This is a genomic window from Citrobacter portucalensis, assembly GCF_023374935.1.
GTDB classification, from domain to species: Bacteria; Pseudomonadota; Gammaproteobacteria; order Enterobacterales; family Enterobacteriaceae; genus Citrobacter; species Citrobacter portucalensis.
This window is the reverse complement of the sequence record NZ_CP092466.1, coordinates 2,822,633-3,048,843: the sequence shown is the minus strand read 5'-3', so window position 1 is coordinate 3,048,843 and position 226,211 is coordinate 2,822,633. Positions and strand designations below refer to the sequence as shown.

Annotated in this window: 235 protein-coding genes, 1 other RNA gene, 5 pseudogenes and 1 other annotated feature (2 of these 242 running past the window's edge); of the genes and pseudogenes, 153 read left to right on the top strand and 88 right to left on the bottom strand. The window is 51.1% G+C overall.

From position 1 onward, the window contains the following. Both LY264_RS14925 and LY264_RS14920 read left to right on the top strand, forming a co-directional pair. Positions 1-306, top strand: partial view of a DUF968 domain-containing protein gene (locus LY264_RS14925; RefSeq protein WP_479690932.1) — the 3' portion only. 270 nt of this gene lie to the left of the window's left edge; only the last 306 of its 576 coding nucleotides appear in the window; the start codon falls outside the window, past its left edge; the stop codon is at positions 304-306. Between the two features lie 13 nt (positions 307-319). Continuing rightward, positions 320-934: a hypothetical protein gene (locus LY264_RS14920; protein ID WP_044700635.1), complete on the top strand. Its 615-nt coding sequence runs from the start codon at positions 320-322 to the stop codon at positions 932-934. A 752-nt stretch (positions 935-1,686) separates the two neighbouring features. Here the strand turns inward: LY264_RS14920 and LY264_RS14915 are convergent. Further along, positions 1,687-2,061 (bottom strand): FlxA-like family protein, encoded by a 375-nt coding sequence (locus tag LY264_RS14915; RefSeq protein ID WP_044700589.1) that lies wholly within the window; start codon positions 2,059-2,061, stop codon positions 1,687-1,689. Positions 2,062-2,205: 144 nt separating this feature from the next. Here LY264_RS14915 and LY264_RS14910 point away from each other — a divergent pair, with 144 nt between their 5' ends. From LY264_RS14910 to LY264_RS14890, 5 genes are all read left to right on the top strand, one after another. Beyond that, positions 2,206-2,394 (top strand): hypothetical protein, encoded by a 189-nt coding sequence (locus LY264_RS14910; RefSeq protein ID WP_044700587.1) that lies wholly within the window; start codon positions 2,206-2,208, stop codon positions 2,392-2,394. A 153-nt stretch (positions 2,395-2,547) separates the two neighbouring features. Next, positions 2,548-2,826 carry a phage holin gene (locus LY264_RS14905; protein ID WP_003832349.1) on the top strand — a complete coding sequence of 93 codons (279 nt, stop codon included), beginning with the start codon at positions 2,548-2,550 and terminating at the stop codon, positions 2,824-2,826. After that, positions 2,798-3,346 carry a lysozyme gene (locus LY264_RS14900; protein WP_046670524.1) on the top strand — a complete coding sequence of 183 codons (549 nt, stop codon included), beginning with the start codon at positions 2,798-2,800 and terminating at the stop codon, positions 3,344-3,346. The genes LY264_RS14905 and LY264_RS14900 overlap by 29 nt, the downstream gene beginning before the upstream one ends. Further along, on the top strand, positions 3,343-3,858 hold the full coding sequence (locus LY264_RS14895) for a DUF2514 domain-containing protein (protein ID WP_044700581.1): 516 nt from the start codon (positions 3,343-3,345) through the stop codon (positions 3,856-3,858). Before LY264_RS14900 ends, LY264_RS14895 begins: the two co-directional genes overlap by 4 nt. After that, positions 3,855-4,085, top strand: coding sequence for a hypothetical protein (locus LY264_RS14890; protein ID WP_000990801.1), 231 nt, complete (start codon positions 3,855-3,857; stop codon positions 4,083-4,085). Before LY264_RS14895 ends, LY264_RS14890 begins: the two co-directional genes overlap by 4 nt. Before the next feature lie 75 nt (positions 4,086-4,160). Here the strand turns inward: LY264_RS14890 and LY264_RS14885 are convergent, their stop codons facing one another. Next, complete coding sequence (locus LY264_RS14885; protein ID WP_230133456.1) at positions 4,161-4,310, bottom strand: YnfU family zinc-binding protein; 150 nt, start codon at positions 4,308-4,310, stop codon at positions 4,161-4,163. A gap of 165 nt (positions 4,311-4,475) precedes the next feature. Between LY264_RS14885 and LY264_RS14880 the strand changes: the two genes are divergently transcribed. The 6 genes and pseudogenes from LY264_RS14880 to LY264_RS14855 all read left to right on the top strand — a co-directional run bounded on the left by LY264_RS14880 (position 4,476) and on the right by LY264_RS14855 (position 6,338). Then, a complete protein-coding gene (locus LY264_RS14880) occupies positions 4,476-4,673 on the top strand; it encodes a hypothetical protein (RefSeq protein ID WP_044700634.1) in 198 nt (65 codons plus the stop codon). A 28-nt stretch (positions 4,674-4,701) separates the two neighbouring features. Continuing rightward, positions 4,702-4,866 (top strand): annotated as a pseudogene (locus tag LY264_RS14875) (DUF2514 family protein); the annotation flags it as partial. A gap of 378 nt (positions 4,867-5,244) precedes the next feature. Then, positions 5,245-5,457 (top strand): cold shock protein CspG, encoded by a 213-nt coding sequence (cspG, locus tag LY264_RS14870; RefSeq protein WP_000066494.1) that lies wholly within the window; start codon positions 5,245-5,247, stop codon positions 5,455-5,457. Positions 5,458-5,467: 10 nt separating this feature from the next. Beyond that, positions 5,468-5,656 carry a cold shock small protein YmcF gene (gene ymcF, locus LY264_RS14865; protein WP_057069020.1) on the top strand — a complete coding sequence of 63 codons (189 nt, stop codon included), beginning with the start codon at positions 5,468-5,470 and terminating at the stop codon, positions 5,654-5,656. A gap of 73 nt (positions 5,657-5,729) precedes the next feature. Further along, positions 5,730-5,960, top strand: coding sequence for a hypothetical protein (locus LY264_RS14860; protein ID WP_000756041.1), 231 nt, complete (start codon positions 5,730-5,732; stop codon positions 5,958-5,960). A gap of 204 nt (positions 5,961-6,164) precedes the next feature. Further along, positions 6,165-6,338, top strand: coding sequence for a GnsA/GnsB family addiction module toxin (locus tag LY264_RS14855; RefSeq protein WP_001100119.1), 174 nt, complete (start codon positions 6,165-6,167; stop codon positions 6,336-6,338). Between the two features lie 372 nt (positions 6,339-6,710). Here the strand turns inward: LY264_RS14855 and LY264_RS14850 are convergent, their stop codons facing one another. Next, the gene (locus LY264_RS14850; protein ID WP_044700576.1) at positions 6,711-7,250 is read right to left on the bottom strand and encodes a cytochrome b; all 540 of its coding nucleotides are present in this window, start codon (positions 7,248-7,250) and stop codon (positions 6,711-6,713) included. 275 nt (positions 7,251-7,525) lie between these two features. On the opposite strand from LY264_RS14850, the gene LY264_RS14845 reads away from it, so the two are divergent. The 33 genes from LY264_RS14845 to LY264_RS14680 all read left to right on the top strand — a co-directional run bounded on the left by LY264_RS14845 (position 7,526) and on the right by LY264_RS14680 (position 37,296). Then, positions 7,526-7,888 carry an HNH endonuclease gene (locus LY264_RS14845; RefSeq protein ID WP_047715729.1) on the top strand — a complete coding sequence of 121 codons (363 nt, stop codon included), beginning with the start codon at positions 7,526-7,528 and terminating at the stop codon, positions 7,886-7,888. Positions 7,889-8,121: 233 nt separating this feature from the next. Further along, positions 8,122-8,619, top strand: coding sequence for a phage terminase small subunit P27 family (locus LY264_RS14840; RefSeq protein ID WP_003832359.1), 498 nt, complete (start codon positions 8,122-8,124; stop codon positions 8,617-8,619). After that, positions 8,616-10,343 (top strand): terminase large subunit, encoded by a 1,728-nt coding sequence (locus LY264_RS14835; RefSeq protein ID WP_016150031.1) that lies wholly within the window; start codon positions 8,616-8,618, stop codon positions 10,341-10,343. Before LY264_RS14840 ends, LY264_RS14835 begins: the two co-directional genes overlap by 4 nt. Then, a complete protein-coding gene (locus LY264_RS14830) occupies positions 10,337-10,516 on the top strand; it encodes a hypothetical protein (RefSeq protein ID WP_003832363.1) in 180 nt (59 codons plus the stop codon). The genes LY264_RS14835 and LY264_RS14830 overlap by 7 nt, the downstream gene beginning before the upstream one ends. Further along, positions 10,516-11,775, top strand: coding sequence for a phage portal protein (locus LY264_RS14825; protein ID WP_044700572.1), 1,260 nt, complete (start codon positions 10,516-10,518; stop codon positions 11,773-11,775). Before LY264_RS14830 ends, LY264_RS14825 begins: the two co-directional genes overlap by 1 nt. A gap of 36 nt (positions 11,776-11,811) precedes the next feature. Further along, on the top strand, positions 11,812-12,732 hold the full coding sequence (locus tag LY264_RS14820; protein ID WP_071692215.1) for a S49 family peptidase: 921 nt from the start codon (positions 11,812-11,814) through the stop codon (positions 12,730-12,732). 72 nt (positions 12,733-12,804) lie between these two features. Continuing rightward, the gene (locus LY264_RS14815) at positions 12,805-14,091 is read left to right on the top strand and encodes a phage major capsid protein (RefSeq protein ID WP_044700568.1); all 1,287 of its coding nucleotides are present in this window, start codon (positions 12,805-12,807) and stop codon (positions 14,089-14,091) included. Between the two features lie 97 nt (positions 14,092-14,188). Next, a complete protein-coding gene (locus LY264_RS14810) occupies positions 14,189-14,566 on the top strand; it encodes a hypothetical protein (RefSeq protein ID WP_044700565.1) in 378 nt (125 codons plus the stop codon). After that, the gene (locus tag LY264_RS14805; protein WP_003832371.1) at positions 14,547-14,864 is read left to right on the top strand and encodes a head-tail connector protein; all 318 of its coding nucleotides are present in this window, start codon (positions 14,547-14,549) and stop codon (positions 14,862-14,864) included. The genes LY264_RS14810 and LY264_RS14805 overlap by 20 nt, the downstream gene beginning before the upstream one ends. Then, positions 14,861-15,211 carry a phage head closure protein gene (locus LY264_RS14800; RefSeq protein WP_044700562.1) on the top strand — a complete coding sequence of 117 codons (351 nt, stop codon included), beginning with the start codon at positions 14,861-14,863 and terminating at the stop codon, positions 15,209-15,211. The genes LY264_RS14805 and LY264_RS14800 overlap by 4 nt, the downstream gene beginning before the upstream one ends. After that, on the top strand, positions 15,180-15,569 hold the full coding sequence (locus LY264_RS14795) for a hypothetical protein (protein ID WP_046670528.1): 390 nt from the start codon (positions 15,180-15,182) through the stop codon (positions 15,567-15,569). The genes LY264_RS14800 and LY264_RS14795 overlap by 32 nt, the downstream gene beginning before the upstream one ends. Next, a complete protein-coding gene (locus tag LY264_RS14790) occupies positions 15,566-15,967 on the top strand; it encodes an HK97-gp10 family putative phage morphogenesis protein (RefSeq protein ID WP_044700558.1) in 402 nt (133 codons plus the stop codon). Before LY264_RS14795 ends, LY264_RS14790 begins: the two co-directional genes overlap by 4 nt. A 33-nt stretch (positions 15,968-16,000) precedes the next feature. After that, the gene (locus tag LY264_RS14785) at positions 16,001-16,483 is read left to right on the top strand and encodes a major tail shaft subunit (protein WP_044700555.1); all 483 of its coding nucleotides are present in this window, start codon (positions 16,001-16,003) and stop codon (positions 16,481-16,483) included. Positions 16,484-16,545: 62 nt separating this feature from the next. Beyond that, the gene (locus LY264_RS14780) at positions 16,546-16,908 is read left to right on the top strand and encodes a phage tail protein (RefSeq protein WP_044700554.1); all 363 of its coding nucleotides are present in this window, start codon (positions 16,546-16,548) and stop codon (positions 16,906-16,908) included. Between the two features lie 247 nt (positions 16,909-17,155). Next, positions 17,156-20,446: a phage tail tape measure protein gene (locus tag LY264_RS14775; protein ID WP_044700552.1), complete on the top strand. Its 3,291-nt coding sequence runs from the start codon at positions 17,156-17,158 to the stop codon at positions 20,444-20,446. Positions 20,447-20,479: 33 nt separating this feature from the next. Beyond that, positions 20,480-20,779, top strand: a complete 300-nt coding sequence (locus LY264_RS14770; RefSeq protein WP_196238998.1) for a phage tail protein — start codon at positions 20,480-20,482, stop codon at positions 20,777-20,779. Between the two features lie 8 nt (positions 20,780-20,787). Continuing rightward, positions 20,788-21,483, top strand: a complete 696-nt coding sequence (locus LY264_RS14765) for a phage minor tail protein L (RefSeq protein WP_046670530.1) — start codon at positions 20,788-20,790, stop codon at positions 21,481-21,483. An 11-nt stretch (positions 21,484-21,494) separates the two neighbouring features. Further along, complete coding sequence (locus LY264_RS14760) at positions 21,495-22,229, top strand: C40 family peptidase (protein WP_249457346.1); 735 nt, start codon at positions 21,495-21,497, stop codon at positions 22,227-22,229. After that, positions 22,127-22,804, top strand: coding sequence for a tail assembly protein (locus LY264_RS14755; RefSeq protein WP_071681833.1), 678 nt, complete (start codon positions 22,127-22,129; stop codon positions 22,802-22,804). Before LY264_RS14760 ends, LY264_RS14755 begins: the two co-directional genes overlap by 103 nt. Positions 22,805-22,876: 72 nt before the next feature. Then, positions 22,877-26,278 carry a phage attachment tail tip protein J gene (gene gpJ / locus LY264_RS14750; protein WP_071692214.1) on the top strand — a complete coding sequence of 1,134 codons (3,402 nt, stop codon included), beginning with the start codon at positions 22,877-22,879 and terminating at the stop codon, positions 26,276-26,278. A 41-nt stretch (positions 26,279-26,319) separates the two neighbouring features. Continuing rightward, on the top strand, positions 26,320-28,263 hold the full coding sequence (locus LY264_RS25925) for a prophage tail fiber N-terminal domain-containing protein (RefSeq protein ID WP_048214397.1): 1,944 nt from the start codon (positions 26,320-26,322) through the stop codon (positions 28,261-28,263). An 11-nt stretch (positions 28,264-28,274) separates the two neighbouring features. Further along, the gene (locus LY264_RS14735; RefSeq protein WP_044700540.1) at positions 28,275-28,859 is read left to right on the top strand and encodes a DUF4376 domain-containing protein; all 585 of its coding nucleotides are present in this window, start codon (positions 28,275-28,277) and stop codon (positions 28,857-28,859) included. Between the two features lie 235 nt (positions 28,860-29,094). Further along, entirely contained in the window at positions 29,095-29,823 is a 729-nt protein-coding gene (locus tag LY264_RS14730; protein ID WP_044700539.1) for a MerR family transcriptional regulator, read from the top strand. 203 nt (positions 29,824-30,026) lie between these two features. Continuing rightward, positions 30,027-30,461 carry a nuclear transport factor 2 family protein gene (locus LY264_RS14725; protein WP_044700535.1) on the top strand — a complete coding sequence of 145 codons (435 nt, stop codon included), beginning with the start codon at positions 30,027-30,029 and terminating at the stop codon, positions 30,459-30,461. Continuing rightward, positions 30,458-31,177, top strand: coding sequence for an SDR family NAD(P)-dependent oxidoreductase (locus LY264_RS14720; protein ID WP_044700533.1), 720 nt, complete (start codon positions 30,458-30,460; stop codon positions 31,175-31,177). Before LY264_RS14725 ends, LY264_RS14720 begins: the two co-directional genes overlap by 4 nt. Then, positions 31,174-32,430, top strand: a complete 1,257-nt coding sequence (locus LY264_RS14715; protein WP_048226850.1) for an NAD(P)/FAD-dependent oxidoreductase — start codon at positions 31,174-31,176, stop codon at positions 32,428-32,430. Before LY264_RS14720 ends, LY264_RS14715 begins: the two co-directional genes overlap by 4 nt. A gap of 1 nt (position 32,431) precedes the next feature. Next, entirely contained in the window at positions 32,432-33,154 is a 723-nt protein-coding gene (locus LY264_RS14710) for a DUF1365 domain-containing protein (RefSeq protein ID WP_044700528.1), read from the top strand. Continuing rightward, positions 33,151-34,371, top strand: a complete 1,221-nt coding sequence (locus LY264_RS14705; protein WP_044700526.1) for an SAM-dependent methyltransferase — start codon at positions 33,151-33,153, stop codon at positions 34,369-34,371. The genes LY264_RS14710 and LY264_RS14705 overlap by 4 nt, the downstream gene beginning before the upstream one ends. Further along, complete coding sequence (locus LY264_RS14700) at positions 34,368-34,853, top strand: DUF2878 domain-containing protein (protein WP_044700524.1); 486 nt, start codon at positions 34,368-34,370, stop codon at positions 34,851-34,853. Before LY264_RS14705 ends, LY264_RS14700 begins: the two co-directional genes overlap by 4 nt. Further along, on the top strand, positions 34,850-35,377 hold the full coding sequence (locus LY264_RS14695) for a chalcone isomerase family protein (protein WP_044700522.1): 528 nt from the start codon (positions 34,850-34,852) through the stop codon (positions 35,375-35,377). The genes LY264_RS14700 and LY264_RS14695 overlap by 4 nt, the downstream gene beginning before the upstream one ends. Further along, positions 35,374-35,904, top strand: a complete 531-nt coding sequence (locus tag LY264_RS14690) for a DUF3833 domain-containing protein (protein ID WP_044700520.1) — start codon at positions 35,374-35,376, stop codon at positions 35,902-35,904. The genes LY264_RS14695 and LY264_RS14690 overlap by 4 nt, the downstream gene beginning before the upstream one ends. A gap of 13 nt (positions 35,905-35,917) precedes the next feature. Continuing rightward, positions 35,918-36,877: a YbgA family protein gene (locus LY264_RS14685; RefSeq protein WP_046670535.1), complete on the top strand. Its 960-nt coding sequence runs from the start codon at positions 35,918-35,920 to the stop codon at positions 36,875-36,877. 182 nt (positions 36,878-37,059) lie between these two features. Next, positions 37,060-37,296, top strand: a complete 237-nt coding sequence (locus LY264_RS14680; RefSeq protein WP_044702835.1) for a hypothetical protein — start codon at positions 37,060-37,062, stop codon at positions 37,294-37,296. A gap of 304 nt (positions 37,297-37,600) precedes the next feature. On the opposite strand, the gene LY264_RS14675 is transcribed toward LY264_RS14680, so the two are convergent. The 7 genes from LY264_RS14675 to rluE all read right to left on the bottom strand — a co-directional run bounded on the left by LY264_RS14675 (position 37,601) and on the right by rluE (position 44,014). Beyond that, positions 37,601-38,269, bottom strand: a complete 669-nt coding sequence (locus tag LY264_RS14675; RefSeq protein ID WP_044702837.1) for an SOS response-associated peptidase — start codon at positions 38,267-38,269, stop codon at positions 37,601-37,603. A gap of 467 nt (positions 38,270-38,736) precedes the next feature. Beyond that, a complete protein-coding gene (gene purB, locus LY264_RS14670; protein ID WP_003832400.1) occupies positions 38,737-40,107 on the bottom strand; it encodes an adenylosuccinate lyase in 1,371 nt (456 codons plus the stop codon). 3 nt (positions 40,108-40,110) lie between these two features. Further along, a complete protein-coding gene (hflD, locus tag LY264_RS14665) occupies positions 40,111-40,752 on the bottom strand; it encodes a high frequency lysogenization protein HflD (RefSeq protein WP_003832401.1) in 642 nt (213 codons plus the stop codon). A gap of 34 nt (positions 40,753-40,786) precedes the next feature. After that, positions 40,787-41,893 carry a tRNA 2-thiouridine(34) synthase MnmA gene (mnmA, locus tag LY264_RS14660; RefSeq protein WP_003832402.1) on the bottom strand — a complete coding sequence of 369 codons (1,107 nt, stop codon included), beginning with the start codon at positions 41,891-41,893 and terminating at the stop codon, positions 40,787-40,789. A 53-nt stretch (positions 41,894-41,946) separates the two neighbouring features. Next, positions 41,947-42,408 carry an NUDIX hydrolase gene (locus LY264_RS14655; protein WP_008784446.1) on the bottom strand — a complete coding sequence of 154 codons (462 nt, stop codon included), beginning with the start codon at positions 42,406-42,408 and terminating at the stop codon, positions 41,947-41,949. Positions 42,409-42,417: 9 nt separating this feature from the next. After that, complete coding sequence (locus LY264_RS14650; protein WP_048226849.1) at positions 42,418-43,356, bottom strand: hypothetical protein; 939 nt, start codon at positions 43,354-43,356, stop codon at positions 42,418-42,420. Between the two features lie 34 nt (positions 43,357-43,390). Continuing rightward, entirely contained in the window at positions 43,391-44,014 is a 624-nt protein-coding gene (gene rluE / locus LY264_RS14645; RefSeq protein ID WP_003832405.1) for a 23S rRNA pseudouridine(2457) synthase RluE, read from the bottom strand. A 202-nt stretch (positions 44,015-44,216) separates the two neighbouring features. On the opposite strand from rluE, the gene icd reads away from it, so the two are divergent. The 3 genes from icd to LY264_RS14630 all read left to right on the top strand — a co-directional run bounded on the left by icd (position 44,217) and on the right by LY264_RS14630 (position 46,741). Further along, complete coding sequence (gene icd, locus LY264_RS14640) at positions 44,217-45,467, top strand: NADP-dependent isocitrate dehydrogenase (RefSeq protein ID WP_003841892.1); 1,251 nt, start codon at positions 44,217-44,219, stop codon at positions 45,465-45,467. A 535-nt stretch (positions 45,468-46,002) separates the two neighbouring features. Then, positions 46,003-46,476, top strand: a complete 474-nt coding sequence (locus LY264_RS14635; protein ID WP_240498908.1) for an Ail/Lom family outer membrane beta-barrel protein — start codon at positions 46,003-46,005, stop codon at positions 46,474-46,476. Between the two features lie 10 nt (positions 46,477-46,486). After that, the gene (locus LY264_RS14630) at positions 46,487-46,741 is read left to right on the top strand and encodes a hypothetical protein (protein ID WP_048226847.1); all 255 of its coding nucleotides are present in this window, start codon (positions 46,487-46,489) and stop codon (positions 46,739-46,741) included. 60 nt (positions 46,742-46,801) lie between these two features. On the opposite strand, the pseudogene LY264_RS14625 reads toward LY264_RS14630, so the two are convergent. Beyond that, positions 46,802-46,924, bottom strand: a pseudogene (locus LY264_RS14625) (hypothetical protein); the annotation flags it as partial. A gap of 85 nt (positions 46,925-47,009) precedes the next feature. Then, the gene (locus LY264_RS14620; RefSeq protein ID WP_048214392.1) at positions 47,010-47,282 is read right to left on the bottom strand and encodes a hypothetical protein; all 273 of its coding nucleotides are present in this window, start codon (positions 47,280-47,282) and stop codon (positions 47,010-47,012) included. Positions 47,283-47,523: 241 nt separating this feature from the next. On the opposite strand from LY264_RS14620, the gene LY264_RS14615 reads away from it, so the two are divergent. After that, positions 47,524-49,047, top strand: coding sequence for an EAL domain-containing protein (locus LY264_RS14615; RefSeq protein WP_048226846.1), 1,524 nt, complete (start codon positions 47,524-47,526; stop codon positions 49,045-49,047). 169 nt (positions 49,048-49,216) lie between these two features. Then, entirely contained in the window at positions 49,217-49,414 is a 198-nt protein-coding gene (locus LY264_RS14610; RefSeq protein WP_048214390.1) for a hypothetical protein, read from the top strand. Between the two features lie 31 nt (positions 49,415-49,445). Here the strand turns inward: LY264_RS14610 and waaZ are convergent, their stop codons facing one another. Both waaZ and LY264_RS14600 read right to left on the bottom strand, forming a co-directional pair. Further along, positions 49,446-50,222, bottom strand: a complete 777-nt coding sequence (waaZ, locus tag LY264_RS14605; protein ID WP_053069291.1) for a 3-deoxy-D-manno-oct-2-ulosonate III transferase WaaZ — start codon at positions 50,220-50,222, stop codon at positions 49,446-49,448. A 359-nt stretch (positions 50,223-50,581) separates the two neighbouring features. Next, complete coding sequence (locus LY264_RS14600; protein WP_048226842.1) at positions 50,582-52,669, bottom strand: TonB-dependent receptor; 2,088 nt, start codon at positions 52,667-52,669, stop codon at positions 50,582-50,584. Between the two features lie 396 nt (positions 52,670-53,065). Here LY264_RS14600 and LY264_RS14595 point away from each other — a divergent pair, with 396 nt between their 5' ends. The 12 genes from LY264_RS14595 (at position 53,066) to LY264_RS14540 (ending at position 62,616) form a co-directional block, all read left to right on the top strand. Then, positions 53,066-54,688: an ABC transporter substrate-binding protein gene (locus tag LY264_RS14595; protein WP_122983991.1), complete on the top strand. Its 1,623-nt coding sequence runs from the start codon at positions 53,066-53,068 to the stop codon at positions 54,686-54,688. Then, positions 54,688-55,662: an ABC transporter permease gene (locus LY264_RS14590; RefSeq protein WP_048214387.1), complete on the top strand. Its 975-nt coding sequence runs from the start codon at positions 54,688-54,690 to the stop codon at positions 55,660-55,662. The genes LY264_RS14595 and LY264_RS14590 overlap by 1 nt, the downstream gene beginning before the upstream one ends. Then, on the top strand, positions 55,652-56,464 hold the full coding sequence (locus tag LY264_RS14585; RefSeq protein WP_048226840.1) for an ABC transporter permease: 813 nt from the start codon (positions 55,652-55,654) through the stop codon (positions 56,462-56,464). Before LY264_RS14590 ends, LY264_RS14585 begins: the two co-directional genes overlap by 11 nt. Next, entirely contained in the window at positions 56,458-57,252 is a 795-nt protein-coding gene (locus tag LY264_RS14580) for an ATP-binding cassette domain-containing protein (protein ID WP_048226838.1), read from the top strand. The genes LY264_RS14585 and LY264_RS14580 overlap by 7 nt, the downstream gene beginning before the upstream one ends. Then, positions 57,236-57,823, top strand: a complete 588-nt coding sequence (locus LY264_RS14575; RefSeq protein ID WP_048226836.1) for an ATP-binding cassette domain-containing protein — start codon at positions 57,236-57,238, stop codon at positions 57,821-57,823. The genes LY264_RS14580 and LY264_RS14575 overlap by 17 nt, the downstream gene beginning before the upstream one ends. A 31-nt stretch (positions 57,824-57,854) precedes the next feature. Then, the gene (locus tag LY264_RS14570) at positions 57,855-58,370 is read left to right on the top strand and encodes a phospholipase D family nuclease (protein ID WP_048226834.1); all 516 of its coding nucleotides are present in this window, start codon (positions 57,855-57,857) and stop codon (positions 58,368-58,370) included. Between the two features lie 116 nt (positions 58,371-58,486). Further along, entirely contained in the window at positions 58,487-59,098 is a 612-nt protein-coding gene (gene zinT / locus LY264_RS14565; protein ID WP_240498910.1) for a metal-binding protein ZinT, read from the top strand. 139 nt (positions 59,099-59,237) lie between these two features. Beyond that, on the top strand, positions 59,238-59,876 hold the full coding sequence (gene leuE / locus LY264_RS14560) for a leucine efflux protein LeuE (protein ID WP_048227040.1): 639 nt from the start codon (positions 59,238-59,240) through the stop codon (positions 59,874-59,876). A 173-nt stretch (positions 59,877-60,049) separates the two neighbouring features. Beyond that, positions 60,050-60,412 carry a DUF1971 domain-containing protein YeaR gene (gene yeaR / locus LY264_RS14555; RefSeq protein ID WP_003030735.1) on the top strand — a complete coding sequence of 121 codons (363 nt, stop codon included), beginning with the start codon at positions 60,050-60,052 and terminating at the stop codon, positions 60,410-60,412. A gap of 3 nt (positions 60,413-60,415) precedes the next feature. Continuing rightward, positions 60,416-60,598, top strand: a complete 183-nt coding sequence (locus LY264_RS14550; protein WP_003832433.1) for a DUF1869 domain-containing protein — start codon at positions 60,416-60,418, stop codon at positions 60,596-60,598. Between the two features lie 361 nt (positions 60,599-60,959). Further along, positions 60,960-61,991 carry an IS630-like element ISEc33 family transposase gene (locus LY264_RS14545; protein ID WP_001395480.1) on the top strand — a complete coding sequence of 344 codons (1,032 nt, stop codon included), beginning with the start codon at positions 60,960-60,962 and terminating at the stop codon, positions 61,989-61,991. After that, on the top strand, positions 61,972-62,616 hold the full coding sequence (locus tag LY264_RS14540; protein ID WP_249457343.1) for a hypothetical protein: 645 nt from the start codon (positions 61,972-61,974) through the stop codon (positions 62,614-62,616). Before LY264_RS14545 ends, LY264_RS14540 begins: the two co-directional genes overlap by 20 nt. 52 nt (positions 62,617-62,668) lie before the next feature. On the opposite strand, the gene fdhF is transcribed toward LY264_RS14540, so the two are convergent. Then, positions 62,669-64,816: a formate dehydrogenase subunit alpha gene (fdhF, locus tag LY264_RS14535; protein WP_048226830.1), complete on the bottom strand. Its 2,148-nt coding sequence runs from the start codon at positions 64,814-64,816 to the stop codon at positions 62,669-62,671. Positions 64,817-65,178: 362 nt separating this feature from the next. On the opposite strand from fdhF, the gene LY264_RS14530 reads away from it, so the two are divergent. Then, positions 65,179-65,427 (top strand): GlsB/YeaQ/YmgE family stress response membrane protein, encoded by a 249-nt coding sequence (locus tag LY264_RS14530; RefSeq protein WP_042308928.1) that lies wholly within the window; start codon positions 65,179-65,181, stop codon positions 65,425-65,427. Between the two features lie 48 nt (positions 65,428-65,475). On the opposite strand, the gene yoaJ is transcribed toward LY264_RS14530, so the two are convergent. The 3 genes from yoaJ to LY264_RS14515 are packed head-to-tail and all read right to left on the bottom strand — an operon-like array spanning position 65,476 to position 66,724. After that, positions 65,476-65,550 carry a protein YoaJ gene (gene yoaJ / locus LY264_RS14525; protein WP_099530266.1) on the bottom strand — a complete coding sequence of 25 codons (75 nt, stop codon included), beginning with the start codon at positions 65,548-65,550 and terminating at the stop codon, positions 65,476-65,478. A 2-nt stretch (positions 65,551-65,552) separates the two neighbouring features. Next, positions 65,553-65,651 carry a YoaK family small membrane protein gene (locus tag LY264_RS14520; RefSeq protein ID WP_038640017.1) on the bottom strand — a complete coding sequence of 33 codons (99 nt, stop codon included), beginning with the start codon at positions 65,649-65,651 and terminating at the stop codon, positions 65,553-65,555. Positions 65,652-65,698: 47 nt separating this feature from the next. Continuing rightward, positions 65,699-66,724, bottom strand: a complete 1,026-nt coding sequence (locus tag LY264_RS14515) for a sensor domain-containing diguanylate cyclase (RefSeq protein WP_048226828.1) — start codon at positions 66,722-66,724, stop codon at positions 65,699-65,701. 186 nt (positions 66,725-66,910) lie between these two features. On the opposite strand from LY264_RS14515, the gene LY264_RS14510 reads away from it, so the two are divergent. Next, positions 66,911-67,162, top strand: coding sequence for a putative hemolysin (locus tag LY264_RS14510; RefSeq protein ID WP_048226826.1), 252 nt, complete (start codon positions 66,911-66,913; stop codon positions 67,160-67,162). Between the two features lie 7 nt (positions 67,163-67,169). Here LY264_RS14510 and LY264_RS14505 read toward each other — a convergent pair whose 3' ends face one another. Further along, positions 67,170-67,517: a DUF488 domain-containing protein gene (locus tag LY264_RS14505; protein ID WP_048226824.1), complete on the bottom strand. Its 348-nt coding sequence runs from the start codon at positions 67,515-67,517 to the stop codon at positions 67,170-67,172. A 198-nt stretch (positions 67,518-67,715) separates the two neighbouring features. Between LY264_RS14505 and LY264_RS14500 the strand changes: the two genes are divergently transcribed. Next, positions 67,716-68,423, top strand: a complete 708-nt coding sequence (locus LY264_RS14500; protein WP_048226822.1) for a CTP synthase C-terminal region-related (seleno)protein — start codon at positions 67,716-67,718, stop codon at positions 68,421-68,423. 37 nt (positions 68,424-68,460) lie between these two features. Here the strand turns inward: LY264_RS14500 and LY264_RS14495 are convergent, their stop codons facing one another. Beyond that, a complete protein-coding gene (locus LY264_RS14495) occupies positions 68,461-69,648 on the bottom strand; it encodes a CynX/NimT family MFS transporter (RefSeq protein ID WP_048226820.1) in 1,188 nt (395 codons plus the stop codon). A gap of 99 nt (positions 69,649-69,747) precedes the next feature. On the opposite strand from LY264_RS14495, the pseudogene LY264_RS14490 reads away from it, so the two are divergent. Then, positions 69,748-70,540, top strand: a pseudogene (locus LY264_RS14490) (AraC family transcriptional regulator); the annotation flags it as partial. On the opposite strand, the gene LY264_RS14485 reads toward LY264_RS14490, so the two are convergent. The 5 genes from LY264_RS14485 to yeaG all read right to left on the bottom strand — a co-directional run bounded on the left by LY264_RS14485 (position 70,523) and on the right by yeaG (position 76,639). Further along, positions 70,523-70,969: a DUF441 domain-containing protein gene (locus LY264_RS14485; RefSeq protein ID WP_048226816.1), complete on the bottom strand. Its 447-nt coding sequence runs from the start codon at positions 70,967-70,969 to the stop codon at positions 70,523-70,525. The pseudogene LY264_RS14490 and the gene LY264_RS14485 overlap by 18 nt on opposite strands. A 137-nt stretch (positions 70,970-71,106) precedes the next feature. Continuing rightward, a complete protein-coding gene (locus LY264_RS14480) occupies positions 71,107-71,610 on the bottom strand; it encodes a YbaK/prolyl-tRNA synthetase associated domain-containing protein (protein ID WP_032943105.1) in 504 nt (167 codons plus the stop codon). Positions 71,611-71,654: 44 nt separating this feature from the next. Further along, on the bottom strand, positions 71,655-73,145 hold the full coding sequence (gene dgcJ / locus LY264_RS14475; RefSeq protein ID WP_048226814.1) for a diguanylate cyclase DgcJ: 1,491 nt from the start codon (positions 73,143-73,145) through the stop codon (positions 71,655-71,657). Between the two features lie 154 nt (positions 73,146-73,299). Next, on the bottom strand, positions 73,300-74,583 hold the full coding sequence (locus LY264_RS14470) for a YeaH/YhbH family protein (protein ID WP_048226813.1): 1,284 nt from the start codon (positions 74,581-74,583) through the stop codon (positions 73,300-73,302). 121 nt (positions 74,584-74,704) lie between these two features. Further along, the gene (yeaG, locus tag LY264_RS14465; protein WP_048226810.1) at positions 74,705-76,639 is read right to left on the bottom strand and encodes a protein kinase YeaG; all 1,935 of its coding nucleotides are present in this window, start codon (positions 76,637-76,639) and stop codon (positions 74,705-74,707) included. 433 nt (positions 76,640-77,072) lie between these two features. Here yeaG and LY264_RS14460 point away from each other — a divergent pair, with 433 nt between their 5' ends. From LY264_RS14460 to LY264_RS14445, 4 genes are all read left to right on the top strand, one after another. After that, the gene (locus LY264_RS14460; RefSeq protein ID WP_048227039.1) at positions 77,073-77,819 is read left to right on the top strand and encodes a MipA/OmpV family protein; all 747 of its coding nucleotides are present in this window, start codon (positions 77,073-77,075) and stop codon (positions 77,817-77,819) included. Between the two features lie 572 nt (positions 77,820-78,391). Beyond that, a complete protein-coding gene (locus LY264_RS14455) occupies positions 78,392-78,634 on the top strand; it encodes a hypothetical protein (protein WP_048214371.1) in 243 nt (80 codons plus the stop codon). Between the two features lie 10 nt (positions 78,635-78,644). Beyond that, on the top strand, positions 78,645-78,995 hold the full coding sequence (locus LY264_RS14450) for a hypothetical protein (RefSeq protein WP_048226808.1): 351 nt from the start codon (positions 78,645-78,647) through the stop codon (positions 78,993-78,995). Between the two features lie 179 nt (positions 78,996-79,174). After that, the gene (locus tag LY264_RS14445) at positions 79,175-80,029 is read left to right on the top strand and encodes an aldo/keto reductase (protein ID WP_048214369.1); all 855 of its coding nucleotides are present in this window, start codon (positions 79,175-79,177) and stop codon (positions 80,027-80,029) included. Between the two features lie 473 nt (positions 80,030-80,502). On the opposite strand, the gene LY264_RS14440 is transcribed toward LY264_RS14445, so the two are convergent. Together LY264_RS14440 and gapA are read right to left on the bottom strand one after the other, a co-directional pair. After that, on the bottom strand, positions 80,503-81,387 hold the full coding sequence (locus LY264_RS14440) for a D-hexose-6-phosphate mutarotase (RefSeq protein ID WP_048226806.1): 885 nt from the start codon (positions 81,385-81,387) through the stop codon (positions 80,503-80,505). Positions 81,388-81,459: 72 nt separating this feature from the next. Next, the gene (gapA, locus tag LY264_RS14435; RefSeq protein WP_003030697.1) at positions 81,460-82,455 is read right to left on the bottom strand and encodes a glyceraldehyde-3-phosphate dehydrogenase; all 996 of its coding nucleotides are present in this window, start codon (positions 82,453-82,455) and stop codon (positions 81,460-81,462) included. A 341-nt stretch (positions 82,456-82,796) separates the two neighbouring features. On the opposite strand from gapA, the gene msrB reads away from it, so the two are divergent. Both msrB and LY264_RS14425 read left to right on the top strand, forming a co-directional pair. Beyond that, positions 82,797-83,210: a peptide-methionine (R)-S-oxide reductase MsrB gene (gene msrB / locus LY264_RS14430; protein ID WP_003832475.1), complete on the top strand. Its 414-nt coding sequence runs from the start codon at positions 82,797-82,799 to the stop codon at positions 83,208-83,210. Positions 83,211-83,252: 42 nt separating this feature from the next. Continuing rightward, the gene (locus tag LY264_RS14425) at positions 83,253-83,528 is read left to right on the top strand and encodes a YeaC family protein (RefSeq protein WP_003030693.1); all 276 of its coding nucleotides are present in this window, start codon (positions 83,253-83,255) and stop codon (positions 83,526-83,528) included. Between the two features lie 44 nt (positions 83,529-83,572). On the opposite strand, the gene yajD is transcribed toward LY264_RS14425, so the two are convergent. Continuing rightward, complete coding sequence (yajD, locus tag LY264_RS14420) at positions 83,573-83,917, bottom strand: HNH nuclease YajD (protein WP_003832478.1); 345 nt, start codon at positions 83,915-83,917, stop codon at positions 83,573-83,575. A gap of 93 nt (positions 83,918-84,010) precedes the next feature. Next, positions 84,011-85,263, bottom strand: a pseudogene (chiD, locus tag LY264_RS14415) (chitinase ChiD). Between the two features lie 296 nt (positions 85,264-85,559). Here chiD and LY264_RS14410 point away from each other — a divergent pair. The 8 genes from LY264_RS14410 (at position 85,560) to LY264_RS14375 (ending at position 94,305) form a co-directional block, all read left to right on the top strand. Further along, complete coding sequence (locus LY264_RS14410) at positions 85,560-86,636, top strand: zinc-binding dehydrogenase (RefSeq protein WP_048214366.1); 1,077 nt, start codon at positions 85,560-85,562, stop codon at positions 86,634-86,636. A gap of 27 nt (positions 86,637-86,663) precedes the next feature. Further along, positions 86,664-88,043 (top strand): MFS transporter, encoded by a 1,380-nt coding sequence (locus tag LY264_RS14405; protein WP_048226802.1) that lies wholly within the window; start codon positions 86,664-86,666, stop codon positions 88,041-88,043. An 18-nt stretch (positions 88,044-88,061) separates the two neighbouring features. After that, on the top strand, positions 88,062-89,105 hold the full coding sequence (locus tag LY264_RS14400) for an NAD(P)-dependent alcohol dehydrogenase (RefSeq protein WP_048226800.1): 1,044 nt from the start codon (positions 88,062-88,064) through the stop codon (positions 89,103-89,105). Between the two features lie 24 nt (positions 89,106-89,129). Then, on the top strand, positions 89,130-89,966 hold the full coding sequence (locus LY264_RS14395) for a ketose-bisphosphate aldolase (protein ID WP_003832486.1): 837 nt from the start codon (positions 89,130-89,132) through the stop codon (positions 89,964-89,966). A 4-nt stretch (positions 89,967-89,970) separates the two neighbouring features. After that, positions 89,971-90,918 carry a carbohydrate kinase family protein gene (locus tag LY264_RS14390; RefSeq protein ID WP_048226798.1) on the top strand — a complete coding sequence of 316 codons (948 nt, stop codon included), beginning with the start codon at positions 89,971-89,973 and terminating at the stop codon, positions 90,916-90,918. 9 nt (positions 90,919-90,927) lie between these two features. Next, positions 90,928-91,911 (top strand): NADH-dependent methylglyoxal reductase, encoded by a 984-nt coding sequence (gene ydjG, locus LY264_RS14385; protein ID WP_048226797.1) that lies wholly within the window; start codon positions 90,928-90,930, stop codon positions 91,909-91,911. A 136-nt stretch (positions 91,912-92,047) separates the two neighbouring features. After that, on the top strand, positions 92,048-92,806 hold the full coding sequence (locus tag LY264_RS14380) for a DeoR/GlpR family DNA-binding transcription regulator (RefSeq protein ID WP_032943120.1): 759 nt from the start codon (positions 92,048-92,050) through the stop codon (positions 92,804-92,806). A 140-nt stretch (positions 92,807-92,946) separates the two neighbouring features. Further along, positions 92,947-94,305, top strand: coding sequence for an MFS transporter (locus LY264_RS14375; RefSeq protein WP_048226795.1), 1,359 nt, complete (start codon positions 92,947-92,949; stop codon positions 94,303-94,305). A 37-nt stretch (positions 94,306-94,342) separates the two neighbouring features. Here LY264_RS14375 and pncA read toward each other — a convergent pair whose 3' ends face one another. After that, entirely contained in the window at positions 94,343-94,981 is a 639-nt protein-coding gene (gene pncA, locus LY264_RS14370; protein WP_048214360.1) for a bifunctional nicotinamidase/pyrazinamidase, read from the bottom strand. 14 nt (positions 94,982-94,995) lie between these two features. Continuing rightward, positions 94,996-96,012, bottom strand: a complete 1,017-nt coding sequence (ansA, locus tag LY264_RS14365) for an asparaginase (protein WP_071692184.1) — start codon at positions 96,010-96,012, stop codon at positions 94,996-94,998. Positions 96,013-96,213: 201 nt separating this feature from the next. Here ansA and LY264_RS14360 point away from each other — a divergent pair, with 201 nt between their 5' ends. Further along, positions 96,214-97,134 (top strand): DMT family transporter, encoded by a 921-nt coding sequence (locus LY264_RS14360; RefSeq protein WP_048226793.1) that lies wholly within the window; start codon positions 96,214-96,216, stop codon positions 97,132-97,134. Between the two features lie 12 nt (positions 97,135-97,146). Then, positions 97,147-98,214, top strand: a complete 1,068-nt coding sequence (locus tag LY264_RS14355; RefSeq protein ID WP_053069290.1) for a GlxA family transcriptional regulator — start codon at positions 97,147-97,149, stop codon at positions 98,212-98,214. A 34-nt stretch (positions 98,215-98,248) separates the two neighbouring features. On the opposite strand, the gene sppA is transcribed toward LY264_RS14355, so the two are convergent. Continuing rightward, positions 98,249-100,105, bottom strand: coding sequence for a signal peptide peptidase SppA (gene sppA, locus LY264_RS14350; protein ID WP_048226792.1), 1,857 nt, complete (start codon positions 100,103-100,105; stop codon positions 98,249-98,251). A 175-nt stretch (positions 100,106-100,280) separates the two neighbouring features. On the opposite strand from sppA, the gene LY264_RS14345 reads away from it, so the two are divergent. From LY264_RS14345 to topB, 3 genes are all read left to right on the top strand, one after another. Further along, on the top strand, positions 100,281-100,832 hold the full coding sequence (locus LY264_RS14345) for an NAD(P)H nitroreductase (RefSeq protein WP_048226791.1): 552 nt from the start codon (positions 100,281-100,283) through the stop codon (positions 100,830-100,832). A gap of 116 nt (positions 100,833-100,948) precedes the next feature. After that, positions 100,949-101,992, top strand: coding sequence for a selenide, water dikinase SelD (gene selD / locus LY264_RS14340; RefSeq protein ID WP_003832497.1), 1,044 nt, complete (start codon positions 100,949-100,951; stop codon positions 101,990-101,992). Between the two features lie 4 nt (positions 101,993-101,996). Further along, positions 101,997-103,943: a DNA topoisomerase III gene (gene topB / locus LY264_RS14335; protein WP_032934436.1), complete on the top strand. Its 1,947-nt coding sequence runs from the start codon at positions 101,997-101,999 to the stop codon at positions 103,941-103,943. Positions 103,944-104,023: 80 nt separating this feature from the next. Here the strand turns inward: topB and gdhA are convergent, their stop codons facing one another. Further along, positions 104,024-105,367, bottom strand: coding sequence for an NADP-specific glutamate dehydrogenase (gene gdhA / locus LY264_RS14330; RefSeq protein WP_048226789.1), 1,344 nt, complete (start codon positions 105,365-105,367; stop codon positions 104,024-104,026). Between the two features lie 252 nt (positions 105,368-105,619). Between gdhA and LY264_RS14325 the strand changes: the two genes are divergently transcribed. Then, entirely contained in the window at positions 105,620-105,880 is a 261-nt protein-coding gene (locus LY264_RS14325; RefSeq protein ID WP_171846094.1) for a YnjH family protein, read from the top strand. Here LY264_RS14325 and LY264_RS14320 read toward each other — a convergent pair. Next, positions 105,840-106,253, bottom strand: coding sequence for a pyrimidine (deoxy)nucleoside triphosphate diphosphatase (locus LY264_RS14320; RefSeq protein ID WP_048227038.1), 414 nt, complete (start codon positions 106,251-106,253; stop codon positions 105,840-105,842). The two genes, LY264_RS14325 and LY264_RS14320, sit on opposite strands and share 41 nt — an antisense overlap. A 79-nt stretch (positions 106,254-106,332) precedes the next feature. Here LY264_RS14320 and LY264_RS14315 point away from each other — a divergent pair, with 79 nt between their 5' ends. Together LY264_RS14315 and LY264_RS14310 are read left to right on the top strand one after the other, a co-directional pair. Then, positions 106,333-106,902 (top strand): carboxymuconolactone decarboxylase family protein, encoded by a 570-nt coding sequence (locus tag LY264_RS14315; RefSeq protein WP_020996450.1) that lies wholly within the window; start codon positions 106,333-106,335, stop codon positions 106,900-106,902. Then, the gene (locus LY264_RS14310) at positions 106,895-107,518 is read left to right on the top strand and encodes a CDP-alcohol phosphatidyltransferase family protein (protein WP_048226785.1); all 624 of its coding nucleotides are present in this window, start codon (positions 106,895-106,897) and stop codon (positions 107,516-107,518) included. Before LY264_RS14315 ends, LY264_RS14310 begins: the two co-directional genes overlap by 8 nt. Positions 107,519-107,618: 100 nt before the next feature. On the opposite strand, the gene LY264_RS14305 is transcribed toward LY264_RS14310, so the two are convergent. The 7 genes from LY264_RS14305 to xthA all read right to left on the bottom strand — a co-directional run bounded on the left by LY264_RS14305 (position 107,619) and on the right by xthA (position 114,750). Next, positions 107,619-108,926 (bottom strand): sulfurtransferase, encoded by a 1,308-nt coding sequence (locus LY264_RS14305; protein ID WP_048226783.1) that lies wholly within the window; start codon positions 108,924-108,926, stop codon positions 107,619-107,621. Between the two features lie 88 nt (positions 108,927-109,014). Then, entirely contained in the window at positions 109,015-109,647 is a 633-nt protein-coding gene (locus LY264_RS14300; protein WP_048226782.1) for an ATP-binding cassette domain-containing protein, read from the bottom strand. Next, positions 109,647-111,182: an ABC transporter permease family protein gene (locus LY264_RS14295; protein WP_048226780.1), complete on the bottom strand. Its 1,536-nt coding sequence runs from the start codon at positions 111,180-111,182 to the stop codon at positions 109,647-109,649. The genes LY264_RS14300 and LY264_RS14295 overlap by 1 nt, the downstream gene beginning before the upstream one ends. After that, positions 111,155-112,324, bottom strand: a complete 1,170-nt coding sequence (locus tag LY264_RS14290; protein WP_048226778.1) for an ABC transporter substrate-binding protein — start codon at positions 112,322-112,324, stop codon at positions 111,155-111,157. The genes LY264_RS14295 and LY264_RS14290 overlap by 28 nt, the downstream gene beginning before the upstream one ends. Positions 112,325-112,356: 32 nt before the next feature. After that, on the bottom strand, positions 112,357-113,067 hold the full coding sequence (locus LY264_RS14285; RefSeq protein ID WP_048226776.1) for a TVP38/TMEM64 family protein: 711 nt from the start codon (positions 113,065-113,067) through the stop codon (positions 112,357-112,359). Continuing rightward, positions 113,064-113,720 carry a TVP38/TMEM64 family protein gene (locus LY264_RS14280; RefSeq protein ID WP_168978432.1) on the bottom strand — a complete coding sequence of 219 codons (657 nt, stop codon included), beginning with the start codon at positions 113,718-113,720 and terminating at the stop codon, positions 113,064-113,066. Before LY264_RS14280 ends, LY264_RS14285 begins: the two co-directional genes overlap by 4 nt. A 223-nt stretch (positions 113,721-113,943) precedes the next feature. Beyond that, positions 113,944-114,750 (bottom strand): exodeoxyribonuclease III, encoded by an 807-nt coding sequence (gene xthA / locus LY264_RS14275; RefSeq protein WP_003030642.1) that lies wholly within the window; start codon positions 114,748-114,750, stop codon positions 113,944-113,946. Between the two features lie 444 nt (positions 114,751-115,194). Between xthA and astC the strand changes: the two genes are divergently transcribed. The 7 genes from astC (at position 115,195) to ves (ending at position 122,983) form a co-directional block, all read left to right on the top strand. Continuing rightward, entirely contained in the window at positions 115,195-116,415 is a 1,221-nt protein-coding gene (gene astC, locus LY264_RS14270; protein ID WP_048214345.1) for a succinylornithine/acetylornithine transaminase, read from the top strand. After that, the gene (gene astA, locus LY264_RS14265; protein WP_048214344.1) at positions 116,412-117,446 is read left to right on the top strand and encodes an arginine N-succinyltransferase; all 1,035 of its coding nucleotides are present in this window, start codon (positions 116,412-116,414) and stop codon (positions 117,444-117,446) included. The genes astC and astA overlap by 4 nt, the downstream gene beginning before the upstream one ends. Then, a complete protein-coding gene (gene astD / locus LY264_RS14260) occupies positions 117,443-118,921 on the top strand; it encodes a succinylglutamate-semialdehyde dehydrogenase (protein WP_048226773.1) in 1,479 nt (492 codons plus the stop codon). Before astA ends, astD begins: the two co-directional genes overlap by 4 nt. After that, positions 118,918-120,261 carry an N-succinylarginine dihydrolase gene (gene astB, locus LY264_RS14255; protein WP_048226771.1) on the top strand — a complete coding sequence of 448 codons (1,344 nt, stop codon included), beginning with the start codon at positions 118,918-118,920 and terminating at the stop codon, positions 120,259-120,261. The genes astD and astB overlap by 4 nt, the downstream gene beginning before the upstream one ends. Continuing rightward, positions 120,254-121,219: a succinylglutamate desuccinylase gene (gene astE / locus LY264_RS14250; RefSeq protein ID WP_048226769.1), complete on the top strand. Its 966-nt coding sequence runs from the start codon at positions 120,254-120,256 to the stop codon at positions 121,217-121,219. Before astB ends, astE begins: the two co-directional genes overlap by 8 nt. Positions 121,220-121,568: 349 nt before the next feature. After that, on the top strand, positions 121,569-122,054 hold the full coding sequence (spy, locus tag LY264_RS14245; RefSeq protein ID WP_048226767.1) for an ATP-independent periplasmic protein-refolding chaperone Spy: 486 nt from the start codon (positions 121,569-121,571) through the stop codon (positions 122,052-122,054). A gap of 353 nt (positions 122,055-122,407) precedes the next feature. Further along, the gene (ves, locus tag LY264_RS14240) at positions 122,408-122,983 is read left to right on the top strand and encodes an environmental stress-induced protein Ves (RefSeq protein ID WP_032943147.1); all 576 of its coding nucleotides are present in this window, start codon (positions 122,408-122,410) and stop codon (positions 122,981-122,983) included. Here ves and cho read toward each other — a convergent pair. Both cho and nadE read right to left on the bottom strand, forming a co-directional pair. Next, positions 122,943-123,830 carry an excinuclease Cho gene (gene cho / locus LY264_RS14235; protein ID WP_048226765.1) on the bottom strand — a complete coding sequence of 296 codons (888 nt, stop codon included), beginning with the start codon at positions 123,828-123,830 and terminating at the stop codon, positions 122,943-122,945. The genes ves and cho overlap by 41 nt on opposite strands. 131 nt (positions 123,831-123,961) lie before the next feature. After that, positions 123,962-124,792: an ammonia-dependent NAD(+) synthetase gene (gene nadE / locus LY264_RS14230; protein ID WP_048226763.1), complete on the bottom strand. Its 831-nt coding sequence runs from the start codon at positions 124,790-124,792 to the stop codon at positions 123,962-123,964. 210 nt (positions 124,793-125,002) lie between these two features. On the opposite strand from nadE, the gene osmE reads away from it, so the two are divergent. The 7 genes from osmE (at position 125,003) to chbG (ending at position 130,915) form a co-directional block, all read left to right on the top strand. Then, the gene (gene osmE / locus LY264_RS14225) at positions 125,003-125,344 is read left to right on the top strand and encodes an osmotically-inducible lipoprotein OsmE (RefSeq protein WP_003030621.1); all 342 of its coding nucleotides are present in this window, start codon (positions 125,003-125,005) and stop codon (positions 125,342-125,344) included. A gap of 298 nt (positions 125,345-125,642) precedes the next feature. Further along, positions 125,643-125,963 carry a PTS N,N'-diacetylchitobiose transporter subunit IIB gene (gene chbB / locus LY264_RS14220; protein ID WP_003832547.1) on the top strand — a complete coding sequence of 107 codons (321 nt, stop codon included), beginning with the start codon at positions 125,643-125,645 and terminating at the stop codon, positions 125,961-125,963. A gap of 87 nt (positions 125,964-126,050) precedes the next feature. Then, entirely contained in the window at positions 126,051-127,409 is a 1,359-nt protein-coding gene (gene chbC / locus LY264_RS14215) for a PTS N,N'-diacetylchitobiose transporter subunit IIC (protein ID WP_003030619.1), read from the top strand. Positions 127,410-127,463: 54 nt separating this feature from the next. Beyond that, complete coding sequence (gene chbA / locus LY264_RS14210) at positions 127,464-127,811, top strand: PTS N,N'-diacetylchitobiose transporter subunit IIA (RefSeq protein ID WP_048214339.1); 348 nt, start codon at positions 127,464-127,466, stop codon at positions 127,809-127,811. 10 nt (positions 127,812-127,821) lie between these two features. Next, positions 127,822-128,664, top strand: coding sequence for a transcriptional regulator ChbR (gene chbR, locus LY264_RS14205; protein ID WP_085951046.1), 843 nt, complete (start codon positions 127,822-127,824; stop codon positions 128,662-128,664). A 124-nt stretch (positions 128,665-128,788) separates the two neighbouring features. Further along, entirely contained in the window at positions 128,789-130,144 is a 1,356-nt protein-coding gene (locus tag LY264_RS14200) for a 6-phospho-beta-glucosidase (RefSeq protein WP_032943151.1), read from the top strand. A 12-nt stretch (positions 130,145-130,156) separates the two neighbouring features. After that, positions 130,157-130,915 (top strand): chitin disaccharide deacetylase, encoded by a 759-nt coding sequence (gene chbG / locus LY264_RS14195; protein ID WP_048226761.1) that lies wholly within the window; start codon positions 130,157-130,159, stop codon positions 130,913-130,915. 37 nt (positions 130,916-130,952) lie between these two features. Here the strand turns inward: chbG and katE are convergent, their stop codons facing one another. Continuing rightward, positions 130,953-133,211 (bottom strand): catalase HPII, encoded by a 2,259-nt coding sequence (gene katE, locus LY264_RS14190; protein WP_048226759.1) that lies wholly within the window; start codon positions 133,209-133,211, stop codon positions 130,953-130,955. A gap of 213 nt (positions 133,212-133,424) precedes the next feature. Here katE and cedA point away from each other — a divergent pair, with 213 nt between their 5' ends. Next, positions 133,425-133,667: a cell division activator CedA gene (gene cedA / locus LY264_RS14185; RefSeq protein WP_231587320.1), complete on the top strand. Its 243-nt coding sequence runs from the start codon at positions 133,425-133,427 to the stop codon at positions 133,665-133,667. Positions 133,668-133,730: 63 nt separating this feature from the next. Here cedA and tcyP read toward each other — a convergent pair whose 3' ends face one another. The 4 genes from tcyP to hxpB all read right to left on the bottom strand — a co-directional run bounded on the left by tcyP (position 133,731) and on the right by hxpB (position 137,517). Continuing rightward, complete coding sequence (tcyP, locus tag LY264_RS14180) at positions 133,731-135,122, bottom strand: cystine/sulfocysteine:cation symporter (protein ID WP_048226757.1); 1,392 nt, start codon at positions 135,120-135,122, stop codon at positions 133,731-133,733. A gap of 135 nt (positions 135,123-135,257) precedes the next feature. Further along, complete coding sequence (locus LY264_RS14175) at positions 135,258-135,857, bottom strand: metal-dependent hydrolase (RefSeq protein ID WP_008784570.1); 600 nt, start codon at positions 135,855-135,857, stop codon at positions 135,258-135,260. An 83-nt stretch (positions 135,858-135,940) separates the two neighbouring features. Beyond that, positions 135,941-136,702 carry a 2-dehydro-3-deoxy-D-gluconate 5-dehydrogenase KduD gene (gene kduD / locus LY264_RS14170; RefSeq protein WP_048226754.1) on the bottom strand — a complete coding sequence of 254 codons (762 nt, stop codon included), beginning with the start codon at positions 136,700-136,702 and terminating at the stop codon, positions 135,941-135,943. A gap of 146 nt (positions 136,703-136,848) precedes the next feature. Then, the gene (gene hxpB / locus LY264_RS14165; protein ID WP_003832561.1) at positions 136,849-137,517 is read right to left on the bottom strand and encodes a hexitol phosphatase HxpB; all 669 of its coding nucleotides are present in this window, start codon (positions 137,515-137,517) and stop codon (positions 136,849-136,851) included. A gap of 166 nt (positions 137,518-137,683) precedes the next feature. Between hxpB and LY264_RS14160 the strand changes: the two genes are divergently transcribed. Further along, positions 137,684-138,220: a YniB family protein gene (locus LY264_RS14160; protein WP_008784573.1), complete on the top strand. Its 537-nt coding sequence runs from the start codon at positions 137,684-137,686 to the stop codon at positions 138,218-138,220. Positions 138,221-138,283: 63 nt separating this feature from the next. On the opposite strand, the gene LY264_RS14155 is transcribed toward LY264_RS14160, so the two are convergent. Next, entirely contained in the window at positions 138,284-139,144 is an 861-nt protein-coding gene (locus LY264_RS14155) for a fructosamine kinase family protein (protein ID WP_003030598.1), read from the bottom strand. A gap of 270 nt (positions 139,145-139,414) precedes the next feature. After that, positions 139,415-140,344, bottom strand: a complete 930-nt coding sequence (pfkB, locus tag LY264_RS14150; protein ID WP_048226753.1) for a 6-phosphofructokinase II — start codon at positions 140,342-140,344, stop codon at positions 139,415-139,417. Positions 140,345-140,631: 287 nt separating this feature from the next. Between pfkB and LY264_RS14145 the strand changes: the two genes are divergently transcribed. Continuing rightward, positions 140,632-141,390 carry a DUF481 domain-containing protein gene (locus LY264_RS14145; protein WP_003832568.1) on the top strand — a complete coding sequence of 253 codons (759 nt, stop codon included), beginning with the start codon at positions 140,632-140,634 and terminating at the stop codon, positions 141,388-141,390. A 164-nt stretch (positions 141,391-141,554) separates the two neighbouring features. On the opposite strand, the gene yniD is transcribed toward LY264_RS14145, so the two are convergent. Next, the gene (yniD, locus tag LY264_RS14140) at positions 141,555-141,662 is read right to left on the bottom strand and encodes a small membrane protein YniD (protein WP_003030590.1); all 108 of its coding nucleotides are present in this window, start codon (positions 141,660-141,662) and stop codon (positions 141,555-141,557) included. Positions 141,663-141,966: 304 nt separating this feature from the next. On the opposite strand from yniD, the gene thrS reads away from it, so the two are divergent. The 14 genes from thrS (at position 141,967) to selO (ending at position 154,748) form a co-directional block, all read left to right on the top strand. Further along, the gene (thrS, locus tag LY264_RS14135) at positions 141,967-143,895 is read left to right on the top strand and encodes a threonine--tRNA ligase (protein ID WP_003832572.1); all 1,929 of its coding nucleotides are present in this window, start codon (positions 141,967-141,969) and stop codon (positions 143,893-143,895) included. A 3-nt stretch (positions 143,896-143,898) separates the two neighbouring features. Continuing rightward, positions 143,899-144,441, top strand: coding sequence for a translation initiation factor IF-3 (gene infC, locus LY264_RS14130; protein ID WP_048997935.1), 543 nt, complete (start codon positions 143,899-143,901; stop codon positions 144,439-144,441). A gap of 96 nt (positions 144,442-144,537) precedes the next feature. Further along, entirely contained in the window at positions 144,538-144,735 is a 198-nt protein-coding gene (gene rpmI / locus LY264_RS14125) for a 50S ribosomal protein L35 (RefSeq protein ID WP_003030583.1), read from the top strand. 55 nt (positions 144,736-144,790) lie between these two features. Further along, positions 144,791-145,147 carry a 50S ribosomal protein L20 gene (rplT, locus tag LY264_RS14120; RefSeq protein ID WP_003030578.1) on the top strand — a complete coding sequence of 119 codons (357 nt, stop codon included), beginning with the start codon at positions 144,791-144,793 and terminating at the stop codon, positions 145,145-145,147. A gap of 120 nt (positions 145,148-145,267) precedes the next feature. Continuing rightward, positions 145,268-145,392, top strand: a sequence feature (Phe leader region). Beyond that, entirely contained in the window at positions 145,273-145,317 is a 45-nt protein-coding gene (gene pheM / locus LY264_RS14115; RefSeq protein WP_001386830.1) for a pheST operon leader peptide PheM, read from the top strand. (Overlaps the previous feature by 45 nt.) Before the next feature lie 124 nt (positions 145,393-145,516). Next, positions 145,517-146,500: a phenylalanine--tRNA ligase subunit alpha gene (gene pheS, locus LY264_RS14110; protein WP_003832580.1), complete on the top strand. Its 984-nt coding sequence runs from the start codon at positions 145,517-145,519 to the stop codon at positions 146,498-146,500. A gap of 15 nt (positions 146,501-146,515) precedes the next feature. Beyond that, positions 146,516-148,903 carry a phenylalanine--tRNA ligase subunit beta gene (pheT, locus tag LY264_RS14105; RefSeq protein WP_071692180.1) on the top strand — a complete coding sequence of 796 codons (2,388 nt, stop codon included), beginning with the start codon at positions 146,516-146,518 and terminating at the stop codon, positions 148,901-148,903. Between the two features lie 4 nt (positions 148,904-148,907). Next, positions 148,908-149,207: an integration host factor subunit alpha gene (gene ihfA, locus LY264_RS14100; RefSeq protein WP_003030571.1), complete on the top strand. Its 300-nt coding sequence runs from the start codon at positions 148,908-148,910 to the stop codon at positions 149,205-149,207. Between the two features lie 121 nt (positions 149,208-149,328). Continuing rightward, the gene (btuC, locus tag LY264_RS14095) at positions 149,329-150,309 is read left to right on the top strand and encodes a vitamin B12 ABC transporter permease BtuC (RefSeq protein WP_048214330.1); all 981 of its coding nucleotides are present in this window, start codon (positions 149,329-149,331) and stop codon (positions 150,307-150,309) included. 60 nt (positions 150,310-150,369) lie between these two features. After that, a complete protein-coding gene (locus LY264_RS14090) occupies positions 150,370-150,921 on the top strand; it encodes a glutathione peroxidase (RefSeq protein ID WP_048226751.1) in 552 nt (183 codons plus the stop codon). After that, a complete protein-coding gene (gene btuD / locus LY264_RS14085; RefSeq protein WP_008784579.1) occupies positions 150,921-151,670 on the top strand; it encodes a vitamin B12 ABC transporter ATP-binding protein BtuD in 750 nt (249 codons plus the stop codon). The genes LY264_RS14090 and btuD overlap by 1 nt, the downstream gene beginning before the upstream one ends. Positions 151,671-151,747: 77 nt before the next feature. Then, a complete protein-coding gene (locus LY264_RS14080) occupies positions 151,748-152,212 on the top strand; it encodes an NlpC/P60 family protein (protein ID WP_003832591.1) in 465 nt (154 codons plus the stop codon). Positions 152,213-152,530: 318 nt separating this feature from the next. Next, complete coding sequence (locus tag LY264_RS14075; RefSeq protein ID WP_048214327.1) at positions 152,531-153,244, top strand: EAL domain-containing protein; 714 nt, start codon at positions 152,531-152,533, stop codon at positions 153,242-153,244. 61 nt (positions 153,245-153,305) lie between these two features. Continuing rightward, entirely contained in the window at positions 153,306-154,748 is a 1,443-nt protein-coding gene (gene selO / locus LY264_RS14070) for a protein adenylyltransferase SelO (protein ID WP_048226749.1), read from the top strand. On the opposite strand, the gene LY264_RS14065 is transcribed toward selO, so the two are convergent. The 8 genes from LY264_RS14065 to ppsR all read right to left on the bottom strand — a co-directional run bounded on the left by LY264_RS14065 (position 154,745) and on the right by ppsR (position 162,828). Continuing rightward, positions 154,745-155,524 (bottom strand): heme ABC transporter ATP-binding protein, encoded by a 780-nt coding sequence (locus LY264_RS14065; protein WP_048226746.1) that lies wholly within the window; start codon positions 155,522-155,524, stop codon positions 154,745-154,747. The two genes, selO and LY264_RS14065, sit on opposite strands and share 4 nt — an antisense overlap. Beyond that, positions 155,517-156,509 carry a FecCD family ABC transporter permease gene (locus tag LY264_RS14060; RefSeq protein ID WP_071692179.1) on the bottom strand — a complete coding sequence of 331 codons (993 nt, stop codon included), beginning with the start codon at positions 156,507-156,509 and terminating at the stop codon, positions 155,517-155,519. The genes LY264_RS14065 and LY264_RS14060 overlap by 8 nt, the downstream gene beginning before the upstream one ends. Beyond that, positions 156,509-157,330: a heme/hemin ABC transporter substrate-binding protein gene (locus tag LY264_RS14055; protein WP_048226742.1), complete on the bottom strand. Its 822-nt coding sequence runs from the start codon at positions 157,328-157,330 to the stop codon at positions 156,509-156,511. The genes LY264_RS14060 and LY264_RS14055 overlap by 1 nt, the downstream gene beginning before the upstream one ends. After that, on the bottom strand, positions 157,327-158,358 hold the full coding sequence (gene chuS / locus LY264_RS14050; RefSeq protein ID WP_048226740.1) for a hematinate-forming heme oxygenase ChuS: 1,032 nt from the start codon (positions 158,356-158,358) through the stop codon (positions 157,327-157,329). Before chuS ends, LY264_RS14055 begins: the two co-directional genes overlap by 4 nt. Positions 158,359-158,405: 47 nt before the next feature. Beyond that, positions 158,406-160,388: a TonB-dependent hemoglobin/transferrin/lactoferrin family receptor gene (locus tag LY264_RS14045; protein ID WP_048226738.1), complete on the bottom strand. Its 1,983-nt coding sequence runs from the start codon at positions 160,386-160,388 to the stop codon at positions 158,406-158,408. Between the two features lie 74 nt (positions 160,389-160,462). Then, positions 160,463-160,651 (bottom strand): hemin uptake protein HemP, encoded by a 189-nt coding sequence (gene hemP / locus LY264_RS14040; RefSeq protein WP_003832599.1) that lies wholly within the window; start codon positions 160,649-160,651, stop codon positions 160,463-160,465. 170 nt (positions 160,652-160,821) lie between these two features. Beyond that, positions 160,822-161,868 carry a 3-deoxy-7-phosphoheptulonate synthase AroH gene (gene aroH / locus LY264_RS14035; RefSeq protein WP_003030555.1) on the bottom strand — a complete coding sequence of 349 codons (1,047 nt, stop codon included), beginning with the start codon at positions 161,866-161,868 and terminating at the stop codon, positions 160,822-160,824. Positions 161,869-161,994: 126 nt separating this feature from the next. Further along, positions 161,995-162,828, bottom strand: a complete 834-nt coding sequence (ppsR, locus tag LY264_RS14030; protein ID WP_003832602.1) for a posphoenolpyruvate synthetase regulatory kinase/phosphorylase PpsR — start codon at positions 162,826-162,828, stop codon at positions 161,995-161,997. A gap of 328 nt (positions 162,829-163,156) precedes the next feature. On the opposite strand from ppsR, the gene ppsA reads away from it, so the two are divergent. After that, positions 163,157-165,535 carry a phosphoenolpyruvate synthase gene (gene ppsA, locus LY264_RS14025; RefSeq protein WP_003832604.1) on the top strand — a complete coding sequence of 793 codons (2,379 nt, stop codon included), beginning with the start codon at positions 163,157-163,159 and terminating at the stop codon, positions 165,533-165,535. 67 nt (positions 165,536-165,602) lie between these two features. Here the strand turns inward: ppsA and fadK are convergent, their stop codons facing one another. The 5 genes from fadK to LY264_RS14000 form a co-directional block, all read right to left on the bottom strand. Beyond that, positions 165,603-167,240, bottom strand: coding sequence for a medium-chain fatty-acid--CoA ligase (gene fadK / locus LY264_RS14020; protein WP_048226736.1), 1,638 nt, complete (start codon positions 167,238-167,240; stop codon positions 165,603-165,605). An 82-nt stretch (positions 167,241-167,322) separates the two neighbouring features. Beyond that, positions 167,323-167,616, bottom strand: a complete 294-nt coding sequence (locus tag LY264_RS14015) for a ferredoxin family protein (RefSeq protein ID WP_003832609.1) — start codon at positions 167,614-167,616, stop codon at positions 167,323-167,325. Then, the gene (locus LY264_RS14010; protein WP_048226734.1) at positions 167,613-168,902 is read right to left on the bottom strand and encodes an FAD-dependent oxidoreductase; all 1,290 of its coding nucleotides are present in this window, start codon (positions 168,900-168,902) and stop codon (positions 167,613-167,615) included. The genes LY264_RS14015 and LY264_RS14010 overlap by 4 nt, the downstream gene beginning before the upstream one ends. A 57-nt stretch (positions 168,903-168,959) precedes the next feature. After that, positions 168,960-169,895, bottom strand: a complete 936-nt coding sequence (locus LY264_RS14005; protein WP_048226732.1) for an electron transfer flavoprotein subunit alpha — start codon at positions 169,893-169,895, stop codon at positions 168,960-168,962. A 21-nt stretch (positions 169,896-169,916) separates the two neighbouring features. Beyond that, positions 169,917-170,681, bottom strand: coding sequence for an electron transfer flavoprotein (locus LY264_RS14000; RefSeq protein WP_020996442.1), 765 nt, complete (start codon positions 170,679-170,681; stop codon positions 169,917-169,919). A 506-nt stretch (positions 170,682-171,187) separates the two neighbouring features. Here LY264_RS14000 and LY264_RS13995 point away from each other — a divergent pair. Further along, positions 171,188-172,078 carry an AraC family transcriptional regulator gene (locus LY264_RS13995; protein WP_032943176.1) on the top strand — a complete coding sequence of 297 codons (891 nt, stop codon included), beginning with the start codon at positions 171,188-171,190 and terminating at the stop codon, positions 172,076-172,078. A 54-nt stretch (positions 172,079-172,132) separates the two neighbouring features. Here LY264_RS13995 and LY264_RS13990 read toward each other — a convergent pair whose 3' ends face one another. From LY264_RS13990 to LY264_RS13955, 8 genes are all read right to left on the bottom strand, one after another. Beyond that, positions 172,133-173,284: an acyl-CoA dehydrogenase gene (locus LY264_RS13990; protein ID WP_003832619.1), complete on the bottom strand. Its 1,152-nt coding sequence runs from the start codon at positions 173,282-173,284 to the stop codon at positions 172,133-172,135. A gap of 13 nt (positions 173,285-173,297) precedes the next feature. Continuing rightward, positions 173,298-174,893 (bottom strand): acyl CoA:acetate/3-ketoacid CoA transferase, encoded by a 1,596-nt coding sequence (locus LY264_RS13985; protein WP_048226727.1) that lies wholly within the window; start codon positions 174,891-174,893, stop codon positions 173,298-173,300. A 155-nt stretch (positions 174,894-175,048) separates the two neighbouring features. Continuing rightward, complete coding sequence (gene aroD / locus LY264_RS13980) at positions 175,049-175,807, bottom strand: type I 3-dehydroquinate dehydratase (RefSeq protein ID WP_008784597.1); 759 nt, start codon at positions 175,805-175,807, stop codon at positions 175,049-175,051. A 36-nt stretch (positions 175,808-175,843) separates the two neighbouring features. Beyond that, positions 175,844-176,710, bottom strand: a complete 867-nt coding sequence (ydiB, locus tag LY264_RS13975; protein WP_048226725.1) for a quinate/shikimate dehydrogenase — start codon at positions 176,708-176,710, stop codon at positions 175,844-175,846. Between the two features lie 21 nt (positions 176,711-176,731). Further along, positions 176,732-177,967, bottom strand: coding sequence for an MFS transporter (locus LY264_RS13970; RefSeq protein WP_048226724.1), 1,236 nt, complete (start codon positions 177,965-177,967; stop codon positions 176,732-176,734). Positions 177,968-178,206: 239 nt separating this feature from the next. Continuing rightward, complete coding sequence (locus tag LY264_RS13965) at positions 178,207-179,427, bottom strand: MFS transporter (RefSeq protein ID WP_071692178.1); 1,221 nt, start codon at positions 179,425-179,427, stop codon at positions 178,207-178,209. A gap of 48 nt (positions 179,428-179,475) precedes the next feature. After that, positions 179,476-179,832, bottom strand: coding sequence for a YdiL family protein (locus LY264_RS13960; protein ID WP_048226721.1), 357 nt, complete (start codon positions 179,830-179,832; stop codon positions 179,476-179,478). Positions 179,833-181,299: 1,467 nt separating this feature from the next. Further along, a complete protein-coding gene (locus LY264_RS13955; RefSeq protein WP_001395480.1) occupies positions 181,300-182,331 on the bottom strand; it encodes an IS630-like element ISEc33 family transposase in 1,032 nt (343 codons plus the stop codon). A 138-nt stretch (positions 182,332-182,469) separates the two neighbouring features. On the opposite strand from LY264_RS13955, the gene LY264_RS13950 reads away from it, so the two are divergent. From LY264_RS13950 to LY264_RS13925, 6 genes are all read left to right on the top strand, one after another. Further along, positions 182,470-182,982 (top strand): hypothetical protein, encoded by a 513-nt coding sequence (locus tag LY264_RS13950; RefSeq protein WP_249457340.1) that lies wholly within the window; start codon positions 182,470-182,472, stop codon positions 182,980-182,982. A gap of 45 nt (positions 182,983-183,027) precedes the next feature. Continuing rightward, on the top strand, positions 183,028-183,357 hold the full coding sequence (locus LY264_RS13945) for a hypothetical protein (protein WP_048226719.1): 330 nt from the start codon (positions 183,028-183,030) through the stop codon (positions 183,355-183,357). A gap of 6 nt (positions 183,358-183,363) precedes the next feature. After that, positions 183,364-183,777: a hypothetical protein gene (locus LY264_RS13940; protein ID WP_032943187.1), complete on the top strand. Its 414-nt coding sequence runs from the start codon at positions 183,364-183,366 to the stop codon at positions 183,775-183,777. Then, positions 183,774-183,965: a putative periplasmic lipoprotein gene (locus LY264_RS13935; protein ID WP_048226717.1), complete on the top strand. Its 192-nt coding sequence runs from the start codon at positions 183,774-183,776 to the stop codon at positions 183,963-183,965. Before LY264_RS13940 ends, LY264_RS13935 begins: the two co-directional genes overlap by 4 nt. Before the next feature lie 124 nt (positions 183,966-184,089). After that, on the top strand, positions 184,090-184,494 hold the full coding sequence (locus tag LY264_RS13930; protein WP_048226716.1) for a hypothetical protein: 405 nt from the start codon (positions 184,090-184,092) through the stop codon (positions 184,492-184,494). A 144-nt stretch (positions 184,495-184,638) separates the two neighbouring features. Further along, positions 184,639-185,031 (top strand): hypothetical protein, encoded by a 393-nt coding sequence (locus LY264_RS13925; RefSeq protein ID WP_048226715.1) that lies wholly within the window; start codon positions 184,639-184,641, stop codon positions 185,029-185,031. A gap of 46 nt (positions 185,032-185,077) precedes the next feature. Here the strand turns inward: LY264_RS13925 and LY264_RS13920 are convergent. The 3 genes and pseudogenes from LY264_RS13920 to ydiK all read right to left on the bottom strand — a co-directional run bounded on the left by LY264_RS13920 (position 185,078) and on the right by ydiK (position 187,865). Beyond that, positions 185,078-186,179 (bottom strand): annotated as a pseudogene (locus LY264_RS13920) (IS3 family transposase). 285 nt (positions 186,180-186,464) lie between these two features. Next, positions 186,465-186,572, bottom strand: an RNA gene (gene rprA, locus LY264_RS13915) — antisense sRNA RprA. A 183-nt stretch (positions 186,573-186,755) separates the two neighbouring features. Continuing rightward, a complete protein-coding gene (gene ydiK, locus LY264_RS13910) occupies positions 186,756-187,865 on the bottom strand; it encodes an AI-2E family transporter YdiK (RefSeq protein WP_048226713.1) in 1,110 nt (369 codons plus the stop codon). A 213-nt stretch (positions 187,866-188,078) separates the two neighbouring features. On the opposite strand from ydiK, the gene ydiJ reads away from it, so the two are divergent. The 3 genes from ydiJ (at position 188,079) to LY264_RS13895 (ending at position 191,808) form a co-directional block, all read left to right on the top strand. Next, positions 188,079-191,135, top strand: a complete 3,057-nt coding sequence (ydiJ, locus tag LY264_RS13905; RefSeq protein ID WP_048226711.1) for a D-2-hydroxyglutarate dehydrogenase YdiJ — start codon at positions 188,079-188,081, stop codon at positions 191,133-191,135. Further along, positions 191,132-191,542 carry a 1,4-dihydroxy-2-naphthoyl-CoA hydrolase gene (menI, locus tag LY264_RS13900; RefSeq protein ID WP_008784603.1) on the top strand — a complete coding sequence of 137 codons (411 nt, stop codon included), beginning with the start codon at positions 191,132-191,134 and terminating at the stop codon, positions 191,540-191,542. The genes ydiJ and menI overlap by 4 nt, the downstream gene beginning before the upstream one ends. Positions 191,543-191,619: 77 nt before the next feature. Continuing rightward, positions 191,620-191,808 carry a YdiH family protein gene (locus LY264_RS13895; protein ID WP_003030540.1) on the top strand — a complete coding sequence of 63 codons (189 nt, stop codon included), beginning with the start codon at positions 191,620-191,622 and terminating at the stop codon, positions 191,806-191,808. A gap of 67 nt (positions 191,809-191,875) precedes the next feature. Here LY264_RS13895 and LY264_RS13890 read toward each other — a convergent pair whose 3' ends face one another. Then, positions 191,876-192,727, bottom strand: coding sequence for a Vmh family MBL fold metallo-hydrolase (locus LY264_RS13890; protein WP_048226710.1), 852 nt, complete (start codon positions 192,725-192,727; stop codon positions 191,876-191,878). A gap of 121 nt (positions 192,728-192,848) precedes the next feature. Here LY264_RS13890 and LY264_RS13885 point away from each other — a divergent pair, with 121 nt between their 5' ends. From LY264_RS13885 to ldtE, 8 genes are all read left to right on the top strand, one after another. After that, positions 192,849-193,724: a LysR family transcriptional regulator gene (locus tag LY264_RS13885; RefSeq protein ID WP_048226708.1), complete on the top strand. Its 876-nt coding sequence runs from the start codon at positions 192,849-192,851 to the stop codon at positions 193,722-193,724. A 488-nt stretch (positions 193,725-194,212) separates the two neighbouring features. Next, a complete protein-coding gene (gene sufA / locus LY264_RS13880; protein ID WP_003832645.1) occupies positions 194,213-194,581 on the top strand; it encodes a Fe-S cluster assembly scaffold SufA in 369 nt (122 codons plus the stop codon). Positions 194,582-194,589: 8 nt separating this feature from the next. After that, positions 194,590-196,077, top strand: a complete 1,488-nt coding sequence (sufB, locus tag LY264_RS13875; protein WP_020996440.1) for a Fe-S cluster assembly protein SufB — start codon at positions 194,590-194,592, stop codon at positions 196,075-196,077. A 16-nt stretch (positions 196,078-196,093) separates the two neighbouring features. After that, entirely contained in the window at positions 196,094-196,840 is a 747-nt protein-coding gene (sufC, locus tag LY264_RS13870) for a Fe-S cluster assembly ATPase SufC (RefSeq protein ID WP_003832649.1), read from the top strand. After that, complete coding sequence (gene sufD / locus LY264_RS13865) at positions 196,815-198,086, top strand: Fe-S cluster assembly protein SufD (protein ID WP_048214310.1); 1,272 nt, start codon at positions 196,815-196,817, stop codon at positions 198,084-198,086. Before sufC ends, sufD begins: the two co-directional genes overlap by 26 nt. Continuing rightward, on the top strand, positions 198,083-199,303 hold the full coding sequence (gene sufS / locus LY264_RS13860) for a cysteine desulfurase SufS (RefSeq protein WP_008784609.1): 1,221 nt from the start codon (positions 198,083-198,085) through the stop codon (positions 199,301-199,303). Before sufD ends, sufS begins: the two co-directional genes overlap by 4 nt. A 12-nt stretch (positions 199,304-199,315) precedes the next feature. After that, the gene (sufE, locus tag LY264_RS13855) at positions 199,316-199,732 is read left to right on the top strand and encodes a cysteine desulfuration protein SufE (RefSeq protein ID WP_048226706.1); all 417 of its coding nucleotides are present in this window, start codon (positions 199,316-199,318) and stop codon (positions 199,730-199,732) included. A 123-nt stretch (positions 199,733-199,855) separates the two neighbouring features. Next, complete coding sequence (gene ldtE, locus LY264_RS13850) at positions 199,856-200,860, top strand: L,D-transpeptidase LdtE (RefSeq protein ID WP_032943210.1); 1,005 nt, start codon at positions 199,856-199,858, stop codon at positions 200,858-200,860. A gap of 68 nt (positions 200,861-200,928) precedes the next feature. On the opposite strand, the gene lpp is transcribed toward ldtE, so the two are convergent. From lpp to ynhH, 3 genes are all read right to left on the bottom strand, one after another. Continuing rightward, complete coding sequence (gene lpp, locus LY264_RS13845; RefSeq protein WP_003029373.1) at positions 200,929-201,165, bottom strand: murein lipoprotein Lpp; 237 nt, start codon at positions 201,163-201,165, stop codon at positions 200,929-200,931. 309 nt (positions 201,166-201,474) lie between these two features. Next, complete coding sequence (gene pykF, locus LY264_RS13840) at positions 201,475-202,887, bottom strand: pyruvate kinase PykF (RefSeq protein ID WP_003029366.1); 1,413 nt, start codon at positions 202,885-202,887, stop codon at positions 201,475-201,477. 7 nt (positions 202,888-202,894) lie between these two features. Beyond that, positions 202,895-203,089, bottom strand: a complete 195-nt coding sequence (gene ynhH / locus LY264_RS13835; protein WP_244293978.1) for a protein YnhH — start codon at positions 203,087-203,089, stop codon at positions 202,895-202,897. 375 nt (positions 203,090-203,464) lie between these two features. Between ynhH and LY264_RS13830 the strand changes: the two genes are divergently transcribed. From LY264_RS13830 to LY264_RS13820, 3 genes are read left to right on the top strand one after another with little or no spacing between them, the layout of a single operon-like run. Continuing rightward, positions 203,465-204,487, top strand: coding sequence for a methionine ABC transporter ATP-binding protein (locus tag LY264_RS13830; RefSeq protein WP_071692384.1), 1,023 nt, complete (start codon positions 203,465-203,467; stop codon positions 204,485-204,487). After that, the gene (locus LY264_RS13825) at positions 204,480-205,148 is read left to right on the top strand and encodes a methionine ABC transporter permease (protein ID WP_048214308.1); all 669 of its coding nucleotides are present in this window, start codon (positions 204,480-204,482) and stop codon (positions 205,146-205,148) included. Before LY264_RS13830 ends, LY264_RS13825 begins: the two co-directional genes overlap by 8 nt. A gap of 21 nt (positions 205,149-205,169) precedes the next feature. Then, on the top strand, positions 205,170-205,982 hold the full coding sequence (locus LY264_RS13820; RefSeq protein WP_003029358.1) for a MetQ/NlpA family ABC transporter substrate-binding protein: 813 nt from the start codon (positions 205,170-205,172) through the stop codon (positions 205,980-205,982). 93 nt (positions 205,983-206,075) lie between these two features. Here LY264_RS13820 and ttrA read toward each other — a convergent pair whose 3' ends face one another. From ttrA to ttrB, 3 genes are read right to left on the bottom strand one after another with little or no spacing between them, the layout of a single operon-like run. Then, positions 206,076-209,141 carry a tetrathionate reductase subunit TtrA gene (ttrA, locus tag LY264_RS13815; RefSeq protein WP_071692385.1) on the bottom strand — a complete coding sequence of 1,022 codons (3,066 nt, stop codon included), beginning with the start codon at positions 209,139-209,141 and terminating at the stop codon, positions 206,076-206,078. After that, entirely contained in the window at positions 209,134-210,156 is a 1,023-nt protein-coding gene (gene ttrC / locus LY264_RS13810; protein WP_048226698.1) for a tetrathionate reductase subunit TtrC, read from the bottom strand. The genes ttrA and ttrC overlap by 8 nt, the downstream gene beginning before the upstream one ends. Next, complete coding sequence (gene ttrB, locus LY264_RS13805) at positions 210,157-210,891, bottom strand: tetrathionate reductase subunit TtrB (protein ID WP_020996438.1); 735 nt, start codon at positions 210,889-210,891, stop codon at positions 210,157-210,159. 227 nt (positions 210,892-211,118) lie between these two features. Here ttrB and ttrS point away from each other — a divergent pair, with 227 nt between their 5' ends. From ttrS to ydhT, 9 genes are all read left to right on the top strand, one after another. Continuing rightward, entirely contained in the window at positions 211,119-212,852 is a 1,734-nt protein-coding gene (gene ttrS, locus LY264_RS13800) for a tetrathionate respiration histidine kinase TtrS (protein ID WP_103014617.1), read from the top strand. Next, positions 212,827-213,411 carry a tetrathionate respiration response regulator TtrR gene (ttrR, locus tag LY264_RS13795; protein WP_000974596.1) on the top strand — a complete coding sequence of 195 codons (585 nt, stop codon included), beginning with the start codon at positions 212,827-212,829 and terminating at the stop codon, positions 213,409-213,411. The genes ttrS and ttrR overlap by 26 nt, the downstream gene beginning before the upstream one ends. A gap of 93 nt (positions 213,412-213,504) precedes the next feature. Next, on the top strand, positions 213,505-213,714 hold the full coding sequence (fumD, locus tag LY264_RS13790; RefSeq protein WP_003029345.1) for a fumarate hydratase FumD: 210 nt from the start codon (positions 213,505-213,507) through the stop codon (positions 213,712-213,714). A 494-nt stretch (positions 213,715-214,208) separates the two neighbouring features. Continuing rightward, entirely contained in the window at positions 214,209-214,835 is a 627-nt protein-coding gene (locus LY264_RS13785; protein ID WP_043016545.1) for a ferredoxin-like protein, read from the top strand. A 120-nt stretch (positions 214,836-214,955) separates the two neighbouring features. Beyond that, entirely contained in the window at positions 214,956-217,058 is a 2,103-nt protein-coding gene (locus tag LY264_RS13780; RefSeq protein ID WP_048226696.1) for an aldehyde ferredoxin oxidoreductase, read from the top strand. Positions 217,059-217,068: 10 nt separating this feature from the next. Next, complete coding sequence (locus LY264_RS13775; RefSeq protein WP_048226694.1) at positions 217,069-217,734, top strand: YdhW family putative oxidoreductase system protein; 666 nt, start codon at positions 217,069-217,071, stop codon at positions 217,732-217,734. A gap of 64 nt (positions 217,735-217,798) precedes the next feature. Beyond that, positions 217,799-218,467 (top strand): 4Fe-4S dicluster domain-containing protein, encoded by a 669-nt coding sequence (locus LY264_RS13770; RefSeq protein WP_020996435.1) that lies wholly within the window; start codon positions 217,799-217,801, stop codon positions 218,465-218,467. Beyond that, complete coding sequence (gene phsC / locus LY264_RS13765) at positions 218,464-219,249, top strand: thiosulfate reductase cytochrome B subunit (RefSeq protein ID WP_048226692.1); 786 nt, start codon at positions 218,464-218,466, stop codon at positions 219,247-219,249. Before LY264_RS13770 ends, phsC begins: the two co-directional genes overlap by 4 nt. A gap of 3 nt (positions 219,250-219,252) precedes the next feature. After that, on the top strand, positions 219,253-220,065 hold the full coding sequence (ydhT, locus tag LY264_RS13760) for a protein YdhT (protein WP_048226690.1): 813 nt from the start codon (positions 219,253-219,255) through the stop codon (positions 220,063-220,065). Between the two features lie 9 nt (positions 220,066-220,074). Here ydhT and LY264_RS13755 read toward each other — a convergent pair whose 3' ends face one another. From LY264_RS13755 to LY264_RS13740, 4 genes are read right to left on the bottom strand one after another with little or no spacing between them, the layout of a single operon-like run. Next, on the bottom strand, positions 220,075-220,752 hold the full coding sequence (locus LY264_RS13755) for an amino acid ABC transporter permease (RefSeq protein ID WP_003832686.1): 678 nt from the start codon (positions 220,750-220,752) through the stop codon (positions 220,075-220,077). Then, a complete protein-coding gene (locus LY264_RS13750) occupies positions 220,742-221,527 on the bottom strand; it encodes an amino acid ABC transporter permease (RefSeq protein ID WP_071692386.1) in 786 nt (261 codons plus the stop codon). The genes LY264_RS13755 and LY264_RS13750 overlap by 11 nt, the downstream gene beginning before the upstream one ends. Then, the gene (locus tag LY264_RS13745) at positions 221,527-222,345 is read right to left on the bottom strand and encodes an amino acid ABC transporter ATP-binding protein (protein ID WP_071692387.1); all 819 of its coding nucleotides are present in this window, start codon (positions 222,343-222,345) and stop codon (positions 221,527-221,529) included. The genes LY264_RS13750 and LY264_RS13745 overlap by 1 nt, the downstream gene beginning before the upstream one ends. Before the next feature lies 1 nt (position 222,346). Continuing rightward, complete coding sequence (locus LY264_RS13740; RefSeq protein ID WP_048226684.1) at positions 222,347-223,180, bottom strand: ABC transporter substrate-binding protein; 834 nt, start codon at positions 223,178-223,180, stop codon at positions 222,347-222,349. Positions 223,181-223,485: 305 nt separating this feature from the next. On the opposite strand from LY264_RS13740, the gene LY264_RS13735 reads away from it, so the two are divergent. Continuing rightward, a complete protein-coding gene (locus LY264_RS13735; RefSeq protein ID WP_048226682.1) occupies positions 223,486-224,379 on the top strand; it encodes a LysR family transcriptional regulator in 894 nt (297 codons plus the stop codon). A 52-nt stretch (positions 224,380-224,431) separates the two neighbouring features. Here LY264_RS13735 and LY264_RS13730 read toward each other — a convergent pair whose 3' ends face one another. Beyond that, positions 224,432-224,572, bottom strand: coding sequence for a hypothetical protein (locus tag LY264_RS13730; RefSeq protein WP_003832695.1), 141 nt, complete (start codon positions 224,570-224,572; stop codon positions 224,432-224,434). A 93-nt stretch (positions 224,573-224,665) separates the two neighbouring features. After that, positions 224,666-225,397: a FadR/GntR family transcriptional regulator gene (locus tag LY264_RS13725; protein WP_048226681.1), complete on the bottom strand. Its 732-nt coding sequence runs from the start codon at positions 225,395-225,397 to the stop codon at positions 224,666-224,668. A 193-nt stretch (positions 225,398-225,590) separates the two neighbouring features. On the opposite strand from LY264_RS13725, the gene LY264_RS13720 reads away from it, so the two are divergent. Then, a protein-coding gene (locus LY264_RS13720; protein ID WP_048226680.1) for a 2-dehydro-3-deoxygalactonokinase crosses the window boundary here: on the top strand, positions 225,591-226,211 show its 5' portion. It continues 279 nt past the right edge of the window; the window shows 621 of its 900 coding nt (coding positions 1-621); its start codon is at positions 225,591-225,593; its stop codon lies beyond the right edge, outside the window.

The following is a 226,211-nucleotide window of genomic DNA, read 5'->3' as shown; positions in this document are numbered from 1 at the left end:
TCCCCGCAAACCTATATGAAACGTCCAAAGCGGGTCCGCTGGACGGCCCTCAGGTATCTGGAATGGATTAAAACACAACCCTGCGAATGCTGCGGTAAACCATCAGATGACCCACACCATTTAATTGGCTGGGGGCAGGGAGGAATGGCAACAAAGGCGCATGATATTTTTGCGATCCCCCTGTGCCGCCAGTGCCATACAGAACTACATAACGACCCGGTGAAGTTTGAGCAAAAAAATGTTCCTCAGCCGGTAATGATAATCAGAGTGCTGGATCGGGCTTATGGGCTCGGCGTTCTGGCGTAAGGAGATGAACAGGATGACACCACGTCAACGCCGCAATCATTTTGAAGCACTTGGTAAAGCCGCATCAGCGCCGCGTAAAAGCTGGCTGGGTAAATGTATCCTTCTTACGGGGATCCAGTCCGGATGGATTAAATCCTTGCTCACTACCTGGGGGGAAGGGGTGGGAGGAAAAACAGCACCACGTATGCCGCGAGGACACGCGTGCTGGAATGTGCTTAAGGGACGGAACTGGTCAGATAAGGCGTTAGAACGCTTCACCGCAGCGTTGAACCAGGCTCGTGAAGAGGGATTCCGTGGACAGCAGGCGATGAACAGGGCACATAGCATTCTCTGGCCACAGTCAACTGCCAGTGTGATTGATGAAGCTCTGCATAATGATGATGTCGATTTTGTTGAACAATGCGTATTGCAGGCGCTGGATATAAACGATCCGGTTTATGTTGTTGGTCTTCAGTATTACACCACCCGAAAAAAAATATCAGACATAACCCGGGAGCTGCAGGCGATTGCGCCATGGTTAACCGACGGGGAGGCGAGAAAGCGTGTGCGATGGTGCCTGGAAATATTCAGAGCAAAAACATTCCTTGCGGTTCGTAACCAGATGAGAGCTGGGTTAGAGGATGGTTAGTCATACCAAAAGAGGAGCTGACCGGGAGACTAATGAGCCTGTAATTCGAAACAAAAACCCCGGTCAGTAGCCGGGGGAACTGGCTATTACTGACGATTCTGTTTAAACCGCTCATAAATCTTAATACAGATAATAGCAACGGCGTAGAAGGGCCACAGAATGGAGGTTATCACCGTATCAGCCAGGTCAAATTCGAGGCCGTGTACTCTATCCCCACGAACTAACAAAGCAAACATTGCGATGAAACCCGCGATATATATGGCCAAGTAGTGATAAAGGCTCATGATAATTCCATTTATTAGGTTTTGCCCTGAGTCTACGTGCGATAACCACACAATTAAAATTGGTATTACAGATCAATTTTCATTTATCGATCGTTCAAAACGATCGTTTTGCAACAAGTAGCTCATTGATTGAACGATATTTGTACAAAATGGCAGCGGGAATTAGCTATAAGTGCTTTATGACGTAAAAACGTTTGAAAACGGGCCAACAAAGTGAATAATTAATTCATGCTTGGCAGAGCTGCGCCACGATGGCAGCGACGAAAAGCGAACAATTTGAATATAACGAAAACCCCGCCAGCGCGGGGTTTTTGCTTTCCGGCGATACGACAGGGGTATTCGCGAGGTGTATTACACCAGTACCCCTGTCATATCGCCGAGCTGAAATCGTTAACTTGAAAACAAGTTCTCACAATGCTCAATGCTTTGTCGTTTCTAGCTCAGAGGAAAAATGAGAGGGGGCAACTGCTAAACGTAGACATCAATATTTTTAGTATTATTCCCTGCAACGTTCGAACTTGATTTGTCACTTACCGTAGGTAATGCTTCCGATACCATTTGGTTTTTTTCTGCTTCTTGTTTTTGTAATTGAGCAATTTTTGCGTATATAGACTCGATTTGCCTTTGAATCATCTCCATCTGCTGTTTAAGCAGTTTTGCCTCATCTTCGGAGGTTACTTCATTTATTTTTGAACCCATGGCGCTGAGTTCTTTTGTCAACTCTCCAATTTGTTTTTTCAGGTTTTGAATTTGTTGTGAAACAGAGTTGCCAGTACTTGAAGATGTTTGTTTTACTGTGCTTTGCAGTATGTCCTGACCCAAAGTGCTAACGGTCATGCTCATGGTGGTTCCTCCGGCCTTACATTTATTACCCATTATCGTCATCTTTCGAAATTACTTTATTAGCAAAGGTTAAGTTGTGGTTTCCTGCACCACAGCATTATTTGTGCCGCTCTATACTATCTGCTGAGTATCGCGGAGGAGCTTATGAAAGAGGGCTATTACTGGATTCAGCATGTTGGCATTGTACAGGTGGCGTACTACACGAATGACACTGTTGATGATCTGGAGACGGGTAAAACAATCACAGGTGTCTGGCATCTGACCAGAGGCGATGACATTTGCCATAACGGTGAAGCAGAGGTGTTAGAAGGTCCTCTCTCTCCACCATTGTAAACAACTGTACTTACTTCGAGGCTGCCGCATGGCGGCCTTTTTCATTTCAGGCTCACGGGAATCATCCGCTACGTGCTTTGTTGATAAATCCAGCCCGTGAAGCCTGACCCTTTAATCACACACAGCGCCATCCGAAGAATCGGAGGTGAGGCTATGACCAGAATGAGCACCATTTACAGCAGACTTTCATATGGAACAGGAACCACGCTGACCGGTTGCGGTGTATCAGCGAAGGCATATGCCGAAACAGCTAAAACAGCAAAAGAGGTGTCCTGGATGTTGGCCGACAGAATTGCAGGGTTAAGCCTGAGTGACTGGGCAATTATTGTCGGTATTGCATGCACCGTTATCACCTGTGCTGTGAACTGGTATTACAGGAAAAAGGAAAGGGAGGACCGGCTTAATGGCAATGTCACCAAAGCTGAAGAATAAACTGAGCGCAGCGGTCGTTGGTCTGATTCTTGCGGGAGCCTCCGCGCCAGTTATTCTCGATCAGTTTCTGGATGAGAAAGAGGGTAATAGTCTGACGGCGTATCGCGACGGCGGAGGGCTCTGGACGATTTGCCGTGGCGCCACGATGGTTGATGGTAAGCCAGTAGTTCAGGACATGAGGCTTTCTGCTGAGAAATGTGCCCAGGTAAACGCCATAGAACGCGACAAGGCGCTGGCATGGGTTGAACGAAATATAAAAGTTCCGTTGAGTGAGCAGCAGAAGGCAGGTATCGCTTCTTTCTGTCCTTACAACATTGGTCCAGGCAAATGCTTCCCGTCAACGTTCTACCAGCGTATCAACGCCGGAGATACAAAAGGGGCATGTGAGGCGATCCGCTGGTGGATTAAAGACGGTGGCCGCGATTGTCGTCTGACCAAAGGCCAGAAGAATGGTTGCTATGGACAGGTTGAACGACGAGACCAGGAAAGTGCACTGGCGTGCTGGGGGATAGACCAGTGAGCCTGCGCTATCAGTTTATTGCCATTTCTCTGCTGGTGGCCATCGCATTCATCGCGGGTAGTGTATGGAGCAGCCGCGGCTGGGAAAAAAAGTGGGCGGAACGTGACAGCGCGGAATCATCGCGAACAGCGAACGCGCAGACCGCCGCCCGCATGATTGAGCAAGGGCGCATAATTGCCCGTGATGAGGCTGTAAAAGATGCACAAGCACAAGCCGCTAAATCTGCTGCCACTGCTGCTGGCCTGTCTGCCACTGTTAACCAGCTGCGTACCGAAGCAACAAAGCTTGCCACCCGCCTGGACGCCGCAAAGCACACCGCAGATCTTGCCACTGCCGTCAGAAGCAAAACAGCCGGAGCCGACGCCGCAGTGCTCGCCGACATGCTCGGACGCCTTGCAGAAGAAGCTCGATATTATGCTGAGCGATCTGACGAAAGCTACCGGGCAGGAATGACGTGTGAGCGCATTTACGACTCAGTGAGGCAGTCAAACAACAACAGGGTTAGAAGATGAACGCAGAAAACCTAAGTGAAGCGTATTACCTCAATAACGATATAAAAGAACTACAACTTCAGAAAAGCATACTGGAAAGTGGTGCCGGACTTGGTGTGACAATCCAGTCTACCTATCAGGATAACGCCTTTCTTGATGCCATACGCCCGCATGCAGTGGCTGAACTTGATCGCCGTATTGTGGAGAAGAAAAAAAACCTCTCCACTCTGGGTGTTACATTCTCTTAAATGAGAACAACAATAAAAGGTTATGTCTGCTTTGCCACATTCTGAGAGTATGAGTTTTATTTGGTAGTCAATCAGTTACTTTATTGGTTTGCTTTCCGATGGAAGATAGATGTTTCCACAGAAGGGGCAAATTAACGTTATATTGTTTTTTATTCTCGACAGACTGTGCTTTGACTGGCGGGAGCAATGAGGACAAGTACTTTTCACATGGCGTAAAGTACGCATCTTGATATCTTTGAGTATCGACATGTTTATTGTCCTGGTGGGCGGTTAACAACCATACACCACATGTTGGCTAATAGCTTCTTTTATAACCGTTACGATGTAGTCGTTAGCCATAATCAATCAAGCCTCGCAATAGCGGGGCTTTTTAACAACTGAGGAATGAGCATTACAGTAGTTCTTACAGCTAAGCAGATTGAAGACCTGGCTGCCTTCGCAAAAGAAGATGGCCAGCCACAATACACCATCACTACCGGAACAATCCCTGAGTTCGAAGCGGATGATGGCGAGGTTATCCCTGAGTACACCGGGCTGATTGCCTATTCCAAGTCGCTAGAGCATAGCGTTCTACAGCTCGATAACTAACGAATCAACAAAACTTTCCATCCGCCATGACACCACAATGCTCGTAGACATGCCAGGAAGCCTGACAGAAGAAGCTCGATACCATGCTGAACGCGCTGATGAAAACTACCGGGCAGGAATGACATGTGAGCGGATTTATGAGTCCGTAAAAATACTAACAATGAACCGTAGAGGAAAAATAATAGCTCTATAAATTAAGATGTTGACGGTTTTCGTGGATAAAATTGTGAATTTTTACTATGAAGGAAATACGACTCTTCCTTGAGTCAAAATCCCTGACAACTTAGGGTGATAGATAAAGGTCTTACGCAGCATGACATAATTTTCGATTTAAGCTATTTAAATTAATTTTTATGATCAAAACCCACTGAGATTTACTTACAAAACTAAACCTTGCTATGTTTGGTTAATCATGCGTTAATGAATGTCTGGTTTGTAACGAATTTATCTGAAGCAGTCGCTGTAATAATTTTATTCCTTGTTCCTGTTGAGATTTCCTTGTTAGCTTTTCTCTCTGATAATTTTTTTCGGACCATTCTGCCCAAGGGCTTACTCAATAAAGGTAATGTTTATGTCTAATAAAATGACTGGTTTAGTTAAATGGTTTAATCCTGAAAAAGGTTTTGGTTTTATCACTCCAAAAGATGGTAGTAAAGATGTGTTTGTTCACTTCTCTGCTATCCAGAGTAATGATTTCAAGACGCTGAATGAGAATCAGGAAGTTGAATTTAGTGTTGAACAGGGACCTAAAGGCCCCACGGCAGTTAATGTCGTGGCTGTATAAGGTAACTGTTATTACTAATAATATTCACTTCAGATGTCCGTGTTGCCACGGATCTCAGTACCGAACGTCAAACTTTGATGTTACTGAAAAAAATCCTTTCGGAGCAAAATGTATTTTTTGCAAATCAACAATGATTACATTTGATAATATTGCACTGTACATTCGTTCTGGTCAGTCTTCGTTAGAATTCAGAAAATAAATTTCAGGCTCCTTATGGAGCCTTTTTTGTATGCTGAACCGACAATCTCTGTAAGAGACATCACGGTAAAATTATGAAAAAAGTCATCGTTTTTTTTAATGCAGAACCTGCAGTTGTTGTAACCGTAATGAAAGGTATTACTACGATAATGCGTGAGTTTCCCAATGGGGAAAAAGCACACCTACCCGTGATGTCAGCGGGATTTCCATCTCTGACAGGAGACCATAAAATAGTTTATGTAGCCTCTGATCGTGATGTCAGTTCAGAAGAGATCCTCGAGGCAGCATCGAAGCTTTTGAAATGAGATCTGGTTGTTTCGTGACCGACCCGGATTTTAGTACAGTGGTTTGTGTGGTCGCGAGCTCTTTTGTATGAAGATTGTACTGCAAACTATTGATAATTGAGTCTTTCTATTCTATCTTTTAAACATATCAGCGCTTATACAAGTGCTCTACGGGGAATGTAACATGCTTGGCGTTGATACGTTAGAGATCAAGAGAGGTAAACAATGAACGTCGAAGATTTAAAAAGAAAAACTGAAGCGGATATTTCTGAATTCATCACAAAAAAAATTATTGAACTCAAAAAAAAGACAGGAAAAGAAGTTTCCGATATCCAGTTTAATGCTCGTGAAAAAATGACTGGGCTTGAAAGCTATGATATTAAAATCACATTAATCTAATTGTTATAAGATTCAGTTCGAGTGAAAAAGCATTATCTTGAAAGGTAATGCTTTTTTATTTCTGTCATAAAATTTAGAACGTTGTCAAAGCCTTCACTTCTAACCACAGATTTTCTGCTTACCTTTTAACGGGTCCTCCTTGACGATTCTGACCATCGAGGGGCAGCAGCGGCGCGGGATTTGGAGCATTTTTGATTCTTCACGCAACCATTTCAGCATTTGATGCTGATGACGGAACACTATCCCCGAATACACTGGGTTTGTTGCATTCTCTGATTCAAAAGAACACGGTGTGCTTCAACTTGGCTGAGCAGGCATTACAGCAGACATTCACTGAGTGCCTGCTGTAATGTTAAACATTAAAATTTGTATTTATTTCTTATCGTTACAATCAGGGATCATCCTCAAAAGAGTGTTATCTTTCTGGACGTAGTGATGGAATAACGCTGCACCAGCATGCGCTGCGATTAAAAAATATCCGATGTTTGCCAGTGTTTCGTGAGTATCTTTGATAAGTGATTTTGTTTCCCCGTCAGGAGTAACGAACGATGCAACGTTAAAACCTAATAAACTCCAGTCCTTTCCACCGTAAGCCATAATTGCAATACCTAATAATGGTAGAGCCAAAAAAGAAATGTACAGCAGGATATGCATTATTTTAGCAGCCATCATCTGCCAGGCTGGTGGGGGGGGAGTGATAGCTGGATCATGATACTTATGTTTAATAATTAATCGTATTATCATTAAAAACCAGACAAACACCCCAACATTGTAATGTGTTTCTTTCATGAGAAGGTAGGTGTTACTGCCTTTGGGAAACCAGCCACGAAGCTCCATAGCTGCATAGGTTATCGCTATTAATATCAGGGTTAGCCAGTGTAAGCGAATCTGAAGTTTTGAGAATTTGACCATTATTCTTGCCTCAAACGGTGTATTACATCGACCATAAATCATGAAGCTTAACAAATCCTTATTTTTGTTGAGAGATTAAGAGTTTGTTATTCCAGCGATCTCACTTGAATGTTTTGATAATAATTCTCATTTTTATTTCTTTCTGATAATCCTTGATGTTACGGGGCAAGAACCACGCTGATTCTCGCTATTTATGAGAACTTTCAATCAACTACTGGTTCATTTTTACTTTCCGCCTATTACACAATTTGTATCCAACAAACAGGACTATGCCGATGCCAGCACGTGCTAAACGCCCATGCCGACACAAAGGGTGTGCGGCAATCACCAACGATGTCAGCGGATATTGTGACCAACACCGAAAGCAGCATGCTGGTGACGGCTGGCGGAATTATCAGTCAGGAAAGAGCAGACAAGAACGTGGATATGGGCGGCTCTGGGAAATTAAACGAGCGCGTATCCTTCAGCGTGATAAATACCTGTGTCAGAACCATCGCCGGCAGAAGATAGCGAAGAAAGCGGAAAGCGTTGACCACATCATTCCAAAAGCTCATGGCGGTACTGATGACGATTCCAACCTTGAGTCGTTGTGCTGGGAATGCCACAGAGCAAAGACAGCAAGAGATCGTATTCGATGAGTTATGCCCATTACATATACTGTGGGCTGAGTGGCTATTTTTCGAATTCCTGTTCGCACAATGCGAGCAGTTGTAGTCGCCGCAATCTGAATTACGATTTTCATCTCGATTAAATCAGACGGATGTCTGGGGAAGGGGGGATCAAATCCCTGACTCCTTTCGCACTTCAGGACTGCCCGCTTCCTCGCATTTTTATACCCGCGAAAAATGAAATTTAACCAGGAGTGTCGCTTATGGCTGGAACGGCGGGGCGTTCCGGGCGTCGCCCCAAGCCAACGGCGCGCAAGGAGCTGGCAGGGAACCCCGGCAAACGAGCCCTGAATAAAGAGGAACCTGTATTCACACCGATTAAAGGTGTGGCACCACCTGACTGGTTTTCTGAGGATGATGGTCTGCCAATGGCGGCCGTCATGTGGGAACTGACCACGAAAGAATTATGTGGACAGGGATTACTGTGTGTTACCGATCTTGCCGTACTTGAGCGCTGGTGTGTTGCATATGAGTTCTGGCGCAGGGCGGTTAAAAATATCGCCAGAGAAGGGCTGACTATTACTGGTGCTATGGGGGGGAAGATAAAAAACCCTGAGCTAACCGCAAAGAAAGAGCAGGAATCGGAGATGAGCTCTACCGGCTCCATGCTTGGCCTTGATCCCAGCAGTCGACAACGCCTAATCGGCCTTGCCGGACAGAAGAAAACCTCTAACCCATTCCTGAAGATGATCAACTCATGAGCCGGAAATCGTACCCCAACGTAAACGCCGCGAATCAATACGCCCGCAACGTTGTGCGGGGGAAAATTCCGGCGTGCCAGTTTGTCATTCAGGCCTGCCAGCGTCATATCGATGACATGGCGGCTGAAAAGAGTAAGAAATTTCGTTACCGCTTCGATAAAGACATGGCAGAAAAGGCCGCGAAATTTATCCAGTTGTTGCCACATACAAAAGGAGAGTGGGCATTCAAGCGGATGCCGATCACTCTGGAGGCATGGCAACTGTTTATTGTGTGCTGCGCCTTTGGCTGGGTCCAGAAAGGGTCGAAGCTTCGACGATTTCGCGAGGTTTACACGGAGATACCGCGTAAAAATGGGAAATCAGCTATTTCGGCAGGTGTGGCGCTGTACTGTTTTACCTGTGATAACGAGTTTGGCGCTGAAGTATATTCCGGGGCCACAACTGAAAAACAGGCGTGGGAAGTATTCAGACCAGCTCGTCTGATGTGTAAGCGCACCCCGCTGCTGGTGGAAGCGTTCGGGATTGAAGTTAATGCGTCCAACCTGAACCGGCCAGAAGATGGCGCGCGTTTTGAGCCGCTGATTGGTAACCCTGGGGACGGCGCTTCACCGCACTGTGCAATTGTTGACGAGTATCACGAACATCCCACAGATTCGCTCTACACCACTATGCTGACGGGTATGGGGGCGCGGCGACAACCACTAATGTGGGCGATCACGACGGCGGGTTACAACATTGAGGGTCCATGCTACGACAAACGGCGTGAAGTGATTGAGATGCTGAACGGCACAGTACCGAATGAGGAATTGTTCGGCGTGATATACACCGTCGACGAGGGGGATGACTGGACCGATCCTAAAGTGCTGGAAAAAGCTAACCCGAATATGGGCGTGTCGGTCTATCGTGACTTTCTCCTCAGCCAGCAACAGAGAGCTATTAATAACGCCCGTCAGGCTGGTGTATTTAAAACTAAACACCTCAACATCTGGGTTGCAGCCCGTGCCGCTTTCTACAACCTGGTTTCCTGGCAGAACTGTGAGGATAAGACACTTACGCTGGAGCAATTCGAAGGACAGCCATGTGTTCTGTCTTTCGACCTGGCGCGCAAGCTGGATATGAACAGTATGGCGCGGTTGTTCACCAGGGAAATTGACGGCAAGACACATTACTACAGCGTTGCTCCCCGCTTCTGGGTTCCCTACGACGCAGTATTCAGCGTTGAAAAGAACGAAGATCGTCGTACTGCGGAGCGATTTCAGAAATGGGTTGAAATGGGACTGCTTACAGTTACTGATGGCGCTGAAGTTGATTACCGCTACATCCTTGAAGAGGCCAAGGCGGCAAACAAGCTCAACCCAGTCAGTGAGTCACCGATTGACCCTTTCGGCGCGACGGGGCTTTCACATGATCTGGCTGATGAAAGCCTTAATCCGATCACTATTGTTCAGAACTACACCAATATGTCTGATCCGACGAAGGAGCTGGAAGCCGCCATTGAGTCAGGCCGCTTTCATCACGACGGGAACCCGATTATGAGCTGGTGTATCAGCAACGTCGTCGGGAAGTATTTGCCCGGTAATGACGATGTGGTTAAACCCATCAAAGAGCAGAACGAAAACAAAATCGATGGCGCGGTTTCGCTGATTATGGCAATCGGACGGGCAATGTTGAATAGCCGGGCGAGTAATTCATCCGTTTACGACGAGGAAGATGTAGCATGCTAATGACATTTTTAAGTTTTTTTATCGGCCTCGCCGGAGCCGCGTTACTGTCTGCCGGTGCCTGGCTTATTTCACCTGCAGCCGGGCTTATTACTGGCGGTTCAATCTGCCTGCTGTGGTCATTTTTAATCGCGAAATCAATGTCTGCCAGCGTAATTAAATCAGGGGGTGAATAATGTTCATTCCCCTGATGTTTCGGGGTAAATCTCAGTCTGGTGGTAGTTTCTGGCAGGCGATGCTGGGTGGTGTGAGTTCCAGCCAGAGTAAGGCGGGGATCATTATCACTTCTGAAACCGCAATGGCGTTATCGGCGGTCCGGGCATGTGTAACGCTTCTGGCAGAATCGGTGGCGCAGCTGCCGTGTGAACTTTACAGGCGAGGCGCTAACGGAGGCCGTGAACGGGCGACTGACCACCCTGTTTATGATCTGATTCATTCCCAGCCCAACAAAAAAGACACTTCATTTGAATACTTTGAACAGCAGCAGGGCCTGCTTGGTCTGGAGGGGAATTGCTACTCGATCATCGACAGGGACGGGAAAGGTTTCCCGAGGGAATTAATCCCGGTTAATCCCAAAAAAGTCATCGTCCTGAAAGGGCCTGACGGGATGCCCTATTATGAACTCCCCGAAATTGGCGAAACGTTGCCAATGCGCATGATGCATCATGTGAAAGTTTTCTCGTTGGATGGTTATATCGGTAGCTCTCCAATCCAGACGAACGCAGACGTTCTTGGGTTAAGTCTGGCGGTGGAAGAGCACGCTTCTCAGGTTTTTCGCCGTGGCTGTACGATGAGCGGCGTTATTGAGCGACCAAAAGACGCCCCGACGATCAAAAGCCAGGATGCTATCGACCGCCTGCTGGCAAAGTGGACGGACAGATATTCCGGTGTCAGAAACGCCTTCTCTGTTGCATTGCTTCAGGAAGGGATGAGCTACAAGCAGTTATCTCAGGACAATGAGAAAGCGCAGCTGTTGCAGTCCCGTCAGTGGGGCGTGGAGGAAGTGTGCCGACTCTATAAAATCCCGCCTCATATGGTGCAGATGCTGGCGAAAGCCACGAATAACAACATTGAGCACCAGGGGCTGCAGTTTGTGATGTACACGCTGTTGGCCTGGCTGAAGCGTCATGAAGGCGCATTAATGCGCGATCTGCTTTTACCCAGCGAGCGCAGTGATCTGTACATAGAATTCAATGTCTCTGGCCTGTTGCGCGGGGATCAGAAGTCGCGTTATGAATCTTATGCATTAGGCCGCCAGTGGGGGTGGTTATCGGTTAATGATATTCGCCGCATGGAGAACCTTCCACCCATCGCCGGAGGGGACAAATACCTGACGCCTCTGAATATGGTCGACAGTAAACAAATCTTACCTGGCAATAACACGCCAACAACTAAACAACTGGCAGAAATCAACTCTATTCTGTCCAGAAACTGAATATCACCCGCAGTGCGGGCTGACCCGGTAAACATCATGACAAAAAATTTAATTAATCTGCCGCATCTGGCGGCTATGGTCTTTGGTGTACCACATTACGTGACACGACAGACAATGGATTCTGTAAAAGCTGTGCTGGTTCCCCGTATTCAGGGATTATCAGAAGAGGCTGGAATTCACATGACGCAGGAGCCTGATAACAATCAGGCGCCAGATTTGGTTCAACCAGCTGGTGGAATGGCAGTTATTCCTGTTCACGGCATTCTGGTTCCGCGTCGTGGGCAAATTACTGCAATGTGTTCTGAACTTACCAGCTATGAGCGCATACGTAGCCAGGTGCATGCTGCATTAAATGACCCTTCCATCAGTGAAATTGTGCTGGATATAAATTCTGGTGGTGGTGCGGCGGTTGGATGCAAGGAACTGGCCGATTATATTTTCCAGTCACGTCAAACTAAGCCTATTACTGCAATTGTGAACTACAGCGCCTATTCTGCGGCTTACTTTATCGCTTCGGCCTGCAGCAAAATTGTAGTCAGCCAGACCAGTGGAGTCGGCTCGATTGGAGTGATTATGGAACACATGGATACTTCCAGGATGGAAGAGCAAATGGGGTTAACATTCACCACGATTTTTCGGGGAGATAACAAAAATAACGGTACACAACATGAGCCACTGAGTGAAGACGCTCGGGGAATGTTCCAGAGGATGATTGACGATATGTACGAGACGTTTATTACCTCTGTAGCGGAATACCGGAATCTTGCCCCTCAGACGGTGATTAACACGCAGGCCGGAATCTATTTCGGCGCTGATTCCATTTCTGCTGGTCTTGCCGATGAAGTTTCGGATCCTCAGTCTGCGATTAATGCCATTGCAGCAAAGTACAAACAACCTCAACGAACCACTTCCATAAAGTTGCAGGCCGCCGCGATGGACCTGCAAACCAGAATGTGACCCGGCGCTAACGCGTCATTACCAGAAAGCAGCCTGTTGGCTGCTTTTTTTATGCAAAAAAGAGAGAAAACTATGCCACAGATTGAAGAATTGCGTCGTGAACGTGCGGGTATTAATCAGAAGGTTCAGGTACTGGCGGCAGTAGAAACTGGTGGCGGTACGCTGACAGCGGAGCAGTTAACCGAATTTGCCAGCCTGCAGCAGCAGTTCACGGATATCAGCGCCAAGATTGAGCGTCTGGAAGCGGCTGAACGTGCTGCAGCGCTTGTCGCCAAACCGGTTAAAGCCACACAGCAGGCTCCTGGTATCAGCATTAAGGCAGAGCCAAAGCAATATACCGGCGCAGGCATGACCCGTCTGGTGATGTCGATTGCGGCAGCACAGGGTAACGTCCAGGGCGCTGCAAAATTTGCAGCTGAAGAACTGAATGACCAGTCTGTCTCGATGGCCATCAATACTGCCGCCGCGTCAGGTGGCGTTCTTATTCCACAAAACCTCCACAGCGAGGTGATCGAGCTGCTGCGCGATCGCACTATCGTTCGTAAGCTGGGCGCGCGCTCAATTCCGCTGCCGAACGGCAATATGGCGCTGCCGCGTCTGGCCGGTGGTGCGACGGCGAGCTACACCGGGGAAGGCAAGGATGCGAAAGTATCAGAAGCCCGCTTTGATGATGTGAAACTCACTGCGAAAACCATGATTGCGATGGTGCCAATCTCCAACCAGTTGATTGGTCGTGCTGGCTACAACGTGGAGCAGCTGGTCCTGCAGGATATTCTGACCGCGATTTCTGTTCGTGAAGATAAAGCCTTTATGCGCGATGACGGTACCGGTGATACGCCTGTCGGTATGAAAGCGCGGGCAACTGAGTGGAACCGCCTGCTGCCGTGGGAAGCTGCTGCAGAGGTTAATCTGCAGACGATTGATACCTATCTCGACAGCATCATCCTGATGGCTATGGACGGCAACAGCAACATGATCAGCTGCGGCTGGGGTATGTCGAACCGTACCTACATGAAACTGTTCGGTCTGCGCGACGGTAACGGTAACAAGGTCTACCCGGAAATGGCCCAGGGGATCCTGAAGGGATTTCAGATTCAGCGTACCAGCGCTATCCCGGCAAACCTCGGTGACGCAGGCAAAGAGTCGGAAATTTACTTCGCTGACTTTAATGATGTGGTTATCGGTGAAGACGGCAACATGAAGGTGTCGTTCTCGCAGGAAGCCTCCTACCAGGACGGGGATGGCAATCTGGTTTCCGCGTTCTCCCGTAACCAGTCGTTGATCCGCGTGGTGACGGAGCACGATATCGGCTTCCGTCATCCGGAAGGTCTTGTTCTCGGGACAAAAGTGCTGTTTTAACCGGTCCTGCACTCTGTGCGACCACGGTCGCACAGCGTAAAAGCACGTAATTCCCCAGGCCCGCAGCAGCGGGTTTTTTCTTTTCAGGAGCAAAACGATGACGACGAAAGCGGCAAAAGCAGCGGCAGCGGCGGCTGCAGCCGGTGATGTGAAAAAGCCGGATGAACTGACGCCGGAAAATACAGTGGACGGGGATGGCGGTCAGAATACTGCAGCGGGTTCAGGTGATACAGGTGTTGATCTGACCGGAAGTGAAACAAACGGGGCCACGGGCCTGACGGGAGCAGAAGTGGCGCGGAAAGCGGTTTTTTTCCTGGGACCCTATCATCGTTATTCACGCGGTGATACGGCCTGTTTTGATGCTGAGTATGCAGAGAAACTGGTTGAACGCCATATTGCGGTATGGCCAGAAGATGCGGAAAAGGCGCTGAGTCCCCGCAAGGGAGCCGATGACCATGATACTGACATTGGATGATGTGAAAACCCAGCTCCGTCTGGAGCCGGATTTCACGGAGCATGACGACATGCTCACTAAAATGGTGGCGGCTGCGCAAAAGAGTATTGAGCGTGACTACTACTGCAAACTGGTGGGAAGCGATGACGAACTGCAGGCGCTGCCGGAAGGGGTACGCGGTTTTGTGGCGGATGAAGATATCCAGCTGGCCATGCAGTATCTGGTCGGGGATGCGTATCTGAATGGTTTCACCGGTCAGTGGCTGGAGACGGCTGCGGTCCGGCACCTTCTTTTCCCGTTGCAGGAGAACACCGTATGAGCCTGAAGCCGGAAGAGATGACCTGCCGTCTTTCGATTGGGTATATGCAATCCGGCCGGGGGCCGCTGGGTGAACATCTGCCGGAACAACTGGTCGCGACCGGGAAAGCCTGGGCGAAGCGCGAACTGGTGTCGGGCAGAAAGGTCCGCACACTGGATCAACTGCAGGTTGTTGAAACGTGTCTTTTTACCACTCATCCGAACCTGAATATTGATATCGACTGGAAAATAACAACGTCTGACCGGATTTATACCGTTCGTAACGTCGAACGTCTTGCGGACCGCATCATCATCACAGGGGAGGCAGACGCACGTCATGATCGAGCTGGCATTAAAGACAGCACTTGAACGCCTGACCGGGCTGAATGTTTACCCTCTGCTCCTGCCTGATGAGTTGCAGGAGGGGATTACTTACCAGTGTATCTCGGATCCGGAACTGTACGCCGGACTGTTGCGCACAGGCCTGATTGCGGGGCGCTTCCAGATAGCGATTCATCTGCTTAATGACTACACCCGCCTGTTACAGCTGGATAAGAAAATCAGCGCGGAATGGACCGCTATCGTGCATGGCCATCTGGAGGGTTTTCCCGTGCAGAATGTGGTCCGGGGTGGAATACAGCAGAGTAAAACGGTACTGACCAGCGGCAATATTCAGTACCGGCTCGTGCGGGATTTCACCTTTCACTACCGGGACGCCTCACCATGATCACTATGGACGTAAAAGGGCTGGACGAGCTGGAGCGGCAGCTTACTGCGCTCGGTGAAAAGGTCGGCATGAAGGTGTTACGTGATGCAGGGCGTGAGGCGCTGAAAGTGGTTGAAGAAGACATGAAACAACATGCCGGCTTCGACGATGCGTCCTCTGCAGAGCATATGCGTGATTCCATCAAAATTCGTTCATCCACCCGGAAAGGTAGCGGAAATACGGTGGTCATCCTTCGGGTTGGCCCCAGCAAAAAGCATTACATGAAAGCGCTGGCCCAGGAGTTCGGTACGGTGAAACAGGTTGCCAATCCGTTCATCCGTCCGGCACTGGATTACAACGTCCAGCAGATTCTGCGCATTCTGACCGTAGAAATCCGCAATGGCATTCAGAACAGGTAGCAACCGCTGCCCACTATTTAAGAGAGAATCATTATGGCTGATGAAAATAACACGCCAAAATCATCCCCTGAGTATGCAATGCTTCCTGCCGGGACGGTGGTGAAGTTTGGCGAAGTAGGGGCCGCAGTGGCGGCGCTGAAACCTCTGATTAACTGTAAGGCGCTGGGCGCGACAGGTCAGACGGGAGGATTTGTCGACTGTACCACCCTGCTGGACAAGAGTAAGCAGTCGGTGTCAGACCTGCCGGAAGGGCCGGAGAAATCGCTGGGATTCATTGACGACCCGGAAAACGAAGATTTCACCGCGTTCCTCAATGCTGCAGAACAGCGTAAGACCGTTCAGTTTTATGTTGAGTTGCCGAACAAACGAACGGCTTCAATGATCCTTGCGCTTTCAGGCTGGCAGATGAACGAAATCACAGCGCCTGCCAGTGAAGTTATCCAGATTACGGTGCAGGGTAAGCAAAACAACATTAAATGGGGAATTGCCGCCCCGGCGCCAGATGCCGGCGCGTAATCCGTTTCCCGTTACACACCGCCTCCGGGCGTTTTTTTTTCGTTTGAAAAACAGGATACATCATGTCTGAATTTAGCCTCTCCGAACTGAAAAAGGCCCTGCTCAGCGCAAAACCCTCTCCAATTAAAACCGAAATCTTCGGTACAAAGGTTTACCTTCGCCGGCTGACGGCGGCTGAGCTTATTGATCATGAAGATGCGCTCATCGAGGCACAGACCTCTGGCAACGCCCGCATGGCGTCAGAGCTGAGCGTACAGATTGTTATCGACAGTCTGGTTCAGCCTGACGGCTCCCCGATTAAAGCCAAAGACAAACCCACGGCGAAGGAGCTGCTGGCGGCACACGATAACGTTGCGCTTCTGGATGCCATCGACAAAGTGAAAAAGCACGGCATCGGTAAGCTGGAAACCGCCGAAAAAAACTGAGTGACTCGCCCTGGCTGGAGCTAATTTTCTGGCTGGCCGACCGCTGGGGCGAGCCTGACCCGTCAAAAATTGCGGCGCTTCCGGCTGACACGCTTTTTCACTGGCGTGCTTTCTTCCTCAAACAGGGCATTTTCAAAAAGCCTTCGCCAGAAGGTTCTGACAATAACCCGCCCCCTGTTAAATCACCCGCAGCAGCGAACCAGAGTCTGGATGCGCAGTGTGCGGCAGTCATGAAGGTATTAATGTAATGGGTGACGTTGCCTCTCTTGCCGTTGGGCTGCATCTGAATGCAGCGAACTTTAAATCGCAGCTGATGAGCGCCTACGGCAGCGCTGAGAGTCAGTCACGCCAGTTTAACCGCAATGCCCAGGCTGATGCGAAAAAGACGGAGGATGCCTATAAGCGTGTTTCTGCTTCGGTATCGGGGCTGGCAGGCAGGCTGGCAGGTTTTGCCGGGGCGGGTTTATCGCTGGGTACCATTATCAGCACCACGCGGCAGTACAGCCAGTCGTTGTCGGATTTGCAGGCTATCACCGGTGCCACCAGTGCGCAGATGAAACTGTACGATCAGGCGGCGCAGGAAATGGGCCGCACAACGGAATACAGCGCATCACAGGCCGCTGAGGCGATTAAGCTGATGGCTTCGGCAAAGCCTGAACTGCTGAGCACCTCTGCGGGGCTGACGGCGGCGACCAAAAGCGCGTTAACGCTGGCCCAGGCCGCTGGGACCACGCTTCCGGATGCCACCCGAACGCTGGCCCTGTCATTAAACCAGTTTGGGGCGGGAGCCAGTGAAGCCGACCGGTATATCAACGTGCTGGCTGCTGGCGCGAAATTTGGCTCGTCGGAGATAGCCGATACTGCTGCCGCGATTAAAAATGGCGGGGTGGCAGCGGCACAGGCTGGCGTTGGTTTTGAAACCCTCAATGCCGCCATACAGGTACTGGCGGAGCGCGAAGTGAAAGGCGGCGAAGCCGGGACCGCACTGCGCAACGTGATCCTGAATCTGGAGAAAGGAACGGATAAGACCCTGAAGCCTTCTGTTGTCGGGCTGAGCCAGGCGCTGGAGAATCTGGCGGGAAAAAACCTGTCAACAAAACAGGCCGTAAAGCTGTTCGGGGTGGAAAACCTCAGCGCAGCATCCATCCTGGTGCAGAACCGCGAGAAGGTGGAGTCGCTGACCGCCGCCCTGACCGGTACGCAGACCGCGCATGAGCAGGCCGAAATCAGGGTAAATAACCTGAACGGCGATCTTCTCAGCCTGACTTCGGCTTTTGAAGGTCTGATTATTAAGGTAGGACAGAGCGGAAACGGCCCGCTGCGCAGTGGTGTTCAGACCGTTACCGATGCCATTAATGGCCTGACGGATAATTTTAATACGGTCGCCAACGTTGCGCTGTATACACTGATTCCTGTTCTGGCGACAAAACTGACGGCAGGTATCAGGGGGAACATCGGTGCCTGGGTTGAGCAGCAGCAGGCAGTCAGGGCCAGCGCGATGGCGCAGGCCGATATGGCGCGAAAAACGCTGGAAAGTACCGCCGCTACGCTGGCACAGAATAACGCAGAATTCGGGCGTTATCGGGAAATGGAGAAAAGCGCCAGACAATTTGGCCTTAACGTGAGTTACCAGAGCGAGTTTAACCGCTTAATCCGCCAGGAAACCGAGCAGACACTGCTTTCCACCCAGGCAAAGAGCCAGCTGAATGCTGCCAATAAACAGCTTTCAATTTCAGCCCGCGCGGCCTCTGCAGCAGTAGGTATGGCCAGAGGGGCGCTGGCACTGGTGGGCGGTCCAGTGGGGGCGGCGATGCTTGCCGGTTCGGCGTTGCTCTATTTCCATAATCAGGCGAAGAATGCCCGCCAGTCAGCGATTGACCTGAAAAATGCTGTTGTTGAAACGAATGAAGAGCTAAAAAAACTGTCGCTTAACCAGCTCAACGTGAAGCAGCTGGACATTGATGAACAGTTTGAGAATCAGGTTATTCAGCGAAATAAACTGATTAAAGAAATTCAGGATGCGGAAAGCCGTATTGATGGATTGAGTGGCTTCGATCCGTTCGGACAACTTAAAGGCGTACAGAACGATAAAACCCGCTACAAAGGGGATCTGGATGCCGTTGAGCAGGGGTTAAAACTCCTCAAAGAACGGCAAAAAATTGTCAAAGAGGCCATAGAACACGCTAAATCAGGGAAAACCGATCCCACACCGAAGCCGGATAAACCAGGGAATGAAACAGGGAGTGATAAACCTGATACCCCCTGGACCGGGGAAGGCGGGGATACTGGTAAGGGGCAAAAGTCGAAGGTTAACCAGTATGAGCAACTGCGGCGTGAAATCGAAGCGGCGCATGCCTCCAGTCTCGGACGTATCAACCTGCAGGAGCAGGAAAGCGCCAGAAAACTTCTTGAAGCCGCCCGCGCTGACGGAGCCAGCGAGGCTGATATTCAGAAGACTTTGCTGCTGAATGCTGAAAACTATCAGAAACAGCGCCTCGAACTGGCAGAACAGTATGCGCCAGCCAGAGCAACTCTTACGAAAGAGCGTGAAGCGAGCCAGGAGCTGAAGTCGCTCCTGAATGCCCGTATTCTGGATGAAAAGGAATACCAGACGGCCAGAATCACGCTGGCACAAAGTACGGCCCGCGAACTGTTACAGGCACAGGCAGCGGCAATGTCTGCCCCTCTGATTGATATCGCCGGGACGGTTGATCCGCTGGCAGAACTGCGCAATCAACTGGCCGAGCGTCAGTCACTGCTGCAGGCGTTTTACCAGAACGATGCGATCAACAAAGAGCAGTACGAACTGTTGAAGCAAAAGGCGGATAAAGATTCCGCTGATGCGCAGTACCAGACGGCGGTGGAGCTTTATAAGTCGCAGGGAAACCTGAACAGCCTCGCCATTGGCCTGATGGAAACCACCCAGGAGCGAACCTCCAACATGCTGACCGGCATGCTGAATGGTACACAGACACTCCGGGACGGGATGATTGGGTTATTTTCCTCCCTGACACAGTCGGTGATTAAAAACCTTGTCGATATGGCAGCGCAGGCGCTGATTACCAACACCATCCTGAAATCCATTATGGGTATCGGCGGCAGTCTTTTTGGCGGCGCAGCCACCGCGAGCACCGGCACGGCCATCAGCAGTTTTAGTTTTAATGCGAAGGGCGGTGTTTATGACTCACCTTCATTAAGTGCCTACAGCAACGGCATCTATGACAGCCCGACCCTGTTTGCTTTTGCAAAGGGGGCTGGCGTGTTTGGTGAGGCTGGTCCGGAAGCCATTATGCCTCTGGCGAAAACGACTGACGGTAAGCTGGGTGTCAGGGCGCTGGGTGACCCGGGTTCCTCTGGTGGTGGTATGAATGGGGGGATTGCTTATTCACCTGTGTATCACATTGCCATTCAGAATGACGGGCAAAACGGGCAGATAGGGCCGCAGGCATCGCAGATGCTGGTCAAAATGATCGATACGCGTGTCATGAGTATCCTGAGAACTCAGGGACGTGATGGTGGCATGCTGGCGGGAGGATAAGTGAAAACCTTTCATTGGGCACCCAGGGAGGGGATGCCGTCTTCTGTTTCCCCTTCGGTGACAACCATAAAATTTGGGGATGGCTATGAGCAACGTCGCCCGACCGGACTCAACCATCAGTTAATTAACTTCCAGCCTGTTTTCCGTATCACGTCGGACAATTCCCGCACCGCACTTGAAGCGTTTCTGGTCGAGCATGGAGGATATAAAGCCTTTTTGTGGCGACCGCCAAAATACAACCGCACGATTAAAGTTGTCTGCCGGGAATGGTCTGTTACGGACAACGTCACGTATTCTGATTTCAGCTGTAAATTTGAGCAGGTCATTGCTTAAGGATCCTTATGCAGGATATACCTCAGAACACCCTCAACGAAACCACGAAAACCGAGCAGTCGGCCCGCATTGATTTGTGGGAAATCGACCTGACGGCCTTTGGTGGCCAGCGTTACTATTTTTCAAATGAAGCGAATGAGAAGGGCGAGCCGGTCACCTGGCAGGGGCGGAAGTATGACGTTTACCCTATACAGGGAACCGGGTTCGACCTGGTAGGGAAAGGGACTACCGCCCGCCCGACGCTGGCGGTGTCGAACCTGTTTGGCATGGTTACGGGACTTGCGGCAGATATGCAGAGCCTCGTCGGGGCCACGGTGGTAAGGCATGTTGTGTACGCCCGTTTTCTCGATGCGGTGAACTTTACAGGCGGCAACCCGGAGGCCGATCCGGAACAGGAAGTAGTCAGCCGCTGGGTGATTGAACAACTGTCAGAGCTGAAAGCCACCACGGCGACCTTTGTGCTGGCCACGCCGACCGAAACGGACGGCAGCGTGTTTCCGGCGCGGATCATGCTGGCTGATGTCTGCAACTGGACCTACCGTTCTGAGGAGTGTGGGTATGCCGGGCCGCCTGTGGCGGATGAATTTGACAAACCCACGGCAGACCCGGCAAAAGATGCCTGCAGCAAATGCCGTACTGGCTGCGAGCTGCGTGATAACCTGCCGCGCATCGGCTGCTTCCTCTCGATTAACCGTCTCTCCTGATGGATACACCCATGAACAAAAATATCCTGGCGCATGCCGCTGCGTGTGCGCCGGCTGAATCGTGCGGCTATGTGGTGAAGACGTCTGCCGGGGAGCGGTATTTTCCCTGCCAGAATCTTTCCGCTGAACCGACAATGTATTTCCGCATGGATCCGGCAGATTACCTTCAGGCGCAGGTGGCGGGCGATGTGGTGGCCCTGGTCCACAGCCATCCCGATGGCCTGCCGAATCTCAGCGATGTTGATCGCCGCCTGCAGGTGCAGAGTGGCCTGCCGTGGTGGCTGGTCTGCGATGACCGGATATACAAATTTCGCTGCATGCCGTTCCTCACCGGGCGGGCATTTGAGCATGGCGTGACGGACTGTTACACCCTGTTCCGTGATGCGTACCATCTGGCGGGGATTGAGATGCCGGATTTTGCGCGGAGGGAGGACTGGTGGAAGCAGGGGGATAATCTGTATCTGGATAACCTGGAGGCGACAGGCTTTTACCGGGTGAATGCCGCAGAGACACAGCCCGGAGACATTCTGATCTGTTGTTTTGGTTCATCGGTTGCCAACCATGCCGCGATTTACTGCGGCGACGGGGAACTGTTGCACCATATTCCTGACCAGCTCAGTAAACGCGAGAGGTATACCGACAAATGGCAACGCCGCACACACTCCATATGGCGACACCGGGCATGGCACGAGTCTGCCTTCACGGGGATTTACAACGATTTGGCCGCCGCTTCAGCCTCAGTATAAAAACGGGGGCCGAGGCCATTTACGCGCTGGCCATGCAGATACCGGGCTTCCGGCAGAAAATGAATGATGGCTGGTATCAGATACGCATTGCAGGCCTGGATGTGAATGAAACCAGCCTGTCAGCCCGTCTGCACGAGCCGCTGCCAGACGGTGCCATTATTCATATTGTCCCACGCATGGCTGGGGCTAAATCCGGTGGTCTGTTCCAGGTGGTGCTGGGAGCAGTGGCAATAGCCGCGTCCTTTTTTACAGCAGGAGCTTCACTGGCAGCCTGGGGAGCAGCGTTATCTGCCGGTGCTATTTCAGCATCTTCAGTCCTGTTTTCTATGGGAGCGGCCATGATGCTGGGGGGGGTAGCGCAGATGCTGACACCCCAGGCAAAAATCCCCTCATCCCGGCAGACCGACAACGGCAAACAGAACACTTATTTTTCGTCGCTGGACAATCTGGTGGCGCAGGGTAATGCCCTGCCGGTGTTGTACGGTGAAATGCTGGTCGGCTCCCGCACAATTTCCCAGGAAATCAGCACACGGGATGAAGGTGGTGGGGGGCAGGTGGTGATCATCGGTCGCTGACATTCTTGCAGCATATTTGTATTTGCAAAGAACCGCCTCCGGGCGGTTTTGTCGTTTCAGAGGGAACAGATTATGGGTAAGGGGGGTGGCAGCAGTAAAACGCCGCATGAGGCTCCTGACGACCTGAAATCCAGCCAGATGCTGACGGTTGTTGATGCCATCTGCGAGGGGCCGATTGAAGGTCCTGTGGACGGGCTGAAAAGTGTCAGAATTAACAAAACGCCGGTCCTCGACAGCGACGGTAACGCGATGGTTCACGGTGTCACTGTGGTTTATCGCGTGGGGGAGGATGAGCAGACCGCGATGGAGGGGTTCGAAGACTCCGGCGCTGAAACCCTGCTGGGTGTGGAGGTGAAGAAGTCAGAGCCAGTGACCCGCACCATTACCACCAAAACGCTGGACCGTCTGCGCTTTACCTTTGGTGTTCAGTCGCTGGTCAGCACCAGTACCAAAGGTGACCGCAACCCGACCAGCGTACAGATGCTGATCCAGTTTCGGCGGGATGGGCTGTGGCGAACGGAACGGGATATCACCATTACGGGGAAAACGACCACGCAGTTTCTGGCATCCGTGGTGATTGATGATTTACCGCCCCGGCCTTTTGAAGTCCGCATGCTGCGCCTCACTGATGACAGTACGACAGACCTGCTGCAGAACAAAACGGTGTGGTCAGGCTTTACCGAAATCATCGATGTGAAACAGTGCTACCCGAACACCGCCGTTATCGGGGTAAAAGTGGATGCGGAGCAGTTTGGCAGCCAGCAGGTCACGCGAAACTATCACCTGCGCGGGCGTATTGTGCCGGTACCATCGAATTACGATCCGTTAAAACAGACCTGTACGGGAATATGGGACGGGACGTTTAAACCCGCCTGGACAGATAATCCGGCCTGGTGTGTGCTGGATATGCTGACTCACCCGCGCTATGGCATGGGAAGCCGCATTGGTGTTGCCGATGTGGACAAGTGGGCGCTGTATGCCATTGCACAGTACTGTGATCAGCCTGTTCCTGACGGTTTTGGCGGGACAGAGCCGCGTATCACCTGCAATGCGTATCTGACGGACCAGCGTAAAGCATGGGATGTGCTGGGGGACTTCTGTTCCCTGATGCGCTGCATGCCGGTCTGGAACGGCAGCACCCTGACGTTTGTGCAGGACCGGCCCGCCGATAAAGTCTGGACCTATACACAAAGTAATGTGGTCATGGCCGCTGACGGTGCGCCATTCATCTACAGCTTCAGCGCACTGAAAGAGCGACACAATGCTGCCGAGGTCCGTTACACCGACCCGAACAACGGCTGGGAAACGTCCACCGAACTGGTGGAAAACGACGCTGCCATCCGGCGCTACGGTCGCAACGTTCTGAAGATGGATGCATTCGCCTGTACCAGCCGTGGGCAGGCGCACCGCGCCGGACTGTGGGCCATCACCACTGAATTGCTGGAAACGCAGACGGTGGATTTTTCCGTAGGGGCTGAGGGGCTGCGACATGTTCCCGGAGATATCATTGAGATCTGCGACAGTGATTATGCCGGTGTGACCGTGGGCGGACGAATCCTGTCGGTCGACAGCCTTACGCGCACGCTCACGCTGGACCGTGAGGTGGAGATACCGCCAGGCGGCAATGTGGTGCTGAACCTGGTGGGCAGCGATGGTCAGCCTGTTACCGTCGCAGTTACCGCGCACCCCGCCCCGGACTCCGTGACCGTCAGCCAGTTACCCGATGGCGTGGCGGAGTACAGCGTGTGGGGGCTGAAACTGCCGGACCTGCGCCAGCGCCTGTTTCGCTGTGTGGCCATACGGGAAAACGATGACGGCACGTATGCCATTACCGCCGTACAGCATGTCCCGGAGAAAGCGAGCATCGTGGACAACGGGGCGACGTTTGATCCGTTACCGGACACCGGTATCACGAATACGCTGCCTGCCGTGCAGCACCTGACCACAGAGATTCTGGCAGAGGAGGGGCAGTATCAGGCGCGGGCGCGATGGGATACCCCGCGTGTGGTTAAGGGGGTTAACTTCTCCCTGCGCCTGACGGTGAAAGCGGAAGATAACAGCGACCGGCTGGCCAGCAGCCTGATCCTGACAAAAACGGAGCATACTTTCCGTAACCTGACGCCGGGACGTTACACCCTGACGGTGCGGGCGGTGAACAGCCAGGGCCAGCAGGGCGATCCGGCCAGCACGGATTTCAGCATCGCCGCGCCGGCAGTACCGTCTTATGTTGAGCTGACTCCCGGCTATTTTCAGATAACCGCCACCCCGCGCCAGGCGGTATATGACCCCACGGTGCAGTATGAATTCTGGTTTACAGATACGCAGATTGCCGATACCCGCCAGGTGGAAACCGATGCGCGTTATCTCGGCACCGCGCTGTACTGGATTGCGGCCAGCAGCAGTATCAAACCCGGCAAGGATTATTACTTCTATATCCGGGCCGTGAACCAGGTCGGGAAATCGGCGTTCGTGGAGGCTAAAGGGCAGGCCAGCAACGATGCGGCGGGCTACCTGGATTTCTTCAAAGGGAAAATCACCGAAAGCCACCTGGGGAAAGAGCTGCTGGAGAAGGTGGAGCTGACGGAAGACAACGCCAGCAGGCTGGATCAGTTTTCGGAAGAATGGCAGGACGCGAACGGCAAATGGAATGCCATGTGGGGTGTGAAGATAGAGCAGACCAAAGACGGGAAGCACTATGTGGCTGGTCTGGGCCTGAGCATGGAAGACACGGAAGAAGGGAAGGTAAGCCAGTTCCTGGTGGCAGCAAACCGTATCGCGTTTATCGACCCGGCAAACGGCAATGAGACCCCGATGTTTGTGGCTCAGGGTAATCAGATATTTATGAACGAGGTGTTCCTCAAATATCTGACGGCTCCCACTATCACCAGTGGCGGGAACCCGCCGACCTTTATGCTGACACCTGACGGAAAACTGACTGCCCGTAATGCGGATATCAGCGGCCATATTAGTGCGAATTCTGGTGCTCTCAACAATGTGACGATTGAGGAAAACTGCACCATAAAGGGGACGCTCCGGGCCGAGCGTATTCTTGGGGATATTGTTAAGGCAGCGGGCAGGGAGTTCCCTTACTTCATAACCAGTAACGGTGAAAAACGGTACGCCAACGGGACACTGACAGTCGTGATTGAAGATGACCAGTCTTTTGACCGACAGGTTTCCATTCCTGGGATTACCTTTCAGGGTGCAGCGTATGACAGCCAGACCAGTAATGACGTATGGGATGACTGTACGCTGACTGTCAGGAAAAACGGGGTGGAGATATACAACCAGACAAGCAGAGGTGTACCGGCCGTTTTTACGCGGACACTGGATATGCCTGCCGGGAGCGGACGGATGACGCTGAGTTTCAGTGTCAATACACATGGTAACAGCAGCGGCTGGCCATATTCCCGAATCAGTGACCTGCTGGTTATTGTGACGAAAAAGTCATCAGCCGGGATAACAATCAGTTAATGACAGAAACCGCCTTCGGGCGGTTTTTTTATGGAGGAATTATGGCAGTACTTATCTCTGGAGTGCTCAGAGACGGGGCCGGCAAACCGGTTCAGAGCTGCACTATTCAGCTGAGTGCCAGGAAAACCAGCCCGACCGTTGTGGTTGAGGTGACTTCATACTCTATTACAGGAGCGGACGGTCACTACAGCATTGAGGCTGAGCCGGGTTATTACAGTGTGTCACTGTTGCGGGAAGGTTTTCCTCCCTCAGTGGCCGGCGATATTTATGTGGCCCCGACCGATGCGCCGGATACCCTGAATGCGTTTCTCGATGCGCCAAAGGATGCAGACCTGCGTCCGGAGGTGATGAAACGTTTTGAGGAAATGGTAAACCGCGTTGTGGATTTGAGCGGTGCAACAGAGAAGGATCGGAAACTCGCTGAACAGGCCGCACAGTCAGCAGCGCAGAGCAATGATGCGGCAGCATTGTCTGCAATGGCTGCAACAGAGTCACAGCGCCAGGCGGCACTCTCTGCGGATGCTGCTGATGATTCTGCCCGGTCTGCTGCAGATAATGCCCGACAGACAGCGCAGAACGTTCTGGCCAGCAGTGTAGATGCTGACAGTGCGGCAAAGTCGGCACAGACAGCGACGGAACAGACCGGAAAGGCAAAGATCGCCGCTGATGCGGCACAGAAAGCGCAGCAGGAGGCAGGCGCTTCGGCACAGTCTGCAGCGGGGAGTGCCGGAAGTGCATCTGCGTCAGCACAAACAGCGGGTGAGCATGCCGGTAATGCAGCCGCATCTGAAACCTCAGTGCGTGAAAACGTCCTCACGGCTATACAGGCTGCAGAACAGGGGGATAACAGCGCTGCAGCTGCAGCGCTAAGTGAACAGCATGCCAGGGAGTTCTGTGAAAAGGCTGCTAAATCAGAGACTGAGGCAGCAGGCAGTGCACAATCGGCTTCCTTAAGTGAAGCATCAGCATTGCAGGCTGCGAAAACTGCTGAGAATCAACAAAATGCAGCCACTGAGAGTGCCACTCGCGCAGAGCAGGCCAGAGATGAGGCCCTGACGCTGCGCGATGAAGCTCAGGAAGACGCCCTGAATGCCCGGAACAGCGCACAGGCTGCTGCTGCCAGTGAGAAAGAAAGTGGACAGGCAAGGGATGAAGCACAGCTCCTTGCTGAACAGGCAAGGAGTGCAGCCTCAAAAGCCGCCGCTGAGACCATTAAAGAGATACAGGAAAGTGAAGACCTCAGTGGTCCGCCAGGCCCGCAGGGGCCAGAAGGTGCAAAAGGTGAAAAGGGTGATACCGGATTAACGGGGGCAACAGGACCAACTGGCCCTGTGGGTCCGCAGGGACCGGCAGGCGCAAAAGGCGAAAAAGGGGACAAGGGTGATTCCGGGTTAACGGGGGCAACAGGACCAACTGGCCCTGTAGGTCCGCAGGGGCCGGCAGGGGCAAAAGGTGACAAGGGTGATACCGGATTAACGGGACCCACAGGACCAACTGGCCCTGTGGGTCCGCAGGGACTGGCAGGCGCAAAAGGCGAAAAAGGGGACAAGGGAGATATCGGATTAACGGGGGCAACAGGACCAACTGGACCTGTAGGTCCACAGGGGCCGGCGGGTGCAAAAGGTGACAAGGGTGATATCGGGTTAACGGGAGCAACAGGACCAACTGGCCCTGTAGGGCCTCAGGGACCAGCAGGCGTACCAGCAGGTGCTCTTCATGCTGTAGGTACGTTTGCGCTGGCATATATGCCAGCGCCTGGAGGGAGAGGTACTAATCCAGGTACAAGTTATTCGGGGGGAAGTTTAATAGCGTGTGGAATTATCAGCAACAGCGACGCTAAAGCGTCGTTTTGTATTACGGGTAGTAGTGGCAAATATACTTTGCCGGGTACATGGCGTTCGTGTGGAATTGCATCGAGTTCTTCTGAAGGTCTGGCTGGGACTAATTTGGGTTACTATGCAGGCATTTTTCAGCGAATCTCATAAAAGGAGATTGTATGAACATTGAGGTCATTCAGGCTCCTGAGTGGGCGAATAAAGAACATACAGCGATTAATTGTAGTGTTAAATTTGCAGAGTTTGATGAGTTTCTGCCGTTCACTGCATGCCCGAATGATTTTGAGGAGCATGGGCGCCGTATCTACAGCGAGCTTGAATCAGGAAAGTATGGACCTGTCGCCCCTTTTATTGTGACTGACAAGATGGTGGAGGATTTACGAAATCAGAAACTGGCTGAAATCAGCAACTGGCGGGACGTTCAGGAAAACGCCAACATTATTTTTGAACTGGACAATCGCCGGTGGGATGGAGGCAAAGTATCGCAGGAGCGTCTTGCACCCGTGGTTATGGCTGGTAGAACAGGAAAGTTACCTGAGGGATTTTTCTGGACCGATGCGGATAACCACGACGTTCCCGTAAATTTTGCGTTCCTGCAACAACTGGAGGCAGCGATGATGCAGGCAATGGTAGTGCACGGCTTCAGTATTCACGAACGGCAGAGGCAGATGAAATCGGAGGTAGCGTTACTTACAGATGTTAATGCCATTGCTGAATATCCAGTTGGCTGGAGTGAGAGGAAGTAATGTGCTGGTTCACCTTTCTAAATGTCTAAATTGTATTAACTTAGATCTGACATGACACAGCTATGGCACAGACCTGAACCTAGTCTGATAGGCAGGTCTGTGCCAGAAGCGGACCTGTCGTGGTTTGAAAAGCCTCCTCGTGAAGTGGCCAGCTTTTATCGACCATTTCAGTTAGAGTTTATTCCGGCGTAGTTCGTAGTATATTGAGAGTATTCTTTGTTATCAGGTGTTCTGTATGTCCTATTCCATCGGTGAATTTGCGCGGGTTTGCGGAATAACCCCCACGACGCTGCGTGCCTGGCAACGTCGTTATGGACTTCTCAAACCACAGCGTACAGATGGTGGGCACCGGCTGTATAGCGATGACGATATCCAGCTGGCGCTTAAAATTCTCGACTGGGTGAAAAAAGGTGTACCGATAAGCCAGGTAAAACCGCTGCTGGCCCGCCCTGATGCGCGGCGAACGAATAACTGGCTATCTCTGCAAGAGAGTATGCTGCAGCGCCTGAACGAAGGGAAAATTGAATCTCTGCGCCAGCTTATTTATGACGCTGGCCGCGAGTATCCTCGCCCTGAACTGGTGAGTGAGGTATTGCGCCCTCTGCGAAGCCAGGTCTCGGCCAACGTGCCGGCTATCATGACGCTGCGTGAAATCCTCGATGGTATTATCATCTCTTACACCTCGTTTTGCCTGGAAAGGGATAAGCGTGCGCCGGGTGATAACTACCTGATTACAGGCTGGCATCTTACCGACCCCTGCGAGATCTGGCTTGAAGCGCTTGGTCGCACTGGACAAGGACATCGCATTGATGTGCTTCCTGTAGCGCCCGCGATGCTCGCGCCTGAAATTTTCCCCGAGCGAAAATGGCTGTTGGTTACGTCCGGCAAACTCACCGCAGCACGTAAAAAACAGATAGACCTCTGGCAACAACAGGTCAACTTCCTCGAAGTGATCCCGCTTTAATCTTCAGTCATTACCGTTCCTGTGAGTCGATTAGCCACTGCCTTAGTGGATCCCAGATAATCTCGCTCAAAAAAATAAAACTTAATTCATTGAATTAAATGTGTTTATAAAAATTACCCAGCCAAAACTTGGACAAAACAAAGTGTTTGTGTAAGTTTTAATTATGCCACATACGTGTTGTGGTCCACATAAGGGTAAGAGCTATGCGCGCGCAGCCATCCGTTATTAACAGGTTTGTGGATTACTACGCCAGTCTGGATCGCCAGCCCGCCGCCGCACTTGCCGGGTTGTACGACGAGCACGCGGTACTTGTCGATCCCTTCGGGGAACATAACGGGCTGTTTGCCATCCAGCGCTATTTCTCGCATCTGCTGGGGAATGTGAACACCTGCCGTTTTGCCATTGGTCCTCCGCTGTGTGAGAGCGGACGGTTTGCCGTGACGTGGACCATGTACTGGTCGCATCCGCGTATTGCTGGCGGAGAATTACGATCCTTGCCGGGATGTTCAATGGTCGGGACGCATAACGAGAAGATTGTTCGCCAGCGTGATTATTACGATGCCGGAGAGATGCTTTATGAGCATCTGCCGCTGTTGGGCTGGGCCGTCCGCGGCGTTAAAAGGAGGGTGCGCGCATGATGACAGTCCTCATTACTGGCGCAAGTTCCGGGATTGGTGCCGGGCTCGCAAAGTCATGGGCCGATGACGGCTGTCACGTGATTGCCTGTGGCCGCAATCCAGAAAGGCTGGAACAGCTGCGCCAATCCCACGCCAATGTCACAGTACGCCTGTTCGATATGACAGACAAAGACGCCTGTCGCCAGGAGCTGGCGGACTGCAAACCCGAACTGGTTATTCTCTGCGCCGGAACCTGCGAATATCTCGACCACGGCTGGATAGATGCCGAGAAGGTTGAACGGGTGATGGCGACGAATTATCTGGGCCCCATCAACTGCCTGGAAGCGCTTCAGACGCAGCTAACCTCCGGTAGCCGCGTGGTGCTGGTCAGTTCGATGGCCCACTGGATGCCGTTTCCTCGGGCTGAAGCCTATGGCGCGTCTAAAGCGGCGCTAACCTGGTTTGCTAACAGTTTGCGTCTGGACTGGGAGCCGAAAGGTGTCGCCGTGACTGTCGTTTCGCCAGGATTTGTCGATACCCCGCTTACCCGTAAAAACGATTTTCCTATGCCCGGTCAGGTAAGTGTAGAGCAGGCGGTGAAGGCGATTCGTCATGGCCTGGCGAAAGGGAAAAACCATATTGCCTTTCCGTCGGGTTTTGGCGTGTTGCTGCGTGTGTTGGGCGGGCTACCTGAGCGTCTCCAGCGCGCGTTACTGCGCAGGATGGTGCGTTCATGAAAATAGCTATCATTGGCAGTGGGATTGCCGGATTAACCTGCGCCTGGCGTCTGGCCGGACACCATCAGGTGACGCTTTTTGAAGCGGCGTCGACCCCTGGCGGCCATACTGCGACAGTGGATGTGGCGACTCCGCACGGGAGTTTCGCGATTGATAGCGGCTTTATCGTCTATAACGACCGAACCTATCCGCGTTTTATGGGCTTGCTGAGCGAACTCGGCATTCAGGGGCAAAAAACGCAGATGAGCTTCTCGGTGCATAATCCGCAAAGCGGTATGGAGTATAGCGGTCATACGCTGACTTCATTGTTTGCCCAACGTCGAAACCTGGTCAACCCCGCATATTGGGGAATGCTGAAAGAGATTGTCCGTTTTAATCGTCTGGCGAAACAGGCATTAAATGAGACCGATGTGAACGCGACGCTTCAGACTTTCCTCGACCAGCACCACTTCAGTGTGTTCTTTGCGCGGCATTATATTTTGCCGATGGGCGCGGCCATATGGTCATCTTCACTTCAGGAGATGCGCCGTTTTCCACTGGCGCTGTTCTTACGGTTCTTTGAGCACCATGGCTTGTTGGATATCTGGCATCGACCGCAATGGTATGTGGTGCCGGGCGGATCGCGCGAATACATTCGTGCCATGCTGGCGAAGCTGGGCGATCGTCTGAAATTGCACCTCAATTCACCTGTTCAGCAGGTTATTCGCTACGACAGCGGCGTCAAAATACAATTGGCAGGATCAATACAGACATTTGATCAGGTGATCTTCGCCTGCCATTCCTCGCAGGCTCTGGCTGTACTTGAGGATGCGACCCCTGCAGAACGCGACGTGCTGGGCGCAATTGACTGGCAACGTAACGAGGTTGTGTTGCACTGCGATCGCCGCTGGTTACCGGTATGCGAACGCGCTTGGGCAAGCTGGAATTACCGCCTGAGTGAGCAAGATAGGGCCCGCGCTTGCGTCACCTATAACATGAATATTCTCCAGGGATTACCTGAAGGAAGCCCGCTATTTTGCGTGACCCTCAATCCGGACATCCCCATCGACGACCGCTTCGTCTGGCGACGCTTTGTTTACGAGCATCCGTTGTTTAACCCTGAAAGCTGGCGGGCGCAGGCGCGTCGCGCTGAGATCAACGGTCAGCATCGGAGCTGGTTCTGCGGTGCTTACTGGTACAACGGTTTTCACGAAGATGGCGTACGCAGTGCGCTGGATGTGGTACACGGCATTGCTGCAGGAGAGGGGAGCTAAGATGAACAGCTGCCTGTACCACGGCGTATTACGCCACCGACGCCTTCAGCCGACCACGCACCAGTTTACTTATCAGGTGTTTATGGCTTGGCTCGATCTGGACGAGCTCGCTCAGCTTCCGGGCGTGGGCGTGAAACGTAATCGCTTCGCTGCAACTACTTTTCATGATGCCGATTACCCGCTGGGAACCCCGTTAAAAGAGAACGTACTGAATCAGCTTGCCAGCCTGACAGGCGAGCGTCCTGAAGGTCGCGTGATGCTCCTGACGCAGTTGCGCTATTTCGGTTTTCATTTTAATCCGGTCAATTTTTACTACTGCTATGACCGCGCGCAGATCCTGCGCTGGGTGCTGGCGGAGGTCCGCAATACGCCGTGGAATGAGCGTCATTACTACGCCGTAGATGCGCAGGAAAAGCGACCACTGGAAAAAGCGTTCCATGTATCGCCGTTTAATCCGATGGATATGGTCTATCACTGGCGATTTAACTCGCCGGGTAAAACGCTGCATATGCATATCGAAAACCATCAGGCAGAGAAAATTTCTGATGCCACCCTGATGCTCAAACGCGAGCCGTTGACGCCGGCAAGTTTACGCACGTTGCTGCGACGACTGCCGATGATGACGCTGAAAACGGTGTCAGCGATTTATTGGCAGGCGCTACGACTGTGGCTCAAGCGAGTCCCTCTCTACAATCATCCCGTGAGCAGGAGTGAACGATCATGATCGATCCCACCTTTGCGCTTGAACCCGATATTCCGCGCAACCTGCGTGTTGCGCGTTGGTTCCTTTTTCGTATGCTGAGCGGCCTTCGTCAGGGTTCAGTCACGGTGCGGGAAGGGGCCCAGGTCTTTCATTTTGGTGATGTTTCGGCTGAATTACGCGCCGACGTACATATTGTTTCGCCCACGGTGTATTGGCGGGTGTTGACGGGGGGAAGTCTTGCAGCGGCAGAGTCCTGGATGGATGGAGAGTGGGAAACGCAGCAGCTCACTACGTTATTGCAAATATTTGCGCTCAACAGCACCCTGCTGGGGCGGCTGGAAAGTGGATTTCGCCTGCTTGGCCGACCCGTTGAGCGTTTACGTCATTGGACGCGCCGCAACCATCGGCAACAGGCAAAAGAAAACATTGCCGCGCATTACGATCTCGGCAATGCCTTTTACGCGCACTTTCTGGATGAGGATTTACTCTATTCCAGCGCCTTGTTCACCTGCCCCGAGCAGTCGTTAGCGCAGGCTCAGCAGGCCAAAATGGCGCGACTTTGCGAACAGCTGGCGCTGACCGCGAATGATCATCTGTTGGAAATTGGGACCGGCTGGGGAGCGATGGCGGAATACGCCGCGCGTCATTACGGATGTCGGGTGACCACCACGACCCTGTCGCAGGAGCAGTTTGCCTGGGCGAAAGCGCGCATTGCCCGCGCTGGTTTACAGGAGAGAGTCACCGTATTGCTCTGCGACTACCGCGACCTGACCGGGGAATTCGACAAACTGGTATCAGTTGAAATGATCGAAGCGGTGGGGCAGCGCTATCTGCCGACGTTTTTCCGTACGTGTCAGGCGCGCCTGCGCCCTGGGGGCAAAATGGCGCTTCAGGCGATTACCATTCAGGATCAGCGCTTTCGCGATTACAGCAAAAGCGTCGATTTTATTCAGCGCTATATCTTTCCGGGAGGTTTTTTACCCAGCATCACCGCGATGAGTGGGCTGATGACAAAGCACACTGACTTTGTGGTTCGCAACCTGTTCGATATGGGGCCCGACTACGCCCGGACCCTTGCGCACTGGCGACAAGGATTTGTTCACTGTTGGCATGAAATTGAAAAGCTGGGCTTTGATGAGCGTTTTCGCCGTATGTGGTTGTACTACTTCGGTTACTGCGAAGCAGGTTTTAACGCCCGTACAATCAGTGTGGTGCAACTGACGGCGGAGCGTCCATGAACCGCCATTTACAGGTCTTTCTCCTGGCTGTCGGGTTCGATTTGTACTGGTTCATGGTGGTGTTATTTCGTGAGCGCGGTCTGGTGTTATGGCTTGGTCTGGCTATTCTGGCCTGCTTCATGTTGCCTGCTGCGCAACGACTGTGCGCGTTAATGCTGACAGCTGCGGGCAGTGGTCTGGATGCGTTGTGGGCGCTGACCGGGTTGATCGATTTTCGCGGCGAAGCATTGTTGCCGTTATGGATGCTTGCGCTCTGGCTCATGTTCGCCGTCATGTGGACGCACCTCACCTGCTCGACCTCTTTGCCAGGATGGCTGCTGGTAATAATGGCCACCGGTGGAGGACCGATCGCTTATCTGATAGGAGAGCGTTTGGGTGCCATTACTTTTCTGGAGCCGACATTTATCGTGCTCGGTTTAATGGCGACGGGCTGGCTGGTGTTGATGCTGTTTTTTCATATTTTTATGGGGAAACACCAATGAAACTTGCCTTACTGATACTGCTGGGAGTAATGGCGATTGCGCCGTTTGCAGGTGCCACAGACTGGTTAAGCTGGCGGAAAGTCGGTGATGCTACGCTCACCTGGGGGCCATTCACGATCTATAACTCACAATTACGCACCCCGGATGGGCGCTATCGTGGGTTGAAAGAGGATCAGGCACTGATTATCACCTATCAGCGCAATATTGAACGGCAAGAACTGGTGGATGCTACCCGCGAACAGTGGCGAGCGCAGGGTATTTTGGCACGGGAGGCGCAGAGTGAGTCCTGGCTTCGCATGTTGGGTGAGCTATGGCCTGACGTTGCGCCGGGTACGCAACTGGTTTTTGTCTTCCAGGATAAGCAGGGGCAATTTTGGTATCGCTTGTCAGTGGCACAAAGGCATTTCATCCCGCTTGGCCCACCACAGTCGGCGGCGTTCAGCGAAAACTTTCTCGCTATCTGGCTGGGTTCCCGTACGCAATATCCTGAGCTGCGGCAGCAGCTCACTGGAGGTAATAAATGAAACGTTTATTAGCCCTAAGCTTACCGCTGATGATGCAACTTTCTGGCTGTAGCGCCGAAATTACCGAGTATCGCCAGCAGCAGCCGACGCTGGATATCTTTCAGTATTTTCAGGGAGAAACGCAAGCATGGGGGATGGTTCAGGATCGCAGCGGTAAACAGCTTCGTCGTTTCCATGTCGATATTAACGGCGATGTGGTGGGGGACACATTGACCCTCAATGAACGCTTTGTGTACGACGATGGAGAGAAGCAGCAGCGTGTGTGGCATATCCGTAAAATCAGCGCCGATCGTTACGAAGGTACTGCTGGCGATATTGAAGGCGTGGCGAAGGGGCAAACAGCGGGCAACGCGTTCAACTGGCATTACAGTATGAATGTGAAAGCCAGCGGCAGAACCTGGTTGCTGAATTTTGATGACTGGATGTACCTGCAGGATGCTAACCATTTGTTTAATAAAACTGAGATGAAGAAATTTGGCCTCACCGTCGGCACGGTGACGCTCTTCTTCTCCCGTAAAACGCACTAGCGAGGAAGACGCCATGAAAACGCAACCCATCGTTGGGATCAGCGGCTGTTTAACGGGGTCTGCCGTCCGATTTGACGGCGGGCATAAGCGGGCAGAGTTTGCGATGGTGAAACTGGCCCGTTGGGTGACTTTCCAGCCTGTTTGTCCGGAGATGGCGATAGGCTTGCCTGTCCCACGACCGGCGTTGCGCCTCGTACAAACAACTATCGGGGATATTCGCATGCGTTTTAGCCACGCACCTCACGAAGACGTTACCGACAAAATGGCTGACTTTTGTCTGAGCTATCTGTCAGGGTTGGACACACTGTCGGGTTTTATCGTCTGTGCCAAATCCCCCAGCTGTGGCATGGAACGAGTGCGTTTATATGATGAAAAAGGTAATCGCGGGCGCAAAGACGGGGTGGGAGTTTTTACAGCCGCGCTGATGGAGAAATATCCGTGGCTGCCGGTTGAAGAGGATGGACGGCTGCACGATCCGGTTCTGCGTGAAAACTTCGTCGAACGGGTTTTCGCGCTACATGAGCTCCATACGCTGTGCAAAAATGGCCTGACGCGGCGGGCGCTACTGAATTTTCATAGCCGTTATAAACTGCAATTGCTGGCTCACCATCAGGCCGGATACCGGGAAATTGGCCCATTTGTCGCATCACTGCATGAATGGGACGATCTGGAGGCTTTCTTTGCGGTCTACCGCGATAAATTAATGACAATCCTGAAGAAACCTGCCTCACGTAAAAACCACACTAACGTGCTGATGCACATTCAGGGGTACTTCCGTAATCAATTAACAATGCGCCAGCGCGGCGAGTTGCGCGAGGTTATCCTCAATTATCGCGCAGGGATACTGCCTATCCTGGCCCCGATGACGCTGCTTAAACATTATCTGGTGGAATACCCGGACGACTACCTGCTGACGCAGAATTACTTTGATCCCTATCCGCAGGATTTAGCATTGCGACTGAATGTTAATTAATCATGCCTGATAAGCTGAACCGAGCAGCATGATAATTAATGTCGTGTTCGCCCCCTTTAATTTCCGTTTAACGCTCACAGCGGACCTTCAGCTCAGTGACCTGGTCCGCTTCGTGCCAGGAGCGGACGTTGCTAACATCGTGATATATTAATTCATGGATGGCAGTCCATGGGGATAAAATTATGAAGCACGAGCTGTGGACAAATGAAGCTGGTTTAGATTTGTTTTGTCTTGCCGGTCCACTGGGAGACTCTGCTCGGAAATTGCTGGATCTGGACTACAGATTAGTGTGGACATGTGATGCAGACTCGCACCTTGAAGCAATGAAAAAATATTATACGTTCCGTAATTGGGGTGAATATCAAACTGATTTCCCTGAACAGGATAGTAAGACCTACAAAGAAATGGGATGGGAGTAAAAAGCACAAAATCCACAACCTAGCCGCTCTTATTCTCATGTCTCTACGACGTCCGCTCCTCGCTCATAGCGGACCTCATCGGCAGTAAAAGCTTTATCATCGAGGTTTGCCAGTAGTGGTAGCGTGTTGAATGTGCCGGCGGCAAAACTTGGATTTTTGGCGAAAACGCTTCTCTAAAACTAAAATCAAAATTTAGATAATCAATGAGTTGTAAAAGATAACCACTAAATGTTATTGAAAGTAAAAGCGTGATAATTTCAATTATATCAAATGGTTGCTATGATATTGGCGATATAATGCTGCGTCATATTTGCTGGATTAACTGTGAGCCCTGATTTTTCACATTCCCAACGGCACGTGTCACGGCGTGCCATATAAATTTATCAGCCGGCATGGAACCGTCGGTCGCAATTTCCGCAGCTTCTTTCCCTCCAATGTCCTGCCTCATCCACTCGCGAGCAGCATCTGGTGACAGTACCAACGGTCGCCTGTCGTGAATATCTACCAGTCCTTTATCGGCAGTAGCCGTCACTATCAGAAAACCTTCTGCTTCATCTCCACGTTCAAATGGTGTGCTGCCAATTGCCGCCATGAATATTGGCTGACCATCGGCTTGATGAATGAAGTAGGGTTGCTTCTTGTCACCTACCTTTTTCCACTCAAACCAGCCATCGGCAAAGCAAATTGCGCGACCATGTTGCCAGAGTGGTTTAAACATTCTGCTGTTAGCCGCAGTTTCAGAGCGTGCGTTAATTAGCGGTGGTTTATCCCACCACCCGGGGGCGTATCCCCAGATAACTGGATCAAGATGAAGTTTCTCGTCACGTTCGCTCAGCAGCAGAACTTTGGTGCCTGGCGCCACGTTGAATCGCCCGATCGGTTCAGGGTCATATGGGATATCACGTTCAGCTTCTTCAGCGAGCAGGGCGAGATAGTCCTCACGTGTCATTGACTGTGAAAAGCGTCCACACATAGAAACCTCCAGCCAACTGTCAGACTGAAAGTATAGGATATTGAGTAGAACGATAGGATTTGAAGCTCCACACCACCAATATTCCATTATGGCTTTTAGCTTCTCGAGGTTGCTAAATGGCAGATAGACCACTACCCATTTTTACTTTTTTGGGGCAAATTTGGGGGCAAAAATTAGCTTGGGGCATGATTTGGGGCGATGAAATGACTCATATTGCCCGCAATTGTCTAAGATGGTTTTTTATTAACTAATTGATTTTATGATAATTAACTGTATTTGCTAATTTTACAAAATCAATTTTATAGTCTAACGCTGATTATGTGGCTGTGGGGATAAACATTTAATAAACCGGGCAAAGGGATAATCTCGCAGGCAATAAAAAAGCCGGAGGCGTTGATGCTTTCCGGCTTACTACGATATGAACGGAAGGCCGGAACAGGCGCAAGCACGCTCCGGCATCAAACAGATTACTTCAGTTCATCAACCATGGTGATGGCACGACCAATATAATTGGCAGGCGTCATTGCTTTCAGGCGAGTTTTCTCTTCTTCCGGCAGCGCCAGACCGTCGATAAACTGCTTCATACCTTCGGCGTCAACACGCTTACCGCGGGTCAGTTCTTTCAGCTTCTCGTACGGCTTTTCAATACCGTAGCGACGCATCACGGTCTGAATCGGCTCTGCCAGAACTTCCCAGTTATGATCCAGTTCATCCAGCAGATGATCGCGGTTCACTTCCAGTTTGCTCACGCCTTTCAGCGTGGACTGATACGCGATCAGCGCATAGCCAATGCCTACGCCCAGGTTACGCAGAACGGTAGAGTCAGTCAGGTCACGCTGCCAACGGGAGACCGGCAGTTTGCTTGCCAGATGCTGCAGTACCGCGTTAGACAGACCCAGGTTACCCTCGGAGTTTTCGAAATCAATAGGGTTAACTTTGTGCGGCATGGTGGAAGAGCCGATTTCACCCGCGATGGTTTTCTGTTTGAAATGGTTAAGCGCCACGTAACCCCATACATCGCGGTCAAAGTCGATCAGGATAGTGTTGAAACGGGCGATGCAGTCAAACAGCTCGGCAATGTAGTCGTGCGGCTCAATCTGCGTGGTGTACGGGTTCCACTGGATGCCCAGCGAGGTGACAAACTCTTCGCTGAACTGATGCCAGTCAACTTCCGGGTAAGCGGCGATGTGGGCGTTATAGTTACCGACTGCACCATTGATCTTACCAAGAATTTCAACCTGGTTGAGCTGGCGATACTGACGCTCCATACGGTAAGCCACGTTAGCCATTTCTTTGCCTAGCGTAGACGGGGTGGCTGGCTGACCGTGGGTACGGGAGAGCAGAGGAATATCGCGATACTGTACAGACAGATCTTTCACCGCGTCGATAAGCTTACGCCAGTACGGCAGAACCACTTCGTCGCGTGCGGTTTTCAGCATCAGCGCGTGAGACAGGTTGTTGATGTCTTCTGAGGTACACGCAAAGTGGATAAATTCGGAAACAGCGTGCAGTTCCGGGATATCCGCCACTTTCTCTTTCAGGAAATACTCAACTGCCTTCACATCATGGTTGGTCGTACGCTCAATGGTTTTGATGCGCGCAGCATCTTCTTCATTGAAGTTAGCGACGATCGCATCAAGGAAACCGATTGCGTCGGCAGCAAAAGCAGGAACTTCCTTGATCGCTGCGTGCGCGGCCAGTTTTTGCAGCCAGCGTACTTCAACCTGTACACGGAATTTCAGCAAACCGTATTCGCTGAAAATCCCGCGCAGCGCGCTGACTTTATCGCCGTAGCGTCCATCGACAGGGGAAACGGCGGTCAGTGAGGATAATTCCATAGATCACAACTCCGGGGTTAAATGAGCAAGAATTTGTTTTGCCTGAGTCGTCAGGCGATTACGAGAAAACATGAGTTGCAGACGGCCTCCACCAACCTGATGCCAGAGCACGGCAGCACGGATGCCAGCCAGCAGCGAAGCGCGTACTTTAGCCTGTACCTGTGGACTCTGAAGGATGGCCGGGGAACCCGTGACCTGAATACGCGGGCCGAGTGGACTGATGACGTCAACATAAATGCCAGCCATCGCACTCATCAACGTTTCTGACTGCAAATCAAAATGGTCCAGTTGGCGCTGCAAGCCGCTAATACGGTCTCCCAGCGTGTCCATAGCGCCCTTGGCCGCTGACAGCTTACGCTCCAGCACCATCAGGCTTAGCGTATAGCGGGTGAGTTCCGCGTTCAGTCCCTGACGACTGCTGGCGTTCAGCACGCCAAGCAGCGTTTCAAGGCCAAGACGCAGGTTGGCTTCACTGCCGCCAAACACGCCCAGCGTAGAGCTGGGATTCATGTCGATGACACTGTTCAGTGAAACGTGTAATGCATCGGCATCACAATGCCCCTGGTGCGCCAGTTCCTGCACCAGGCGTGCCGACTGACAAATGCCTGCCAGGGCGAGGGTGATGTCATAATAATTCTTTGCCACGTTCACTGCTTCCTTGTATCAAATGTGTAAGTAATTATACCGGCAGAGGCAATCGTTGTTCGATAATGCCGCCGCCGAGGCACACTTCGCCATTGTAAAAGACAGCCGACTGACCCGGCGTGACCGCCGCGACTGGCTCATCGAAAATGACTTCAATACGCTCTGCATCCAGTGCCTTAACGGTGCACGGAATGTCGGTCTGACGATAGCGGGTTTTCACCGTACAGCGCATGGTGCCGGTGAACGGTTCGCGATCGACCCAATGCAGCTGTTGCGCCACCAGGCCAACGGACATCAGACGTGGATGTTCATGACCCTGAGCGACAACCAGAATGTTGTTCTCAACGTCTTTATCCACCACATACCATGGATCTTCCGTCCCTTCTTTCGTACCGCCAATGCCCAGACCTTTACGTTGGCCCAGAGTGTGGTACATCAGTCCCTGGTGCTGGCCAATCTCTTCGCCGTCAACGGTGATGATTTTGCCAGGCTGAGCGGGCAGGTAGCGACCAAGAAATTCACGGAACTTACGTTCGCCGATGAAGCAGATACCCGTGGAGTCTTTTTTCTTGGCCGTAATCAGACCGAGATCTTCGGCAATTTTACGCACCTGTGGTTTTTCCAGTTCGCCGACCGGGAACAGGCTTTGTGCGATTTGCTCATGGCCGAGCGTATAGAGGAAATAACTCTGGTCTTTATTGCCATCGAGCCCACGCAGCAGGCGGCTTTTGCCGTCGACATCCGCGCGACGCACGTAGTGACCGGTGGCGATGTAATCGGCACCTAAATCTTCGGCGGCAAACTCAAGGAAGGCTTTAAACTTAATTTCTTTATTGCACAGAATATCCGGGTTTGGCGTACGGCCCGCTTTGTACTCTTCAAGGAAAAGTTCAAAGACGTTGTCCCAGTATTCTGCGGCAAAGTTGACGGTATGCAGTTCAATGCCGAGTTTGTCACAGACAGCCTGCGCATCCGCAAGATCGGCGGCCGCTGTGCAGTATTCCTCGCCATCGTCCTCTTCCCAGTTCTTCATGAACAGGCCTTCTACCTGATAGCCCTGTTGTTGTAACAGCCAGGCAGAAACGGAGGAATCGACACCGCCGGACATGCCGACGATCACTTTTTTTGGGCTTTCAGACATAGGAATACTCACGACATTGAACTTCAAGGCGGCATATTCTAGCACGCAGCCCTTTACTTGACACCCTCTGTAAACGGCCAGTTAAATTCGCCGATCATGGCCAGTGGGTAGCGCTGTCCGCTCTGATAACAGCGAATACTCTCTGCAACCAACGGCGAACGCAGGTTTGGCGCAGAGAAAATCTCTTCTGCGCTGACCCAACGACAGCAATCTATATCGCTGTCATGAGGTTCTGTAGCGCACATATTGGCAAGCTCAATAGAGAAAAGAAAACGCAAAAAGGGCGTTCTGTCCGGTGCAATCCATTGATGCATACGAATGAAATGCTGCGGCTGCGCTTTAATGCCCGTTTCTTCCCACAGTTCGCGTGCTGCGGCTTGCACCAACGTTTCATCGGCTTCCAGGTGTCCTGCAGGCTGATTCCACAAGGCTTTGCCATTGATCGTTTCTTCAACGACTAAGAATTTATCTTCTGCATGCACAATGCAGGCGACCGTGACGTGCGGTTTGAACATATTTTCCCCTTATTCCTCAGCAAATCCTTCGGCAACATCTGGCCAGCTAATTTCGCCGCTGGCCTTGTCGATACTAATATAAGCCACAGGAGGCGACGTTTGCGGGTCGGCCCCTCCACGGCACAATGCGGTTTGATGATCCTCGCGCACGATAATCTCAATGGCCTTTTTAGCATTCCAGCTTTCATAAAAAATACATTGGTGGTCGTGACGTAGCCCAAGGGTGGCGACTCTCGTTGCCTTTTCTGTCGACAGCGGGTTGATGTCGTCGCGATAGTGGTCACCGCTGTTTATAGCCTGTAACTGCGACTTTTTTAACCAGCCGCGTATGATTTGGCGATCGGTGGTGTAATAGACCGCTTCCATAAAATCATCGTTGGATTGTTCTTGTACAGAGACGAGGTCGCCGGGCACTAAAAATACGGACGGGCTGCGACACTGTTCGGTTGGCATCGCATAGAACCATGCGCGGGTGTCTCCTGTTACCTGATAGTGGTTTGCGGAGGAGGAGGGTAAGAACCCGCGCTGTGACATCGCTTTATTTGCCCATGTCTGGCAAGACGCGCTTACTGCAAGCGGACTGGATAACGGTGTTAATCCATTAACCGAGACCCAGCCGGTGGCGAAGGTTCCTTTAGCGTCCCGATAACGTACGTAACGATAAGGCTCATCTTTGGAAAGCATGCCCGTGCTTTTGTAGCGCTGTGAACTCCTGAGCACCTCGACGGTGTCGCCATTGACCATGAACGCGGGGAGTTGACACTCTGTTGCTGGTGCAGAATAGAAATGCAGGCGTGAGTCGGTTTTTACTTTGGCAGACTCATAAAGGTAGTTTGCCTCTCCGGCTGCTGTTCCGGCAATTGTCTCACAGTCCAGTTTTGCTGAACAAAACGGTGACACGCCGAGCAGGATGAATGCTGCAAAAAGCTGCTTATCCATATTTTTCATGCTTCCCTGTTAACACTCACGTTAAACCGTACGGTTACGATTTCAGTTCCCGCCACTCGCCGTTAGCAAGATTTTCCAGCGTGTAATCCCCCATGGCATAGCGGATGAGGCGCAGCGTAGGAAATCCAACATGCGCTGTCATACGACGTACCTGACGGTTGCGACCTTCATATAAGGTAACTTTCAACCAGCTGGTGGGAATGTTTTTCCGTTCCCGAATCGGCGGATTTCTCGGCCACAGCCATACGGGTTCCTCTACTACTTCAATGCCTGCGGGTAGCGTGGGGCCATCATTGAGCGTTACTCCGTTACGCAGGGCGTCCAGCGCTTCTGCTGTCGGCTCACCTTCAACCTGGACGTAATAAATTTTCCCGGTACGCTTACCGGGTTGCGTTAACCGCGCCTGCAGCGCGCCGTCATTGGTCAGCACCAAAAGCCCTTCGCTGTCCCGGTCGAGTCGGCCCGCCGCATAAATTCCCGGCACGGGAATAAAATCTTTTAACGTGCTTCTGCCAGCCTCGTCAGTAAATTGTGGCAAAACATCGTAGGGTTTATTGAACAAAACCACGCGTTTTGGCTGGTTTTCTTTACGCTGCTTAGTGACTTGTCGTGAGCTGAATCGCTCAACCCGGTGATTTCTAAAAGAAGTTTTTTGCATGGTATTTTCAGATTATATCAATTGCCGCATTATAGCCTAAGAACGAGTGTCTTTCATGGCGGCGAACAATAGGGTAGTATTGACACGCTCATTACAAATCATTAACAAAAAGTTGCTCTAACGCATCCGTGTAGCAGGACGCAAACGCACATGCAGCGTGATGACAGACGAGCAGAACCAGAAGCGCTCGAAGGAGAGGTGAATGGAAAGCAAAGTAGTTGTTCCGGCGGAAGGTAAGAAGATCACCCTGCAAAACGGCAAACTCAACGTTCCTGAAAATCCGATTATCCCGTTCATTGAAGGCGACGGTATCGGCGTTGATGTAACCCCACCGATGATCAAAGTTGTCGATGCTGCTGTCGAGAAAGCCTATAAAGGCGAGCGTAAAATCTCCTGGATGGAAATCTACACCGGCGAGAAATCCACTCAGGTTTATGGCCAGGACGTCTGGCTGCCTGCTGAAACCTTAGATCTGATTCGTGAATATCGTGTTGCCATTAAAGGCCCTCTGACCACCCCTGTTGGCGGCGGTATTCGCTCTCTGAACGTAGCTCTGCGTCAGGAACTTGACCTGTATGTCTGCCTGCGTCCGGTGCGTTATTATCAGGGCACACCAAGCCCGGTTAAACACCCTGAACTGACCGACATGGTCATCTTCCGCGAAAACTCCGAAGACATCTACGCGGGTATCGAGTGGAAAGCTGACTCTGCCGATGCTGAGAAAGTGATTAAATTCCTGCGCGAAGAGATGGGCGTGAAGAAAATCCGCTTCCCGGAACATTGCGGTATTGGTATCAAACCGTGTTCTGAAGAAGGGACTAAACGTCTGGTACGTGCAGCGATTGAATACGCCATCGCCAACGATCGTGATTCAGTTACCCTGGTACACAAAGGCAACATCATGAAGTTCACCGAAGGCGCGTTCAAAGACTGGGGTTACCAGTTAGCGCGTGAAGAATTCGGTGGTGAACTGATCGACGGCGGTCCATGGGTGAAAATCAAGAACCCGAAAACCGGTAAAGAGATCGTGGTTAAGGACGTTATCGCCGATGCGTTCCTGCAACAGATCCTGCTGCGCCCGGCTGAGTATGACGTGATTGCCTGTATGAACCTGAACGGTGACTACATCTCCGATGCGTTGGCCGCACAGGTTGGTGGTATTGGTATCGCGCCGGGTGCAAACATCGGTGACGAATGCGCTCTGTTCGAAGCAACCCACGGTACTGCACCGAAGTATGCAGGTCAGGATAAAGTGAACCCAGGTTCCATCATTCTGTCTGCTGAAATGATGCTGCGCCACATGGGTTGGACTGAAGCGGCTGATTTAATTGTTAAAGGTATGGAAGGCGCGATCAACGCCAAGACCGTAACTTACGATTTCGAACGTCTGATGGACGGCGCTAAGCTGCTGAAATGTTCAGAGTTTGGTGACGCGATTATCGAAAACATGTAATCCAGACCTTGGGTTGTATGAGAACGGGAGCCGAGAGGTTCCCGTTTTTTTTACCTGCAAAATGCTTTCATGGCGCTCATACTATTAAACTCATTTAAATAGCACTGAAGATCAAATTTTTATCTTTTCCATTACAATTTTATTTTTTGATAAAAAATATCCATGGCTGTCAATATTTCTTTATTTAACTCTATTCGGGTATGAGAACTAACTATAATTGAGTGGTGTTTGTATCTTATTGATTATTAGATGGAAAACAATTGTTTTAAAAATAAGAAAAATATCGGAAATATTTACAAGGAAGAAGCGTTTTAAGATTCTTTTACTCTAATTTTAAATCCATTTTTATCAGCGTGTTATGACAGTTGATTATTCTGAATATTAGTAATGTCCAAAAAAGAACATTTTCTCCAATTGATGTTTTTTTACCTTTCTGTTTTTCTGTTGGCAACATGCTTGAGAAATAAAACTCAAAGCATGATTCCTTGTTATGCGTGTTACTTACTATTAGTTGATGATGAAAATGGTTATTAAAATGCTAAGTTTAAAAACAGGTTTAGTGGCTGTTACATTATGTTTTGCTATGACAGTTTATGCAGGAGAAAGCGTAGTCACCGGCGGTTATGTACATACCCGGACAGATGGACAGAACCTTAATGGTTTTAACGCTAAATATGGTTATACCCCAGATGAGAGTGATTTTGGTGTTATGACATCCTTAACCATTTCAGAAAATGACGATAATGATATAGATCGTGGTTATGGTTCTGCATTAGTCGGCGCAAGTTATAAAGTAAATGATGTGGTAAAACCTTATGTAATGGCGGGTATTGGGAGAGGTGCGATCAAAGCTAATGGTGAAACTGACACTTCTACAGGTTTTGCCTATGGCGCTGGTATTCAGTTTATCCCCATTGCAGGTTTCACTGTTGATGCAGGTTATGAAGGTTCTAAGGTCTTTGGCGCACAAGCTAATAGTATTGTAGTCGGCGCCGGCTGGAAATTCTAAGGTTATTTATATGAATAAAATAATGATAATATTGGGTGCGTTTTCTGCTGTTTCTTTGATGTCTGGTTGTGTATCAGAAGAACAACGCTTAGCAAAGTGCGAAGCGAAGGGAATTAGCCGTGATGTTTGTTATCACGAAGAAAAAGAATATTGGAATAATTACAGTGCTAATATGAGTCGACTGCAGGCCGCTAATACACAAGCGGATGCTTTCAAAGAGGCTATGAGTGATCACAAGAAACATAAGCATCATGATGACGATTAATATTTAAGAACACGCACATACGGTCTTGAGTGCTTATGTTCTTGATATTTTAATCATCTATTAATTATTCAAATGGTTATGCTCAGGTATCACTCTTAAAAGCGTATTATCCTTCGGTATATAGTGATGAAATAATGCAGCGCCGGCATGGGCTGCAATTAGAAAGTAGCAGCTATCGGCGAACTGACTTCCCACCAAAGCCAGAGTTTTTTATGATAACCATGGCCTTACTTTGGTTTGAGAAAAACGCTTCGTCTGCTGTGTGCGTTCATTCTTTTGCTGAAAGTTTGTACGGAAATACATGCAGAGCGTTAGCTGCTATGGGGTAAACGCCCAGGCCTTCTGTTCTGGCTTTGATTTCCTCGAAAGAGAGTGAAGGGGAGGGTTCTCGTCCGCCCCACAGATTAATGCCTTCAGGAACATCGTCCCGCCTGTACTCCTCGGCGATCTCGATGGTTCCGCCACTATTCAATTCGACGACAACGCTTTTTCCGTCAACAGGAATCAGGTTCCCGTCATTGTCAGTGATAAAGATTTTCATTTGATTACCTCTTATTAGTGCATTCCTATGATAGCAAAATTGGATGAGGTGCAACGCCGGTTTTGTACTGCAAATTTCAGTAATGATTTTATCGATGAATTAGTAAGTTACGTTGTTATTGAGGAAATGTGACTGGACGCATGGCGACTTTTGTTTCTGTCTACCATGCTCTGTAGAGATAAATTAGAACACGTCAATGCTCATCGCAACGACTGATCAGTTTTCGCTACAGGACATGAGAATGCGCAAAGTACTTTTACCGGTAACCGCTGCGGTGTGTCTTTTTTTGATCGGTGTTTTTATTCTTAATATGCAGCTTTGGTATTCATCTTCGACAGAAACCCTTGGAGGAGCCCGATATGCCGTTAAAAATATGGATAATATACTTGATGAAGCTTTCCAGGCAACCCGCACCGCCAGGCATATTGCTGAAAAAAAATGCGATCTGGAGGGACAATACCAACTTGGAACCGAAGCTGCACTTCGCCCTCATTTGCGAACGCTGATCATTATCCGGCAGGGGAAGGTTTGGTGTACGTCATTGCCGGGGAATAGGATTTTACTTAAGCAAATCCCCGTAATTGCTGATACAAATCTGTTGCTGACTCCCGCAAGAAATACGGAAAACGAGATACCTGTTCTGCTGTATCAAACTCGTTTTCAAACCAGTCGTATTATTGTCACTATTAGTGGGGTGCATATTCGAGGGGCTCTGAAAGTTCCGTTAAAGGGAGTGGCATACTCATTGCTGGTGGGTGACAACGTACTTGGTTTATTGGGCGATGTGAAAACCGTTACAACAAGCGCACGTGCGTCTGGTCAACTTAATTCCGCAAAGTATCCGTTCAGTATTATTTATAATAAACCGCCACTGTTTAGTGCAAAAAGGCTGGTTACACAGGGTTCAGGGATTCTGGGTTTTATCCTGTTAATGTCTTTTGCAGCCGCTTATGCCATTGATAAGTATCTGAACAAGAACGATACCCCTGAAGAAACGTTGCGTAAGGCGATAGTAAAAGGAGAGATCGTGCCTTTTTATCAACCTATCGTAAATGGTCGCGAGGGGACGTTACGCGGAGTTGAAGTGCTGGCCCGATGGAAACATCCTAAGGCCGGGTATATCTCTCCTGCTTCCTTCATTCCCGTCGCTGAAAAATCAGGCCTGATAGTGCCACTAACTCAAAGCCTGATGAGGCAGGTCGCGGAAAACATGAACGCCATTGTCAGCAAACTGCCATCCGGCTTCCATGTCGGCATTAACTTCAGCGCATCCCATATCACATCCCCTACATTCGTGCAGGAGTGCCTGCATTACAGGGATAGTTTTAACCGAGATGACCTCAATCTGGTAATCGAAGTTACTGAGCGCGAGCCGTTAGATGTGGATGAAGATCTTGTGCAGAGGCTCAATATCCTGCATGAGAATGGCTTTGTGATTGCGCTGGATGATTTTGGTACGGGCTATTCTGGGCTTTCTTATTTGCATGACCTGCACATTGATTACATTAAAATCGATCAGAGCTTTGTGGGGAGGGTAAATGAGCTTCCCGATTCAACCCGAATTTTGGATTGTGTCCTCGATCTGGCTCGTAAACTATCTTTAAGCATCGTTGCAGAAGGGGTTGAAACGAAGGCCCAGCTTGATTATCTCAACAAAAACAACATTGTTTTCCTACAAGGGTACTATTTCTATAAACCAGTAACCTTCACTGAGTTCGTCATGATTCTGCTGTCAAAGCCTAAAGTGAAGGTTTTTGTTGAATAAATACAAGATAACCTTATTGATGAAAAGGGAGCATAAAATCTGTTTCGGTAGTAAAAATCCGACGATTATCTTTATCGTGAGACAAATCTCAGATTCTGTTATTTAAAATCTATACCCTTATCGATATGGTGGTTATTTATGTTTTCAAATACAGCAACTGGATAATGGTATGGCAGATATAACATTCGCGATGGAGCGTGATTCAAGTCACAGAGCGGCGAAAAATAAGTTGGATGTGCGAAGCAAAGCGAAGTACACAAATCGCAACCAGCTTGCGATTGCCGCAGTACTATTTTTAGGCGGTATCGTCGGGGTTATTGTTTTGGCATTGTACCTAATGGTGCAGGAAGGGGTGTTTTTGTATTGATTGTTTAAATATTCTTATCATTGCTGTATTGCTAGTCGGAGCTGGAACAAGCTACTTCTTCTGTCTTGATGAACGGAATAACATCGTAGGGAATAGCAGTTTGTGGGGAAAGATTGTAGATCTTACCGTCATAGTGGCTACTTACATAAGAAAATGACCTTAATATAAAGCTAAGATCAGCGGGGAGAGTCGTGGGTTGGGTGTTAACTTCATTGTAAAACCGTTTACAGCTACCTTTCAAATCTAAACCGGAAAAAATTATTCTTTCAAACTTTAGACTAATGGCTATTTGTAACGCGCTAAATGCGACCGTAGCACTACCAAAATGGCCATGTGTTACATTAGTTGAAAATGCAATTGTTTTCACTTTTCTGAATGCAGAACATTTAATTCGAAGATTCCTGTTAGTTATTGTTTTTATTTTATAGCGAATCTTTCTACCGATACCACCTCTGGATTTGCAAATGTCCTTTAACAGAAAACATGTGTTGAGCAAGTACTCTGCCTCTGTTGAATCAGCTCTTTTAATAACATCTTCACTAATAAAGGTATGCTGAGCATAGGAGGAATACTTATGAAATAAGTCTTTATTGTTTTCATAAAATGAGCCATCACAAACAACATAGATAAAAATAGGGATGTTGTTGTCGATTAAATGACCGGCACTTCCGTTTACGCAAATAAAATTTTTATCGCGCATTCTACTTAATGGAGTGTCCAATGATGATGGTCCGGACAGGTAAATAATGCAATCATCGGAAATTTTATTTTCCATTATCTTATTTAATATATTGTGTGTGATAATCATTGCTTTTACCATGAATATTATTTTTGCAAATGTTACCACTTTCTTTATGGGCTTTCAAATCAGTAATAATGTTGACTTTTATTATATAAATTTGATGAATGAATTCATAAAAATACGAAAGGTAATTATGACTCATGGTAATTATTCTGAATGAATATAATTCATGGCGTTTATGAATGTACCGTGCTATGGACAAGGCGATTAGGTTTATGTTGGGATAAATGAATTAGGGATGCGGTTAGAAGAAGATGTGAGTCGCCTTTGTAAGGCGACTCTATGAAATCATTCAGAATAATATCCTGAATGATACCGGCTGGATGGGATGCACGTGATAGCTCGACCAACAGGATCTTATAAAATTAGAACTGATAATTTAAAGATACCCAGTAGTTACGACCAGGGTTTACGTATCCGGTAGTGGATTGCGCCGTTTGATAATAATCACCTGCGTAGGTACTATTACGCCCCACCTGGTACAATTTGACCTCACTAAAGTCTTTATCCAGCACGTTATTAACCGCCGTATTAAGTGTCAGATCTTTGGTCAGCTTATAAGACATCCCCATGTCGACAACGGTCCAGGCTTTTAAATCAGCGCCTTTATCGTTATAGACGGCCTTTTGTACCGCGCTAAGGTTGTCGTAATTTTCGGTAAAGCGTGGGGCTTTGCCGCGATAACGTGCGCTGAGCCAGGCGTTCATATCTTCCGTTGCCTGCCAGTTCAGACGGGCGTTAGCCATATGTTTTGGAGTGTAACTTAATGGCGCGCCTTTATTTTCACCATCTTTTTGCTTGCTCTGAGTGTAGGTGTAGTTGAGAGATAAGGTCAGCACATCCGACCATAGAGGGAAGGTGCTGGCAAATTCAACGCCATCGGTCCTTGCCTTGCCGCTGTTGGTATAGCTGTTGGTATTATCATCGATAGAATATGAGACAATTTTATTTTTGTATTCGGTATAGAAGCCGGTAATGTTGGCGTTAAGCCCGGCGTCGTTCTCGTAATACAGCCCGGTTTCGTAGCTGATACTTTCCTCAGGTTTGAGGTCCGGGTTACCGACCGTATTCACCGTTCCCTGTGCGGTTACACCGCTGATCCCGTTATGCAACTGGCTTAGTGATGGTGCTTTATAACCTGTCGTTACACCGCCTTTGAGGGTCCATTCGTCGGATGCGTCCCAGACCATATAGGCACGCGGGCTGAGATGACCGCCAAAGACATCGTTATGCTCATAGCGTGTTCCTACGGTTAAGGCCAGAGAGTCGAGAATATGCCATTCATCTTCCGCATAGGCTGCCCACGTTTTTTGATGGAACGTCTCGCCGGTATTGGCCAGCACCACACCATCTTTCATCCGTGCATCCCAGTATTCTCCGCCAAGGGTTAGGAGGTGTGAATCACCTAATGGCGTCAGCAGCACTGAGTCAAGAATGACGTTGGTGTTCTTCAGTTCACGCGCGTCACCGGCCCGGCCTGCGTTCTCTGGCGTGAGTGCGGAAGATACCAATTGCCGGCCTTTGTTTTCAGTTTCATTCCAGCCGAGGGAGGATTTCCAGGTGCCGAACGTTAAGGCTGTATCGTGGCCGAGGGTCACTTTGTTACGCTCATAGCGTAGCGTTTTATCATACCCCCCTGTCAGGTTGCCCAACTGCCCGTCATCGTTGTCATAGCGCTGTCTGGCGGAATCGAGATCTAACCACAGCGTATTGTTCTCATTGGTTTTCCAGTCGAAGCGCGTACCGATATTGTAGTTTTCCGATTCGGTAGGATAAGGTACGCGGGTGGAGGAGGTATCGCTGAGGGAGGTGACGCTGGAACCCTGACGCTGGGTTGTGCTCCCCCGAACCTGCATATCCAGTACGCCCGCGATTAACGGGCCACTTGACCAGAAGTTGGCAATGGTACTGTTACCCCATTTATTACTCTCTTGCAGGTTAACGCCGGTATTGATGGAAGTGCTCCATTTATCGGTGCTTTTTTTGGTGATGATATTCACCACGCCACCGATTGCGTCGGACCCATAAAGCGTCGACATCGGGCCGCGGATCACCTCAATATGATCGATCGCCGCCAGCGGGGGCATAAAGCTGGTATTCATGGCAGAGAAACCGTTTGGCGTTACGTCGCTGCTGCCGTTTTGACGAATACCGTCAATCAGGATCAAGGTATAGCTGGCAGGCATGCCACGGATGCTGATCTCCAGACCGCCGGTTTTACCGGTGCTGCTTTCAACATCTACCCCTTCAACAGAACGCAGGGCTTCACCTAAGTCATTATATTTATTGGTTTGTAACTCTTGCTGAGAAATAACAGAGACGCTGGCGGCGGCATTGGTGATTTTCTTTTCATAACCGGAAGCGGTTACCACCATGACATCTTCAGCAAATACCAGGGGGCTGGAAAATCCTAAACAGGACAGAACGACAGAGGCAACAGGTTTTAAACGCATAGTCAAACTTCCTTTGTTAAAAATTCAAAGGCAGTAAGATAATTGATGGAAATGATAATACAAATAATTATCATTACAAATTTACATAACTTGTCACTTCTGGTGTTTTTCTTGAATAAATATACATAAATTGTCATGAGTTTTAGATAAGGAATTAGCAGGAAGGGTCAATAGTCCGCATGGGCAATTATTAGAAAGTGATTAATATCCCTGTGAATAAATGGCGAGGGATTAATCTATTTTCTGAGATTCACATCGTACTCATAACGGAGTATCAGAAAAAAGTATGATAATTTTAGAAAATCGTCATACTTTTCTGCGCCGCATCATTTTTTTCGTCATTTCTGTCCGCCATAATCCCTTCCCCAGGAGACTGCTTAACGACGGTAAATCGTTATGCGGCATAAAAATAACGTAAATCTGGATAACATAATGATCAAAGGCAAGCTGGCACTGCTTACGTGCGCATTGACTCTCGCATTAACCTCACCACTTCTTGCCGCGCAAAATGCGAGCGAAGGGCAGACGTTAAAACTGGCAATTGGACCAGAACCAACGGAAGGGTTTGACCCGATGCTGGGCTGGAGTCATGGCAGCTATTTGCTTTTGCATGCACCATTATTAAAACAAAATGCAGATATGAGCTGGGGAAACCTGCTGACGGAAAAAGTAGAGACCAGCGCAGACGGCAAAACCTGGACGTTGACGTTAAAACCTGACCTTAAATTCTCTGATGGTTCCCCGCTAACCGCTGAAGATGTGGTGTTCACCTATAACAAAGCAGCAAAAAGCGGCGGCAAAATCGATATGGGAAACTTCACCCATGCCAGCCTGAAAGATAACCGCACGGTAGAAATTACGCTGAATAGCCCACAGAGCACCTTTGTGAATGTGCTGGGTTCTTTGGGTATTGTTCCGGCGAAACGGTATGACGAAAAAACATTTGCCAAAAATCCGATTGGCGCGGGTCCTTATCGGCTGGTGAGTTTTCAGCCGGGACAGCAGTTGATCGTGGAGGCTAACCCCTGGTATGCCGGTAAGAAAAATGATTTCAGTAAGCTGGTGTTTGTCTTCCTTGATGAAGATAACGCTTATGCCGCAGCGCGCAGTGGCCAACTGGGACTCGTACGTATCGCGCCGTCGATGGCGGTCGCTCCTCAGCAGAAAAACTTGAAACTTTGGGTACGCGATAGCGTGGAAAACCGGGGCATTGTGTTCCCGATGGTTCCTGCAGGTAAAAAAGACGCCAATGGCTATCCAATTGGGAACGATATCACTGTTGATGTTGCCATCAGGCGCGCCATCAACTATGCCATCGACCGTAAGCAGCTTGCCGATCAGGTCATGGAAGGTCATGCGATTCCTGCGTATAGCGCTGTACAGGGGCTGCCATGGCAGGGGCAATCCGTTGCGTTCAAAGATGGTGACAGCGAAAAAGCACGCACGATTCTGGAAGAAGCTGGCTGGAAGGTGGGTAAAGATGGCGTACGAGTGAAAGACGGCAAAGAGGCACGACTGACTTTATGGTACGCCAGCGGTGACAGTACGCGCCGGGATTTAGCTGAGGCCGTACGTGCAATGCTGGAGCCGGTGGGTATTCAGATCTCGCTGCAATCCGGAAGCTGGGAAACCGTTGAGCGTCACATGCATGCGAACCCGACACTATTTGGTTGGGGAAGTCTGGATCCGATGGAGCTGTTCCATCATTACAGTAATCAGGCCGCGGGCGTGGAATATTACAATCCAGGCTATTACAGCAACCCTGTTGTTGAACAGCATCTTAAACAGGCTATTGACGCCCCGGACTGGCAAAAAGCGTTGCCTTTCTGGCAACAAGTGGAGTGGGATGGCAAGCAAGGGGCTGGCATGCAGGGCGATGCTGCCTGGGCATGGCTGCTGAATATTCAGCACACCTACCTGGCAAATCCGTGTATTGATTTAGGCAAAGGCGCACCGGAGATTCACGGTAGCTGGTCACTGCTCAATAATCTGGACGAATGGACCTGGACCTGCCGTTGATGAAGTCTGTTGTGGGCCATTTTCTACGGCTGATAGTGTTATTAGTGCTGGTTGCGGCTGGCACTTTTGTGCTGCTCAGCTTTTCTCCGGTCGATCCGATTCGTGCTTATATCGGCAACGATCTCCTGCATGTGCCGCCGGAGCAATATGCACGCATTGCTGCTCGCTGGGGATTGGACCAGCCACTATGGGAGCGTTTTGGTCACTGGTTTGTTCGTGTGTTGCAGGGCGATCTCGGCTATTCCATGCTGTTTAATGCGCCGGTTGCCAGCGTGATCAAGGAACGCTTTTCCACTTCGTTTGCGCTGCTTGGCGGCGCGTGGCTACTCTCCGGTATATTGGGAACGGCAATGGGGTTTGTCGCGGGCCGCTACCTGAATCGCTGGCCGGACAAAGCAATCTGTCGCCTCAGCTATCTGCTTTCTTCGCTGCCGACCTTCTGGATTGGCATGTTGCTGCTGGCGTTATTTGCCGTGCGCTGGCCGGTATTTCCGGTCTGCTGCGCGTGGGAGCCGGGCAACAGCGGCGATATGGCGACGCTGACTGAGCGTCTGCGCCATCTGGTGCTTCCCGTTTGCGCGCTCAGTTTGCTGGGGCTGGGACAAATTACGCTTCATACGCGGGAAAGCATCGCCAGCGTAATGAAAAGCGAATTTGTCCGTTTTGCGCGTTCCCAGGGAGATAAAGGCTGGTCACTGTTACGCCATCAGGTTCTGCGTCATGCAATTACGCCTGCGCTGTGTTTGCAGTTTGCCTCACTGGGAGAACTGTTGGGAGGTGCACTATTGGCCGAAAAAGTCTTTGCTTATCCAGGTCTGGGGCAGGCCACCATTGATGCCGGGTTACGCGGCGATCTGCCGTTACTGATGGGGATTGTGTTGTTCAGTACCGTACTGGTGTTCATTGGCAACTCGCTGTCTACCTGGCTTGTCCGTATGTTGAACCGTGCTCTGGAGCGACCTGATGCTCTATAACCCGACGCCGACGCTAATTCGTCTTTTGTTCTCTTTTAGCTGCCTGTTATTCATTGCAGGGTATGGTGCCGCAATGCTGGATAACCCGTTGAGCGTTAATCTGCTTGCCCGTCATCTTCCACCTGATGCGATGTACTGGTTTGGCACCGATAACCTCGGTCGCGATCTGTGGGTCCGTTGTTTTCAGGGTGCACTAACCAGTCTGCAAATTGGTATTGGTGCGGCGTTGTGCAGCGGTTTCATTGCGTTAATGATGGCGGCGGTTTCGCGCATACATCCGCGTCTGGATGTACTTATGCGTCTGATTACTGATGCCATGCTATCGATGCCGCATCTGCTGTTGCTTATTTTGATCTGTTTTACGTTGGGCGGCGGGAAAAACGGGGTAATCATGGCGGTTGCACTAACGCACTGGCCGCGTCTGGCGCTGATCCTGCGTGCTGAAGCGCAGCGCGTGGCCCACAGTGACTATCTGACGTTGACCTGGCGTCTGGGACACGGCCATTTTTACTGCTGGCGGCATCACTATCTACCAGCGTTGTTACCCCAGTGGTTAACCGGGACATTGCTGATGTTTCCCCATGCGGTGTTACACAGCGCGGCGTTAAGCTTCCTCGGTTTTGGACTGGCACCGCATGAACCGTCGCTGGGCCTGCTGCTGGCGGATGCGCTGAGGTTTATCAGTCATGGTGATTGGTGGTTAGTGCTGTTTCCAGGACTGATGCTGTTCAGTCTGGTGATGTTATTCGATCAGCTCGCAAGGGCGGTGCATCGTTTATGGTTACGAGGTGACGCATGTTGAGTTTAAGGCAGGTCTCGCTGGACGTGGCGCGTTATCGTTGGTACGGCGCGAAAAACTGGTCTTCGCTGTTGCAGGATATCTCTTTCGACGTAGCGCCTGGTCAGATGGTGGCGCTAGTTGGGGGAAGTGGGGAAGGTAAGAGCCTGTTGCTGCAATGTCTGCTCGATCTCTTACCAGACAATTTGCGTTTCAACGGCGTTATTACCCTGGAAGGTAAAACGCTGGACAGTGATGACATTCGCAAATGTCGTGGCAATACCTTCAGCTACGTCCCGCAAGGTATTCAGGCACTTAACCCGCTGCTTTCGATTGAAAAGCATCTGCGCAGGGCATGCCAGCTTTCTGGCCAGCAATGGAATGCCGGAAAAATTGAACGATTGCTCCAGCGTAGCCGACTGGAAAGTCGCGTATTAGATACTTTTCCGCGCCAGCTTTCAGGCGGTATGGCGAAACGTGTTCTGGCATGTCACGCGTCTCTGAGTCAGGCTCGCTATATTCTGGCGGATGAAATTACCGCCTGGCTTGATGCACCACTGGCTAATCAACTGCTTGAACAGTTGCGTGAGCAATGTGAGCAAGGGGCTGGCGTTTTATGGGTAACGCATGACCTCACGCTGGCGGCCCGCCATGCGGATCGTATTGTCGCGCTGCATCAGGGAAGGGTGTCGGATAACGTCAGCCGGGAACAGTTGTTACGCGGAGAGATTAGCGAACACCTGCAACGACAATGGCGGGCGCTGCCTGAAAGAAATCAACTTTTTGGAGAGCGCGATGCTGTGCTGTCGTGATGTAACAATCTGTCAGGGGGAAAAGGTTCTGTGGCAAAATCTGACCTTTTCTCTACGCCCTGGAGAACGTATTGGGATTTGTTCGCCCAGCGGAACCGGCAAAACGACGTTGGGACGTGTGCTGGCGGGCTGGCAAAAGCCGACCTCGGGCGACATTCTGATTGATGATCAACCTTTGCCGATGCACCAGTATTGCCCGGTGCAACTGGTGCCACAGCATCCGGAATTAACTTTTAACCCCCGACGCAGCACCGGCGATGCGGTGCATGACGCCTGGCGGCCTGGCGCAGAAATCCTTACCCGCCTGCATATCAAACCGGAATGGTTAACCCGTCGCCCTGGACAGCTTTCTGGTGGTGAACTGGCGCGAATCGCCATACTTCGTGCGCTGGACCCGCGTACCCGTTTTCTTATTGCCGATGAGATTACCGCCCAGCTCGACCCTTCCATTCAAAGAGATATCTGGGTACTGCTGCTCGAAGAATGCCAGCGTCGACCATTAGGCATGCTGATTATCAGCCATCAGCAGGCGCTGCTTGATCAGATCTGCACGCGGACGCTACTCTCTTAGGTCTCTTTCGCATTTCAGGCAAATAACTAACGTGATCGTAAAAACTATCGCTGTGGCTGCGCTAATGTACGGGGCGGGGGCTTTTGCAGCACATGCTTCCATTCAGGTGGGTTTTTCACCGGAAGGGTCGGCTCGGGCTTTAGTGCTGGATTCAATTAACCATGCGCAGTACAGCATCGATATGATGGCTTATTCATTTCAGTCTGCAGATATTGTTCAGGCCCTGGTAAACGCTGAAAAGAGAGGCGTTGTGGTCCGGGCTGTTATCGATAAGAAACGTAACCAGGGCAAGGTTAGCCAGAAGGCCATCGCGTTTGCTGCCGCGAATGGGGTTGATGTGCAACTGGATGGTCACTACCACATCCAGCATGACAAGGTAATGATTATTGATGGCGACACGCTGGAAACCGGTTCGTTCAACTTTGCCAAATCCGCAGAATTTGCCAACTCTGAAAATGTGTTAGTTATTCGTGACGAACCTGCCGTTGTTGCGCAGTATCAGGCCCATTTTGACAGCCGTTGGAAAATCGCGCACCAGAGCGGTTAAATGCTTCACAACGCCGTTGATTTAAATGTGATGTTATATTATAACATTTTACTCGCAAATGATTTGAGGGTGAAATTTTGGCTATTCGTTTTAAGAAACTGACAATCGCTCTGGGGATGCTTTTAGTCAGTAGTTCGGTTCTGGCGCATGGTCATCATTCCCATGGTGCGCCAATGAGTGAAGCAGAACAAAAGGCGTCGGAAGGGGTATTTGATGATAACCAGGTGCAGAACAGGACGCTGACCGACTGGGATGGCATGTGGCAATCTGTTTATCCGTATCTGGTCAGCGGCGAACTTGACCCAGTATTCAAAAAGAAAGCGGAGAAAGATAAAAGCAAAACGGCAGAACAAATCAAAGCGTATTACCGTACAGGCTATGCAACCAACGTAGACACTATCGGTATTGAAAATGGCGTGATGGAGTTTCATACCGGGAATCAGGTTGCATCATGTAAATACGACTACGCCGGATATAAGATCCTGAATTATAAATCAGGCAAGAAAGGTGTACGGTATCTGTTTGAGTGTAAAGCCGCTGACAGCAAAGCGCCTAAATATGTGCAATTTAGCGATCATATTATCGCTCCGCGTAAATCGAGCCACTTCCATATCTTTATGGGAAATACCTCGCAGGCAGCCTTGCTTGAAGAGATGGAAAACTGGCCTACCTATTACCCTTATCAGTTGAAGGGAGAAGAGGTTGTGGATGAGATGCTGCACCATTAATCCGGGCTAACCTTATCTGTACACACCCGTCACCAGTGGCGGGTTTTTTAATTCATAACCTTCTCTTTCCATCACCCGATGCATTCGTTAGCATATTGTATCGCAGCAAGTGCATGTGTTTTTTCAGGAAGAGGTTAACGTGTTCGCAGAGTATGGAGTTCTGAATTACTGGACGTATCTGGTGGGGGCTATTTTTATCGTGCTGGTACCGGGGCCAAATACGATATTTGTGTTGAAGAACAGCGTCGGTCGGGGAGTGAAGGGGGGTTATCTCGCAGCAAGCGGTGTGTTTATCGGTGATGCCGTGTTGATGTTTTTGGCCTATGCCGGTGTTGCCGCATTGATCAAAACAACGCCCGTTTTGTTCAACATCGTTCGCTATCTTGGCGCGTTTTATCTGCTGTACCTCGGTGCGAAGATCCTGTATGCGACACTGAAATCGAAAGCAAGCGATGCTGCGGCCGAGGAAGTCCCGTTTGGCGCTATTTTTAAGCGTGCATTAATTCTGAGCCTGACGAATCCAAAAGCTATTTTGTTTTATGTTTCGTTCTTCGTGCAGTTTATTGATGTCAATGCACCGCACTCAGGGCTGTCATTCTTTATTTTGGCCATTACGCTTGAAGTAGTGAGCTTTTTCTATCTGAGCTTCCTTATTTTCTCCGGCGCGTTCGTGACGCAGTATATTCGCACGAAGAAAAAACTGGCCAAAGTGGGTAATTCCCTAATCGGCCTGATTTTCGTTGGTTTTGCCGCTCGTCTGGCCACGCTTCAGTCGTGATGCTATCGGCCCGCTGGTTGCGGCGGGCCTTCAATATGACGCTTTGCTTTTCATTTATAATTGTAGGGTTATAACCAATAAATGGTATTTTAAATGTATATTTTGAGGCGTACCCTGTGTACAGCAGCGATTCAATAAGACTCGCTGGTTGTTGACTGGAAAAGGGAAGAAAAATGCTTCAAATTCCACAGAATCATATCCATACACGCTCTACACCTTTCTGGAACAAAGAAACTGCGCCTGCCGGAATTTTCGAACGCCACCTTGATAAAGGAACTCGTGCTGGGGTTTATCCACGACTTTCTGTTATGCAGGGGGCGGTCAAATATCTCGGATACGCCGATGAACACAGTCCGGAACCAGTAGAGGTGATGGTTATTGAAGCCGGTCAGTTTGGCGTTTTTCCGCCGGAAAAATGGCATAACATCGAAGTGATGACCGACGACACTTACTTTAATATCGATTTTTTCGTTGCCCCGGAAGTTCTGATGGAGAGCGCAAATCAACGAAAAGTCGTGCGCACCGGCAAGGAGTAAATCATGGGCAAAGCAACCTATACCGTAACCGTGACTAATAACAGTAACGGTGTTTCTGTTGATTATGAAACAGAAGCGCCGATGACATTACTGGTGCCAGATGTGGCAGCTGAAGTGGTCAAAGACTTGGTCAATACCGTTCGTTCGTACGATACCGAGAATGAGCATGAAGTCTGCGGATGGTAGGCGTTAAATACTCTTACTGATTGAATACACAGAATTTTAATGTACTAACCGCACAGTGTTTTGACGGCGCCGTGCGGTTTTTTTATTTGTGTTGAACGTAGTGATGTCCGAAAAAAGATTTCTTAAGAATACCTTAAGAAATTCGCATTGAATGCTAATTGTCGATCATTCACAGGAGTTATGATCGCAAAATAGTAACAATACAGAACTTCGCGCTTATGAAACTGAATACCCAAATTACATTCCCCACACTTATTCTAAATAGCTGCGCGGAATAGTAGATCACTGAAAGGGAACTCAGCCCGGATTGTGCGATCTGATCAATCGCCAAACCAACCAAAATCACCAACCGGACTGAGCGATGCCGATCATAGTACCAATACCCCGTGGCGAACGACGCCTGATGCAGAAAGCTATTCATAAAACGCGTGATAAAAATCATGCCCGCAGACTCACGGCCATGCTGATGCTTCATCGGGGTGAACGGGTCAGCGATGTTGCCAGAACTCTCTGTTGTGCCCGTTCATCCGTTGGTCGCTGGATTAACTGGTTTACGCACTCAGGTATTGAAGGCCTGAAATCCTTACCCGCAGGGCGCTCCCGACGCTGGCCTTTTGAACATATCTGCACCCTGTTACGTGAGCTGATAAAGCATTCTCCCGGCGATTTTGGTTATCAACGTTCACGCTGGAGCACCGAATTACTGGCAATAAAAATCAATGAGATAACCGGTTGCCAGTTACATGCAGGAACCGTTCGCCGCTGGTTGCCATCTGCGGGGCTTGTATGGCGCAGGGCCGCGCCAACTCTGCGTATCCGTGACCCACATAAAGATGAAAAGATGGCGGTAATCCACAAAGCGCTGGATGAATGCAGCGCAGAGCATCCGGTATTTTATGAAGATGAAGTGGATATCCACCTTAATCCTAAAATCGGTGCGGACTGGCAGTTGCGCGGACAGCAGAAACGGGTAGTGACGCCGGGGCAGAACGAAAAATACTATCTGGCCGGCGCACTGCACAGTGGCACGGGTAAAGTCAGCTACGTGGGCGGCAACAGCAAAAGTTCAGCGCTGTTTATCGCTCTGCTGAAGCACCTGAAAGCCACTTACCGGCGGGCGAAAACAATCACGCTGATCGTTGATAACTACATTATCCATAAAAGCCGCGAAACACAGCGCTGGTTGAAAGCAAATCCCAAGTTCAGGGTAATTTACCAGCCGGTTTACTCGCCGTGGGTGAATCATGTGGAACGGCTATGGCAGGCACTTCATGACACGATAACCCGTAATCATCAGTGCCGCTCAATGTGGCAGTTACTGAAAAAGGTCCGCCATTTTATGGAAACCGCCAGCCCATTCCCCGGAGGAAAACATGGTCAGGCAAAAGTGTAGCGGTATTAGGCGCAGCTATTTAGGACTGGTCATTGTGGCGATCCCGTTCACCGCGAACTGGAATCTTCCGCTGCTTAACGGCACTGTCGTCAGATGGATCGAAAATGGGCAGGCGCTATGGCTACTGTTTGGTGCCGTATTTACCCTTGGCTATATCCGGCCTTTATCACGCCCTGAAGGCGAGAAGCAATTTTGGCTTTGGGCAGCCGTGTGGTGGTTGGTATTGCTGGGGAGAAGCACTAGTTGGGGCCGTGACTATTTCCCGGAGCAGCCTAGACTTCTGTTCAGAGCTATCTCTGTTGTAATGATTTCCATGATTATTCTGCCGGTGCTGTTGTCGAAGCGCTTACGCCTGGATATTGTCCGACGCGTGCGTAATGAACCGCTACCGCTCTGGCTGCTGACGATCACCGCCTGCGCATTTTTGATTTCCGATACGGTAGAGCATCATCGTCTGCTGGCTCCCATCTTCCTGCACAATGTCCAATATGGCGATATGATTGAAGAATTGTACGAACTGCCGTTTATGGCTGGCCTGTTTCTGATGAACCTCGGTTTTATGCAGCGGGATATGCAGGAGGAATCTTCCTCCATCCGCTTCAGTGAACCACACCTGGTAAAGTAATGAGATAAAACCTGAGTCTGGGTATCCAGACTCAGGTGGCGAGGGTGGGGAATTACGCAATGGCCTCACATAAGCGTGATTTCATGTCGCTATACGTTTGCGCCGCATACTTCTCTGCCCATCCCTGATCGGTAATGTGCTCAATATTTACCGCGCAATATTTGGTTTCCGGCGTTTTCGAGATCGGATCAAGGTTATCCTGTGTTAACTCGTTACACGCGCCAATCCACCATTGATAGGTCATATACACTGTTCCGGCATTAATACGCTCGGATACATCCGCACGGCTGATGACCTTGCCTCGGCGCGAGCTTACCCATACCAGGTCACGATGACGGATACCCAGTTTTGCTGCATCATCGGTGTTGATCTGAACATATCCTGGCTCATCTGCCAGCGCCTGTAATGCCGCACAGTTGCCGGTCATGGAGCGGCAGGAGTAGTGTCCGACTTCGCGCACGGTACACAACACCAACGGATAGTTCTCATCAGGGACTTCAGCGGGAGCTCGCCATGGCGCGGCAAACAGTTTGCCTTTGCCATTAGCGGTATCGAACCGGCTGTGTGCGTAAAGATACGGTGTGCCTGGGTGATCGAGATCCGGACAAGGCCACTGAACATGACCCATTTCACCCATTTTCTCATAGGTCACGCCATAGAATAGCGGGCACAGTTCGCGCATCTCATCCCAGATTTGCTGGTTATTTTGGTACTGCATCGGGTAGCCCATTTCGCTGGCCAACAGACTGATAATTTCCCAGTCACGCTTTACATCACCGGTGGGTTCAATCGCTTTCTCGAAACGCTGGAAGCCACGATCGGCGCAGGTAAAGACGCCACCGTGTTCGCCCCATGATGTTGCAGGCAACAGGACGTCGGCCATCTCTGCCGTTTTGGTCATGAAGATATCCTGCACGACGACAAAATCGAGCGCGTTAAATCCTTCCCGGACCAGCCCCAAATCAGCCTCGGTTTGCAGCGGATCCTCTCCCATGATGTAGTAGGCTTTGATTTTGCCTTCAATCGCCAGATGCGGAACTTCGGTGATGCGCGTTCCAACTTTGTCATCCATCTGATTAACGTCAATACCCCAGGCGGTGGCAAATTTCTCCCTGACGGTAAAATCGGTTACGTCCTGATACCCCGGAAACTGGTTAGGCAGCACGCCCATATCACATGCGCCCTGCACGTTATTTTGCCCGCGTACCGGGCCAACGCCGACGTTTGGACGTCCCAGATTCCCGGTCAGTAAGGCCAGGCTCGACAGCCCACGGACAACGTCAACGGCCTGGCCAAACTGCGTGACGCCCATTCCCCACATCACGGTTGCCGATGGCGCAGCCGCAAATGTACGCATCGCCTGACGAACCTGTTGTGCAGCGACGCCGGTTAAATGTTCTACAGCTTCGGGGGCATAGTCCTTAACGGTTTCCCAGTATGTTTCCAGACCTTCGGCATGCTTATGCACGTACTCGCGATCGTAAAGCTGCTCTTCAATAAGCACATGACCAAAGGCGTTGACTAATGCCATGTTGCAACCATTTTTTAACTGCAAATGCTGATCGGCAATACGAGCGGTTTCAATACGGCGAGGGTCGCAAACAATGATTTTCGCGCCGTTCTGGCGAGCTTTAATTACCCGACGGGCCACAATGGGGTGTGAGTCCGCGCAGTTATAACCAAAGATGAGCAGGCATTTTGAGTTTTCAATGTCGCTGATGGAGTTGCTCATTGCGCCATTGCCCAGCGTTTCCTGCAGACCGGCAACGGAAGGGCCGTGACAGACGCGGGCACAGCAATCGACATTGTTGGTGTTGAGCACCCCACGGGCGAATTTTTGCATTACGTAGTTGGTCTCATTCCCTGTTCCCCGGGAGGAGCCTGTCGTCATAATGGCGCGAGGACCATAGGCGTTTTTTATTTCAGATAAGCGTTTAGCGGTGTAACGAATGGCTTCATCCCAGCTAACGGGAGTGAATTTTCCACCTTTTTCATAACGGATCATCGGGCGAGTCAGACGGGGAGTCAGAAGACGGGTGTCGTTCAGAAAGTCCCAACCATAGTAGCCTTTCAGGCATAACTGATTTTGGTTCGTTACACCCTCAGCGGCTTCGGCGCGGATGATTTTGTTATTTTCAACAACAAGCTTGAGCTTGCACCCGGCCCCACAGTATGGGCATACACTGGTGATTTTTTTCATCAATAACAGACCTGTTAAATGCTGAAATAGCGCGAATTGTAGACGGAGCCACGCGAATCGGTATCACGGGCCACGATTTGTCGTAGCGACGGGCTGTCAAAGCATAAAGCATGCCAAAGATGAAAACCCAGTATTGGCAGGGGTAACTGCCCAAGGAGCAGAGGGAAATGACTGTCGATTCGTCACTATTGACGAGAAGCGTCAAAAACATCACCGTCTTGACGTTGGCTTAACTCTATGAAACATCAGAAAAAGATGAAAATTACAGGTGATACCGATCACAAATTTTAATTTTTCAGCGCTATGCTATGCTTTTATACAACGAGTCAATCGTTAACCTAAAAACATAAGTGAGGAAAATAATGGGCATTCTTTCATGGGTAATTTTCGGTCTTATCGCGGGGATTTTGGCAAAATGGATTATGCCGGGTAAAGATGGCGGCGGATTCTTTATGACCATTATCTTAGGGGTCGTTGGTGCGGTGGTTGGCGGCTGGATCAGTACCTTCTTTGGCTTTGGTAAAGTTGATGGCTTCAACTTCGGCAGTTTCGTCGTAGCGGTTATCGGTGCAATCGTGGTGTTGTTTATCTACAGAAAGATCAAAAGTTAACTCATTATACAGAGATGAAAGGCCACTGAAGTGTGGCCTTTTTATTGGTTACCACCAGCCTAGTTCCGTACCCAGAACTACGATGATCGCCACGCCAATCATAATGAGCGTTGTTTTTTTCATCGTTATGCACCCGGCGCAGCGTAGCCGCCAACAAAAAACCAGGATAAGAAAACGACAGCGGAAATAAAAATGATGACGGGGAAAATAATACCGAGTCGCATAGGATTATCTGCCAGAGTTATTTAAAGACGAGCCAGCATAACAGGGCTTAATGTACGACAAAAGTGGTTTTAGCCTGCCGCTTTTTATCTTTGTACATAGCGCTGTCTGCCATGTGGAGCGCACAGTTTACATCGGTCTCATGCGGATCAATTTCCACCACGCCCAGACTGGCTCCAGGATAAAACAGATGGACGCTGCCCAAGTGATAGTCGCCACAAATTCGCTGTTGCAGCTGATGTTTCACCTTTTGCAGGCGCCCGCACCGATCGCTTTCACTTTCCGGCGACAGGCTAACGACTAAAAATTCATCACCACCCAGTCGACCGAGAATATCATTATCGCTACATTCGTGGAGCAGGCGCTGTCCGATCTGGATCAGGAACTGGTCGCCAACCTCATGACCAAAGCGGTCATTAATCAGTTTGAAATCATCCAAATCGATATAGGCAACGACGACCTTCTGCCGAAGATGTCGGGCAAGCGAAAATAGGGTTTCAACATTTTCAAAAATCGAGCGTCGGTTCGGTAACCCGGTCAGCGCATCGGTGTAGGAATGAGCAATCAGCGCGGCGTTGGCTTCGCGTAACTGAGCGACCAGCGACTCTTTTTGAATAGACTGGGCGATCAGGCCCGCAAACAGATGCAGCACTTGTTCACCTCGCTCGCTCAATGCCTGCTGGCGGCGACTGGTGGCGCAGAGCGTACCGTAAAACGTTCCATCCGGAAGATGAACAGGCGTGCTCAAAAATGTGGTGATTTCCAGCGCGCGGGCTGCACTGCATTCCGGCCAGCGTGCGGGCACGTTGTCGCTGTACAGACAGTTATCCTCGATGGCACGTTTGCATAACGTCTCATCCCACGGGACGGACAGCCCTTCCGGGATCTGCATTTGTTTGCTATTGCGCGCGTACAAAATATGCTGCAGACGAGCATCTAAATCGACCTTGGTTAAATAGGTTGATTCCATCTCTGTCACCACCTCAAGCATCTCCAGAAGTTGCCGGACCAGACTCTCAACAGACTGCTCCGTGGCTAAGGATTGCGAGACTCTGGCGAGGATCATGTCCGACATGAGGTGTAAATACTCCTGAGTAATGACAAGGCTGGCGTTGCCCGCATGATAGAACATCATGGTGAAAGATGAAACACGCTATCCAGCGCAGAATGTGAACATAAAATGGATAGTTAGCAGGAAAACATGGAGATAGGTGGAAAGTCAGGGTAACCTGCCAGGATAAGGTTTTTAACAGGAGTAGATATGAAACTGGCGTCTGTTGTTTTGCCCGCCATGCTGGTGTTGGCAGGATGTAGTACCCCACAACCAGAAGCGCCAATGCCACCGAAAATTGGCATGGCGAATCCGGCATCGGTGTATTGCGAACAAAAGGGCGGCTCGCTGATCGCGGTGCAGACTCCGCAAGGGGTAAGGTCTGACTGCAAACTCCCCGGAGGGGAAGCGATCGATGAATGGGAACTCTGGCGTAGAGATCATCCGGCAGCGGGGAAGTGATCCGCTGTTAGTATTGACGTAGCCACTCAGCCAGCACCAGCGCGTGGTTTTGCTGAGTATTCTTCGCCGCATACAGTAGCGTTAAGGTTTGCTGCCGGGCAATCTCTGCGAGACGCTTTCCTTCCTGCTGCTGTTCGGCCAGTTCGCTACGATACTGCTGGGAGAAGTGCGCAAAATCAATCAGTTCTGCGTGGAATGCTTTACGTAAATCTGATGACGGCGTCAGCGCTTTATTCCATTCATCGAAAGCAAGGTCGGTCTTTTTTATCCCACGTGGCCACAACCGGTCGACCAGGACGCGATAACCATCGCTTGTTTCTGCCGGCTCATACACGCGTTTACACTGAATATTCATCTCTTCATCCGCTCTGTTAAGCTGCCGCTTTGGTATTTAGCATCATTTCTATTACGGTTAAATAAGATCTTAAAACGTGACCATTATAGCATTTTGCCAGCCCGGACTCCCAATTTAAGGGATTGTGATACCGATGAAAAGTCGGTAGGCTGAGGCTCCTTATGTTGTCCCTCATTGTCTGGACATAAGGAAAGCTTAATGGACATTTCCCCGATAAAAGATACGCTTCGCATTGCGCTGGTGGGCGATTACAACCCCGAGATTGTGGCGCACCAGGCGATTCCCCTTGCTATTGATGATGCTGCTGCCGTGCTGGAGTTGGTAGCTGATTATGACTGGCTAACCACTTCTGATATCAATAGCAGCGAAGATCTGATTGGCTATGATGCCATCTGGGTCGTGCCAGGCAGCCCCTATCGTCACCCGGAAGGGGCGCTGATCGCGATACGCTATGCACGCGAAAACAGCATTCCATTTTTAGGCACCTGTGGTGGTTTCCAACACGCCATACTGGAGTATGCCCGTAACGTGCTGGGCTGGAGCGATGCCGCACATGCAGAAACGGATACCACAGGGCGAATGGTGATCGCGCCGTTGACCTGCTCGTTGGTAGAAAAAACAGACGATATTGAGCTACGGGCCAATACGCTGATTGCGAAAGCCTACGGACGCGATGCTATCTCGGAGGGGTATCACTGCAACTATGGTGTGGCGGACGCTTTTGCTGCCGAGCTTGAGAGCGGCGATCTCCGGGTGACCGGTTGGGATGATGCCGGGGATATCCGCGCCATTGAGTTGGTAACGCATCCTTTTTTTGTTGGCACACTCTTTCAGCATGAACGTGGCGCGCTGGCGGGAAAACCCGTGCCGTTAGTCCAGGCGATGCTCCGCGCCGCACGGGGATAAAATGCCGGGCAGGCGGTTAGCTCACCTGCCCGCAACATTATGCGTTGGCGATCTCCCGATCGCGCCCCGCGCACAGACCAAACACGGACATCAGCATCGCTAACACGGCGACACCCGCTAATGGAATCAACCAGCTACCGTTGAGGTCGTGAATTTTACCCATCAACGGTGGCCCGCAGGCGGCCAGTAAATACCCGACAGACTGCGCCATTCCGGACAACGCCGCGGCCTGATGTGCAGAGCTTGCGCGCAGGCCAATGAAGGTCAAGCCGAGGATCATGGTCGCACCTGAGCCAAAGCCAAACAGAATGGTCCATAGCAAAGCCTGGTTGGGCATTATGGCGAATCCCGCCGCGCCAACGGCGCACATTATCGAAACCAGGGCGGCGATGGCTCGCTGATCCTTGAATCTGTACAGGACGAGGGGGATCAATAACCCTGGCGCGGCGGTCGCCAGTTGCAGTAAACCGTGCAACGAACCGGCCTGCGCCTCGCTGTAGCCGTGGCTGATTAAAATAGCCGGTAGCCAGCCGATGATCACATAGTAGATAAGAGAATTGATCCCCAGAAACAGGGTCACCTGCCAGGCGAGGCTGGAGCGCCAGATAGCACGGGAATGTAATGCGCGTGAGTTACTCAGGCTGGCATTTCCTGTCTGACGGCATTGGGGTAACCAGATAACCAACGCCAGCAGTGGAAAAACCATCAGTACCATCAAAGCGCCGCGCCAGCCAAATCCATTTAACGCCAGCGGAACAACCATGGCTGAACCCAGCGCCGCCGCTGCGCCCATGGTCAGCGAGTAAGCGCCAGTCAGTTTTGCCACATGCTGGGCATAATCACGCTTAATTAGCCCCGGCAACAGCACATTTCCCAGGGCGATTCCGCACCCGATGATGGCGGTGCCGCTAAACAGCAATCCCGGTGAGGGCAGTGAGCGTATCGTAATACCGGCGCAAATCAGCAGCATAGCGGCAAACAGGCTGCGTTCGATGCCCCAGCGGCGCGCAACGGCTGCGGCCAGAGGTGATACCAGCGCGAAGGCCAGCAGCGGAAGGGTAGTCAACAGTCCCGTCTGGGCGGTACTCAGACCGTAGTCGGCGCGAATGGCATCTAACAGCGGGGCGGCGCCGGTAAAGGTAACGCGCAGCGTGGTGGCAATCATCAGGATACCCGCGATCAGCAAAGCAGCGTTTTTACCGCGGGAGGAAGGCGTATTTATCATTTTTTTCTCATATTGTCAGGCGAGGCGATACCTTAGCGTTTTTACTCCATGAGTGAATCAAGCTAAAATGACAGTTTATCGCTAAAATCGGACATTTTTATGTTAGGACTGAGGCTGGATGGATACGAACCCGATCTTCACCACGATGCGGCGGTGGCGTTTTGTATTCAGGCCCGGGAAGATGAACTTTTCAGTCCGTTGCATCAGCACCGTAAAGGCCAGTTGATTCTGGCATTGCATGGCGCGATCACCTGTGAGGTTGAGAATGCTATGTGGATGGTGCCCCCGCAATATGCGGTGTGGATCCCCGGTGAAATTCCACACAGCAACCACGTTACCGTTGGCGCGCAATTGTGCTTTTTGTTTATTGAGCCGCAGGCCGTCGTGATGCCCGATCGTTGTTGCACGCTGAAAATTGCTCCGTTGTGCCGGGAGCTTATTCTGGCGCTGGCATCTAAAACGGATGCCCAACGGCTGGAGCCGGCAACCCAGCGGCTGACGCAAGTGTTGTTTGATGAACTGCCGCAGCAACCCCAGGAGCAAATGCAGTTACCGGTTTCCGATCACCCGAAAATTCGCAGAATGGTCGCAACGATGGCGAGAGAGCCTGCACAATGGCAGACGTTGGGACAATGGGCCAGCGTATTTGCGATGAGTGAACGTAACCTTGCTCGCCTGGTCGTCAAAGAAACGGGGTTGAGTTTTCGCCGCTGGCGTCACCAGCTCCAGCTGATTCTGGCGCTGCAGGCGTTAATTGATGGTCGCAATGTACAACAGGTCGCGCAAATGCTCGGGTACGATTCGACCACGGCATTTATCACTATGTTCAAAAAAGGCCTGGGACAGACACCAGGCCGTTATCTGAACGGGCTGGCTACTGCTTCCCAATAATCAACGAGACCAGACCTGCCGCAATAAGCGGCCCCACCGGCACACCGCGAAACAGCGCCACGCCCAGTACCGTGCCTACCAGTAATCCGGCAACAAGCTGGGGCTGGCTGCCCATTAGCGTAACGCCGCGTCCGCCAAGCCAGGAGACAAATACCCCTATGGCAATAGCAACCAGTGATTTCCAGTTCACAAAGGAGTGGATGAGCGTGGAGGGCGGTAGCGTTCCGCTGGCGATCGGTGCCATGACACCAATGGTCAGAATGATAATCCCGACGGTCAGGCCCTGTTTTTCAATCCAGGGAAAGAAGGTATTCAGAGGAGTAACACGGACTATAATCAGCACCAGAATTGAAACAGCGACAGTGGTGTTGTGGCTGACAAAGCCCAGAGCTGCCAGTCCGAGCAGGATCAGCAGAGTGACATCAAACATCGTAGTTTCCTTGCCAAAAGAAAAAATAAGCCTGCTTACTGTACGCGTAAATGCGTGACGGAACAGGCTTTTTTTAATGATTATGATTTTTTTGGGCTAACGCACGAAGCGATGTTTTTTACTGCTAACTTGTGCAGTTATTGTTCTCTGCGGAACGGGATTAATTCTGGTTGCGCGATGCGCAGGTAATCTGCGGTATCCATGATCACGGATTTTTCCAGCATTCCGGCATTGAACGCAATTTCATTAAAACGCTCAAACAACAGCGGGTCGGCGACCAGCTTGAGGTTCGGATGAAAACTAAACGGTGGGATAGCACCAAATACGCAGCCAGTCAGTTCATCTACCTCCGCCGGGCTGGCAAGTGACGCTCTCAACCCGCCAATATGGCTGGCCAACAGGCTCAGGTCGGCCTGCTGATCGGCAGAGAGGATCGCCAGAACATGCTGATTGACGCCGTTGCCTTTTACTTTGCAGACCAGCGCTTTTGCACCCTGACCCAGTGCGGTACCGCGAATTTCAGAGACAGCTTCACATTTGCCTACGGCTTCATGGCTGACTACGCGGTAGGTCGCACCGTGTTCTGACAACAGGGAGATTAAACGCTGGTGCGTTGCGTTACCTTTGTTTACTTCCGTCATGACTTACTCCTGGTACAACAATGAAAATCCTGTCAGAAAAATAATTACGCATCGGTGCGTTTTTTCTGTTTGTTCAGGTAGAGCTGTGCATCAGATGCTTTATAGGCATCATCAATGGTGTCGTTTGGCTGCATATTATAAATCCCGACAGAGAAGCTGATTGATCTATCTTGCGCAATAATTTGTAAGTTATAGCGAATCCTCTCCAGCAGGCGGGGCGTTAATTCACTGGGGTGATCGATGAGGATAATGCAAAACTCATCGCCACCGAGGCGGATGGCATAGTCACTTTTGCGAATGGACGTTTGAATAGCTTTGGCCAGGAGGGTGATAATGCGATCGCCTTCCTTATGCCCCAATGTGTCATTAATAACTTTTAGCTTATCGCAATCAATGGCGATAAAGGTTACGAGGGTTCCCGTGTTGACCAACTGCTGCAAACGCTGTTCGAGCATCGGTGTTAAAATTTTACGGTTATAGAGCCCGGTCATCGCATCGCTGATATTTTCCCGCGTGACGTTGTGATACAACCGAAAATGTGTTCTGACCATATTCAGCAGCAATATCGTTGCCAGAAGATAAAAGGCGAATATTTTCCACGATGAAACGATAAAGTACATAAAATCAAGCGATAACGTGACGCGTATGCCGCCAGGGATGTCCTTCTCGTAGTGAACGTAGCGGAATAGATTGGTCTCACTTTGGTGAACAATAATCTCTTTACCTGAGCTAATATCCGAGAGCGTCACGTTAAGAAAACGCCAGACGAGAGGGCGATCGCTGGTATAAAAGATATTTTTTAAATTTTCTTTGTTAATATCGACCATCACCACGCCTTTTAGTTTACCGGCAGAGTAGACCGGCGTTAAAAAGCTCATCACCTTTTTCTCGGTCAGGTTATCCTCATAAATACTGGAGATCACCGTACGACCCGTAAAAATACCGTCAATATCATTCTGGTCGATTCCCAGCGTGCCTTTTTGCAAAAACGTCCAGTTGTGTATCGCAAATTTCCGTGAGTCGATCAGATCATAGAAATAGACGTAGTTATTTTTCAGATCGACGTAGTAGCGAAATTTATATTCCAGCGTCCCTAATCCCTGACCGTAATCTTTTTGTAGGCGATTGACGTTCACCGCCCGGTCAAAAGAGGGTAACAGGAATACGTCTTCAAGTTGGCCGCTACATTTCGTTGAGGTGGTCTGCAACGTACCGTGTAATGGCAGGTAATTATGTGTTGTGAGATTGAGACCATGTGTACCGTTAACGCTGTCGAAAGCATCGCAGAACGCTTTTTGTTGTTCGACAGATGCGGGTTCCTTAGGGGATGAAAAGGTGCGCATCAGATGGGCTGCAATACTCTGATTGGTGTACTTATCATAGAGAAAAGAGGAGTCGGCTTTCTCATTGATATAACGCATATAGGCATTCATTGCCTTATCGCTGGCAATGAGTTCATAAACCAAAAAAGAAGATGTCAAAACAATAACGCTGACTGAGATAAAGAGCCTGAGCGCTTTATGATGCAACTTCATAATGAATTACAGCCCATAGGTTAGAGATGCGATTTTACCACATGCTCCACATTCGCTCTAACGAAGCGGCGGGATAAACCATTGCAAAATGTCACGATCATGATACAGGGTAATGTAATCAGCCGAAGCCGAAGCCTCGGCTGAAAGTGGTCGCTTAATTATTGCTGGTTGTACTTTGCTTATGAAACAGTTCGCGGAATACCGGATAAATGTCATCCTGATCGCGAATATGCTGCATCGCAAAGTTTTCAAAGGTTGATTGCAGATGTTCGTATTCACGCCACAAGGTCTGGTGCGCGCGGCGGGTAATTTCGATATAGCTGTAATATCGTACTACCGGCAACAGTTTTTTCGCCAGAATCTCATGACACAACGGTGAGTCATCCGCCCAGTTATCACCATCCGACGCCTGTGCGGCATAGATATTCCACTGGGCAGGGTTGTAGCGCTCTTTCACCACTTCATCCATTAACTTCAGCGCGCTGGAGACAATGGTTCCCCCGGTTTCCTGAGAGTAGAAGAATTCATGCTCATCTACCTCTTTCGCCTGGGTGTGGTGGCGAATATAAACCACTTCCACGTTCTTATAGGTGCGGCTTAAGAACAGATACAGCAGAATATAAAAACGCTTTGCCATATCTTTGGTCGACTGATCCATCGAGCCGGAGACGTCCATCAGACAGAACATCACCGCCTGGCTGGAAGGATCGGGCCGTTTTTCATAATTCTTGTAGCGTAAGTCAAAGGTGTCGATAAACGGCACACGTTCGATTTTTGCCCGTAGTTCGGCAATTTCTTTGCGTAACCGTTCTTCTTCCAGCAATTGAGCGGGTTCACTTTTCGCGATGGTCTCCAGATCCGCTTCGAGCGCATGCAGTTCGCGACGCTTACCTGCCGTCATTGCCGTGCGGCGCGCCAGTGAATTTTGCAGGGAGCGCACCACGCTGATGTTGGCCGGCACACCGTTAGAGGTAAAACCTGCCCGGTGCGTTTTGTACTCCGTTAGCTGACGCTGCTGATTTTGCTTGAGGTTTGGCAGGGCTAAATCTTCGAAAAGCAGATCGAGATATTCATCTTTAGAAATCTGGAAGACGAATTCATCCTGACCCTCGCCATCCTGGCTCGCCTGGCCTTGTCCGCTTCCCGAACCGCCGCCTCCGCCCTGTGGACGTTCAATACGGTCATTCTGCACAAAATGGTCATTACCCGGATGCACGCGATGGCGCAGGCCACCACGTCCCTGATGAAACATTGGTTCGCTAATATCATCAGTCGGAATAGAGACAGATTCGCCGCTATCCACATCAGTCACCGAACGCTTGTTAATGGCCTCGGAGATCGACTGTTTAATTTGCGATTTATAACGGCGTAAGAAGCGCTGGCGGTTTACCGTGCTCTTGTTTTTGCCGTTAAGACGCCGGTCAATAAACCAGGTCATAAGCCCCCCGTACTGCCAACTGTTCGCCATGTCTGTAAGTGCCGGATGGCGCTGGCGCTATCCGGCCTACGGAACATTGTTTTGCAAGCCCGGTAAGCGCATGCGCCACCGGGCACTTGTGTTAAGACGATTTACGTACGCGCAAATACCATTCGCACAGTAAACGCACCTGTTTACGCGTGTAGCCTTTTTCCATCATACGGTCGACGAAATCGTCGTGTTTTTTCTGCTCGTCAGTCGAGGTTTTAGCATTGAACGAAATGACCGGCAGCAGCTCCTCGGTATTGGAGAACATTTTCTTCTCAATAACCGTGCGCAGTTTTTCGTAACTGGTCCAGTTTGGATTGCGACCGCTGTTATTCGCTCTGGCACGCAGAACAAAGTTGACGATTTCGTTACGGAAATCTTTCGGGTTACTGATACCCGCCGGCTTCTCAATTTTCTCCAGTTCTGAGTTCAGTGACTCGCGGTCAAACAGCTGACCGGTATCCGGGTCGCGATACTCCTGATCCTGAATCCAGAAATCCGCATAAGTGACATAACGGTCGAAAATGTTCTGTCCGTATTCGGAATAGGATTCGAGATAAGCCGTCTGAATCTCTTTGCCAATAAATTCAGCATATTTAGGGATCAGATAGCCTTTCAGGAACTCAAGATAACGTTCTGCCATTTCCTGCGGGAACTGTTCACGTTCGATTTGCTGCTCCAGTACGTAAAATAGATGTACCGGGTTAGCAGCCACTTCGGCATGGTCAAAGTTAAAGACGCGAGAGAGGATCTTAAACGCGAAACGCGTGGACAGACCGTTCATACCCTCATCGACCCCGGCGTAATCCCGATACTCCTGATAGGATTTCGCTTTTGGATCGGTATCTTTCAGACTTTCTCCATCGTAAACGCGCATCTTCGAGTAAATGCTTGAGTTCTCAGGTTCTTTCAGGCGAGAAAGAATGGTAAAGCGAGAGAGCGTTTCCAGCGTGCCCGGTGCGCAAGGCGCATGGGTCAGCTCACTGTGGTTAAGCAGTTTTTCGTAAATTTTGATCTCTTCAGAGATACGCAGGCAATAAGGCACTTTGACGATGTAAACACGGTCAAGGAACGCCTCATTATTTTTGTTATTACGGAACGTTACCCATTCGGACTCGTTCGAGTGGGCAAGAATAATCCCGTTAAACGGCAGGGCAGAGATACCTTCTGTCCCGTTGTAGTTTCCTTCCTGGGTGGCGGTCAGCAGAGGATGCAGCACTTTAATCGGTGCTTTAAACATCTCAACGAACTCCATAATCCCCTGGTTTGAGCGGCACAGTGCACCCGAATAACCGTAGGCATCAGGATCGTTCTGGGCGTGGTGTTCGAGTTTACGAATATCCACTTTCCCGACCAGCGCAGAAATATCCTGGTTGTTTTCATCACCAGGCTCCGTTTTGGCGATTGCGATCTGCTCCAGAATAGACGGCCAGACTTTGACGACGCGGAATTTTGTAATGTCCCCGCCAAAATCGTGCAGACGTTTCGCAGCCCAGGGCGACATGATCGTACCGAGATAGCGACGCGGGATCCCATACTCTTTTTCCAGGATCTGCGCGTCTTCCTGCGGATTAAACAGGCATAACGGATGATCGTTGACCGGGCTACGTTCGCCATTGGCACTCAGGACATAAATCGGTACTCTCTGCATCAGCGACTTCAGCCGCTCAGCAAGAGATGATTTCCCCCCTCCCACAGGCCCCAGCAGATACAGAATCTGCTTCTTCTCTTCCAGACCCTGAGCCGCATGTTTCAAATAAGAAACAATTTGCTCAATGGCGTCTTCCATGCCGTAAAACTCTTCAAAGGCGGGATAGCGTGCAATTACCCGATTCGAAAAGAGTCGAGATAGTCGAGGTTCGTGGGCAGTGTCGACCATGACAGGCTCACCAATAGCCATTAATAGCCGCTCTGCCGCGTTGGCATAAGCACTGCGATCTTGCCGACAAGTGGTAAGAAACTCCTGCAGCGTGAACTCTTCGTCCTTGGCAGCTTCATAACGCTGGCGATAGTGATCGAATATATTCATGGTATGCCGTCCTTTCGTTTTTTAGCACATGTTAAGAGCCGTTCATATGAATAGTAGAGGCCCCTGAAGAGGTAAACTGAACGACGTCGCTGCTGAAGAAATAAGCAACTCTCATGCCATTTTAGTGGCCAGGAGATCAACGTATTCGGTGATACACCTTCTAAAATTAAGCGTAGATGGCATTTGCAAAACTTGCCTGTGTGCGCAAATGAATTTCAATGGCATATCAATAACTCATCAGCAAAAAAAGCACATCTTATGTAAAGAATTGGAGCGGGATTCATGCGGTGTTCATCGTCCTGCAAGCAAAATGTCATCACTCGCTGAGAAATTAGGGGGTTACATTCTGGGGCGAATACGTAAAATAGTTGGGCTGAAGCGTATTGGCGGTTACACTTTGACCGCTACACATTTGAATAAGGAATTATGGATTGTGACCAAACTCAAACTTCTGGCACTTGGCGTCCTTGCCGCAACCGCAGTTAGCACCGCACAGGCGGAAAGTCAGTGGACTGTTGGCGCGGGTGTCGGCGTGATTAACAGCCCGTACAAACAGTATGACCGCGATGTTTACCCTGTTCCGGTTGTCACCTATGAAGGCGATAATGTCTGGTTCCACGGCTTGGGGGGCGGTTACTATTTGTGGAATGACACGACAGATAAGCTTTCCATCATGGCGTACTATGATCCGACACACTTCAAGCCGGGTGATAGCGATAGCCATGCTTTGCGCCAACTCGACAAGCGTAAAAGCAGCTTGATGGCTGGCCTCTCGTATGTACATAACACCCAGTATGGTTTCCTGCGTACTGCACTGGCGGGGGATACTCTGGATAACAGCAACGGCTTTATCTGGGATCTGGCCTGGCTCTACCGTTACACCAATGGTGGGCTGACTCTGACGCCGGGTATCGGTGTGCAGTACAGCAGCGAAAACTACAACGACTATTATTATGGCGTGTCCAATCACGAGTCTCGCCGCAGTGGTCTGAAAAGCTACAACGCTGACGATGGATGGGATCCGTACCTGGAGTTGACCGCGAGCTATAACTTCCTTGGCAACTGGAACGTATACGGCACTGGCCGTTATGTGCGTTTGAGTGATGAAGTGAAAGACAGCCCGATGGTCGATAAGTCCTGGTCTGGCATCTTCTCGGTGGGTGTAACCTACAAGTTCTGATGCTACTGCGCGTCAAACACTAGCCCGCATCAGTGCGGGCTTTTTTGTGCGCTACTGATATGAATATTGATCTAAAACATGAGATTTCATCTTTTGTGCTGATTTGACATTCTGTCAGGCTACAACGAATTTTTAACGTATTATTCCTGTCGCTGTTACGAAAAATAAACCTCTCATTTTACTAGCCTGGTATCTATTATTTTTTTGCATGAGGTAATATCGCCATGCCTTAATGATTTATTGTTCTGGATTGTCGTTTTCTGGGGTCATAATTTATTGATAATACGGTATTTTATTGTGTCGCGATACGCGAGCTATTTATTCTCAAGTGGCGTAAAGATAACTGATAACTATTTTGGCTTATTTTGAATGTTAACTTTCAGGTGAAAAAAATAAAAATTAATCATTTGTTTTTATTTTACATCCTTTAGGTATTTGTCTGAAAAAATTAAAATTGACATTAAATATCCTATTGCCGATATTCATTAAACTTTAAAAGTAGTGATAGCAACTCTCGTGGTAAGGCCTTAAATATGCCATGGGGATATCTTGAGTAAAACCTGGTATAAATAATGAAAAAGTTAATCATGATAGCTGTGATGGGCGGGATCCTGGCTGGATGCACCAGCGAGGCTTCACGCATGAGTGCATGCGAAAGTAAAGGGATCAGCCGCGATGCCTGCTACATCGCCGAACAAAACCGTCAGGCGACAATCAATGCCGCGGCTGAAAAACAGGCCCTGGAAAACGCGCAAAATCTGTATAGCTCTGATGGCACCCATTCCGACCATCACCACAAACACGATAAATACTAAGGTTTAACTCATGAAGAAATTGATTATTATCGCTGCGCTGGTGGCTTCATCTGCTGCGCCTGCTTATGCTATCAGCGAAGCATATCGTCAGCAATTACAGCATGAACACAAAACTCAGGTCAGCGATGCTAATGCCCCGGTGCACGCCAGCAAAACCACACCCGTGCATGTGAATAAACTGGGCGTGGACTTTAAACGTGGTGCTGATGGTATTGCATATATTAATGGCAGCCCTGCGGCAAACGATGAAAACAATGCGGATGCACAATCCTACAGTGCGGGTTTGATTTCCGTCATCGTCTATAAAAATGGAAAAATTAACGCCATGAAAGAAGGTAAATATTTAGGTCGGTTGAAATAAGCGCTGTACAGCTATAATTATTCATTATTTCGGCCCGGGACTGCATCAGAGCCTGGGCCTTTTACTTTAATCGCATCAACGGGCGACACGCCAATCCATGATGGTGCAATTTGTGCACCCTAACAGGACACATGCACGTTGTTTTGCTTTACTGTGGTGCATTAACACAGGAGGGTGCGATGACAGCGAAACAGGTGACGTTTACAAACCAGGTATCGCTTCCTGCTATTGGGCAGGGAACATGGTACATGGGCGAGGATCCAAGCCGACGCCGGGATGAAGTGTCTGCGCTGCAGGCCGGACTGGATCTCGGCCTGCGATTGATTGATACCGCAGAAATGTACGCTGATGGTGCAGCGGAAGAGGTGGTGGGTGAAGCATTAACGGGACGGCGTGATAGCGCTTTTTTAGTCTCGAAAGTTTACCCATGGAATGCCGGTGGACAGAACGCCATTGCCGCCTGCGAAGCGAGCCTGCGTCGACTGAAAACTGATTATCTGGATCTCTATTTGCTGCACTGGATGGGCGATTTTTCATTTGCAGAGACCATCGATGCCATGGAAACACTGATTGCGCAGGGGAAAATCCGCCGTTGGGGCGTCTCAAATCTCGATTATGATGATATGCAGGCGTTATGGCAGGTTCCCGGTGGACGGGAGTGCGCAACTAACCAGGTGCTTTATCATTTAGCCTCGCGCGGTATTGAATATGATTTACTGCCGTGGTGCCAGCAGCAGCAGATGCCGGTCATGGCATACAGTCCGCTGGCCCAGGCGGGACGACTGCGTGGCGATTTGCTTTCTAACTCTGTGGTGAATGACATCGCGCACGCGCACAATGTTAGCGCTGCGCAGATTTTGCTGGCATGGGTGATTCATCAGTCGGGTGTAATAGCCATTCCGAAAGCCGCAAGCGTAGCGCATGTCGAACAAAATGCCGCCGCGCTGGAGATAACGCTCTCTGTAGATGAGTTGAAGCAGTTAGATAAGGCGTATCCGGCGCCAAAAGGTAAAACCGCGCTGGATATGGCCTGATTTGCCAAATGCCGATGTTCCCGCAGCTTATCAGGCCTACGGCTGCGTGTAGTTTGTAGGCCGGATAAGGCGTTGGCAGCATCTAGGCATGGTGCGCGGAACTGCCTGATGGCGCTGTGCTTATCAGGCCTACGGCTGTATGTAGTTTGTAGGCCGGATAAGGCATTAGCCGCATCCGGCATGGTGCGCGGAACTGCCTGATGGCGCAGCGCTTATCAGACCTACGGCTGTATGTAGTTTGTAGGCCGGATAAGGCATTAGCCGCATCCGGCACGGTGCGCGGAACTGCCTGATGGCGCTGTGCTTATCAGGCCTGCGGCTGTATGTAGTTTGTAGGCCGGATAAGGCGTCAGCCGCATCCGGCACGGTGCGCGGAACTGCCTGATGCGCTGAGCTTATCAGGCCTGCGGCTGCGTGTAGTTTGTAGGCCGGATAAGGCGTCAGCCGCATCCGGCATGGTGCGCAGAGCTGTGTTAGCGTTTAGCTACACGAATAGTCTGCGCGAGGCGAGATGGTTTTTCTTCGGTGGTTTTCTGCGGAGCGGTCGCGTAAGCCGTTTCTACACAAACAAACGTTTTGTAGCCATCATCCGGCATGTCGCCCATGCTGACGGACAGCGCCGGGCCAGGGTTCCAGCCCACGACATTCAGATGGTGGTGGTGGACAACATCTATATTGCGATTCAACGCATCATCATGAATCACGCTGCACGCTTCCGGATTCAGATAGACACGATCGGTGCGGTCCGGGAAGGTCTGGATACCATCAGCCAGCACATCTTCTTTAGCATCATTCACTTTATCGATCAGGCGATCGCCAAGACCACTGACTTTCACTGCCGCAATGTCACCAACGTTGAAATAGGTATGCAGTGCCGAGGTGGTTTCAAACTCACCATGAGCTTCCAGCTCCATTTCACAGGTGGCTCCCACTTTGAAGCGAGCCAGCAGACAGAACTCGTGCGACCAAAGCTGACGCGTTTCAGCGTTGCTCTGCAGTTCAAACGTCAGCACCACGCCATTGTCGTCTTCGTTGTGCGCTTTCAGCGTCCATGGCAGGTTGCGGGCAAAACCATGCGAGGGCAGGCCCTCCTTAGCAGCCGGACCAAACCACGGCCAGCAAATTGGTACGCCGCCACGCAGCGCTACGCCGGTTTTAAACGGGGTATTATTACTTAACCACAGGACTTCCTCTTCACCATTTGGTTTCCAGGAAAGAAGATGTGCGCCCTGCAGCGCGAAAGAAGCTTTAACCTGTGGGTGATCGACAACAAGAACCTCAAGCTCATCAAGCTGACGGCGGGAGAGGACAGGGGTAATTTGTTCGATTACCGGAAGTGCAAAAATTTTATTAATCATTACGCAATCCTTTCTTCAGGCAAAAAAAAGAGCGACCGGAGTCGCTCTTACAGATTACTGTTTCATCTCAACTTATTTGGAGATGTGAGCAATCAGGTCCAGAACTTTGTTGGAGTAGCCGGTTTCGTTGTCGTACCAGGATACCAGTTTCACGAAGTTGTCGTTCAGTGCGATACCAGCTTTAGCATCGAACACGGAAGTGCAAACTTCACCGTTGAAATCGGTAGATACTACGTCGTCTTCGGTGTAACCCAGAACGCCTTTCATCGGGCCTTCGGAAGCAGCTTTGATTGCTTTCTTAATTTCTTCGTAAGAAGCAGCTTTTTCCAGACGAACGGTCAGGTCAACAACGGATACGTTCGGGGTAGGAACGCGGAACGCCATACCAGTCAGTTTGCCGTTCAGTTCTGGCAGTACTTTACCTACAGCTTTAGCTGCACCGGTAGAGGACGGGATGATGTTCTGGGATGCGCCGCGGCCGCCGCGCCAGTCTTTGTGAGACGGGCCATCAACGGTTTTCTGAGTAGCGGTGGTCGCGTGAACAGTAGTCATCAGACCTTCGATGATGCCGAAGTTGTCGTTGATAACTTTAGCCAGCGGAGCCAGGCAGTTAGTGGTGCAGGAAGCGTTAGAAACGATGTCCTGACCTTCGTATTTGTCAAAGTTAGCGCCTTTAACAAACATCGGAGTGTTATCTTTGGACGGACCAGTCAGAACCACTTTTTTCGCGCCAGCAGTGATGTGCTTACGAGCGGTTTCATCTGTCAGGAACAGGCCAGTAGCTTCAGCTACTACGTCAACACCAACTTCGTCCCATTTCAGGTTAGCCGGATCACGTTCAGCGGTAACACGGATTTTTTTACCGTTTACGATCAGATGACCGTCTTTCACTTCAACGGTACCGTTGAAACGGCCGTGAGTGGAGTCATATTTCAGCATGTAAGCCATGTAGTCAGCGTCTAACAGGTCGTTGATTGCAACGATCTCGATGTCAGAGCGTTCTTGAGCAGCACGGAAAACAATGCGACCGATACGGCCAAAACCGTTGATACCTACTTTGATAGTCATATATTCCACCAGCTATTTGTTAGTGAATAAAAGGTTGCCTGTAAAATTACAAAAACCTTACGCAGCGTCAAGCGGAATCGTGTCAATCATTGCGACAAATCAATCTGCTGCCTAAGCTTTGCGCAACTGACTCGCCTCACTCTTCCTTTGGGCTTGAAACCACATGGGGTCGGCGGCCCGAATTTTAAAGGGCAATCAAGATAAAAACGTGATTTTGATCACGAATTGCAGGCTGCCATTTCGCAAGGATCAAGTTTAGAACAAAAGTTCGCACTCCGGTGTTAATGTTTTGTTAGAATCTGTCTCGCGATGTGAGTTTAGATAAAGTGAGATGTGAGCAAATGGCTAATCAACCTTCTCCAGAAGAACTGAAAAAAAATTTAACCGAAATGCAGTTCTACGTAACGCAGAATCACGGGACAGAACCGCCATTTACCGGACGTTTGCTACATAACAAACGTGACGGCATCTACCACTGTTTGATCTGCGACAATCCGCTATTTCGTTCCGAGACAAAATATGACTCTGGCTGCGGCTGGCCCAGCTTTTACGAGCCTGTAAGCGATGAGGCTATCCGTTACATAAAAGATACGTCACACGGCATGCAGCGCATAGAAATCCGCTGCGGTAACTGTGATGCGCACCTGGGACACGTCTTCCCGGATGGTCCGAAACCTACTGGTGAACGGTACTGCGTTAACTCAGCGTCTTTGAACTTCACCGATGGTGAAAACGGTGAGCAAACCAAGGGTTGAAGAAACGATTCAGCAAATTATTCTACGGAGAGTGGATTTAACATGAATCTTGATGAGATGATCAACAGTATGACGCCGGAAGTTTATCAGCGCTTATCGACTGCCGTTGAACTCGGAAAATGGCCGGATGGCGTAGCGCTAACGGCAGAACAAAAAGAGAACAGCTTACAACTGGTGATGTTATGGCAGGCGCGAAACAATATTGACGCGCAGCATATGACGATTGATACCAACGGTGAGATGGTGATGAAGAGCAAGCAGCAGTTGAAGGTTGAGTTTGGTATTACGCCCGAACCAATTGCGACGTTTAAATCCTGATTACCCTAGCCCGGCAAACATCTGTGTCGGGCCTGTTGTTGGTATTATTTCTTGTTCATCATCGCCTTCAGATCGGCGAACGGGTTGTATTTCGCTTCACCCACGGCCTTTTGCGCATCTTCTCCTGCAACCACCGTTGAACCATACTGGTCCGCTTCCGTATATTTGGAATGCTCGTGATCGTGGCAGTACAGGCACAACATTTCCCAGTTGCTACCATCTTCCGGGTTATTCGAGTGATCGTGATCGATATGGTGTACCGTCAACTCGCGCAAATTTGAATAAACGAACTCACGGGAGCAGCGTCCGCAGACCCAGGGAAAGAGTTTAAGCGCCTTTTCCCGGTAACCGACTTCCAGACGGGCGTAATTTTTAGGGATAAAAGCCATAAAGCTCATGCCTCCAGTAAGAAATGAAGAGCTGCGCCAAAAGCTGGCGCAGCAGAATGCGCTAATCATAACCTATTGTGTCAGGCGTTGGGATCAGTGTTTGATGCCTAACGAATCGGCTAACTGCTTCGCCAACTGATTATTGTCATCTGCGCCGTACTCCCAGAACATGGCGCCTCCCAATCCTTTGCTTTTGATGTAGTCGGCTTTGATCGCCACCGAACGCGGGTTTTCATAGGAGAGGGCAAAGAGTGTTTTTCCATCTGCAGACTGCACCGACAGCCACGGCACTTTCGCTTCATCATCCCAATGTTGGCTAAAGCGTTTTTGCGGATCGTTGATCAACTTCGCCACGATATCGTTGTACTTCACGTAGGTATCTTTGCTCAGGTCGACGCCCAGTGATTTGAACAACTCAATTTGAGCTGACCCGAAATAGGGCTGGGTAGCCGGGTTTTTCTGCGCGTCAGGTTTGCTCCAGTCAATACCAGGCTCAACGGCGCGTTTTGGTACGCGTCCATAAAAGCCAATGCCCAGATTCATTTGACTCGGTTTCAGACCGGCGGCGAGGTAGTTATTGACCACAAAATCGGCGCTGTACTTATCCGCCGCGGCGACCGTCGGCCATTGCGTCGAATCATACAGGTTCGAGTTGAAATACTGGGTGCCGTAAGCCATGTCATAGGTCATCAGGTTGATGTAATCGAGCGATGGTGCAATGGCTTTTACATCCACCCAGTTTTTCGGACTTTCTGCATTTGCGCCCACGGCGATGGTCAGCAGTTTTTTATGCCCCAATGCGGCGCGCAGTTCTGTTAGCAGCGCGGTAAAGTTAGCGCGGTCAGCCGGTTGGCTTTCGACCAGTCCCCAGGCGCCGTTAACCGGATATTCCCAGTCGAGGTCGATGCCATCCAGACCATATTTCGCAATTATCTCCTGCGCAGACTGAATAAACACCGCGCGTGTTTCCTTCGTGGCTGCGCGCCAGAGAATCCACGCGCTCCCCAACCGCCGACGGAAAGCAAAACTTTCAGGTTTGGATTTTGTTTACGCAGCTGTGGAATTTTCAGCAAATCATCCTGCACTTTCTGTGAAAGCCAAATCTGATGCAGTTTGCTGGCGTCTTTTAAGGCGTCATTGGTCTCGTCTTTTTCGTTGTTGTAGACAAGGCCAAACGAATAGTTGAGATGGGTTATCTGACGAACATCCAGTTTATTGATGTCGCCACCGGGACCGGCAGTGACGTCGCCGCCACCATTAAAGTAGCCAACTGACATCAGTGAACTGGCGGAAACAACGCTGGCGCAGAGCAGGGGTAATGCTGCCAACAAAGGCAATAGTTTCATCGGTGTTCCTCTTTGACATTTAAACAAGCAAACACGCCACGGAAATGGCGTGGCGAAAAAAACAGCACCCGCAGGTTAACAGTTTCATAACAGGAAAAATGCGAAGGGGTTCACGCCATTTTAGCGAAGCGGCAGCCACGTTCACTTGGGTTTCAGTTCATCTTTGCATTTATTTGTGATCTTGGTTGTGAAATACAGATCAAAATCTGTGTTTTAAAGATTTGGTGTTGACCTCAAAAATTATATGGATAAGTATGATGGTCACTGATGCAAAACTAAACACAAAGGAAAATTCCATGAAAGCACTGGCGAGATTTGGCAAGGCCTTTGGCGGCTACAAGATGATTGATGTTCCGGAACCGGTATGTGGTCCGGATGACGTTGTGATTGAAATTAAGGCTGCTGCTATCTGCGGCGCTGACATGAAACACTACAATGTCGACAGTGGATCCGAGCAGTTTAATTCGATTCGTGGTCATGAATTTGCGGGTCAAATTGTGCAGGTTGGCGACAAGGTTAAGGACTGGAAGGTGGGACAGCGAGTTGTGTCTGACAACAGCGGGCACGTTTGCGGCGTTTGTCCGGCCTGTGAACAGGGCGATTTTCTTTGTTGTACAGAAAAGGTGAATTTAGGTCTGGACAACAATACTTGGGGCGGTGGGTTTTCTAAATATTGTCTGGTCCCTGGGGAAATCCTCAAAATTCACCGCCATGCTCTGTGGGAAATCCCGGCAGGGGTAGATTATGAAGAGGCGGCTGTACTGGATCCTATCTGCAATGCCTACAAATCTATCGCTCAGCAATCCAAATTTCTTCCAGGCCAGGATGTGGTGGTCTTTGGTACCGGTCCGTTAGGACTCTTTTCTGTTCAAATGGCGCGCATTATGGGGGCCGTTAATATTGTGATGGTCGGGCTGGAAGAGGATGTTGCCGTACGCTTCCCGATCGCCAAAGAGCTGGGCGCGACAGCTGTCGTTAACGGTTCGACCGAAGATGTGGTTGCACGCTGCCAGGAAATCTGCGGTAAAGACAATCTGGGGCTGGTCATCGAATGCTCTGGTGCCAATATCGCCCTTAAACAATCAATCGAAATGCTGCGCCCGAATGGTGAAGTCGTTCGCGTCGGTATGGGCTTTAAACCTCTCGATTTCTCCATCAACGACATCACCGCGTGGAATAAAAGCATCATTGGCCATATGGCCTACGATTCCACATCCTGGCGCAACGCTATACGCCTGCTGGCCAGCGGCGCGATCAAAGTTAAACCGATGATTACTCACCGTATCGGCTTGTCTCAATGGCGCGAAGGGTTTGACGCCATGGTCGATAAAACCGCGATTAAGGTCATTATGACCTATGACTTTGATGAATAATCCCATTTATTAAAGGAAGGTTCCCGGATGGAACAGATAGCAAAACCGCACTGCGGCGCCAGGCTGGACAGGCTGCCTGACTGTCGCTGGCACTCATCGATGTTTGCCATGGTCGCCTTTGGATTACTGGTCTGCTGGAGTAATGCCGTCGGCGGATTAATTCTCGCGCAGTTAAAAGAACTTGGCTGGACCGATAATTCCACCACCGCCACGTTTTCCGCCATTACGACGGCGGGAATGTTTCTCGGCGCGCTCGGCGGCGGAATCATAGGCGATAAAATCGGGCGTAAAAATGCGTTTATCCTGTATGAAGCGATTCATATTATTGCCATGGTCATTGGGGCATTCTCACCGAATATGACCTTCCTGATCGCCTGCCGTTTTGTCATGGGGGTTGGATTAGGCGCGCTGCTGGTGACTCTGTTTGCCGGGTTCACCGAATATATGCCCGGCAGGAATCGCGGCACCTGGTCAAGCCGGGTCTCGTTTATCGGTAACTGGTCTTATCCGCTCTGTTCGCTGATCGCGATGGGATTGACGCCGTTAATCAGCGCCGAATGGAACTGGCGCGTGCAGTTGCTGATCCCGGCCGTACTGTCGCTGGTGGCGACCGTCATTGCCTGGCGTAGTTTCCCGGAGTCGCCCCGCTGGCTGGAATCCCGCGGACGCTACGCCGAAGCTGAAAAGGTGATGCGGGCCATTGAAGAAGGGGTTGTTCAGCAGACCGGCAAGCCGCTGCCGCCTGTGGTAATTGAAGATGACGGCAAAGCCCCGCGCACGGTTCCTTATTCGGCCTTATTAACGGGTGTGTTACTGAAGCGCGTTATTTTAGGTTCCTTTGTCCTGATTGCCATGAACGTTGTGCAGTACACCTTAATTAACTGGCTGCCGACCATATTTATGACTCAGGGGATTAACCTGAAAGACTCGATTGTCTTAAATACCATGAGCATGTTCGGTGCGCCGTTTGGGATTTTTATCGCCATGCTGGTGATGGATAAAATTCACAGAAAGACCATGGGGGTGGGCTTATTAGTATTAATCGCCGTGCTGGGATATATCTATTCACTGCAAACCAGCATGCTGCTGATTACGCTAATTGGTTTCTTCCTGATTACTTTTGTCTATATGTACGTTTGCTACGCCTCGGCAGTCTATGTTCCGGAAATATGGCCGACCGAAGCAAAACTTCGCGGTTCTGGTCTGGCGAATGCGGTAGGGCGTATCAGCGGTATCGCCGCGCCTTATGCGGTCGCGGTATTGCTTAACGGTTATGGCGTAACGGGGGTGTTTGTCCTGCTGGGTGCGGTCTCCATTATTGTCGCTGTCGCCATTGCTACCATCGGAATTGAAACCAAAGGCGTCTCTGTCGAAAGTCTCGGTATTGATGCAGTTACCAGCAAATAATATTGATGGGGAAATAAAATGAAAAATTCAAAAGCGATATTAAAAACACCGGGCACGATGAAAATTATTGCCGCCGATATCCCGGTACCAAAAGAGCATGAAGTACTGATCAAAATTGAATACGTAGGTATTTGCGGTTCAGATGTTCACGGTTTCGAATCAGGTCCCTTTATTCCGCCAAAAGACCCAAACCAGGAAATTGGCCTCGGACATGAATGTGCCGGTACGGTGGTGGCGGTAGGAAATCGCGTCAGTAAATTTAAACCGGGCGACCGGGTGAACATTGAACCCGGCGTGCCGTGCGGTCACTGCCGCTACTGTCTGGAGGGCAAATACAACATCTGTCCTGATGTCGACTTTATGGCCACGCAGCCTAATTATCGCGGCGCGCTAACCCACTATCTGTGCCATCCGGAGAGCTTCACTTACAAGCTGCCCGATAACATGGACACCATGGAAGGCGCGCTGGTAGAGCCTGCGGCGGTAGGGATGCATGCCGCAATGCTGGCAGACATTAAACCGGGCAAGAAAATCGTCATTTTGGGGGCGGGCTGTATTGGTTTAATGACCCTGCAAGCCTGTAAATGTTTGGGTGCTACCGACATTGCCGTTGTTGATGTCCTGGAAAAGCGCCTGGCCATGGCCGAGCAGCTTGGTGCGACGACTGTGATCAACGGGGCGAAAGAGGACACCGTTGCCCGCTGTCAGCAGTTCTCCGGCGATATGGGGGCTGACATTGTTTTTGAAACTGCCGGCTCGGCGATCACCGTTAAGCAGGCTCCGTACCTGGTGATGCGCGGCGGGAAAATCATGATCGTTGGGACGGTTCCCGGTGATTCGGCGATTAATTTCCTCAAAATTAACCGTGAAGTCTCCATTCAGACTGTTTTCCGCTACGCCAACCGCTATCCGGTCACTATTGAAGCTATTTCCTCCGGGCGTTTCGATGTCAAGTCGATGGTGACGCATATTTATGATTATGAAGATGTTCAGCGCGCGTTTGATGAGTCAGTCAACAACAAACGCGAAATTATCAAAGGCGTTATTAAAGTTAACCATTAATTTATTGAAAAGGGAGAAACAACTATGCTGGCAGATATTAAATATTGGGAAAATGATGCCCAGAATAAACATTATGCGATTGCCCACTTTAACGTGTGGAATGCGGAAATGTTAATGGGGGTGATGGATGCGGCGGAAGAGTCTAAATCGCCGGTAATTATTTCATTCGGCACCGGCTTTGTGGGTAATACATCGTTTGAAGATTTTTCGCATATGATGGTTTCGATGGCGAAAAAAGCCTCAGTGCCGGTTATTACCCATTGGGACCACGGGCGCAGTATGGAAATTATCCATAACGCCTGGACTCACGGCATGAATTCACTGATGCGCGATGCCTCCGCTTTTGATTTCGAAGAGAATATTCGCCTGACTAAAGAGGCGGTGGACTTCTTCCATCCGTTGGGTATTCCGGTTGAGGCGGAGCTGGGCCACGTGGGGAATGAAACGGTTTATGAAGAAGCGCTGGCGGGCTATCACTATACCGACCCGAGCCAGGCGGCGGAATTTGTCGAGCGTACCGGCTGCGATTCTCTGGCGGTGGCGATTGGTAACCAGCACGGCGTTTATACCTCTGAGCCGAAACTGAATTTCGATGTGGTCAAACGCGTGCGCGAAGCGGTATCCGTTCCGCTGGTGCTGCACGGCGCGTCCGGCATTAGCGATGCGGATATCAAAAAAGCCATTTCATTAGGTATTTCGAAAATCAATATTCATACCGAACTGTGCCAGGCGGCAATGGCGGCGGTGCAGGAGAACCAGAATCAGCCGTTCCTGCACGTTGAGCGTGAAGTTCGCAAAGCGGTAAAAGAGCGCGCGCTGGAGAAAATCAAACTGTTTGGCTCTGACGGTAAAGCGGAATGACAATATGGATAATATCGAGGTTATTTGTATAGGGGCGGCAATTGTTGATATTCCCTTGCAACCAGTGAGTAAAAATATCTTTGATGTTGACTCTTATCCATTAGAACGAATAGCAATGACCACGGGAGGTGACGCTATTAATGAGGCGACGATTATTTCTCGCCTTGGCCATCGCACGGCGTTAATGAGTCGGATAGGTAATGATGCAGCCGGTTATTTTATTGTCGACCACTGCCATCGGGAGAATATTGATATTAAAAGCCTGAAGCAGGATGCTGATATTGATACTTCCATTAACGTAGGTTTAGTCACCGCTGATGGTGAACGCACCTTTGTGACTAACCGTAACGGCAGTTTATGGAAACTGAATATAAACGATGTTGATTTTGACCGATTCTCGCAGGCAAAGCTGCTGTCGCTGGCGAGTATTTTTAATAGTCCGCTGCTTGATGGCCCGGCGTTAACGGATATTTTCACTCAGGCCAAAGTGCATGGATTAATTATCTGCGCCGACATGATTAAACCACGGCTTAACGAAACGCTGGACGACATCCGTGAAGCGCTGAGCTACGTGGATTATCTGTTTCCCAATTTTGAAGAGGCAAAACTGCTCACCGGGAAAGATACGCTGGATGAGATTGCCGACAGTTTCCTGAACTGTGGTGTGAAAACCGTCGTGATTAAGACCGGCAAAAGAGGCTGCTTTATCAAACGTGTCGATATGAAAATGGTAGTTCCGGCCGTGTCGGGGATTACCGCCATCGACACCATCGGCGCGGGGGATAACTTTGCTTCAGGATTTATCTCCGCGCTGCTTGAAGGCAAGCCGCTTCGCGACTGCGCGCTGTTTGCTAATGCAACGGCGGCAATATCGGTACTGAGCGTGGGTGCGACGACGGGTGTGAAGAACAGAAAGCTGGTTGAACAACTTCTTGACGAATACGAAGGGTAATAGCGGCAGATGAAAATGATTCCTTTAGGCAGTACGGATATTACGCTTTCCCGCATGGGATTAGGTACATGGGCCATTGGCGGCGGTCCGGCATGGAATGGCGATCTCGATTTGCAGATTTGTATTGATACCATTGTTGAGGCGCATCGCTGCGGTATTAATCTGATTGATACCGCGCCAGGATACAACTTTGGCAACAGTGAAGTGATAGTCGGTCAGGCGCTGAAAAAGTTACCGCGCAGCGAGGTAGTGGTTGAAACCAAATGCGGCATCGTCTGGGAGCGAACAGGCAGCCTGTTCAACAAAGTGGGCGATCGCCAGCTGTATAAAAACCTCACGCCTGAGTCGATTCGTGAGGAGGTTGATGCCAGCCTGCAAAGATTGGGTATCGACAGTATTGATATTTATATGACCCACTGGCAGTCGGTTGAACCCTGTTTTACGCCGATTGCGGAAACCGTAGACACGCTGAACACACTGAAAAAAGAGGGAAAAATCCGTTCGATTGGCGCGGCGAACGTCGATGCCGGGCATATAAGGGAGTATCTCAAACACGGTGAGCTGGATATCATCCAGGCCAAGTACAGCATTCTTGACCGGGCGCTGGAAGCTGATCTGCTGCCGCTATGCCAGCAGAATGGCATCATCGTGCAGGTATATTCACCGCTTGAGCAGGGGTTGTTGACCGGTACTATCGCCCGAGATTATGTTCCTGGCGGCGCACGGGCTAACAAGGTTTGGTTTCAGCGGGAAAATATGCTGCGGGTGATTGATATGCTAGAGCAGTGGCAGCCACTGTGTGAAAAATACCGCTGCACAATCCCTGCATTAGCTCTGGCGTGGATTTTAAAGCAAAGCGATTTGATCACCTTACTGAGTGGTGCAACCGCACCTGAACAGGTTCGCGAGAACGTCGAGGCGTTAACCATTCCCCTGACAGATAATGATTCATTATTGATGAGGCGAATGGCGGAAGCGTTGGATATAAATTAAGTTGGATAGAATTGACCTCTGTTTCTGCGTAAAAAAGTATTGAAATCTGTGATTCAGACATGTTCTTTTGAAAATAAACATAGCCTGTGAGATACTAGGGTCTTATTATTACTTTGCAGGAAACAGAGGTGTCATCGTGGCGGCAAAAGACAGGATTCAAGCCATTAAGCAAATGGTGGCTAACGATAAGAAAGTGGCGGTATCTAATTTAAGTTCAATCTTTCAGGTGACTGAGGAAACGATTCGCCGCGATCTTGAAAAACTAGAAGATGAAGGTTTTTTGACCCGAACATATGGCGGTGCAGTGCTCAATACCACCGCGTTGTCCGACAATATTCATTTTTATAAGCGTGCAAAATCTTTCTTCGAAGAAAAGCAGATTATTGCCCGTAATGCATTACCGTTTATTAAAAATAAGACCACAATGGCTGCCGACTCCAGCAGTACCGCGATGGAATTATTAAAGCTGTTGAAGGAAAGAAACGATCTGACGTTGCTTACCAATTCGGCTGAAGCATTTCATGAGTTGGCGCAGTCAGAAATTAACGTGGTTTCTACCGGCGGTGAGTTGAATAAGAATACGCTGTCGCTGCAGGGAAGAATCACCAAGGAGATTATCAGCCGTTATCATGTTGATATCATGGTGATGAGCTGCAAAGGTTTGGATATGCAGAGTGGGGCGCTTGATTCTAATGAAGCGGAAGCGGAAATCAAAAAAACCATGATCCGCCAGGCGACTGAGGTGGCCCTGTTAGTTGATCACTCAAAGTTTGACCGTAAAGCTTTCGTTCAGCTCGTGGACTTTAGCCATATTAATTACCTAATAACCAATAAGGCACCGGGTGCAGAGTGGATTGCATTTTGCAAAGAGAATAATATTCAACTCGTTTATTAGCTATAACGAGGGTTGTGTCGATATTATTTTAAGTTTGCACCTGGTAAATGCCATAAGAATCTAATGATGATGGATGGCGCGGCAAAATTTTTCTGCCGCGATCGCCATACTTTCTATTTAGCTGAATTTGAGGCATCCAGATGGAACAATGTGACCCTATCGGCGCAAGATTAGATCGCTTACCTTTATCTCGATTTCATTTTCGTATTTTTGGAATTATTAGTGTTAGTTTGTTAATAACTGGTTTTCTCAGCTATTCCGGGAATGTGGTATTAGCAAAACTAGTCAGCACAGGCTGGTCAAACAATTATCTCAATGCCGCGTTTACCTCAGCGCTGATGTTCGGTTACTTTATCGGTTCGCTAGCCGGTGGCTTTATTGGTGATTATCTCGGTCGACGCAAAGCGTTCCGCGTCAATTTGTTAATCGTCGGGGTCTCAGCCTGCGCTGCAACGTTTGTGCCCAACATGTACTGGCTTATTTTCTTCCGCTGTCTGATGGGGATTGGAATGGGGGCGCTAATTATGGTGGGCTATGCCTCATTTACAGAATTCATTCCACCCGCGGTTCGTGGGAAATGGTCTGCCCGTCTGTCATTTGTCGGCAACTGGGCACCAATGCTATCTGCGGCAATTGGCGTCGTGATTATTGCACTTTTAAGCTGGCGGGTGATGTTTCTGCTCGGCGGCATGGCAATGCTGTTGGCCTGGTATCTGTCGGGAAAATACTATATTGAATCCCCGCGTTGGCTGGCTGGCAAAGGGCAGAGAAGCGAAGCTGAAAAACATCTTATGCAGGTGGAATCGCAAATTGAGAAAGAAAAAAACATCACTTTACCATCCTGCCGGAACGAATGCTCGTCGGCGGATTTAAGCACGATAAGTGGTTCATTTTGGCTCTTGTTTAAGGGGCCAATGTTGCGCTGTACACTGGTGGCGATCACGGTGCTTATTGCAATGAATATTTCGCTCTATACCATTACGGTATGGATCCCGACGATATTTGTTAATTCGGGAATCGATGTAACGAAATCCATATTTATGACCGCGATAATTATGATTGGCGCGCCGGTTGGGATATTTATTGCCGCGTTAATTATCGATCGCTTTCCTCGGCGATTGTTTGGCTCATTCTTGTTGATTATTATCGCCTTGCTTGGGTATTTCTATTCGCTTCAAACTGAAGAGTGGGCAATTCTGAGCTACGGACTGGTGATGATTTTTTTTCTGTATATGTATGTCTGCTTTGCCTCTGCAGTTTATGTCCCGGAACTATGGCCCACGCATCTTAGATTGAGAGGATCGGGTTTTGTGAATGCGGTGGGGAGGATTGTCGCTGTGTTTACGCCTTATGGCGTCGCTATTTTGTTGACCCGCTATGGCTCGGTTACGGTCTTTATCGTGCTAGGAGCAATGTTGATGCTATGCGCGCTGATTCTTTTTTGTTTTGGCATCGAAACACGCAAAGTATCGCTGGAAGAGATTTCAGCGCTGGCCTGAGATAACGCGCCGACAGGAGTGACCCTGTCGGCATCGCTTACGGCTGGGTTTCCAGCCAGTCGTCCAACGTATACAGCGTTGCGCCCGCAGCAGCCATTTCCATAAAGGCGTTTGCACTGTCCTGGGGTTGAATATTAACGCCACGGCAGCCGTCGGTTATAACGCTGACGGTGTAGCCAAGATCGAGCGCATCCAGAACGGTGAATTTAACGCAATAGTCGGTAGCCAGACCCATGATGATGAGCTCGGCAATGCGGTGTTCGAGTAGCCATGCATTCAGCGCGGTTGCCTGACGACGACCGTTATCAAAAAAAGCACTGTAGCTGTCGACCAGCGGGTTCTCACCTTTAGTGAACGTTTGAGTTATCGCACGCTGGTTCAGCAGCGGATGCAGGGCAGCACCTTCGCTGTTTTGTACGCAATGATCGGGCCAGAACGTCTGCGCCAGACCATCAAGTTGTCCCTGGCTGTAGGGCTCGACCTGATGCTGGCTGGCAAAACTACCGTGATTAGCCGGGTGCCAGTCCAGACTGGCAACGACCGTGTCGCCGCGTATGGCACACCAGTCAATCAGGCGGTTGGCGATATCGATTGTGCTGTCACCTTGTGGGACCGCGAGGGCACCACCGGCACAAAAGTCGTTTTGTAAATCGACCAACAGTAAGGCTCGGGCCATGGGCATAGACTCCTTTAATCGTCAGGCGTGAGCTCACCACGCAGATTTTGCGTCATTGCTTCACGAATTGTCTGCGTATCCAGTCCCTGACTCAGCAAATAGTGCAGTTTGGTGAGAGTGGCTTCGACGGTCATATCCGCGCCGCCAATCACGCCAGCATGCGCCAGCGCATTCCCTGTCGCGTAGCCCCCCATGTTCACCTTGCCGGACATACACTGCGTAAGGTTCACCACCACAATGCCACGCGAGCTCGCATCTTCAAGTTCTTTCAGGAACTCTTTATTCTGCGGCGCATTGCCCACGCCGTAGGAGCGCAAAATTAATGCTTTTACCGGCTGGCGCAGGAAGTTGCGTACTACATCAGCGGAGATCCCAGGATAAATAGTGACCACGCCAATCGGTTGCGGAGTGATAGGATGGACAATCAACTCACCTGTGCCGTGAGGTGCGGGCGGTGTTCCCAGCCGACGAATGTGGATCCCGGCTTCCAGCAGTGGTGCAAGGTTGGGTGAGGCAAACGCGTCAAAACCATCAGCATGCGCTTTAGTGGTCCGGTTACCGCGAAACAGTCGGTTGTTGAAAAACAGGGTCACTTCATTGATCGGATAATTTGCTGCAACGTACAACGCATTCAGCAAATTGATTTGTCCGTCAGAACGTAGCTCTGCTAATGGGATTTGTGACCCTGTCACAATGACTGGCTTGCCCAGATTCTCCAGCATAAATGAGAGCGCCGAAGCCGTAAACGCCATGGTGTCAGTGCCGTGCAGAATGACAAAACCATCGTAATCTTCGTAGTGCGCTTTAATGTCTTCAGCAATATGCTGCCAGTCTTCTGGCGTCATGTCTGAGGAATCCATCAGCGGGACGTATTCGTGGATGGTGAAGTCTGGCATCTCTGGGCGGTGGAATTCAGGCATCAGTGCCAGCTGACGCTGGAGATGACCGGAAACAGGAATATAACCCTGTTCTGAGCGCTGCATACCAATGGTACCGCCGGTATAGGCAACGTAAATCGATTTCTTTTGCATGGGCGTCACAGGTTAAGTTGTGCATAAACAGGCGCAGTATAAAGTTCCCCCCGAAAAAATACAGTGCAAATGACGCATACCTGCCATCCGATCAATATGTCATTTATGTTCAGTGCCTTGTCCCGTTTGTTCAGTGTTGTTTTGCTCCCTCGGCCCTACAGTAGCAGCCTTCTATGGTGTGTGTTGTTGTCGAGTGCAGAAATGATCAGAAAGAGAATTGATAATGCGGCTATTTTGCTGATGGTGGTGATTTGCGGTGTCTGGGGCAGTCAGCAGGTGGCAATTAAAGCGGCTGCTGATGATATGTCACCTTTTTTGCAGGTCGGTTTGCGTTCCGCAATCGCCGCGCTGTTTATTGGATTGCTGTTTCAGCGACGAGATAATATTTTTGGCCTTCTGCGTGACCGTAATATCGCCAAAATGGGCGCAATCGTTGGATTACTGTTTGCGCTTGAATTTGTGCTGGTTTCCGTAGGGATCACGTTAACGACGGCCTCCCATATGGCGCTTTATCTGTATACTGCGCCTTTGTTTTCGGCCATTGGATTACATTTTCTTTTACCTGAAGAGCGACTGAGTCGTCTGCAATGGTGTGGGCTTGCGATCGCCTTTTTGGGCATCGCCATCGCCGTTACGATGGTTCCTCAAAATGGCAACACACAATGGAGCCTGACGGGCGATCTGTGCGGGCTTTTCGCCGGTATGGCGTGGGGGGCGTCCAGTGTGTTGATCCGCTGTAGCCGACTCGCCACTATTCCCTCGTCCTGCACACTGTTTTATCAACTGGCGACTACCGCGCTGATTTTATTGCTTATCGGACTGATGCTGGGAGAAACGACGGTACAACTGACGACTGTGTTGGTGATGAGTCTGACTTTTCAGACGGTGATTGTCGCCTTTTTAAGTTACCTGATCTGGTTTACCCTGCTGCGTTATTATCATGTCGCATCTTTGGGAACCCTGATTTTAATGACGCCAGCGATGGGAATCATTGCCGGGGTACTCTTTCTTGGTGAATCCCTGCAGCCCGCGTTTATCGCAGGCGCTCTCTTGATATTGATTGGATTGCTTTGTGTTTCATTACCCCCCAGCGCGAATTTACGCCGCCTTTCACGTTTATAACGGGAGCCTGAAGTGAAGAAAGACCTGAGAATTTTTCAGCCAGGCGAGTGGGCGGATGGAGACATCATTACGGCTATCGATGCGAGTCAGACAGAGACACCGCGCAGACCACAGTTGAATGTCGGCATTCTTCTGTGGCCGGAATTTCCTCTGCTGGCGCTGGCGGGGTTAACCGATGCGTTACGTCATGCGGCGGATATGGGGGATGATAGCCAGAAAATTCGCTGCTCCTGGCGTCTGATGAGCGCTACACCAGACCGACCAGTTCTAAGCAGTTCAGGAATGGCGATGATGCCGGATAGCGCATTCGTTGCACCGGAACAATTTGATTATGTGGTGGTGATTGGCGGCTTGCTGCGCAGTATGGCGAAAGCCGATCGGGCCGCGCGACGTTACCTGCATCTTGCGCATCAGCTCAACATTCCGCTGGTAGGTATCTGCACGGGGAGCTTTGTTCTGGCGCAAGAAGGTTTCCTCAATGGGCTGATGGCGGCGATCCATCCCTGGCATCTGAATGATTTTAAAACGCAATTTCCTCAGCTGGCTGCCCGTAGCGGTGTCGATTTTGTTGAGGAAAAAGGGATTCTGACTTGTCCGGGGGGCATTTCGACGATAGGGCTGGCAACAGAGCTTATTCGCCGCCACTGTGGTCCCGACAGGGCGACAAAAGCCATCTTCCAGATGTCCGTCCCCAACCGCATAGACAGCACGTCAGTGGCGGTCTCCAGAGCGATAGGTTTTACCCACGTGAGCGACAGTCGGTTACGCAAAGCGGTCTTTTTAATTGAGCAAGGACTGGTAAAGCCCATTTCGACCCGCTGGCTGGCCACTGAAGTCAACCTGAGTCCGCGACAGCTTACCCGGTTGTTTAACGCCGAGTTCGCCCAGTCGCCGGGAGAGTTTATCCGACGTGCGCGTTTGCGTTATGCCCACTGGCTGTTGATGAATTCTGGAGAGAGTGTCACGGAGATTGCGCTGCGTCTGGGATTTAGCGACTGTGCGCACTTTATTCGTTTGTTTAGTCGGGAGTTTGGCTGTACGCCTGGAGATTTTCGCAGTACGCGACATCAGAATGCGTAAAAAATGCTGCCCCGACAGGGGCAGCATTGGCAGGTTAGCGAACGTTGGCGCAGGTCAGGCAAAACGCATAGCGGTTTTGCGGATCGTTAAATGCTGCCAGCTTATCGCTCTCCGCTTTAACCGTACTCGCCGCAGAAGCGAGCGGCGCCGGGAGCATCGCCTGGATCGCTTCAGGCAGCATGGCACGAACGGAACCGGACATGCTGTCCATCACCATATCAACGAATGTCGGTTCGTCCTGATAATACTCAATGTGCCATTGCTTCAGTTTGGCCAGCTCAGCCGCTTTCGCCACGGCGTCATCAAAATCACCCAGACTGTCTACCAGACCGTTGGCTTTCGCATCCTGGCCGGTCCAGACGTGGCCCTGCGCGATTTTGTCAATCTGCTCAGGCGTTGTCTTACGCGCATCTGCGACCAGCGTGATAAAGCGCTTATAGCCGTTCTCGATGCTCAGTTGCATCATTTGCTGCACTTCAGGTGGTAACGCTTTGGTGATGGAGATATCCGCCAGTGGGGATGTCGCCACACCGTCGGTGTGTACACCAATGGAATCCAGACTGTTTTCCACAGTGTTGATCACGCCAAAGATCCCGATTGAACCGGTCAGCGTGCTGGGGTTCGCCACAATGTAGCTTGCTGGGGTGGAGATCCAGTACCCGCCGGATGCCGCCATGCCGCCCATGGACACGACAACCGGCTTGCCTGCCGCTTTTGCCGCAGCCAGCTCAGCGCGAATGACTTCGGAAGCGCTGACGCTGCCGCCAGGGCTGTTCACGCGCAGGACAATTGCTTTCACTTTCGGATCAAGACGCGCTTCGCGGATCTGCGCGGCAGTCGTGTCACCGCCCACATTCCCAGGGGTTTCTTCACCGTCCATAATTGCGCCATTCGCGAAGACGACGCCAATGCTGTCCCCAGTATCCGCTGGCGTTTTCAGCGAGTAATCGTAATAGCTGACGGCGCGATAATTTTTATCTGCTTTGCTCCAGCCAAATTGTTTGGTCAGCATTTTTTCGACTTCGGCGCTGGAGGCCAGTACATCCACAAGTTTGTTGTCGAGCGCATATTTCGCGGTATCACCATCGACTTTTGTCAAACCGTCCAGCATGGCCTGTGCGCCCGGGAACACCTGCTGAGCAGGGATCTGGCGGTTGGCAGCGACCGTGTCGAGATAGTTCTGCCACAGCTCGCCGATCCAGCGGCTGTCGGCCTCGCGCGCGGCAGGAGACATATCATCACGAATGAACGGTTCTACGGCAGACTTATAAGTCCCGACACGGAACACGTGCGTGGAAACTTTCAGCTTGTCGAGCAGGGACTTGTAGTACAAACCGTTGGTGGCAAAGCCGTGCAGATCAACGGAACCCTGCGGAGAGAGATAAATTTTATTGGCGAAACTGGCGAGGTAGTACTGCCCCTGGCTGAAGTTATCGCCCACGGCAAAGACCGGTTTGCCGCTGTCGCGGAATTCCCGCAGCGCTTTACCGATATACTGCATGGAAGGCTGGTCGGCCCCGGCAAAATTTTTCAGATCCATCACAATGCCGGTGATGTTGCGATCATCTTTTGCCTGGCGAATAGTATTCACGATATCGAACAGGGAGTTTTCCTGCAGACGATCGGAGCTGGCGCCAAACAGCTGACGACCAATAACGCTTAAGCGACTGGTGCTCGAAGGCTTATCGACAATCACCCCCGAGATATCCAGCAGCAGTGCGCCTCGCTCAGCGTGTTCACTGGTATTGCTGCTGCTGACCTGCATCCAGATGCCCACGCCCACCAGCACCAACAAGATGAAGAACAGGTTAAGCACAAATTCACGGACGAAATTCAGTAATCGCCATGTCCATTTAAAAAATCCGGCAATAAATCGCCACAGGGTTCGCATGTATTCTCCCTACCGATTAACAACACGCCATCCCGAAATTCCGGAGAAAGGCGATAAGATGAGGCTATCGTAATGACCCGACAGGCACTTGTCAGCAGGAATCACCGCCTGTGCTGTAACAAAATCCGCTCACGTGTTAATTTTGTGAACAAATCTCATTGTTGGAGTTAAGCAAATGGATGCACTCGAATTACTGATTACCCGTCGTAGCGCCTCTCGTCTCGTCGAGCCGGCCCCGACAGGAGAGCAACTGCAAAACATTCTGCGGGCGGGTATGCGCGCGCCAGACCACAAAACGCTGCAACCGTGGCAATTCTTTGTCATTGAGGGCGAAGGGCGTGAGCGTTTTAGCGCGGTGCTTGAAAAAGGGGCGATTGCCGCAGGCAGTGACGCGAAAGCCCAGGAAAAAGCGCGCAGCGCACCGTTTCGCGCACCGCTGATTATTACCGTGGTGGCGAAATGTGAAGAAAACGACAAGGTTCCTCTGTGGGAACAAGAAATGTCTGCCGGTTGTGCGGTGATGGCTATGCAGATGGCCGCAATTGCCCAGGGCTTTGGCGGTATCTGGCGCAGTGGTGCATTAACCGAAAGTGCGGTCGTGCGCGAAGCATTCGACTGTCGCCCGCAAGATAAAATCGTCGGTTTCCTCTATCTGGGCACACCGCAGCTAAAAGCATCCACGACGATTAACCTTGCCGATCCGAGCGCATTCGTCCGTTATTTCTGATATCAACGGCAAAACTGTCTGGATTCTGAGCAAAGACACCCGAATTCAGACAGTCACTCTTACCACATCAAGGAATGAGCGCTACCATATCCGGATTGCAATGACAGGAGATGTCCATGAGCGAGCAAGCTATTCGTTTAACGCAATACAGCCACGGAGCCGGTTGCGGTTGTAAAATTTCCCCAAAAGTGCTGGAAACCATCCTGCACAGCGAGCAGGCGAAGTTTGTTGATCCGAACTTACTGGTGGGTAATGAAACCCGCGACGACGCGGCCGTATACGATCTTGGAAACGGCACCAGCGTTATCAGCACCACCGATTTCTTTATGCCGATTGTCGATAATCCGTTTGATTTTGGACGCATCGCCGCGACTAACGCCATCAGCGATATTTTCGCCATGGGCGGCAAACCGATTATGGCAATTGCTATTCTGGGCTGGCCGCTGGATAAACTGGCACCGGAAATCGCCCGCGAAGTCACCGAAGGCGGACGCTTTGCCTGCCGTCAGGCGGGTATTGCGCTGGCGGGCGGCCACTCTATCGATGCCCCAGAGCCTATCTTTGGCCTTGCGGTAACCGGCGTTGTGCCGACCGAACGCGTGAAGAAAAACAGTACCGCTGAAGCAGGGTGTAAGTTGTTCCTGACCAAGCCTCTGGGCATTGGTGTTCTGACAACCGCAGAGAAAAAATCCCTGCTGAAGGAAGAACATAAAGGACTGGCGACAGAAGTGATGTGCCGGATGAACATTGCTGGTGCGGCATTCGCCGATATTGACGGCGTGAAAGCCATGACCGATGTTACCGGTTTTGGTCTGCTGGGGCATCTGAGTGAGATGTGTCAGGGCGCAGGCGTTCAGGCGCAGATCGTCTACCAGGATATTCCTAAGCTGCCTGGCGTTGAAGAATACATCGCGCAGGGCGCGGTGCCGGGTGGTACCCAACGTAACTTTGCCAGCTACGGACACCTGATGGGTGAAATGCCGCAATCGGTACGCGATCTGCTGTGCGATCCGCAAACTTCAGGTGGCCTACTGCTGGCGGTAACGCCGGAAGCTGAAGCCGAAGTGAAAGCGGCAGCGGCGCAGTTCGGTATCGATCTCACCGCCATTGGTGAGTTAGTGGAAGCTCGTGGCGGTCGCGCCATGGTTGAGATTCGTTAACTCGATGCGGTTGTTTATTGCCGAAAAACCAAGTCTGGCACGTGCTATCGCCGATGTGCTGCCGAAGCCGCATCGCAAAGGCGATGGTTTTATTGAATGCGGAAATGGACAAGTGGTGACCTGGTGTATTGGTCACCTGCTTGAACAGGCGCAGCCGGATGCCTACGACAGTCGTTACGCTCGCTGGAGTCTGGTCGATCTGCCGATTGTCCCGGAAAAGTGGCAACTGCAACCGCGCCCCTCGGTGACCAAACAGCTCAACGTCATTAAGCGCTTTTTGCATGAAGCTAGCGAAGTTATTCACGCCGGTGACCCCGATCGTGAAGGGCAACTGCTGGTGGATGAAGTGCTGGATTACCTGCAACTGGCACCTGAAAAGCGCCAGAAGGTGCAGCGTTGCCTGATTAACGACCTCAACCCGCAGGCCGTTGAGCGGGCTATTGAGCGGCTGCGCGCCAACAGTGAGTTTATCCCGCTGTGCGTGTCGGCACTGGCGCGAGCGCGTGCGGACTGGTTGTACGGTATCAATATGACGCGCGCTTACACCATTCTTGGACGTAACGCGGGCTATCAGGGCGTACTTTCGGTCGGGCGCGTACAAACGCCGGTGCTCGGGCTGGTTGTGCGTCGCGATGAAGAGATAGAGAACTTCGTCGCCAAAGACTTCTTCGAAGTGAAAGCGCATATCGTAACGCCCGCCGATGAGCGGTTTACCGCTATCTGGCAGCCGAGCGAAGCGTGTGAGCCGTATCAGGATGAAGAAGGGCGCTTGCTGAATCGCACGCTGGCTGAACACGTGGTGAACCGCATTAACGGCCAACCGGCGATAGTCACCAGCTATAACGATAAACGGGAATCAGAATCCGCGCCGTTGCCGTTCTCGCTGTCTGCGTTGCAGATTGAAGCGGCGAAGCGCTTCGGTTTAAGTGCGCAAAACGTTCTGGATATCTGCCAGAAGCTGTATGAAACTCATAAGTTGATTACCTATCCGCGTTCGGATAGCCGTTATCTGCCGGAAGAACACTTTGCCGGACGTCACGCGGTACTGAACGCGATTAGCGTCCATGCGCCGGATCTGCTCCCGCAGCCGGCGGTCAATCCCGATACGCGAAATCGCTGTTGGGACGACAAAAAAGTGGATGCGCACCACGCCATCATTCCTACCGCGCGCAGTTCGTCCATCAATCTGAATGACAACGAAGCGAAAATTTACAACCTGATTGCCCGTCAGTATCTGATGCAATTTTGCGCAGATGCGGTATTCAGGAAATGCGTCATTGAGCTGGACATCGCCAAAGGCAAGTTTGTCGCCAAAGCCCGTTTTCTGGCGGAAGCCGGATGGCGCACGCTGCTCGGCAACAAAGAGCGCGACGAAGATAATGACGGGACGCCGCTGCCGGTGGTGGCAAAAGATGACGAACTGCTGTGCGAAAAAGGCGAAGTAGTTGAACGTCAGACCCAGCCCCCGCGGCACTTTACTGATGCAACTCTGCTGTCAGCGATGACCGGGATTGCGCGATTCGTGCAGGATAAAGATCTGAAAAAGATCCTGCGCGCAACGGATGGTTTAGGTACGGAAGCTACACGCGCCGGAATTATCGAGCTGCTGTTTAAGCGCGGGTTCCTGGTGAAAAAAGGACGTTATATCCATTCGACCGACGCAGGAAAAGCGCTGTTCCACTCGCTGCCAGAAATGGCGACGCGCCCGGACATGACCGCGCACTGGGAATCTATCCTGACCCAAATCAGCGAAAAGCAGTGTCGCTATCAGGATTTCATGCAGCCGCTGGTGGGGACGCTGTATCAGCTTATCGATCAGGCGCGCAGCACACCGGTACGACGCTTTCGTGGAATTGCTGCACCTGGCGGTAGTGGTAGCGATAAGAAAAAAAGCGCGCCGCGTAAACGTCCGGCAAAAAAAAGCCCGCCATCTGAAGAGGCGGGTCTGTAAGTTTGTAGGCCTGATAAGCATAGCGCATCAGGCTTAGCCGGATGCGGCACCCGTGCCCAATCCGGCCTGCAGAGACAATATTAAATCACGCCCTGACCCAGCATCGCGTCGGCAACCTTCACGAAGCCCGCGATGTTGGCACCACGTACGTAGTTGGTCTGCTTGCTTTCGCCGCCGTATTCAACGCAGGCATGGTGAATATCCAGCATGATGTGGTGCAGGCGCGCATCCACTTTCTCCGCTTTCCAGCCCAGACGAGCGGCGTTTTGCGCCATTTCCAGACCGGATGTCGCTACGCCACCGGCGTTTGCGGCTTTACCCGGTGCGAACAGTACGCCCGCTTCGAGGAACAGATCGGTGGCCTCGATAGTAGTCGGCATGTTTGCCCCTTCGGCGACAGCTTTCACGCCGTTGGCGATCAGTACGCGCGCTGCATCGACATCCAGTTCATTCTGAGTGGCGCACGGCAGGGCGATATCGACCGGAACCGACCACGGCTGTTTGCCTTCCAGATAGGTCAGGCCAAACTCACGGGCGTAATCCGCCACGCGACCGTCACGGCTGTCTTTGATCGCGCACAGACGCGCCAGTTTTTCTTTGGTAAATCCGCTTTCGTCAACTACGGTACCGCTGGAATCGGAGGCGGTAACTACTCGCGCGCCAAACTCCATGGCTTTCTCTATGGCGAATTGCGCTACGTTGCCGGAGCCAGAAACCGCCACGCGCATGCCTTCAAAGCCCAGACCATGGCGTTTGAGCATTGCTTCGGTGAAATACACCAGACCGTAGCCGGTGGCTTCCGGGCGGATCAGGCTGCCGCCAAAAGAGAGACCTTTACCGGTAAAGACGCAGGCGCTGTTGTTGGACAGTTTTTTCATCATCCCGGCCATAAAGCCGACTTCACGACCACCCACGCCGATATCGCCCGCCGGGACGTCGGTATCAGGACCTAAATGGCGGAACAGTTCGGTCATCAGTGCCTGGCAGAAACGCATGATTTCGCCTTCGCTTTTACCTTTCGGATCGAAATCGCTCCCGCCTTTACCACCGCCCATTGGCAGCGTGGTGAGGGCGTTCTTAAAGGTCTGCTCGAAACCCAGGAATTTCAGGATCGACAGGTTCACGGAAGGGTGGAAACGCATACCGCCTTTGTACGGGCCAATGGCAGAGCTAAACTGTACGCGCCACGCGCGGTTGACCTGCACATGATTGCGATCGTCCAGCCAAACTACGCGGAACTGGATCACGCGCTCCGGTTCAACCAGACGTTCCAGCAACGACATCTGACGATAACGCGGGTTTTGCTCGAGAAAGGGCCACAGCGTCGTCATTACCTCACGAACGGCTTGCGCGAACTCGGTCTGATTCGGGTCGCGCTTTTGCACATGGTTAAGAAATGACTCCAGAGAACATGTCTGATCCATAGATATAAGAACCTCTTATGTATTGATATGGTTATATTTTTGATATTTATGTTATGTGTTGTGCAGTTTTTGACTATACCATCAGCAGTGTGACGGGACGCAAGAAAAAATTAACCCCGCTAAGTAAATTAATATCGCGCCGTGGGTCATAACCAAAAGCGATGATGGAAGGGACTAAAGTTTCTGCCGATTTATACCGTTATACTGAGCATAAATGTCAGTTAAAAAGGAAAGACAATGCGCCGTTTAATCATGGCAGGAGCGTTGGTACTGGTGTCCTGCGCGACGCTGGCAAATCAGCTTTATCGCCCGGACGTGCAGGTGAATGTACCGCCGGAAGTGTTCAGTTCCAGCGGTCAGCGGGCGCAGCCCTGTAGCCAGTGCTGTATTTATCAGGATCAAAACTACTCTGAAGGGGCGGTGATTAAAGCCGATGGCGTTCTGTTGCAGTGCCAGCGCGATGATAAAACGATCAGCACGAATCCGCTGGTCTGGCGGCGTGTAAAAGGATAAACGCCTCTAACAACGGGATATCGGCGGGTGCCAGCGGATAACGCAGCGCCTCTTCAGGTGAGCACCAGACGATATCCTGATGTTCAAATGCTCTCAATTCCCCCTGAAAAGACGGTACATGCCAGGCGTGTAGGTGAATCAATCGGCCTGAAACCTCGCGTTGATGGCTGGCAATGTAGCGCCCCACGACCGCCTCAATGCCCAACTCTTCACGCAGTTCACGGATCAGCGCCTCGGGCTGACTTTCGCCAGATTCAACCTTACCGCCGGCAAACTCCCACATGCCTGACTGATCCGCATGCAGCGGACGCTGAGCCAGTAAAATTTTGCCATCACGTTCAATGATAGCGGCGACCACGTCGAGGGTTTTCATCATATTCATCAAGATCTAACAGCAGAAAATGACATACTATCGTTATCTTTGTTTTATCTAAAGTATTCAGGAGCCACCGTTGAACGAACCTCAGTCGTGGGTAAAGCCGTTAACGCGTATCCCTTCCAGTTTAAAACCGCTCGTTGCCACGCAGAAAAAACATTATGGCGATGTGCTGCATCCCACGCGTTGGTGGGGGAGGATGCCGTTTCTGTTCTGGCTGGTGGCGCTGTTTGTCGGGTTTTTGGAGCGTAAAAAGGCGCGCTTAACGCCGGTGATGCGTGCGCTGTTGATGACCCGCGTTTCTCAGGTCTGCCATTGCGCTTTCTGTGTTGATGCGAATAGTTTACGGCTGGCAGAACGCTGTGGCGCGCTGGATAAAGTCATGCAGGTTGCCACCTGGCAAGATTCGACGCTGTTCAGTGCAGAAGAACGCGTAGCGCTGGCCTATGCCGATGCGGTTACCGCAACGCCTCCACAGGTTGACGATGCGCTGAAAGTGCAGATGAAGCAGCATTTTACCGATGATGCCATTACGGAAATGACCGCGCTGATTGCGTTTCAAAATCTCTCGGCGCGTTTTAATGCCGCTCTCGATATTCCCTCGCAGGGACTGTGCGACAGTTTTAAAGGACGCCCGCATGCTTGACCGCCATCTTCATCCACGATTAAAACCGCTGTTGCATCGGTGCGTAGGTATTATCGATAAACCGGCGATTACCCCGGACGGACTTACACTGGTCGGATTTGCCATTGGCGTGCTGGCGTTGCCATTTCTGGCGTTAGGCTGGTATCTGGCGGCGCTGGTGGCCATTGTGCTCAATCGGTTGTTTGACGGACTGGATGGGGCGCTGGCACGGCGCAGAGGACTATCCGACGCGGGGGGATTTCTCGATATCTCGCTCGATTTTCTGTTTTACGCCCTTGTGCCGTTTGGCTTTATTCTTGCCGCTCCGGCGCAAAATGCGCTGGCAGGCAGTTGGCTGTTGTTCGCGTTTATTGGCACCGGTAGCAGCTTTCTGGCCTTCGCCGCACTGGCAGCGAAACATCAGATTGATAACCCCGGTTATGCGCATAAATCGTTTTATTATCTGGGCGGGTTGACCGAAGGAACTGAGACAATTTTGCTGTTTGTGTTGGGGTGTCTGTTCCCGGACTATTTTGCCGTGCTGGCGTGGGTCTTTGGCGCGTTGTGCTGGATGACAACGTTCACCCGGATCTGGAGCGGATATCTGACGCTGAAAACCGTTCAGCGTCAGGTGTAAGGTAATGCGTTGCCGGATGCGCTTCGCTTATCCGGCCTACAACAATGATATAGGTAGCCTGGGTCAAGCGTTCTCGCCGCATCCGGCAATAATGCCAGTCTTACTTGCTGGCGTCTGGACCCCGTTCACCGCTGGCGACCGGGTTTTTCGGATTGCTGCTCCACTCGTACCAGCCACCATCGTAAACAGAGACGTTTTTCCAGCCCATTGCGCGGGCATACATAAACGTTTCTGAAGCACGCCAGCCGGTACCGCAATAGAAAGAGACCTGTTGATTCGGCAGGATATTCCATTGCTTCCACATGGCGGCGATGTCATCCGCGCTGCGCATGGTGCCATCCGGATTATGGAAATCTTCCATATGGGTAGAGTCGCTGCCCGCGTGGCCCCAACGCGCGCCTGCGATCTCGCCTTTTGGCTTAATGTAGCTGTAGCCGCTGGTAGTACCGACAAATTCTGGCCATGAACGAATGCTTACCAAAGACGCATCCTGGCGATGCAGCAGACCGCGAGCCTGTTCCGTATTGAGCATCAGCTGCGGCTGGGCAGGGATTTTTACGCCGAAATCAGGTTCTGGTTTCACCGTTGGCGGAGTACCACGTTCGACCGGTAAACCTGAGTCGGACCAGGTTTGCCAGCCGCCGTCGAGCAGACGAACATCTTTCACGCCTGCGTACAGCATAATTTGCGCCACGCGCGCGGCGGCATAAACATCGCGGCCATATAAAATCACCGTGGTGTCGTGGCGGATACCGTGTTTCGCCAGCATCGCTTTGAGCTGCTCGTCGGAAACTTTATTCCACAGCGGTTCGCTTTCAACTTCATTGGTATCAATGTAGCCCGCGCCGGGGATGTGGCTGAGCAGATACAACTTCGGCGCGCCCCAGGCGGCTTCAATCACTTTCCAGTCACCCGCCGGTTTGGCAGTCACGTCTTTACCCTGCTGAAGATTGTGCAGCCACTGTGGGTAGACCAACTGTTCGAAGTGCGGCAGACGTTGCAGACGCGCAGGATCTGTCAGCGCATCGCTGAGGGTTGAAATCTGGTTAAAGCCAACTTTTTGCAGACGGGATTTAACGGCCTGCATGTCGTTATCACTGCCATACAGCGCCACCGGAGCGTCGGTCTTAAGTTGATGTGACTTAACCCAGGCGCTGAGTTGTTCATCATTCATCTTGTCGAGCCAGGCGGCAGACAGGTTCAGTGCGGAAGGTTCGTGTCCTGAAGGACCATTGAGCGATTGTGGCCAGCCGTTGTAAAAAGCGCTCTGACGGGTATCGATCGCCGCGCCTTGCTTTTGCTGTAACTGGTTGAGGGTGAGCGTCTGTGCTGTTTCAGCAGCCCAGGAAGAAGCGCAAGCGAGCCCTAAAGCCAGTGCCAGCGCGGTCATTTGAGAAACACGTTTCATCGAATAGCCCGACGTTGAAAAAAAGAAGACGACATTCTGTGCCGCCAGTTACGTAAAAACCTTGCGTTAACGCAGCATATCGCCACATTCACGCCCAGTTTTCCATCTGAAATACGCGGCCTGCAGGCGGTACGTCCTGCGCGTCATGTGTCACCTGTACCACCGGGATCCCCAATTTACGCACCTCGGTGAAGACCCATTGGCGAAAGTTATCGCGTAGCGACGCATCCAGCCTGCTAAAGGGTTCATCAAGTAACAGCGCCTGGGGCTGCGCCAGCAGCGCGCGGAGCAGGGCGACCCGCGAACGCTGCCCACCGGAGAGCGAAGCCGGATCGCGTGAATAAAATCCTGCCAGGTCCGCGCGTGCGAGGGCGCTTTCTACCTCATGACGCCTGGCAGGACCTTGCAGTCTGGCGGGTAAGGCTAGCAGTAAATTCTGCCCAACGCTGAAATGGTCAAACAGCAGCGCATCCTGAAACAAAATGCCAATCTGGCGCTGCGTGGTAGGTAACGTATCGATGCGTCGTTCATTAAGCCACAGTTCGCCTGAGGACTGGAACTGGGGAGATAACGCCCCGATTATCCATGAAAACAGCGAAGATTTCCCGCTGCCGGAAGGTCCCATAATTGTGACGATGTCACTTTTGTTAACCTGAAAATTAACGTCTTTCACCAGCGCTTTCGCGCCCTGGTACAACGAAACGCCTCGTACGGTAAGCATTAGCGGAGTCCTTGTCGAAAGCGGCCGATCCACGCGGCGAGAAAGGCTGCAAGTGCGAAAACGAGCAGTGGTAAAAGCAGCTGCCACAACGCTTGTGTTGCCAGAGTCGCACTGCTACCGCCGCTGCTTAATGCCACCGCTTCGGTGGTTAACGTAGGATAGCGTCCGGCACCTAGCCACAGCGTTGGCATATACTGGGCGATACTAACCGAGAAGCCAACCGCGAAGGCAATCAATGCCGGGCGCGCCAGCTGCGGGCATTTCACCAGCCAGAATATCCGCCCCCGCGTCCAGCCCAGGGTTTGCGCAATCAAAATTAATCGTGGGTCAATGCGCTGCCACGCCGGTTTAAGCACAAATAGCATCCAGGGCATCACCCACAGCAGGTGGCCCCAGATAATGGTCGTCATCAGTCCATCTTGTTCGGCATATAACGCCAGCAGATATTGTCCGGTTACCAGCGGTAGCGCAGGCAAAATGAGCGGTAGCCAGACCCAGCGGTGTCCGGTTTGTGGACCCCATTCCAGCCAGGCAAAAAGTATCAGAAGCGCCAGCACGCTGGAAAGAAGCCCCAGTTGCAGGCTGTTGCTGAGCGCCTCGCTGTTTAGCGAGGAATAGCTGGCGATAAGCGCCAGTACCAGCGCGCATACCACACCGCTGACGGGCAAAATCTGTACCAGCGGGCGTGCGATTGTCATAGTTGAAAAATGCTGGCGCTCACCGTTTACTGCCGGAATAGTATGTCGCCAGGCACGCCAGAACAGATAACCCACCAGCGCGATAACAAGGAGCAACAGCACCAGCAACAGACTGGCAAGTGCGCCTTTCGCCTGCTGTTCGACGTCGCCCTGACTGAGCCACTGCCAACTCAATACGGCAAGCGTTGGCGGATTGCCGGGGCCAAGAACGATTGCCACATCAACAACGGAGAGTGACCAGGCCACGACTGCCAGCATAGCTTTACCTAATGCCGGGCCGATAGCGGGCAGAACCAGCCAGTTCAGGCATTGCAGTCGGCTGTAACCCAGCGAATCCAGCACGATAACCTGCTGCGAAAGTTGTTTTTCACTTAGCAGGGCCGAGAGGATCCATAACAAAAAGGCGCTCTCTTTCACCGCCAGCGTTACGCCAAGTCCAATGCCGTAGCGGTCCGGCTGTGGGCTGAGGAACGGGAGCCATTGCCAAAGTATGCCGCCTTCAGCAAAAACCAACAGCACGCTGGTGGCGAAGGCAACGTGCGGAATTGCCAGCAGCCACGGAAGACGCGTATACAGACGTACCCAGCCTGCGCCGGGCCACAAGGCGAGGATCGCCAGCAGCGCGATAATCAGCGCGCCCCCAGCCGCGAGGCCGACGGAAACCAGCGTTGCCAGTAACGCCTGCGGGAGTTGAGGATCGGCAAAGAGCGCCAGCCAGTGTGTGGTACTAAGCGCCGGTGTTATCAGAGACCATGCCGCTGGCGCCAACGGCAGATAAACTGCCGCCATGATGGCCCAGAGTAGCAGAATTAATGCGTACCGTAGCGGCGTAGCCATTCTTGTTCCAGAGCGTTTACCCAGGCTGCATGCGGTTCTGGCAACACGGCAGGGAGCCCCTGTGGGATCCGCGCCAGCAGCGCATCACGCTGTTCGTCAGGCAATTTTTGTGGATCAAGCACCGAAGGATCTCCCCAGATAGCCGGGTCAGCTTTGCGCAGTTGTGCTTCAGGAGAAAGCAGGAAGTTTGCCACGACTTTTGCTCCGGCACTGGCGTGGGCATTCGCCGGAATGGCAACAAAGTGCACGTTGCCGAGCATGCCCTGTGAGAAACCAAAACTGTAGCTGCTTTTAGGCAATTCGCCGCTCGCCACTTTTTGCTGCGCGTGGGCAGGGTTAAAGGTCAATGATAAACGCAGGGTGCCGCTATTGAGCAGTGCATCCATTCGTGCTGGCGTGGGAGGAAAATCTTTGCCTTCACGCCAAAGTACAGGATGCAAGGTATCAAGATACTGCCACAATGGCGCGGTAACTTCGGCGAATGTCGCTGCATCTGGCGCAACTTTCAATGCCTGTGGTTTGGTGGTGAGCGAAATTAGCAACTGCTCAAGAAAAGCCGTTCCGGTAAAGTCTGGCGGGCGTGGATAGGTCACCGTGCCAGGGTGCGCCTGCGCGAATTTAAACAGTGCCTGCGGAGATTGCGGCGGCTGCGCGGTAAGATCGCGCCGGGCAATAAAGGTGAGTTGGGCACCGCCCCACGGTGATTCAGCCCCCTCTGTTGGAACGGAGAAATCTTCGGTCACCGGTTTTTGTGTATCAACATAGCGCCAGTTAGGCAGCGTTTGCGCCCACTGGGTTTGCAGCAGCCCGGCTTCTTTTAGCTTACGGAAGTTTTCGCCGTTAACCCACAGTAAATCGACAGAGCCGCCGGTTTTTCGCCCGGATGCCGCTTCCGTCTGGATGCGTTTTACGGCATCGGCGGCGTCCGCCAGGCGCACGATTTTCAGGTTAATGTCGTAGTGCGTTTTCATCTCGCCGCTAACCCAGTCGAGATACTGGTTAACTGCATTGTCGCCACCCCAGGCGTTGAACCACACCGTTTGACCACGGGCGTCATTTTTGATTTGTTGCCAGCTGGCGTCCTGGGCAAACGTCGCCAGCGGGCAGAGCAACAAACTCAGACACAATAAGCAGTAACGCATAATATCTCCATGGTTAAAAATGGGGGAAGGTCTCAGCTTTTTTTCCGTTGGCGCTCAAGATAAAGGCTTCTCGCTATCGATATCACCACGCTTAGGGCAAACAGGACAAACAGACCCGTCACAAACCAAAATGTGCCGCCGGTTAACAGGCTTCCCGCCCATGAGTAGACGATAGTGGCGGGTAACTGTCCGATGCCGGTGGCGATGAAAAAAAGGCGAAAACGAATTGAGGTCAGGCCAGCCGCGTAGCTTACCGGGTCGAACGGCACAAAAGGTAACAGGCGGCAGACCAGAATAGTGTGCTTACCATAGCGCTCGAAAAAAGCGTCCATATTGTTCAGCACCGTTTTTCCGGTCAGCTTTTCCACCGCACCGCGACCTAAAATGCGGGCAATAAAAAAGCACAGCGCCGCACCTGCCATTGCGCTGCTCCAGGATAGTACGCCGCCCCAAAATGCGCCAAACAGCGAGGCATTGGCAAACGTGATCACAAACGCAGGAAGCGGTGCAACGATGGCCTGTAAGATCATCAGGAAGAACGACACCACTGCCGCCTGGGTTCCATAAGAACGAATAAAGTTCTCAAGAGCATGCTGATCGAGTGTGGTAAATGCTGCCAGGCTGCCGTGGAGAAAATCACTCACGCCAGGTATCCATGCCCATGCCATTAGCCCGAGCAGTAGCAGAGCAATCAAACCCGCCCGGTAATAGCGAGTCAGCCGCGCTTTATTCCGTTTTATCATTTACCCGTACACTCATGGTTGGCTGATGGATCGATATGCTTATATCGGGCCCAGGCTTTGGCTGCCTGAACGAGGGTGAATAACGCCAGCCCTGCCACGCTAAGCTTACCGATGAATACCAGGGTAATGCCTTCGCTGGCGAGTTCATGCGACATCAGCGTATAGATAAAGATGCCGGGTAAGGTGGTAAGTGCCGATATTACGGTAAATGACCAGAACGGAATGGCCGTCAGCCCATAGGCGTAATTTTGAATATTATAGGGGAACAGCGGCACGAGCCGGGTCAGGATTAGAAAGTCTACTCCGCTATGGGCAATGCCTTTTTCGATAGCCTGAAACGTTGCCGTGTGCCCAACGTATTTCAGTAGTAGATCCCGTCCAAGCCATCGAGCCAGCAAAAACGACAGCGCTGAGGCCACGGTTGCTGCCACTAACGAGATAAGCGTCCCAGCCACGGGGCCAAACAGCACACCGCCGACGATCACCAGGATGCTGCCTGGGATCAGACACAGCGCAGCAACAATAAACAGCAGGATATAAAGCGTATAGCCGAACATACCGCTTTGGCGGATGACGTCTTGTAAATGATGGAAATTGGTTATCAGGTCGGTCAGACCATAATGATGGAAAACTCCCGCCAGAACGCAGAACAGGACCGCGACAATCAGCAGCCGGTATTCTGCTTTATGCGAACTTCTTTTTCATGGGGGTTCTCCTGTAAAACCGAGTGCAATGGAGCATTTTCGTCAGCGAAAAGCGCGCGCGAAGATATAATAAATTCCCGGCCGTAACAATGTATTACCGTCACTTTATTGATTTTGCACAGAATAAACAGACTCTCCAGGCCGGGCCCGGAGAGTAAAAAGGCGCAGAAGGTCAGACGCGGAATTTAGCCCATACAGGCGCATGGTCGGACGGTTTTTCCATGCTGCGAATTTCATAGTCGATGCCGGTTTCTTCGCAGCGTTCCGCCAATGGGTTGCTCGCCAGCAGCAGATCGATACGCAGACCACGGTTATCGTCAAAGCCTTTTGAGCGATAATCAAACCACGAGAACTGGTCATTCTTTTCAGGATTTGCGTGACGGTAAGTATCCACCAGACCCCAGCCCAGCAGGCGTTCCATCCACTCACGCTCCTCCGGCAGGAAGGAACATTTACCGGTACGCAGCCAGCGTTTACGGTTTTCTTCGCCAATGCCGATATCGAGATCGGTTGGGCTAATATTCATATCGCCCATGATCAATACCGGATTGTCGCGCTTCAGTTCAGTCTCCAGATAGTTTTGCAGGTTCTGATAAAACGCGGCTTTGGCCGGGAATTTGGTTTCATGGTCACGGCTTTCTCCTTGCGGGAAGTAGCCGTTGATCACCGTGATGCTGCCCAGAGGGGACGGAATTTCTGCCATGATGATCCGACGCTGCGCTTCTTCGTCATCGCCCGGGAAGCCACGACGTACCGCAATTGGCGTTTCTTTCGTTAACAACGCCACGCCGTAATGACCTTTCTGGCCGTGATAAAAGACGTTGTAACCGAGCTTTGCTACCTCTTCGAGAGGGAACATATCGTCGTGGACTTTTGTCTCCTGTAAGCCAATAACATCCGGTTGGTGTTTTTCGACAATGGCTGCCAGTTGATGGGGACGGGCACGCAGGCCGTTGATATTAAAAGAGACAAATTTCATAGTCGCTGCCACTTTGCAAGATGAATAGTGCAAGGATGGTAGCAGAATTTCTGCAGGCTGACTGCTTCTTGTCACCTGATTCCAACAATGATTGCTAATGGTGTTAACGATGGAGCAAAAACTGCACCGTTTTGGCGCGAAGCGCGTCGGAATGGGGCAATAATTTCCGAAAAATTTCGTATACGATCACAATTCCAGAATTATATTTGGCGACTGAATAAAACTGCGTTTTTTCCTCTGTTTAGTCGCCTGATGCGCAAACATATTCACTTTATATGCACATGCAGTGAATATCGCCACGTTGTAACCTGTTGATATTCCGTCATCGACATCCGTTTATGCACTTTTTTCGCTGGCTGGCACGAACCCTGCAATCTACATTTACACCGCAAACACTATATTTATTAACATATAAATAACCTTTTATTTACCGTTGAGGTCGCTATGTCTCTGTCAATTACGCGTGAAAATTTTGATGAATGGATGATGCCCGTATATGCTCCGGCCCCTTTTATTCCGGTGCGGGGTGAAGGTTCACGTCTGTGGGATCAGCAGGGTAAAGAGTATATCGATTTCGCGGGAGGCATTGCGGTTAACGCGCTGGGTCACGCCCACCCGGCATTGCGCGAGGCATTAAACGACCAGGCGAGCAAATTCTGGCATACGGGAAATGGCTACACCAACGAGCCGGTACTGCGTCTGGCGAAAAAGCTGATTGACGCCACCTTCGCCGAGCGCATTTTCTTCTGTAACTCCGGTGCAGAAGCCAACGAAGCGGCACTAAAACTGGCGCGTAAATATGCCCACGATCGTTTTGGCAGTCAGAAGAGCGGGATTGTAGCGTTTAAAAATGCTTTCCATGGACGCACGTTGTTTACCGTCAGCGCCGGAGGACAGCCTGCCTACTCACAGGATTTCGCGCCGCTGCCGCCGGATATCCGTCATGCCGTATACAACGATCTCGATTCTGCCAGCCAACTGATTGATGACACCACCTGTGCGGTTATCGTGGAGCCTGTGCAGGGTGAAGGCGGTGTGGTTCCGGCAACAAAAGCCTTTTTGCAGGGGCTACGTGAGTTATGCGATCGCCATAATGCGCTGCTGATTTTTGATGAAGTTCAGACCGGCGTTGGCCGTACCGGGGAACTGTATGCCTATATGCACTACGGCGTGACGCCGGATCTTCTGACGACAGCAAAAGCGCTGGGCGGTGGTTTCCCCATCGGCGCACTGCTGGCGACAGAGCGTTGCGCCAGCGTGATGACGGTTGGCACACACGGTACAACGTACGGCGGAAACCCGCTGGCTACGGCGGTGGCAGGTAAATTGCTGGAAATTGTGAATACACCGGAAGTGCTCAACGGAGTAAAACAGCGCCACGACTGGTTTGTGGAGCGTATAAACGCCATTAACGAACGTTTTGGACTGTTTAGTGAAATTCGTGGACTCGGACTGCTGATCGGCTGCGTGCTGAACGCGGAATTTGCCGGGAAAGCGAAACTCATCTCGCAAGAAGCGGCTGTTGCCGGGGTGATGGTACTGATCGCTGGCGCTAACGTGGTGCGTTTTGCGCCAGCGCTCAACGTCAGCGAAGAAGAAGTCGCTACCGGACTGGATCGCTTTGCGCTGGCCTGCGAACGCATTAAAGCAGGAGGTTCATCATGATGGTGATTCGTCCCATTGAACGCGCGGATATCACCGCGTTGATGCAGCTTGCCAGTAAGACCGGCGGCGGATTGACCTCGCTACCGGCGAATGAAGCTACGCTGATGGCGCGTATCGAACGTTCACTCCAAACCTGGCGCGGTGAGTTGCCAAAAAGTGAGCAGGGATATGTGTTTGTGCTGGAAGACAGCGCCAGCGGAACCGTGGCGGGAATTTGCGCCATCGAGGTGGCGGTGGGGCTTAACGACCCCTGGTACAACTACCGGGTCGGTACTCTGGTGCACGCGTCGAAAGAGCTGAACGTGTACAACGCGCTGCCGACACTGTTTCTGAGTAACGATCACACGGGTAGCAGCGAGCTTTGCACTCTGTTTCTCGATCCGGACTGGCGAAAAGAAGGCAACGGCTATTTGCTGTCAAAATCGCGCTTTATGTTTATGGCGGCCTTTCGTGATCGATTCAATGAGAAGGTCGTGGCCGAGATGCGCGGCGTGATCGATGAGCATGGCTACTCTCCGTTCTGGCAAAGCCTCGGCAAACGATTTTTCTCGATGGAGTTTAGCCGGGCGGATTTTCTCTGCGGAACAGGACAGAAAGCCTTTATTGCTGAACTGATGCCCAAGCATCCTATTTATACCCATTTTCTGTCTGATGAAGCGCAAGGCGTGATTGGTCAGGTGCATCCGCAAACGGCCCCGGCGCGGGCGGTGCTGGAGAAAGAAGGATTTCGCTACCGCAACTATGTCGATATTTTCGACGGCGGGCCAACGCTGGAATGCGATATCGACCGGGTTCGGGCTATTCGTAAAAGCAGGCTGGTGGAAGTGGCGGAAGGTCAGCCAGCAACCGGCGATTATCCGGCCTGTCTGGTTGCCAATGAAAACTATCAAAATTTCCGCGTCATGCTGGTTCGCGCAGACCCGGATACCCAACGTCTGGTACTGACGGCGGCGCAACTGGATGCCCTGAAATGCCACGCGGGCGACCATGTACGTTTTGTACGTCTTTGTGCAGAGGAGAAAACAGCATGACATTATGGATAAACGGCGACTGGGTGACCGGGCAGGGTGAGCGTCGGGTGAAAACCAATCCGGTAAGCGGTGATGCGCTGTGGCAGGGCAATGATGCCGATGCAACTCAGGTAGCACAGGCGTGTCGGGCCGCGCGCGCTGCCTTTACCGGTTGGGCTAAACAGCCCTTTAGCGCCCGTCAGACTATTGTTGAAAAGTTTGCTTCATTGCTGGAAAGCAATAAAGCCGAGCTGACCCAGATTATCGCCCGGGAAACCGGCAAACCTCATTGGGAAGCCGCGACTGAACTGACGGCGATGATCAATAAAATTGCCATCTCCGTGAAAGCTTATCATGCCCGTACCGGAGAGCAGCACAGCGAGTTACCGGATGGCGCGGCAACGTTGCGCCATCGCCCGCACGGCGTACTGGCGGTATTTGGCCCGTATAACTTCCCCGGCCATTTACCCAATGGTCATATTGTTCCGGCACTGCTGGCAGGCAATACGTTGATTTTCAAACCCAGCGAGCTGACGCCGTGGACCGGCGAAGCCGTGACAAAGCTGTGGGAGCTGGCGGGATTGCCGCCGGGCGTGCTGAACCTGGTGCAGGGCGGACGCGAAACGGGGCAGGCGCTGAGCGCGCAGGAAGATCTTGATGGTCTGCTGTTTACCGGCAGTGCGAATACCGGTTATCAGCTGCATAAGCAGTTATCCGGCCAGCCGGAAAAAATCCTTGCCCTGGAGATGGGGGGCAACAACCCGCTGATTATTGAAAATCCGGAGGATATTGATGCCGCGGTGCATCTGACTATTCAATCCGCATTTGTCACCGCCGGACAGCGCTGTACCTGTGCCCGCCGCCTGCTCGTAAAAAAAGGCGCGCAGGGTGATGCGTTCCTGACGCGTCTGGTGGAGGTTAGTCAGCGTTTAATGCCCGGTAACTGGGATGCACAACCGCAGCCATTTATGGGAGGACTGATTTCCGAACAGGCCGCGCAACACGTCTATGATGCCTGGCAGCGTCTGGCGTCGTTGGGCGGCCGTACGTTGTTAGCGCCACGTCTGGTAAATGCCGGAACGTCACTGCTGACCCCTGGAATCATCGAACTGACCGGGGCGGGGAACGTACCTGATGAAGAGGTTTTCGGTCCGCTGCTCGGCGTCTGGCGTTATGACAGCTTTGATGATGCGATTCGTCTGGCGAACAACACCCGCTTTGGATTGTCGTGTGGGTTAGTTTCGCCCGATCGCGGCCAGTTTGAACAGCTACTGTTGGAGGCGCGGGCAGGGATCGTCAACTGGAATAAGCCGTTAACCGGCGCTGCCAGTACCGCACCGTTTGGCGGTGTAGGCGCTTCCGGGAACCATCGCGCCAGCGCGTGGTATGCCGCAGATTATTGCGCCTGGCCGATGGCAAGTCTGGAATCCCCGGCCTTAACGCTGCCATCGGCGCTTAGCCCCGGACTGGATTTTTCTCGCGAGGATAAGCTATGAAAGCCCGTGAGGTAAATTTTGATGGTCTGGTGGGGCTAACTCACCACTATGCTGGATTGTCATTTGGTAATGAGGCCTCAACCAAACATCGATTTCAGGTGTCGAACCCGCGTCTGGCGGCAAAGCAAGGTCTGCTAAAGATGAAAGCGCTGGCGGATGCGGGATTTCCTCAGGCGGTGATCCCGCCCCACGAGCGGCCTTATATTCCGGTTCTGCGTCAGTTGGGTTTTAGCGGCAGTGACGAACAGGTGCTGGATAAAGTGGCGCGTCAGGCGCCTCACTGGCTCTCCAGTGCCAGCTCCGCATCGCCTATGTGGGTAGCGAATGCGGCAACGGTGTGCCCTTCGGCAGACTCGCTGGACGGGAAAGTGCATCTGACGGTGGCGAATCTGAATAATAAGTTCCACCGTTCACTGGAAGCGCCTACTACCGAAGCATTGTTACGGGCGATTTTCCGTGATGAGAATAGCTTTGCAGTCCACAGTGCGTTACCCCAGGTTGCGCTTTTTGGCGATGAAGGGGCGGCAAACCATAACCGCCTCGGTGGAGATTACGGTGATCCCGGCGTACAGCTGTTTGTTTACGGTCGTGAAGAAGGCAATGCATCCCAACCGAAGCGCTATCCGGCAAGGCAATCCCGTGAGGCCAGCGAGGCGGTCGCGCGACTGAATCAGGTCAACCCGCATCAGCGCATTTTTGCTCAGCAAAACCCGGACGTTATCGATCTTGGCGTGTTCCATAACGATGTGATTGCGGTGTCGAATCGCCAGGTGCTGTTTTGTCATCAGCAGGCGTTTGTCAGACAGCAAGCATTGTTAGAGCAGTTGCGCAGCCAGGTGGCAGGTTTTACCCCGCTGGAAGTCCCGACAGCGGAAGTGTCGGTGCAGGATGCCGTGACCACTTATCTGTTTAACAGCCAGTTGTTGAGTTGTAGTGACGGTTCGATGATGCTGGTCCTGCCGCAGGAGTGTCGGGAGCATGCTGGCGTGTGGCGGTATTTGAACCGGCTTCTCGAGGAAGACAATCCGATCGATGACCTGCGGGTATTCGATCTGCGTGAAAGTATGTCCAACGGCGGTGGTCCGGCATGCTTGCGCCTGAGAGTGGTGCTCACTCAGCAGGAACAGCAGGCGGTGAATCCGGCGGTTATCATGAACGACACGCTGTTTAACACGTTGAATAACTGGGTTGACCGTTACTATCGCGATCGTCTTACCGCTGCCGACCTTGCCGACCCACAGCTGTTGCGCGAGGGGCGTGAAGCGCTGGATACGCTGACGCAATTGCTCAAACTCGGCTCAGTGTATCCTTTCCAGCAGGAGGGGATGCACCATGGATAACTTTCTGGCTATTACGCTCGCAGGCGCCACTCCAGAGAAAACGCAAGGAACCACTCATGGTTTTGACTGGCAGTGGATCGGTCACGGAATTCTGGAACTGACGCCGCTTGCACCCGTTGAACATGCTCTGGTGCTGTCTGCGGGGATCCATGGCAATGAAACAGCGCCGGTAGAGATACTCGATTCATTGCTTTCCAGGCTGTTTAGCGGCGAGCTGACACTGACATGGCGGCTGCTGGTGATTCTGGGAAACCCGCAGGCGCTGGCTGCGGGAAAACGGTATTGTCATAGCGACCTGAATCGTATGTTTGGCGGTCGGTGGCAGATTTTTACCGCAAGTGAAGAAACGCACCGAGCCCATGAGCTTGAGCTGTGTCTGGAAGATTTTTATTCGCGGGCGAAAGAGCCAACACGCTGGCATCTGGATCTGCACACCGCGATCCGCGGTTCACAGCATCTGCGCTTTGGCGTATTGCCACAACGCAACGTTGCCTGGGACGAGGATTTTCTTGAATGGCTGGGAGATGCGGGACTGGAAGCGCTGGTTTTCCATCAGACGCCTGGCGGCACGTTCACCCATTTTAGTGGTGAATATTTTGGTGCGTTGGCCTGTACGTTGGAACTGGGTAAAGCGCTGCCGTTCGGGCAAAACGATCTCACCCAGTTTGCGCAAACGGCAGACGCACTGGAGAAACTGCTGCGGGGTGAGCGGGTGCCGACGAGAGAAATATCCCCGCTGCGTTATCGCGTGGTGTCGCAAATCACGCGTCGTAGCGACGATTTCATTCTCCACATGGATAACCAGACGCTAAATTTTACCCCCTTTAAAGAAGGCACCTTGCTGGCGCAGGACGGAGATGAACGTTTTATCGTCACCCATGATGTTGAATACGTTCTCTTTCCCAACCCTAACGTGGCCTGTGGTTTACGTGCCGGATTGATGCTCGAAAAGTTGTGATAAATATATTCGCCCTGCAGGTTTATCCTTTAGGGCTTATTTTTGCGTGCTGTTTTTATTTATTACGGATTATTCCTGGTGAATTGCTTTCTTAATAATCAGGGTTCAGGTATAGTTCTCCATAATCCTTTCAAAATCATCCTGTTGTAATTTTTTATTGCAACTCTGCGCAATTTATTCTTTTTTTCTTCATAATTGATGAAAGTTTGTTTTTTACACTTTCACTGTTTTACCGTTGCTCTGATTAATTGACGCTTAAGCCGGTAAAGTTAATCTCGTCAACACGACATCACATTGCATAAGAGTCGCATGAGTGTCGTAAAAATAACTGAAAGAAAGGATAGAAATTATGCGTAAACTGACTGCTCTGGTTGTTGCCTCTACTCTGGCGCTGGGTGCTGCGAACCTGGCTCATGCTGCTGACACTACAACAGCTGCACCAGCGGATGCCAAACCGATGATGCACCACAACGGCAAGTTCGCCCCGCATCACGACATGATGTTCAAAGACCTGAACCTGACCGACGCGCAGAAACAGCAGATTCGCGAAATCATGAAAGGCCAGCGCGATCAGATGAAACGTCCGCCGCTGGAAGAACGCCGTGCAATGCACGATATCATCGCCAGCGATAGCTTCGATAAAGCGAAAGCCGAAGCGCAGATTGCGAAGATGGAAGAACAGCGCAAAGCCAACATGCTGGCGCATATGGAAACTCAGAACAAAATTTACAACATTCTTACCCCGGAACAGAAAAAGCAGTTTAATGCCAATTTTGAGAAGCGTCTGACAGAACGTGCAGCGCAGAAAGGTAAAATGCCAGAAGCTGCCGAGTAATCGATCAGCGTCTACACTAAATCATTCACACTGTGTCGCGCAGAGTGCCGCACAGTGTGAAACCAAACTCAAGACCGCCGCTCTTGTCCACAACACGTATAACGATGTGGGCAGGATCGGCGGTTTTTTCATTTCTGCCTATTGCACCGGACGCACGACACGCTATTCTCCTGAAGCCCGCGAAAATTCTACCTGGATCAGCGCGTTATTCTTTTTTGCAAAATGCCGGGTTCATCGCTAAGGCAAATCAACTCTGCTGCCGATAACAATAATCTGCAGGGTGAACATAATAATGATGATTTATGGCTGTCTGTTTACGGCAGGCTGCCATGCTGCTCCTTTCTGGAGGGATGATGGAATACTTTGATATCCGCAAAATGCCGGTTAATCTCTGGCGGAATGGTGCGGGAGAAACGCGTGAGATTTGCTGTTTTCCGCCAGCAACACGAGATTTTCACTGGCGGGCGAGTATCGCCTCCATTGCAGCAAACGGTGAATTTTCACTTTTCCCGGGTGTAGAGCGCGTGATTACGCTGCTGGAGGGAGGGGAAGTCACTCTGGAAGAAGCGAACATCTTTACGCATACCCTGAAACAGCATCAACCTTTTACCTTTGCCGGTGACAAGGTGGTAAAAGCAAAGCTGACGGAAGGGCAGATGTCGATGGATTTTAATATCATGACCCGACGAGATGTTTGCCAGGCAAAAGTCAGAGTGGCCGATCGCACCTTTACGACCTTTGGTTCACGCGGCGGCGTGGTGTTTGTTATCAGTGGTGCATGGCAACTGGGCGATAAACTGCTAACGGCCGACCAGGGTGCGAGCTGGCATGACGGCAAACACACATTACGACTGCTGGAACGCGAGGGAAAATTGCTGTTCAGCGAGATTAACTGGATGCCGGGGCATTCTCCGGATGCAGTTCAATAATGTCATATTGACCAGACAGAACAGGCCGGCAGAGAATTTTGTAGCCATCATGGTCAAAGCCTGCTGGCATACGCGCCAGGGTAGTCGCTTCATCCAGCGTTGAAACGGCTCCCAGCCACAGCCAGTTGTTGATGATATGGTACTGTGTCATTTCGGCACCGGTTTCTTGCAAGGCAATGGCATTGCTCCATGGCCAGCAAATCACTTTCACTCTTTCCAGCGCCTCTAGCAGGCGCGAGTGATGCGCTTCATGACTCTCTTTCCCGCAGCACGCCCCGGCGCAGCGTTTAAGCGCGGAGCGAAAACAGGCACGCCCGCGACTCAGGGGTTCCAGCCCCAACAGGCCGTAGCACAGCTGCTGTTCATCCGCGAGGTTTTGCAACGCTTGTAGCGCTGCGCGACGATGGGCAAACAGGCCAAACAGATTGGGTGCATGGGAGAAATCAATATCTCGTGCGTAGACAACCTGAACAGTTCGGTCGGTAAGCTGCAAGGCGCAAAGCTGACGATTGCGCCGCAGTCGTTTATTAAACAACGGCTGTTGTTCTTTGATCAACCGCGCTTCCAGCAGCAGGGCACCAATTTCTCCCGCCGTACAAATCCAGCTAATGCGTTTGGCCTGACGCAGCATTGCCGCTTCGTCCGCGGTACGCAGGTGTGCCAGCACGCGGCTGCGAATATTGACGCTTTTACCAATGTAGAGAGGCATAGTGTCGCTTTCACTGTGAAACAGATAGACGCCTGGTGCGGTGGGAAGCGCACTCAAAAATGGACGCAGGTGTTCTGGATATTCATAGATTGCCGCTGCCTCAAATGTCAGGCGTGGGGCTGATTGACGCCGTACCACTTCTCACTCCGGACGCTGGTTATTCATCCAGTGTAGCAGTTTGAAACCGATTAAAAAAGCGGCATCAGACCAGGGGGAGGGGCCGGACAGCGGTGATCCCAGTGCTATCCGGCGATATGTGATTAAAAAAATTACGCTTTTTTCCAGAAGTCATCAAACACCGTGATCGGTGTGCGACGTTTGTGCTCGGTCTTCAGATACCAGCCTTCAATTTTTTTCGCGATGTCGGCAGCCAGCGTTTTTCCTTCCAGATAATCGTCGATGTTGTCATAGGTGACGCCTAATGCGGCTTCATCCGGCAGAGAAGGGCGATCGTCTTCGAGGTCGGCGGTTGGCGCTTTCTTATATAAATGTTCCGGGCAACCCAGCGCGGCAAGCAGCTGCTTACCCTGACGCTTGTTCAGGCGGAAAATAGGGTTAATGTCAGTACCGCCATCGCCGTATTTGGTGAAAAATCCGGTGATGGCTTCTGCTGCATGATCGGTACCCACGACAACACCGCTGGTCATTCCGGCGATACTGTACTGGGCCTTCATACGTTCACGGGCTTTTTCATTGCCACGGACAAAATCGCTCAGTTCAATACCCGCTTCACGCAGGGCCTGTTCACTGGCCAGTACCGCACCCTTAATATTTACTGTGAGCACGCGGTCCGGTTGGATAAAGGCGATGGCATCCTGACAGTCCTGTTCATCAGCCTGAACGCCATACGGCAGACGTACGGCAATAAACTGCAGCGCGTCACTCCCCGTTTCTTCGCGAAGCTCGGAAATAGCCATCTGGCAAAGTTTTCCCGCGAGCGTTGAGTCCTGTCCGCCGCTTATCCCTAATACCAGTGATTTCAGAAAAGGGTAGGTTTGCAGGTAGGATTTCAAGAAATCCACGCTGCGGCGAATTTCCTCTTCTGCATTAATTTGCGGTTTTGCGCCAAGCGCCTGGATTATCTCTTGCTGCAGAGTCATTTAACCCCCTCCGAAAAATGAAATGATCAAAAAAATGATGTGTTAAAGCTAACGCGTTGGGACCCAAACGACAAGGGATGCAGGCCTGATCTAACATCATTTTGTTTTAATAGAATTTTCCGAAACGACCTAAGTATCATCTGATTGCTTGAAAAATGTGTTGTTGTGCTCCAGGCTTATATAACACGCTGAAATACAAGAGGACGGAATATGAACAAGAACCTAACAGGAATTCTAAGCGCAGCGGCTGTTTTGACTATGCTGGCAGGGTGTACGGCCTACGATCGCACCAAAGACCAATTTGTTCAGCCCGTGGTGAAAGATGTGAAGAAAGGGATGAGCAGGGCGCAGGTGGCGCAGATTGCCGGTAAACCTTCTTCTGAAGTCAGCATGATTCATGCGCGAGGGACATGCCAGACCTACATCTTGGGTCAACGAGATGGTAAAGCTGAAACCTATTTTGTTGCTTTAGACGACACCGGACATGTGATTAACTCCGGTTACCAGACCTGCGCAGAGTACGACACTGACCCGCAGGCGGCGAAGAAGTAACAACTGCTTATTGCCTGAGCATTCAGAAGAACCGGCCTTCGCGCCGGTTTTTTTGTGCCGAACGATCTTATTTATTGCCGCGAATTATTTGCCTGAAATGTGAGGGGGGTCATAACGACAGGTCAAGGAGAGACAATTTAGTTGGTCAAGGAAATACCATCCGCCGGTGCAATCCCGTATACTCATTTCAGCCACCTAAAAAAGTAATTTAGCTGACGCAAGTTACCCAGAGCATGGATGCAGGTTATGGCTTGCGGAGTGTCTGGTTGACAGATAATCGCACATGAGGATCGTTTTAATGGAAAAGAAACACATTTATCTGTTTTGTTCTGCGGGCATGTCGACTTCATTGTTGGTTTCGAAGATGCGTGCTCAGGCCGAAAAATACGAAGTACCGGTTATTATTGAAGCATTTCCTGAAACGCTGGCCGGAGAAAAAGGTCCTGTCGCCGATGTCGTGTTATTAGGTCCACAAATTGCTTATATGTTGCCCGAAATTCAGCGTTTGTTACCCAACAAGCCTGTGGAAGTGATTGACTCGCTGCTGTATGGCAAAGTCGATGGTTTAGGCGTGCTTAAGGCTGCTGTTGCAGCAATTAAAAAAGCCGCAGCAAATTAATTATTTTATTTTAATTTTTCCCGTCAAAGAGTTATTTCATTAACATTCACCGCAATTATTAATTGCGGTATTTAAGGGTATTTTTCTATGAGTAACGCTATTGCTTCACTTGAAAAGGTACTCCTTCCTTTTGCTGTAAAAATTGGAAAGCAGCCACACGTTAATGCAATCAAGAACGGTTTTATTCGTTTAATGCCGTTAACCCTCGCAGGGGCCATGTTTGTATTAATCAATAACGTTTTCCTGAGCTTTGGGGAGGGGTCGTTTTTTTATTCAATGGGCATTCGACTTGATGCTTCAACTATTGAAACTTTGAATAGCTTGAAAGGCATTGGTGGAAATGTCTATAACGGAACGCTGGGTATCATGTCATTGATGGCACCGTTCTTTATCGGCATGGCGCTGGCAGAAGAACGTAAAGTCGACTCACTGGCTGCCGGGCTGTTATCCGTCGCCGCGTTTATGACCGTAACACCTTATAGTGTGGGTGAAGCCTATGCCGTTGGCGCGAACTGGCTCGGCGGTGCCAATATTATTTCCGGTATTATTATCGGCCTTGCGGTCGCGGAAATGTTCACCTTTGTGGTTCGTCGCAATTGGGTCATTAAATTACCTGATAGCGTACCGACATCCGTTTCGCGCTCTTTCTCTGCGCTGATTCCTGGCTTCCTTATCCTCTCCATTATGGGGATCATCGCCTGGGCATTGAACACCTGGGGTACGAACTTCCACCAGATCATTATGGATTCCATTTCAACGCCGCTGGCATCGCTGGGCAGCGTGGTGGGCTGGGCCTACGTGATTTTTGTTCCGCTGCTGTGGTTCTTCGGTATTCACGGTTCACTGGCGCTGACTGCGCTGGACAGCGGTATCATGACGCCATGGGCGCTGGAAAACATCTCTATCTACCAACAGTTTGGTTCCGTAGATGCCGCGCTGGAAGCCGGTAAGACGTTCCACGTCTGGGCGAAACCGATGCTCGACTCCTATATTTTCCTTGGGGGTAGTGGGGCAACGCTGGGTCTGATTATCGCTATCTTCCTGGCATCGCGTCGTCCTGACTATCGTCAGGTTGCTAAACTGGCACTGCCGTCAGGTCTGTTCCAGATTAACGAACCTATCCTGTTCGGTCTGCCGATCATCATGAACCCGGTGATGTTTATCCCGTTCATTCTGGTGCAACCGATTCTGGCGGCGATTACGCTGGCAGCTTACTACTCAGGCATTATTCCACCGATTACCAACATTGCACCGTGGACTATGCCAACCGGTTTGGGCGCGTTCTTTAACACAAACGGTAGCGTCGCTGCTCTGCTGGTCGCGCTGTTCAACCTCGGTATCGCAACGCTGGTTTACCTGCCGTTCGTGGTGGTAGCCAACAAAGCGCAGAACGTTATTGACCAAGAAGAAAGCGAAGAAGATATCGCTAACGCATTAAAATTCTAAATTTAATCCGGCATGGCTTTACGGTCATGCCGGACTGAACCAGAGGAAAAAAGTATGTTGGATATCGAGAATATCGTCGATACGCAGTCAGAAGCAGAAGAACTTGAAGAAGTGGTGATGGGCCTCATCATCAACTCCGGTCAGGCGCGTAGCCTGGCGTACGGGGCACTCAAAATGGCCAAGCAAGGTGATTTTGAGTCGGCCAGGGCCATGATGGACCAGTCTCGTCTGGCGCTGAACGAAGCGCACCTCGTGCAAACGAAATTGATTGAAGGCGATCAGGGCGAAGGTAAAATGAAAGTTAGCCTGGTGCTGGTCCACGCGCAGGACCATCTGATGACATCAATGCTGGCGCGTGAGCTGGTGACTGAACTGATTGAGCTTCACGAAAAGCTGAAATAGCGAGGAGTGCATAATGCAGCTACAGATTAACGCACCGGAAATCAAAACCGTTTATGAACAGCAGCTGTTTAATGGCAAAAATTTCCATGTGTTCATCTATAACAAAACTGAGAGCATCAGCGGGCTGCATCAGCATGACTACTATGAGTTTACCCTGGTTTTAACCGGGCGCTATTATCAGGAAATCAACGGTAAACGCGTACTGCTCGAGCGTGGAGACTTTGTCTTTATCCCGTTGGGATCGCACCACCAGAGTTTTTATGATTTTGGTGCGACAAGGATCCTTAACGTCGGCATCAGTAAACGTTTTTTTGAACAGCACTATCACCCGCTGCTGCCATTTTGTTTCGTTGCATCGCAGGTCTATCGGGCGAATAACTCGTTTCTTACCTACATTGAAACGGTTATTGCATCACTGAACTTTCGTGAGAGCGGGCTGGATGAATTTGTAGAAGTGGTCACCTTCTATATTATAAATCGGTTACGCCATCATCGCGAAGAGCAGGTGCTGGATGATATTCCTCAGTGGCTCAAAACCACCGTCGAGACCATGCACGACAAACGGCAGTTTAGCGAGAATGCGCTGGAAAATATGGTACACCTGTCCGCGAAATCCCAGGAGTATCTGACCCGCGCTACCCAGCGTTATTACAGCAAAACGCCGATGCAGATTATTAATGAAATCCGCATTAACTTTGCTAAAAAACAGCTGGAAATGACGAACTATTCTGTAACGGATATTGCTTACGAGTCTGGCTACAGTAGTCCAAGCCTGTTTATTAAAACGTTTAAAAAGCTGACGTCGTTTACACCGAATAGCTACCGTAAGAAATTAACTGAATTTAATCAGTAGATATTATTTGCCAATAACCCATTTTTTATAGCTTGCCCAAAATAGCGTCGGGACAGCCACGCTATACCTGACAAACGGGTTGAGCATAATACACGTCAGTGTTTTGACACTGAAGGGAGAAAGTATGAGCCAGAAATTAAAAGTCGTCACTATCGGTGGCGGGAGCAGCTACACCCCTGAATTACTTGAAGGCTTTATTAAGCGCTATCATGAATTACCGGTTTCTGAGTTGTGGCTGGTTGATGTCGACGGTGGAAAAGAGAAGCTGGACATTATTTTTGACCTATGCCAACGCATGATCGACAAAGCCGGCGTACCGATGAAGTTGTTTAAAACGCTGGACCGCCGTGAAGCACTGAAAGATGCTGATTTCGTTACCACCCAACTGCGCGTAGGGCAACTGAAAGCCCGTGAAAAGGATGAACGCATTCCGCTGAGCCACGGTTATCTGGGACAGGAAACCAACGGTGCGGGTGGGCTGTTCAAAGGTCTGCGTACCATTCCGGTTATCTTTGATATTATTAAAGATGTGGAAGAACTGTGCCCGAATGCCTGGGTGATTAACTTTACTAACCCGGCAGGGATGGTGACTGAAGCGGTCTATCGCCACACGAATTTTAAGAAATTCATCGGCGTGTGTAATATTCCTGTCGGCATGAAAATGTTCATTAGCGATGTGCTGGCGCTGAAAGAGAGCGATGATTTATCCATCGATCTGTTCGGTCTGAACCACATGGTCTTTATTAAAGACGTGCTGGTGAACGGTACATCGCGCTTTGATGAACTGCTGGACGGCGTGGCTTCTGGACAACTGAAAGCTTCCACCGTGAAGAACATTTTCGACCTGCCGTTCAGCGAAGGGTTGATTCGTTCGCTGAAGCTGCTGCCGTGCTCGTATTTGCTGTACTACTTTAAGCCAAAAGAGATGCTGGCGATTGAAATGGGTGAATACTATAAAGGCGGGGCACGCGCTCAGGTGGTACAGAAAGTTGAGAAACAACTTTTTGATCTCTATAAAAATCCTGAGCTGAACGTTAAGCCGAAAGAGCTGGAGCAGCGCGGTGGCGCGTATTACTCCGATGCGGCCTGTGAAGTGATCAACGCCATCTACAACGACAAACAGACCGAGCACTATGTCAACATTCCACATCATGGACATGTTGATAACATTCCTGCGGACTGGGCGGTTGAGATGACCTGCACGCTGGGACGTAACGGTGCTACGCCGCACCCACGTATTACCCATTTTGATGAGAAAGTACTTGGCCTTATCTACACCATTAAAGGCTTTGAGGTTGCGGCGAGCAATGCGGCATTGAGCGGCGAGCTGAATGATGTGCTGCTGGCGTTAAACCTGAGTCCGCTGGTGCATTCTGACAGCGATGCCGAAATTCTGGCGCGTGAGTTAATTCTGGCACATGAAAAATGGCTGCCAAACTTTGCCGGGTGCATTGAGAAACTCAAAAGCGAACAACACTAACTGAGGTCGGCTATGGAACGCGTACTGATTGTGAATGCGGATGATTTTGGCCTGAGTAAAGGACAAAACTACGGCATTGTTGAAGCCTGTCGCAATGGCGTTGTCACCTCGACAACGGCATTGGTTAACGGTGCGGCGATTGACCATGCGGTACAGCTGAGTCGCGACATACCTGCACTTGCCGTCGGGATGCATTTTGTTCTGACGCTGGGTAGGCCGTTGACGGCAATGCCGGGCCTTACCCGTGACGGATTACTGGGGAAATGGTTCTGGCAGATGGCAGAGGAGGACACTTTGCCGCTGGATGAAATTTCTCAGGAACTGGCCGCGCAGTATCAGCGTTTTATTGACCTGTTCGGGCGGGAGCCGACGCATCTGGATAGCCATCACCATGTGCATATGTTCCCGCAAATTTTCCCTATCGTAGCCGGGTTTGCTGCCGAGAAGGGGATTGCATTGCGTATCGATCGTCAGACCGTGTTTCAGGCGTCTGATTTTCCGGAAACGTTACGTACCTCCCAGGGATTCAGCAGCGAGTTTTACGGCGAAGCGATTTCCGAGGCTCTGTTTTTACAGACGCTGGATGCGTCAGCCGACCGGGGAGAGTCTTCGCTGGAAGTGATGTGTCATCCGGCCTTTATCGATGACATTATTCGTCAAAGTGCCTACTGTTACCCCCGCTTAACTGAGCTCGACGTGCTGACGTCTTCGTCACTGAAATATGCAATTGCGGAGCGCGGTTATCGTCTTGGCAGTTTTCTGAACGTGTAATTCCTGAGTTTGCGGCGCAATCGTGCGCCGCATTTTTTTAGGCGGGAATCGTTTCTATTTTTCCGGCACGTGACCAGACGCGGTGCGCGGTCATCAGCGTCAGCAGGGTATCCATAAACTGTGCGTCTGCACTGTCCGCTTCTACCACGCCTTCTTCTCCTTCATTTTTGATATTCAACGTTGCTTTAAACTGACGAGCATCGCCGGCCAGGGCGATAGGTTTTAAGTGCTTATACGCTTCGAGTAAATAATATCGGGCATCACCGTTCTTAATGATGTCCGCGAGATTACCGCATGGAACGATAACCGCATCGACCGTCAGGGATGGCGAACCCGCAAAAGTACCGGCGATCGTCAGAGCAGATCCATCATCGGCAACTACCTTACCCATTCGGGAATAGAGCAATTTGGCATGAACGCCTTTGGCCTGTAGGGCTTGCATGATGGCGAGCAGGTCGCTCGATTTCACCTGGTCATTAAGTAGGATGGCGACCACGCGGCCCTTAATCTCACCTTGCGCACCTGCATATAAACTGAGTGACGGTGCATTTTTCAAACCGTTGACGTTGGGCGGTGGCGCAATGCTGGCCTGTTCCTTGGTTAGCTTAAAACCGAGATTATCGGCAACCGCCTCGGCGAGGGCAGTATCAATATGAGCTAACTGTTCGACCACTCTTTCCCGAATATAGGGGCGCGTAACCTTACTGAGTTCGAAACTGAATCCGCCGATAATATGCTGCTGTTCAATTGGCGTCTGACTTAGCCAGAACAGGCGAGGGTGCGCATAGTATTCGCCAAAAGAGGGGCTACGTTCGCGGATTTTGTTTCCTTCAATCCGTTCCTGATACGACTCAAATCCACCGCGTTTTGGCCCCGGCGGCGTTTCACGCGGCCAGTTATCATTGATGGAATTCGGTTCATAGTTGGCTGGATTGGTATCGATGTCCATACGATGCATGCCGTCACGCTGGAAATTATGGTACGGACAGGTCGGGCGATTAATCGGGATTTCATGGAAATTGGGCCCGCCCAGGCGACTGATTTGGGTATCGGTATAGGAGAACAAGCGACCCTGCAGCAGGGGATCGTTAGTAAAATCGATGCCAGGGACTATATGTCCGGGATGAAAAGCGACTTGTTCATTTTCGGCGAAGAAATTATCAGGATTGCGGTTCAGCACCATTTTACCGACGCGTTGCACCGGAACCAGCTCTTCCGGGATCAGCTTGGTCGGGTCGAGCAGGTCAAAATCGAACTTAAATTCATCTTCTTCGGGAATCAGCTGTAGTCCCAGTTCATATTCCGGATAATCGCCCGCTTCGATAGCTTCCCACAGATCGCGGCGATGAAAGTCGGGATCCCGACCGGTAAGTTTTTGCGCTTCATCCCATACCAGCGAGGCTTTGCCTGCCAGCGGTTTCCAGTGGAAACGGACAAAGGTGGCTTTCCCTTGTGCATTAATCAACCGAAATGTGTGAATACCGAAGCCTTCCATCGTGCGATAGCTGCGCGGAATACCCCGATCGGACATTGCCCATATGACGTTGTGCAACGTTTCAGGCTGTAATGAGACATAATCCCAGAAGGTGTCATGGGCGCTTTGGCCCTGCGGGATAGCCCAATGCGGCTCCGGTTTAACCGCATGGACGAAATCCGGGAATTTATGGGCATCCTGAATAAAGAAGATGGGAGTATTGTTTCCCACCAGGTCGAAAATGCCCTCTTCAGTGTAAAACTTGGTCGCAAATCCCCGTATATCTCTGACCGTATCCGCAGAGCCTGCGCCGCCCTGAACGGTAGAGAATCGGACAAAAACCGGGGTGATTTTATTTTCATCACTTAGAAAGTCCGCTTTCGTCGTCGCACTCAGGTTGACATAGGACTGAAAGTAACCATGAGCGGCAGAACCTCGGGCATGTACAATCCGCTCCGGGATGCGTTCATGATCAAAATGGGTAATCTTTTCCCGCAGGATAAAGTCTTCCAGCAGGGTTGGCCCGCGATTACCTGCACGCAGAGAGTTTTGATCGTCTGCGATTCGCACACCCTGATTAGTTGTCAGAGCAAAATCTTCGCTTCCTTTACGAAAACTGTCCAGTGCATTGAGTTTGTCACTTTTGATATCCGGCGCTTTTAAACTGCCGGACGTAGTGGGCTGCATACCTGGCGGCGTGGGTTCAGGTGTTGACCGATGTGAACCGTCTGTGGGTGCCAGTGAATCAAGTCCTGGCTGGGATTCGCTGGCATCATGAACCGGCGCTGAGTGATGGAGTGGATGCTTATCATTCTGTGACATTAAACTCGTCTCCTGGTTTCATTGCTGAAAGGGTCGTTGCTGCTGTCAAAAGCTTTAACTATAGACCACTCACTCAGCGGCGCAGGTACAGGCCGATGACGTAAAGCGCGATGAACCAGGCAAACAGCGCACGCAAGGCAGGACGCAAGGCGGCAAAATCGGCTAAGATAGCGGTTTTCTGATTTTTAGAATTTGTCTTTAGTGAAGCAACTGATTATGAAACCTCTTCGCCAACAAAATCGTCCGGTTATCAGCTATGTTCCTCGCGTGGAGCCCGCGCCACCAGAGCATGCGGTTAAAATGGATGCGTTTCGTGACGTATGGATACTACGCGGAAAATATGTCGCTTTTGTCTTAATGGGGGAGGCGTTTCAACGTTCGCCTGCATTTACGGTCCCGGAATCAGCACAGCGCTGGGCTAATCAGGTTCGCCAGGAAAATGAACTAAGGGATTAATGGATATAAAAAAACCGCCGGAGCATGATAGTCCGGCGGTTTTTTGTTTTTTAGCTGACAGACTTAGCGATGCGCCAGTTCGGCGTTATCGTCGCTGTCCAGAATCGTTTTATCAGTCTGCTTGAGCCATTGGCTGGTCAGCGTACCGGCAGTCATGGAACCGCTTACGTTCAGCGCGGTACGACCCATATCGATCAGCGGCTCAACGGAGATCAGCAGCGCAACCAGCGTGACTGGCAGACCCATAGCGGGCAGGACGATCAGCGCGGCAAATGTTGCACCGCCACCGACACCCGCAACCCCTGCGGAGCTCACGGTCACGATACCAACCAGCGTGGCAATCCACATTGGGTCCAGTGGGTTGATACCGACGGTCGGTGCAACCATTACTGCCAGCATTGCCGGGTACAGGCCCGCACAACCGTTCTGACCAATCGTGGCACCAAACGAGGCGGCAAATGAGGCGATGGATTCAGGCACGCCCAGACGACGGGTCTGCGCTTCAACGTTCAGCGGAATTGAGGCTGCGCTGGAGCGGCTGGTGAAGGCGAACGTCAGCACTGGCCATACCTTGCGGAAGTATTTTAACGGGCTAACGCCGTTCACACCCAGCAGGATCCCGTGTACAACGAACATAATGCCCAGACCGAGATAAGAGGCCACGACGAAGCTACCCAGCTTGATGATGTCCTGCAGGTTGGAACCTGCAACCACTTTGGTCATCAGCGCCAGAACACCGTACGGCGTCAACTGCATCACCAGACGAACCAGTTTCATCACCCAGCTTTGCAGGGTATCGATAGCGACCAGAACGCGCTCGCCTTTTGGTGCATCATCTTTCAGCAGTTTCAGTGCGGCTACACCGAGGAATGCGGCGAAGATAACCACGCTGATAATCGACGTCGGGTTCGCGCCAGTCAGATCGGCAAACGGGTTTTTCGGAATAAACGACAGCACCAGTTGCGGAACGCTGAGGTCAGCCACTTTGCCAACATAGTTGGTTTCAATCGCGTTCAGACGGGCGGTTTCAGCACCACCTTGCACCAGACCTTCGGCGGTCAGGCCGAACAGGTTGGTCACCAGAACCCCTACCAGCGCGGCAATCAGCGTGGTAAACAGCAGAGTTCCGATGGTCAGGAAGCTGATTTTACCTAACTGAGAAGCGTTGTGCAGACGCGCAACGGCACTGAGTATAGAGGCAAAGACCAGCGGCATAACAATCATTTGCAGCAACTGGACATAACCGTTGCCGACAATGTTGAACCACTGTACTGAATCTTTAAGAACCTGGCTGTCGGAGCCATAAATGGTGTGCAGCGCGAGGCCGAACACCACACCTATGACCAGACCGACCAGTACTTTTTTTGCCAGACTCCACTGTTTGTGACGGGCTTGCGCCAGCACGAACAGCAGCACTACGAACACGATAATGTTCGCGATTAATGGAAAGTTCATCCCCGTTCTCCTGATCTTATTATGCGTATCACCGTTTAAAGGTGATTCTGTTGGCGCAAGATTAGCAGAACTGTGACTTGCCTCTTATATTCAAATGGAATTGTTTATACCGAAAATGACTTTTTGGCTGATTTATTAGTCAATCTGATGCGTTATGAAACGATTGAACTGCATTTGTAGCGTATTAATCATCTGCGAAGACCAGCGTACCGCGCTGTTCTCTTGTACGGTCTGCGGCATCCAGATTGCCCACGCGAACAGTGCCATGCATAGAAACCGCTCCAGTTGATTGCCTTTTTGCGGCACGAGGATGGGCAGACGAAAACGCCAGCGGCAGGGCCAAAGCAGGGGGACGCCTGCTGGAGTCAGCATGTCAGCCAGAATGTGACTAAGATAGCCGAGTACCATACCTTGTAAGGCATCGGCCGGTATTATCCAGGTATCAGGAACTTTCAGGTAAAACGTGGCCAGCAGGGCAAAGACTGCCAGCAGGCTATGCGTAAACCCGCGATGGCCAAATGCGCGGGCAATGGGTTTTGATATCCACTTAAGACGCTGGCCGAGCAGGGATTTGGGATGATCGATATCCGGTAGCAGACATGTCAAAATGGCTGAAGGGACAATATGCCACCAGTCACCCTGCGCAAGAACGGGCGTTAGCTCGGCATTTTTGGCAAATACCGCACAGGCAATAGAAAAAAGAAGGTGGCCTTCCGCCGTCATGATAAAACCCAATAAACTGTCGATTCATACAGTATAGGGGTTTTATACAGTAGGCGGAAGAGGTGACGTTGTAACCCTTTGTCACAAGTGCGCCTTTACCGCGCCAGCCAACCACCGTCCACGGCCAGCGTATAGCCATGAATATAGTCAGAGGCGGGACTTGCGAGGAACACGACCGGACCTTTTAGATCATCCGGCGTGCCCCAGCGCCCTGCGGGAATACGATCGATAATCTCCTTATTGCGCTCGCTGTCTGCGCGCAGTTGCTGGGTGTTGTTGGTCGCCATATAGCCGGGCGCGATAGCATTGACATTAATTCCTTTGGCCGCCCATTCATTGGCGAGCAGGCGAGTGATGCCCAGAACGCCGCTTTTTGATGCGGTATAGGAAGGTACACGGATACCCCCCTGAAAAGAGAGCATCGAGGCAATGTTAATGATTTTTCCACCATTGCCCTGCGCCACAAACTGGCGCGCCACGGCCTGCGACAGAAAGAAAACGGATTTGAGATTCAGATTCATCACGTCATCCCAATCTTTTTCACTGAAGTCCAGCGCATCCTGACGGCGTATAGTTCCTGCATTGTTGACCAGAATATCGACCCGGCCAAACGCCGACACCGTTTGTGTCACGATGCTGGTGAGAGCATCTTGTTGACTGAGGTCGGCCTGAATGGCCATAAAGCGTCGACCGAGGGCGTTAATTTTCTCTGCGGTTTCATGCGGTATTTTACGATTCACGCCGACTACATCGCAGCCCGCTTCAGCCAGCGCCACTGCCATACCCTGCCCGAGGCCGGTGTCACATCCAGTGACGATGGCGACTTTACCCTCGAGACGAAAAGCTTCATGAATCATGTTTACCTCAACTATTTATGTCATTAACGCTTGCGCTATAGGGCAAGGATAGGAGAGGTTAAACAGAAATACAATTAAAAATGAAACGGTGTTTTAAAAGTGAAAGTCTGAAAAGACGGGCAATACGATCATTGCCCGTTACAGGATTAGCCGCGCAGATGAGCGGCTGTGAGTTCGGTGAGCGAGGTTAGTTTGACGTCGGCAAGAACGAAGCGAGGATCGTCCTGATTCTCATGTGCTGGTACGACGATGGAACGCATACGGGCAGCTTTCGAGGCAATCATGCCGTTCACTGAGTCTTCCAGTGCTACGCAGTTTAACGGGTCAATGCCCAGTTTCGCCGCACAATCGAGGTAAACTTGTGGGTGCGGTTTGCTGTAAGGCAGTTTTTCTGCAGAAGCCAGCGCGTCGAAGTCATCGCGCAGATCAAACATGGTCAGCACTTTTTCCAGCATATGTAGCGGCGAGGCGGATGCCAGTCCTACTTTGATTCCCTGAGATTTGCACAGTGCCACAGCTTCACGAACGCCTGGCAGCAGCGGTTTTGTCTCTTCAACCAACGCAATGGCCCGGGTAATGATGCGCTCGGTGACTTCCTGACGTGAGGGGCCGTTCCAGGGTTGCTGCGCAAACCACAAATCAACCACCATGTCGATGCGTAAGCCAAGGGTATCGGGAAGTTCATGGCGGCGGGAGATATCAACGCCTAAACTTGCTATCACATCCAGTTCAGCCTGATCCCAAAGTGGTTCAGAATCGACCAGTAACCCATCCATATCGAAAATTGCAGCAAGAATTTGACGCGGGGTTGACATTACAACCTCTCCTTTACGGTGATAAAAGGGATTAGAGCCAGCCTGGACGGACTCTGAGCGTTCATTATGGCTAATTCAGAAGTATACCGCCTTTAAAGATCAGGCGAAAACGGTAATCAACGGGTAAACTTAGGCCAAAATGACACGTCTTAATCAAGGGGAACTCATGACGTATCAACAAGCTGGACGCATTGCCATCTTGAAAAGGCTGGTGGGATGGGTGGTTTTCATTCCCGCGCTGATTTCAACGCTGGTTTCAGTACTGAAGTTTATGTACGCGCACAGCGAAAAGCAGGAAGGGATTAACGCGGTCATGCTCGATTTTGCCCATGTGATGATCGATATGATGCGGGTGAACACACCTTTTCTTAACGTGTTCTGGTATAACTCGCCAACGCCCGATTTTCAAAGTGGACTGAATCTCGTTTTTTGGCTGATATTCATCCTGATTTTTATCGGCCTGGCGTTGCAGGACTCAGGCGCCAGAATGAGCCGCCAGGCGCGTTTCTTACGTGAAGGCGTTGAGGATCAGCTAATTCTGGAACAAGCAAAGGGCAGTGAAGGATTATCCCGCGAGCAACTTGAGTCGCGAATTGTGGTACCGCACCATACGATCTTCTTACAAATTTTCCCGCTTTATATTCTGCCGGTGATCGTTATCGTGATCGGCTACTTCTTCTTCTCACTGCTGGGCTTTTTGTAAGTGCCACTCTATCGGGCCTGCACGTTGCGAAACGGCAGGCCTGATAAGCAACACGGTACGTCGTTAAGCCGCCAGTAATCTATCCAGCGCTTTCTGCGCCACAACCAAATGCTGTCCCCCGAACAGAATTGCCCGATTCAGCAGCGTATAGAGCTGGTAGATTGGCTGCCTGTCGAGAAAGTCCAGCGGCAGTGGCGAGACAGACTGGTAACCGTCATAAATTTGCGGCGGCTGATCGGTATGTAACGGCAGCATTGCCAGGTCACACTCTCTGTCCCCCCAGTAGCAGGCAGGGTCAAAGATGTACGGACCGTTAGGACCGAGGGCGCAGTTCCCGGACCACAAATCACCGTGCAGGAGAGACGGCTGCGGCTGATGAGAAGAGAGACGTTGCTGGACATGTTCGACGATGGCGTCAATATTGCCAAACGCAATGCCTTTTTCAGCGGCGAGTTCCAGCTGCCAGCCTATACGCTGCTCAGCGAAAAAGGTTGACCAGCGACGTTGCCAGGTATTTGGCTGCGGCGTGGTAGAGAGCGCGTTATCGAAGTCGAGACCAAACTGAGGCTGGTCGCTCCATTCGTGCAAATGCGCAAGCTGTTGACCGAGGATAAACGCGTTATGCGCATCAAGCGGACGGGGAGGGAGGAAATCCATCACCAGAAAGCTGTAATCTCTGTCTGCGCCTACTGCCCAGACTTTCGGTACAGATACAGTTTGACTGCGGGAAAGTAGCTCCAGCTGATCGGCTTCTGCCGTAAAGCCGGTTAACAGCTCTCTTTCATCGCATTTGACGAAAAAATCTCGCCCCGCATAGCGTAAATGCCATGCGGCGTGGATCTCTCCGCCGGGCAGTTCATTACGCAGTTCGATTTCGCCTTCACCTAATTGCTCGCTTAAAAGACGACTGATAGCCTGCCACATGATGTCTCTCCCCATGTTGTCTGCCAGATCATAAGGTTAGCGCAAGAATGCGGTTAAAAAACACGAACTGACGCACACCACGGACGCGTCATCGCTGGAAAGGCACTTAATGTTTGTCGCTCTTCTTCACCTCGCACCGTTGTGGAGACACCTGACTGCACATGATTCACTTCTTTGTAATCACGTGATTTTTTATCATAGTCGCATAACACCCATGCTGACAGTTTTACGCGAGAATCCCCCTTTCTCTTCAAAAGAGGGACGGTGCCATTACTGCGCAAGGTATGCATATATTTTTTGCGTATCGTCCAAAGCGCACAGACGCGTACCCTGATTCAGGGTTGCTGCGCTACCGGCGGCGACACCGTAACGGACAATATCCTCAAAAGGCGCGTTCTCTGCCAGTTTAAGCGTCATGGCCCCGACCATACTGTCGCCCGCGCCTACGGTACTTTGACTTTTCACCGGTGGCGGAACCACCTGAACGCAGGTATCGCGATCTACACCCAGCGCCCCTTGCGGCCCAAGCGAGACCACAACGCGGTGCGCTTTTCCGCTTTGCACGATTTCCTGTGCGGCTTTGCGCACATCATCGGGCTGTGTCAGTTCGCGGTTAACCAGCGCACTCAGTTCTTTGAGGTTGGGTTTGACCAGTTCGATATTGCCGATGGCTAACGCCGCCGTCAGTGCTTCGCCTGAACTGTCGACAATACAGCGGATCCCCTGTTTTTGTGCGGTGGTAATGAGTCGGGTCAATTTCTCAAGCTGTACGCCGGGCGGCAAACTGCCGCTGATGACCAGCAGCGCGCCAGATTCAATTTCCAGCACCTGATCCTGAAGTTGGTAGAACTCTTCATCGGTCAGCGCAGCGCCTGGCATGACAAAACGATATTGTTCGCCGCTGGACTCCACGTGGACATGAAGATTTTGTCGGGTCCAGTCTTTGGCTTCGACGGTAGATACGGGAACATTTTCGTCGGCGAGCAATGCAACAAGATGTTCTCCGGTTGCTCCCCCCGCGGGGAAAATCGCTGTTGCGGTTCCGCCAAGATGGGCAATTGCGCGAGCGACGTTGATACCGCCGCCGCCGGGTTCAAAAACCGGCGAGGTACAACGAAGCTTACCTTCCGGGTAAATTTGCGGGGTGATTGTTGCGCTATCGAGAGAGGGCGCAAGTGTTAACGTATAGATACGTACCATCTTTACCTCCTGTTAGGCTGAACTCAGTCTGGCACTTAACCTCCCGAAAGTGAAGTAATTAACAACATGATTTTTCATATCTTTATTTAAAATTATCGTCATAAAGATATATAAATAAAATAAAGGTTTAGGAACGCTCTTATTCAAAAAATGAAATAAGAATTTATTGCTATGTTATTCGAGTCTTTTTATAATTTGTTACCTTTCAAGGGTCTTTTGTCATTGATCCATATGAAAGTTTCCGAGACCGTAATGGTCTCTTTTTTTGTTGTACGGACTCTTAATAAATGAAGCTTTTGAAGACAGTGCCCGCAGCATTACTGCTGACGGGAGGCCTGCTTGCGTCAATGCATGCTGTAGCCGATGATTCCGTTTTTACTGTCATGGATGACCCTTCCAGCGCGAAAAAACCCTTTGAAGGTAACCTGAACGCGGGATATCTCGCCCAGTCAGGCAACACAAAAAGTTCTTCTTTAACCGCAGATACCACCATGACCTGGTACGGCCAAACGACCGCATGGTCTCTGTGGGGAAATGCCAGCAATACCTCCTCAAATGATGAGCGTTCATCGGAGAAATATGCCGTAGGTGGCCGTAGTCGTTATAACATGACCGACTATGACTATCTCTTTGGGCAGGCAAGCTGGTTGACCGACCGTTACAACGGTTATCGCGAGCGTGACGTACTGACCGCAGGTTACGGTCGTCAGTTCCTCAACGGACCTGTGCACAGCTTCCGTTTCGAATTCGGTCCTGGCGTGCGCTATGACGAGCACACGGATGGCACCACCGAAACACAGCCGTTGGGCTATGCGTCCGGGGCTTATGCATGGCAGATGACGGACAATACCAAGTTTACTCAGGGTGTGTCGGTATTCGGCGCTGACGATACCACGCTCAACTCTGAAACTGCCCTCAACGTTGCCATCAACGAGCACTTTGGGTTAAAGGTGGCTTACAACGTGACCTGGAACTCTGAACCGCCGGCAACAGCGCCGGAGCATACCGATCGCCGCACGACAGTTTCCCTCGGCTATCGGATGTAACGACAAGCCGGGTCAAATAAATGACCTGGCTTTTCTAAATTAAAGTTAAGTTTATTTAATATTTAATTTGCGTTTTATTTTTTTATCTGTTCATAACGCGCTATTTTCAGACAAATTCGATTAATCGATAAATAAACGAAAGCGGAACAGTGGGTGAGCGTCATTTAGCCCCAGATCATCGCAGCCCAGCGCAGCATCAACATGGCCGCACAAATAACGAGCAGAATCACAACCATCTTCCAGTGTTTCTTCGCAAAGCGATTTGTGGGCATTGTTTTTTTCCTGCTCAGGTTAGATGACTTTGTGCAAGTGTAACAAAGACAGTTGGGTGTCAGTGAATTGATTTGCATCATAGAGCGCGCGTTGATTGTTGCTTTGATCGACCCGTAATGCCGTGTACACTGTCAAACGGTGTTATCAAAAAGCGGGTGTAGGTCCAGTGTGGTCTCTAAGGCGACCAGTGACATATTTCGCAGAGTGAAGCGGGAATCAGCCCAGACCTTTTTGATAATTTTAAATATTGAATCTTTGTATGTGCTCTTACGTGTGGGGCACCACTGCAAATAAGGATATAACATGCCTGTTATTACTCTTCCTGATGGCAGCCAACGCCATTACGACCACGCTGTAAGCCCCATGGATGTTGCGCTGGACATCGGTCCAGGTCTGGCGAAAGCCACTATTGCTGGCCGTGTTGACGGTGAGCTGGTAGATGCTTCCGATCTGATTGAGCATGATGCGAAGCTCTCCATCATCACCGCGAAGGATGAAGAAGGTCTGGAGATCATTCGTCACTCCTGTGCGCACCTGTTAGGGCACGCGATCAAACAACTCTGGCCGCACACCAAAATGGCGATCGGACCGGTTGTTGATAACGGTTTTTACTACGATATCGATCTTGACCGTACGTTAACCCAGGAAGACGTCGACGCGCTCGAGAAGCGGATGCACGAGCTCGCTGAGAAAAACTACGATGTCATTAAGAAGAAAGTCAGCTGGTACGAAGCGCGTGAAACCTTCGTGAAGCGTGGCGAGACCTATAAAGTCTCCATTCTTGATGAAAACATTGCCCATGATGACAAGCCTGGCTTGTACCATCATGAAGAATATGTCGATATGTGCCGTGGCCCGCACGTGCCGAACATGCGTTTCTGCCATCACTTCAAACTGATGAAGACCGCAGGGGCATACTGGCGTGGCGACAGCAATAACAAGATGCTGCAGCGTATTTATGGTACTGCATGGGCAGATAAAAAAGCCCTGAATGCCTACCTGCAACGTCTGGAAGAAGCGGCCAAACGCGATCACCGTAAAATCGGTAAACAGCTTGACCTGTATCATATGCAGGAAGAAGCACCGGGTATGGTGTTCTGGCACAACGATGGCTGGACTATCTTCCGTGAACTGGAAGTATTCGTTCGTTCAAAACTGAAAGAATACCAGTATCAGGAAGTGAAAGGTCCGTTCATGATGGACCGTGTGCTGTGGGAAAAAACAGGTCACTGGGACAACTACAAAGATGCAATGTTCACCACCTCTTCTGAGAACCGTGAATACTGCATTAAGCCAATGAACTGCCCAGGCCACGTGCAGATCTTTAATCAGGGTCTGAAATCCTATCGCGATCTGCCGCTGCGTATGGCTGAGTTTGGTAGCTGCCACCGTAATGAACCGTCAGGTGCGCTGCATGGCCTGATGCGTGTTCGTGGCTTCACTCAAGATGATGCACATATCTTCTGTACTGAAGAGCAGATTCGTGATGAAGTTAACGCGTGCATTCGTATGGTCTACGATATGTACAGCACCTTTGGCTTCGAGAAAATCGTCGTCAAACTGTCCACTCGCCCCGAAAAACGTATCGGTAGCGATGAAATGTGGGACCGTGCTGAAGCTGACCTGGCCGTTGCGCTGGAAGAAAACAACATCCCGTTTGAGTTCCAACTGGGTGAGGGCGCGTTCTACGGTCCGAAAATTGAATTTACCCTGTATGACTGCCTCGATCGTGCATGGCAGTGCGGTACTGTACAGCTGGACTTCTCCCTGCCGTCCCGTTTAAGCGCCTCTTACGTTGGCGAAAACAACGAGCGTCAGGTTCCGGTTATGATTCACCGTGCAATTCTTGGGTCGATGGAACGTTTCATCGGTATCCTGACCGAAGAGTTCGCGGGCTTCTTCCCGACCTGGCTCGCGCCGGTTCAGGTTGTGGTCATGAACATCACCGATTCTCAGTCTGAATACGTTAACGAATTAACGCAGAAACTACAAAATGCGGGTATTCGTGTAAAAGCAGACTTGAGAAATGAGAAGATTGGCTTTAAAATCCGCGAGCACACTTTACGTCGTGTCCCTTACATGTTGGTCTGTGGCGACAAAGAGGTAGAAGCAGGCAAAGTTGCCGTGCGCACCCGTCGTGGCAAAGACTTGGGCAGCCTGGACGTAAATGAAGTGATTGAGAAGCTGCAACAAGAGATTCGCAGCCGCAGTCTTCAACAACTGGAGGAATAAGGTATTAAAGGCGGAAAACGAGTTCAAACGGCACGTCCGAATCGTATCAATGGCGAGATTCGCGCCCTGGAAGTTCGCTTAACAGGTCTGGAAGGCGAAGCTTTGGGTATTGTGAGTCTGAGAGAAGCGATCGAAAAAGCTGAAGAAGCTGGAGTAGATTTAGTTGAAATCAGCCCTAACGCCGAACCGCCAGTTTGTCGTATTATGGACTACGGCAAGTTCCTTTATGAAAAGAGTAAGTCTTCTAAGGAACAGAAGAAAAAGCAAAAAGTTATCCAGGTTAAGGAAATTAAATTCCGTCCTGGCACCGACGATGGCGATTACCAGGTAAAACTCCGCAGCCTGGTACGCTTTCTGGAAGATGGCGATAAGGCTAAGATCACGCTGCGTTTTCGCGGTCGTGAGATGGCCCACCAACAGATCGGTATGGAAGTGCTCAACCGCGTCCGTGACGATCTGAGTGAACTGGCAGTAGTCGAATCCTTCCCTACGAAGATCGAAGGCCGCCAGATGATCATGGTGCTCGCTCCTAAGAAGAAACAGTAAGGCCTTCAAGTAGCAATGTCTGTGGAGCCTACGGGTTTCACAGCCGTTGTTCGCCTACGTTTCGTTTATTAACAATGCGAAGTGGAAGTTATTAAAATGCCAAAAATTAAGACCGTACGCGGTGCTGCTAAGCGTTTCAAAAAAACCGGTGGTGGTGGATTTAAGCGTAAGCACGCAAACCTGCGTCATATTCTGACCAAAAAATCTACTAAGCGTAAACGTCACCTGCGTCCAAAAGGCCTCGTGTCTAAAGGCGATCTGGGTCTGGTTATCGCGTGCCTGCCGTACGCATAAGCCGTTAACGTTTAATTCATTTTTTTACTAAGAATATAGATACAGGAGAGCACATATGGCTCGCGTAAAACGTGGTGTAGTTGCCCGTGCACGTCACAAGAAAATTTTGAAACAAGCTAAAGGCTACTACGGTGCGCGTTCTCGCGTATACCGCGTTGCCTTCCAGGCTGTTATCAAAGCTGGTCAGTACGCTTATCGTGACCGTCGTCAGAAAAAGCGTCAGTTCCGTCAACTGTGGATTGCGCGTATCAACGCAGCAGCACGTCAGAACGGTATTTCTTACAGCAAATTCATCAACGGCCTGAAAAAAGCCTCTGTTGAAATCGACCGTAAGATCCTGGCTGACATCGCAGTATTCGACAAAGTAGCGTTCACCGCTCTGGTCGAAAAAGCGAAAGCAGCTCTGGCATAAGCCGGTGAAAAGAGGGAGCCTGGCTCCCTCTCTTTTATTTGTAGTGCAATCAATTAGTTGACAATCTATCCGTAAGCCTTTTCAATAAAGGTTGTCCGGTTTTTACCACACAAGGTAACGCAAGCATGAATGCTGCTATTTTCCGCTTCTTCTTTTACTTTAGCACCTGAACTCAGGAGGCTTGCGCGTGAAAGAAGAAACGGAAAACAGCGCCTAAAAGCCTCCCTGGTGGAGGCTTTTTTTATACGCGTCATCCTTCAAGTTGTTTCTATATTGGCTGCATTCGCTCTTTGGCCGCGTTGATACAACTTGAATGATTTTACGTATATACGAGCGACTAGTGAATATCGCAACATAACGAGGAAAACCATGTCACATCTCGCAGAGCTGGTTGCCAGTGCAACGGCCGCCATTAACCAGGCTTCAGATGTTGCCGCGTTAGACAATGTCCGCGTCGAATATTTGGGCAAGAAAGGGCACCTGACCCTTCAGATGACAACCCTGCGCGAACTGCCGCCAGAAGAGCGCCCGGCAGCAGGTGCGGTGATTAACGAAGCCAAAGAGCAGGTACAGCAAGCGCTGAACGCGCGTAAGGCCGAATTAGAAAGTGCTGCGCTGAATGCTCGTCTGGCTGAAGAAACGATCGATATCTCCCTCCCTGGGCGTCGTATCGAAAACGGCGGTCTGCACCCGGTGACGCGTACAATCGACAGGATTGAAAGTTTCTTCGGTGAGCTGGGCTTTACCGTGGCGACCGGTCCGGAAATCGAAGATGACTATCATAACTTCGATGCGCTCAACATTCCTGGCCATCACCCGGCGCGCGCTGACCACGACACTTTCTGGTTTGACGCGACGCGTCTGCTGCGCACACAGACTTCCGGCGTGCAGATCCGCACCATGAAAGAAAAACAGCCGCCGATCCGTATTATCGCCCCGGGCCGCGTATATCGTAACGATTACGATCAGACTCACACCCCAATGTTCCACCAGATGGAAGGGCTGATTGTTGATACCAACATCAATTTCACCAACCTGAAAGGCACACTGCACGATTTCCTGCGCAACTTCTTTGAAGAAGACCTGCAGGTTCGTTTCCGTCCTTCCTACTTCCCGTTCACTGAACCATCTGCGGAAGTTGACGTGATGGGCAAAAACGGCAAATGGCTGGAAGTGCTGGGCTGCGGGATGGTTCACCCGAACGTGTTGCGTAATGTTGGCATCGATCCGGAAATCTATTCCGGCTTTGCATTCGGTATGGGTATGGAGCGTCTTACTATGCTGCGTTATGGCGTTACCGATCTGCGTTCTTTCTTCGAAAACGATCTGCGTTTCCTCAAACAGTTTAAATAAAGGCAGGATAAAACAATGAAATTCAGTGAACTGTGGTTACGCGAATGGGTAAATCCGGCGATTGATAGCGATGCGCTGTCAAACCAAATCACGATGGCGGGTCTTGAAGTTGACGGTGTGGAACCTGTTTCCGGCGCGTTCAATGGCGTTGTGGTAGGTGAAGTGGTTGAATGCGGCCAACACCCTAACGCTGACAAACTGCGCGTCACCAAAGTGAATGTAGGCGGCGACCGGCTGCTGGATATCGTCTGCGGCGCGCCAAACTGCCGTCAGGGGCTGAAAGTGGCTGTGGCAACCGTTGGTGCCGTTCTGCCGGGCGATTTCAAAATTAAAGCCGCGAAACTGCGCGGTGAACCGTCTGAAGGTATGCTGTGCTCGTTCTCCGAGCTGGGTATTTCCGACGATCATAACGGGATTATCGAACTGCCTGCCGATGCGCCAATTGGCACCGATATCCGTGAATACCTGAAGCTTGACGACAACACCATCGAAATCAGCGTCACGCCGAACCGCGCCGACTGCTTAGGCATCATCGGTGTAGCGCGTGACGTTGCTGTACTGAACAAAGCCCCGCTGGTTGAGCCGGAAATCGCGCCAGTAGCCGCGACCATTAGCGACGTCCTGCCGATTCAGGTCGAAGCCGTGGAAGCCTGCCCACGCTATCTGGGCCGCGTGGTGAAAGGCATCAATGTTAAAGCGCCGACCCCGCTGTGGATGAAAGAAAAACTGCGCCGTTGTGGTATTCGTTCTATCGATGCCGTGGTTGACGTGACTAACTATGTGCTGCTCGAACTGGGTCAGCCGATGCACGCATTCGACAAAGACCGCATTGAAGGCGGAATTGTTGTCCGTATGGCAAAAGAGGGTGAGACCCTGGTATTGCTGGACGGCAGCGAAGCGAAGCTGAATGCAGATACGCTGGTGATTGCGGACCACAACAAAGCGCTGGCGATGGGCGGCATCTTTGGTGGCGAACATTCCGGCGTGAATGATGAAACACAAAACGTCCTGCTGGAATGTGCATTCTTCAGCCCGCTGTCTATTACCGGTCGCGCGCGTCGTCACGGTCTGCACACCGATGCATCTCACCGCTATGAGCGTGGTGTCGATCCTGCGCTGCAACATAAGGCCATGGAACGTGCAACGCGCCTGCTGATTGATATCTGCGGCGGTGAAGCGGGCCCAGTCATTGACGTGACGAATGAAGCCACGCTGCCAAAACGCGCAACCATTACGCTTCGTCGTAGCAAACTGGATCGTCTGATCGGACACCATATTGCCGATGAGCAGGTGAGTGACATTCTGCGTCGTCTGGGTTGTGACGTGACGGAAGGGCAGGATGAGTGGAAAGCGGTCGCGCCGAGCTGGCGTTTCGATATGGAAATCGAAGAAGACCTGGTCGAAGAAGTCGCCCGCGTATACGGTTATGACAATATCCCGAACACGCCGATTCAGGCGGGTCTTATCATGGGTACGCATCGTGAAGCGGATTTGTCGCTGAAACGTGTAAAAACCATGCTGAATGACAAAGGCTACCAGGAAGTCATTACCTATAGCTTCGTCGACCCGAAAGTCCAGTCGCTGCTGCACCCGGGTGAAGAAGCGCTGCTGCTGCCAAGCCCAATCTCTATTGATATGTCGGCAATGCGTTTGTCCCTGTGGACCGGCTTGCTGTCTACGGTAGTGTATAACCAGAATCGTCAGCAGAACCGCGTACGTATTTTCGAAACGGGTTTACGTTTCGTGCCAGATACGCAGGCCAACCTCGGGATCCGTCAGGATCTAATGCTGGCGGGCGTGATCTGCGGTAACCGTCATGATGAACACTGGAATCTGGCAAAAGAGACCGTTGATTTCTATGATCTGAAAGGCAATCTGGAAGCGGTTCTCGATCTGACCGGCAAACTGGCGGACATTCAGTTCAAAGCTGAAGCGAATCCAGCACTGCATCCGGGTCAGTCTGCGGCGATTTATCTGAAAGGTGAACGTATTGGTTTCATTGGGGTTGTTCATCCTGAACTGGAACGTAAACTGGATCTGAACGGTCGCACTCTGGTGTTTGAACTGGAGTGGAATAAGCTCGCAGACCGCGTGGTGCCTCAGGCGCGTGAAGTTTCTCGCTTCCCAGCGAACCGTCGCGATATCGCAGTCGTTGTCGCAGAAAACGTTCCCGCTGCGGATATTTTATCCGAGTGTAAGAAAGTTGGCGTAAATCAGGTAGTTGGCGTAAACTTATTTGACGTGTACCGCGGTAAGGGTGTTGCGGAGGGCTATAAGAGCCTCGCTATCAGCCTGATCCTTCAGGATACCAGCCGTACACTTGAAGAAGAGGAGATTGCCGCTACCGTCGCCAAATGTGTAGAGGCATTAAAAGAGCGATTCCAGGCATCATTGAGGGATTGAACCTATGGCGCTTACAAAAGCTGAAATGTCAGAATATCTGTTTGATAAGCTTGGGCTTAGCAAGCGGGATGCCAAAGAACTGGTCGAGCTGTTTTTCGAAGAGATCCGTCGTGCTCTGGAAAATGGTGAGCAGGTAAAACTCTCTGGTTTTGGTAACTTCGATCTGCGTGATAAGAATCAACGTCCGGGCCGTAACCCGAAAACGGGCGAAGATATTCCCATTACAGCACGGCGCGTGGTGACCTTCAGACCCGGACAGAAGTTAAAAAGCCGGGTTGAAAACGCAACGCCCAAAGAAGAGTGATTTAACGATACGCAGAGTATGATGCGTATAACTAAAAAGGCCGCTATGCGGCCTTTTTCCTTTTCACTACCGAATCAGCACCGTAGAATCACCTCCATCTCTTTTCAGCAGAATGGAAAACATGCTGACTTTCGCCCATCAACAACAGCGCCGAAATGTGCGCTGGATACTGTCACTGTCAGTACTTATGCTACTGGCAACGATTCTAAGCTTGTGCGCAGGAGAACAATGGATCGCTCCCGGCGACTGGTTCAGCGCCCGCGGCGATCTGTTCGTCTGGCAAATTCGACTTCCCCGTACCCTTGCCGTTTTGCTGGTAGGCGCTGCATTGGCCTTATCTGGCGCAGTGATGCAAGCTCTGTTTGAAAACCCGCTCGCAGAGCCTGGATTACTGGGCGTATCTAACGGCGCGGGAGTCGGGCTTATCGCGGCGGTGCTGCTGGGGCAGGGGCAACTCCCCGGCTGGGCGTTGGGCCTTTGCGCCATTGCCGGGGCGCTGGTTATCACGCTTATTCTGCTACGTTTCGCCCGTCGACATCTGTCTACCAGCCGTCTGCTGCTGGCGGGGGTGGCGCTGGGGATAATCTGTAGCGCGCTGATGACATGGGCTATCTACTTCTCTACCTCGTTTGACTTACGACAGCTGATGTACTGGATGATGGGGGGCTTCGGTGGCGTAGACTGGCATCAGGCCTGGCTCATGGTGGCGTTGATTCCGGTGCTGGTGTGGATTTGCTGTCAGTCGCAGCCGATGAATATGCTGGCGTTAGGAGAGACTTCTGCGCGTCAGCTGGGACTGCCATTATGGTTCTGGCGCAACCTGCTGGTGGTTGCCACTGGCTGGATGGTTGGCGTGAGCGTGGCTCTGGCAGGGGCGATTGGTTTTATTGGGCTTGTGATCCCGCATATTTTGCGACTGTGCGGCCTCACCGATCACCGTGTTTTACTGCCAGGTTGTGCGTTGGCTGGCGCAATCGCATTATTGTTTGCTGATGTTGTCGCGCGTTTGGTGCTGGCCTCGGCTGAGTTACCTATCGGCGTGGTAACGGCCACCATGGGTGCACCGGTATTTATCTGGCTATTGTTAAAAGCCGCGCGCTAGAACGCGTTGGTTCGGTCTATGATTAAAAACTGAAAATCCACCTGTTGTTCTGGAGATGCTATGCAAAACTCTATCCTCGATACAGAAGTGACGACCATTGACGGCGAGGTTACCTCACTGCAGCCGTATTCCGGGAATGTGCTGTTAATCGTCAACGTTGCTTCAAAATGTGGACTGACGCCGCAGTACGAGCAACTGGAGAATCTGCAGAAAGCCTGGCACCAACAGGGCTTCAGCGTTCTTGGTTTCCCTTGCAATCAGTTTCTGGGCCAGGAGCCGGGCAGCGAAGAGGAAATAAAAACGTACTGCAGTACCACATGGGGCGTAACTTTCCCGATGTTCAGCAAAATTGACGTCAACGGTGAGGGACGCCATCCGCTGTATCAGAAGCTGATTGATGCCGCACCAACGGCCGTTGCGCCTGCGGACAGTGGGTTCTACGAGCGAATGGCGAGCAAAGGTCGTGCGCCGCTTTACCCGGACGATATCCTGTGGAATTTCGAGAAGTTTTTAGTGGGTCGCGATGGAAAAGTGCTGCAACGATTCTCACCGGATATGACGCCTGAGGATCCCATCCTGGTGCAAACCATCAAGCAGGCGCTGGCAAACTAATGTCTCGATTGATGCAGCTACAGGACGTCGCGGAATCGACCCGTCTCGGCCCGCTTTCTGGTGAGATAAAAGCAGGAGAGATCCTGCATTTAGTGGGACCAAACGGTGCCGGAAAAAGTACGTTGTTGGCGCGTATGGCGGGTCTGACAAACGGAGAGGGCAGTATCACTTTTGGTGATATGCCGTTGGAGGAATGGCCGGCCGCCAGGCTGGCGCAATATCGCGCCTATCTTGCGCAACAGCAAAATCCGCCGTTTGCCATGCCGGTCTGGCATTTTCTGACGCTGCATCAACCCGACAAAGCACGCACCGATCTGTTACAGGAGATCGCCGATGCGCTCGGCCTGGGAGATAAACTGGGGCGCGGCGTGAACCAACTCTCCGGCGGTGAGTGGCAGCGTGTGCGCCTGGCTGCGGTTATCCTGCAGATTTGCCCACAAGCGAATCCATTAGGTCAGCTTTTACTGCTGGATGAGCCGATGAACAGTCTGGACGTCGCGCAACAAAACGCACTGGACCGCTTGTTGAGTCAGCTGTGTTTGCAGGGCATAGCGATTGTGATGAGTAGCCACGACCTTAATCACACCTTACGCCATGCGCATAAAGCCTGGCTACTCAAACGCGGGAAACTGCTTGCCAGTGGTTCACGAGATGCGGTACTGACGCCGGCCAATCTGTCTGCGGCCTATGGCGTCAACTTCCGACGTTTGGATATTGAAGGGCACAGAATGCTCATATCAACCACTTAAGTGAAATGGGTTCTTGAAAATCATATAATTTCCACGCTAAATTGGCATAAAAATAAAATTCAGAGGATTCGTACTGAATGCGCTTTTGGCTACTTTTCATCACAGCATTGTTTTTGGCGGGTTGCAGCAGCCATCGTGCACCTGCGCCAAATGCCCGCTTGTCGGATTCTATTGCCGTTATCGCCGGTCTTAATGATCAGCTACAAACCTGGCATGGCACACCCTATCGTTATGGCGGCATGAGCCGTAGTGGGGTGGATTGTTCTGGATTTGTTTTGATGACGATGCGCGATAAATTCGACCTGCAACTCCCGCGCGATACGCGTACGCAATCAAAGATTGGTACCGAAATTGATAAAGACGATTTGCTGCCCGGCGATCTGGTTTTCTTTAAAACCGGGTCTGGGGAAAGCGGTCTGCATGTTGGTATTTACGATACCAATAATCAATTTATTCATGCTTCAACCAGTCGTGGCGTGATGCGCTCGTCTCTGGATAACGTTTACTGGCGTAAAAACTTTTGGCAGGCACGACGTATTTAATCCCCCGCAACCCCGAGGCTGCCATCGAGTGCGCAGCCTCAACATCACCATTTGAAAGTTAACTTTTATTTCTGCTTTTGGTTAGACAATACCCCTGAACATTAAGAGCGTATCTTGCTAAAAATATGATTTATTCCGAGATATTAAAAAGTGCAAAGCTGGATATTCGCTTATAATCAGGATAAGCTAAAAAAAAGGATTCGATTTACCGGCTAAAAAGGGAAAAATGAAAGGGCCTCTACTTGCATCAGCAGTAACGTATTTCTCCATCCTTTGCTACAGGATGCCGGATAACACCCATGCAGCGGGGCTGGCACGATGATTGTTTCACTGGATAATCTTTACCATTCTGAGTTCTCTTTTCTTCCTGCGAGAAGCGAAAAAGGCGATCTTGAATTCGTCGATATCATCACCAGTTTCGCCAGTGCGCATGGGGATGTGCGTATACCCACCGAGCTGGTCCTACCTCGGATGTCAGACGACGAACAATGTCGTTTATTTGTAGAAAAACTAGAATTAATCGAAACGTGCCAACATTTTTTTATTCAGCGAAAAGTATCCGCCTGGATTAATTTAACGCCAGCAGTTGCTAATACTTTATTATCAGATACTGAATTTGCTTCACAAGTTGAACGATTTTCATTTCTGGAGCTGACTATTAATGAAAGCTATCCGGAGTTAAACAAAGGTAAAGATAATCCAGTATTGGCCGCACTTGCTGCGCGATTTCCATTAGTCCTGACAAACTATGGTTCTGGCGGTATATCAACCCGGGCAATTTTTGACGGCCTGTTCAAACACGTCGTGCTGGATAAAAACTTTGTTCAACAAAGGATTGCACATATTTCGTTTGAACCGTTTATGCGGGCTATTCTGGCGCAACTATCGCCCAGCTGTGAGTCAATAATCATTAGCGGAATTGATACACAAGAGATGCTGGAGCGCGTCTTGCCTGTGGGATTCAGTGCCATGCAGGGAGGATTGTGGCCTGCGGTGCCTCCTGCGCAGATAATTTCGCTCGCTAAGATATAACCCTTTTATTTGCTGGTGTTTGACAGCCTATTAACAGTCTACACTAGAGGCAGGAGGCCCTATGACCCTGTCTTTTACCACTCGCTGGCGTGATGAACTACCAGCAACCTATACCGCGCTTTCACCCACCCCTCTGAAAAACGCGCGCCTTATCTGGCATAACGATGCGCTGGCGGAGCAATTAGCAATTCCTGCGGCGCTATTTGATATTCCGACTGGTGCAGGCGTTTGGGGCGGCGAATCGTTGCTTTCCGGGATGTCGCCTTTAGCCCAGGTTTATAGTGGGCATCAGTTCGGTGTCTGGGCTGGTCAGCTTGGCGACGGACGTGGGATCCTGCTGGGCGAACAACAGCTCGCGGATGGTTCAACGTTTGACTGGCACCTGAAAGGCGCCGGACTCACGCCGTATTCCCGCATGGGTGATGGGCGTGCCGTGCTGCGCTCGACCATTCGTGAAAGCCTGGCCAGTGAAGCGATGCATTACCTGGGAATACCGACCACGCGGGCATTGTCGATTGTCACCAGCGACACGCCGGTTTATCGCGAAACGGTCGAAGCAGGGGCGATGCTCATTCGCGTGGCGCAAAGCCATATGCGGTTTGGCCATTTTGAGCATTTTTACTATCGCCGAGAGCCGGAAAAAGTGCGCGAGTTGGCTGACTTTGCGATTCGCCATTACTGGCCGCAATGGCAGGAAGAAGCCGATAAGTATCAGCTGTGGTTTAACGATGTTGTCACGCGTACTGCGACGTTAATCGCTGACTGGCAGGCGGTAGGATTTGCGCATGGTGTTATGAACACGGACAACATGTCGATTCTGGGTCTGACAATGGATTACGGTCCATTCGGTTTTCTTGATGATTACGTGCCTGATTATATCTGCAACCACTCTGACAACCAGGGGCGATACAGTTTCGATAATCAACCGGCCGCCGCGTTGTGGAACCTGCAACGTCTGGCGCAAACCCTGTCGCCGTTTATCCCGGTCGAGGCGCTAAATGATGCGCTGGACAGTTACCAGCTGGCGCTATTAACTCGCTATGGTCAGCGGATGCGGCAAAAGCTCGGCTTCTTTAGCGAGCAGAAAGACGATAACGAACTGCTTAGCGAACTGTTTAGCCTGATGGCGCGAGAAAGAAGCGACTATACGCGAACGTTTCGCATGCTCAGCGAAACGGAGCAGCACAGTGCGCAATCTCCGTTGCGCGATGAGTTTATCGACCGCGCAGCATTTGACGACTGGTTCACGCGGTATCGCTCGCGCCTTCAGCAAGACAATATTGCCGATGCAGTCAGACAAACACAGATGAAGGCGGCAAATCCGGCGATGGTATTACGTAACTGGCTGGCGCAACGGGCGATTAGTCAGGCAGAGCAGGGGGATTACGCCGAACTGCATCGGTTGCACCAGGCGTTGCGTACCCCGTTTGCCGATCGCGATGACGACTATGCCAGCCGTCCACCTGACTGGGGCAAACGGCTGGAAGTGAGTTGTTCAAGCTAAGGGGCCAGAAATACCTGCGGGGAAGCGTTGGCCGGATGCTGGCCAACGTGTACCTGAGCACCGTACCAGCGCTTCAGATCATCGGCCTGTAACACAGTTTCCGGTGTTCCCTGCGACACCAGCCTGCCGTTGTGCAGCAGCACTATTCTGTCTGCCCACAGTGCGGCGAGGTTCAGATCGTGAAGCACAATGCACACATGCAGCTCACCCGAAGCGGTTAGCGTTTTTAGCATGCGCAACAGATGCTGCTGGTGGTAAAGATCCAGCGCGGAGGTCGGTTCATCAAGGAATAACCAACCGCGAGGCGCACCGTCGCACCAGAGTTGCGCCAGCGCACGGGCTAACTGCACGCGCTGTTGCTCACCGCCGGAAAGCGCGGCGTATTGCCGGCCTGCCAGAGGCGTACATCCGGTCATCTCCATTACCTGTGCAATAAGCCCAGGTTCCGGTCGTTGGGTCCAGGGCGCGCGACCCATCGCGATGACGGCCTCTACCGGCCAGTCAAATCCCAGTTGCGTTTGCTGACGCATTACCGCCCGGTGTCGCGACAGCATTTGGGTAGGCCACTCCTCCAGCGGTTTGCCCGCCAGCACGCAGCGCCCGGTAGCCGGTTTCAGAAAACCGGTCAGCAAGCGTAGCAGAGTGGATTTCCCCGCACCGTTTGGGCCGATCAGTGCCACCAGTTCACCTTTTGTAAGGGCGAGCGATACGTCATCGATCACCGCTCTGTCAGCTACGTGATAGTGAAGCCCTTCAGCGATGAAATGTTCAGCCATGCGGTCCTCGCTGACGAAAAATAAGCCATAAAAACCACGGTGCGCCGAGAAGACTGGTCAACAGACCGACCGGCATCTCCGCAGGCGCAACCGCCGTACGGGCCAGCGTGTCGGCAATCAGCAATAAAAACGCGCCCGCCAGCACGGAACCCGGAATAACGGCCCGATGGTCTGAGCCGAGCCACATACGTATTAAATGTGGGATGACCAACCCGATAAAGCCAATCACGCCGCTTACCGCCACGGCTGAGGCAACCAGTAATGCGCTACAAAGCAGCAAAATACGCTGGATTGTACGCACATCAACGCCGAGATAATGCGCCTCTTCCTCCCCCAGCTGCAGAAGATTCAGCGCCGGAGCAAGTCGCCAGATGATCAGCACTGTCGGGATTGTCAGTGAAGTGACAGCCAACAGTGTGGACCACTGCGCGGCCCCCAGACTTCCCATTCCCCATAGCGACAGCTGGCGCAGTTGCGCATCATTACTGACCCACGACAAAACGCCAACCGCCGCCCCACAGAGCGCGTTAATGGCAATGCCGACCAGCAGCAGGCGTGAGAGTGAACCGTCGCGCTGTTGGCTGAGGATAAAAATCACTACCGTTGCCGCCAGCGCGCCGAAAAAAGCGGCCAGCATTGGAGCATACAACATCAGCAGCGCGGGCAAGGAGACAGGCAGCACCACCCACAGGGCCACAGCGCAGGCGGCGCCGCTGCTTATTCCCAGTAATCCAGGGTCTGCAAGTGGATTGCGAAACAGCCCCTGCATCACGCAGCCAGCGAGCGCCAGAGAGCCGCCAATTACCAGCGCCAGCAGGACGCGGGGCAGACGAATCGTGAGCCAGATTTGACGCAATGCCTCATCGTCATCACGCCAGAGCAGACTTACCGGCAGGCGCAACGCGCCAAAACCGGTAGCCAGAACCGTCATTACAAGCAGCATCAATGCCAACATCCACAACGAACAGGTGATCCGCCGGGACATCAGGGTAATTGCTCTGCTTTCGCGCGAAGCTGCAGTATGGCGTGCGGCGTACGGATACTGAAGCCAAGCAGTGCCATATCATCAACCTGTAATACCTGTTTATTCCGTCCCGCAGGTGTTTGCGCCAGCCCCGGCAGCGCCCACAGGTTTGCCTCGCCACCCATCGCCTTAACACCTTCTTGTGAAATCACTACCAGATCGGGCTGGCTGGCAATGACGCCTTCTTGTGACAGCGGCTGATAGCGATTAACGCCCTGCATCGCGTTGCGTAGACCAGCGGCACGAATCGCCGCATCGGCTCCGGTTTGCTGGCCCGCCGCCATCGCGGTCATCCCACCATGATTGAGAATAAACAGCACACGTTTATTAAGTTCAGATGACGGGAGCGTCGCCAGTTCCTGACGTAACGTTGCGCGCAGCGTTTCGCCGTCGGCCTCCCGATGGGTAGCCTCGGCGATAACCCTAACTTTTTCATCAATCGCGTTAAGATCGTTGCTTGCTGGGATCGTGACAACCCTGACGTTGCTCTGCTCGATCTGTTTTAACACCAGAGAAGGCTGCGCCTGCGCGCTGGCAAGGACCAGCGTAGGGCGTGTGGCAAGGATCCCTTCGGCGTTGAGCTGGCGCAAATAACCAACATCAGGTAACGCGGTTGCCGCAGCAGGCCATTGGCTGGTGCTGTCTCTCGCCACAAGGGAGGGTTGTGCTCCCAGTGCGTATACGATCTCGGTGACATCGCCACCGAGGGCAACAACTCGTTCCTCGGGTGCAGCCAGTGCGGCGAAGGGCAGCAGCGCGATCAGGGCCAGCAGTTTTTTCATGCGGCCAGTCCTTTCGGCGTTAGCGCGTCAATCTGTGTGCGCCATTGCGTCTGTTCCGGCTCGCCTTCCGTACGTTGACCATACAGTTGTGCGATTTGCGTACCGTCGGCAGCAAACAGTTCCAGACTGGTGACGTGACCATCGGCGGTCGGTTTGCGCGTTACCCACGTTTCGGCCACGCTCTCTTCCAGCAGATGCAGGGTAAAGGTTGGGTTGAAGATGTTTAGCCAGCCTTTCATCGGTACCAGTTTTTCAATCACGCCGGTAAAAATCTGTACACAGCCGCGATTACCCACAAAAACCATAATTTCGTTGCCATCCTGACGCGCGGTGTCGAGTAACTGCGCCAGTGCGCTATTAGAAACCTTACAGGCCAGATCGTCGCCCACCAGATTAAACGCTTGTTGACGGGTGAGTTCATGGCGTTTCAGCAGACCGAAGAACTGGTGGACATCGGTCATCGCTCGCCACTCTTGATCGACGGTCTGCGCATCGACCGTGACGGCGGCAGGCGCAGAATTGTTGGCGGGTTGCAGTGCCAGCGGCGGGTTTTCTGCAAAGATGAAACGGGTCAGCAACGCTGCCCATTCCTCAACGAGGGTATTTTGCGTGGTATAGACCTTCAGCAGCGCATCTCCCTGATGGTCGAAGAACTGAATGCTCTGACGCTCACCATGGGCGGTTGTTTCGCTGATATGAAAGGTACTGGCCCACTGATTCAGGAACAGACGCAGATCGAGGGCGCGCGGATTGAGAACCAGTCCGGCATGACCGTTGAGGTGCTGATTGGTAAAAGCACCTACCTGCTCATGTACTGCGTATTCATTGCGGCAAATACATTTGGTTTCGCCAACTGCTTCCAGTGCGCTGAGAATTTCACGCACTTCACCACGTAAGCGCCAGGCGTCGTGACCGACGCGAGCAAAGGTCAGTTCGGCTTCGCTAATATTCATCAACCCCGCAATATCACGTGCGTATTTGCCAGGATTTTCTTTCTTCAGTTCCAGCCAGCGTGTGTAATGATTCATTGTCTCTTCCTTCCAGATTGCGGCCCCGGCGAACCGGGGAAAAGTGATTACCACTGATAACTCACGAAAATTTTGCCATTACGACCATCCTGCGGAATTCCTTGCGGTGACCAGTACTCTTTGTCGAAGGCGTTGCCCAGTAGCAGCGTGGTGGTCATGCCTTTCAGCGCTTGTTGGCCCTGATAGCTCACGTAGAAATCGTTTACCGCATAGCCGGGCTGTTTAGCGTAGGTGCTGCTGATATGCGTTGAACGGTCAGCAAATGTCCCTATCCAGCCGACAGAGAAACCGCTGTGCGCAACCGGCACATTCAGTTTGCTGGTGACGGTGTCAGGGTTAATGCTGGAAATGTATTCGCCGGTGTCAGTATCTTTTCCGCGTGTGCGGTTATAGGCCATGTCGAGGCTGAACAGGTCGGTGGAATATTTCGCCATCACGTCCCAGCCCCAGATTTTGGCGTTGGGTACGTTATAGGACGTGGTTGTCGCAGCGGCGAAATCGACGCTGGTGGAGATGTAATCTTTCGCTTTGGTGTCGAAATAGCTGGCTTTAAATTCGAGCGCGTCGCTCGCCATCAGAAGATCGTCAAAGCGCAGGCCAAATCCGTATTCCTGTGTTTCGTTGGTTTCCGGGCGCAGGTTAGGGTTCGGCACCCAGTAGTTGGTGTAAAAACGACCAATCGAAAAGTGTTTCGCATCGTTATACATCTCGCCCATAGTCGGGGCACGGAAAGCCTGAGCGTATGAACCGAACAGCATCAGCCAGTCAGTTGGCGCAACCGTTAATCCGGCGCGGGACGACCATTTATCGGCATCGACATCTTCATAGCCGTCGCTGCTGCCGCGATAAGAGTCATAACGGGTACCGCCCAGCAGCGTAACCGGCAGGTCGCGCAGGGTGATTTCATCCTGTAGCCAGCCGGAGCTGAAATCGATCTTAGCCTCCGGGAAGCCAGTTGTTGCTCCTCCCGGTTGTTGTTCCTGACGATAGTATTCACCGCCGTAGGTCAACAAGTGAGATGCAAAAGAGTCGGTAAACAGGCGGCTGCGGTTGTCGATCTTCCCGCCTTTGGTGGTTTGCTTGCGAAATTCGCCAGTGTTATCTGCGTTCTGAGCATTAATGCGCGCTTCTGACCAATAGATACGGGCGTCAGCGTTCAGCCAGTCATTGTCCGCCGGAGCGAGCGAGTAGGTCAGCTGTGCATCTCGCTGGATCGTTGAACGGTTGGTCATCGGATTGCTGGCATCTGCCGCGCTGGTCTGCGGGTTTTTAGGTTCCCGGGCGTCATTGTTGTAGTAACGCAGCGAACCGGCCAGCGTCTGGGCGCTGTCAATTTTCCAGCTACCTTTCGCCAGCATATTATTAATTGCTTCGTCATTCGGCGCAGTAGTACCGTCACTCTGGCGTAAATCACCGCGATCGCGGCTGGACCAGGCAAGCAGTCCGTCCAGCGTATCGGTACGGCCATACGTGCTGGCACCCATGCCGAGACTGTGATCGCCGGTCGCCGCGGTACCGAACACGCGATAACCACTGTTTTGCCCGACTTCCAGTAGATCTTTGGCATCTGCAGTGTCATAGGCGATCACGCCGCCTAGCGCGCCGCTACCGTACAGTAGTGCGGAAGGGCCACGCACGACTTCGATGCGTTTGATAAGCGCCGGGTCGAGGAAGGTACTGTTCAGGTGTCCGGTGTCGGTTCCCTGGCGAACGCCGTCAACCAGCACCAGAACGCCGCGTCGATCATACCCGCGCAGATTCACGTCCTGGCCGTTGGTACGGCCCGTACCATCAAGGGTCAGGCCCGGAACCTTACGTAACAGGTCGGCAGCTGAGCTGGCGGTTTGGTTTTCTGGTGCAGTGGCGTCAATGACGCTGACCATCATCGGTGCTTCAAAGGCGCTACGGGCATTGCCGGTGGCGGTAACGGTCATATCCTCGACCGCCGCATAGGCGACGGCGGGCAGGTTACCGATAATCGCCAGCGCCAACAGCGATGGGCGCAGGGAAGCGGTGTGCAGGTAAGGCATAGCAACTCTCCATTAGGAAATCGAAAAGCGCTGGCTGCCTGGGTATGACCTGGGTGGCTGGCGAAATGTGTTGTTTATTTAGTCAGAATGAGTTTTCCGGCTTGTGTCTGGCGCAGCAGGTAGTGCTGACCATCATGTTCTATGATCACGCGTCCTTCGTTACCAAGCAGGGTTTTACTGTCAATTCGTCGGTCGTTTGGCGCGACGGAAGGCGGTGTTTTGTCTTTTGCAGGCGTTGCCGTTGTGTTATCCATACGTGACATAGTGTTTAAAAATAACAATCAATGTAACAATGATAATCATTATCATCAAACTGCAAATTTGCGGCAAGCGTTTTTGTGAAATAATTGTGACGAGAACGTTTTTTGCGCAATAAGAAAGGGAAAAACAAGGGATTAGCGCCGGGCAAGCTGATATTGCCCGGCGAACAGCATTAAAAACGGCTATCAACCGCAGAGGCGAGTTTTTCAACCAATAGTTCGGTATCTTCCCAGTTCAGGCACGGGTCGGTAATGGACTGACCGTAAACCAGCGGCTGGCCGCTAACGATTTTTTGCGTACCTTCACGCAGGAAACTCTCCGCCATAATCCCGGCAATCGCCGTCGAACCATTGCGAATTTGCTGGCATACATCATCACAAACGTCCAACTGACGGCGATGCTGCTTCTGGCAATTGCCGTGGCTAAAATCGACCACCAGATGCTCAGGCAGGGAAAATTCGTGCAGGGTATCGCAGGCGGCAGCAATATCTTCAGCATAATAATTCGGCTTTTTACCGCCACGCATGATGATATGCCCGTAAGGGTTACCGCTGGTCTGGTAAATGGTCATCTGGCCGGTTTTATCCGGCGAGAGGAACATGTGACTGGCGCGGGAGGCGCGAATCGCATCGACGGCGATGCGCGTGTTGCCATCCGTTCCGTTCTTAAAGCCGACCGGGCAGGAGAGCGCGGAGGCCATTTCACGATGGATCTGACTTTCGGTGGTGCGCGCGCCAATAGCTCCCCAACTGATTAAATCGGCAATAAACTGGCCGGTCACCATGTCGAGGAATTCAGTCGCCGTGGGGACGCCCAGTTCGTTGACCTGCAACAGCAGTTTTCGCGCCAGTTCAATACCGTGGTTTACACGATAACTGCCGTTCAAATCCGGATCGGAAATCAGGCCTTTCCAGCCTACGACGGTGCGTGGTTTTTCAAAATAGGTACGCATCACGATTTCCAGACGCGCCTGGTGCTTAGTGCGCAGCGCCTGTAATCGTGTCGCGTATTCCATCGCGGCATCAAGATCGTGAATCGAGCAGGGACCTACGATCACCAGTAAACGGGGGTCTTCACCATTTAAAATTTTTTCTATCCGACGTCGGGAGTCCGTAACATGACGGGCGACGGAGGATGAAACAGGATGCCGTTGCGCAAGCTCTGCTGGAGTGACCAGGTTGTCAATACGCGCAGTACGGAGTTCATCGGTTCTGTTCATTACTTGTCTCAGAAATTTGTTGCTTCAACGGCAGGACTACCGGGAAGTGATGTACATCACAATATCACACTCATCCTGCCTGGTGGCGAGCATAATAACAAAAAATCGAACCAATGCACTAGCATTCTAGTACATGCGACGATTCAGTCCCATGATATCGAGGATCTTGGTAGCAATCTCTTCTACCGAATAATTGGTACTGTTCAGCCATGGGATCTGGTTTTTCCGGTACAGCGCTTCTACCTCAGCGACTTCCATACGGCACTGACGCAGCGAGGCGTAACGGCTGTTCTCACGGCGTTCTTCGCGGATGGCCGCCAGGCGCTCAGGGTCGATAGTCAGACCGAACAGCTTATGCTGCAACGGCTTGAGGGAGGTGGGCAGTACCAGATTATCCATATCATCGGCAATAAAGGGGTAGTTGGCCGCGCGGATACCAAACTGCATGGCCAGATACAAACTGGTCGGGGTTTTGCCGCAACGGGAAACGCCGAGCAGGATCACCTGCGCCTGATCGAGGTTGCGCAACGAAATACCGTCGTCGTGGGCGAGGGTGTAGTCAATGGCAGCAATGCGCGCGTCGTACTTGTTGAGGTTACCGGGATTCAGACCGTGAGTGCGATGGGCGATAGGCGTAGGGTCGAGTTTCATCTCGTGTTGCAGTGGGGCAACCAACGCCTGCACGATATCCTGACAAAATCCTTCGCTTTGCAGAATGATCGAGCGAATTTCCGGCAGGACGATGGAGTAAAACACCAAAGGGCGTACGCCAGTTTGTTGGTAGATAGCGTCAATCTGGTCTTTAACCGCGCGCGCACGACTCTCATTTTCCACAAACGGCAGCGTAATGCTGCTGATCGTGACCGGAAATTGCGACATCACCGCGTGACCCAATACCTCGGCGGTGATGGCCGTACCATCAGAAATATAAAATACGTGGCGATCAACAGCATTATCCATTTTGCTCATCCTGGGGCAGATATAATTCTCTGAAAGCATAAATTAAAATTCGCCAGAAGCGAATATTGCTGCATCTATTTTATAAAATGAAACGGTATTTTTATATTTACTGAAAAGTACATTTCATTTTTCGGAACAAATGTTTATACCGGTCTTTTTTGTGGTGATCCCGTGTGGCTCGCGGGTTTGCGCAAATGCGGAAACAATCTGAAAAAATAAAAAATAAAGTTGCTTGAACGATTCACCGTTTTTTTCGCCGGAGTAAATATGCCAAGATAATTACGCAAAATTGAGTTTCCTAACCTCGTTCATATATAAGGATTGTTCGATGTCCAACAATGGCTCGTCACCGCTGGTGCTTTGGTATAACCAACTCGGCATGAATGATGTAGACAGAGTTGGAGGCAAAAATGCCTCCCTGGGTGAAATGATTACTAACCTTTCAGGTATGGGTGTTTCCGTACCGAATGGTTTTGCAACGACCGCCGATGCGTTTAACCAGTTTCTGGACCAGAGCGGTGTAAACCAGCGCATTTATGAGCTGCTGGATAAAACGGATATCGACGATGTCACTGAGCTTGCGAAAGCCGGGGCACAGATCCGCCAGTGGATTATCGACACTCCTTTCCAGCCCGAACTGGAAAATGCCGTCCGCGATGCCTACGCGCAGCTGTCAGCGGACGATGCCAATGCCTCTTTTGCCGTGCGTTCTTCCGCTACCGCAGAAGATATGCCAGATGCGTCATTTGCCGGTCAGCAGGAAACCTTCCTCAACGTCCAGGGATTTGATGCCGTACTGGTTGCCATCAAACACGTATTTGCCTCGCTGTTTAACGACCGCGCGATCTCTTATCGTGTTCACCAGGGCTATGACCACCGTGGCGTCGCGCTCTCTGCTGGCGTTCAGCGGATGGTACGTTCTGACCTCGCGTCCTCAGGCGTAATGTTCTCCATCGATACCGAATCCGGTTTCGACCAGGTTGTCTTTATCACGTCCGCCTGGGGCCTGGGCGAAATGGTCGTGCAGGGCGCCGTTAACCCGGATGAATTCTACGTGCACAAACCGACCCTGGCGGCTAACCGTCCGGCGATCGTCCGTCGCACAATGGGATCGAAAAAAATCCGCATGATTTACGCGCCGACCCAGGAACACGGTAAGCAGGTGACCATTGAAGATGTCCCGCAGGAACAACGCGACATTTTCTCCCTGACTAACGAAGAAGTGCAGGAACTGGCTAAGCAGGCGGTGCAGATCGAGAAGCACTACGGTCGTCCAATGGACATCGAATGGGCGAAAGACGGCCATACCGGCAAGCTGTTCATTGTTCAGGCGCGTCCGGAAACCGTGCGTTCTCGCGGCCAGGTGATGGAGCGTTATACGCTGCATGCTCAGGGTAAAATTATTGCTGAAGGTCGCGCCATCGGCCACCGCATTGGCGCGGGTCCGGTCAAAGTCATTCATGACATCAGCGAAATGAACCGCATCGAACCAGGCGACGTACTGGTTACCGACATGACCGACCCGGACTGGGAACCGATCATGAAGAAAGCGGCAGCAATTGTCACTAACCGTGGCGGTCGTACCTGTCACGCGGCAATCATTGCCCGTGAACTGGGGATCCCGGCCGTGGTGGGCTGTGGCGATGCGACCGAGCGCATGAAAGATGGTGAGAAGGTAACCGTCTCCTGTGCCGAAGGTGACACCGGTTATGTTTACGCTGACATGCTCGACTTTAGCGTGAAGAGTTCCAGCGTGGAGACCATGCCGGATCTGCCGTTGAAGGTGATGATGAACGTCGGTAACCCGGACCGGGCTTTCGACTTCGCCTGTCTGCCAAACGAAGGCGTCGGCCTGGCGCGTCTGGAATTTATCATCAACCGCATGATTGGCGTACACCCGCGTGCGCTGCTGGAGTTCGATGACCAGACGCCTGAGCTGCAAAATGAAATTCGCGCCATGATGAAAGGTTTCGATTCTCCGCGTGAATTCTATGTCGGTCGTCTGACGGAAGGGATCGCGACGCTGGGTGCGGCGTTTTATCCAAAACGTGTCATCGTGCGTATGTCGGACTTTAAGTCCAACGAATATGCCAACCTGGTCGGCGGTGAGCGTTATGAACCGCATGAAGAGAACCCGATGCTGGGCTTCCGTGGGGCGGGCCGTTATGTTGCCGACAGCTTCCGCGACTGCTTCGCGCTGGAATGCGACGCAGTAAAACGTGTCCGTAACGACATGGGCCTGACTAACGTTGAAGTGATGGTACCGTTTGTACGTACCGTTGCCCAGGCGAAAGCGGTGGTGGAAGAGCTGGCACGCCAGGGGCTGAAACGCGGCGAGAACGGACTGAAGATCATCATGATGTGTGAGATCCCGTCTAACGCCTTGCTGGCCGAGCAGTTCCTCGAATACTTCGACGGCTTCTCCATCGGCTCAAACGACATGACGCAGCTGGCGCTGGGTCTGGATCGTGACTCTGGTGTGGTTTCTGAACTGTTTGATGAACGTAACGACGCGGTGAAAGCACTGCTGTCGATGGCGATTCGTGCAGCCAAGAAACAGGGTAAATACGTGGGTATTTGCGGCCAGGGACCTTCTGACCACGAAGACTTCGCAGCCTGGCTGATGGAAGAGGGGATCGACAGCCTGTCGCTGAACCCGGACACCGTCGTACAAACCTGGCTGAGTCTGGCTGAACTGAACAAGTAATATCATGCCTTATCCGGCCTATTCAACGTAGGCCGGATAAGATGCGTTAGCATCGCCATCCGGCGCTTTATCCTGTAATACTCTCCACGCTCAAACGCTGAATAATATCCTGACGAAGCTGGTATTTTTGTACTTTACCGGACGCCGTGCGCGGTAATTTCTCCACGATCACAATGTGCTCAGGGTATTTGTACTTTGCCACTCGCTTGCGGCTAAAAAAGGCCACCACTGATTCCAGCGACAACGAATGATGTGGAGGTTTTAGGACCACGTAAGCACACGACCTTTCACCTAAACGTTCATCCGGCATCGCGACAACACAGGCATCGTGAATGCGAGGATGCTGCAATAAAATATCCTCAACTTCGCGGCTGCTGATGTTTTCTCCACCGCGGACAATGATATCTTTTTTCCGTCCGGTGATTTTGATGTACCCCGCATCGTCCATTCGGCATAAGTCGCCGCTGTAATACCAGCCGTCTTGATCCAGCGCGCGGGCGGTGAGTTCGGGTTCATCGAGGTAGCCCATAAACACATTGGGACCACGCGAAGCTTCTTCACCTTCTACCCCCGCGGGCAACGTATTGCGTGCTTCGTCGACCACTTTAATTTCGACGCCTGCAGCAGCATATCCGTCGGTATTCATCATGCGAGAAAGCGAATCATCGAGATTGACCAGCGCATGCGGTGAACTCTCTGTCGAGCCATAAATGCTTAATAATTTTATGCCGAGCTGCTGGCAGTCACGGGCAATCTTTTGTGGAATGGTTGTGCCCCCACATAAGAAAAAGCGTAGCGATGAGAGGTCGCGTGGCCGTTTTTCCATGCTACACAACATGTCGTAGACGAAGGGCGTTGCGCCGAGCACACAGGTACAGTGTTGTTGCTCCAGCAGTTCAAGACAGGCGATTGGGGTGAAAATGTCTAACAATACGCTGCGTGCGCCGATTAAAAACGGTGCGGTAACGCCATGCAGAAAACCGGTAGCGTGTCCCAGTGGTGCGGGCATCAAAAACACATCCTGCCAGGTGAGATTGAGGCGGGCACAATAGGCGCGCTCGCTGGCAAGGATGTTGTTGTGGGTCAGCATTACGCCTTTTGGCATTCCCTCGGTACCGGAGGTAAACAACACCGCCGCCAGTTCATCGGCGTGAACATTAATCGTCTGGGTTAAAGGCGGAGCTAAAAGCAGTTGACTGAGCGCCAGCGAGGTAGTTGCCGGAGCCAGTTTATCCACGGCAACGATCTGTTGCAGATGCGGCAACTGGTTTTGTAAGGGGAGGATCAGATCGACCGGTCGGGTTTGTTTAAACAGCGTCGGTGCGAAAAAAATCTTCGCTTTGCACTTATTCAGCACCCATACCAGCTCTGCTTCACGCCACGCTGGCAGCAGCGGTACGGAAACGGCCCCGGTTTTCAGGCAGGCCAGGTAGATAATCGTAAACTCGCACCAGCCCGGTAACTGGAAGGCAATGCGATCGCCGGGTTGAATACCGCAGGCTAAAAACCAGGTTGCCAGACTGCTGGCCGCGCTGTCGAGTGCAGCATAGGTGTATGAAGCGCCATGGTTATCAACCACGGCGATTTTATCTGGCATGGCTCTGGCAGTTTGGTTCCAGTAATCGCCAAGCGAAGCATCTCCCCATAAACCCTGTTGCCGCCAGACTTCGCGGCGTTCGGCGTTAAACGTTAGTGTGATACTCATGAAGTTATTCCCAGGATGATTTCGGCATACATCTGACCGGATGGCCGGCGTGGCCGATCCGGTGTACTACAGGCAAAATCCATTAGCCGTAGCGAAAATCAACGCCAAATGTTCCGACCGGATATTCCCATTGGTCGAGGATTGTGTCGCCGCACAGTACTCGACACGTTCCGCACTCCAGGCAACCAGCAGAATCAAAATGAATGTTTCCACTCTCGTCCTGCTTATACAGCCCGGCGGGGCAGGCTTTCAGCAGCTTGCGAAATTCATTAAGGTCTGGATGTTCGGCCAGGATGATGTGCGGGTGGCCTTCATCGACATTGAATTTATTGACGCCCAGTTTGACGTCAACGTTAACGGTATTGTCCTGATTCATAGTGCAGTTGCCCCCTTGATACCGTCTTTCAGTAAGTTCATCAGCCCGATTTGTTTTGCGTGGGACATAATCATCTTGCGAACCGGTTGATTTGGACGTCCGTCAACGGTGAACATATCGCTCATGATGTCGGCCACCATACGCGGATACTGAGTGAACAGCCGTGGGTTTTCCATTAACGCCGGGATCTTGCGAAAATGCTGTAAATCACGCATCACACAGCCCTGTTCGAGCGCGCGCTTGTAGCCCATCAGGCTGCTGGCAGAGAAATCCTGGCGTTCTTTTGCTGCAATAGCTGTTTGGGCAGCGGCTTCTGCGGAAGCGATGGCCAAATCCATACCTCGCACCGTGAAACCCAGGTTCAAACAGAAACCGGCGGCATCGCCCACGATCATCACACCGTCATCGACCAACTTTGGAACCATTGCCAGACCGCCTTCCGGCACCATATGCGCGGAATATTCCAGTAGTTCTCCACCGGCAATCAATGGCCGAATAGTTGGATGTTGCTTAAAGTCTTCCAGCATTTGTGGAATGCTTTTTGTGGCATGGGCAATATCCCCCAGACCACACACCAGACCCAGAGAGATGGAGTCCTGGTTGGTATACAAAAATCCGCCTCCCATCAACCCATCAGACGGTGAGCCTGCAAACAGCCAGGCCGCGCCTTCATTACCTGAAAGATTGAAGCGATCTGCAATGACCGCTGGAGGTAAGCCGATCAGCTCTTTTACGCCAACGGCATAGTGATGTGCAGAAGAGGGCGGAACCATCCCCAGGGACCGCCCCAGCATAGAGTTGACGCCATCGGCAAGGATGACAATATTGGCTTCCAGGATATCGTCACCGGCCTGGACTCCGGTGACCTTATTACCTTCGCGGATTAGGGCATCGACGCGCACGCCGGGGATGAACTGCACGCCAGCTTGTTCCGCCTTATCCATTAGCCATGGGTCAAGTCTGTTGCGCAAAACGGTATACGAATCCTGCGTTGGTGCGTCAGCTTTTTCACGATGGAAATCGAGAGTGACGGCGCTTTCTTCGGTCAGAAAAGAGATTTTTTCGCGGGTGACTTTACGCTCGAGCGGCGCTTCCTGCGCGAACCCCGGCATGATGCGCTCAAGACTATGTGCATAGAGTCTTCCGCCGGTCATATTTTTACTACCTGCACTGTTTCCGCGCTCGATGACCAGTACGTCCAGTCCGGCCTGAGCCATCACGTAGCCTGCAACCGTACCCGCCACGCCAGCACCGACCACAATGGCATCAAATTTTTCATCTGACATGCTTTATGCTCCCTTCCCGCTGCGAGGGCAGCGGGATATGTGCGTTAAATGTGGGGGTTAGCGGCTGAGATGCTCGATAAGAGCCGGAACGACTTTGTAGATGTCGCCGACCAGTCCGTAATCGGCGTAATTGAAAATAGGGGCTTTCTTATCTTTGTTGATGGCGACAATGACTTTCGCGCCGTTGCCGCCGACCATATGCTGAATTTGTCCTGAAATGCCGAGGGTGAGGTAAAGGTCCGATTTCAGTAACACGCCAGAAACGCCGATGTAGCGTTCGCGTTCCATCCAGTTTTCGCCTTCGGCAATCGGTCGTGAACAACCCACTTCTGCACCCAGTACAGATGCCAACTGGCGCACCATCTCCAGATCGTTTTGCGCAACCAGGCCGCGGCCCACACCCACCACACGTTTGGCTTTGCTGAGATCCACGCTGCTCACGGATTTGGCGCGACGTTCCTGGCACATAATTTCATGGTGCGGTGCGATGTAAGGTGCAGAGACTACAGGGCAGGTATGTGAAGCATTAGCCTCTACCGGTTCAAGTACGCTTGGGGCAAGGGTGATAATTGCCTGAGTTGTTTTGATTTTTTCTTTGCCGAATGCCAGGCCACCGTACATACGGTGTTCTGCGAACAGTGAGCCATCATCAAGTGTTACCGACGTGGCGTCATTTACCATCGCTGCATTGAGCTGAATACTTAACCGCGCACCAAGGGATTTAGCGCGTTTAGTAGCTGGCATCAGCAATAGCCCGGTATGTTCTTGTATCAGGGCGGTGATGGTCTCGGCAAAATTTTCAACACGCTGTAAACCAGAGGTTGCTTCAAGCACGACTATCTCATCGGCACCCAGAGGTTTAACCTGATTGACCTGTTCGTTGCCTTGTACAATAAGGTGCACCTGTTCACCCCACAGGCGTGCGCCGGCCATTAATTCTGCATAGCGTTCTACGTTATCGCTGAACACCCATACGTTAGCTAATTTACTCATGATAATTTCTCTCCGTTGGGCTTAGTTCAGGGCTTTTTTCAGATGCTCAGCCAGCTCGGCGATGGCTTCTGCTGAGTCATTTTCCAGAATGATGTGCTTACGTTCTGTTTGTGGCGGAACGGTGAGGCTCACCAGTTCTGCTAACGGTGAGGCAGGTGTCCAGCCAATATCGCTGGCTTGCCACGGTGTGACCGGTTTTTTACCTGCGCCCAGAATGGCTTTCATCGAGGGAATACGCGGCGTGTTGATATCCGAGGTTACGCACAGCACGGCGGGGAGCGACAGTTCAATCACTTCAACTTCGTCTTCCAGCGTACGTTCAACCACAATGCGATCGCCGTTACGTTGGATGTTGCTGACGGCGTTAATCACTGGAAGTTGTAAGAGTTCGCCAACCAGTAAGCCAACCTGCTGGGCGTAGATGTCTCCAGACCCTTCGCCGAACAGCATCAGGTCGAATTCAATGTTTTTGGCCGCGCAGGCCAGCGCCTGAGCCGTGTCTCGCGGTAATGAATGCTCCAGTTGGGGATCCTGCACCATAAACAAACTGTCCGGCCCGCGGGACAGTACGTCTTTACGCACTTTGGAGTTTTGCAGTAGCGAGCCGCCAACCGTTAAGGCGACAATTTCATCACCTTCCGCACTAAGTTGCGTCGCGGCCTCTATTGCATTCAAATCAAACTGACTGATTTTGGCATCGGCCCGGTCAAAGTTAAGCGAACGTTCTGGGGTAACAACAATGTCCTGTTCTTCAGGCACCAACTTAAAGCAGGTTATTAGTTTCATGGCATCTCCAGTGATTCTCGTGTGGATGATGACGGGGAGTGACATCATCAACAGTAGGGAAAATTGACTGAAAATAGTGTGCGGCAGAGGGGGACCGTTTTCGACGGGGCAATCTGTTTTCATTCCCAACAATCTTGCAAAAAAAAGGACTTTAGGAATGCTGAATTTATGAACGTAAAGACGACGTCGGGTGTTAAAGTGATAAATATGGAAATAAAATCGAGACGTTTTTTTGAGAAATGGATCATATTTTTATCCGTTTCTGCACGCACTTTGTTTCTGGTGTGTAAATTATTATTGCTGACTTAATAACATTTATACTTTCCTGTTATTTTAAAATAAAAAAAATTTGCGCGAGCAGCGTGCTAAAGTTGGAGGTGTCATCTTGCAGACGACGCAAATAATTTTGTTTCGCCTGGATAGAATAACGTTGTATAACATCATCATCGTTTTTACTTTTCAATATTAACTATCCGCAAAATTACTGCCTTTCGGTGGAGGTTGTCATGTATCAACGCTGTTTTGATAATGCCATGGAGACCCTTTTTGAACAGGGAAAAACCCCGAGATTTTCGCGATTCGTCATCAGTGATGATCCAAACTGGGAGTCGGGCCATCATGTTCATGACAATGAAACAGAGCTTATCTATGTAAAAAAGGGTGTCGCGAGACTAATTATCGACTCTTCGCTGTATGTCGCACATGCGGGTGACATCGTGGTGATAGAGCAAGGGCGGTTACATGCGGTTGCTTCCGATAGCAGCGCGCCTGCAACCACTTACACCTGTGCGCTCTACGGTTTTCGTTTCAACGACTGGCAGGAGAACCAACTCTTGCAGATGCACTCGTGTCCGGTTATTAGCGTTAGCCAGGGCAAAGAGGTTATTAAAAGTATCTTTAATGAACTGAGTGTTATGATCCCGCAGAGCAAGAATAACCTGACGTCTTCCGCTTATGACGCCTTTGCTTATGCATTAACCGTTTTATATTACGAAAACTTTAAAAATGCTTATCGTTCTGAGCAGGGATATATTAAAAAAGATATCTTAATTAAAGATGTGTTGGTTTATTTAAATAACAACTTCCGAGAGAAAATTACGCTGGAACAGTTGTCTAAGAAATTTCGAGCCAGCGTGAGCTATATCTGTCACGAGTTTACTAAGGAATATCGTATTTCGCCGATTAATTATGTGATTCAGCGGCGAATGACAGAGGCAAAATTTGCCCTGACGAATACGGAGTCCTCGTTGGCAGAAATTTCATGGCGGGTAGGGTATGAAAATGTCGATCACTTTGCCAAACTCTTTCAGCGGCATGTGGGTTGTACTCCCAGCGATTATCGTAAGCAGTTTAAAAATAACCTTGTAGAACAAGAATGTTTGATGCCAGAAATATGATTCACCTGGCACGTGCCGGATAACGCATTTGCGCTATCCGGCAAGCATTACTGCTTACTTATTCTGATAATCTTTCAGGATTTGGCGACCCGCGACGTAAATCATGATTTCATCTGTACCACCGCCAATGCGTTCACAGCGGACATCACGCCAGAAGCGGGAAACGCGTGCTTCGTCGGTGTAACCCAGTCCACCCATAATCTGAATGGCGTCATCAATCACTTCCATTGCAGTACGTGCACAATACAGTTTTGCCAGCGCTGCACTGGTGCGCAGAGACTGTTCCTGATCGGCCTGCCAGGCGACTTTTAACACCATATTGCGCATGTTATCGATTTTAATCGCCATCAGCGCCAGTTTTTCCTGGATCATCTGATTGTGACCAATTGGCTTACCGAATGCGATGCGCTGGTTGGCGTAACGGGCGGCATCTTCGAAGGCGCATTCAGCAAAACCGGTACTGCGAGCAGCGTTGATCAAACGTTCCATTTCGAAGTTGTACATGACGTTGAGGAAACCCATGCCTTCCTCTCCGACCATATCGCTTTCGTCCACTTCGACGTCATCAAGATAGACTTCGCAGGTGCTGAGCATATGCCAGCCGATTTTATGCAGCGGATTAACCTTAATGCCGGGTTTCTTCGAATCGACCCACCACAGCGTAAAAGCTTTTTTCGGATCTTTTGGCTCCGGATCGCGGGCCAGTACCAGCATATATGGATACTCTTTCGCGCCGGTGATAAAGGTTTTTTGCCCGTTGAGATAGACCTTACCATTTTTGCGAGTGTAGCTGGTGGTCGCGCTGTTGTTGTCGGAGCCAGCTCCCGGTTCGGTTAATGCCAGCGCATACGCTGGATCGCCCGTTTCCATGGTGCTTTCTGCGGTCTTACGCAGCTGTTCGGCGGATCCAAAACGACGCATACTGTGAATGCACTGACCGTTAGTGATCAAAAAAGCGGGTGCGCCGCATTTTGAAACTTCCATCAGTGCCAGCATCTGTGTGACGTAATCCGCCGGGATGCCACCAAACTCTTCCGGAACGCCCAGCATCGAAATACCGTTGTCCGCCAGGGCACGCATAAACTCTTTTGGGTAGGTCGCCGTCTGATCGCAGGTACGGAAATATTCTTCCGGGAAATTGCTGGTAATCAGTTCTCGAATACTGGCAAGTAGCAGTTCTTGTTCTTCAGTTAAAGAAAAGTCCATCATGGTACTCCTTTTAATTGGCGGCGTCGGGTAACACAAAACCCATCGAGGCATCGATAAATAATCTTTCGTCCATCAGCTTCAGATTTGGCGAAATGATTGGCGTGAAATCCATCTTGTCCAGGATGTCTTCCTGTAAAGAGACTCCCGGTGCAATTTCGATTAAATGAAGACCATCTACTTTTAACGTAAATACAGCGCGCTCAGTGATGTAACGCACATCAAGTCCACGTTCGAGAGCAATTTTTCCGCTGAAAGTCACTTCAGGTAATTCGTTGACGAATTTTTTCACCCGACCTTCCTGCACGATATTTAACTTGCCATCGGCAACTTCCGTTTTCAGACTTCCGGCAGTTAACGTGCCGCAGAAAATAATTTTTTTGGAGGTGGCGCTAATATCGATAAAACCGCCGGTACCCATGATCTTGCCATTGAATTTGTGTACGCCAACGTTGCCGTGGCGATCGACTTCGGCAAAACTTAAATAGCACACGTCCAATCCACCACCGTGATAGAAGTCAAACTGGGAAGTCATATCCAGAATGGCGCGGGTGTTGACGTTGGCGCCGAAAGCAATACCTTGAGAGGTGATGCCGCCAATCGGACCCGTTTCGACTGTCAGAATAAAATCATCAGCACAGCCTTCTTCGCGAGCGACGAGGCCAATGCCATCGGCAATGCCTACGCCAACGTTGCCGACCGCACCTTTGCGCATTTCAAACAGGGCGCGTCTGGCCACCAGTTTACGCTGATTGAGCGGCAGGGCAGTCTGTTGGCTGTCATCGAGAACAAAATCGCCAGAGATAAAGCGGTTAACCGGCGCGCCACCATACAGTTGCGTTTGGTCGGGGTCGATGACCACAATATCGACCAGATAGCCGGGAATACGTACCGATTTCGGATGCAACGTGGCTTTCTTCACCATCTTTTGCACCTGCATCATAACGATGCCACCGTTATTGTGTACGGCCTGGGCAATCACCAGTGCATCAAGATACATCACTTCATCTTCAAAGGTGGCGTAGCCTTCACTGTCGCAAGTGGTGGCGCGAATAAAGGCGATGTTTGGCGCAATGGCTTTGTAATACAGGTACTCTTTGTTATCAATTTCCACCAATTTGATCAGATCTTCGGTGGTCACTTCATTCAGCTTACCGCCCTGTTGGCGAGGGTCAACAAATGTACCGATGCCGATATCACTAAGGATCCCTGGCTGGTGAGCCGCCGATGCACGCAGGGTTTGGGTTAATATGCCCTGAGGATAGTTATAGGCGGAAATTTTATTTTGTTCAGCCAGATCGGAGATTCGCGGTGATTGTCCCCAGTGGCCGCATAATGCCCATTTGACTAAACCTTCCTGTGCCAGTGGACTAATTCCCCGGTCGGCACGGTCACCAAGACCTGTAGGACTAATCAACGCTAAATTTCGTGGTGACTGAGAATTTTTATATTTTTCAGCCAGTGCGTTAATTAATGTTGTTGCTTCGAGAATACCCCCGCCTGCACCTAATACACAAAGAGTTGCTTCATCAGGAATATAATTGACTGCATCTGCAGCGGATAATACGGGTACCCGACCATCTATACGATTTGGCCTTGAAAATTTCATGTGAACTCCAGATTATATGCGTGCGACTACCTGTCGCTATATTCGACAATAATATTGTGAGTTATTTAATAACGCTTAATTACCGGCCAGATATTCGTGGTTAGACGAATATCTGGGGTAGGGCATTACTGATATTTATATGGATATATCTGTAATTAAGCCTGATGCAATATTGTCAATACAGTACGCAGGTCGGTGACCGAAATTTGTCCTGGTGCGGAGGCTTTTTTTACTGCCCCAAAGGTTGCCGCTGAACCGAAAACCTCACCAGACAAACGTGAAATCACCCCTGTTTTAGCCATCGACATGGTGATTATCGGGCGATCGGCATAGCGTTCTTGCATTTCCAGCGTGGCACTAAGCAGCGTCAGAACATCCGTTTTATTTTGCGGCATCAAGGCAATCTTCGGGATATCTGCGCCCAGCTCCTGCATTTTACGCAGGCGCTGGACAATCTCTTCCGCGGCTGGTGTCTTATGAAAATCGTGATTAGACATAATCACAAAGACATTTTTCGCGTGCGCATGCTCGACGGTCGCTTTGACCAGTTCGTCACCGGTAAACAGTTCCAGATCGATCATATCCACCAGACCGCTGTCTACCGCCGCGCGGTTAAGTGCAACATAGTGCTCGACAGACAGAGCCTGTTCACCGCCTTCTTTGGCGCTACGGAAGGTGAAAAGCAGTGGTTTGTCAGCCATCACATCGCGGATGGTGCGCGCAGCTTCCAACACAGCCTCAATGGAAGAGACATCAGTGAAATGGTCTACGCGCCATTCCAGAATGTCGAAATCCGCTTTGCGATAGGCCAGTGCTTCGCTTTTTACCGTTGCGATGTCTTTACCCATCAGCGAGACAATGATCTTCGGCGCACCCTCGCCAATAACGAGGTTTTTTACGGTTACGGTTTTCATTGATTACCCTTTAACTATTGTACAAATGCTTGCCTGTCAGGCGGCAAAACCCATAACCTGTTTCACATACTCCAGTGGGAAATCTTTCCCGGTCCAGAGCTTGAACTGTTCAGCCCCTTGCCACAACAACATGCCGTAACCATCAATTGTTTTGCAACCAGCACTTTGTGCCTGCTGCAATAATTTGGTCATATACGGGTTGTAGACGCATTCGGTTACCAGCAGTTCCGGACGCAGCAGGGAAGCGTCGGTCACGAGAGATTCATTTTCCAGCGGCTTCATGCCGACTTTAGTGCCGTTGGTCAAAATATCTGCGCTGGCAAGTGCGTCAGCAAAAGCCTGGCGATCGGCGAGATCGATAACGGTGACCACGCAGTCGGTGTTTTCATTGACGCGTTTGGCAAACTCCTGCGCTTTGGCAAAAAACTCATCCTGGCGGTTAAAGAGTTTAATTTCTTTGATGCCTTCAATCGCTGCCTGTGCACCAATGGCCGTCGACGCACCGCCTGCGCCCAACAGTACCATGGTTTTACCTTTGATATCGAAACCACTTTCCTTAATTGCACGAATATGGCCCGTGCCATCGGTATTGTAACCACGCAGGTAACCATCATCATTGACGATAGTGTTAATTGCGCCGACCAGCTTGGCTGCAGGCGTTAATTCATCAACATACTCACATGCCAGCTGCTTGTTGGGCATTGAGACCCCGGTACCCCGCATCTTTAAGGCCTTCAGCCCGGCAATGGCATTAGCAAACGTTGAGTTATCAACTTCAAATGCCATGTAAGTGAATGGCAATCCCGCTTTTTCTAATGCCTTATTTTGCATTTCAGGCGACAGACTGTGTCTGATAGGGTAGGCCATCAAACCAATCAGTTCATATTTTGCAGTTACGTCCATTTAATACTCCTTCTAAACAATTTATTGAAAATAACGCTCGCCCAACCGCACATCATTTTTGGGGATATCAAATACGCGGTAGTAACGAATAAAGACGATGATGGCGGTGACAAAAGCCAACAGAGCAAATGCAAGGTCCAGCAAAATAATGTATTGCAGACCAATGTTAGAGAGGTATCCGGTGATTAATGGGATAATAAAGTTGGCTACGCCACCCATCATCATATAAATACTGGTGACTTTGGCTTTGCTCTTGGGAAAGAACTCTGACATCACCGAGACACCGAGCTGTAAAATACCGCCAGCGGCAGAGAATCCAATGAGAAATGAACCTGCGTTACATACCAGCGGAGATGGGTATAAATAAATGACGGCTGCGGTGATGGTTGCCAGTCCGGCGTTAAATACGTTTGCCCAAATAGGTCGTACCCATTTTTTCAACAGTGCGGCAAAGATAAATACGCAGACCAACGAACCCATACTGTAGTAAGAGATTGTTTTTAATGCGTCGGATTCTGCCATACCGGCAAAGGCCATCGCATATTTCGGCATCCAGACCACGATGACGTAAAAAGTCGAAAAGGCAGCAACACCAAACATGACGGATGCCACACCTTCCAGCCAGACCAACGGTTTACTGTTCATCTGTGGCAGATCTTTCGCGATGCCGGCATCCACCATCTGGCTGGGGAAACGACTTTTTAGCAGCATCAGGGTAATGACTACAAACAACGCTCCCGGGATAATGACCGCATAACCGTACCAGATATGGTTGAGCAGCATGGTGCTGACGACGATGGGGTAGATCATCTGCCCAAACGAGACCATAGCTTTCACCAGGATAACGGCTGAGCCAGAGGCTTTAGGGAAGCATTCCATTAACGCCGGGTACCCACCGGTATCCAGTGCCGAGTTTGCCACGCCAACGCAAACGGCCAGAATAAAGGCAATCATCAGATTAGGGCTGGCGGGAATACCGAAGAAGAACAGTATATAAAGAATAGCCCCTAACAGAATGATAGCCCGACGACCAAATTTATCTGAGAGCACGCCAAAGAATAAGATGCTCACTAGTCGCCCCAGACCAATGCCTGAAATTAAATAGGCAATTCCTGCATTGTCGGTGGAAAACTTTTCTGCAAGAGAGGTCATATTTTGCGCCAGTGTAATGACGCTAATGCCGTGTAGGAAATAACTTAAATAAATACAGGTTATCGCCAAAAGAAATGGCGTATTAAAGGTCTTGCTTTGAGGCATTTTCACAACTCCTTGCGGATTTTAAAATTGTTCTGTGCTCGTCGATATTGTTTAAATTGCGGCGACCTGTAATTAATATACCGGGCGGCAGCCACAGAACCTACATAGCATGGCGTTTAAGTTACCAGGTATATTGCATAACACACTGTGAAATTGAACTCTGCCAGCCGGTATTTTGTTGATGTTTTAAAACATATGCCAATTATTTTGCAGAAGGGGGGAACAATATTGCATCCACGCTATTCTACGGCTTGTACCATTTTTAGCTGATGCTTTGACGCGATGTGGCTGCGATAACCAATAAACAACGCCAACAGGAACCCAACAGCGGCTATACCAGTATCAAACCACATGATGTGAGCAATACTGGTTTCTGAGAGTTTTGCTGTTATCAATGGAATGGTGAAGGTCGCAATGCTGCCCGCGCTGTAGTAAATCCCGGTCGCTTTGCCCTTCGCATGCGGAAAGCGTGCGGCCATGAGCGTTAAACCGATTTGCACAACGCCCCCAGCGGAAGAAAAACCGATGACAAACGCAAAGATAATGACCACGTAGGGTGTCGGATGCAGACAAACCATCAACAGTGCGGCAAATGAGATAAACGTATACAGCATCAGCATCGATGTCGCGCGTTCTGCTTTTCGCGCCAGCGGGGCGGTGATCAGCACGCACAGTAGAGAGCCGCAGGTATAAATGCTTAACAGTTTGATAGATAACGTATAGGACATTCCTGCGACAAACTGTCCGTATTGCGCCAGCCACTGGCTTACCAGGTAAAATGTTGCCATTGCGATGTAGCCGTATAGGGTGTAACTGGCAAGGTCGAGCAGGGAGCAACGATGTTCAGGTTGTGCGGTTTCTCGTTCAGCAGGTTGTGCCCGGATGACGGTATGAGGCCCGGGATGTGGCGGAAACCGACAGCGAAACAAAAACACGCCGTTGAGTATCATAACGGCAGCCGCCAGCAGGAAGGACCAGCCAAACCAAAGTTCGCTCCACACCAGCAGGCTGATGATCATCGGCAGCAGGAACTGACCGCTGGAGACGAAGGCTTTTATCAAAATATTGGCTGTGCTGGGGGAACGGGGGAATGCCTCCATCAGGCTGGGATAGGTTCCGGCATCGAGAAAACTGTTTGCCATTCCTGCTAAAAAACCAAAAGCATAGGCAAGAAAAATACTGTGAGTATTGATGATGCCAATAAAGAAAATCATGTAGCAGGTCATACCAAGGATAATAAATGGTCTGCGACCGTAGCGATCGGAAAGCATCCCTGCCACTAATAAAACGCTTAAGCGGCCGATACCGAGTGAGGAAATAACAATCGAGACGCCCGCAGCATTGGTTTGCCACTGTTGTTCCAGCGAAGACATATTGAGGCTCATCAGAATGACCCCCATGCCGTGCACCAGGTAATTTAGGTACAGCCCTATCGCAGTGAAGAAATAGGTGTTTTTCATAATGTGTTACTCAGCGAAGAGGCTAAATAGGTATGGCGTTGCAATCTCTTAACACATACGCTCGAGATCGTGAGCATAGAGTTCAACGGCAGCCGACTGATAGATTTTCCAGTCGAGAAAACTATCGTGGTGATAAACCGCCTGAAAAGCGTTCAGATCGGGGAAAAAACGCATGGTGTTATTACCGATACGATTATTTATTTTGTCGATAATTGCATTAATTCTTAACTTCCTCCTTGCTTTCATTTCTGAACAAATGCGGATGATGACTTCTGGAATTTCTCTTTCACCCTTTTCCCATTGCTGCCAGGCGGCAACATTGTTATCGCGCGCGATATACCTGGCGCTTTCTTCCACCGTCATAGCAAAAATATGGCGGATCGCCTGTAGTTCTAATGCGTTCATTATTTGGTCACTTCATAAAAGACGGTGGAATAGTAATAACATTGCTGTGGATATTTCTGCTTGAAGAGAGTCACAGTATTTTGTGCAATATTATTTGTTGTACGCCGAAGGAAGAGGAGGTGTGTTGCCCGGAAAGGCTGGAGGATTGGCTGTGTGAAGGACAAAAAAAGCCCATCGTGGGAGATGGGTAACCAGAGATAACGAGGCTTACAGTGAAAATCTAGAGATCATGAGGCTTAGCTATGAACACAAAAATTGCACACTTGCAGCACTCCGTAAAGAAAGGATACTTGTGGCGTCAGCGGCACGGCAAAAACACGATAGAGATTGCCTTTCAAACGACAGAGCCTGCGAAGGCAACAGCACGTTGTGCAATGCTAACAATCCGCTTCCTTCAACTGCACCCTAAGCGTGTCTATCAATAACCCACCCAATTCCACCCTTTGTTTTTACACTCCTTAGAATCTCTTACAGAAAATCATAGCAAGAACAGGGCTTGTCGGTTCGGATGTGTAGTTTATGGTAATCTACAATCACCTATACATATCAATGTGTTAGCCTTCTCTCCGTCTTGAGATTGTATTACTGTTGTATGTTAAGCCTGTTCAGGCCTCACCATTGCCTGTGCTACATGATAATTCTGGTAGAATTGCTATATCCCTTATGTATCAAGGTCTTGGGCTCATCTTGTGTGCTTGCTGTGTGCTACCACCATCAGCTTTGTATTCTTTCTGTTCTATTGTTTCCGTGTTGGCCTTACAGGCGGCCTGAAGCTACGAGGGGGCTTAGAACTTATAGGGAGGCTTGTAAGAGTAATAAGGAGATTTATAAGACTATGAGGGAATTTATAGGGCTTTCCCGGCTGCAATTAATGGATGGTTTATAAGGATTGGCTTAGTCTGTAACACCATCTTTTCTCTTTTCAGTGCCTGCCAAAGGAAGAAATAAGGCTATAAGTGTGTGATTTGTCTGTAAATAACTACGCGATGCCCACATATCTACCGTATGCCTTGCCTGTTATCTTTCAGCTAGTTAGCAGAGCTAACACACGTCTACAGGCTGCTTCTCTATCGCGTAAGTGGTAATAACTACCTAGTAAAAAGAAACATTAATAAACATATTTCACACATGTTATATCCGTTATAACTTCCGTGTAATTGTATACGGTGAATTAAGAAGTGGACTCTGATTAGAAGGTGTGAAGGGATTAGTAACTTAATAAATTCTTAATGTATTTGTGCTGAATCTGTGCCTGTTGGTTTACACGAATATACATTAGGAGTTTAATTGCAGCCCATTTCATAGGCTTTAGATTTGGCCTATTTCCCATCACTATTTTGTAGTGGTGTTTGTGTTATATAGATAATAAAGGCATTCAGAATGAAGCGTTTTTTACTCACGGCTATTATTGCGGGTTTACTAGCTGGTTGTGTTAATGACATTCCTAAATAGCTGCGCCTAATACCGCTACACTTTTGCCTGACCATGTTTTCCTCCGGGGAATGGGCTGGCGGTTTCCATAAAATGGCGGACCTTTTTCAGTAACTGCCACATTGAGCGGCACTGATGATTACGGGTTATCGTGTCATGAAGTGCCTGCCATAGCCGTTCCACATGATTCACCCACGGCGAGTAAACCGGCTGGTAAATTACCCTGAACTTGGGATTTGCTTTCAACCAGCGCTGTGTTTCGCGGCTTTTATGGATAATGTAGTTATCAACGATCAGCGTGATTGTTTTCGCCCGCCGGTAAGTGGCTTTCAGGTGCTTCAGCAGAGCGATAAACAGCGCTGAACTTTTGCTGTTGCCGCCCACGTAGCTGACTTTACCCGTGCCACTGTGCAGTGCGCCGGCCAGATAGTATTTTTCGTTCTGCCCCGGCGTCACTACCCGTTTCTGCTGTCCGCGCAACTGCCAGTCCGCACCGATTTTAGGATTAAGGTGGATATCCACTTCATCTTCATAAAATACCGGATGCTCTGCGCTGCATTCATCCAGCGCTTTGTGGATTACCGCCATCTTTTCATCTTTATGTGGGTCACGGATACGCAGAGTTGGCGCGGCCCTGCGCCATACAAGCCCCGCAGATGGCAACCAGCGGCGAACGGTTCCTGCATGTAACTGGCAACCGGTTATCTCATTGATTTTTATTGCCAGTAATTCGGTGCTCCAGCGTGAACGTTGATAACCAAAATCGCCGGGAGAATGCTTTATCAGCTCACGTAACAGGGTGCAGATATGTTCAAAAGGCCAGCGTCGGGAGCGCCCTGCGGGTAAGGATTTCAGGCCTTCAATACCTGAGTGCGTAAACCAGTTAATCCAGCGACCAACGGATGAACGGGCACAACAGAGAGTTCTGGCAACATCGCTGACCCGTTCACCCCGATGAAGCATCAGCATGGCCGTGAGTCTGCGGGCATGATTTTTATCACGCGTTTTATGAATAGCTTTCTGCATCAGGCGTCGTTCGCCACGGGGTATTGGTACTATGATCGGCATCGCTCAGTCCGGTTGGTGATTTTGGTTGGTTTGGCGATTGATCAGATCGCACAATCCGGGCTGAGTTCCCTTTCAGTGATCTACTATTCCGCGCAGCTATTTAGTAAGTATGACCACTCTACTGTTAATGGTTCCAATATGACTAAAGCAGAGTTGGTAGCAAAGCTTGGTATCCCTAGCAGAACAATGAAAGTAGATGAACATATCACCACCTATCAGTGGGACAGTAATCAAGGTAGCTCATCTGTAGGCCACTCTCAGAGTAACTCTATTGGTGGTGCTTATGGTGAGTCTCAATATAACTATGGTGGTGAGGTTGATTCCGCTGCTATTGGTAGTAGTTACACTGTAGGTGATAGTACAGGTGATGTTACAACTCACGTTTGTGCATACTCAGCAGCCATTGATAACACAAGTAATAAAGTAGTATCAGCAGACTTAGTAGGCACTGTAGATAATAAGTGTCTATCACACTTTGAAAACATGCTGACGTTAGATAATGTGGCTGTGACTAAACATAACGATATGGAATCACATGATGCTAACGTCCGAGATTACGCCCCTTGGTGGGTGTTAATGCCATTAGGTGGTTTGTTCGTTGCTATTCATAACCATCATGCTGTAGCAAAAGAACTTGAACCAGTACGATAATAATATAGAGCCTCTTTGATAGAGGCTTTCTTTTAAGGTGATTGTATGCTTAGTGCTAAAATTCAATACTACAGTAAGGAATCTATTAACCTCATCCAGATGAAGAGGGATGATGCTTATATTGTGACAATGGCTAAGAAAGTGTATTACTTTGCTTACTATGCAAAGTTGAGGGCTGTTAAGCAAGCTATCAGAGGCGCTAACCAAAAGAACATTAAAAGCCTTAATAAGATATATAAAGATTTGTTATTTGACCTCAGGCAAGCTGAAGGTTCATATGTGATGGCTGGAAAGGCATTAAAGAACTATAACCAAACTTTATATGTTTTAAAGAGACATGAAAAGTTATTGATGCAATCTGTTAGAGAAAAGTGATTAATAATGAAAAAGATTTTATTAGCTGTTATGGCTTGCTCTATATTGGCTGGCTGTCACTCAGAGAATAAAAAAGATTTTACAGGTGTCTATGTCTGCTGGACTAAAGGTGCTAAAAAAGAATCTGATATAACTCAGAAGCGAGTATTAACCATCTATGATAGTGGTGCTCATGCTCTGGATAATAACGGGGTGCATCTTTCTTTAGATTGGGCTAACGCTCGTGATGATTTAATAAATTCACCTGATAGACAGAATGTGTATTTGCAATATGAAAAAATGGTTGATTCTGTTTCGCTAGATTACAATCTGACTTTTGATAAGGGTGGTAATATAACTGCAATGGTGCAGAGCACTGATATCAGTAATTCAGCTAATAGCACTTTATATCAGATGGACTGTGAACAGGTGAGCAAATGAAAAAGGTATTAATAGCGGCTATCGCCTGTGCTCTGCTCTCAGGCTGCACCAGTGGAATAGCAGCAGCTACACCAGAGCAAGTACAGAGCCTCGTGGCAAGCGAACAGGCACACGCCAACTTAACACTTAACACCAGAGGGACGAGAGAAGATGCAGCAGGAAGCCGCACAAGCCGCTACAGCGAATGAGGAACGTAAAGCAGGGGAACGGGAACAAATAGAAGATGCCCGTAGAGCCTGTGAAGCTGTTCACCCTCTGCTAGCTAGTGATTGTGATTAAAACGCTGCTAGTGACTACCTGATGGGGGGCAATGTGAAGAAGTTGATATTAGGTGTTTTACTGTTGTCTGCTTTTGGTGCTAATGCTGCTGACCTGACATATATAACTAAAGCAGATTGTGATAATGGCTATTCCGCTATCTACTCTGAGAATATAGCTAATGAACAAGAGAAGATAGTGATAATTCATAACAATAAGGCAATAGCCCATAAAGAAGGATTTGATATTTCTTCTTCTGTAACTGAATTGGATGGTGTTAAACATCTTCAAGAAGTAATAATGATGAATAATGCAAATAATGCATCTTATGCTCTTGTTTATGAGTTTCTCTATAACGAGCCGGATAATGCGGTAGATAAAGGTGTTATTCAGACTACTTCAAATGGCGTAACGCAAGTAGTAGCTCAATGCAACATATCAACTATTTCACCAGAGTAATTTAAATTGAAAATTCTATTAGCAGTGTTATTAGTATGTCTGTCAGGTTCAGCTTTTGCTTGTCCTAAAGGTGAACACCCCCACGGCGGTTACGGTAGCCACCATAGAGGGGGGTGGTGTTCTTATGATAATGGGAACTATTAAATGTTTAACCCTGAAATAAAATATCAGCCACGGCGTTTACCCGTTGAACAAAGAATAGAAAGATGTAGAGACAGGATAAAGGTAATAGAACACGAGCTAGCAAAAGAACGCCGGTTACTATCTCTCCTATTTGAAGAGGAAAGGCTAGCTGCTTTACCACCTGAACCTGTATTAAAAAGTCAGTCTATGACGCCTAAATTCATAGGTGCTGAAAAGGATGCAATGATTCTATTAGAGGAATGCAGGGAGACAGCACAATCATTAGGGTTAGATGCTACTATCTCTGATAAGTGGAGCAAGCACTATCCTGAAGCTAAGAGACAGGGGGGTTATATGGATGTAGCATATAAGGCTAACTTTTGGTTAGAACAATTGAAAGCTACTAAACGTTGATTAACATGAACGGCTGACCCTGGCCCAAAATCAATGCAGTGCTAAATCAGAGATCTTCGTCTTTTTGCAGGCTCCGGATAAATTCAGCCGGAGTCATGTCATTTAATGATGAATGTGTCCTCTCATGATTATATTCTCTGCGCCACTTCTCGAGTTTATCCTGCGCATCTTCCAGCGACAGGAACCAGTGAATATTCAGGCATTCATCCCGCAGGCTTCCGTTAAACGATTCAATAAACGGGTTATCTGTCGGTTTTCCGGGGCGGGAGAAGTCCATCGTCACACCGTGTTCATACGCCCATTTATCCAGACTTTTCGAGATAAACTCGCTACCGTTATCTGTTTGAATACGTACCGGCAGACGATTATCCAGCACCCGCAGTGCTTCCATTACCCGGACCACATCTTCACCCTTCAATGATTTTCCGGCATGGATCGCCAGGCATTCCCGACTAAAATTATCCACTACAGTCAGCGCCCGGAAGCGCCGTCCATTAAACAGACTATCCGACACGAAATCCATACTCCAGCACTGATCGATGTACGTCAGGGACGGACGCTGCTGACGGTGTGCCACACTGATTATGCCTGCGGGGACGTTTCCTGCGCAAATTCAGGCCTTCCAGACAATAAATCCGGTGTGTTTTCTTATAGTTAATTAGCCAACCTTCTCGTTGCAGCAGAACGTGAATGCGCGGACAACCGTAGCGTATTCGTGTTTCCGCAATTTCCTTGATGCGCAGCGTTATTGCCCGATCGTCACGCCGACTCTGCCAGTGGTAGACAGTTCTGCTCTGCATCAGCAATCCGCATCCCCGACGGACGCTGATACGGTATGCCTCTCGCAGGAAATGTACCGCCTGGCGCTTCTGAGCCTGCCTCAGAACTTTTGCTTCAGTACCTCCTGCAGCATCTCCTTGTCCAGACTCAGATCAGCCACCAGTTTCTTCAGCCGCTGATTTTCATCCTCCAACTGCCGCAGACACCGCAGCTCGGTCACGCCCAGACCGGCAAATTTTTTCTTCCAGTTATAAAAAAGTGGCCTCAGAAATACCCATCTTTCTGCAGACTTCCCCGACGCGGGTGCCGGTTTCGGCCTGTTTCAGTGCAAACGCAATCTGTTCTTCGGTATAACGGGTCTTTTTCATGGCAATGCGCCTCTCAGTGAGATGGAAGAAAGACCGAAGACTTCAGTTTAGCCTGGTACTGTTTTCAGGGAGAAGATCACCCCGTGAAGTGATTTATGATTAAAGTTAGTTTTGTTTTTGGTTAAAAAATGAACATGTGAGTGCTTTGGAAAATTACTGTAACACTCACCTGATTTACGCTGGTAGCACACAAATGGTACACAAACGGCACACAGGTAATCGCATACCCTCAACGTGCTACATCCCTTAAACGCCGCCATTGCTGGTTCTGGTGCCAAAATCAGGACAAAAAAAAGCCCATCGTGGGAGATGGGCAAAGACTACACACAGCAATTCGTTGTTTCACTCAGGGGATTTCCATGCTTATAAATCAATGTGTTGATCTAAAGCCATGAGCTAATAGTAGGCATAGTGATTTTTTACGTCGATCAGATTCATCTCAATAGTTTAAAAACTGTAAAGAATTTGCGACACAAATGATTATTTAAAGAAGGGCAAGGTTGGGTCTAATCCCGCAAGAGGGAGGATTGATTAGTATTGTTAAACAATCAGGCGGCGCTGCCGCCTGATGTTGGATTACTTATTGCGTTCGATTTCAGCAATTTCTTCGAGGATTTCATCCGGATTGGTACCTGGCGCAGGGGCTTCGTTTACCCAGGCGGAGAACAGACGCCAGGAAACGGCCAGCACTACTGGACCGATAAACAGACCAATCATGCCGAAGGCAATCAGTCCGCCGATGACCCCGGAGAGAATCAGGATCAGTGGCAAATCAGCCCCCATACGAATCAGCATTGGTCGAATTACGTTATCCAGTGTTCCGACCACGCCGCTCCACACCAGCAGCACTGTGCCCCAGGTGGAATCCCCCGTCCAGTATAGCCAGATAATGGCCGGAACCAGCACTGGCAACGGCCCCAGTTGCACCAGACAAGACAGGATCATCAATACCGCCAGCAGCGTGGCGTAAGGCACGCCGGTTACCGCCAGACCAATACCCCCGAGCACTGCCTGCACCAGAGCGGTGACCACAACGCCCAATGCGACGGCGCGAATGGCTTGCGCGGCCAGCAGAATGGCAGCATCGCCACGTTTAGAGGCAAGACGGCAGGCGAAGTGACGAATACCTAATGCGACCTGTTCACCGCGCCAGTACAATAGGGCACTGAACAGCAGCATCAGACCACAGTGCATCATAAAGCGGCCGATATGCGCGGCCTGACCGACAAACCAGGTGGTGGTGGTACCGATATAAGGACGAACTTTGGCCATAATGGCCGAACCGCCCATATCCAGTAAACTGTGCCATGCGCCATACATTTTGGCACCCACCAGTGGAATGCTGTTCAACCATGCCAGATCCGGTAGCGTCATATCACCTGCGGTTACGGCATGGATCAGCGGCCCGCTGCCATCGACGATACTGTTAACCAGCAGCGCGATAGGGATGATGAACAACAGCACTAACAACAGTGTCATCACCAGTACGGCAAGTGAACGACGTCCCCAGAGCAATTTTTGTAAGCGTAGCAGGATAGGCCAGGTCGCAATGACAATCGTGCCTGCCCAGGCAAAACCGAGGATAAAGGGTTGCACAATCCAGAGACAGGCCACAATCAGGATGGCTAAAAACAGCACCGATAGCAGCACTTGTGCAATATCCCTGGGCTGACGGAAATTTACCATAAATACTTTTCACCTTTGTCTTTGCGCCAGAACGTTGACGCGACGTGAACACGTTAATCACACTCTATAATGATGAGCAATTTCAGCGGTTTTGAACAGGCGGATTCTGCCTGTAAATCTGCTGAGCGTATTAGAAAAAAATGTGATACAACAAACAAAGCAACACGCAAACGATTAAATTCACAACACAGACCGCAGGAAAGGGTCACTATAATGATTCCACAAATTTCTCAGGCGCCAGGTGTCGTTCAACTGGTGCTCAATTTTTTGCAGGCGCTGGAGCAGCAAGGATTCACGGGTGATACGGCAACGAGCTATGCCGATCGTCTGACAATGTCGACGGATAACAGTATTTATCAGCTGCTTCCTGATGCTGTCGTTTTCCCTCGTTCAACCGCAGATGTGGCGCTAATCGCCCGTCTGGCGGCAGAACCGCTATTCTCTTCGTTGATTTTTACCCCGCGCGGCGGCGGCACCGGGACTAACGGTCAGGCGCTGAACCAGGGCATTATTGTTGATATGTCCCGCTATATGAGCCGCATTATTGAAATCAACCCGCAAGAAGGTTGGGTGCGGGTAGAAGCCGGGGTGATAAAAGACCAGCTTAACCAGTTTCTGAAGCCATATGGCTATTTCTTTGCCCCGGAATTATCCACCAGTAACCGGGCAACGCTCGGCGGGATGATCAACACCGATGCGTCCGGGCAAGGATCGTTGGTTTACGGTAAAACTTCCGATCATGTGTTGGGCATCCGTGCGGTGCTGATGGGCGGTGATATTCTGGATACCCAGCCCATGCCGGTCGAGCTTGCCCAAACGTTGGGTAACAGCAATACCACGATTGGCCGTATCTATAAGACCGTTTATGAGCGTTGTCGCGATAACCGACAGCTGATCATGGATAAATTCCCGAAACTTAATCGCTTCCTGACGGGTTACGATCTGCGGCACGTCTTTAACGATGAGATGACCGAATTTGATTTAACCCGCATTCTTACCGGCTCTGAAGGTACGCTGGCGTTTATCACCGAAGCCCGCCTTGATATCACGCCACTGCCCAAAGTCAGACAGTTGGTTAACGTTAAGTACGATTCGTTTGATTCGGCGTTGCGTAACGCGCCGGTGATGGTGGAAGCGCGCGCACTGTCGGTAGAAACCGTCGACTCCAAAGTACTCAATCTGGCGCGTGAAGACATCGTCTGGCACTCGGTAAGCGAACTGATTACCGATGTAGCGGATAAAGAGATGCTGGGCCTGAATATTGTCGAGTTTGCCGGTGACGACGAAACCTTGATTAATTCGCAGGTCAGCGCACTCTGCGAACGCCTGGATGGGTTAATCGCTCGTCAGGAAGCGGGCGTTATTGGCTGGCAGCTATGTACTGAACTGGCGGGCGTCGAACGAATTTACGCCATGCGCAAAAAGGCTGTCGGTCTGCTGGGCAATGCAAAAGGTTCTGCGAAGCCAATTCCGTTCGCCGAGGATACCTGCGTTCCTCCGGAGCATCTGGCTGACTATATTGCCGAGTTTCGCGCGCTGCTCGACAGCCATGGTCTGAGTTACGGCATGTTCGGCCACGTGGATGCTGGCGTGCTGCACGTCAGGCCGGCTTTGGATATGTGCGACCCGCAGCAGGAAGTGCTGATGAAACGCATTTCCGATGATGTCGTCGCGCTGACGGCAAAATATGGCGGTTTGTTGTGGGGTGAGCACGGGAAAGGTTTTCGTGCGGAATACAGTCCGGCGTTTTTCGGTGATGAACTGTATCGTGAACTGCGCAAAGTGAAATCGGTGTTTGATCCGCAAAACCGGCTCAACCCCGGCAAAATCTGTCCACCGGAGGACGTTGATGCGCCGATGATGAAAGTGGACGCGGTGAAACGCGGAACGTATGACCGTCAAATCCCGCTGGCCGTACGCCAGGAGTGGCGTGGGGCAATGGAGTGTAATGGCAACGGGTTATGCTTTAACTTCGATGCGAAAAGCCCCATGTGTCCGTCGATGAAAATCAGCCTTAACCGTATCCATTCTCCGAAAGGGCGAGCTACGCTGGTACGTGAATGGCTGCGTCTGTTGACCGATCGCGGGATCGATCCTGTGCAACTGGAAAAAGAGCTACCGGAGAAACGCGCCAGTTTACGCACGCTGATTACCCGTACCCGCAACAGCTGGCATGCACGCAAGGGTGAATACGATTTCTCGCACGAAGTAAAAGAGGCGATGTCAGGTTGCCTGGCGTGTAAAGCCTGTTCCACACAGTGTCCGATTAAAATTGATGTGCCGGAGTTCCGCTCACGCTTCCTGCAACTGTACCACACGCGTTATCTGCGCCCGTTGCGCGATCATATGGTGGCGACCGTTGAGAGCTATGCACCGCTAATGGCGCGGGCACCTAAAACGTTTAACTTCTTCATCAATCAGCCGCTGGTGCGAAATCTTGCTAAAAAGCACATTGGAATGGTTGATTTACCGCTATTGTCTGCGCCGTCGCTGCAACGCCAACTGGTGGGGCATCGTTCTGCCAACATGACGCTTGAACAGCTCGAATTACTCAGCCTCGAGCAAAAAGCCCGCACGGTGCTGGTGGTACAGGATCCGTTCACCAGCTATTACGATGCGCAGGTGGTGGCTGATTTTATACGTCTGGTAGAAAAACTGGGTATGCAGCCGGTACTGCTGCCGTTTTCGCCAAACGGCAAGGCGCAGCACATTAAAGGCTTTTTAAACCGTTTTGCCAAAACGGCGAAAAAGACATCCGAGTTTCTTAACCGGGTAGCGAAGCTGAATATTCCGATGGTGGGTGTTGATCCGGCGCTGGTGCTTTGTTATCGCGATGAATACAAGCTGGTGCTGGGAGAACAGCGGGGTGATTTCCATGTGCTGCTGGCCAACGAATGGTTATCAAAAGCTGTGGAAACACAGCAGTCAGTCGCTGTTGGCGGTGAACCGTGGTACTTCTTTGGCCACTGTACCGAAGTGACGGCTTTACCGGGCGCGCCTGCACAATGGGCGGCTATTTTTGCTCGCTTTGGCGCAAAGCTGGAGAACGTCAGCGTGGGGTGCTGTGGTATGGCTGGCACTTACGGTCACGAAGTGAAGAATCACCAAAACTCATTGGGGATCTATGAGTTATCATGGCACCAGGCAATGCAACGATTGCCACGTAACCGTTGTCTGGCTACAGGGTACTCCTGTCGCAGCCAGGTTAAACGCGTTGAAGGTACGGGCGTTCGCCACCCATTACAGGCACTGCTGGAGATTATAGGATGATCTGGAAACGTGAAGTCACACTCGAGGCGCTTAATGCCATGGGTGAAGGAAATATGGTTGGGTTGCTCGATATTCGTTTTGTGCACATTGGCGACGATACGCTGGAAGCTACGATGCCGGTGGACCATCGCACCAAACAACCCTTTGGGTTGTTACACGGCGGCGCATCCGTGGTGCTGGCGGAAAGCATTGGTTCGGTAGCTGGCTACTTGTGTACTCAGGGTGAGCAGAAAGTGGTGGGCCTGGAGATCAACGCCAACCATATCCGTTCTGCACGGGAAGGGCTCGTCAGGGGCGTATGTCGCGCGTTACATACAGGTTCTCGTCACCAGGTGTGGCAAATAGAAATCTTCGATGAGCAGGGGCGATTGTGCTGCACGTCGCGTCTGACGACCGCAATTTTGTGATGCATATTGCTTTTGGTCATTATCTGCACAGGGAATGGTGTTATACTGTGCAGGTTTTGAACACAAGCGAGGATGATATGTCTACCCAATTAGACCCTGCCCAACTGGCAATAGAATTTTTACGTCGTGATAAAACCGATCTTTCACCGGCTCAGTACCTGAAAAGGCTGAAACAGCTTGAGCTGGAGTTTGCAGATCTGTTGGCGCTCTCTTCCACTGAACTGAAAGAAGAGATCTATTTTGCCTGGCGCATGGGCGTTCATTGATTCCGGTATGCTTATCGTAACGAAACCCCGACACGCGTTCGGGGTTATTTTTTGCCTTAAATCTTCATTACCACTTCATCTCGCCGCTGTTAACTTTTGCACTTAGTTCCAGCGAGCTTACGTCTGCAAGGCCTGGCCATGCTGCCGTCATGGTTTTAATCACATAACCCGATCCTTTTTTCGCCCCTAGCGCCTGCTCAAACGACTGCAAATAGTCCAGGGTGAAGCGAATAGCTTTATCACCGGTTGGGCGGTCGCCAATGTAATGACCCGGTACCACCTGAGTGGGCTGTAAGCTCTGCATTTCGCTCAGTACGCTACGCCATGCACTACGTTGTTGTTCAGACTGTGTGTCCGCCGTCCAGACGTGAATACCTGAAGCCACGCCTGTGCCGCCAATAATGGCTCGATTCGCCGGGATCCAGATATACGCTGCATAATCGTTGGCGTGACGCAGTTCCAGCGTTTCGTCATCAACCGTGAACTGCGTTTGCGTAGTCGCCTGCGGAACGGTGAGCGATGTTGGTGCGCCGTCCTTCATTTGCGGGCCCCAGAACTGCAGCTTGGCCTCTTTGGTGGCGCGGATATGGTCTACCACCTGCGGCGTTGCCAGGACTTTTACCTGTGGGAAGGCCTCAACGATGGGCTGCAAACCAAAATAGAAATCCGGATCGCCGGAGGTGATCACAATAGCCTTCAGCGTTTTACCGCTGGCTCGAATCATTTGCACCAGTTGTTCGCCATCTTTGGTACTGAACTGGGCGTCAAACAAAATCGCCTCTTTTGGGCCAGACACCAGCGTCGAAGAAACCGGGAAAATAGCCTTATCCTGTGGATTATAGACGTCCAGCTGTAGCGGCGCGGCGAAAGCTGAAGACGCAAACAGAGGTAACAGCAGGGCCAGAGTTTTAACTTTCATACCAGGTAACCTTGTGCAGGAAATTGTCTTTTGATAGTTCCCGTATTTTAAGGATATTCGGATCTGTTAGAATTCCCTCATTAGGACATGCTGAGTTTCATAAAACGATCGGATGGGAACAATGGACAGAGTGATGGCGGCAACGGTATTCAACCATATCTGTGATTTGGGTAGCCTGAGCGCAGCCGCGCGTGCGTTGGGGCTTTCCCGTCCGATGGTCAGTCGTTATCTCGACGAGATGGAAAAATGGGCAGGCGCAAGGCTTATCCATCGCTCATCGCGTCGTTTGACGATCACGCCAGCGGGTGAAGAGGCATTAGTGAAAACACGTTCTCTGGCGCAACTTTCGCTGGATATTGGTGCCGCCAGTGCCGCGCAAATTCCCTCCGGCACGCTACGTGTAGCCTGCGCCCATTTTACCGCGATGCATATTCTTGCTCCGGTTCTGCCGACGTTTATGGCGCAATATCCGCAATTACGTATTGAGGTGGAGATCAATAATCAACCGGTAAGCCTTGTGGGGGAACGCATCGATGTGGCGATCCGCATAACAGATAATCCAGAGCCAGGGACTATTGCCCGTCGGTTGGGCGACTGTAAATCGGTGCTTTGCGCGTCTGCAGATTATCTGCATCAACATGGCACACCTGAGACAATCGACGATCTCACACGGCACAATTGCCTGTACTACAGCGGTTTTGCCGGACAATCCTGGCACTTTTTGGATCCTCAGGGGCAGTCTGTCTCCGTTGCAATCAAAGGGAATTTGAGTGCAGGGATCTCTTCGCTGCTCTGCGAGTCGGCGGTGTCAGGAATGGGGATCGCGTTGGTGCCAGAGCTGGAGGCGCAGGAAGGGCTGGAGCAGGGAAAGCTAATTCGATTACTGCCAGAACTTCAACCTAAATGCCTGCCGATTTATGGTTTATACCTTTCACGTGAACATCAACCCGCTGGGCTACGCCTGCTGCTGGACACGCTCAGTGAGGCACAGCGTTAAATATGTGATTGAACGCGTTTATAAAATAGTCAAACCGCAATTAGTGTTAAAAAAAACTAATCGGTGTATGAGATTCTTCTTATCGCCCCTTCAAGAGCTAAGCCAATATGAGTGCCGGAGATAAGCGCCGGATGGGGCCGGAACCCTTAAGCCTGCCAGCAAGCAGACTTAAGGGTTTTTTGTTGTTTGTTTATTATTTGAATTGTTTTTCCCTACCTTCATCCCCACCTATCCTTTAAATAGACATTTTCTATACATCTTTTGTCATTTGACCTGACTGAACGATTGGATTTTCATAATCCATTATTAATCAATGCATTGAACAAAATAATCCATCCCTGTAAACCCTCGCTGCAGGGTCTATGCTTAGTAAAAGTAGTCAGAAAGGGCGATTAACCCGAATGCCCCTGCTGTTGAGGGGTTGAAGTGATAATCATTATCACTAACATGGTGTTATAGCTTAAAAGCTAGTGACTCGAGGTAACTCTATGGAATTGCATTCAGGAACATTTAACCCGGACGATTTTGCCTGGCGTGGGCTGACGTTAACGCCAGCGGCTGCGGCGCATATCCGTGAACTGGTGGCAAAGCAACCTGACATGTTGGGTGTGCGTCTAGGTGTGAAGCAAACAGGGTGCGCGGGATTCGGCTACGTGCTGGATACCGTCCGCCAACCCGAAAAAGACGATCTGCTGTTTGAAACGGAGGGCGCCAGACTTTATGTGCCGTTGCAGGCGATGCCGTTCATTGACGGTACAGAAGTCGATTTCGTTCGCGAAGGATTAAACCAGTTATTTAAATTTCATAACCCGAAAGCCCAGAACGAATGCGGCTGTGGCGAAAGTTTTGGGGTATAGGCGGTACTATGTCTCGTAATACTGAAGCAACTGACGATGTCAACACCTGGGCTGGCGGGCACCTTAATTACAAAGAGGGCTTCTTCACCCAACTGCAAACCGATGAGCTGGCAAAAGGGATCAATGAAGATGTCGTGCGCGCGATTTCGGCAAAACGAAATGAACCTGACTGGATGCTGGAATTTCGCCTGAATGCCTTTAAAGCGTGGCTGACCATGGAAGAACCACACTGGCTTAAAGCGCATTACGACAAACTGAATTATCAGGAGTATAGCTATTACTCCGCACCTTCCTGCGGTAACTGCGATGAAACCTGTGCGTCCGAACCGGGAGCGGTACAGCAAACGGGCGCGAATGCATTTTTAAGCAAAGAGGTTGAGGACGCATTCGAACAGCTTGGCGTGCCGGTACGTGAAGGCAAAGAAGTGGCGGTTGATGCTATTTTCGACTCGGTATCGGTAGCGACCACCTATCGCGACAAACTGGCGGAGCAGGGCATTATTTTCTGTTCGTTCGGTGAGGCCATTCACGATCATCCTGAGCTGGTAAAACAGTACCTGGGCACGGTTGTCCCCGGCAATGACAATTTCTTTGCCGCGCTGAATGCGGCGGTGGCATCTGACGGCACGTTTATTTATGTACCGAAAGGCGTACGTTGCCCAATGGAGCTGTCGACCTATTTCCGTATCAATGCGGAAAAAACCGGGCAGTTTGAACGCACCATTCTGGTTGCGGATGAGGGCAGCTACGTCAGCTATATCGAAGGCTGTTCAGCCCCGGTGCGCGACAGTTACCAACTACACGCGGCGGTGGTGGAAGTCATCATTCACAAAGATGCCGAAGTGAAATACTCCACGGTGCAAAACTGGTTTCCCGGCGATGGCAATACGGGCGGTATTTTGAATTTCGTCACCAAGCGCGCACTCTGCGAAGGCGAAAACAGCAAAATGTCGTGGACGCAGTCGGAAACCGGCTCGGCCATTACCTGGAAATACCCAAGCTGCATTTTGCGTGGCGACAACTCGATCGGCGAATTCTACTCCGTCGCGCTGACCAGTGGACATCAGCAGGCCGATACCGGCACCAAAATGATCCACATTGGCAAAAACACCAAATCGACCATTATCTCGAAAGGGATCTCCGCCGGACACAGCCAGAACAGTTATCGCGGCTTAGTGAAAATCATGCCGACCGCTACTAACGCCCGCAACTATACCCAATGCGATTCGATGTTGATCGGTGCGGATTGTGGGGCACACACCTTCCCGTATGTGGAGTGTCGTAACAATAGCGCCCAGCTTGAACATGAAGCCACCACGTCGCGTATTGGTGAAGACCAGTTGTTTTACTGCCTGCAGCGCGGCATCAGTGAAGAAGATGCTATTTCGATGATCGTGAATGGTTTCTGTAAAGACGTGTTCTCTGAACTGCCGCTAGAGTTTGCTGTGGAAGCGCAAAAACTTCTCGCCATAAGTCTTGAGCACAGCGTCGGTTAAATTTTAAGGAAAGCACATGTTAAGCATCAAAGATTTACAGGTCAGTGTGGAAGATAAGGCGATCCTGCGTGGGTTGAGCCTTGAGGTTCGACCCGGAGAAGTTCACGCCATTATGGGACCAAACGGTTCGGGGAAAAGTACGCTTTCCGCAACTCTCGCTGGACGGGAAGACTACGACGTCACTGGCGGAACGGTAGAGTTCAACGGCAAGGATTTACTGGAACTGTCGCCGGAAGACCGGGCCGGTGAAGGGATCTTTATGGCATTCCAGTATCCGGTGGAAATCCCTGGCGTCAGTAACCAGTTTTTCCTGCAAACGGCGCTGAATGCGGTGCGGAGTTACCGTGGCGAAGAGTCGCTGGATCGATTCGACTTCCAGGATCTGATGGAAGAGAAAATAGCGCTGCTGAAGATGCCGGAGGATTTGCTCACGCGCTCGGTAAACGTCGGTTTCTCCGGCGGTGAGAAAAAACGTAATGACATTCTGCAAATGGCCGTGCTGGAGCCTCAGTTGTGCATTCTTGATGAGTCAGACTCCGGGCTGGATATTGATGCGCTGAAAATCGTTGCGGATGGCGTGAACTCGCTGCGTGACGGGAAACGCTCATTCATTATCGTCACTCACTATCAGCGCATCCTGGACTATATCAAACCCGATTTTGTTCACGTTCTCTACCAGGGGCGAATTGTGAAGTCCGGTGATTTTACGCTGGTCAAACAACTGGAGGAGCAAGGTTATGGCTGGCTTAGCGAACAGCAGTAACGTGCTGCAACAGTGGCACCATCTGTTTGAGACGCAAGGGGAGACACGCTCACACCATGCGCAGCAGCACTTGCAACAGATGCTGCGTCTGGGGCTGCCAACGCGTAAACATGAGGACTGGAAATACACGCCGCTGGAGGGATTAACCAACAGCCAGTTTGTCAGTCATGTCGCTGAGATAACGTCAGCCCAATGTGCAGCGTTGTCGCCGACAATTGATGCTGTACGACTGGTGTTTGTTGACGGGCAATTCTCTCCGACGCTCAGCGACAGTACAGACGGTAGCGGTTTTGACATTACCATTGACGATGCGCGCCAGGTGCTGCCAGCGGCTATCCAACCGGAAGTGTTTTTGCACCTTACCGAAAGCCTGTCCCGTAGCGTAACGCACATTCAGGTGAAGCGTAACCAGCGCCCCGCGAAACCGCTGCTGCTGCTGCACATAACCCAGGGGCTGGCGGGCGATGAGGTGAATACGGCGCACTATCGCCACCATCTGGAGCTAGCGGAAGGCGCAGAAGCCACCGTCATTGAACACTATGCCAGCCTCAGCGAGCGTCGCCATTTCACCGGCGCACGCTTAACGATGAACGTCGCGGCAAACGCCCATTTGCGCCATATCAAACTGGCGTTCGAAAATCCGTTTAGTCACCACTTCGCGCATAATGACATTCAATTGGGCGCGGATGCTACTGCCGTTAGCCACAGTTTCTTGCTTGGTGATGCGGTATTGCGCCATAACACCAGTACGCAGCTTAACGGTGAAAACACCACGCTTCGGCTGAACAGTCTGGCGATGCCGGTGAAAAATGAAGTCTGTGATACACGGACCTGGCTTGAGCACAACAAAGGGTATTGCAACAGTCGCCAGCTGCATAAAACGATTGTCAGCGATAAGGGACGAGCGGTCTTCAATGGTCTGATCAACGTCGCCCAGCACGCCATCAAAACCGACGGTCAGATGACCAACAATAATTTGTTGCTCGGAAAGCTGGCGGAGGTTGATACCAAGCCACAGCTCGAAATTTACGCCGACGATGTGAAATGCAGCCACGGGGCGACGGTAGGACGGATCGACGACGAACAGATGTTCTATCTGCGTTCGCGAGGGATCGGCCAGCAGGATGCTCAACACATGATTCTCTATGCGTTTGCCGCTGAGCTGACGGAAGCCCTGGGCGATGAAACGCTGAAACAACAGGTACTGGCGCGGATCGCCCAACGCTTGCCGGGAGGCGCAGCATGACATTTCCCATTGAAAAAGTACGGGCTGACTTTCCGGTCCTGACGCGTGAAGTGAACGGGTTACCGTTGGCGTATCTGGACAGCGCTGCCAGCGCGCAAAAACCCAATCAGGTGATTGATGCCGAGGCCGAGTTTTATCGTCACGGCTATGCGGCGGTCCACCGCGGTATTCATACGCTGAGCGCCCAGGCCACGGAAAAAATGGAAAATGTGCGCAAGCTTGCCTCGTTGTTTATTAACGCCCGCTCAGCGGAAGAGCTGGTGTTTGTTCGTGGTACGACGGAAGGCATCAATCTGGTGGCGAACAGCTGGGGCAGCAGCAATGTGCGAGCGGGCGATAACATTATCATCAGCGAAATGGAGCACCACGCCAATATTGTGCCCTGGCAGATGCTGTGTGCCCGCGTAGGGGCAGAGCTGCGCGTTATTCCGCTCAATGCCGATGGTACGTTGCAGCTGGAGACGCTGCCGACGCTGTTTGACGATCGTACGCAACTGCTGGCGATTACCCACGTTTCTAACGTGTTGGGTACCGAGAACCCGTTATCGGAAATGATTGAGCTGGCGCATCAATACGGCGCAAAAGTGTTGGTGGATGGCGCGCAGGCGGTGATGCATCATCAGGTGGATGTCCAGGCACTGGATTGCGATTTTTATGTTTTCTCCGGGCATAAACTTTATGGACCAACCGGTATTGGCGTTCTGTATGCCAGAGAGTCGCTGTTGCAGGAGATGCCACCCTGGGAAGGCGGTGGTTCAATGATTGCGACGGTGAGTTTGAGTCAGGGAACAACGTGGGCCAAAGCCCCCTGGCGTTTTGAAGCCGGAACGCCAAACACCGGAGGTATTATCGGACTCGGCGCGGCTATTGAGTATGTTTCAGCACTGGGGCTTACTGAAATCAGCGAATATGAACAGTTCATGATGCGCTATGCGTTGGAGCAGCTGGCGGATGTGCCGGATTTGACACTCTACGGACCGGATAACCGCCTGGGTGTGATTGCATTTAACCTTGGTAAACATCACGCCTTTGACGTCGGCAGTTTTCTTGATAACTATGGAATAGCCGTGCGGACGGGGCATCACTGCGCTATGCCGCTGATGGCCTACTATAACGTTCCTGCTATGTGCCGGGCGTCGATTGCAATGTACAACACCCATGAAGAAGTGGATCGCCTGGTAACGGGCCTCAAGCGTATTCATCACTTACTGGGCTAACAGGGAGGCGTTATGGCTGCGCTACCGGATAAAGAAAAGTTGTTGCGTAATTTTCTGCGTTGCGCTAATTGGGAAGAGAAATACCTGTACATTATTGAGCTGGGTCAGCGTTTGCCGGAATTAAACGACGACTTACGCTGCCCGGAAAATAGCATCCACGGATGTCAAAGTCAGGTATGGATTGTTATGAACCAGAATGGCGAAGGGATTATTGAATTACAGGGCGACAGTGATGCGGCAATTGTGAAAGGACTTATTGCCGTGGTATTCATTTTGTATGATCGCATGACGGCCCAGGATATTGTGAATTTTGATGTGCGTCCGTGGTTTGAAAAAATGGCGCTCGCACAGCACCTCACACCGTCTCGTTCACAAGGGCTGGAGGCGATAATTCGGGCTATTCGCGCCAAAGCCGCAACTCTTAACTAAACTGATAAAACACGTTAACTTTCAGACCGACTTGAAAGCGTTCGTGTAAGGCAACGCAGTGACTCGTAAGCCGGATTGGGCGCTCGCCGCCGTCCGGCAAGAACGCCAGGGGGGTGAGTGAGTATGAAACGCGCGTCTGTTATTACGTTAATGCTAATCGGCGCTTACAGCGCTATTCAGGCCGCATGGGCGGTCGATTATCCTTTGCCCCAGGCGAACAGCCGCCTTGTTGGGCAAAACCAAACCTACACCGTGCAGGAAGGCGATAAAAACTTACAGGCGATAGCCCGTAAGTTTGATACCGCTGCCATGCTGATCCTTGAAGCCAACAACACTATTGCCCCCGTACCTAAACCCGGAACCCTGATTACTATTCCCTCACAATTACTGCTGCCGGATGCACCACGCGAAGGCATTATTGTGAATCTGGCGGAACTGCGTCTGTATTACTTCCCGCCGGGAGAGAATATTGTTCAGGTATTCCCAATTGGTATCGGTTTGCAGGGGCTGGAAACGCCGGTAATGGAAACCCGGGTTGGGCAGAAAATCCCGAATCCTACCTGGACCCCTACACCAGGCATCCGTAAACGCTCTCTGGAGCGTGGCATCACATTACCGCCTGTTGTACCTGCCGGGCCAAATAACCCGTTAGGACGCTTTGCACTGCGTCTGGCGCATGGAAACGGTGAGTATCTGATCCATGGCACCAGCGCGCCGGACAGCGTGGGCCTGCGTGTGAGTTCTGGTTGTATTCGCATGAACGCGCCGGACATTAAAGCACTGTTTGCTCAGGTCCGCACAGGCACGCCGGTGAGGGTGATTAATGAGCCGATAAAATATTCGATTGAGCCGAACGGCATGAGGTATGTCGAAGTGCATCGACCGCTGTCGCCGGAAGAGGAACAAAACGTCCAGACCATGCCGTATGTGCTGCCAGCCGGTTTTACCCAGTTTAAAGACAATAAAGCGGTGGATAACAGTCTGGTGGAAAGGGCGTTGTATCGTCGCGCAGGTTATCCGGTCACCGTCACTGCCGGGCAAGCATCGGTCGCGAGCAATGGGCCAGAAGTGAAGTCTGCGCAAAATGGCGTGCCAGGAGGAGATGCTGAGGTGCGCGCTACGCAATAACAGGGAAGGGAAATTCAGAGCAAAAAAAATGGCGCACAATGTGCGCCATTTTTATTACACAGATACTATTACTTGCGGTATTTAGTAGCTGCGTTGTCCAGACGCTGGTTAGCGCGAGCTGCGTCATCTTTAGCAGCCTGAACGTCGGAACGCATTGCGTTCACGTCGTTGCTCAGCTGGTCAACTTTAGCGTTCAGAGTCTGAACGTCAGAAGACAGCTGATCGATTTTAGCGTTGCTGGAGCAACCTGCCAGCAGAGTAGAACCCAGGATTACCGCGCCCAGTACCAGTTTAGTACGATTCATTATTAATACCCTCTAGATTGAGTTAATCTCCATGTAGCGTTACAAGTATTACACAAACTTTTTTATGTTGAGAATATTTTTTTGATGGGAATGCACTTATTTTTGATCGTTCGCTCAAAGAAGCATCGAATTGTGCAAAAACGGCTAAAAACCCGAGTGAAAACAGAAAGCTTCCATCGGATTCATCTTAGATAATCACGGATTAGATAGTGAAATCCGATTTGATTTTTTATTAATTGTGGCTATCGATAAAATAAAAAAAGCGCCACCAGGGCGCTTTTTTAAGCAAATTAATTCGCGATGGAATTATTACAGCACGTGAACGGATGCGGTGTTGGTGGTGCCGCTCGGAACCAGTGCGCCAGAAACCATAACCACAACGTCACCTTTTTGAGCCAGACCGCTTTCCAGAGCGACTTCTTTACCCAGACGATAGAAATCATCGGTAGAGCTGATTTCTTTAACCACCTGTGCAACAACGCCTTTGCTCAGCACCAGCTGACGCGCGGTAGTTTCGTTGGTGGTCAGCGCCAGGATGGTGGCATCCGGGAAGTATTTACGTACTGCGCGAGCGGATTTACCACCCTGGGTTGCGACGACGATCAGCGGCGCGTCCAGTTTTTCAGCAGTTTCAACCGCGCCACGGCAAACGGCTTCGGTGATGCGCAGTTTGCGGCTGTCGTTGTTGAAGTCCAGACGGCTGGTCATCACACGGTCAGTACGCTCACAGATGGTCGCCATGATGGTAACGGCTTCCAGCGGGTATTTACCTTTTGCAGACTCGCCAGACAGCATTACTGCGTCGGTACCGTCGAGGATGGCGTTCGCTACGTCACCGGCTTCAGCGCGGGTCGGACGCGGGTTTTTGATCATGGAGTCCAGCATCTGGGTCGCAGTGATAACGACTTTACGTGCACGGATACATTTTTCGATGATCATCTTCTGCGCGAAGATAACTTCTTCAACCGGGATCTCAACGCCCATATCGCCACGCGCAACCATGATGCCGTCAGACGCTTCGAGGATTTCGTCGAAGTTGTTCAGGCCTTCCTGGTTTTCGATTTTGGAGATGATCTGGATGTTTTCGCCGCCGTGCGCTTTCAGGTGCTCACGGATTTCAACGACGTCAGAACGTTTACGGATAAAGGACGCTGCAACGAAGTCAACGCCTTGCTCGCAACCGAAGATCAGGTCCTGTTTGTCTTTTTCAGCCAGGGCTGGCAGTGCGATGGAAACGCCCGGCAGGTTAACACCTTTGTTTTCGCCCAGGTCGCCGTTGTTCAGCACTTTACAGATAACTTTGTTACCTTCGATGGCGGTAACTTCCATGCCGATCAGACCATCGTCAACCAGAACGGTGTTGCCGACAGACAGATCTTTAGTGAAGCCTTCGTAAGTTACAGCAACGATTTCGTTGTTGCCTACGACAGATTTGTCGGTGGTGAAGGTGAAGGTCTGGCCCGCTTTCAGGGAAACGTCGTTACCGCCTTCCAGTTTGATGGTACGGATTTCCGGACCTTTGGTGTCGAGCAGGATTGCGGCTTTCTTGCCGGTTTTGCTCATAACGTTGCGCAAATTCTTGATGCGCTGACCGTGTTCTGCGTAGTCGCCGTGGGAGAAGTTCAGACGCATGACGTTCATGCCCGCGTCCAGCATTTTGGTTAACATCTCTTCGGATTCGGTTTTCGGACCGATGGTGCAAACAATTTTCGTCTTTTTCATGACAGTCTTAGTCTTTAAGTTGAGAAGGATATGGAAATCTGGCTCCCATCGCGCACGGATGGGAAGCTAAACCTGAGTTACGAAAGTTGTGATGCCTCGCTCTAAGGATAGGTGACATCGAAAAAGCGTGCAGAGGAATGTGTGCTTGTGTTTCAGCCCAACGGGATGGTGAGTTCTGTAGTCGTTGAGTTTTACAGGTCAATGTGCTGAAACCATTCAAGAGACAATTGGCGCGCATTATACGCTGAAAATTATCAAAAAGGAAAATGGAAACAGCGTTTCAAAACACTTCTGTGCAGTTTTACAAAAATTATTCATTAATTTGTTCATCGGTATGGATAAAGAGGTTATCGGGCGTTGCGATTTGTTGCGCAACAAACTGCATTTAACATCTCGATGGCTACGTTTTATATCGTTGACGTCGATACAGTACTATATTCCTAAAAGTTATATCAAATTCGTTTTAATTCATTTTAAAAACCAATTCCACTGATTACACTCGTTTGGACATCCATACTGCTAAACAGCCAAAAGCGCTAGCAGAAGAACAATAAGCAGCAGCGGATACCTAAACGACATGATTGTCCTGAAAAATATTTCGAAAGTGTTTACGCCAGGCTGGCTTGCCATCACCGCTGTCGATAACGTCAACCTGACGGTTGAACAGGGACAGATTTACGGCATTATTGGTTACAGCGGGGCAGGTAAAAGCACCTTAATTCGTTTGCTCAATGGTCTCGAAAAACCAACCTCTGGCAGCGTGACGATTAACGGCCACGATATCTCGGCCGCCAGTGGGGAATCGTTACGCCAGGCGCGACTGAAAATCAGCATGGTGTTTCAACACTTCAATTTGCTGTGGTCGCGGACCGTTAGCGAAAACATTGCGTTCTCTATGCAAATCGCCGGTGCGTCCAAAGCGTCCATCAAAGCGCGGGTTGCTGAACTGATTACGCTGGTTGGGCTGAGCGGTCGTGAAAATGCGTATCCTTCCCAGCTCAGCGGTGGGCAAAAACAGCGTGTAGGAATTGCTCGCGCGCTGGCGAACAATCCAGATGTCCTGCTGTGTGACGAAGCCACCTCGGCGCTGGATCCGCAAACTACCGATCAGATCCTCGATTTACTCCTCGATATAAACCGTCGCTTCAAATTGACCATTGTGCTGATCACTCATGAAATGCACGTGGTACGCAAAATCTGCGATCGCGTCGCGGTAATGGAAAACGGCAAGGTCGTTGAGGAAGGTGATGTGCTCAGCGTCTTTACCCATCCTCAGCAGCCTATTACCCGACAGTTTGTTCGTCAGGTGAGCCAGTACACCGAAGAAGACGAGTTTAATCCGCAGCTGGCAAGCGAGTTGGGTGGGGTGGTTATCAAATTAACCTTTTCCGGGCAACGTACCCATCGGCCTGTGGTTGGGGAATTGACCCTGCGCTATGGCCTGCCGTTCAACATCTTGCACGGCAAGATGACGCAAACCGCACACGGCGTGTTTGGTCAACTTTGGGTGCACGTGGTGGCCTCTGAGGAACAATTGAACAATATTTTGGCCGACCTGCGCCAGAGCGACATTGAAGGCGAGGTGATTCAACATGGCTGAAGAACTGTTTCCCCATCTGAAGTGGGATCAACTGTTAGCGGCAACCCAGGAAACGCTGTATATGACAGCTCTTTCGGGGGCGGCGACCTTTATCCTGGGCATCGCGCTTGGCCTGGCGTTGTTCCTGACAGCGCGCGGCGGATTGTTCCCTAATCGCGCGGTATATAGCGCTATTTCGCTGGTGGTGAATATCTTTCGTTCGATCCCATTCATCATTTTGATCGTGCTGCTGATCCCGTTTACCAAAGCGATGGTAGGCACCATTCTCGGCGCCAATGCCGCGTTGCCTGCGCTGATCGTGGGGGCCGCGCCGTTTTATGCACGTCTGGTCGAAATCGCTCTGCGTGAAGTGGATAAAGGCGTTATTGAAGCGACGCGTTCGATGGGCGCACGGCTGAGCACACTTATTTTTCGAGTTTTACTGCCGGAATCCTCTCCTGCTCTGGTGTCCGGGATCACCGTGACGCTAATTGCGTTGGTTAGCTACAGCGCGATGGCAGGGGTAATTGGTGCCGGTGGTTTAGGGAATTTGGCCTATCTGGAAGGATTCCAGCGCAACCACAGCGACGTCACGCTGGTGGCGACGGTGACGATTTTGCTCATTGTCTTCATCATCCAGCTTTGCGGCGATGTGATCACCTCTCTGTTAGATAAACGCTAATAAAATACGGAAACCATTATCATGAAAAAATCACTGACGTTACTCGCCGCAGCAACCTTAAGCGCCCTGAGCTTTGCCTCCTGGGCTGATACTCTGACCGTTGGCGCGTCTAACGTACCGCACGCGGAGATCCTTGAACAAGCCAAACCGATTCTGGCAAAGCAGGGAATCGATCTGGAGATTAAACCGTTCCAGGATTACATTCTGCCGAACACAGCGCTGGCTGGCCGTGAGATTGACGCCAACTACTTCCAGCATATTCCGTACCTGAACAGCGTGATTAAAGACCATGCGGGCGATAAAACGTATGACTTCGTCAGCGCCGGAGCGATTCACATTGAGCCGATTGGTATCTATTCGAAAAAAGTGAAATCGCTTAAAGATCTGCCGGAAGGCGGCAAAGTCATCATGCGTGATGCGGTATCAGAGGAAGGTCGTATTCTGTCGATTTTTGAAAAAGAGGGTGTGATCAAGCTGAAGCCGGGCGTGGATAAAGTAACCGCGCGCATTAGCGATATCGTCGAAAACCCAAAAAAGCTGAAGTTCCTGCCTAACGTGGAAGCCGCGCTGTTACCGCAGATGTATAACAACGACGAAGGCGATGCGGTGGTGATTAACGCCAACTACGCCATCGACGCCGGGCTGGATCCGGTGAAGGATCCTATTGCCGTTGAAAGTGGTGAAAACAATCCATATGCCAACATCATTACCGTACATCGTGGCGACGAGAAGAAAAAGGATATCGTGGCGTTGGTTGATGTCCTGCACTCAAAAGAGATTCAGGACTGGATCCGTACTAAATATAAAGGTGCAGTGATCCCGGTAAACAACTAATCCGCTTTTGCCGGGTGGCGGCAGTGCCTTACCCGGCCTACGACGTCCTGTAGGCCGGGTAAAACGCGTTCGCGATGCCATGCGGCACCAGAGCTACACTCGCTCAATTCTCGCTGGCAACCCCTGACGCACCGACGCACCCGACACCCAGTCAAGCCAGGTATTGGCTACCTGTCGGGTTGGGTCCGCAAAACCCAACTCGTTGAGATTAATCCCCGACTTAATCTGCTCATCAAACGCCATCGGCTCACCGTCGAGGGTATGCCGTGCCGCGCCCATTTCTTTATGCCCGTAACCATGTTCAATGGCGATGACACCCGGCATGACGCCATGGAGCAGGCTTATCTGCGCTTGCGCCTGACCGCCAGGGGTGGTGATACGCACGATATCGCCGTGTGCTAAACCATACCGCTGACCATCCTGTGGATTGAGCGCCACCAGATTAACCGGCTTCAGATGATGCAGACGCGGGATCACCGCCGTGGCGCTGGACATGGTATTGGATTTAAAAGAAATCAGTTTCAACGGCCACTCTTGTTCCGGGAACAACTCCTCGATTGCACGTCCATCAGACAGACGTGAAGGATACCATGCCGGGCAGCCGCTGTAGCGCTCGCCGGTAATTGCATGGCGGTGCGCGGCGACGTTCGCATTCCAGATTTGGAGCGGTTTTTCCCACGCATTGCCGACACGGTTATCAACTCGCCGACTGTTGTCTGGCGCAAAGCGTCCGCCGCGGGAGTAGATAAACGCCACTCGGCTGATTTCATCGGCTTTCAGCGTTTGGGTCATCACAGGCATGATCCGCTGGACTCCGGTCAGCGCTATGTCTTCCGGCTGTGCCTCTGCAACCGGGGCTTTACCCATAAACGCAATATTGGCGGCGAGGCGCAGGTAGTAATCTTCCGCACGATTCAACGGATAGTGATTACCTTGCGGGTCGGTAATCGCATTGTCGCCGAATCCGGGTAGCCCGATACGTTTTGCCACTGCGATACAGAAAGACTCCATTGAGGCCGGTTGACCGTCAGCGGTGCTACTGGTCGCGGGTCTGACGACCGGCCAACGCGCGGTAGTGGCTTTGCTGGCCACGCCCGCCCACGGGGCGCTGAATCCCCAGCTTTCGAAGTTGTGGGTATCCGGCACGATGTAATCTGCCAGCGCCGTGGTTTCGTTCATAAAGGCGTCAATTGCAATAAACAGCGGCAGACGAGAGGGATCCTTGAGCTTTTCTTCCGCCACGCTGCGCAACCCCGCAATGCCGTAAAACGGGTTGGTCATGTTTGAGATCCAGGCTTTCAGCGGATAAGGGTAACCTTCAAGCGCCGAGACGAGGAGTTCGGTAAGCTGACCGGCGACAAACGGATACCACGGGGCTTTGGCCGGGAAGGGTGATTGCCCGGCTGCCACCTTATTGCGGTACTCTTCGGAAGACTCATAAGCGGTTTTACTGCGCGCGATGCTTAACCCTTTTGGTTTCACCTTCCCGGCGAAACTGTCCATGTTGTAGCGCGGACCGTCGGTGGCACCATTGAATTTGCCGCCGCCGACGAACACGCCGCCTTCAAGGCTGAGGTTGCCAATCAGCGCATTGAGCATCATCACCGACCAGGCGTTATAAAATCCATTGCCTGCCATCATTCCGCCGTGCGTGATCACTGCCGCTTTACGCCCGTGGCGGGTGAATGCGTCGGCCAGAGCACCAATGTCTGCTTCTGACACCCCGCACTGCTGGCTGTACTGCGTTAGCGACAGTTTCTCTGCGGACTCACGCAGACACTGGAAGCTACTTTTTACCGTTACCGTCTGCCCGTCAGCCAGCGTCACTTCGCGGGTAACAAACAGCTGCGCGCGCGGGCAACTGCTGGCGGCGACAATCTCACCGGCCTCGTTGACGACAACCGGCTCCTGGGCGTCGTTTGCACTCAGATGGGCGAGGGTCAGGTGCTGTCCGGCAAGCGTTGGAATTTCATCGGTAATCACCAGATGTGTGGCGTTAGTCCAGCTTTTTTCTCCCGCCTGCTGCATGGCCTGCACGCCGGGAATGGCGAGATAATCAGCGTTATAGCGTTGCTTATCGATAATCCAGCTTATCATCCCCATTGCCAGCGCGGAGTCGCTTCCCGGTCGTACGGGCTGCCAGTGGCCGCGATCGTCAGCCAGCACCGTGGTTAATGGCAGAGCAGGCGCTACCACAACATAACGGAAGTCGTCACGCAAACGGGCGCTGGCCAACTGGCGGGCCTGGCGCTTAAACGGGTTGCCGGATTGCGCCGGAGAGGTGCCCATAAACAGCGCGAATTCGACGTTATCCCAGTCGGGTTTCACGTGGGTATTTTTATCCAGATCGCCCATTAACGCACCGGAGCCGGCCCGATAGGCCAGACCGCAGTAAGCGCCATGAGCACCGAAGTTTTTACTGCCGAAACTGTTCAGTGCGAAGCGACGTAAAAAGGTATCACGTCCTTCATCGCTGGTATTGGTGACCAGCAGTTGATTGGATTTTGGGCCAAAGCCGGGATGTTTCGCATCAAGCGGTGTAGTGGGATCGTGGATGGCTCTCAGACCATCAACGTGGCCTTCACCAAACAAATCGCCACCTTCCACCACCTCTTTGATCAGCTGTTCGAAGCTGATGCGCTGCCATTTTCCCTCACCGCGTTTACCGACGCGCTTCATGGGCTCCAGAATACGTAGCGGGCTGTACAGACCTTCGAGTAAGGTTGCGCCGCGGGCGCAGGCGGTGGAACGTGCGTCAAGACCTGACTCCCCGGCCAGCTGTTCCATTGCCGTGGCAAAGGGGACAGAGGCGTCTATATGGTGTTCGTGCGACAACGGATGATAAGGGTTGCCCGCAATGCGCAGCACTTTGCCTTGTTCAGTGTCAACGCGAACCCGCACACCACACTGCGTCCAGCAACCAAAGCACTGCGTCATGGAGATCACCTGCTGCGGGTTTTGCTGCCAGTGAGGCCGGGCGTTGGCTTCGGGGATGAGCGCGTTGGCAAAAATGCGATCACGGGTGATTTTTCCCGAGGTTCCGTCCAGCAAACCGTCTATCGCGCGCTTTGCCACATCCCGATAACTCAGGCCAAAAGTCACCATGCCACCTACGGCAAGGCCCACTTTAAGCCACTGACGACGGGTTAAATTAGCCATGTTGCATTCTCCTTGCGATCGCGTTCAGGGCTTCACGAACAATAATAATCAGTGCTATCCACAGGCCGAAGGTACCCACAATAGCCAGCCAGCCATCGGTACCGCCGGGCAGGGTGTAGGGATTAAACTGCGCGTTAAATTTCGGTACAGTCTGCACCTGGATGAGTAACGTCCAGCGCATTAACCAGCACAGCGCCATGGCGCTAAAAGCGAGTAATATGCGCAGCGGTAGCGACAAGGGGTAACGTACAACCAACCCGCAAAGAGCAAGCGAAACAAGCCATAACGCAACCCAACCGATAGCGTAGTGTTGTGCTGAAGAAGCAACATCCAGCCACTGACGGATAGCCGAACCGGAAAGCGTATTACCGCTCGCCCAGATCACCACCACGATAGCCAGCGCGATCAACGTGACCATTTGCCCCCACGCTAGCTTACGCGGCAGTACGTCCTGGCTATTTGTCGTGGCAACAAGCAGGGCAAGAAACGTTTGCAGCGCGCTGAGGAACATTGCAACCGGAAAGGCGTAACTGAACCAGATGGGACGCGCCTGTACCACCGACACTTCACGGCCGGTGTAGACCAGCAATCCGATGGCGGACAGGGCGCTGCCAAGTGCTAACCATTTTGTGACGCTGTAACTTTTTAGCGTTAACCGTTTAACGTGCTGCGCCAGAAACCACAAACCTAAAAAACCGGTAAACAGCGGTAAAAACAGCGCGCCCCACGGCATCCAGGACCATGGCGTCGGATACGCATAGAAGTGCCAGACGCGGGCGGTTTGGTGTAGATCAGCGGTCAGCGCCAGCGGCGCGGTAATCGCGCAGGTCAGGGCGATTAGCAGCGTCAGATTCTCCAGGTCTGCCGTTTCTTTTTTGCGCCAGTGGAGAACGCATGCGAACAGCGCGGCGCAGGCGGCAATGCCGATGAAAAAGAAATATTGTACGGCCCAGGGTAACCAGCTTACGTCCTGAGGATGGGCCAGAACCTCGTCGATAATCAGTGAATGGTTCATTTAAACCTCCTGCCAGAGAGCGGGTTGAGCTCGTCCCATCAATGGGGTGACAAACGCCTCATCCAGTCCCAGATAGAACACGTGAGGAGACGTACCGCTTTCCGGCTTCAGGACTTTGATGGCGTCATGGTGTTCATGCAGCATTTGTGAAATGCGGCTGTGCGGATCTTTAATATCGCCAATGATGCGCGCGCCGCCAACGCAGGATTCCACACAGGCCGGGAGCAGCCCCGCTTCGAGGCGGTGAACGCAAAAGGTACATTTATCGGCGGTTTGCGTTTCATGGTTGATGAATCGCGCATCATAAGGGCAGGCCTGCACGCAATAGGCGCAGCCCACGCAGCGTGTGTTGTCGACCACCACAATGCCGTCTTCGCGTTGGAAAGTGGCTTGTACCGGGCAAACGGGCACGCAAGGGGGATTATCACAATGGTTGCACAGTCGCGGCAGCAGGACGTTGGTAACGCTTTGCTGGCCTTCAATCTGTACTTGATACTGGTTGACAAGTGTACGAAATTCACCCTGTGGCGTCTGGTTTTCAATGGCGCAACTGACGGTACAGGCCTGGCAGCCGATACAGCGTCGCAGGTCAACCAGCATGGCATAGCGATGCTGTTGTGAGCCTTCGTGGCGTTCTGGCGAAAAGGGAAATTGCGCCTGAGCCAGCGGAACCAGTGATGCGCCAGCGGTCAGGACGCCCAGTTGCTGGAGAAACTGCCGTTTACTGCTGTCCATATTTTCTCCCGTCACGATGCAACAACGAAACATTGGTCACGCCGTTGATTTGCGTGTGATGAATAAAGAATCTCAATGATTTACAGTGTAAAAATCGTGACGGGTTATACTCTATTGTGGTTAACCACATACCCGGCTTGTTGTTGATCTAAAACAACATAATTGACAGGGACAATTGAGTGGGACGCAACGTAGTAAGATGTCTGACGGTACTGGCGTCGCTGTGGATGCTAAGTGGCGCGGTCAGGGCGCAGACATGGAACATTGGCGTTTTGGCGATGCGCGGGGAGGTTTCTACACGTAATCACTGGCAGCCGCTGGAAACCTTGTTGAATCAGCAAATCCCCGGTGAGCAGTTTCATATTCAACCGCTGGACCTGCGGCAGATGCAGGAGGCGGTGAATCGTGGAACGGTACACTTTGTGGTCACCAATCCGGCGCAGTTTGTCCAGCTTAACAGCCGCTCAGCGCTACGCTGGCTGGCGTCGTTACGCTCCACCCGTGGTGGGAAAGCCACCAGTAACGTGATTGGCAGCGCCATTCTCGTCAGGCGCGACAGTGGGTTAACCTCCGCACACGATCTGATCGGCAAAACGGTTGGCGCCATTGATGCTCAGGCGTTTGGCGGCTATTTGCTGGGATATAAAGCGCTCAGTGATGCCGGTCTGCGCCCTGAACGTGATTTACGTCTGACGTTTACCGGATTTCCCGCCGATGCCTTACTCTATTTATTACGTGAAAAAGCCGTGCAGGCGGTGATCGTGCCGGTGTGCCTGCTGGAAAAAATGGATGAAGAAGGCCTCATCCGTAAAACCGATTTTATGACCGTGTTGAATCATCCGACTTCAATTCCCTGTTTAACCAGTACGCCGCTCTATCCGGACTGGTCATTTGCCGCACTACCTGCAGTGAGTGACGAGCTGGCCGATCGCGTCACGCGGGTACTGTTCAATGCACCGCAAAACGCGACGTTTCGCTGGGGCGCGCCCGCCTCGACCCGTGAAGTAGAAGCGTTGCTGCGCGACGTCCGACAGCATCCGCAGCAGCGTCAGCTGTGGCTGGATGTCAAAAGCTGGTTTATTCAACACCGACTGGCGATGGGGGGCGTGGTCATCGTATTGCTGTTGCTTACGCTCAATTACATCTGGGTGATGCTGTTGGTTCGCCGACGTGGCAGGCAGCTGGAGCGGAACAACGTGTTGTTGCACAAACAGGAACAGGCGCTGGAGACTGCCCGCCAAATGAGCGTGCTGGGGGAGATGACCTCCGGTTTTGCCCATGAACTCAATCAGCCGTTGTCTGCTATCCGTCATTATGCCCAAGGCTGTCTAATTCGCCTGCGTGGTCAGGATGAGCAGCATCCGTTGCTGCCCGCGCTTGAGCACATAGACGCCCAGGCACAGCGAGGAGCCGATACGCTGCGCAATCTCCGGCAGTGGGTCAGCCAGGCACAGGGCAATCCGGTACTCTCCGATGACTGGCAAGCCATCAACGTTCACGATGCTATCCATCACGTCTGGCAATTACTGCGCATGCCCCAGCAATTCCCGGCGGTAACGCTGCACACGCAGGTTAGCAAGGCGTTAACGTTGATGCTGCCAAGCGTTCTTCTTGAGCAGGTGCTGGCTAATCTGGTACTCAATGCCGCCCAGGCAGGCGCTACGACGGTATGGTTTAGCGCCCTGCACAAGGATGGTGGCGTGCGTATTCAGGTGCAGGATAATGCCGGAGGCATTGACGAGGCTCAGTTGTATCAGGCGTTTCAGCCGTTTATGACCACCCGTAAAGAAGGTATGGGACTAGGACTGGCCATTTGTCAGCGACTGGTGCGCTACGCAAACGGAGATATTGAGATCAAAAATCAGCAGGCCCCGGACGGTAAAGCGGGGGCGAGAGTGACATTGTATTTTAAGCCAAATCAGGAAGGAGGCCGTAGTGGCGATAATTCATCTGCTGGATGACGACATTGCCGTTACCCAGGCCTGTGCGTTTTTATTGGAAAGTCTGGGATATGAAGTGTCTTGCTGGGAGCAAGGCGAGAAATTCCTCGCCGAGGCAAATCTGCACCAGGTGGGCGTACTACTGCTGGATATGCGTATGCCGGTACTGGATGGGCACGCTGTGCATGAAATCATGCGTCAGAAAGCAAGCACGCTGGCGGTGGTCTTTCTCACCGGGCACGGCGATGTGCCGATGGCGGTTGAGCAAATGAAACGTGGCGCGGTCGATTTTTTGCAAAAACCCGTGTCAGCCGTGCCGCTTCAGGCAGCATTAGAACATGCCTTGCAGGTCTCGGCAGCGGCGTTCTCGCGACAAGAGATCATCTCATGCTACCAACAACTTACGCCAAAAGAACGGGAACTGGCGCATCTGGTAGCAAAAGGGTTAATGAATCGAGAAATTGCTGATGCCATGAATATTGCCGTGCGTACGGTTGAAGTGCACCGTGCGCGGGTGATGGAAAAAATGCAGGCAGGAAGTCTTGCTGAGCTCGTTAATCGACTTCAGAGAATTCAGTAGAAATGATGACATTTATTTGATTTTCATTGAATTTTGTCTAAATCCTCAGAGTGATATATGCTGTTGGTTTGAGTTAATGACGAGTGGGCAAAAATGGGAAATCAGACGAAAGACGACGAGTTGTACCGTGAAATGTGCAGAGTAGTCGGTAAAGTAGTGCTGGAAATGCGCGATCTGGGACAAGAACCTAAGCATATCGTCATTGCGGGAGTACTGAGAACCACCCTTGCTAACCAGCGCGTGAAGCGCAGTGAGTTAGAAAAACAGGCTATTGAGACCGTAATTAAAGCATTGGCCGGTTAATTCATAAAAAGAGGACCGCAGAAATTTTTTGCCGTCCTCTTATTCTCGATACGTTAATCTATCAATCTATATAATTTATCTCCGTTAATAATTGGTTGTAGAGAACTATAAATCGATATGTATTTATTTATATATCGGTGGCCGTGCAATATTATATTTGGGAGAGGGTTCACAAATATTTGTAATTTAAATGGGCTGCTATTTCACTCCATTTCTTAATGATAATAAATCTCACTCCGCATTAATTATATCCCTTCCGGTTTTTAATTGATGACGATCAAGACTATGTATGCTGAATAACCACATTATTTCTGCGCCTAACCCTAAAGGATTAGATTCATTCAGTTTAACCACCGTCATTTACGCGATCAGGTTAGGGCAAAAATTTACGTGTTGTTGGCAACATTAACCGCCCGATATGGCTTGAGCTGCGCTGGTTTAAATTAGCCTGGATGTGTTGCTACCACAGCATTTGCGAAGAGGATGCGAAATAAATGAACCAGGTTGATCGTCCATTTTTAGATTGTGGTTTAACGCGGCTTGAATTTCTGCGGATATCAGCAAAAGGTCTGGCGGGATTAACCATTGCCCCCGCACTGTTATCCCTTTTGGGCTGTAAGCAGGAAGATGTCGACAGCGGCACCGTGGGGCTTATCAATACGCCAAAAGGGGTGCTGGTAACCCAGCGTGCGCGCTGTACGGGCTGTCACCGCTGTGAAATTTCCTGTACTAATTATAACGATGGCGCCGTGGGCACTTTCTTTTCCCGTATAAAAATCCATCGTAATTACTTCTTTGGCGATGATGGCGTTGGTTCCGGCGGCGGACTGTATGGCGATTTAAACTATACCGCTGATACTTGCCGTCAGTGCAAAGATCCGCAATGCATGAAGGTCTGCCCCATCGGCGCTATTACCTGGAAACAGGAAGAGGGTTGTATTGTGGTGGATCACAAACGTTGTATTGGCTGCAGCGCGTGTACTACCGCCTGTCCGTGGATGATGGCGACCGTAAATACCGAAACCAAAAAATCCTCAAAATGTGTGTTATGCGGGGAATGCGCCAATGCTTGTCCGACTGGAGCATTAAAAATTATCGAGTGGAAAGATATTACTGTTTGATAGATAGCAGGTATGCCTGGTACGCGTCATTAATTGCCAAAAATATCGCAGTTTTGCAGATAAAAGCTACCTGGAAAATGGCGGGTATATCTATTAAACCTTCTTGCAAAGGAAAACATGATGGCTAATGGTTGGACAGGTAATATTTTACGGGTCAATCTCACCACGGGTAATATCACCCTGGAAGATTCCAGTAAATTTAAAAAATTTGTCGGCGGGATGGGCTTTGGTTATAAAATTATGTACGACGAAGTCCCGCCTGGCACCATGCCTTTTGATGAAGGGAATAAACTGGTTTTCGCCACCGGACCATTGACGGGGTCAGGCGCTCCCTGTAGCTCCCGCGTCAATATCACCTCCTTATCGACGTTTACCAAAGGTAACTTAGTCGTAGATGCCCATATGGGCGGTTTCTTTGCTGCACAAATGAAATTCGCCGGTTACGACGCCATTATTATTGAAGGCAAGTCCGCATCACCGGTCTGGATCAACATCAAAGACGATAAAGTCAGCATCGAAAAAGCCGATTTCTTGTGGGGCAAGGGGACTCGCGCCACAACCGAAGAGATTTGCCGGATTACCAGCCCTGAAACCTGCGTTGCCGCTATTGGGCAGGCGGGTGAGAATCTGGTGCCACTGTCCTGCATGATCAACAGCCGCAACCACAGCGGCGGTGCAGGTACGGGTGCGGTGATGGGTTCTAAAAACCTGAAGGCCATTGCGGTAGAAGGGACCAAAGGCGTCAACATTGCCGATCGTAAAGAGATGAAGCGTCTCAATGACTACATGATGACCGAGCTTATCGGCGCCAATAACAACCACGTTGTGCCAAGCACCCCGCAGGCCTGGGCAGAATACTCTTCGCCAAACTCGCGCTGGACAGCCCGTAAGGGACTTTTCTGGGGCGCGGCAGAAGGGGGGCCAATCGAAACCGGTGAAATCCCGCCAGGCAACCAAAATACGGTGGGTTTCCGTACCTATAAATCGGTGTTCGATCTGGGTCCAGCCGCAGAAAAATACACGGTCAAAATGAGCGGCTGCCATTCATGCCCTATTCGTTGTATGTCGCAGCTCAATGTCCCGCGGGTGAAGGATTTTGGCGTGCCGAGTACCGGCGGCAACACCTGCGTGGCGAACTTTGTTCACACCACCATTTTCCCCAATGGCCCGAAAGATTTTGACGATAAAGACGATGGGCGAGTTGTAGGGAACCTGATCGGACTGAACCTGTTTGACGATTACGGTATCTGGTGTAACTACGGCCAGCTGCACCGTGACTTTACCTACTGCTATTCGAAAGGCGTCTTTAAACGCGTGCTGCCAGCCGCAGAGTACGCGGAGATCCGTTGGGATCAACTGGAGGCGGGCGATCCTAACTTTATCAAAGATTTTTACTATCGACTGGCGCATCGCGTGGGGGAACTCAGTCATCTTGCGGACGGTTCGTATGCCATTGCTGAACGCTGGGATTTGGGCGAAGAGTACTGGGGTTATGCCAAAAATAAACTGTGGTCGCCGTTTGGTTTTCCGGTCCACCATGCAAACGAAGCCTCGGCGCAGGTGGGGGCGATCACCAACTGTATGTTTAACCGTGACTGTATGGCGCACACCCATATCAACTTCATCGGTTCCGGTTTGCCGCTGAAATTACAGCGCGAAGTGGCGGGTGAGTTATTTGGGTCGCAGGACGCCTACGACGAAACCAAAAACTATACCCCAATCAATGCCGCCAAGATCAAATATGCCAAATGGACGCTGCTGAAAGTCTGCCTGCATAACGCGGTTACGCTGTGTAACTGGGTTTGGCCGATGACGGTTTCACCACTCAAGAGCCGCAACTATCGCGGAGATTTGGATCTGGAAGCGAAATTCTTCCAGGCAGTCACCGGTGATGAAACCACGCAGGCGAGTCTGGACCTGGCCGCTGAACGCATCTTTACCCTGCATCGTGCCTATACGGTCAAACTGATGCAAACCAAAGATATGCGTAATGAACACGATCTCATCTGCTCCTGGGTGTTTGATAAAGATCCGAAAATTCCGGTCTTCACCGAAGGCACCGACAAGATGGACAGGGAGGATATGCGCCAGTCACTGACGATGTTCTATCAGGAAATGGGCTGGGATCCCGAGTTGGGTTGCCCAACGCGTGAAACTCTGAATCGACTCGGACTTGAAGACGTGGCAGCCGATTTGGCTGCGCAGGATCTGTTGCCAGCGTAAGGAACGCGAGATGACTAACGTGAGCAGCGTTCAGGCACCCGTTGAGGCGCTTCCTGACGAGGTTGATAGCCAAAAGAGATACTGGCTACAGGCGTTTCACCCGCCGGTCGAGCGGGTGACTGCGCCGCAGGTTCAGGAAGCCGCCAACCCGGAGTCGATTGTGGCAGATTTTATCCGCCAGCATTCGGCATCGGGGCACCTGGTGGCGCGCAGCGTGTTTCTGCAGCCACCTTATTCGGTCCCTGAAACCGATCTTAGCGCGCTGCTGGATACGCTGTGCCAGGACGCGAATAACGCGGATATCACCCGTGTGCAGGGTGCGGAAGATGTCTATTTCTACTCAACGCAAACCATGACGGCAAACTACGCCGACATGTGCGTGCAGGTGGTGGAAAACGACATCTGTCGTGCGATTGCCGAGGCGGTACGCTTCGACGGTCGTACGTATCCTCGCCCCTATAAGGTCGCCATGTTGACGCAACCGCCGTACAGCTTTGAGTCTCAGCAGATTTCAGCGGCGCTCACGGCCATGGAAACGCACCCTGATTACGCAGATATACGTACTGTGGAATCGTCAAATGCGGAGCCTTATTTGTTCAGCGAACGTTTTATGAGTTATGGCAAAGCGTACGGCCTTTGTGAATGGCTTGAGGTTGAGCAGTATCAGAACCCCTGAAATATTCAGGTTGATGTCATGGAATGTGTGGACGACCACTGTCACAGCATTAGAGGATAACCCGATGTCCTTCACCCGACGAAAATTTGTCATTGGCATGGGGACGGTGATTTTTTTTACCGGCCCAGGTCAAAATCTGTTAGCGAGTACCAGGAGCCCTAAAGCCGTTCGTTACGTCATGATTCACGACGAATCACTGTGTAACGGATGCAATATTTGCGCTCGTGCATGCCGGAAAACCAACCATGTACCTGACCAGGGCAGCCGTTTGTCTATAGCGCATATTCCGGTAACCGATAACGACAACGAAACGCTGTATCACTACTTCCGTCAGTCCTGCCAGCATTGTGATGATGCACCTTGTATTGAGGTGTGTCCGACCGGTGCCTCCTGGCGAGATGAGAACGGTATTGTGCGAGTAGATACGTCTTGCTGTATTGGCTGCAGTTACTGTATTGGCGCGTGTCCTTATCAGGTGCGCTATCTCAACCCGCAAACCAAAGTGGCGGATAAATGCGACTTCTGCGCTGAATCTCGGCTGGCAAAAGGTTTCCCTCCGATCTGTGTTAACGCTTGCCCGGAACATGCGCTGATTTTCGGTCGTGAAGATAGCCCGGAAATTCAGACCTGGTTGCGAGAAAACAAGTATTACGAATATCAACTTGCAGGCGCCGGGAAACCCCATCTGTATCGTCGGTTCGGTCAACATTTGATTAAAAAGGAAAATGTATGAACGCGTCGCAGAATGCCGAACAGTTTCACGCCCAGCTTGCACAGTATGTCCCCCTGTTTTCACCGGACTACTGGCCTGTGTGGTTAGTCGTTGCCGGGTTAATGCTGGTGGGAATGTGGCTGGTGCTGGCGCTTCACGCCATGCTGCGCTTTCGGGCGGCGCATAAAGCGTCGGCAGGGCATGGTGAGAAGGTCTATTTATATTCGAAGGCTGTCCGCCTGTGGCACTGGTCGAATGCGCTGTTATTTCTGTTGCTTCTGGTTAGTGGCCTGGTCAATCACTTCTCTGCCGTTAGCGCACCGGTAATGAAAAGCCTGCTCACCGTTCATGAGGTTTGTGGCTTTTTGCTACTTGCCTGCTGGATTGGTTTTATGCTGATCAACCTGATTGGCGGCAACGGACATCACTATATTATTCAACGTCAGGGCTGGATCGCACGTGCGCAAAGACAAACTCGTTTTTACCTGTTTGGCATTATGCAGGGCGAGTCACACCCATTTCCGGCCTCACCTCGCTCTAAATTTAATCCGTTACAGCAGGCGGCCTATGTTGGCGTGATGTATGGTTTGTTGCCACTGCTACTGATCACTGGATTGTTATCGCTTTACCCGACGGTCGTCGGCGATCTGTTCCCCGGGGTGCGTTACTGGCTGCTTCAGGCGCATTTTGCGCTGGCAATAGTCAGTCTGTTTTTCATTTTTGGGCATCTTTATCTCTGCACTACGGGGCGCACGCCGGGCGAAACCTTTAAGTGTATGGTGGATGGCTACCACCGGCATTAAGCGATGATGATTACGCGAAGTGACTTACGGGCCTGGCGTGTTGGGCCCGTCATGTACCGCTGGTTTCTACGTGCGTTTCCCGCAGGAGGAAGCTATGCCGATGTTCATCGTGCGCTCCAGCGGGAAGGGTATACCGATTGGGCAAATAGCCTGGTGGAATACGGCTGGTCAAAATGGCGGGAAGAGGCGAGTTTTGCTCAGCAGGATATTGACGCAATGGGGAATATTTCCTGTGAGCAAGCCGCGGGGGAAACTAGTCGTCCGTTGGCGAGTGCGGAAGATTATGCCCGATTTAGCAGTGCGTGTGACAACGTTAAAATTGCCAGCGCCGGGTATGCTGCACAGATCGCCTGTGCCGGTTACAGCGCACGGATTGGCTGTGTAGGCTATAACACGCATATCGGCAGTTCAGGCGATCGCGGGCGAATAGCGATTGCGGGAAACTCGGCGCGTATCAGCAGTGTGGGCGATGGAACACGTATTGCCAGTACTGGCATGCGCGTACGTATCAGTTCGCTCGGCGACCGAAATCGGATTGCCAGTAGCGGTGATTTAACCCAACTGGCCTGTTTTGGCGCAGAGGCGAAAATCGCTAACTGCGCGGACAATATCCACATTATTGCCAGCGGAGAGAACGCCGTTGTTGCCAGTACCGGTGCTGTCGACTCGATAATTCTTGGTCCCGGCGGATGTGCGGCGCTGGCTTATCATGATGGCAAAAGAATGCGTTTTGCGCTTGCCGTTGAAGGGGAAAATAACATTCGGGCGGGCGTGAAATATCGGCTCAACGAAGACCATCAGTTCGTGGAATGTTGAGCCGAGAGGTCATTTTAGTGCGAATCGGCGCTGGGTGATTTTTTCAAGGCTAAAGCACAGCAGGTAATAAACCAGCCCGGTAAAGATAAAAATGGCTGCGGGGTAAATTTGCACCCGGCTGTTAACCTGACCGGCAACTGTCGTGAGTTCCGGCACGTTAACGATAAACGCTAGTGACGTGTCCTTCAGCAGCCCAATAAAAATCCCTGTCAGCGACGGTAGTACGTTACGCAGCACCTGCGGCAGCAAGATAAGCCACAGGGCCTGATCCGGGCGAAAACCCTGAACGACTGCCGCTTCATATTGCCCGCCAGGCAGTGCGCTAATTCCAGCATACACCGAGTGCATCACCGAGGCGGCGGTGAACCATGCCAGCGCCAGCGTCACGGTAACGGCACCGGGCAGATCGCTTCCGGTCAGCATGGGTAGCAAATACCACATCCAGAAAATCACAAAGATGAGCGGAATGCCGCGAATAAATTCCGCCCAGATAAACAACCCGTTGCGAACCGCGCCCGGAAATCGCCAGGCACAACAGGCAAGAACGATCCCGCCAGGCAGCGCCAGCAAAGCCGCACCGATAGCCATCAGCAAAGTGAGCAGGACGCCACCGGGTTGCCCCTCAGCTACACGTCCCCACAGGAGATAGTCAAGATTGTCGGTAATGACCGAAACATTAGCGATCATGCAGTATGCTCCTGACGCTGAAGATGCGCATTCTTATCTTTGACGATTTACCCGACGCAGACTGCGGGCCAAGACGGGTAAGCAGCATACCCAGAACGATGCCGGTAAACAGATAGAGTGCAGTGCCAACGGCAAAGGCTTCCAGCGCGTGCGCGTTGTAGCTCTCAATTTGCCGTACCTGGTAGGTGAGCTCAGCAAATCCAATACCGCTGGCAAGCGAGGAAAGCTTCATCAGGTTGAGATATTGCCCAACAATCGGTTGCCAGGCGTTTGCCAGCCCCTGAGGCAGCAGAATGTGACGAAATATCGCCCAGGATGAAAAGCCCTGCGACACGGCAGCCTCGCGTTGTCCGTCAGAAACAGCCTGTAAACCCGAAGCGATCTCTTCAACCAAAAATGCTGAGATAAATACCCCCAACCCCCATGCTGAACAGATAAATTCCGGCGTTAACCACCAGACATCACCCGGCAAAATTGACCATGGATGATCGGCATTGATAAAGCTAATGACGTTACGGGGTAGCCAGTTCCAGGCGGCAAAATACCAGAACATCAGTTGCACCAGTAAAGGCGTGTTGCGAAACACCGAGACCCACACCCCGACCATCGCTTTAGCGAGACGATTGCCCGTCAGGCGCAGGCCGATCAGTGAGATGGCAATGAGCGTGGCGAGCACAATACCTGCCAGCGTCACCCAGAGCGTGGTGAGAAAACCGGAAATTATCCATTGCAGGGGTTGCCCGCTCAGCACCCCCTGCCAGTCCATTGCATGCATTATGACGATGACTCCTGGTGTAACGGGTCGAGCACTTTTTTCAGGAAACGCTGGGTTCTCGGGTGCTGTGGTCGGAGGAAAAAATCCTCAGGCGCGGCCACTTCCAGAATATCGCCACCATCGATGAAAACCACCCGATCGGCAATTTCGCGGGCAAAATGCATTTCGTGGGTCACGACGATCATGGTGATACCGCTGTGGGCCAAATTTTTCATTACCTGTAATACCTCGCCGATCATTTCCGGATCTAGCGCGGAAGTGGGCTCATCAAACAGAATAATTTGTGGGGACGAAGCCAGTGCGCGGGCGATGGCCACGCGCTGCTGCTGCCCACCGGACAACTGCGCGGCATAGGCGTTGGCTTTTTCCGCCAGTCCCACTTTTTCCAGCAACTCAAGTGCCCGACGATCCGCTTCCGTCTTGTTCCAGCCGTGAACATATTCCAGCGCCAGCGCGATGTTCTGCAGCGCAGTCAGGTGCGAATAGAGATTGAATTGCTGAAATACGAAACCGATACGGCTGCGTAACTGGCGTAATGCCGCCCCGCGCAACTGACTAATCGGTTTACCATCAATGAAAATTTCGCCACCGCTGAGCGACTCAAGCTGGTTGATAAGACGTATAAGAGTGGATTTTCCTGAGCCGGAAGGCCCCAGAATAGTCACCATTTCACCGGGTTCAACCGCCAGGTTAACGCCGTTAAGGACGGTATGAACGTCATACTGTTTTATCACATTGCGTAGTTCGACGCTTGCCTGACCCAATTGGGTAGAATCCGCAGCCGAAGCTGCGGAACGATGAAAAAGAGCTGAGAGCATATTACTGGGCTTCTATTTTAAAGGCGCGGGGCTGCGGATTTTTGGTTTCAGGGCCGAACCACACATCATAAATTTTTGCTGCCTGACCGGTAGACTCCAGCTTCAAAAGTTCATCGTTGACGGCTTTTAACAGCGCGGGTTCGCCTTTTTTTACCCCCACGCCGATCTCTTCTTTACTCAGCAGGTCCGGCAAAATTTTGAAATCCGCTTTATCCGGCGCACCGCTTAACAAGCCCGCCAGGATTGTACTGTCCTGGGTGATGGCCTGCACATTACCGTTGCGTAATGCGGTTAATGCCAGGGGAATATCGTCATAGGCCAGTACGCGCGACTGCGGGAAGCGCTGATGTAACGCCTGCTCACCGGTAGTCCCTTTTACTGCGCCGATTCGCGCTTTGCCGTATTCATCGAGCTTATCCGGAGATTTTGCTGGCACAAGGAACTGCTGGCCGGTAACAAAATATGGGACGGAGAAATCTATTACCTGCGCCCGTTCAGGTGTAATCGTGATATCCGCGACGATTAAATCAGCTTTACCAGATTGTAATAACGGAATGCGGTTTGCCGGATTGGTCGCTACCAGTTCCAGTTTTACACCAAGGGATTTGGCCAGCGCTTCGGCAAAATCAACGTCGTAGCCGACAATCTTATGGGTTTTGGCATCGACGGAGCCAAACGGAGGATTCGCGTCAAATGTCGCGACTTTGACTACGCCTGCGGCTTTGATATCGGCCAGTTGGTCAGCCTGAACCTGCGAGACGGTAAGTCCTGAGGCCAGCAGCACGCCCAATGCCAGCAGTGTTTTTTTAGCGCGGTAAGTTTTCGTTGCCATCATTGTATGAAATCCCTGTAGTTTTTGGTTTGTGCTTTTTACGCTCCCATAACTTACGGTTGGGACAAAATAAGAAAAAATTCTTATCTATATACAAAATGTTATTAGTGAAGGATGTGTTAATAGCGGGTGAAAATAATGCATGAGTGAAAGGTAAAATCGTGCATAAGCCTGGTAATAATTCGCATTTGGTTTTTGTGTGAGAGCACGCTTGAATAAGGTTGAGCTGTGCTAATGTCCAGAAATGCTACTGGAATACCCTCCGGACCTGTACCATATGTCACAACAGGTCTGGAGTGGGGATAAGCATGCTGCGTGATAATTTTAATGATCTCTATTATCTCATTATCGTTGCCCGCGAGCGGAGTTTTACGCGGGCTGCGGCAAAGCTCGGGGTCTCGCAGTCAGCGTTAAGCCATGCGATACGTGGACTCGAAGAGCGGCTGGATGTACGGCTTCTGACCCGCACCACGCGCAGCGTTGCGCCGACCGAAGCCGGAGAACGGCTTATCAACAGTATCAGCCCGCGTTTTGATGACATTGAAACAGAGCTGCTGGCATTAACCGATGTTCGTCAGCGCGTGGCCGGTAACATTCGCCTGACGCTGGGCGAACATGCATTGCAATCTACCGTCTGGCCCGCGCTGGAGCCGTTTTTGCAGGCTTACCCTGATGTGAATGTGGAAATGACCATCGACAATAGTCTGACGGATATTGTGACTGGCCGCTATGACGCGGGTATTCGGCTCGGTGAGCAGGTGGCAAAAGACATGGTCGCCGTCAGAATTGGCCCGGACTGGCGTATGGTAGTGGTGGGGTCACCGGCGTATTTTGCTCGTCATGGTAAACCACTCACCCCACACGATCTGCAAAACCATAACTGCATCAACATGCGCATGCCGACGTTGGGCGGGCTATATGCCTGGGAATTTAGCAAAGGCGGACAAGATTTGCGCGTGCGGGTTGAAGGGCAGCTTATTTTTAACAATCTCCCCCCACGGATTAGCGCAGCGATTGCTGGAATGGGGCTGGCTTTTGTGCCGGAAGACACTGTCGAACAGTCGGTGACTGACGGTGCGCTGGAAAAAGTGCTGGAGGACTGGTGCGAACCTTTCCAGGGCTATTATTTGTACTACCCCAGCAGAAAACAGCATACCGCCGCCTTTGCCCAACTGATTGAGGCCTTACGGTATACGGGTTGAAGTGGGTGGGGTTAACAGGCGATAAAAAACCGGCATTGCGCCGGTTTGGAAATCAGATTTTGCAGGCGTCGCCGCAGTCATTATCAGCAATAATTTCCTGCGCTTTCTTGTCTGCATCTTCCAGACGTTCAGCGTTACGCTCTTGCGCTTCTTCCAGTCCATCAAAGACCAGATTATCGAGATCAATTTCCATCATTCACCTGCTCAGGTTCAGCGTTTAACATCACGTTATTATATTGCAAAAATGTTGCTTAACAGCAGCGATTCTTGCTACTTAGCATCATCCCTAAATCAGTTGCGTATATTTTTCCGGCAGCGTGGCCCACAAATGGCGGTTTGCCGCGCTAAGTATTATATCGCGCATGCATTCACGCGCCGTAACGCCCTGGCGCAGGCGTATGGCTTCCAGTAACAGGCGATGCTGCTCTACGGCGTGTTCTGTTTCCCGCACTGATGACTCCTGCGTCTGTTTAAACGACAGCATCATGGCTGCTGAAAGTGCGTTGCCAATCGACATCAAAAATGGGTTATGACAGGACTTGAGTAGTGCGGTATGAAAGGCTAGATCGCCTTCCTCAAATAGCGCAATCTGATCCTGCTGCTGTCCGCGCAACATCAACGTCCAGGCTTCTTCAATGGCAGCCAAATCGCGGGCTGTCGCGTTGGCGGCGGCCAGAAAGGCGGCGTTAGGCTCAAACATCAGGCGCGTTACCACCAGTTGCTCCGCGACATCAGGTGAAATACCCACTTCCTCCATCCAGCCCAGCACGTCCGTATCCAAAAAACTCCAGAGTTCGCGCGGATTGACCGTACTGCGCCGCTTAGCCTGGATGGACAGCAAACCTTTTGCTGACAGGACATGCAGCGCGTTTCGTACAGAGGTCCGAGATGCCGAATATTGCACGGCAAGCTCATTTTCGCCGGGGAGCATCTCCCCATCGCTCAGGGTTCCGCGGATGATTTTCATCGCCAGATCGCGAGTGATCGTTTCAGAGATGGTGGCCAGGGAGGTCGTCATAGTCTGCCTTGAAAATTTGAGAGTTCCTCATTGTACGCACAAAACAAAGCGTTACGAATACAAAACAACAATTCTTGTCCTTTCAGATAGTGAAAAAAAACGTTTTATTTCACTTCACGATCGCGCTCACAGATCGCTCTGGTAAAATTAACTACATTCTTGTCATACAAGATTTGATGATTGAGGCTACAAGATGAAAAGGGAGTGGATCGCAATCGACTGGGGAACGTCGAATTTCCGCGCATGGTTAATGGCAGGGGATGATGTACTGGACAAACGCAATGCCAGCTACGGTCTTCTTCACGTCGAGCCGGGGCAATTTGATGCGACGTTAAAAATGTTACTTGGTGAGTGGATTGCTGAGGGAACGCCAATGGTTGCAATGGCCGGGATGGTGGGTTCGCAGCAGGGCTGGTATGAAGTTGACTATTGTTCGTTACCCGCCAGTGCCGATAGCTTGCTTGCGCACAGCAAAAGTTTCATGACCTCCTGGGGCAGCAAAGCATGGATTTTCCCTGGATTGCGTAAATCCCCTTCTGGTGACATGCCTGATGTGATGCGCGGTGAAGAGGTTCAGCTTCTGGGACTGTCTTTACTCGAAGACATCGATAATTTCCATGCGATTCTACCCGGCACACACAGCAAACATGCCCGGATGCAGCAGAGACAGATCGTTGATTTTTCGACTTATATGACCGGTGAGCTTTTTCAGGTGCTGATTTCGCACTCGCTGCTTGGTCGTGGTCTTCCTGATGCGGCGGCTGATGACAGCGCATTTTTACTCGGGGTGGAAGCATCCCGACGCCACGCGGCG

Excerpts from the sequence above, each read along its gene's own strand:
- ttrC (WP_048226698.1), bottom strand. The coding sequence starts at position 210,156 with ATGAACCATTCACTGATTATCGACGAGGTTCTGGCCCATCCTCAGGAC.
- LY264_RS14615 (WP_048226846.1), top strand. The coding sequence starts at position 47,524 with ATGCGCAAAGTACTTTTACCGGTAACCGCTGCGGTGTGTCTTTTTTTG.
- LY264_RS14485 (WP_048226816.1), bottom strand. The coding sequence starts at position 70,969 with ATGTTTGATGTCACTCTGCTGATCCTGCTCGGACTGGCAGCTCTGGGC.
- LY264_RS14060 (WP_071692179.1), bottom strand. The coding sequence starts at position 156,509 with ATGTCCCGGCGGATCACCTGTTCGTTGTGGATGTTGGCATTGATGCTG.
- aroD (WP_008784597.1), bottom strand. The coding sequence starts at position 175,807 with ATGAAAACCGTAACCGTAAAAAACCTCGTTATTGGCGAGGGTGCGCCG.
- katE (WP_048226759.1), bottom strand. The coding sequence starts at position 133,211 with ATGTCACAGAATGATAAGCATCCACTCCATCACTCAGCGCCGGTTCAT.
- LY264_RS14620 (WP_048214392.1), bottom strand. The coding sequence starts at position 47,282 with ATGAAAATCTTTATCACTGACAATGACGGGAACCTGATTCCTGTTGAC.
- pheS (WP_003832580.1), top strand. The coding sequence starts at position 145,517 with ATGTCACATCTCGCAGAGCTGGTTGCCAGTGCAACGGCCGCCATTAAC.
- LY264_RS14580 (WP_048226838.1), top strand. The coding sequence starts at position 56,458 with ATGTTGAGTTTAAGGCAGGTCTCGCTGGACGTGGCGCGTTATCGTTGG.
- xthA (WP_003030642.1), bottom strand. The coding sequence starts at position 114,750 with ATGAAATTTGTCTCTTTTAATATCAACGGCCTGCGTGCCCGTCCCCAT.
- purB (WP_003832400.1), bottom strand. The coding sequence starts at position 40,107 with ATGGAATTATCCTCACTGACCGCCGTTTCCCCTGTCGATGGACGCTAC.
- LY264_RS14400 (WP_048226800.1), top strand. The coding sequence starts at position 88,062 with ATGAAAAATTCAAAAGCGATATTAAAAACACCGGGCACGATGAAAATT.
- LY264_RS13785 (WP_043016545.1), top strand. The coding sequence starts at position 214,209 with ATGAACCAGGTTGATCGTCCATTTTTAGATTGTGGTTTAACGCGGCTT.
- LY264_RS14065 (WP_048226746.1), bottom strand. The coding sequence starts at position 155,524 with ATGGCTGAACATTTCATCGCTGAAGGGCTTCACTATCACGTAGCTGAC.
- LY264_RS13750 (WP_071692386.1), bottom strand. The coding sequence starts at position 221,527 with ATGCATGCAATGGACTGGCAGGGGGTGCTGAGCGGGCAACCCCTGCAA.
- LY264_RS14305 (WP_048226783.1), bottom strand. The coding sequence starts at position 108,926 with ATGAAACGTGTTTCTCAAATGACCGCGCTGGCACTGGCTTTAGGGCTC.
- LY264_RS14650 (WP_048226849.1), bottom strand. The coding sequence starts at position 43,356 with ATGAAAAATATGGATAAGCAGCTTTTTGCAGCATTCATCCTGCTCGGC.
- kduD (WP_048226754.1), bottom strand. The coding sequence starts at position 136,702 with ATGATTCATGAAGCTTTTCGTCTCGAGGGTAAAGTCGCCATCGTCACT.
- chbC (WP_003030619.1), top strand. The coding sequence starts at position 126,051 with ATGAGTAACGCTATTGCTTCACTTGAAAAGGTACTCCTTCCTTTTGCT.
- aroH (WP_003030555.1), bottom strand. The coding sequence starts at position 161,868 with ATGAACAGAACCGATGAACTCCGTACTGCGCGTATTGACAACCTGGTC.
- LY264_RS14200 (WP_032943151.1), top strand. The coding sequence starts at position 128,789 with ATGAGCCAGAAATTAAAAGTCGTCACTATCGGTGGCGGGAGCAGCTAC.
- msrB (WP_003832475.1), top strand. The coding sequence starts at position 82,797 with ATGGCTAATCAACCTTCTCCAGAAGAACTGAAAAAAAATTTAACCGAA.
- LY264_RS13950 (WP_249457340.1), top strand. The coding sequence starts at position 182,470 with ATGACTAAAGCAGAGTTGGTAGCAAAGCTTGGTATCCCTAGCAGAACA.
- LY264_RS14655 (WP_008784446.1), bottom strand. The coding sequence starts at position 42,408 with ATGTTCAAACCGCACGTCACGGTCGCCTGCATTGTGCATGCAGAAGAT.
- LY264_RS14815 (WP_044700568.1), top strand. The coding sequence starts at position 12,805 with ATGCCACAGATTGAAGAATTGCGTCGTGAACGTGCGGGTATTAATCAG.
- ves (WP_032943147.1), top strand. The coding sequence starts at position 122,408 with ATGGAATACTTTGATATCCGCAAAATGCCGGTTAATCTCTGGCGGAAT.
- LY264_RS14790 (WP_044700558.1), top strand. The coding sequence starts at position 15,566 with ATGATCACTATGGACGTAAAAGGGCTGGACGAGCTGGAGCGGCAGCTT.
- LY264_RS14285 (WP_048226776.1), bottom strand. The coding sequence starts at position 113,067 with ATGATAAAACGGAATAAAGCGCGGCTGACTCGCTATTACCGGGCGGGT.
- ydhT (WP_048226690.1), top strand. The coding sequence starts at position 219,253 with ATGATGATTACGCGAAGTGACTTACGGGCCTGGCGTGTTGGGCCCGTC.
- fdhF (WP_048226830.1), bottom strand. The coding sequence starts at position 64,816 with ATGAAAAAAATCACCAGTGTATGCCCATACTGTGGGGCCGGGTGCAAG.
- astA (WP_048214344.1), top strand. The coding sequence starts at position 116,412 with ATGATGGTGATTCGTCCCATTGAACGCGCGGATATCACCGCGTTGATG.
- LY264_RS14375 (WP_048226795.1), top strand. The coding sequence starts at position 92,947 with ATGGAACAATGTGACCCTATCGGCGCAAGATTAGATCGCTTACCTTTA.
- LY264_RS13995 (WP_032943176.1), top strand. The coding sequence starts at position 171,188 with ATGTATCAACGCTGTTTTGATAATGCCATGGAGACCCTTTTTGAACAG.
- LY264_RS14845 (WP_047715729.1), top strand. The coding sequence starts at position 7,526 with ATGCCAGCACGTGCTAAACGCCCATGCCGACACAAAGGGTGTGCGGCA.
- LY264_RS14545 (WP_001395480.1), top strand. The coding sequence starts at position 60,960 with ATGCCGATCATAGTACCAATACCCCGTGGCGAACGACGCCTGATGCAG.
- rpmI (WP_003030583.1), top strand. The coding sequence starts at position 144,538 with ATGCCAAAAATTAAGACCGTACGCGGTGCTGCTAAGCGTTTCAAAAAA.
- ydjG (WP_048226797.1), top strand. The coding sequence starts at position 90,928 with ATGAAAATGATTCCTTTAGGCAGTACGGATATTACGCTTTCCCGCATG.
- LY264_RS13825 (WP_048214308.1), top strand. The coding sequence starts at position 204,480 with ATGGCTGAAGAACTGTTTCCCCATCTGAAGTGGGATCAACTGTTAGCG.
- sufB (WP_020996440.1), top strand. The coding sequence starts at position 194,590 with ATGTCTCGTAATACTGAAGCAACTGACGATGTCAACACCTGGGCTGGC.
- LY264_RS13965 (WP_071692178.1), bottom strand. The coding sequence starts at position 179,427 with ATGAAAAACACCTATTTCTTCACTGCGATAGGGCTGTACCTAAATTAC.
- LY264_RS14675 (WP_044702837.1), bottom strand. The coding sequence starts at position 38,269 with ATGTGTGGACGCTTTTCACAGTCAATGACACGTGAGGACTATCTCGCC.
- LY264_RS13770 (WP_020996435.1), top strand. The coding sequence starts at position 217,799 with ATGTCCTTCACCCGACGAAAATTTGTCATTGGCATGGGGACGGTGATT.
- waaZ (WP_053069291.1), bottom strand. The coding sequence starts at position 50,222 with ATGATTATCACACACAATATATTAAATAAGATAATGGAAAATAAAATT.
- ppsA (WP_003832604.1), top strand. The coding sequence starts at position 163,157 with ATGTCCAACAATGGCTCGTCACCGCTGGTGCTTTGGTATAACCAACTC.
- LY264_RS14295 (WP_048226780.1), bottom strand. The coding sequence starts at position 111,182 with ATGGCTACGCCGCTACGGTACGCATTAATTCTGCTACTCTGGGCCATC.
- ttrA (WP_071692385.1), bottom strand. The coding sequence starts at position 209,141 with ATGGCTAATTTAACCCGTCGTCAGTGGCTTAAAGTGGGCCTTGCCGTA.
- LY264_RS14920 (WP_044700635.1), top strand. The coding sequence starts at position 320 with ATGACACCACGTCAACGCCGCAATCATTTTGAAGCACTTGGTAAAGCC.
- LY264_RS13960 (WP_048226721.1), bottom strand. The coding sequence starts at position 179,832 with ATGAACGCATTAGAACTACAGGCGATCCGCCATATTTTTGCTATGACG.
- LY264_RS14725 (WP_044700535.1), top strand. The coding sequence starts at position 30,027 with ATGCGCGCGCAGCCATCCGTTATTAACAGGTTTGTGGATTACTACGCC.
- LY264_RS13890 (WP_048226710.1), bottom strand. The coding sequence starts at position 192,727 with ATGAAAGTTAAAACTCTGGCCCTGCTGTTACCTCTGTTTGCGTCTTCA.
- LY264_RS14080 (WP_003832591.1), top strand. The coding sequence starts at position 151,748 with ATGCGCTTTTGGCTACTTTTCATCACAGCATTGTTTTTGGCGGGTTGC.
- LY264_RS14760 (WP_249457346.1), top strand. The coding sequence starts at position 21,495 with ATGAACAAAAATATCCTGGCGCATGCCGCTGCGTGTGCGCCGGCTGAA.
- LY264_RS14590 (WP_048214387.1), top strand. The coding sequence starts at position 54,688 with ATGAAGTCTGTTGTGGGCCATTTTCTACGGCTGATAGTGTTATTAGTG.
- LY264_RS14495 (WP_048226820.1), bottom strand. The coding sequence starts at position 69,648 with ATGATAAATACGCCTTCCTCCCGCGGTAAAAACGCTGCTTTGCTGATC.
- LY264_RS14345 (WP_048226791.1), top strand. The coding sequence starts at position 100,281 with ATGGATGCACTCGAATTACTGATTACCCGTCGTAGCGCCTCTCGTCTC.
- LY264_RS14915 (WP_044700589.1), bottom strand. The coding sequence starts at position 2,061 with ATGAGCATGACCGTTAGCACTTTGGGTCAGGACATACTGCAAAGCACA.
- LY264_RS14900 (WP_046670524.1), top strand. The coding sequence starts at position 2,798 with ATGGCAATGTCACCAAAGCTGAAGAATAAACTGAGCGCAGCGGTCGTT.
- ihfA (WP_003030571.1), top strand. The coding sequence starts at position 148,908 with ATGGCGCTTACAAAAGCTGAAATGTCAGAATATCTGTTTGATAAGCTT.
- sufS (WP_008784609.1), top strand. The coding sequence starts at position 198,083 with ATGACATTTCCCATTGAAAAAGTACGGGCTGACTTTCCGGTCCTGACG.
- yeaR (WP_003030735.1), top strand. The coding sequence starts at position 60,050 with ATGCTTCAAATTCCACAGAATCATATCCATACACGCTCTACACCTTTC.
- yajD (WP_003832478.1), bottom strand. The coding sequence starts at position 83,917 with ATGGCTTTTATCCCTAAAAATTACGCCCGTCTGGAAGTCGGTTACCGG.
- LY264_RS25925 (WP_048214397.1), top strand. The coding sequence starts at position 26,320 with ATGGCAGTACTTATCTCTGGAGTGCTCAGAGACGGGGCCGGCAAACCG.
- LY264_RS14830 (WP_003832363.1), top strand. The coding sequence starts at position 10,337 with ATGCTAATGACATTTTTAAGTTTTTTTATCGGCCTCGCCGGAGCCGCG.
- LY264_RS14840 (WP_003832359.1), top strand. The coding sequence starts at position 8,122 with ATGGCTGGAACGGCGGGGCGTTCCGGGCGTCGCCCCAAGCCAACGGCG.
- mnmA (WP_003832402.1), bottom strand. The coding sequence starts at position 41,893 with ATGTCTGAAAGCCCAAAAAAAGTGATCGTCGGCATGTCCGGCGGTGTC.
- LY264_RS14825 (WP_044700572.1), top strand. The coding sequence starts at position 10,516 with ATGTTCATTCCCCTGATGTTTCGGGGTAAATCTCAGTCTGGTGGTAGT.
- LY264_RS13745 (WP_071692387.1), bottom strand. The coding sequence starts at position 222,345 with ATGCTCTCAGCTCTTTTTCATCGTTCCGCAGCTTCGGCTGCGGATTCT.
- LY264_RS14155 (WP_003030598.1), bottom strand. The coding sequence starts at position 139,144 with ATGTGGCAGGCTATCAGTCGTCTTTTAAGCGAGCAATTAGGTGAAGGC.
- LY264_RS13820 (WP_003029358.1), top strand. The coding sequence starts at position 205,170 with ATGAAAAAATCACTGACGTTACTCGCCGCAGCAACCTTAAGCGCCCTG.
- LY264_RS14410 (WP_048214366.1), top strand. The coding sequence starts at position 85,560 with ATGAAAGCACTGGCGAGATTTGGCAAGGCCTTTGGCGGCTACAAGATG.
- LY264_RS14595 (WP_122983991.1), top strand. The coding sequence starts at position 53,066 with ATGCGGCATAAAAATAACGTAAATCTGGATAACATAATGATCAAAGGC.
- LY264_RS14780 (WP_044700554.1), top strand. The coding sequence starts at position 16,546 with ATGTCTGAATTTAGCCTCTCCGAACTGAAAAAGGCCCTGCTCAGCGCA.
- LY264_RS14835 (WP_016150031.1), top strand. The coding sequence starts at position 8,616 with ATGAGCCGGAAATCGTACCCCAACGTAAACGCCGCGAATCAATACGCC.
- LY264_RS14860 (WP_000756041.1), top strand. The coding sequence starts at position 5,730 with ATGAAAAAAGTCATCGTTTTTTTTAATGCAGAACCTGCAGTTGTTGTA.
- hemP (WP_003832599.1), bottom strand. The coding sequence starts at position 160,651 with ATGTCACGTATGGATAACACAACGGCAACGCCTGCAAAAGACAAAACA.
- selO (WP_048226749.1), top strand. The coding sequence starts at position 153,306 with ATGACCCTGTCTTTTACCACTCGCTGGCGTGATGAACTACCAGCAACC.
- sppA (WP_048226792.1), bottom strand. The coding sequence starts at position 100,105 with ATGCGAACCCTGTGGCGATTTATTGCCGGATTTTTTAAATGGACATGG.
- pykF (WP_003029366.1), bottom strand. The coding sequence starts at position 202,887 with ATGAAAAAGACGAAAATTGTTTGCACCATCGGTCCGAAAACCGAATCC.
- LY264_RS14795 (WP_046670528.1), top strand. The coding sequence starts at position 15,180 with ATGATCGAGCTGGCATTAAAGACAGCACTTGAACGCCTGACCGGGCTG.
- LY264_RS14805 (WP_003832371.1), top strand. The coding sequence starts at position 14,547 with ATGATACTGACATTGGATGATGTGAAAACCCAGCTCCGTCTGGAGCCG.
- LY264_RS13735 (WP_048226682.1), top strand. The coding sequence starts at position 223,486 with ATGCTGCGTGATAATTTTAATGATCTCTATTATCTCATTATCGTTGCC.
- LY264_RS14585 (WP_048226840.1), top strand. The coding sequence starts at position 55,652 with ATGCTCTATAACCCGACGCCGACGCTAATTCGTCTTTTGTTCTCTTTT.
- LY264_RS14630 (WP_048226847.1), top strand. The coding sequence starts at position 46,487 with ATGAATAAAATAATGATAATATTGGGTGCGTTTTCTGCTGTTTCTTTG.
- LY264_RS14540 (WP_249457343.1), top strand. The coding sequence starts at position 61,972 with ATGGTCAGGCAAAAGTGTAGCGGTATTAGGCGCAGCTATTTAGGACTG.
- LY264_RS14885 (WP_230133456.1), bottom strand. The coding sequence starts at position 4,310 with ATGCGTACTTTACGCCATGTGAAAAGTACTTGTCCTCATTGCTCCCGC.
- LY264_RS14480 (WP_032943105.1), bottom strand. The coding sequence starts at position 71,610 with ATGACGGAAGTAAACAAAGGTAACGCAACGCACCAGCGTTTAATCTCC.
- ansA (WP_071692184.1), bottom strand. The coding sequence starts at position 96,012 with ATGCAAAAGAAATCGATTTACGTTGCCTATACCGGCGGTACCATTGGT.
- LY264_RS14015 (WP_003832609.1), bottom strand. The coding sequence starts at position 167,616 with ATGAATCAGGACAATACCGTTAACGTTGACGTCAAACTGGGCGTCAAT.
- LY264_RS14510 (WP_048226826.1), top strand. The coding sequence starts at position 66,911 with ATGAAACTGGCGTCTGTTGTTTTGCCCGCCATGCTGGTGTTGGCAGGA.
- LY264_RS14055 (WP_048226742.1), bottom strand. The coding sequence starts at position 157,330 with ATGAAAAAACTGCTGGCCCTGATCGCGCTGCTGCCCTTCGCCGCACTG.
- LY264_RS14810 (WP_044700565.1), top strand. The coding sequence starts at position 14,189 with ATGACGACGAAAGCGGCAAAAGCAGCGGCAGCGGCGGCTGCAGCCGGT.
- LY264_RS14705 (WP_044700526.1), top strand. The coding sequence starts at position 33,151 with ATGATCGATCCCACCTTTGCGCTTGAACCCGATATTCCGCGCAACCTG.
- sufE (WP_048226706.1), top strand. The coding sequence starts at position 199,316 with ATGGCTGCGCTACCGGATAAAGAAAAGTTGTTGCGTAATTTTCTGCGT.
- LY264_RS14755 (WP_071681833.1), top strand. The coding sequence starts at position 22,127 with ATGGCAACGCCGCACACACTCCATATGGCGACACCGGGCATGGCACGA.
- astE (WP_048226769.1), top strand. The coding sequence starts at position 120,254 with ATGGATAACTTTCTGGCTATTACGCTCGCAGGCGCCACTCCAGAGAAA.
- rplT (WP_003030578.1), top strand. The coding sequence starts at position 144,791 with ATGGCTCGCGTAAAACGTGGTGTAGTTGCCCGTGCACGTCACAAGAAA.
- LY264_RS13830 (WP_071692384.1), top strand. The coding sequence starts at position 203,465 with ATGATTGTCCTGAAAAATATTTCGAAAGTGTTTACGCCAGGCTGGCTT.
- topB (WP_032934436.1), top strand. The coding sequence starts at position 101,997 with ATGCGGTTGTTTATTGCCGAAAAACCAAGTCTGGCACGTGCTATCGCC.
- LY264_RS14425 (WP_003030693.1), top strand. The coding sequence starts at position 83,253 with ATGAATCTTGATGAGATGATCAACAGTATGACGCCGGAAGTTTATCAG.
- astC (WP_048214345.1), top strand. The coding sequence starts at position 115,195 with ATGTCTCTGTCAATTACGCGTGAAAATTTTGATGAATGGATGATGCCC.
- LY264_RS14470 (WP_048226813.1), bottom strand. The coding sequence starts at position 74,583 with ATGACCTGGTTTATTGACCGGCGTCTTAACGGCAAAAACAAGAGCACG.
- chbA (WP_048214339.1), top strand. The coding sequence starts at position 127,464 with ATGTTGGATATCGAGAATATCGTCGATACGCAGTCAGAAGCAGAAGAA.
- LY264_RS13940 (WP_032943187.1), top strand. The coding sequence starts at position 183,364 with ATGAAAAAGATTTTATTAGCTGTTATGGCTTGCTCTATATTGGCTGGC.
- pheT (WP_071692180.1), top strand. The coding sequence starts at position 146,516 with ATGAAATTCAGTGAACTGTGGTTACGCGAATGGGTAAATCCGGCGATT.
- fumD (WP_003029345.1), top strand. The coding sequence starts at position 213,505 with ATGGGAAATCAGACGAAAGACGACGAGTTGTACCGTGAAATGTGCAGA.
- LY264_RS14735 (WP_044700540.1), top strand. The coding sequence starts at position 28,275 with ATGAACATTGAGGTCATTCAGGCTCCTGAGTGGGCGAATAAAGAACAT.
- LY264_RS13925 (WP_048226715.1), top strand. The coding sequence starts at position 184,639 with ATGTTTAACCCTGAAATAAAATATCAGCCACGGCGTTTACCCGTTGAA.
- LY264_RS14910 (WP_044700587.1), top strand. The coding sequence starts at position 2,206 with ATGAAAGAGGGCTATTACTGGATTCAGCATGTTGGCATTGTACAGGTG.
- astD (WP_048226773.1), top strand. The coding sequence starts at position 117,443 with ATGACATTATGGATAAACGGCGACTGGGTGACCGGGCAGGGTGAGCGT.
- LY264_RS14000 (WP_020996442.1), bottom strand. The coding sequence starts at position 170,681 with ATGAAACTAATAACCTGCTTTAAGTTGGTGCCTGAAGAACAGGACATT.
- LY264_RS14685 (WP_046670535.1), top strand. The coding sequence starts at position 35,918 with ATGAAAACGCAACCCATCGTTGGGATCAGCGGCTGTTTAACGGGGTCT.
- LY264_RS14445 (WP_048214369.1), top strand. The coding sequence starts at position 79,175 with ATGACAGCGAAACAGGTGACGTTTACAAACCAGGTATCGCTTCCTGCT.
- LY264_RS14405 (WP_048226802.1), top strand. The coding sequence starts at position 86,664 with ATGGAACAGATAGCAAAACCGCACTGCGGCGCCAGGCTGGACAGGCTG.
- LY264_RS14075 (WP_048214327.1), top strand. The coding sequence starts at position 152,531 with ATGATTGTTTCACTGGATAATCTTTACCATTCTGAGTTCTCTTTTCTT.
- rluE (WP_003832405.1), bottom strand. The coding sequence starts at position 44,014 with ATGCAAAAAACTTCTTTTAGAAATCACCGGGTTGAGCGATTCAGCTCA.
- LY264_RS14455 (WP_048214371.1), top strand. The coding sequence starts at position 78,392 with ATGAAAAAGTTAATCATGATAGCTGTGATGGGCGGGATCCTGGCTGGA.
- LY264_RS14310 (WP_048226785.1), top strand. The coding sequence starts at position 106,895 with ATGCTTGACCGCCATCTTCATCCACGATTAAAACCGCTGTTGCATCGG.
- LY264_RS13780 (WP_048226696.1), top strand. The coding sequence starts at position 214,956 with ATGGCTAATGGTTGGACAGGTAATATTTTACGGGTCAATCTCACCACG.
- LY264_RS14395 (WP_003832486.1), top strand. The coding sequence starts at position 89,130 with ATGCTGGCAGATATTAAATATTGGGAAAATGATGCCCAGAATAAACAT.
- LY264_RS14690 (WP_044700520.1), top strand. The coding sequence starts at position 35,374 with ATGAAACGTTTATTAGCCCTAAGCTTACCGCTGATGATGCAACTTTCT.
- LY264_RS13740 (WP_048226684.1), bottom strand. The coding sequence starts at position 223,180 with ATGATGGCAACGAAAACTTACCGCGCTAAAAAAACACTGCTGGCATTG.
- ttrB (WP_020996438.1), bottom strand. The coding sequence starts at position 210,891 with ATGGACAGCAGTAAACGGCAGTTTCTCCAGCAACTGGGCGTCCTGACC.
- LY264_RS14045 (WP_048226738.1), bottom strand. The coding sequence starts at position 160,388 with ATGCCTTACCTGCACACCGCTTCCCTGCGCCCATCGCTGTTGGCGCTG.
- icd (WP_003841892.1), top strand. The coding sequence starts at position 44,217 with ATGGAAAGCAAAGTAGTTGTTCCGGCGGAAGGTAAGAAGATCACCCTG.
- fadK (WP_048226736.1), bottom strand. The coding sequence starts at position 167,240 with ATGAGTATCACACTAACGTTTAACGCCGAACGCCGCGAAGTCTGGCGG.
- LY264_RS14785 (WP_044700555.1), top strand. The coding sequence starts at position 16,001 with ATGGCTGATGAAAATAACACGCCAAAATCATCCCCTGAGTATGCAATG.
- selD (WP_003832497.1), top strand. The coding sequence starts at position 100,949 with ATGAGCGAGCAAGCTATTCGTTTAACGCAATACAGCCACGGAGCCGGT.
- osmE (WP_003030621.1), top strand. The coding sequence starts at position 125,003 with ATGAACAAGAACCTAACAGGAATTCTAAGCGCAGCGGCTGTTTTGACT.
- LY264_RS14160 (WP_008784573.1), top strand. The coding sequence starts at position 137,684 with ATGACGTATCAACAAGCTGGACGCATTGCCATCTTGAAAAGGCTGGTG.
- astB (WP_048226771.1), top strand. The coding sequence starts at position 118,918 with ATGAAAGCCCGTGAGGTAAATTTTGATGGTCTGGTGGGGCTAACTCAC.
- LY264_RS14850 (WP_044700576.1), bottom strand. The coding sequence starts at position 7,250 with ATGGTCAAATTCTCAAAACTTCAGATTCGCTTACACTGGCTAACCCTG.
- LY264_RS13955 (WP_001395480.1), bottom strand. The coding sequence starts at position 182,331 with ATGCCGATCATAGTACCAATACCCCGTGGCGAACGACGCCTGATGCAG.
- pfkB (WP_048226753.1), bottom strand. The coding sequence starts at position 140,344 with ATGGTACGTATCTATACGTTAACACTTGCGCCCTCTCTCGATAGCGCA.
- LY264_RS14765 (WP_046670530.1), top strand. The coding sequence starts at position 20,788 with ATGCAGGATATACCTCAGAACACCCTCAACGAAACCACGAAAACCGAG.
- LY264_RS14820 (WP_071692215.1), top strand. The coding sequence starts at position 11,812 with ATGACAAAAAATTTAATTAATCTGCCGCATCTGGCGGCTATGGTCTTT.
- LY264_RS13985 (WP_048226727.1), bottom strand. The coding sequence starts at position 174,893 with ATGAAATTTTCAAGGCCAAATCGTATAGATGGTCGGGTACCCGTATTA.
- LY264_RS14530 (WP_042308928.1), top strand. The coding sequence starts at position 65,179 with ATGGGCATTCTTTCATGGGTAATTTTCGGTCTTATCGCGGGGATTTTG.
- LY264_RS14290 (WP_048226778.1), bottom strand. The coding sequence starts at position 112,324 with ATGCGTTACTGCTTATTGTGTCTGAGTTTGTTGCTCTGCCCGCTGGCG.
- LY264_RS14610 (WP_048214390.1), top strand. The coding sequence starts at position 49,217 with ATGGCAGATATAACATTCGCGATGGAGCGTGATTCAAGTCACAGAGCG.
- LY264_RS14325 (WP_171846094.1), top strand. The coding sequence starts at position 105,620 with ATGGCAGGAGCGTTGGTACTGGTGTCCTGCGCGACGCTGGCAAATCAG.
- LY264_RS13755 (WP_003832686.1), bottom strand. The coding sequence starts at position 220,752 with ATGATCGCTAATGTTTCGGTCATTACCGACAATCTTGACTATCTCCTG.
- LY264_RS14520 (WP_038640017.1), bottom strand. The coding sequence starts at position 65,651 with ATGCGACTCGGTATTATTTTCCCCGTCATCATTTTTATTTCCGCTGTC.
- LY264_RS14320 (WP_048227038.1), bottom strand. The coding sequence starts at position 106,253 with ATGAAAACCCTCGACGTGGTCGCCGCTATCATTGAACGTGATGGCAAA.
- LY264_RS14715 (WP_048226850.1), top strand. The coding sequence starts at position 31,174 with ATGAAAATAGCTATCATTGGCAGTGGGATTGCCGGATTAACCTGCGCC.
- spy (WP_048226767.1), top strand. The coding sequence starts at position 121,569 with ATGCGTAAACTGACTGCTCTGGTTGTTGCCTCTACTCTGGCGCTGGGT.
- LY264_RS13895 (WP_003030540.1), top strand. The coding sequence starts at position 191,620 with ATGTCTACCCAATTAGACCCTGCCCAACTGGCAATAGAATTTTTACGT.
- pncA (WP_048214360.1), bottom strand. The coding sequence starts at position 94,981 with ATGGCCCGAGCCTTACTGTTGGTCGATTTACAAAACGACTTTTGTGCC.
- lpp (WP_003029373.1), bottom strand. The coding sequence starts at position 201,165 with ATGAATCGTACTAAACTGGTACTGGGCGCGGTAATCCTGGGTTCTACT.
- sufC (WP_003832649.1), top strand. The coding sequence starts at position 196,094 with ATGTTAAGCATCAAAGATTTACAGGTCAGTGTGGAAGATAAGGCGATC.
- LY264_RS14770 (WP_196238998.1), top strand. The coding sequence starts at position 20,480 with ATGCCGTCTTCTGTTTCCCCTTCGGTGACAACCATAAAATTTGGGGAT.
- sufA (WP_003832645.1), top strand. The coding sequence starts at position 194,213 with ATGGAATTGCATTCAGGAACATTTAACCCGGACGATTTTGCCTGGCGT.
- LY264_RS14680 (WP_044702835.1), top strand. The coding sequence starts at position 37,060 with ATGAAGCACGAGCTGTGGACAAATGAAGCTGGTTTAGATTTGTTTTGT.
- nadE (WP_048226763.1), bottom strand. The coding sequence starts at position 124,792 with ATGACTCTGCAGCAAGAGATAATCCAGGCGCTTGGCGCAAAACCGCAA.
- chbG (WP_048226761.1), top strand. The coding sequence starts at position 130,157 with ATGGAACGCGTACTGATTGTGAATGCGGATGATTTTGGCCTGAGTAAA.
- LY264_RS14720 (WP_044700533.1), top strand. The coding sequence starts at position 30,458 with ATGATGACAGTCCTCATTACTGGCGCAAGTTCCGGGATTGGTGCCGGG.
- LY264_RS14360 (WP_048226793.1), top strand. The coding sequence starts at position 96,214 with ATGATCAGAAAGAGAATTGATAATGCGGCTATTTTGCTGATGGTGGTG.
- LY264_RS13970 (WP_048226724.1), bottom strand. The coding sequence starts at position 177,967 with ATGCCTCAAAGCAAGACCTTTAATACGCCATTTCTTTTGGCGATAACC.
- LY264_RS14390 (WP_048226798.1), top strand. The coding sequence starts at position 89,971 with ATGGATAATATCGAGGTTATTTGTATAGGGGCGGCAATTGTTGATATT.
- btuC (WP_048214330.1), top strand. The coding sequence starts at position 149,329 with ATGCTGACTTTCGCCCATCAACAACAGCGCCGAAATGTGCGCTGGATA.
- LY264_RS14005 (WP_048226732.1), bottom strand. The coding sequence starts at position 169,895 with ATGAGTAAATTAGCTAACGTATGGGTGTTCAGCGATAACGTAGAACGC.
- LY264_RS14090 (WP_048226751.1), top strand. The coding sequence starts at position 150,370 with ATGCAAAACTCTATCCTCGATACAGAAGTGACGACCATTGACGGCGAG.
- LY264_RS14905 (WP_003832349.1), top strand. The coding sequence starts at position 2,548 with ATGACCAGAATGAGCACCATTTACAGCAGACTTTCATATGGAACAGGA.
- btuD (WP_008784579.1), top strand. The coding sequence starts at position 150,921 with ATGTCTCGATTGATGCAGCTACAGGACGTCGCGGAATCGACCCGTCTC.
- LY264_RS14600 (WP_048226842.1), bottom strand. The coding sequence starts at position 52,669 with ATGCGTTTAAAACCTGTTGCCTCTGTCGTTCTGTCCTGTTTAGGATTT.
- ydiJ (WP_048226711.1), top strand. The coding sequence starts at position 188,079 with ATGATTCCACAAATTTCTCAGGCGCCAGGTGTCGTTCAACTGGTGCTC.
- LY264_RS14575 (WP_048226836.1), top strand. The coding sequence starts at position 57,236 with ATGCTGTGCTGTCGTGATGTAACAATCTGTCAGGGGGAAAAGGTTCTG.
- ttrS (WP_103014617.1), top strand. The coding sequence starts at position 211,119 with ATGCTAAGTGGCGCGGTCAGGGCGCAGACATGGAACATTGGCGTTTTG.
- ppsR (WP_003832602.1), bottom strand. The coding sequence starts at position 162,828 with ATGGATAATGCTGTTGATCGCCACGTATTTTATATTTCTGATGGTACG.
- LY264_RS14440 (WP_048226806.1), bottom strand. The coding sequence starts at position 81,387 with ATGATTAATAAAATTTTTGCACTTCCGGTAATCGAACAAATTACCCCT.
- ldtE (WP_032943210.1), top strand. The coding sequence starts at position 199,856 with ATGAAACGCGCGTCTGTTATTACGTTAATGCTAATCGGCGCTTACAGC.
- yeaG (WP_048226810.1), bottom strand. The coding sequence starts at position 76,639 with ATGAATATATTCGATCACTATCGCCAGCGTTATGAAGCTGCCAAGGAC.
- LY264_RS13990 (WP_003832619.1), bottom strand. The coding sequence starts at position 173,284 with ATGGACTTTTCTTTAACTGAAGAACAAGAACTGCTACTTGCCAGTATT.
- LY264_RS13725 (WP_048226681.1), bottom strand. The coding sequence starts at position 225,397 with ATGACGACCTCCCTGGCCACCATCTCTGAAACGATCACTCGCGATCTG.
- LY264_RS14300 (WP_048226782.1), bottom strand. The coding sequence starts at position 109,647 with ATGCTTACCGTACGAGGCGTTTCGTTGTACCAGGGCGCGAAAGCGCTG.
- LY264_RS14505 (WP_048226824.1), bottom strand. The coding sequence starts at position 67,517 with ATGAATATTCAGTGTAAACGCGTGTATGAGCCGGCAGAAACAAGCGAT.
- LY264_RS14515 (WP_048226828.1), bottom strand. The coding sequence starts at position 66,724 with ATGTCGGACATGATCCTCGCCAGAGTCTCGCAATCCTTAGCCACGGAG.
- sufD (WP_048214310.1), top strand. The coding sequence starts at position 196,815 with ATGGCTGGCTTAGCGAACAGCAGTAACGTGCTGCAACAGTGGCACCAT.
- dgcJ (WP_048226814.1), bottom strand. The coding sequence starts at position 73,145 with ATGAAGTTGCATCATAAAGCGCTCAGGCTCTTTATCTCAGTCAGCGTT.
- cspG (WP_000066494.1), top strand. The coding sequence starts at position 5,245 with ATGTCTAATAAAATGACTGGTTTAGTTAAATGGTTTAATCCTGAAAAA.
- LY264_RS14010 (WP_048226734.1), bottom strand. The coding sequence starts at position 168,902 with ATGTCAGATGAAAAATTTGATGCCATTGTGGTCGGTGCTGGCGTGGCG.
- ydiK (WP_048226713.1), bottom strand. The coding sequence starts at position 187,865 with ATGGTAAATTTCCGTCAGCCCAGGGATATTGCACAAGTGCTGCTATCG.
- LY264_RS14855 (WP_001100119.1), top strand. The coding sequence starts at position 6,165 with ATGAACGTCGAAGATTTAAAAAGAAAAACTGAAGCGGATATTTCTGAA.
- chuS (WP_048226740.1), bottom strand. The coding sequence starts at position 158,358 with ATGAATCATTACACACGCTGGCTGGAACTGAAGAAAGAAAATCCTGGC.
- LY264_RS14145 (WP_003832568.1), top strand. The coding sequence starts at position 140,632 with ATGAAGCTTTTGAAGACAGTGCCCGCAGCATTACTGCTGACGGGAGGC.
- tcyP (WP_048226757.1), bottom strand. The coding sequence starts at position 135,122 with ATGAACTTTCCATTAATCGCGAACATTATCGTGTTCGTAGTGCTGCTG.
- LY264_RS13945 (WP_048226719.1), top strand. The coding sequence starts at position 183,028 with ATGCTTAGTGCTAAAATTCAATACTACAGTAAGGAATCTATTAACCTC.
- zinT (WP_240498910.1), top strand. The coding sequence starts at position 58,487 with ATGCTTTTAGTCAGTAGTTCGGTTCTGGCGCATGGTCATCATTCCCAT.
- LY264_RS14775 (WP_044700552.1), top strand. The coding sequence starts at position 17,156 with ATGGGTGACGTTGCCTCTCTTGCCGTTGGGCTGCATCTGAATGCAGCG.
- gapA (WP_003030697.1), bottom strand. The coding sequence starts at position 82,455 with ATGACTATCAAAGTAGGTATCAACGGTTTTGGCCGTATCGGTCGCATT.
- LY264_RS14635 (WP_240498908.1), top strand. The coding sequence starts at position 46,003 with ATGCTAAGTTTAAAAACAGGTTTAGTGGCTGTTACATTATGTTTTGCT.
- chbB (WP_003832547.1), top strand. The coding sequence starts at position 125,643 with ATGGAAAAGAAACACATTTATCTGTTTTGTTCTGCGGGCATGTCGACT.
- thrS (WP_003832572.1), top strand. The coding sequence starts at position 141,967 with ATGCCTGTTATTACTCTTCCTGATGGCAGCCAACGCCATTACGACCAC.
- LY264_RS14450 (WP_048226808.1), top strand. The coding sequence starts at position 78,645 with ATGAAGAAATTGATTATTATCGCTGCGCTGGTGGCTTCATCTGCTGCG.
- LY264_RS14800 (WP_044700562.1), top strand. The coding sequence starts at position 14,861 with ATGAGCCTGAAGCCGGAAGAGATGACCTGCCGTCTTTCGATTGGGTAT.
- LY264_RS14890 (WP_000990801.1), top strand. The coding sequence starts at position 3,855 with ATGAACGCAGAAAACCTAAGTGAAGCGTATTACCTCAATAACGATATA.
- LY264_RS14710 (WP_044700528.1), top strand. The coding sequence starts at position 32,432 with ATGAACAGCTGCCTGTACCACGGCGTATTACGCCACCGACGCCTTCAG.
- hxpB (WP_003832561.1), bottom strand. The coding sequence starts at position 137,517 with ATGTCAACCCCGCGTCAAATTCTTGCTGCAATTTTCGATATGGATGGG.
- LY264_RS13935 (WP_048226717.1), top strand. The coding sequence starts at position 183,774 with ATGAAAAAGGTATTAATAGCGGCTATCGCCTGTGCTCTGCTCTCAGGC.
- menI (WP_008784603.1), top strand. The coding sequence starts at position 191,132 with ATGATCTGGAAACGTGAAGTCACACTCGAGGCGCTTAATGCCATGGGT.
- LY264_RS14695 (WP_044700522.1), top strand. The coding sequence starts at position 34,850 with ATGAAACTTGCCTTACTGATACTGCTGGGAGTAATGGCGATTGCGCCG.
- LY264_RS13775 (WP_048226694.1), top strand. The coding sequence starts at position 217,069 with ATGACTAACGTGAGCAGCGTTCAGGCACCCGTTGAGGCGCTTCCTGAC.
- phsC (WP_048226692.1), top strand. The coding sequence starts at position 218,464 with ATGAACGCGTCGCAGAATGCCGAACAGTTTCACGCCCAGCTTGCACAG.
- LY264_RS14500 (WP_048226822.1), top strand. The coding sequence starts at position 67,716 with ATGGACATTTCCCCGATAAAAGATACGCTTCGCATTGCGCTGGTGGGC.
- LY264_RS14550 (WP_003832433.1), top strand. The coding sequence starts at position 60,416 with ATGGGCAAAGCAACCTATACCGTAACCGTGACTAATAACAGTAACGGT.
- LY264_RS14700 (WP_044700524.1), top strand. The coding sequence starts at position 34,368 with ATGAACCGCCATTTACAGGTCTTTCTCCTGGCTGTCGGGTTCGATTTG.
- LY264_RS13730 (WP_003832695.1), bottom strand. The coding sequence starts at position 224,572 with ATGGAAATTGATCTCGATAATCTGGTCTTTGATGGACTGGAAGAAGCG.
- gpJ (WP_071692214.1), top strand. The coding sequence starts at position 22,877 with ATGGGTAAGGGGGGTGGCAGCAGTAAAACGCCGCATGAGGCTCCTGAC.
- gdhA (WP_048226789.1), bottom strand. The coding sequence starts at position 105,367 with ATGGATCAGACATGTTCTCTGGAGTCATTTCTTAACCATGTGCAAAAG.
- LY264_RS13885 (WP_048226708.1), top strand. The coding sequence starts at position 192,849 with ATGGACAGAGTGATGGCGGCAACGGTATTCAACCATATCTGTGATTTG.
- ydiB (WP_048226725.1), bottom strand. The coding sequence starts at position 176,710 with ATGGACGTAACTGCAAAATATGAACTGATTGGTTTGATGGCCTACCCT.
- LY264_RS14730 (WP_044700539.1), top strand. The coding sequence starts at position 29,095 with ATGTCCTATTCCATCGGTGAATTTGCGCGGGTTTGCGGAATAACCCCC.
- yniD (WP_003030590.1), bottom strand. The coding sequence starts at position 141,662 with ATGCCCACAAATCGCTTTGCGAAGAAACACTGGAAGATGGTTGTGATT.